183 protein-coding genes, 6 tRNA genes, 2 pseudogenes and 1 riboswitch (1 of these 192 cut by a window edge) are annotated in these 230,686 nt (G+C 70.6%); of the genes and pseudogenes, 99 read left to right on the forward strand and 92 right to left on the reverse strand.

Features of this window, described 5'->3' with window-relative positions:
- The first annotated feature begins 222 nt into the window (after nt 1-222).
- From AB0B91_RS26785 to AB0B91_RS26800, 4 genes are all read left to right on the forward strand, one after another.
- Nucleotides 223-1,188, forward strand: a complete 966-nt coding sequence (locus AB0B91_RS26785; protein ID WP_358324917.1) for a tripartite tricarboxylate transporter substrate-binding protein — start codon at nt 223-225, stop codon at nt 1,186-1,188.
- Nucleotides 1,189-1,192: 4 nt separating this feature from the next.
- Nucleotides 1,193-1,402: riboswitch (cobalamin riboswitch) on the forward strand.
- 125 nt (nt 1,403-1,527) lie between these two features.
- Nucleotides 1,528-3,702 carry a ribonucleoside-diphosphate reductase subunit alpha gene (locus tag AB0B91_RS26790; RefSeq protein WP_358324920.1) on the forward strand — a complete coding sequence of 725 codons (2,175 nt, stop codon included), beginning with the start codon at nt 1,528-1,530 and terminating at the stop codon, nt 3,700-3,702.
- A 24-nt stretch (nt 3,703-3,726) separates the two neighbouring features.
- Nucleotides 3,727-4,722, forward strand: coding sequence for a ribonucleotide-diphosphate reductase subunit beta (locus tag AB0B91_RS26795; RefSeq protein ID WP_358324923.1), 996 nt, complete (start codon nt 3,727-3,729; stop codon nt 4,720-4,722).
- A 12-nt stretch (nt 4,723-4,734) separates the two neighbouring features.
- Nucleotides 4,735-5,820 carry a mechanosensitive ion channel domain-containing protein gene (locus AB0B91_RS26800; protein ID WP_358324926.1) on the forward strand — a complete coding sequence of 362 codons (1,086 nt, stop codon included), beginning with the start codon at nt 4,735-4,737 and terminating at the stop codon, nt 5,818-5,820.
- A gap of 15 nt (nt 5,821-5,835) precedes the next feature.
- Here AB0B91_RS26800 and AB0B91_RS26805 read toward each other — a convergent pair whose 3' ends face one another.
- On the reverse strand, nt 5,836-6,711 hold the full coding sequence (locus AB0B91_RS26805) for an EamA family transporter (RefSeq protein WP_358324929.1): 876 nt from the start codon (nt 6,709-6,711) through the stop codon (nt 5,836-5,838).
- Between the two features lie 83 nt (nt 6,712-6,794).
- Here AB0B91_RS26805 and AB0B91_RS26810 point away from each other — a divergent pair, with 83 nt between their 5' ends.
- Nucleotides 6,795-7,331, forward strand: coding sequence for an ABATE domain-containing protein (locus AB0B91_RS26810; RefSeq protein WP_358324932.1), 537 nt, complete (start codon nt 6,795-6,797; stop codon nt 7,329-7,331).
- 11 nt (nt 7,332-7,342) lie between these two features.
- Here AB0B91_RS26810 and AB0B91_RS26815 read toward each other — a convergent pair whose 3' ends face one another.
- Nucleotides 7,343-8,155 carry a cytochrome c biogenesis protein CcdA gene (locus AB0B91_RS26815; protein ID WP_358324935.1) on the reverse strand — a complete coding sequence of 271 codons (813 nt, stop codon included), beginning with the start codon at nt 8,153-8,155 and terminating at the stop codon, nt 7,343-7,345.
- The gene (locus tag AB0B91_RS26820; RefSeq protein WP_358324938.1) at nt 8,152-8,919 is read right to left on the reverse strand and encodes a thioredoxin domain-containing protein; all 768 of its coding nucleotides are present in this window, start codon (nt 8,917-8,919) and stop codon (nt 8,152-8,154) included. The genes AB0B91_RS26815 and AB0B91_RS26820 overlap by 4 nt, the downstream gene beginning before the upstream one ends.
- Nucleotides 8,920-9,355: 436 nt before the next feature.
- Between AB0B91_RS26820 and AB0B91_RS26825 the strand changes: the two genes are divergently transcribed.
- Nucleotides 9,356-9,429: transfer RNA gene (locus tag AB0B91_RS26825), tRNA-Leu, on the forward strand.
- 484 nt (nt 9,430-9,913) lie between these two features.
- On the opposite strand, the gene AB0B91_RS26830 is transcribed toward AB0B91_RS26825, so the two are convergent.
- A complete protein-coding gene (locus AB0B91_RS26830; protein ID WP_358326001.1) occupies nt 9,914-11,998 on the reverse strand; it encodes a SpoIIE family protein phosphatase in 2,085 nt (694 codons plus the stop codon).
- 469 nt (nt 11,999-12,467) lie between these two features.
- Here AB0B91_RS26830 and AB0B91_RS26835 point away from each other — a divergent pair, with 469 nt between their 5' ends.
- Nucleotides 12,468-12,782, forward strand: a complete 315-nt coding sequence (locus AB0B91_RS26835; RefSeq protein ID WP_358324941.1) for a dihydrofolate reductase family protein — start codon at nt 12,468-12,470, stop codon at nt 12,780-12,782.
- Between the two features lie 51 nt (nt 12,783-12,833).
- Here the strand turns inward: AB0B91_RS26835 and AB0B91_RS26840 are convergent, their stop codons facing one another.
- From AB0B91_RS26840 to AB0B91_RS26870, 7 genes and pseudogenes are all read right to left on the reverse strand, one after another.
- A complete protein-coding gene (locus tag AB0B91_RS26840; protein WP_358326050.1) occupies nt 12,834-13,031 on the reverse strand; it encodes a hypothetical protein in 198 nt (65 codons plus the stop codon).
- 305 nt (nt 13,032-13,336) lie between these two features.
- Nucleotides 13,337-13,516 (reverse strand): annotated as a pseudogene (locus AB0B91_RS26845) (helix-turn-helix transcriptional regulator); the annotation flags it as partial.
- Between the two features lie 201 nt (nt 13,517-13,717).
- Nucleotides 13,718-14,404 (reverse strand): FadR/GntR family transcriptional regulator, encoded by a 687-nt coding sequence (locus AB0B91_RS26850; protein WP_358324944.1) that lies wholly within the window; start codon nt 14,402-14,404, stop codon nt 13,718-13,720.
- A gap of 649 nt (nt 14,405-15,053) precedes the next feature.
- Nucleotides 15,054-16,976 carry a sialidase family protein gene (locus tag AB0B91_RS26855; RefSeq protein ID WP_358324947.1) on the reverse strand — a complete coding sequence of 641 codons (1,923 nt, stop codon included), beginning with the start codon at nt 16,974-16,976 and terminating at the stop codon, nt 15,054-15,056.
- Between the two features lie 122 nt (nt 16,977-17,098).
- A complete protein-coding gene (locus AB0B91_RS26860; RefSeq protein ID WP_358324950.1) occupies nt 17,099-18,109 on the reverse strand; it encodes an MBL fold metallo-hydrolase in 1,011 nt (336 codons plus the stop codon).
- Nucleotides 18,110-18,150: 41 nt separating this feature from the next.
- A complete protein-coding gene (locus AB0B91_RS26865; protein ID WP_358324953.1) occupies nt 18,151-18,738 on the reverse strand; it encodes a hypothetical protein in 588 nt (195 codons plus the stop codon).
- Nucleotides 18,735-19,838 (reverse strand): hypothetical protein, encoded by a 1,104-nt coding sequence (locus AB0B91_RS26870; RefSeq protein WP_358324955.1) that lies wholly within the window; start codon nt 19,836-19,838, stop codon nt 18,735-18,737. Before AB0B91_RS26870 ends, AB0B91_RS26865 begins: the two co-directional genes overlap by 4 nt.
- A gap of 96 nt (nt 19,839-19,934) precedes the next feature.
- On the opposite strand from AB0B91_RS26870, the gene AB0B91_RS26875 reads away from it, so the two are divergent.
- Together AB0B91_RS26875 and AB0B91_RS26880 are read left to right on the forward strand one after the other, a co-directional pair.
- Complete coding sequence (locus tag AB0B91_RS26875) at nt 19,935-22,709, forward strand: AAA family ATPase (RefSeq protein ID WP_358324957.1); 2,775 nt, start codon at nt 19,935-19,937, stop codon at nt 22,707-22,709.
- Between the two features lie 236 nt (nt 22,710-22,945).
- Nucleotides 22,946-23,410, forward strand: a complete 465-nt coding sequence (locus tag AB0B91_RS26880; RefSeq protein WP_358324958.1) for an AMP-binding protein — start codon at nt 22,946-22,948, stop codon at nt 23,408-23,410.
- A 136-nt stretch (nt 23,411-23,546) separates the two neighbouring features.
- Here AB0B91_RS26880 and AB0B91_RS26885 read toward each other — a convergent pair whose 3' ends face one another.
- Complete coding sequence (locus tag AB0B91_RS26885; protein ID WP_358324960.1) at nt 23,547-23,777, reverse strand: hypothetical protein; 231 nt, start codon at nt 23,775-23,777, stop codon at nt 23,547-23,549.
- A gap of 305 nt (nt 23,778-24,082) precedes the next feature.
- Here AB0B91_RS26885 and AB0B91_RS26890 point away from each other — a divergent pair, with 305 nt between their 5' ends.
- The gene (locus AB0B91_RS26890) at nt 24,083-25,003 is read left to right on the forward strand and encodes an RNA polymerase sigma-70 factor (protein WP_358326004.1); all 921 of its coding nucleotides are present in this window, start codon (nt 24,083-24,085) and stop codon (nt 25,001-25,003) included.
- Between the two features lie 430 nt (nt 25,004-25,433).
- Here AB0B91_RS26890 and AB0B91_RS26895 read toward each other — a convergent pair whose 3' ends face one another.
- Nucleotides 25,434-25,595, reverse strand: a complete 162-nt coding sequence (locus tag AB0B91_RS26895) for a hypothetical protein (RefSeq protein ID WP_358324962.1) — start codon at nt 25,593-25,595, stop codon at nt 25,434-25,436.
- A gap of 174 nt (nt 25,596-25,769) precedes the next feature.
- Between AB0B91_RS26895 and AB0B91_RS26900 the strand changes: the two genes are divergently transcribed.
- The 4 genes from AB0B91_RS26900 to AB0B91_RS26915 all read left to right on the forward strand — a co-directional run bounded on the left by AB0B91_RS26900 (nt 25,770) and on the right by AB0B91_RS26915 (nt 30,640).
- Complete coding sequence (locus AB0B91_RS26900) at nt 25,770-26,342, forward strand: RNA polymerase sigma factor (RefSeq protein WP_358324964.1); 573 nt, start codon at nt 25,770-25,772, stop codon at nt 26,340-26,342.
- A 2-nt stretch (nt 26,343-26,344) separates the two neighbouring features.
- Nucleotides 26,345-26,962 (forward strand): hypothetical protein, encoded by a 618-nt coding sequence (locus AB0B91_RS26905; protein ID WP_358324966.1) that lies wholly within the window; start codon nt 26,345-26,347, stop codon nt 26,960-26,962.
- 82 nt (nt 26,963-27,044) lie between these two features.
- Nucleotides 27,045-29,069 (forward strand): hydantoinase/oxoprolinase family protein, encoded by a 2,025-nt coding sequence (locus AB0B91_RS26910; RefSeq protein ID WP_358324968.1) that lies wholly within the window; start codon nt 27,045-27,047, stop codon nt 29,067-29,069.
- Entirely contained in the window at nt 29,066-30,640 is a 1,575-nt protein-coding gene (locus AB0B91_RS26915; RefSeq protein ID WP_358324970.1) for a hydantoinase B/oxoprolinase family protein, read from the forward strand. The genes AB0B91_RS26910 and AB0B91_RS26915 overlap by 4 nt, the downstream gene beginning before the upstream one ends.
- Nucleotides 30,641-30,730: 90 nt before the next feature.
- On the opposite strand, the gene AB0B91_RS26920 is transcribed toward AB0B91_RS26915, so the two are convergent.
- From AB0B91_RS26920 to AB0B91_RS26950, 7 genes are all read right to left on the reverse strand, one after another.
- Entirely contained in the window at nt 30,731-32,434 is a 1,704-nt protein-coding gene (locus AB0B91_RS26920) for a helix-turn-helix domain-containing protein (protein WP_358324972.1), read from the reverse strand.
- Entirely contained in the window at nt 32,431-33,453 is a 1,023-nt protein-coding gene (locus tag AB0B91_RS26925) for a DUF917 domain-containing protein (protein ID WP_358324974.1), read from the reverse strand. The genes AB0B91_RS26920 and AB0B91_RS26925 overlap by 4 nt, the downstream gene beginning before the upstream one ends.
- Before the next feature lie 100 nt (nt 33,454-33,553).
- Nucleotides 33,554-34,522, reverse strand: a complete 969-nt coding sequence (locus tag AB0B91_RS26930) for a hypothetical protein (protein ID WP_358324976.1) — start codon at nt 34,520-34,522, stop codon at nt 33,554-33,556.
- Nucleotides 34,523-34,860: 338 nt separating this feature from the next.
- On the reverse strand, nt 34,861-36,174 hold the full coding sequence (locus AB0B91_RS26935; protein WP_358324977.1) for an MFS transporter: 1,314 nt from the start codon (nt 36,172-36,174) through the stop codon (nt 34,861-34,863).
- 234 nt (nt 36,175-36,408) lie between these two features.
- A complete protein-coding gene (locus AB0B91_RS26940; RefSeq protein ID WP_358324979.1) occupies nt 36,409-36,807 on the reverse strand; it encodes a RidA family protein in 399 nt (132 codons plus the stop codon).
- 11 nt (nt 36,808-36,818) lie between these two features.
- Nucleotides 36,819-39,764, reverse strand: coding sequence for an aminotransferase class III-fold pyridoxal phosphate-dependent enzyme (locus tag AB0B91_RS26945; RefSeq protein ID WP_358324982.1), 2,946 nt, complete (start codon nt 39,762-39,764; stop codon nt 36,819-36,821).
- 201 nt (nt 39,765-39,965) lie between these two features.
- Complete coding sequence (locus AB0B91_RS26950) at nt 39,966-40,400, reverse strand: Lrp/AsnC family transcriptional regulator (protein ID WP_358324984.1); 435 nt, start codon at nt 40,398-40,400, stop codon at nt 39,966-39,968.
- 216 nt (nt 40,401-40,616) lie between these two features.
- On the opposite strand from AB0B91_RS26950, the gene AB0B91_RS26955 reads away from it, so the two are divergent.
- A complete protein-coding gene (locus AB0B91_RS26955) occupies nt 40,617-41,129 on the forward strand; it encodes a GtrA family protein (RefSeq protein WP_358324987.1) in 513 nt (170 codons plus the stop codon).
- Nucleotides 41,130-41,157: 28 nt separating this feature from the next.
- On the opposite strand, the gene AB0B91_RS26960 is transcribed toward AB0B91_RS26955, so the two are convergent.
- The 7 genes from AB0B91_RS26960 to AB0B91_RS26990 all read right to left on the reverse strand — a co-directional run bounded on the left by AB0B91_RS26960 (nt 41,158) and on the right by AB0B91_RS26990 (nt 49,868).
- Entirely contained in the window at nt 41,158-43,020 is a 1,863-nt protein-coding gene (locus AB0B91_RS26960; protein ID WP_358324990.1) for an ABC transporter ATP-binding protein, read from the reverse strand.
- 90 nt (nt 43,021-43,110) lie between these two features.
- The gene (locus AB0B91_RS26965; RefSeq protein WP_358324993.1) at nt 43,111-43,812 is read right to left on the reverse strand and encodes a response regulator transcription factor; all 702 of its coding nucleotides are present in this window, start codon (nt 43,810-43,812) and stop codon (nt 43,111-43,113) included.
- Nucleotides 43,809-45,266 carry a sensor histidine kinase gene (locus AB0B91_RS26970; RefSeq protein WP_358324995.1) on the reverse strand — a complete coding sequence of 486 codons (1,458 nt, stop codon included), beginning with the start codon at nt 45,264-45,266 and terminating at the stop codon, nt 43,809-43,811. Before AB0B91_RS26970 ends, AB0B91_RS26965 begins: the two co-directional genes overlap by 4 nt.
- A gap of 29 nt (nt 45,267-45,295) precedes the next feature.
- Nucleotides 45,296-45,751, reverse strand: coding sequence for a hypothetical protein (locus AB0B91_RS26975; RefSeq protein WP_358324998.1), 456 nt, complete (start codon nt 45,749-45,751; stop codon nt 45,296-45,298).
- Nucleotides 45,752-45,796: 45 nt separating this feature from the next.
- Nucleotides 45,797-46,807: a BadF/BadG/BcrA/BcrD ATPase family protein gene (locus tag AB0B91_RS26980; protein ID WP_358325001.1), complete on the reverse strand. Its 1,011-nt coding sequence runs from the start codon at nt 46,805-46,807 to the stop codon at nt 45,797-45,799.
- Nucleotides 46,804-47,703, reverse strand: coding sequence for an N-acetylmuramic acid 6-phosphate etherase (locus AB0B91_RS26985; protein ID WP_358325004.1), 900 nt, complete (start codon nt 47,701-47,703; stop codon nt 46,804-46,806). The genes AB0B91_RS26980 and AB0B91_RS26985 overlap by 4 nt, the downstream gene beginning before the upstream one ends.
- An 8-nt stretch (nt 47,704-47,711) precedes the next feature.
- The gene (locus AB0B91_RS26990) at nt 47,712-49,868 is read right to left on the reverse strand and encodes an alpha-N-acetylglucosaminidase TIM-barrel domain-containing protein (protein ID WP_358325007.1); all 2,157 of its coding nucleotides are present in this window, start codon (nt 49,866-49,868) and stop codon (nt 47,712-47,714) included.
- An 87-nt stretch (nt 49,869-49,955) separates the two neighbouring features.
- Here AB0B91_RS26990 and AB0B91_RS26995 point away from each other — a divergent pair, with 87 nt between their 5' ends.
- From AB0B91_RS26995 to AB0B91_RS27010, 4 genes are read left to right on the forward strand one after another with little or no spacing between them, the layout of a single operon-like run.
- The gene (locus AB0B91_RS26995) at nt 49,956-51,212 is read left to right on the forward strand and encodes an ROK family transcriptional regulator (RefSeq protein ID WP_358325010.1); all 1,257 of its coding nucleotides are present in this window, start codon (nt 49,956-49,958) and stop codon (nt 51,210-51,212) included.
- A gap of 55 nt (nt 51,213-51,267) precedes the next feature.
- Complete coding sequence (locus tag AB0B91_RS27000; protein WP_358325012.1) at nt 51,268-52,596, forward strand: extracellular solute-binding protein; 1,329 nt, start codon at nt 51,268-51,270, stop codon at nt 52,594-52,596.
- Nucleotides 52,586-53,548: a sugar ABC transporter permease gene (locus AB0B91_RS27005; protein ID WP_358325015.1), complete on the forward strand. Its 963-nt coding sequence runs from the start codon at nt 52,586-52,588 to the stop codon at nt 53,546-53,548. The genes AB0B91_RS27000 and AB0B91_RS27005 overlap by 11 nt, the downstream gene beginning before the upstream one ends.
- Before the next feature lie 2 nt (nt 53,549-53,550).
- On the forward strand, nt 53,551-54,366 hold the full coding sequence (locus tag AB0B91_RS27010) for a carbohydrate ABC transporter permease (RefSeq protein ID WP_358325017.1): 816 nt from the start codon (nt 53,551-53,553) through the stop codon (nt 54,364-54,366).
- Nucleotides 54,367-54,538: 172 nt separating this feature from the next.
- Here AB0B91_RS27010 and AB0B91_RS27015 read toward each other — a convergent pair whose 3' ends face one another.
- Nucleotides 54,539-55,990, reverse strand: a complete 1,452-nt coding sequence (locus tag AB0B91_RS27015) for an MFS transporter (RefSeq protein WP_358325020.1) — start codon at nt 55,988-55,990, stop codon at nt 54,539-54,541.
- Between the two features lie 119 nt (nt 55,991-56,109).
- Here AB0B91_RS27015 and AB0B91_RS27020 point away from each other — a divergent pair, with 119 nt between their 5' ends.
- Genes AB0B91_RS27020 through AB0B91_RS27040 form a run of 5 tightly spaced genes read left to right on the forward strand, consistent with a single transcriptional unit; the run spans nt 56,110 to nt 60,652 of the window.
- A complete protein-coding gene (locus tag AB0B91_RS27020; RefSeq protein WP_358325023.1) occupies nt 56,110-57,327 on the forward strand; it encodes a cytochrome P450 in 1,218 nt (405 codons plus the stop codon).
- 2 nt (nt 57,328-57,329) lie between these two features.
- Nucleotides 57,330-57,974: a TetR family transcriptional regulator gene (locus AB0B91_RS27025; RefSeq protein ID WP_358325026.1), complete on the forward strand. Its 645-nt coding sequence runs from the start codon at nt 57,330-57,332 to the stop codon at nt 57,972-57,974.
- 42 nt (nt 57,975-58,016) lie between these two features.
- Nucleotides 58,017-59,204, forward strand: coding sequence for an FAD-dependent oxidoreductase (locus AB0B91_RS27030; RefSeq protein ID WP_358325029.1), 1,188 nt, complete (start codon nt 58,017-58,019; stop codon nt 59,202-59,204).
- Nucleotides 59,205-59,217: 13 nt separating this feature from the next.
- Nucleotides 59,218-60,420 carry a cytochrome P450 gene (locus AB0B91_RS27035; protein ID WP_358325032.1) on the forward strand — a complete coding sequence of 401 codons (1,203 nt, stop codon included), beginning with the start codon at nt 59,218-59,220 and terminating at the stop codon, nt 60,418-60,420.
- 37 nt (nt 60,421-60,457) lie between these two features.
- Nucleotides 60,458-60,652: a ferredoxin gene (locus AB0B91_RS27040; protein WP_358325035.1), complete on the forward strand. Its 195-nt coding sequence runs from the start codon at nt 60,458-60,460 to the stop codon at nt 60,650-60,652.
- Nucleotides 60,653-60,694: 42 nt separating this feature from the next.
- Here AB0B91_RS27040 and rfbB read toward each other — a convergent pair whose 3' ends face one another.
- Entirely contained in the window at nt 60,695-61,669 is a 975-nt protein-coding gene (gene rfbB / locus AB0B91_RS27045) for a dTDP-glucose 4,6-dehydratase (RefSeq protein WP_358325038.1), read from the reverse strand.
- A gap of 248 nt (nt 61,670-61,917) precedes the next feature.
- Here rfbB and rfbA point away from each other — a divergent pair, with 248 nt between their 5' ends.
- Nucleotides 61,918-62,820: a glucose-1-phosphate thymidylyltransferase RfbA gene (rfbA, locus tag AB0B91_RS27050; RefSeq protein WP_358326007.1), complete on the forward strand. Its 903-nt coding sequence runs from the start codon at nt 61,918-61,920 to the stop codon at nt 62,818-62,820.
- 66 nt (nt 62,821-62,886) lie between these two features.
- Entirely contained in the window at nt 62,887-63,144 is a 258-nt protein-coding gene (locus tag AB0B91_RS27055) for a DUF5988 family protein (RefSeq protein WP_358325040.1), read from the forward strand.
- 14 nt (nt 63,145-63,158) lie between these two features.
- Here AB0B91_RS27055 and AB0B91_RS27060 read toward each other — a convergent pair whose 3' ends face one another.
- Nucleotides 63,159-63,842, reverse strand: a complete 684-nt coding sequence (locus AB0B91_RS27060) for a TetR/AcrR family transcriptional regulator (protein ID WP_358325043.1) — start codon at nt 63,840-63,842, stop codon at nt 63,159-63,161.
- A 471-nt stretch (nt 63,843-64,313) separates the two neighbouring features.
- Here AB0B91_RS27060 and AB0B91_RS27065 point away from each other — a divergent pair, with 471 nt between their 5' ends.
- Nucleotides 64,314-65,843: an MFS transporter gene (locus AB0B91_RS27065; RefSeq protein WP_358325045.1), complete on the forward strand. Its 1,530-nt coding sequence runs from the start codon at nt 64,314-64,316 to the stop codon at nt 65,841-65,843.
- A 1-nt stretch (nt 65,844) separates the two neighbouring features.
- Here the strand turns inward: AB0B91_RS27065 and AB0B91_RS27070 are convergent, their stop codons facing one another.
- Nucleotides 65,845-68,595 (reverse strand): AAA family ATPase, encoded by a 2,751-nt coding sequence (locus AB0B91_RS27070; protein WP_358325048.1) that lies wholly within the window; start codon nt 68,593-68,595, stop codon nt 65,845-65,847.
- 429 nt (nt 68,596-69,024) lie between these two features.
- On the opposite strand from AB0B91_RS27070, the gene AB0B91_RS27075 reads away from it, so the two are divergent.
- On the forward strand, nt 69,025-69,795 hold the full coding sequence (locus AB0B91_RS27075) for an alpha/beta fold hydrolase (protein WP_358325051.1): 771 nt from the start codon (nt 69,025-69,027) through the stop codon (nt 69,793-69,795).
- Here the strand turns inward: AB0B91_RS27075 and AB0B91_RS27080 are convergent.
- Genes AB0B91_RS27080 through AB0B91_RS27095 form a run of 4 tightly spaced genes read right to left on the reverse strand, consistent with a single transcriptional unit; the run spans nt 69,792 to nt 74,509 of the window.
- A complete protein-coding gene (locus tag AB0B91_RS27080) occupies nt 69,792-70,652 on the reverse strand; it encodes a 3-hydroxybutyryl-CoA dehydrogenase (protein ID WP_358325053.1) in 861 nt (286 codons plus the stop codon). The genes AB0B91_RS27075 and AB0B91_RS27080 overlap by 4 nt on opposite strands.
- On the reverse strand, nt 70,649-71,674 hold the full coding sequence (locus tag AB0B91_RS27085) for a ketoacyl-ACP synthase III (RefSeq protein WP_358325056.1): 1,026 nt from the start codon (nt 71,672-71,674) through the stop codon (nt 70,649-70,651). The genes AB0B91_RS27080 and AB0B91_RS27085 overlap by 4 nt, the downstream gene beginning before the upstream one ends.
- Before the next feature lie 31 nt (nt 71,675-71,705).
- The gene (ccrA, locus tag AB0B91_RS27090) at nt 71,706-73,070 is read right to left on the reverse strand and encodes a crotonyl-CoA carboxylase/reductase (protein WP_358325059.1); all 1,365 of its coding nucleotides are present in this window, start codon (nt 73,068-73,070) and stop codon (nt 71,706-71,708) included.
- Between the two features lie 23 nt (nt 73,071-73,093).
- Nucleotides 73,094-74,509: a carboxyl transferase domain-containing protein gene (locus tag AB0B91_RS27095; RefSeq protein WP_358326010.1), complete on the reverse strand. Its 1,416-nt coding sequence runs from the start codon at nt 74,507-74,509 to the stop codon at nt 73,094-73,096.
- Nucleotides 74,510-75,008: 499 nt separating this feature from the next.
- Here AB0B91_RS27095 and rfbC point away from each other — a divergent pair, with 499 nt between their 5' ends.
- The 4 genes from rfbC to AB0B91_RS27115 are packed head-to-tail and all read left to right on the forward strand — an operon-like array spanning nt 75,009 to nt 78,577.
- Nucleotides 75,009-75,617: a dTDP-4-dehydrorhamnose 3,5-epimerase gene (gene rfbC / locus AB0B91_RS27100; RefSeq protein ID WP_358325062.1), complete on the forward strand. Its 609-nt coding sequence runs from the start codon at nt 75,009-75,011 to the stop codon at nt 75,615-75,617.
- A 5-nt stretch (nt 75,618-75,622) separates the two neighbouring features.
- On the forward strand, nt 75,623-76,735 hold the full coding sequence (locus tag AB0B91_RS27105) for a DegT/DnrJ/EryC1/StrS family aminotransferase (protein WP_358325065.1): 1,113 nt from the start codon (nt 75,623-75,625) through the stop codon (nt 76,733-76,735).
- The gene (locus tag AB0B91_RS27110) at nt 76,732-77,637 is read left to right on the forward strand and encodes a proline iminopeptidase-family hydrolase (protein ID WP_358325068.1); all 906 of its coding nucleotides are present in this window, start codon (nt 76,732-76,734) and stop codon (nt 77,635-77,637) included. The genes AB0B91_RS27105 and AB0B91_RS27110 overlap by 4 nt, the downstream gene beginning before the upstream one ends.
- Nucleotides 77,638-77,647: 10 nt before the next feature.
- Nucleotides 77,648-78,577: an ACP S-malonyltransferase gene (locus AB0B91_RS27115; protein ID WP_358325071.1), complete on the forward strand. Its 930-nt coding sequence runs from the start codon at nt 77,648-77,650 to the stop codon at nt 78,575-78,577.
- A gap of 34 nt (nt 78,578-78,611) precedes the next feature.
- On the opposite strand, the gene AB0B91_RS27120 is transcribed toward AB0B91_RS27115, so the two are convergent.
- Nucleotides 78,612-78,854, reverse strand: coding sequence for a phosphopantetheine-binding protein (locus tag AB0B91_RS27120; protein ID WP_358325074.1), 243 nt, complete (start codon nt 78,852-78,854; stop codon nt 78,612-78,614).
- A 93-nt stretch (nt 78,855-78,947) separates the two neighbouring features.
- On the opposite strand from AB0B91_RS27120, the gene AB0B91_RS27125 reads away from it, so the two are divergent.
- The 10 genes from AB0B91_RS27125 to AB0B91_RS27170 all read left to right on the forward strand — a co-directional run bounded on the left by AB0B91_RS27125 (nt 78,948) and on the right by AB0B91_RS27170 (nt 119,478).
- Nucleotides 78,948-80,498, forward strand: a complete 1,551-nt coding sequence (locus AB0B91_RS27125; RefSeq protein ID WP_358325077.1) for an amino acid adenylation domain-containing protein — start codon at nt 78,948-78,950, stop codon at nt 80,496-80,498.
- Nucleotides 80,499-80,598: 100 nt separating this feature from the next.
- Nucleotides 80,599-82,107: an AMP-binding protein gene (locus AB0B91_RS27130; RefSeq protein ID WP_358325079.1), complete on the forward strand. Its 1,509-nt coding sequence runs from the start codon at nt 80,599-80,601 to the stop codon at nt 82,105-82,107.
- Nucleotides 82,104-83,321, forward strand: a complete 1,218-nt coding sequence (locus AB0B91_RS27135; protein ID WP_358325081.1) for a type III PLP-dependent enzyme — start codon at nt 82,104-82,106, stop codon at nt 83,319-83,321. The genes AB0B91_RS27130 and AB0B91_RS27135 overlap by 4 nt, the downstream gene beginning before the upstream one ends.
- Before the next feature lie 23 nt (nt 83,322-83,344).
- Nucleotides 83,345-96,235 carry an SDR family NAD(P)-dependent oxidoreductase gene (locus AB0B91_RS27140; RefSeq protein WP_358325084.1) on the forward strand — a complete coding sequence of 4,297 codons (12,891 nt, stop codon included), beginning with the start codon at nt 83,345-83,347 and terminating at the stop codon, nt 96,233-96,235.
- Nucleotides 96,236-96,437: 202 nt separating this feature from the next.
- Nucleotides 96,438-97,157: an ABC transporter ATP-binding protein gene (locus AB0B91_RS27145; RefSeq protein ID WP_358325088.1), complete on the forward strand. Its 720-nt coding sequence runs from the start codon at nt 96,438-96,440 to the stop codon at nt 97,155-97,157.
- Nucleotides 97,157-99,730: an ABC transporter permease gene (locus AB0B91_RS27150; RefSeq protein WP_358325090.1), complete on the forward strand. Its 2,574-nt coding sequence runs from the start codon at nt 97,157-97,159 to the stop codon at nt 99,728-99,730. The genes AB0B91_RS27145 and AB0B91_RS27150 overlap by 1 nt, the downstream gene beginning before the upstream one ends.
- A gap of 42 nt (nt 99,731-99,772) precedes the next feature.
- Entirely contained in the window at nt 99,773-101,065 is a 1,293-nt protein-coding gene (locus tag AB0B91_RS27155; protein WP_358325093.1) for an activator-dependent family glycosyltransferase, read from the forward strand.
- A gap of 3 nt (nt 101,066-101,068) precedes the next feature.
- A complete protein-coding gene (locus AB0B91_RS27160; RefSeq protein ID WP_358325095.1) occupies nt 101,069-107,503 on the forward strand; it encodes a type I polyketide synthase in 6,435 nt (2,144 codons plus the stop codon).
- Complete coding sequence (locus AB0B91_RS27165; protein ID WP_358325098.1) at nt 107,490-113,951, forward strand: SDR family NAD(P)-dependent oxidoreductase; 6,462 nt, start codon at nt 107,490-107,492, stop codon at nt 113,949-113,951. The genes AB0B91_RS27160 and AB0B91_RS27165 overlap by 14 nt, the downstream gene beginning before the upstream one ends.
- A gap of 22 nt (nt 113,952-113,973) precedes the next feature.
- A complete protein-coding gene (locus AB0B91_RS27170; protein WP_358325101.1) occupies nt 113,974-119,478 on the forward strand; it encodes a type I polyketide synthase in 5,505 nt (1,834 codons plus the stop codon).
- Here the strand turns inward: AB0B91_RS27170 and AB0B91_RS27175 are convergent, their stop codons facing one another.
- The 3 genes from AB0B91_RS27175 to AB0B91_RS27185 are packed head-to-tail and all read right to left on the reverse strand — an operon-like array spanning nt 119,479 to nt 123,097.
- Entirely contained in the window at nt 119,479-120,777 is a 1,299-nt protein-coding gene (locus tag AB0B91_RS27175; RefSeq protein WP_358325103.1) for a cytochrome P450, read from the reverse strand.
- Nucleotides 120,731-122,347: an FAD-dependent oxidoreductase gene (locus tag AB0B91_RS27180; protein WP_358325105.1), complete on the reverse strand. Its 1,617-nt coding sequence runs from the start codon at nt 122,345-122,347 to the stop codon at nt 120,731-120,733. Before AB0B91_RS27180 ends, AB0B91_RS27175 begins: the two co-directional genes overlap by 47 nt.
- Before the next feature lie 60 nt (nt 122,348-122,407).
- Nucleotides 122,408-123,097, reverse strand: a complete 690-nt coding sequence (locus tag AB0B91_RS27185; RefSeq protein ID WP_358325108.1) for a hypothetical protein — start codon at nt 123,095-123,097, stop codon at nt 122,408-122,410.
- A gap of 119 nt (nt 123,098-123,216) precedes the next feature.
- On the opposite strand from AB0B91_RS27185, the gene AB0B91_RS27190 reads away from it, so the two are divergent.
- Nucleotides 123,217-124,932, forward strand: a complete 1,716-nt coding sequence (locus tag AB0B91_RS27190; RefSeq protein ID WP_358325111.1) for an SMI1/KNR4 family protein — start codon at nt 123,217-123,219, stop codon at nt 124,930-124,932.
- Here the strand turns inward: AB0B91_RS27190 and AB0B91_RS27195 are convergent.
- Together AB0B91_RS27195 and AB0B91_RS27200 are read right to left on the reverse strand one after the other, a co-directional pair.
- Entirely contained in the window at nt 124,918-125,817 is a 900-nt protein-coding gene (locus tag AB0B91_RS27195) for a hypothetical protein (RefSeq protein WP_358325114.1), read from the reverse strand. The genes AB0B91_RS27190 and AB0B91_RS27195 overlap by 15 nt on opposite strands.
- A 135-nt stretch (nt 125,818-125,952) precedes the next feature.
- Nucleotides 125,953-126,738 (reverse strand): DeoR/GlpR family DNA-binding transcription regulator, encoded by a 786-nt coding sequence (locus tag AB0B91_RS27200; protein ID WP_358325117.1) that lies wholly within the window; start codon nt 126,736-126,738, stop codon nt 125,953-125,955.
- A 67-nt stretch (nt 126,739-126,805) separates the two neighbouring features.
- On the opposite strand from AB0B91_RS27200, the gene AB0B91_RS27205 reads away from it, so the two are divergent.
- Nucleotides 126,806-128,767: a DUF5107 domain-containing protein gene (locus AB0B91_RS27205; RefSeq protein ID WP_358325120.1), complete on the forward strand. Its 1,962-nt coding sequence runs from the start codon at nt 126,806-126,808 to the stop codon at nt 128,765-128,767.
- On the opposite strand, the gene AB0B91_RS27210 is transcribed toward AB0B91_RS27205, so the two are convergent.
- From AB0B91_RS27210 to AB0B91_RS27220, 3 genes are read right to left on the reverse strand one after another with little or no spacing between them, the layout of a single operon-like run.
- Nucleotides 128,754-129,083: a hypothetical protein gene (locus AB0B91_RS27210; RefSeq protein WP_358325122.1), complete on the reverse strand. Its 330-nt coding sequence runs from the start codon at nt 129,081-129,083 to the stop codon at nt 128,754-128,756. The genes AB0B91_RS27205 and AB0B91_RS27210 overlap by 14 nt on opposite strands.
- Complete coding sequence (locus AB0B91_RS27215; protein ID WP_358325125.1) at nt 129,052-129,600, reverse strand: hypothetical protein; 549 nt, start codon at nt 129,598-129,600, stop codon at nt 129,052-129,054. The genes AB0B91_RS27210 and AB0B91_RS27215 overlap by 32 nt, the downstream gene beginning before the upstream one ends.
- A gap of 46 nt (nt 129,601-129,646) precedes the next feature.
- Nucleotides 129,647-130,258, reverse strand: a complete 612-nt coding sequence (locus tag AB0B91_RS27220; RefSeq protein WP_358325128.1) for a VC0807 family protein — start codon at nt 130,256-130,258, stop codon at nt 129,647-129,649.
- Nucleotides 130,259-130,392: 134 nt separating this feature from the next.
- Here AB0B91_RS27220 and AB0B91_RS27225 point away from each other — a divergent pair, with 134 nt between their 5' ends.
- A complete protein-coding gene (locus AB0B91_RS27225) occupies nt 130,393-130,950 on the forward strand; it encodes a TetR/AcrR family transcriptional regulator C-terminal ligand-binding domain-containing protein (protein WP_358325131.1) in 558 nt (185 codons plus the stop codon).
- A 3-nt stretch (nt 130,951-130,953) separates the two neighbouring features.
- On the opposite strand, the gene glgC is transcribed toward AB0B91_RS27225, so the two are convergent.
- Nucleotides 130,954-132,237: a glucose-1-phosphate adenylyltransferase gene (gene glgC, locus AB0B91_RS27230; protein ID WP_358325133.1), complete on the reverse strand. Its 1,284-nt coding sequence runs from the start codon at nt 132,235-132,237 to the stop codon at nt 130,954-130,956.
- Between the two features lie 48 nt (nt 132,238-132,285).
- Between glgC and glgA the strand changes: the two genes are divergently transcribed.
- Nucleotides 132,286-133,464 (forward strand): glycogen synthase, encoded by a 1,179-nt coding sequence (glgA, locus tag AB0B91_RS27235; RefSeq protein ID WP_358325136.1) that lies wholly within the window; start codon nt 132,286-132,288, stop codon nt 133,462-133,464.
- 10 nt (nt 133,465-133,474) lie between these two features.
- Here glgA and AB0B91_RS27240 read toward each other — a convergent pair whose 3' ends face one another.
- Both AB0B91_RS27240 and AB0B91_RS27245 read right to left on the reverse strand, forming a co-directional pair.
- Nucleotides 133,475-134,770, reverse strand: coding sequence for a hypothetical protein (locus AB0B91_RS27240; protein WP_358325140.1), 1,296 nt, complete (start codon nt 134,768-134,770; stop codon nt 133,475-133,477).
- A gap of 79 nt (nt 134,771-134,849) precedes the next feature.
- Entirely contained in the window at nt 134,850-135,218 is a 369-nt protein-coding gene (locus AB0B91_RS27245) for a PH domain-containing protein (RefSeq protein WP_358325143.1), read from the reverse strand.
- 102 nt (nt 135,219-135,320) lie between these two features.
- Between AB0B91_RS27245 and AB0B91_RS27250 the strand changes: the two genes are divergently transcribed.
- Nucleotides 135,321-136,799: an Nramp family divalent metal transporter gene (locus tag AB0B91_RS27250; RefSeq protein WP_358325145.1), complete on the forward strand. Its 1,479-nt coding sequence runs from the start codon at nt 135,321-135,323 to the stop codon at nt 136,797-136,799.
- Nucleotides 136,800-136,933: 134 nt separating this feature from the next.
- On the opposite strand, the gene AB0B91_RS27255 is transcribed toward AB0B91_RS27250, so the two are convergent.
- Both AB0B91_RS27255 and AB0B91_RS27260 read right to left on the reverse strand, forming a co-directional pair.
- Nucleotides 136,934-137,404 (reverse strand): OsmC family protein, encoded by a 471-nt coding sequence (locus tag AB0B91_RS27255; protein ID WP_358325148.1) that lies wholly within the window; start codon nt 137,402-137,404, stop codon nt 136,934-136,936.
- A 75-nt stretch (nt 137,405-137,479) separates the two neighbouring features.
- Entirely contained in the window at nt 137,480-137,887 is a 408-nt protein-coding gene (locus AB0B91_RS27260; RefSeq protein ID WP_358325151.1) for a nitroreductase family deazaflavin-dependent oxidoreductase, read from the reverse strand.
- Nucleotides 137,888-138,031: 144 nt separating this feature from the next.
- On the opposite strand from AB0B91_RS27260, the gene AB0B91_RS27265 reads away from it, so the two are divergent.
- From AB0B91_RS27265 to AB0B91_RS27290, 6 genes are read left to right on the forward strand one after another with little or no spacing between them, the layout of a single operon-like run.
- Nucleotides 138,032-139,030: a LacI family DNA-binding transcriptional regulator gene (locus AB0B91_RS27265; RefSeq protein WP_358325154.1), complete on the forward strand. Its 999-nt coding sequence runs from the start codon at nt 138,032-138,034 to the stop codon at nt 139,028-139,030.
- The gene (locus tag AB0B91_RS27270) at nt 139,027-140,289 is read left to right on the forward strand and encodes a sugar ABC transporter substrate-binding protein (protein WP_358325157.1); all 1,263 of its coding nucleotides are present in this window, start codon (nt 139,027-139,029) and stop codon (nt 140,287-140,289) included. Before AB0B91_RS27265 ends, AB0B91_RS27270 begins: the two co-directional genes overlap by 4 nt.
- Before the next feature lie 2 nt (nt 140,290-140,291).
- The gene (locus AB0B91_RS27275) at nt 140,292-141,170 is read left to right on the forward strand and encodes a sugar ABC transporter permease (RefSeq protein ID WP_358325159.1); all 879 of its coding nucleotides are present in this window, start codon (nt 140,292-140,294) and stop codon (nt 141,168-141,170) included.
- Entirely contained in the window at nt 141,167-141,988 is an 822-nt protein-coding gene (locus AB0B91_RS27280; protein ID WP_358325162.1) for a carbohydrate ABC transporter permease, read from the forward strand. Before AB0B91_RS27275 ends, AB0B91_RS27280 begins: the two co-directional genes overlap by 4 nt.
- A gap of 12 nt (nt 141,989-142,000) precedes the next feature.
- Nucleotides 142,001-143,524, forward strand: a complete 1,524-nt coding sequence (locus AB0B91_RS27285) for a glucoamylase family protein (protein ID WP_358325165.1) — start codon at nt 142,001-142,003, stop codon at nt 143,522-143,524.
- A gap of 26 nt (nt 143,525-143,550) precedes the next feature.
- Nucleotides 143,551-145,359, forward strand: coding sequence for a hypothetical protein (locus AB0B91_RS27290; protein ID WP_358325168.1), 1,809 nt, complete (start codon nt 143,551-143,553; stop codon nt 145,357-145,359).
- Between the two features lie 125 nt (nt 145,360-145,484).
- On the opposite strand, the gene AB0B91_RS27295 is transcribed toward AB0B91_RS27290, so the two are convergent.
- The 5 genes from AB0B91_RS27295 to AB0B91_RS27315 all read right to left on the reverse strand — a co-directional run bounded on the left by AB0B91_RS27295 (nt 145,485) and on the right by AB0B91_RS27315 (nt 150,445).
- Complete coding sequence (locus tag AB0B91_RS27295; RefSeq protein WP_358325171.1) at nt 145,485-145,940, reverse strand: hypothetical protein; 456 nt, start codon at nt 145,938-145,940, stop codon at nt 145,485-145,487.
- Between the two features lie 80 nt (nt 145,941-146,020).
- Nucleotides 146,021-147,388, reverse strand: a complete 1,368-nt coding sequence (locus AB0B91_RS27300; protein WP_358326013.1) for a cellulase family glycosylhydrolase — start codon at nt 147,386-147,388, stop codon at nt 146,021-146,023.
- 2 nt (nt 147,389-147,390) lie between these two features.
- Nucleotides 147,391-148,209, reverse strand: coding sequence for a carbohydrate ABC transporter permease (locus AB0B91_RS27305; protein ID WP_358325174.1), 819 nt, complete (start codon nt 148,207-148,209; stop codon nt 147,391-147,393).
- On the reverse strand, nt 148,206-149,168 hold the full coding sequence (locus AB0B91_RS27310) for a sugar ABC transporter permease (RefSeq protein WP_358325177.1): 963 nt from the start codon (nt 149,166-149,168) through the stop codon (nt 148,206-148,208). The genes AB0B91_RS27305 and AB0B91_RS27310 overlap by 4 nt, the downstream gene beginning before the upstream one ends.
- Nucleotides 149,165-150,445, reverse strand: a complete 1,281-nt coding sequence (locus AB0B91_RS27315) for an extracellular solute-binding protein (RefSeq protein WP_358325180.1) — start codon at nt 150,443-150,445, stop codon at nt 149,165-149,167. Before AB0B91_RS27315 ends, AB0B91_RS27310 begins: the two co-directional genes overlap by 4 nt.
- Nucleotides 150,446-150,592: 147 nt before the next feature.
- Here AB0B91_RS27315 and AB0B91_RS27320 point away from each other — a divergent pair, with 147 nt between their 5' ends.
- Nucleotides 150,593-151,615, forward strand: coding sequence for a LacI family DNA-binding transcriptional regulator (locus tag AB0B91_RS27320; protein ID WP_358325183.1), 1,023 nt, complete (start codon nt 150,593-150,595; stop codon nt 151,613-151,615).
- A 2-nt stretch (nt 151,616-151,617) separates the two neighbouring features.
- Here the strand turns inward: AB0B91_RS27320 and AB0B91_RS27325 are convergent, their stop codons facing one another.
- Together AB0B91_RS27325 and AB0B91_RS27330 are read right to left on the reverse strand one after the other, a co-directional pair.
- A complete protein-coding gene (locus AB0B91_RS27325) occupies nt 151,618-152,166 on the reverse strand; it encodes a GNAT family protein (RefSeq protein WP_358325186.1) in 549 nt (182 codons plus the stop codon).
- A gap of 44 nt (nt 152,167-152,210) precedes the next feature.
- Nucleotides 152,211-152,918, reverse strand: a complete 708-nt coding sequence (locus tag AB0B91_RS27330; RefSeq protein WP_358325189.1) for a hypothetical protein — start codon at nt 152,916-152,918, stop codon at nt 152,211-152,213.
- Between the two features lie 256 nt (nt 152,919-153,174).
- Between AB0B91_RS27330 and AB0B91_RS27335 the strand changes: the two genes are divergently transcribed.
- Nucleotides 153,175-154,476, forward strand: a complete 1,302-nt coding sequence (locus tag AB0B91_RS27335) for an MFS transporter (protein WP_358325192.1) — start codon at nt 153,175-153,177, stop codon at nt 154,474-154,476.
- Here the strand turns inward: AB0B91_RS27335 and AB0B91_RS27340 are convergent.
- The 3 genes from AB0B91_RS27340 to AB0B91_RS27350 form a co-directional block, all read right to left on the reverse strand.
- Entirely contained in the window at nt 154,456-154,767 is a 312-nt protein-coding gene (locus AB0B91_RS27340; protein ID WP_358325194.1) for a hypothetical protein, read from the reverse strand. The genes AB0B91_RS27335 and AB0B91_RS27340 overlap by 21 nt on opposite strands.
- A 43-nt stretch (nt 154,768-154,810) precedes the next feature.
- Nucleotides 154,811-155,752, reverse strand: coding sequence for an SPFH domain-containing protein (locus AB0B91_RS27345; RefSeq protein ID WP_358325197.1), 942 nt, complete (start codon nt 155,750-155,752; stop codon nt 154,811-154,813).
- Nucleotides 155,753-155,877: 125 nt separating this feature from the next.
- The gene (locus AB0B91_RS27350; RefSeq protein ID WP_358325200.1) at nt 155,878-157,176 is read right to left on the reverse strand and encodes an MFS transporter; all 1,299 of its coding nucleotides are present in this window, start codon (nt 157,174-157,176) and stop codon (nt 155,878-155,880) included.
- 101 nt (nt 157,177-157,277) lie between these two features.
- Here AB0B91_RS27350 and AB0B91_RS27355 point away from each other — a divergent pair, with 101 nt between their 5' ends.
- From AB0B91_RS27355 to AB0B91_RS27380, 6 genes are all read left to right on the forward strand, one after another.
- On the forward strand, nt 157,278-157,958 hold the full coding sequence (locus tag AB0B91_RS27355) for a GntR family transcriptional regulator (RefSeq protein ID WP_358325203.1): 681 nt from the start codon (nt 157,278-157,280) through the stop codon (nt 157,956-157,958).
- 9 nt (nt 157,959-157,967) lie between these two features.
- Nucleotides 157,968-158,330, forward strand: coding sequence for a DUF2203 domain-containing protein (locus tag AB0B91_RS27360; RefSeq protein WP_358325206.1), 363 nt, complete (start codon nt 157,968-157,970; stop codon nt 158,328-158,330).
- A gap of 95 nt (nt 158,331-158,425) precedes the next feature.
- Nucleotides 158,426-159,427 (forward strand): hypothetical protein, encoded by a 1,002-nt coding sequence (locus tag AB0B91_RS27365; RefSeq protein WP_358325207.1) that lies wholly within the window; start codon nt 158,426-158,428, stop codon nt 159,425-159,427.
- 5 nt (nt 159,428-159,432) lie between these two features.
- On the forward strand, nt 159,433-160,404 hold the full coding sequence (locus AB0B91_RS27370; RefSeq protein WP_358325210.1) for a hypothetical protein: 972 nt from the start codon (nt 159,433-159,435) through the stop codon (nt 160,402-160,404).
- 78 nt (nt 160,405-160,482) lie between these two features.
- The gene (locus tag AB0B91_RS27375) at nt 160,483-161,046 is read left to right on the forward strand and encodes a CGNR zinc finger domain-containing protein (RefSeq protein WP_358325213.1); all 564 of its coding nucleotides are present in this window, start codon (nt 160,483-160,485) and stop codon (nt 161,044-161,046) included.
- A 204-nt stretch (nt 161,047-161,250) separates the two neighbouring features.
- Nucleotides 161,251-161,865 carry an alpha-ketoglutarate-dependent dioxygenase AlkB gene (locus AB0B91_RS27380; RefSeq protein WP_358325216.1) on the forward strand — a complete coding sequence of 205 codons (615 nt, stop codon included), beginning with the start codon at nt 161,251-161,253 and terminating at the stop codon, nt 161,863-161,865.
- On the opposite strand, the gene AB0B91_RS27385 is transcribed toward AB0B91_RS27380, so the two are convergent.
- The 3 genes and pseudogenes from AB0B91_RS27385 to AB0B91_RS27395 form a co-directional block, all read right to left on the reverse strand.
- Nucleotides 161,843-163,597 carry an IS200/IS605 family accessory protein TnpB-related protein gene (locus AB0B91_RS27385; protein ID WP_358325218.1) on the reverse strand — a complete coding sequence of 585 codons (1,755 nt, stop codon included), beginning with the start codon at nt 163,595-163,597 and terminating at the stop codon, nt 161,843-161,845. The genes AB0B91_RS27380 and AB0B91_RS27385 overlap by 23 nt on opposite strands.
- A gap of 58 nt (nt 163,598-163,655) precedes the next feature.
- Nucleotides 163,656-163,877, reverse strand: a pseudogene (locus AB0B91_RS27390) (IS607 family transposase); the annotation flags it as partial.
- A gap of 115 nt (nt 163,878-163,992) precedes the next feature.
- Nucleotides 163,993-164,493, reverse strand: coding sequence for a GNAT family protein (locus tag AB0B91_RS27395; protein ID WP_358325221.1), 501 nt, complete (start codon nt 164,491-164,493; stop codon nt 163,993-163,995).
- A 156-nt stretch (nt 164,494-164,649) separates the two neighbouring features.
- Between AB0B91_RS27395 and AB0B91_RS27400 the strand changes: the two genes are divergently transcribed.
- Nucleotides 164,650-164,808: a hypothetical protein gene (locus AB0B91_RS27400; RefSeq protein ID WP_358325224.1), complete on the forward strand. Its 159-nt coding sequence runs from the start codon at nt 164,650-164,652 to the stop codon at nt 164,806-164,808.
- On the opposite strand, the gene AB0B91_RS27405 is transcribed toward AB0B91_RS27400, so the two are convergent.
- Nucleotides 164,805-166,358, reverse strand: a complete 1,554-nt coding sequence (locus AB0B91_RS27405) for a phospholipase D family protein (RefSeq protein WP_358325227.1) — start codon at nt 166,356-166,358, stop codon at nt 164,805-164,807. The two genes, AB0B91_RS27400 and AB0B91_RS27405, sit on opposite strands and share 4 nt — an antisense overlap.
- Nucleotides 166,359-166,368: 10 nt before the next feature.
- Nucleotides 166,369-167,706 carry an amidase gene (locus AB0B91_RS27410; RefSeq protein WP_358325230.1) on the reverse strand — a complete coding sequence of 446 codons (1,338 nt, stop codon included), beginning with the start codon at nt 167,704-167,706 and terminating at the stop codon, nt 166,369-166,371.
- 154 nt (nt 167,707-167,860) lie between these two features.
- Here AB0B91_RS27410 and AB0B91_RS27415 point away from each other — a divergent pair, with 154 nt between their 5' ends.
- Together AB0B91_RS27415 and AB0B91_RS27420 are read left to right on the forward strand one after the other, a co-directional pair.
- On the forward strand, nt 167,861-168,202 hold the full coding sequence (locus tag AB0B91_RS27415; RefSeq protein ID WP_358325232.1) for a PadR family transcriptional regulator: 342 nt from the start codon (nt 167,861-167,863) through the stop codon (nt 168,200-168,202).
- Nucleotides 168,199-168,666, forward strand: coding sequence for a hypothetical protein (locus AB0B91_RS27420; protein WP_358325235.1), 468 nt, complete (start codon nt 168,199-168,201; stop codon nt 168,664-168,666). Before AB0B91_RS27415 ends, AB0B91_RS27420 begins: the two co-directional genes overlap by 4 nt.
- 87 nt (nt 168,667-168,753) lie before the next feature.
- Here the strand turns inward: AB0B91_RS27420 and AB0B91_RS27425 are convergent.
- The 4 genes from AB0B91_RS27425 to AB0B91_RS27440 all read right to left on the reverse strand — a co-directional run bounded on the left by AB0B91_RS27425 (nt 168,754) and on the right by AB0B91_RS27440 (nt 170,558).
- A tRNA-Arg gene (locus tag AB0B91_RS27425) sits at nt 168,754-168,826 on the reverse strand.
- A 3-nt stretch (nt 168,827-168,829) separates the two neighbouring features.
- Nucleotides 168,830-168,902 (reverse strand) — tRNA-Ile (locus AB0B91_RS27430).
- 177 nt (nt 168,903-169,079) lie between these two features.
- A complete protein-coding gene (locus tag AB0B91_RS27435) occupies nt 169,080-169,964 on the reverse strand; it encodes an ADP-ribosylglycohydrolase family protein (protein WP_358325237.1) in 885 nt (294 codons plus the stop codon).
- A gap of 42 nt (nt 169,965-170,006) precedes the next feature.
- On the reverse strand, nt 170,007-170,558 hold the full coding sequence (locus AB0B91_RS27440) for a TetR/AcrR family transcriptional regulator (protein ID WP_358325240.1): 552 nt from the start codon (nt 170,556-170,558) through the stop codon (nt 170,007-170,009).
- 91 nt (nt 170,559-170,649) lie between these two features.
- Here AB0B91_RS27440 and AB0B91_RS27445 point away from each other — a divergent pair, with 91 nt between their 5' ends.
- On the forward strand, nt 170,650-171,639 hold the full coding sequence (locus tag AB0B91_RS27445; protein ID WP_358325243.1) for an NAD-dependent epimerase/dehydratase family protein: 990 nt from the start codon (nt 170,650-170,652) through the stop codon (nt 171,637-171,639).
- Here AB0B91_RS27445 and AB0B91_RS27450 read toward each other — a convergent pair.
- Nucleotides 171,628-172,545: a cation diffusion facilitator family transporter gene (locus tag AB0B91_RS27450; RefSeq protein ID WP_358325246.1), complete on the reverse strand. Its 918-nt coding sequence runs from the start codon at nt 172,543-172,545 to the stop codon at nt 171,628-171,630. The genes AB0B91_RS27445 and AB0B91_RS27450 overlap by 12 nt on opposite strands.
- 69 nt (nt 172,546-172,614) lie before the next feature.
- On the opposite strand from AB0B91_RS27450, the gene AB0B91_RS27455 reads away from it, so the two are divergent.
- Entirely contained in the window at nt 172,615-173,502 is an 888-nt protein-coding gene (locus AB0B91_RS27455; RefSeq protein WP_358325248.1) for a PhzF family phenazine biosynthesis protein, read from the forward strand.
- A gap of 13 nt (nt 173,503-173,515) precedes the next feature.
- Here AB0B91_RS27455 and AB0B91_RS27460 read toward each other — a convergent pair whose 3' ends face one another.
- From AB0B91_RS27460 to AB0B91_RS27470, 3 genes are all read right to left on the reverse strand, one after another.
- Nucleotides 173,516-174,310 carry an SDR family oxidoreductase gene (locus AB0B91_RS27460; RefSeq protein WP_358325250.1) on the reverse strand — a complete coding sequence of 265 codons (795 nt, stop codon included), beginning with the start codon at nt 174,308-174,310 and terminating at the stop codon, nt 173,516-173,518.
- Nucleotides 174,307-175,017, reverse strand: a complete 711-nt coding sequence (locus AB0B91_RS27465) for an SGNH/GDSL hydrolase family protein (protein ID WP_358325253.1) — start codon at nt 175,015-175,017, stop codon at nt 174,307-174,309. The genes AB0B91_RS27460 and AB0B91_RS27465 overlap by 4 nt, the downstream gene beginning before the upstream one ends.
- 117 nt (nt 175,018-175,134) lie before the next feature.
- On the reverse strand, nt 175,135-175,869 hold the full coding sequence (locus tag AB0B91_RS27470; protein ID WP_358325256.1) for a helix-turn-helix transcriptional regulator: 735 nt from the start codon (nt 175,867-175,869) through the stop codon (nt 175,135-175,137).
- Between the two features lie 67 nt (nt 175,870-175,936).
- Here AB0B91_RS27470 and AB0B91_RS27475 point away from each other — a divergent pair, with 67 nt between their 5' ends.
- A complete protein-coding gene (locus AB0B91_RS27475) occupies nt 175,937-177,277 on the forward strand; it encodes a DHA2 family efflux MFS transporter permease subunit (RefSeq protein WP_358326016.1) in 1,341 nt (446 codons plus the stop codon).
- 34 nt (nt 177,278-177,311) lie between these two features.
- Nucleotides 177,312-178,046 carry a ferritin-like domain-containing protein gene (locus AB0B91_RS27480; protein WP_358325259.1) on the forward strand — a complete coding sequence of 245 codons (735 nt, stop codon included), beginning with the start codon at nt 177,312-177,314 and terminating at the stop codon, nt 178,044-178,046.
- 15 nt (nt 178,047-178,061) lie between these two features.
- Here the strand turns inward: AB0B91_RS27480 and AB0B91_RS27485 are convergent, their stop codons facing one another.
- Both AB0B91_RS27485 and AB0B91_RS27490 read right to left on the reverse strand, forming a co-directional pair.
- The gene (locus AB0B91_RS27485) at nt 178,062-178,655 is read right to left on the reverse strand and encodes an HD domain-containing protein (protein WP_358325262.1); all 594 of its coding nucleotides are present in this window, start codon (nt 178,653-178,655) and stop codon (nt 178,062-178,064) included.
- Nucleotides 178,652-179,692: an MFS transporter gene (locus AB0B91_RS27490; RefSeq protein WP_358325265.1), complete on the reverse strand. Its 1,041-nt coding sequence runs from the start codon at nt 179,690-179,692 to the stop codon at nt 178,652-178,654. The genes AB0B91_RS27485 and AB0B91_RS27490 overlap by 4 nt, the downstream gene beginning before the upstream one ends.
- A gap of 132 nt (nt 179,693-179,824) precedes the next feature.
- On the opposite strand from AB0B91_RS27490, the gene AB0B91_RS27495 reads away from it, so the two are divergent.
- The gene (locus tag AB0B91_RS27495; RefSeq protein WP_358325268.1) at nt 179,825-180,337 is read left to right on the forward strand and encodes a hypothetical protein; all 513 of its coding nucleotides are present in this window, start codon (nt 179,825-179,827) and stop codon (nt 180,335-180,337) included.
- On the opposite strand, the gene AB0B91_RS27500 is transcribed toward AB0B91_RS27495, so the two are convergent.
- The 5 genes from AB0B91_RS27500 to AB0B91_RS27520 all read right to left on the reverse strand — a co-directional run bounded on the left by AB0B91_RS27500 (nt 180,310) and on the right by AB0B91_RS27520 (nt 182,279).
- The gene (locus tag AB0B91_RS27500) at nt 180,310-181,113 is read right to left on the reverse strand and encodes an SAM-dependent methyltransferase (protein WP_358325271.1); all 804 of its coding nucleotides are present in this window, start codon (nt 181,111-181,113) and stop codon (nt 180,310-180,312) included. The genes AB0B91_RS27495 and AB0B91_RS27500 overlap by 28 nt on opposite strands.
- Before the next feature lie 256 nt (nt 181,114-181,369).
- Nucleotides 181,370-181,444: transfer RNA gene (locus AB0B91_RS27505), tRNA-Val, on the reverse strand.
- A 1-nt stretch (nt 181,445) separates the two neighbouring features.
- Nucleotides 181,446-181,519: transfer RNA gene (locus tag AB0B91_RS27510), tRNA-Cys, on the reverse strand.
- A gap of 14 nt (nt 181,520-181,533) precedes the next feature.
- Nucleotides 181,534-181,605: transfer RNA gene (locus AB0B91_RS27515), tRNA-Gly, on the reverse strand.
- Nucleotides 181,606-181,643: 38 nt separating this feature from the next.
- The gene (locus AB0B91_RS27520; RefSeq protein ID WP_358325273.1) at nt 181,644-182,279 is read right to left on the reverse strand and encodes an amino acid-binding protein; all 636 of its coding nucleotides are present in this window, start codon (nt 182,277-182,279) and stop codon (nt 181,644-181,646) included.
- An 81-nt stretch (nt 182,280-182,360) separates the two neighbouring features.
- Between AB0B91_RS27520 and dusB the strand changes: the two genes are divergently transcribed.
- A complete protein-coding gene (gene dusB, locus AB0B91_RS27525) occupies nt 182,361-183,470 on the forward strand; it encodes a tRNA dihydrouridine synthase DusB (protein WP_358325276.1) in 1,110 nt (369 codons plus the stop codon).
- A gap of 55 nt (nt 183,471-183,525) precedes the next feature.
- Here dusB and AB0B91_RS27530 read toward each other — a convergent pair whose 3' ends face one another.
- Entirely contained in the window at nt 183,526-184,305 is a 780-nt protein-coding gene (locus AB0B91_RS27530; protein ID WP_358325279.1) for a phytanoyl-CoA dioxygenase family protein, read from the reverse strand.
- A 40-nt stretch (nt 184,306-184,345) separates the two neighbouring features.
- Between AB0B91_RS27530 and AB0B91_RS27535 the strand changes: the two genes are divergently transcribed.
- Nucleotides 184,346-185,293, forward strand: a complete 948-nt coding sequence (locus AB0B91_RS27535; RefSeq protein WP_358325282.1) for a helix-turn-helix domain-containing protein — start codon at nt 184,346-184,348, stop codon at nt 185,291-185,293.
- Here the strand turns inward: AB0B91_RS27535 and AB0B91_RS27540 are convergent.
- Complete coding sequence (locus tag AB0B91_RS27540; RefSeq protein WP_358325284.1) at nt 185,290-186,441, reverse strand: ROK family protein; 1,152 nt, start codon at nt 186,439-186,441, stop codon at nt 185,290-185,292. The two genes, AB0B91_RS27535 and AB0B91_RS27540, sit on opposite strands and share 4 nt — an antisense overlap.
- 166 nt (nt 186,442-186,607) lie before the next feature.
- On the opposite strand from AB0B91_RS27540, the gene AB0B91_RS27545 reads away from it, so the two are divergent.
- Genes AB0B91_RS27545 through AB0B91_RS27575 form a run of 7 tightly spaced genes read left to right on the forward strand, consistent with a single transcriptional unit; the run spans nt 186,608 to nt 196,043 of the window.
- Complete coding sequence (locus AB0B91_RS27545) at nt 186,608-187,906, forward strand: glycoside hydrolase family 36 protein (RefSeq protein ID WP_358325287.1); 1,299 nt, start codon at nt 186,608-186,610, stop codon at nt 187,904-187,906.
- A complete protein-coding gene (locus AB0B91_RS27550) occupies nt 187,903-188,778 on the forward strand; it encodes a sugar ABC transporter permease (protein WP_358325290.1) in 876 nt (291 codons plus the stop codon). Before AB0B91_RS27545 ends, AB0B91_RS27550 begins: the two co-directional genes overlap by 4 nt.
- Nucleotides 188,779-188,786: 8 nt before the next feature.
- The gene (locus AB0B91_RS27555; protein WP_358325293.1) at nt 188,787-189,596 is read left to right on the forward strand and encodes a carbohydrate ABC transporter permease; all 810 of its coding nucleotides are present in this window, start codon (nt 188,787-188,789) and stop codon (nt 189,594-189,596) included.
- A gap of 10 nt (nt 189,597-189,606) precedes the next feature.
- Nucleotides 189,607-190,938: a sugar ABC transporter substrate-binding protein gene (locus AB0B91_RS27560; RefSeq protein WP_358325295.1), complete on the forward strand. Its 1,332-nt coding sequence runs from the start codon at nt 189,607-189,609 to the stop codon at nt 190,936-190,938.
- Nucleotides 190,935-192,479, forward strand: coding sequence for an alkaline phosphatase D family protein (locus AB0B91_RS27565; protein ID WP_358325298.1), 1,545 nt, complete (start codon nt 190,935-190,937; stop codon nt 192,477-192,479). Before AB0B91_RS27560 ends, AB0B91_RS27565 begins: the two co-directional genes overlap by 4 nt.
- A gap of 10 nt (nt 192,480-192,489) precedes the next feature.
- Nucleotides 192,490-194,427: an NPCBM/NEW2 domain-containing protein gene (locus tag AB0B91_RS27570; RefSeq protein WP_358325301.1), complete on the forward strand. Its 1,938-nt coding sequence runs from the start codon at nt 192,490-192,492 to the stop codon at nt 194,425-194,427.
- A gap of 11 nt (nt 194,428-194,438) precedes the next feature.
- On the forward strand, nt 194,439-196,043 hold the full coding sequence (locus AB0B91_RS27575; RefSeq protein ID WP_358325304.1) for a beta-N-acetylhexosaminidase: 1,605 nt from the start codon (nt 194,439-194,441) through the stop codon (nt 196,041-196,043).
- On the opposite strand, the gene AB0B91_RS27580 is transcribed toward AB0B91_RS27575, so the two are convergent.
- The 4 genes from AB0B91_RS27580 to AB0B91_RS27595 all read right to left on the reverse strand — a co-directional run bounded on the left by AB0B91_RS27580 (nt 196,040) and on the right by AB0B91_RS27595 (nt 201,127).
- Nucleotides 196,040-196,537, reverse strand: coding sequence for a DUF2087 domain-containing protein (locus tag AB0B91_RS27580; RefSeq protein WP_358325307.1), 498 nt, complete (start codon nt 196,535-196,537; stop codon nt 196,040-196,042). The two genes, AB0B91_RS27575 and AB0B91_RS27580, sit on opposite strands and share 4 nt — an antisense overlap.
- Nucleotides 196,538-196,716: 179 nt before the next feature.
- A complete protein-coding gene (locus AB0B91_RS27585; RefSeq protein ID WP_358326019.1) occupies nt 196,717-199,224 on the reverse strand; it encodes a DUF3516 domain-containing protein in 2,508 nt (835 codons plus the stop codon).
- A 73-nt stretch (nt 199,225-199,297) separates the two neighbouring features.
- Nucleotides 199,298-199,795: an N-acetyltransferase family protein gene (locus AB0B91_RS27590; protein WP_358325309.1), complete on the reverse strand. Its 498-nt coding sequence runs from the start codon at nt 199,793-199,795 to the stop codon at nt 199,298-199,300.
- Between the two features lie 48 nt (nt 199,796-199,843).
- A complete protein-coding gene (locus AB0B91_RS27595; protein ID WP_358325312.1) occupies nt 199,844-201,127 on the reverse strand; it encodes an acyltransferase in 1,284 nt (427 codons plus the stop codon).
- Between the two features lie 197 nt (nt 201,128-201,324).
- Here AB0B91_RS27595 and AB0B91_RS27600 point away from each other — a divergent pair, with 197 nt between their 5' ends.
- Nucleotides 201,325-202,560, forward strand: a complete 1,236-nt coding sequence (locus AB0B91_RS27600; RefSeq protein ID WP_358325315.1) for a sensor domain-containing protein — start codon at nt 201,325-201,327, stop codon at nt 202,558-202,560.
- A complete protein-coding gene (locus tag AB0B91_RS27605) occupies nt 202,551-203,198 on the forward strand; it encodes a response regulator transcription factor (protein WP_358325318.1) in 648 nt (215 codons plus the stop codon). The genes AB0B91_RS27600 and AB0B91_RS27605 overlap by 10 nt, the downstream gene beginning before the upstream one ends.
- A gap of 63 nt (nt 203,199-203,261) precedes the next feature.
- On the opposite strand, the gene mihF is transcribed toward AB0B91_RS27605, so the two are convergent.
- Both mihF and AB0B91_RS27615 read right to left on the reverse strand, forming a co-directional pair.
- On the reverse strand, nt 203,262-203,567 hold the full coding sequence (mihF, locus tag AB0B91_RS27610) for an integration host factor, actinobacterial type (protein ID WP_358325321.1): 306 nt from the start codon (nt 203,565-203,567) through the stop codon (nt 203,262-203,264).
- 593 nt (nt 203,568-204,160) lie between these two features.
- Complete coding sequence (locus tag AB0B91_RS27615) at nt 204,161-205,510, reverse strand: ROK family protein (RefSeq protein WP_358325324.1); 1,350 nt, start codon at nt 205,508-205,510, stop codon at nt 204,161-204,163.
- 41 nt (nt 205,511-205,551) lie between these two features.
- Between AB0B91_RS27615 and AB0B91_RS27620 the strand changes: the two genes are divergently transcribed.
- The 11 genes from AB0B91_RS27620 (at nt 205,552) to AB0B91_RS27670 (ending at nt 218,082) form a co-directional block, all read left to right on the forward strand.
- Nucleotides 205,552-206,763 carry an MFS transporter gene (locus tag AB0B91_RS27620; protein ID WP_358325326.1) on the forward strand — a complete coding sequence of 404 codons (1,212 nt, stop codon included), beginning with the start codon at nt 205,552-205,554 and terminating at the stop codon, nt 206,761-206,763.
- A 293-nt stretch (nt 206,764-207,056) separates the two neighbouring features.
- On the forward strand, nt 207,057-208,085 hold the full coding sequence (locus tag AB0B91_RS27625; RefSeq protein ID WP_358325329.1) for a LacI family DNA-binding transcriptional regulator: 1,029 nt from the start codon (nt 207,057-207,059) through the stop codon (nt 208,083-208,085).
- Entirely contained in the window at nt 208,082-208,996 is a 915-nt protein-coding gene (locus AB0B91_RS27630; RefSeq protein ID WP_358325332.1) for a sugar ABC transporter permease, read from the forward strand. The genes AB0B91_RS27625 and AB0B91_RS27630 overlap by 4 nt, the downstream gene beginning before the upstream one ends.
- Entirely contained in the window at nt 208,993-209,811 is an 819-nt protein-coding gene (locus AB0B91_RS27635) for a carbohydrate ABC transporter permease (RefSeq protein WP_214638808.1), read from the forward strand. Before AB0B91_RS27630 ends, AB0B91_RS27635 begins: the two co-directional genes overlap by 4 nt.
- A gap of 9 nt (nt 209,812-209,820) precedes the next feature.
- Nucleotides 209,821-211,134, forward strand: a complete 1,314-nt coding sequence (locus tag AB0B91_RS27640) for a sugar ABC transporter substrate-binding protein (RefSeq protein ID WP_358325335.1) — start codon at nt 209,821-209,823, stop codon at nt 211,132-211,134.
- On the forward strand, nt 211,131-212,237 hold the full coding sequence (locus AB0B91_RS27645; protein WP_358325338.1) for an ADP-ribosylglycohydrolase family protein: 1,107 nt from the start codon (nt 211,131-211,133) through the stop codon (nt 212,235-212,237). The genes AB0B91_RS27640 and AB0B91_RS27645 overlap by 4 nt, the downstream gene beginning before the upstream one ends.
- A 6-nt stretch (nt 212,238-212,243) precedes the next feature.
- On the forward strand, nt 212,244-213,212 hold the full coding sequence (locus tag AB0B91_RS27650) for an ADP-ribosylglycohydrolase family protein (protein ID WP_358325340.1): 969 nt from the start codon (nt 212,244-212,246) through the stop codon (nt 213,210-213,212).
- Entirely contained in the window at nt 213,209-214,375 is a 1,167-nt protein-coding gene (locus AB0B91_RS27655) for an ADP-ribosylglycohydrolase family protein (protein WP_358325343.1), read from the forward strand. Before AB0B91_RS27650 ends, AB0B91_RS27655 begins: the two co-directional genes overlap by 4 nt.
- Nucleotides 214,372-215,880 (forward strand): ADP-ribosylglycohydrolase family protein, encoded by a 1,509-nt coding sequence (locus AB0B91_RS27660; protein ID WP_358325346.1) that lies wholly within the window; start codon nt 214,372-214,374, stop codon nt 215,878-215,880. The genes AB0B91_RS27655 and AB0B91_RS27660 overlap by 4 nt, the downstream gene beginning before the upstream one ends.
- Before the next feature lie 7 nt (nt 215,881-215,887).
- The gene (rbsK, locus tag AB0B91_RS27665; RefSeq protein WP_358325349.1) at nt 215,888-216,772 is read left to right on the forward strand and encodes a ribokinase; all 885 of its coding nucleotides are present in this window, start codon (nt 215,888-215,890) and stop codon (nt 216,770-216,772) included.
- 593 nt (nt 216,773-217,365) lie between these two features.
- Nucleotides 217,366-218,082: a DUF6596 domain-containing protein gene (locus AB0B91_RS27670; RefSeq protein ID WP_358325352.1), complete on the forward strand. Its 717-nt coding sequence runs from the start codon at nt 217,366-217,368 to the stop codon at nt 218,080-218,082.
- Here AB0B91_RS27670 and AB0B91_RS27675 read toward each other — a convergent pair.
- Nucleotides 218,060-218,380: an antibiotic biosynthesis monooxygenase gene (locus AB0B91_RS27675; RefSeq protein ID WP_358325355.1), complete on the reverse strand. Its 321-nt coding sequence runs from the start codon at nt 218,378-218,380 to the stop codon at nt 218,060-218,062. The two genes, AB0B91_RS27670 and AB0B91_RS27675, sit on opposite strands and share 23 nt — an antisense overlap.
- A gap of 66 nt (nt 218,381-218,446) precedes the next feature.
- Nucleotides 218,447-219,142: an FCD domain-containing protein gene (locus AB0B91_RS27680; protein WP_358325357.1), complete on the reverse strand. Its 696-nt coding sequence runs from the start codon at nt 219,140-219,142 to the stop codon at nt 218,447-218,449.
- 205 nt (nt 219,143-219,347) lie between these two features.
- Between AB0B91_RS27680 and leuA the strand changes: the two genes are divergently transcribed.
- Nucleotides 219,348-221,021, forward strand: coding sequence for a 2-isopropylmalate synthase (leuA, locus tag AB0B91_RS27685; RefSeq protein ID WP_358326022.1), 1,674 nt, complete (start codon nt 219,348-219,350; stop codon nt 221,019-221,021).
- Here the strand turns inward: leuA and AB0B91_RS27690 are convergent.
- On the reverse strand, nt 221,018-221,917 hold the full coding sequence (locus AB0B91_RS27690) for a hypothetical protein (RefSeq protein WP_358325360.1): 900 nt from the start codon (nt 221,915-221,917) through the stop codon (nt 221,018-221,020). The two genes, leuA and AB0B91_RS27690, sit on opposite strands and share 4 nt — an antisense overlap.
- Before the next feature lie 193 nt (nt 221,918-222,110).
- Here AB0B91_RS27690 and AB0B91_RS27695 point away from each other — a divergent pair, with 193 nt between their 5' ends.
- A complete protein-coding gene (locus AB0B91_RS27695; RefSeq protein WP_358325362.1) occupies nt 222,111-222,653 on the forward strand; it encodes a hypothetical protein in 543 nt (180 codons plus the stop codon).
- A gap of 15 nt (nt 222,654-222,668) precedes the next feature.
- Here the strand turns inward: AB0B91_RS27695 and pyrF are convergent, their stop codons facing one another.
- Nucleotides 222,669-223,475 (reverse strand): orotidine-5'-phosphate decarboxylase, encoded by an 807-nt coding sequence (pyrF, locus tag AB0B91_RS27700; protein ID WP_358325364.1) that lies wholly within the window; start codon nt 223,473-223,475, stop codon nt 222,669-222,671.
- A 134-nt stretch (nt 223,476-223,609) separates the two neighbouring features.
- Between pyrF and AB0B91_RS27705 the strand changes: the two genes are divergently transcribed.
- From AB0B91_RS27705 to AB0B91_RS27730, 6 genes are all read left to right on the forward strand, one after another.
- A complete protein-coding gene (locus AB0B91_RS27705) occupies nt 223,610-224,086 on the forward strand; it encodes a DUF2283 domain-containing protein (protein ID WP_358325367.1) in 477 nt (158 codons plus the stop codon).
- A gap of 20 nt (nt 224,087-224,106) precedes the next feature.
- A complete protein-coding gene (locus AB0B91_RS27710) occupies nt 224,107-224,901 on the forward strand; it encodes an HAD family hydrolase (RefSeq protein ID WP_358325369.1) in 795 nt (264 codons plus the stop codon).
- 94 nt (nt 224,902-224,995) lie between these two features.
- Entirely contained in the window at nt 224,996-226,624 is a 1,629-nt protein-coding gene (locus AB0B91_RS27715; RefSeq protein ID WP_358325372.1) for a S8/S53 family peptidase, read from the forward strand.
- A complete protein-coding gene (locus AB0B91_RS27720; protein WP_358325375.1) occupies nt 226,624-227,223 on the forward strand; it encodes a sigma-70 family RNA polymerase sigma factor in 600 nt (199 codons plus the stop codon). Before AB0B91_RS27715 ends, AB0B91_RS27720 begins: the two co-directional genes overlap by 1 nt.
- Nucleotides 227,220-227,702, forward strand: coding sequence for a hypothetical protein (locus tag AB0B91_RS27725; protein ID WP_358325377.1), 483 nt, complete (start codon nt 227,220-227,222; stop codon nt 227,700-227,702). The genes AB0B91_RS27720 and AB0B91_RS27725 overlap by 4 nt, the downstream gene beginning before the upstream one ends.
- Nucleotides 227,703-227,708: 6 nt before the next feature.
- The gene (locus AB0B91_RS27730) at nt 227,709-230,417 is read left to right on the forward strand and encodes a CHAT domain-containing protein (protein WP_358325380.1); all 2,709 of its coding nucleotides are present in this window, start codon (nt 227,709-227,711) and stop codon (nt 230,415-230,417) included.
- A 42-nt stretch (nt 230,418-230,459) separates the two neighbouring features.
- Here AB0B91_RS27730 and AB0B91_RS27735 read toward each other — a convergent pair whose 3' ends face one another.
- Nucleotides 230,460-230,686 carry the 3' portion of a hypothetical protein gene (locus AB0B91_RS27735; RefSeq protein WP_358325382.1) on the reverse strand. 844 nt of this gene lie beyond the right edge of the window, so the window shows 227 of its 1,071 coding nt (coding positions 845-1,071); the start codon falls outside the window, past its right edge; it ends in the stop codon at nt 230,460-230,462.

The raw sequence follows: 230,686 nt of genomic DNA on the forward strand, positions 1-230,686 counted from the left end.
CCATCGATCGCACCACCTACAAAGCCACCATCAGCATCAACATGCTCACGAGCAGCCCATGACACCACCGACCCCGCCCTAACTGAACGGCGTTGCTCCTAGAAGCGCTCCCGAGCTTTTCGTGACTTTTCGTGATCTCCGGTAGTGAGTGCCCGATGTGTGACGATGGGTTAAGTGTCGGTGACGTGGGGTAGTTGCTGGGGTGCGAGGGGAGGGACCGCCATGCGCCGACGGGGGTTCTTCGCGCTCGGCCTTGGGATGATGGCCTGCGCGACAGGGTGTGGCACGGAGAGCAACCTCGGAAGCAGCGCCGTCAGCGCGGCCCGCATGCTGGGCCGGTTCGCGATCGTTCCCGGTGGCGGACGCTGGGCCCGCGTCGCCCGGGCCCTCGTCGAGGCCGCCCGCGGGGAGGGTTTCCCGGTCTCCGGCACCCCGCCCGCCACCAGGATCACCGTCACAGGGCTGCCCGCGCTGGCCGCGACCGAGCTCAACAACGGGCTGTCCCTGCTCGACACCGCCACGCCGCTGGCCAGGCTCACCGGCCAGATCGAGGTCGTGGTGGTGCCCGCCAACTCCAAGTTCGCCACCTTCGACCAGTTCGGCGCGCACCTGCTCGCCCACCCCGACCGTACGCCGCTGACGGGCGGGCCGCAGGGCGAGCCCGACCACCTGCTGTTCGGGCTGATCGCCAAGGGGCTCGGCGCCGACACCCGGCAGGTCGACTACACCGGCTTCCCCGGCAGCGCGGAGGCCACGTCGGCGCTTCTCGGCGGCAAGGCCGCGGCGGCGACCGGCACGCTCGCGGACTGGCGCAAGGCCATCGACAAGGGCTGGGTCCGGGTGCTCGCCGTCTCCAGCGCGCGCCGGGTGGACGGTGTCGAGGCGCCGAGCCTGCTGGAGTGCGGGGTGCGGCTCGACTTCGCCGACTGGTGCGCGGCGGTCGGGCCCGAGGGGATGACCGAGGACAGGAAGGACTTCGCCATCCGGCTCTGCGACGAGGTCACGGAGTCCGCCACCTGGCGGGCGGCCTGCCGCACGGAGGGCTGGACCTCGATCCCGCTCAGCGGCGACGACTTCGAACAGTGGCTCGCCTCGGAGATCGGCAGGACCAGGGCCGTGCTCCGCGATCTCGGCATGCTCGACACGGCTGACACAACATGCTGGGGTAGTTGCGAGAAGGGCCACTAGATGTAGGATCCTGGTCGTCGCTGGTTCGCCCCTCGGGGCGGAGTAAAAGGGAACCTGGTGCGATTCCGGGGCTGCCCCGCAGCGGTGAGCGGGAACGACCGCCGTCACGAGCACTGGAGAGATCCGGGAAGCGACGGCCAGTAGGAGGCCGGCCCAGTAGTGGGCAGGACCACGCCCGCGAGCCCGAAGACCTGCCGGTGACGTTGGGGGAGCCACCCGGCTCCGCCCATCGAAGTGTCCAGGGCCTCGAGGGAGGGCCGGGGGCGTCGCGGCCGAGAACTCCAGCGCCGCCGTGCTCTCGCGCGCCCTCACGAGGATGAGCTCGCGAGGAGAGAGCACGTGACGCAGACCATTGTCGATCCGCGGTCGGCCACCGCCGACCGGCGGCTGGCCATCGAGGAGGCCGCCGCCCGGGTGATCACCGACCCGGCGAACTCCCGGGTCGCCGCCCGGCTCCTGGCCGAGGAGATCGCCGACGAGGCGGCCGGGCACGGCGTGCGGACCTTCTCCGAGTCCATCGCCGCCACCCACGCCGCGGGGCTGATCCAGGACTCGCTCGCCGCGTTCGTCGGCGCCAACGCCGCCGAGCTCGACGCGCTCGTCTCCGGCGAGGCGGACGAGCGCTTCGAGTACTTCGGCCTGCGTACGGTCTACGACCGCTACCTGCTGCGTCACCCGGAGTCGCGGGCGGTGCTCGAACGGCCCCAGCACTTCCTGCTGCGCGTGGCCTGCGGGCTGTCGGAGACGGTCGCCGAGGCCGCCGAGCTCTACGCCCTCATGTCCACGCTGTCGTACCTGCCGAGCTCGCCGACGCTGTTCAACTCGGGTTCGCGCCGGCCGCAGCTGTCGTCGTGCTTCCTGCTCGACTCGCCGCGCGACGAGCTGGAGTCGATCTACGACCGCTACGGGCAGGTGGCCAGGCTGTCGAAGTACGCCGGAGGCATCGGCATCGCCTGGACCCGGGTGCGCTCGCGCGGATCCCTCATCAGGGGGACCAACGGGCATTCCAACGGCATCGTGCCCTGGCTGCGCACGCTCGACTCCTCCGTCGCCGCGGTCAACCAGGGCGGCCGTCGCAAGGGTGCGGCCTGCGTCTACCTGGAGACCTGGCACGCCGATGTCGAGGAGTTCCTGGAGCTCCGCGACAACACGGGCGAGGACGCCCGCCGTACGCACAACCTGAACCTGGCCAACTGGGTGCCGGACGAGTTCATGCGCCGGGTGGAGGCCGACGAGGTCTGGTCGCTGTTCGACCCCAAGGAGGTCCCCGACCTCACCGACCTGTACGGCGAGGCGTTCACCCGCGCCTACCGCGTCTACGAGGCCGAGGGCCGCTACACCCGGCAGTTGCCCGCCCGGACCCTGTACGGGCGGATGATGCGTACCCTCGCCCAGACCGGCAACGGCTGGATGACGTTCAAGGACGCCGCCAACCGCACCTCCAACCAGACGGCCAGGCCCGAGAACGTCATCCACCTGTCCAACCTGTGCACCGAGATCCTCGAGGTCACCAGCGACGGCGAGACGGCGGTCTGCAACCTGGGCTCGATCAACCTCGCCGCCCACCTGGTCGACGGCGGCGTCGACTGGGACCGGCTGCGCCAGACCGTCCGTACGGCCGTGCGCTTCCTGGACCGGACCATCGACCTGGGCTTCTACCCGACGCCCGAGGCCGAGGCGGCCAACAAGCGCTGGCGGCCGATCGGGCTCGGCGTGATGGGCCTGGCCGACGTGTTCTTCGCGCTCAGGCTGCCGTTCGACTCGCCCGAGGCGCTGGGTCTGTCCACGCGCGTCGCCGAGGAGATCGCCCTGGCCGCCTACGACACCTCCGCCGACCTGGCCGTCGAGCGCGGCCGGCACCCGTCGTACGCCGACACCAGGGCGGCGGGCGGCGTCCTGCACCCCGACCACTACGGCGCCGCCGGGTCGCCGCGCTGGGACGCGCTGCGCGCGAAGATCGCCACGACCGGGCTGCGCAACTCGCTGATGGTCGCCATCGCGCCGACCGCGACGATCGCCTCCATCGCCGGTTGCTACGAGTGCATCGAGCCGCAGGTGTCCAACGTGTTCAAGCGCGAGACGCTGTCGGGTGAGTTCCTCCAGGTCAACCGCTATCTGGTGGCCGATCTGCAGGCCCGTGGGCTGTGGACGCAGCGGATGCGCGACGACCTCAAGCGGGCGGACGGCTCGATCCAGGACATCCCCGGCATCCCCGACGACCTCAAGGTTCTGTACCGCACGGCCTGGGAGCTGCCGCAGAAGGCGCTCATCGACCTGGCCGGGGCCCGGCAGCCGTACATCGACCAGTCGCAGTCGCTCAACCTGTTCATGGCCAGCCCGACGATCGGGAAGCTGTCCTCGATGTACGCCTATGCCTGGAAGCAGGGCCTGAAGACCACCTACTACCTGCGCTCGCGCCCGGCCACCCGGATCGCCCAGACGACGGTCGCGGTCAACGCCGACGCCGTCGCCTGCTCCTTGGAGAACCCGGAAACCTGCGAAGCCTGCCAGTAGCCCCCTCGAACGGAGACCTCCGCAATGCTGCTCGACCCCGGCATGGACCTGACCCTGCGGCCCATGCGCTACCCGGACTTCTATGAGCGCTACCGCGCCGCCATCCGCAACACCTGGACCGTCGAGGAGGTGGACCTGCACTCCGACCTCGCCGACCTGGCCAAGATGACGCCGCAGGAGCGCCACCTGATCCACCGGCTGGTCGCCTTCTTCGCCACCGGCGACTCCATCGTGGCCAACAACCTCGTGCTCAACCTCTACCAGCACGTCAACGCCCCCGAAGCCCGCCTGTACCTCAGCAGGCAGCTGTTCGAGGAGGCCGTGCACGTGCAGTTCTACCTGACGCTGCTCGACACGTACCTGCCCGACCCGGAGGAGCGGGTCAAGGCGTTCGGCGCCGTCGAGCACATCCCGTCCATCAGGGACAAGGCGGAGTTCTGCTTCCAGTGGATCGACTCGATCAACGGGCTCCGGCGGCTGGAGACCGCGGACGAGCGGCGGCAGTTCCTGCTCAACCTGATCTGCTTCGCCGCCTGCATCGAGGGGCTCTTCTTTTACGGCGCGTTCGCCTACGTATACTGGTTCCGCTCGCGAGGCCTGCTCGGCGGGCTGGCCACCGGCACCAACTGGGTCTTCCGCGACGAGTCCATGCACATGGAGTTCGCCTTCAGTGTGGTCGACACCGTGCGGGCCGAGGAGCCCGAGCTGTTCGATGACAAGCTGGGGGAGCAGGTCATCCGCATGATAGAAGAGGCGGTCGCCGCCGAACTGGCCTTCGCCCGCGACCTGTGCGGCGACGGCATGCCCGGCATGAGCGTCGAGCAGATGCGCGAATACCTCCAATACGTCGCCGACCAGCGGCTGGCCCGGCTCGGGCTGCCCCAGAGGTACGGCACGGCCAACCCGTTCGGTTTCATGGAACTGCAGGACGTACAGGAGCTGGCCAATTTCTTCGAACGGCGGGTGTCCGCATACCAAGTGGCTGTTGAGGGCAATGTGACCTTTGATGAGGCTTTTTAAGACATTGGGGGTATGAACGTGCAGTCGCCGACCGACTGGCTCATTCTCGCCATTTCGATGGCGGGCGCCATTCTCGTGGTGGAGGTGGTCAGGCGGCTGCTGGTCAGGGCGGGCCGGAAATGGCGGCTCGCCCGGCACCTGGTGGAGCACTGCACCTGGCCGGCGTACGCGGTGGGGGTCGTGGTGGCGGCCAACCTGGTGTTCTCGCCGGGGATGCTCGGCGAGACCGTGCGCCTGCGCGAGCTCGGCGGCACGATCGACCGGGTGCTCGGCCTGGTCACCATCGCCTGTGTCACCTGGCTGATCATCCAGGCCAACTACGCCCTGACCGACGTCATCCTGGACCGGCTGGTCCTCGTCCAAGGCGAGCGCAACCGCCGGGCACGGCGGATCATGACCCAGATCGGGCTGGTCCGCCGCGTCGCCGCGGTGACCATCTTCGTGCTGGCGGTCGGCGCCATGCTCTTCTCCTTTCCGCAGGTCCGGGCGCTGGGCGCCGGGCTGCTCGCCTCGGCGGGCATCGCGGGCGCCATCGTCGGTATCGCCGCTCAGCCGACCATCGGCAACATGCTGGCCGGGCTCCAACTCGCCTTCAGCGACGCGCTCCGCCTCGACGACGTGGTCGTGGTCAACGAGGAGTGGGGCAGGATCGAGGAGCTCACGCTCACCTATGTCGTAGTGCGCCTGTGGGACGAGCGCCGCATGGTCCTGCCCGTCTCCTACTTCACCCAGAACCCGTTCGAGAACTGGACCAGGCACGGCAGCCGGGTCCTCGCCGTGGTGTTCCTGCGCGTCGACTGGTCGGTGCCGGTCGACAAGCTGCGCGAGGAGCTCTACCGCTACATCCAGGAAAACCCGCTGTGGGACCAGAAGGACTGGACGCTCCAGGTCACCGACGTGCTGCCGAACGGGCTGGTCGAGCTGCGGGCGCTGATGAGCGCCGCCGACTCGCCCTCCGCCTGGGACCTCAAGTGCGACGTACGCGAACATCTCGTGACGTACGTGAGAGAGAACTTCCCCGAGGCCCTGCCCCGCTTCCGCATCGACACGCCGGAGACCCGCGCCGGGGTGCCGTGGACCGGCGCCAAGCCGTTCTGAGGCGTCGAGCGGGCCTCAGCGCCGGTTCGCCAGCAGCACTCCGGCGCCGCCGACCACCAGGCCCGCGACGGCCAGCGGGTGCAGCGACTGCCCGACGAACAGCCACGCCATCACCGCGGTGACTGACGGGGTGAGGAAGAACATCGTGCTCACCCGGCTCGCGGGCGCGTTCTTCAGCATGGTGTTGAGCAGCAGGAACGCGCCGATCGAATTGACCAGCACCAGCCAGCCCACGGCGCCGGAGAACGCGCCCCAGTCCGTCACCCGCGGCGTCTCGAACACCAGCGAGGCCAGCCCCACCAGCGGCGCGCTGACGAGGAACTGCGTCGCGGTGCCCGTCCGCACGTCCATGTCCCCGGCGGACCGCTTCTGGTAGACCGTCCCCAAGCTCAACGCCAGCAGCCCGACCACACAGAACGCCACCCCGGCCGGTGAGAAGCTCAACCGATCCGCCACCGCCAGCCCCACCCCGGCCGCGCCGAGCCCGAAGCCCAGCCATTGGCGCGGGCTCACCCGCTCGCCCAGCAGCCGCCCCGCCACCAGCGCGATCAGCACCGGGTTCAGGCCCTGCACCAGCGCCACCACCGCGGCGGGCACGTGCAGGCCGATCGCCGAGTAGAACGCGCCGAACTGCACCGCCTGAACCAGGATCCCGGATCCTGCCACGTGCGCCAGCTCCCGCCCGCGCGGCCACGGCGCCCGTACGGCCAGTGCGAACCCGCCCAGCAACAGCCCCGCCAGCGCGAACCTGGCGAACGTCAGCAGCAGCGGCGGCGCCGACCCGACGCCGATCACCCCCGCGATGAAGGCACTGCTCCACATCACCACGAACAGAGGCGGCATCACCGCCGACGACGTCTTGTTCCTGGTCTCCATCACGCTGATCGCCACGGCGCAGCCTCCATAACCTCTTAAAGTGGTTATTTAACTGTTCCGTGCTTCGCATAACCTGTCAACGTGGTTACTATTGCAGTGTGACGGGTTTCACCTTCATCAGTGGCAATCTGGGCCTCGATCTGGCGGGCACCGTACAACACCGCCGGTCCGACCGGACCGACCTGCTGCGCGATCCGGCGGAGCTGGCGCGGTGGACGGTCGAGGCAGGCATCCTCGACGTGCCGCCCGCGGTCGGCGACGCCGAACTCACGGCGGGGAAGATGTTGCGGGAGGCCATCTACCGGCTGGCCGCGGCGGCCTTGCCGTCGGAGGAGGATCGCCGGTTGGTCAACCGGGTCGCCGCCGGGCCGCCCGCGTCCGTGCGGTTGAACGGCGCCGGGCGGGTCGAGCGTGACGGGGATCTCGACGCCGCCCTCTCGACGGTGGCCAGGGAGGCGGTCCAGCTGCTCGGCGGGCCGCGGGCCGTACAGATCAAGGAATGCGGGGGAGAGGTGTGCACCCGCCTGTACGTCGACGCCTCGCGCGGGTCGTCGCGGCGCTGGTGCGACATGCACGAGTGCGGCAACCGCGCCAAGGCGGCCGGCTTCCGCGCCCGGCAGCGCGCGCCGCTTTAGGGGCAGGTCAGTCAATGGCGTCTGAGGCGCCACGCGGTGACGGCGGCCACCGCCAGGGCGACGATTCCGACGACGAGCAGGTCGGGCAGTACGTCCTGGACGGATGCCGCGAGCTCCTCCAACTGGGCTTCCCAGGAGTCGGGGATCGGCAGAGCCAGCCCGCGCGTGCCGTCGGAGAGCAGGAACAGCACCCCGAGCCCGCCGAAGACCAGCCCGGACAGCAGCGAAGTGGTGTGCAGCCGCAGCCGTCCCAGCCGTAACCCGCGACCGCGCAGCCAGCGCCGGCCGCCCAGGTCGTACCGCTGCCACAGGCCCGCGAGCAGCAGCAGCGGGGCCGCCATGCCCGCCGCGTAGACGGCCAGCAGCACCGCCCCGCGCAGACCGTCACCGGAGGCCGCCGCGACCGTGAGCACCGCGCCGAGCACCGGCCCCGCACAGAACCCCGCCAGCCCGGACACCGCCCCCAGAACCAGTACGGCCCCCGCCGAATCCCCTCGAACATGTCCCTTCAGTCGCTCCAGCGGCCCGATCGTCCAGCCCTGACCGGCCACCTGCAGCACGCCCAGCCCGATCAGCGCCCAGCCCGCGACCGTGACCAGCAGCTCCTGCCGACCGTAGAATAGGTGGCTGACCTGCGCCGACCCCATCCCCAGCGGCACCAGCACCGCGCACAGCCCCACATAGAACAGCAGCGTCCGCCCGAGCAGCCGGTGGCGGCCCGGGAAGGCGTAGGCGAAGAACGCCGGGACCAGCAGCGCCCCGCACGGGCTGACCAGCGAGAACAGGCCGCCCAAGAACGCGGCGGCATAGCCGATGCCGCTCATCCGGCGTGGCGGGCCTTCTCGATCGCCTTCTCGAACGCGGCCACCGGCTGGGCGCCGAACAGCAGCTCACCGTTGATCAGGAACGCCGGGGTGCCGGACAGGCCGAGTTCCAGCGCGAACTCGAGGTCGCCGTCCACGAGCCGCCGTACGGACGCGTCGCGACGGTCGGCGTCGAACCGGCCCAGGTCGAGCCCGATCCGGGCGGCCACGGCGCGCAGGTTCGCGTCGGTGAGGCGTGGCTGCCCGCCGGTGTAGAGGGCGTCGTGGAAGTCCCAGAACCGGCCCTGCCGGGACGCGGCGCGGGCTGCCACGGCGGCCCGTATCGAGTCGCGGCCCCTGATCGGGTAGTCGCGCCAGAACATCCGCACGATGCCGGTGTCGAGGTAGCGGCGCTTCAGCTCGGGCTCTATCCGCTGGGCGAAGCGGCGGCAGTTGGGACACTTGAAGTCGCCGAACTCGACGATGGTGACCGGCGCCTGCGCCGAGCCCTTCGACAGGTTCGCGTCGACGGGCGGCGCGGGCGGCCCCTCCCAGACCTTCACCGAACTCGTCGGCGTAGGCGAGCCGGCCGGGCCGGTCGTGGGGGAGCCTGCCGAAGCCGCCGGAGTGGGGTCGGCCGGGCCGGTCGCGGCGGCTTGTTGAGAGGTGTTCTTGGGAGGTTCGCCCTGGTTCAGCGCGGCGACTGCCAGCACGGCCACCACCGCGGCCCCGGCCAGCGAGCCGAGCAGCACCCGGCGCCGCGCCACCGGAGATTCCTTGGTCACCTTCGGCATCATCCCAGCCCGCAGCGGCCCCCGCCGGTCGTTCCCCTGAGAGCTCCACCGCCCGCTCCATGCTCTCGCACTCGATCAGGTAGAACCCGGCCAGATGCTTTTTATCCCCCGCGGAAAACACGTGGCATTCGCCGCGATCATCCGGCTAACGTGGAGCACGTCCACCACGACAGGAAGGCAGCGCAGTGACCTACGCGAAGTCCCTCGAACTGCTTCCTGAGTTCCTCGGACTGGATTCCGGGTGATCCCTCGTAATGAGACGACGCCGCCCGGAAACCTGCCGAGGCGGCTTTTTTCATCTCACGGACGACGGCCCATGGAACACGGGGCCGCGGGCCTCGGTCTGGCCGACGGGAATGGCGCCCCCCGGCCGGATACAGCCCCAGCCCCGGGCACGGCCCACGCCAGCCGAGCCCGGGGCTAACGAGCCGCTCTGGCCCAACTGGCAGAGGCGCCGCCTTCAGGAGGCGGAGGTTCAGGGTTCGACTCCCTGGGGCGGCACACAGAAGACGCTGAACTTTCAAGGGCCCCCTGCGCGGGCCCCAGAACTAGGTCCCTCCGCCCCGGACGGGCATCGGCCACCCGGCCGCAGCCGTTCATCGGCGCGAGCCCCATGATCACGCAGACGAGGTGGTGCCTCCTATGATGACCGGGACATGACCTGGGCGTGGCGGCCACGGTTGAGCCGGCCCGCCTCAGCCCGCACGACGCCGCGGCACCGGTGCGAGGGCGTTTCGCCCGGCCTGCTGGGTGGTCGCGCCACCATCGGATCAGAGCGGCTTGGCAACGGTCAGCAGGACCGCGGAGTCCTCCAACGCCTCAAGACTGTGGCGGGCGTCGGGTCCCTGCTGAGAATCCGGCCCACGGCGGATCACAACCCCCGAAAACCCCTCGGCTTCGGGGCTGGTGGCGAACGGCCTGTGCCACGGTACGGAGAGGCCAGATGGCGCAGTACCCAGCCGATCTGAGCGCGAGGCGGCAGTGGTCAGCCTGGATTCGTGCGGTGTTCCAAAAGAAGTAGCGCGATGTCGTCGGCGCGCTGGCTGGTATGTGGGGCGTGGTCGAGAAGCGTGCCGCTGAGTTGCTGGAGGTGTTCGTAGGAGGCGAGGGTCAAGTGGCCGGCGAGGTTGGTGATGGCGTGGTCCAGGTCGGTGCCGGGGGTTTCGACGAGGCCATCGGTGTAGAGGGCCAGGACGGCGCCGGGTGGGAACGGGGTTTGGAGGGTGGGGTATTGAGCATCGGGGTCGATGCCGAGCAGGAGACCGGCCGGGACCTCGATGATCTCGGCGGGCATGTTCGGCGGGCGCAGCAGCGGCGGAGGGTGTCCCGCACTGGCCGCGCAGAGGGTGCGTAGTTGCAGGTCGAGATGGATGAGCAGGCAACTGGTGAACAGATCAGTGTCCAGGTCGATGAGAAGGCGGTTGGTGTGCTTGAGCACGTCGCCCGGGCTGGCGCCGGCCGCCGCATGGGCGTGGATGGCGGTACGCACTTGTCCCATGAGCGCGGCGGCTGTCATGTTGTGCCCTTGGACATCCCCGATGACCGCTGCGGCCGAGGTGGCGTTCAAGCGGATCAGGTCGTAGAAGTCGCCACCGATGTCTACGCCGCGGGTGGCGGGCAGATAGCGGGCGACCACCTCCAAGCCCGGGATCTCGGGCAGGCGGTGAGGGAGCAGAGTGGTCTGAAGGCTATGGGCGAGGCGTTCCTTGGCGTCATAGAGACGGGCGCGGTCAAGGGCTTGGGCCATCAACCCGGCCAGAGTGGTGAGGGTGGCACACTCCTGGGTGGTGAACGGGTGGGGCTGATCGAAGGCGAGCACACAGGTGCCGACAATGTCATCAGAGACCGCCAGCGGCAGGAACGCCCAGGCTGCCATCTGGTCATCATGCACGGCTGCCGGATACATCTGGCGTAGTTCGCTCCAGTTGGCGAAGAACATGGGCTCGCCGGTTCGCAGGACGTGCTCGGCGGGAGTGGGCGAGGTCAGGGGCAGTCCATCGAACGGAGCAAGGACTTCGGGGTCGTAGCCGTGCGAGCCGATGATCCTCATCCTGCCGCCCTCGGCTACCAGTATCGCCATGGCTTGGGCCTTGAAGACGGGCATGACGTGGTCGGCGGCCAGATCGATGACCTCCCGCACGTTGAGCGCCCGGGTCAGAGCCGCCGCCATATGAAGAAAGTTGTAGAAGGCGTCTGCTCGCGGCAGCCCACCGAAGCCGGAGGCAGGCTCGTGGGTGGGTTGTTGTTGTGTGGCATGGTCCATCAAGACAGGCGTGATGCGTAGGCTGATGCCGGACGGGTCCGGATACAGCTGGAATTGCAAGGTGCGGCCATCAGGGCGTCGGGCTCTGCAGGACGTGATCTGCTGGCCGACCACCGCAGCTCGGCAGCGATCTTCGAATACCGGGTCCCGCAGCCATGCCGCCGCTTCCCACAGCGGCTTTCCCTGCAAGTCGGCCACGTTGGTGCCGAGAAGGTCGGCTGCCGTGGTGCTGACAAAAGTGATGAGGCCTTCCAGGTCCAGCGCGACGCAGCCTTCGCGGAGCCGGTTGACGTAGCCGAATGCGGCAGAGGCATGCTGCGGATCCGGCACCTGAGTCTGTGCCAGGGTCAGGACGCGCGGCTCACCTGCGGCTCGCAGCGGCTGTCCGCTGTCGGCTGCCTGCTGCAGCAGGCCGCTCAGCTCGTGGCAGGCGAGGTTGATGACGTCCAGCTCATAGGGGGAGAGCTCGTGCGCGTGCGATGCCGGCCACAGCAGCACCCACGAGCCCCATACGCGGGATCCGGTTTGAAGGGGAGCGGCAGCGGCGGCGAATGGGTACGGCAAAGCGAGCGCCGTCCCAGGAAAGCGGCAGGCCAGCTCCTGATGACTCTGTACCCATATCAGCTGGCGCTGGCGGACGGCAGCGGCCACCGGAACGCCGGCGTTCACCCTGACCCTGGTCCACGGCTTGACGATCTGGGCCGGAAGCCCGATCTCCGTGTCCATCAGCAGGAGGTCCCCCTCGTCGGCCAGGAGGTAAATCGCGCCGATGTGTGCTCCGGTGCTACGAGCGGCTTGGGTCAGCACCTCGTCCAACTCGGACGCATACCCGCAGCCAGCGTGACCGGGCACGATCTACTCCGCTCCGGCCTGCACCGACATCCGTACCGCACCTTCAGGCCCAGTCACGTCTCAACGGTAAGTGCCCACATCTGGGGCATTGGCCCGCATTGCTCAATTCTGATGACAAAGTTGCAGGAGCATGGGATTTCCCGGCGGGCTTGCGCTCGTCACCGGTGACTTTGGCCCGCCAGGCCAGGCCGGGACATCCGTGTCGATCACCTGACCGCTACGGAGCCGGCACTGATTCGATACTGAAGGGGTACGGAGGCCACAAGGGGCGCCTGGTTCGCGAGCCGGGGGCACGTCTCACCCTCCCAACCCCATCGGCCTGGCTCCGTGGTCTTTGCGTGGCGAGTCCGTGCCTCTTCCGTGGCGGTCAGGGGGCCCACACATCGCCGCTTTCGCGCCGTTCTGGCGGGCCACGCCGAAAATTGTGTTCTCCCGCACGTACGCGGGCGACGAGTGGACCAGCCGCGTCATCAAGGACAACCTGGCCGAGGAGGTCTCCGCCCTCAAGGCGCGGCCCGAGGGTGGGGACCTGCTCCTCACCGGCGGCGCCGCGCTGGCGGCATCGCTGACCGAGCTGGGGCTCATCGACGAGTACCACATCGCCGTGCACCCGGTGGTGCTCGGCGGTGGCCGGCGACTGTTCGCCGCGCCGGAGCAGCGCCACAAGCTGCGGCTCGTCGACTCACACGTGCTCGACGGCCTGGTCGTGGTGTCGCACTACCAGCTCGCCTCCAAATAGGTGACCCCTTTTTCTCGGCCTACGTGACGGCCATGGAACCCGTGACGCCGATCAACGGCGCGCACGCGACGAGGCGCCAACCTGCTCCCGGCCGGCCAGCAGGCGCAGCGTGCAGGCGCGCTCGAAGCGGGCGTCGATCGACGTCCACAGCTCGGCCGCCTCCGCCAGCGCGTCAGGGTCGTCGTGCAGGATGCCGCGGGTACGGGCCAGGCCCGCGGCGGCCCACGTGCTCTGCTCCGCGTACGGCAAGGCGGCGGCGACTCGTTCGGCGGCCCCGGGCAGGCCCGCGACGAGGGCCAGCTCGGCGCCGGCGGCGCGGGCGTAAGACTCGTACCAGCGGCTGGAGAAGGAGGCGAAGGCGCCGCCCCCAGCCGGGTCTTGCCGACGCCGCCGGGCCCCACCAGGCAGACGGGCGCGGTGCGTGCGAGCGCCGCCAGCGTTTCCTGGCGTTCCTGACGGCGTCCGACGAAGGAGGCGTGGCTGACCGGGATCTGCGCGATGTGCCCCGGCTTGACCGAGGACGACGGTTGGTGCCGGTTGATGGCCGCCAGGGCCGTCCTGTTGGCCACGCCGTACTTGCGCAGCAGCGAGGAGACGTGACTTTCCACGGTACGGACCGAGACCTGCAGCCGGCGGGAGATCTGCGCGTTGGTCAGCTGCTCGGCCACTCCGGCCAGCACCTCGATCTCGCGAGGCGAGAGCTCGTGGGGCTCGCTGGGGACCATGCGCCTCATTGTGGCTCGGTGGTCTCTCCGTGGCGAATCACCGCCACAGTGTCGAGCAGCTGTCGCCTATCCGGTGATCCGCCAGCGGCCCGGAGCCGGCCTCGGCCACATGCATGCGGATCGCGCCCGCCTGAACGAAACGATGGGACCACGGATTATGGGCGGACCCGGGCAGGCCACCTCGCTGCCGTCGGTCTGGTGTGACCGAGGTCAGGTCGGCGCGGGTTCCGGCCGGGCCTCCGCCCGTGCGATGCGCGCCTTGACGTCGCGGAAGTGCAGCCGCATCGCCTCGCGGGCGGCCTCGGGGTCCCGAGCGCGCAGCGCCGCCACGATCCGGCGGTGGTTGCCGGCGATCTCGGCGGTCCGCTCCTCCGGCGGGCCGAGCGTCGGCTCAACCTCGTGGTAGACGTCCCAGAACAGGCCGATCAGCTGCAGGACCAGTTCGTTGCCGCACGAGTCGTACAGCAGCGCGTGGAAGGCCCGATCGGCTTCCCGGTCCCGATCCATGCCGTTGGCCAGGGCCTCCAACGCGGCGAGCCGGGGGGCGCTGGTGCCCTGAGCCACCTGGCCGATCAGCCCGGTCTCGAGCAGCTCGCGGACCTCGACCAGATCGTTCAGCGCGCGGATCCCGCCCGGCCCCGAACGCACCCGGAAGGCGAACGACGGGGTCAGCGCGTCGAGCGAGGCGTGCCCGACGAACGTCCCATGACCGTGCCGGATCTCGACGATGCCCAACGCCTGCAGGGCCCGCACGGCCTCGCGGACGCTGTTGCGGCTCGTTTTGAGCAGCTCCATCAGTTGCACTTCGGTCGGCATCGGTGACCCGGCGGCCAGTCCGCGCTCGTGGATCAGGGCGACGATGCGCTCCTGAAGCGACGCGCCGTCACGTGTAGGCATGCCAGCTCCAAGCTCGTCGAAGACCTTACGCCAAACATCCCACCTCTTCGTCCCGGAAGGCCAGCGGGGGCAAGAAAGTTTACGCCGACGACACAGATTGCCCGTCGGACGGCCATGACCCGTTCGCGCGCAGGCCTGGGACATAGGATGTTCTATGCCAACCAATCGGACGGTGGGCGTCGTGAAGACATTGACGCCGGGGGTTGCTGGCATCTGGGGTACGTTTCGCGACGACGAATCGATCGACTGGGCGCGCCTTGAAGCGGCGCTGGACGCACTCGTCACCGTGGGGCTTGACGGCTGTGCCGTACAACCCGTCGCATGCCAAGACGCGGGTGTCGGCCGCCCTGTATCTGGTGATCCGCTGCGAGGTTCGCGCAGTCATCGGCATCAAGGGGAGCGGCGGCGATGCGGCGCCACGCGGCCGACCTCGCCGTCTTCGTCGCCGGCCACGACCTGGCGACCTGGCGACCGGACAGCTCAGGCCACTGGCCCGGGCATGGTTGCCCGGGCCTTTCCCCGAGGCATCCACAGGACGTAGGACGTCCTTCGCTGCCCGATGATCCAGGGCAGGCAGCAGATGTCGTCAAGGCGCGGCGATGACGCCCCCGGGGCCCGAGAGCGTCATCGCCAAGCGGCTCGTGTCGCCTCAGCCGACGTGATCGAAAGGCAGCCGCAACCCGAGCCGACCGCCGATCGGGAGGTTCCGCTGCCGGATCAGGTCCAGCTCGGCGTCGGTGACGGCGCGCCGGTAGACGCGTACTTCGTCCAGCGTCCCGCGGAAGCGGTCCACACCGTCCAACCGCTGTCCGACGTGGATTCCCTCCAGCCCGAACTCCTTGCCGAGGGTCACCGAACCGGCCGGCGCCGCCGCCGACGAGACCTGCACGCCGTCCACCAGGAGCCGGAGCTCGCCGCGTACCCGCTGGAGCGCCACGAAGTGCCACTGCCCGTCGTTGTACGCGCTCGGCGACTGCACGGTCACGTTGAACCGGTCGACGGACAGGACCGCCCGGATGCGGTTGCTGGCCGGCTCGGCCCGCAGCCACAGCGCCGGCGGGTTGGTGCCCCGGTTCACCCGGTGGAACCAGAGGATCGTGTGCGCGCCGGTCTGCTCCGAGTACCGGATCCAGGAGGTCAGTGTGAAGTCCTTCGCGCCGAGGTCGATGGAGTCGTTGAACGCCACCTCCACCCGGTCGTCCACCCGGTCCAGGGCCAGCCCGGTGCCGAACCGCCCGTCGGTGGTCTGCGCGCCACCGCGGACATAGGCCTTGTTGCGGTACGGCGACTGGTCCGGCGTCGTCGGGCCGGGCGCCGGGGGACCGGGGATGCCGGGTGGGGTGCCGTTCGGCGTGTCCAGGTACGCCTCGTTGAACCGCGCGAACCGGATCTGCTCGTACGGCGTGATGTTGCCGGCCTCGTACATCAGGGCCGCTTCGTCGCCGTCCAGCCGCACCATGTCCGAGTACGCCGACGGCCCCCAGGAGAAGACCTTGCCCTCGTTCCAGGTCTCGAAGCGGCGCCCCTCGTCGTAGGACGACCGGATCCCCATCGCTTCCCGGGCGCCCGGGTGCATCGGCGAGGAGAACAGGATGCGCCCGTCGCTGAACCGTAGCAGCGACGCCTGGATGTCGGTCGTCGCCGGCGCCGGCTTGGTGCGGAACGGGGCGTCCCACGTCTGGCCGCCGTCGCTGCTGGTCGCGTACGCCCGGCTGCCCTCGTCGGTGCCGCGCTCGCGGGCCGAGGCGTAGATCCGCCCGTCGGTCAGCTCGATGACGGTGACCTCCTGGGCGATGACCGTGCCGTCGTCGCGGGACGTCTCGGCGCCGATGTTCCAGGTCACCCCGCTGTCGTCGCTGTAGAGCAGGTGCGTGCCGTAGACGTGCTTGCCGACCCGGTCCCAGCTTTCGAAGCTCGCCCCGACGACCAGCCGGCCGGCGTGCGGGCCGAGTTTGAGCTGGATGCCGTGCATCGGGCCGGTGGCGTACCAGAAGTTCCACTCCGGACGCTTGCCCTCAGTCATCTCCCTGGCGGCCGACCAGGTCGCCCCGTGGTCGTCACTGAACTGCACCCAGGGGTCGCGGTCACAGCCGTTCGGGCACGGCTCACCACCGTTGTGGGTGCTCACCAGGACGACCCGCCCGGTGCGCTCGTCGACGATCGGCACGGGGTTGCCGTGGGTTGTGCCGTTGCCCTCCGAGATCACCTGCAGCGGCCCCCAGGTCCGCCCGCCGTCGGCGGAACGGCGCACCACCAGGTCGATGTCCTCGTCGTCGCCGCAGTCCTTCACCCGTCCCTCGGCGAGCGCCAGGAGCATGCCGTTCGTGGCCCGCACCACAGCGGGGATCCGGAAGCAGCCGTATCCGAAGTCGCCCTGCTTGTAGAGCACCTGCTCGTCCACGAACGGTGCGGCGTCGGCGGACACGCCGGCCCCGAAGGTTTCCGCCGGCGCCGCGCTCGCCGGCGCGCCGAACATGCTGACGAGTAAGCCCGCAAGCACCACTACGGCGCCCGCCCGGCGGCGCCGGGAGCGGCGCCCGGTACGGCTCTCCGGAGGATGACCATCGTGCATGTCCTCGTCCTTCCTGGCAGGAGAAGATTACAGATGGGACATCCTACGTCCAACGTCCGATGTTAAATAGATGGTGAACGTAGAATGTTCACCAGAGGGCCAATGCGTTGCCCGGCCGGTGCTCAGGAGACTCGCGACGCCTGGTTCGCGTAGAGGCGGTAGGTGGCCAGGATGTTGAGCCGGTGCAGGTCGCGGCAGAGGAAGAGCATGCCCTGCTGGGCGGCCCCCTGCCGCGCCGGATAACGGGCGAGGGCGGCCGACAGCCCGGGGTCGAGGCGCTCGGCCCACGGGTCGGTGCAGACGGCGAACGTCTCCTCCAGGCTGCGGCCCGCCACTACGCCTGCCCGCACCTCGTCGTGCAGCCGCTCGAGGTAGCCGATGAGATCGTCCACCGCCGCCGGCCCGGCTCCCATCGGGCCGTGCCCGGGAACGACGATCTCCAGTTCGGGCAGGGCCTCGCGCATCCGGCGCAGCGACCCCAGGTACGGTTCAGGTCCGCCCTGGAGCAGCATGGGGGCTATGCCCGCATGACTGAGGAAGTTGCCGGTCCAGGCGGTGCGGGCGTCGGGGACATATACGACGGTGTCGCCCGGCCCGTTGCCCGGACCGAAGTGGTGGAGCTGGACGATCCGTCCTCCGAGGTCGATCTCGGCGTAGGAGTCGAACGTCAGGTTCGGTCTGCGCCAGGTGGTGACCTCGTCCAGCAGCGCGGCGTCGCCGTACATGTTGGCTGACCGGGTCTGCTTCTCATAGGCCAGATCGGTCATGTTCGCCTTGTTGACCCTGGACGAGACGATCACGACCTGGTCGGGGAAGGCGGCGTTGCCGAAGGTGTGGTCGCCGTGGTACGTCGTGTTGACCAGGTAGCGCAGCGGCTGGTCGGTGAGGCCCGCGGCGGTGGCCTGGATCTTGGCCGATACGTCCGGGGTGATCCCGGCGTCGATCACCAGCGCCGCGTCCCGCCCCGCGACCACGCCGTTGTTGTCCTTGGGCGCGAGGTTGGCCATGAGCGCCCACACGCCCTGCGCGAGTTCGTGCGGCACCAGCTCCAGGCCGACCGGCGACAGGTTCGGCCCGCCGTAACCCCCGGGGCGCTCGGCGATCTCGCGCTCCGGGATGTGTGACGTCGACATCTCGATTTCCTTCCGTTCGGTTTCCAGCGAAAGTGTTCGGATCAGACAGAGACGGCTACTGGACGGGCCTCGGTTACCTGGGGGAGAGAGGCCGTCCAGAGGCGGTGTACGAGGATCGGGCCGATGACCCAGTAGCCGAGTGAGGTGACGATGCCGGGAAAGGCGAGGTCGCCCGCGACCAGGTCGTAGATCGGGTGGCCGATGGCGTTGCCCATCGCGCCCATGATCGCGAAGAACCAGGCGATGAGCAGCGGCACGCGCCAGCCGCGGTAGATCGCGAGCGCGCCCATGGCGAAGGCCGCGTAGGAGATCATGTTGATCCAGACGAACAGGGGGAGGGACATGGCCTGCGCGCCGAAGACCTCGGTCGGCCAGCGCCGGTTGAACCCGTTCATGAACTCCTCCCCGAAGTGCAGAAACTGCCAGGCCAGGCCGATGAGGTAGATCGGCAGCACCCGGGAGGGGTCGGGGAGCCTGCGGTTGGTGGTGGCCAGGTGGCAGCCGTAGGCGATCACCATGGCCGGGATGAAGGTCAGCCACAGCGCCAGTCCGGGCGACAGGTAGGCGAACACCACGATCAGGGCGGTGGCCACGACGCCGGCGGCGACAGTCGAACGGTGGCGGGTCATCGGGTGCTCCTCATGAGGTGGGTGGTGATGGTGTTGAGCTCGATCGGCGCGTCCTCACCGACCACGACGGTGCCGCCGATGCGGACCAGGCGGCGGCCGTGGACGCAGTTGGGCGCGAAGGCGAACGTCATGCCCGGCCTGAGCGGCAGGTCGGAGCCGATGGTGGGCTGCTCGGCGAGCAGCCCGTAGCGCGCGCTCCGCGGCAGCGCGCCGAACCCGGCGCCGGATCCGCCCGCCGCCCCGCACGGATTGACGGCGTGCACGAGGGGGTACGCGTGCCAGCCGCCCGCTTCCTGGAACGGGCCCTTCATCGCGGTCACGACCTCGCCGAACGTGTGCCCGGGACGCAGGACCGCCAGGAGCAGATCGCCGTCCTCGATCACGCGTGGCGCCTGCGGCCGGTACGACCACGCGGGCGGGCCGCAGGAGACGAACTCCTTGCCCGACACGATCAGCAGACCCGGAGCCACGGCACCCCGCCGCAGGGATTCGGCGATGCCCGCCGCGTACACCGACGCCTCGGTGACGCCGGGCCGTACCGCCTCCAGCATGGCCCGTGCCATCGCCTCGCCGACGGCGGCCGCGTGCCCGATGACCGCGAGCTCCTCCGCGGACTGGCTCAGCGCGCGCCGCACGAAGGCCGCCTCGACCGGCTTGAAGGTCACCTGCGGGAGCCGCTGGAGCACCGACGACCACAGCGTGTACGGCACGAGCGGGTCGGCGTGAAAAGGCGGGCACGGTTCGAGACCGAGCACGCCGATCGCCGACCTGCCGAGCCCGTGCGCGCGCAGCACCTCCGCCACGCCGTGCGCGTGCTTGGCGACGAGCACGTTCTCCGGCCTGATCCACACCGCGTCGCCGCGCCTCCTCGCGTCGAGGTGCTCGCCGAGCTGCGCGGGCGAGCGGACCAGGGCGATCGGCTCGTCGGCGCGGGGGGAGACGACGATCGCTCCGGGACGGTCGTTGGTGAAGAACACATCCGGCGCCCACTCCGCCCCGCCGTGGACGACGAGCGCGTCGACGCCCTCGGCATCCATCAGCTCCCTGGCGAGATCCCAGCGCCGATCCCGTTCGGCCGGCGAGTAGGTGGGAAGATCCATGCCGCCGACGCTAGGGCGGCGCCGCCCGTCCGGAATCTGTCAGGTGACCAGCCGTCCGGCGACGGGCATCGGTCACCGGCTCAATAAGATCGTCCCGTGCTGTACGGGCGTGGGGTGGAAACCGATCGAATAGACCATTTGCTGGCAGAGGCCAGGGACGGCCGAAGCGGCGTCCTGGTGCTGCGCGGCCCCGCGGGAATCGGCAAGTCGGCGCTGCTCGAACACGCGGCGGGGACGGCTGAGGCCTTGGGCATGCGAACCGTGCGCGGAGTGGGCATCGAGAGCGAGACCGAGATGGTGTTCGCCGCGCTCCACTTGCTGCTGCGGTTCGGGCTCGACCGCCTCGACCGCCTTCCGGCCCCGCAGGCGGACGCGCTCAGGGGGGCTTTCGGGCTGGCTCCTTCCCGTGAGGCCAACCGTTTCCTGGTCGGTCTCGGCGCCCTGACCCTGCTGTCCGAGCTCGCCGGCGACGGCCTGCTGTGCCTGGTCGACGACGCGCAGTGGCTGGACCGCTCCTCGGCCGACGCCCTGCTCTTCGCCGCACGGCGGCTGGAAGCGGAGGGGGTGGCGCTGATCCTTTCAGCGCGGGACGGCAGCCACGGTTTCCGGCCGGCCGGCCTGCCCGAGACACGGCTCGGCGGCCTCGGCCCGGAGGCCGCGGCCAGGCTGCTGGGCGAGACCGCCGGCCCGCTGGCGCCGCACGTCAGGGACCGCATCCTCGCCGAGAGCGAGGGAAACCCGCTCGCGCTCATCGAGCTGCCCGCGGCGCTCACTCCTGATCAGCGGGCCGGGCACGTCACCCCGCTGGCCTACCACCTGGGCCCGCTTCCGCTCACCGGCCGGATGCAGGAGGCGTTCCAGACGCAGATCCACGCGCTGCCCGAGCCCGCCCAGACCCTGCTGCTGGTGGCGGCCGCGGAGAGCACCGGCGACCTCACCGTCATCCTCGGGGCCGCGCGGCGGCTGGGCATCCACGCCGACGCCGTCGAGCCGGGGGAGCGGAGCGGGCTCATCCGCGTCGTGGACGGGGAGCTCGCCTTCCGCCATCCGCTGATCAGGGCGGCCGCCTACCAGGGAGCGCCGTTCACCAGGCGCCTGGCCGCGCACCGGGCCCTGGCGGCCGCTCTCGACGGCGCCCCCGACGACAGCCGGTACGACGATGCCCGGGCCTGGCATCTCGCCGCCGCCTGCACCGGACCCGACGAGATCGTCGCCGCCGAGCTGGAACAGACGGCCGAACGGGCCAGGCGCAGAAGCGGCCACGCCGCCACGACCGCGGCCTACCGCCGCGCGGCACAGCTCTCCCCGGAACCACGCGACCAGGTGCGACGCCTGATCAGCTCCGCCGAGGCGGCGATGGACGCCGGTCAGCTCCTGCAGGCCCGCGCGCTGGCCGACCGCGCGGCGCTGCTCACCGACGATCCGCGCGAGCACGCCAGACTCGCCGGGGTACGCGCGGCCATCGAGTTCGAACAGGGCTCGCCGAGTGTCGCGCACGGCATCCTCATGACCGCCGCCGCCCCCGTCTCGGCCGTGGACCCGACCAGGGCCGCGTCCATGCTGCTCGAAGCCGTACGCGACGCCTGGTTCGCCGGTGCGCCCGAGCTGGCCAGGCAGGGCATCGACCGCGTCCACGCGCTGGCCCTGCCGTCCGGGCATCACCTCCAGCCGGTCATCTCGGCGATGACCGGTCTGGCCGCCCTGCTGGCGGGCGATGCCACCCGCGGGCTGGTGCCCATCCACGCGGCACTCGCCGACGCCCGGCGATCGCAGCCGGGCACGCCCGGAGACCGGCTCATCATCGCCTCGATGGCGTTCATGGTGGGCGACGACGAGACGTCCATGGACCTGGGCGCCCGCCTGGCCGACGACTGCCGGGCCCAGGGGATGATCGGCTGGCTGCCGCACGCGCTGCAGAACCTCGCCACCAGCCAGCTCTACCTCGGCCGCTTCCGGGACGCGCAGGCGTCGGCCACCGAAGCCGTGCGCATCGCCGACGACACCGGGCAGCATCACCGCGTCGATCACCTGCAAGGGATGCTCGCCTGGCTCGCCGCGGTCCACGGCGACGACCGCGCCTGCACAGAGCTCACCGGCCGCGTCCGAGCCCATGCCACCGACCACGGCAACGTGTCGAGCTTGGCCTGGGCGGTCTGGGCACAGGGCCTGCTCGCCCTCGGGCAGGGCAGGACGCGGGCAGCCCTGGAGCTGTTGGAGGCCGGCATCACCGGCACCGTCCGCTACCAGCTCACGACCACCCTGTTCGTGCCGGACCTGGTGGAGGCGGCGGTCCGATGCGAGCAGGCCGATCGGGCCAGGACGCCGCTCGCCAGATTCGACGAGTGGGCCACAGCCACCAGGCAACCCTGGGCGCGCGCGGTCGCCCTGCGCTGCAGAGCGCTGAGCGCCGTGTCCGAGGAGGAGGCGGAAGCTCACTACGCCGAGGCCGTCAGCCTGCATCTGAATGGAGGGCGGCCGTTCGAGGAAGCCCGCACCAAACTGCTGTTCGGCGAGTGGCTACGCAGAAACCGGCGCAAGGCCGAGGCCAGGGTCCATCTCAGGCAGGCGCTGGACACGTTCGACCGCGCCGGGGCCGTCCCCTGGGCGACCCGTGCCCGTGCCGAACTGCGCGCCACGGGAGAGGCGACCGCTGACGTGCGGGCGGCGGGCGCGGCGGGCCTGCTGACCCCGCAGGAACTGCAGATCGTACGGCTGGCCGCGCGGGGCGCCACGAACCGCGACATCGGCGCGCGGCTCTTCCTGAGCCCGCGCACTGTGGGCTACCACCTGCACAAGGCGTTCCCCAAGCTCGGCGTCGCCTCCAGAACCGAACTCGCCCGGCTTGACCTTGGCGATCGAATAAAGGGTTAAACAGCGGCATTTCCTGCCTGCCCCATAAAACCATCAAAGCTGCCCATGGCTATTTCACAAGAAATATCCCATTATGGCGCCGTATGATGCGGGGATGGAAAATATATCTATCAGGGCAGTCAGAATGACCCTATGCTCTCGATGAAGAGTCGAGGGTAAAATCCCGCTATTAATTAGCGACTGCGTAAATGCAGCCAGCCGACACAGGCGAACCACCTTCGGCGAGGGGGAGTGGGATGGTGCTGGGTGATCGCTTAATCGATGCCACAAGCGGAGAGCCATTAACGGATCTGGTTCTCAAGTGGGCCGAAGAGAGGCCGGACGCGCCGGCGTTCACTTTCGTGGACTACGGCAGCCACCGTGATGGTCGAAGGACCACGTTGACCTGGGCCGAGACGCATCTGCGCGCTTGCGCGACGGCTGCCCGGCTGCGCCGGCTCGCCGAGCCGGGTGATCGGGTGGCGTTGCTGCTGCCCCAGGGGCTGGAGTATCTGATCACGATGCTCGGGTCCATGTATGCCCGGACCATCGCGGTGCCGTTGTTCTCCCCGGACCTGCCCGGTCGTTCCGCCCGCCTGGTCGGGGCTTACGCTGACGCCGATCCGGCGGTCGTCGTCAGTACGTCCGGCATCCTGCCGGAGGTACGGGTCTTCCTCGACGACACGGGTCGCACCCGCGTCCGCCCCATTTTATCGGCATAACGACAATAGTGTTAAAGCGGCTGATTGCCTAATCCTGAAATGTCCTCTTGTATGGTTGCGAAACGGGGCGCGTTCCCTGCGGTGGACATTGGATGCGCGGCCTTCGGATATGTCGCCGACCGGACGTGTGTGTTGGTTAGGTGGCTTCGCAGTGAATCGATACGGCGCGAGGGATGAGTGCGCTGAGCAGTGCTTCGGCTGCCGTGACGCTAGGGGTGCTCACTGTCACGCTGATCGGCGGAAGGCCGCGAACCATGACAGTGCACTGGAACGTTGCCGCGTGGGCCGGAATGGCGTACAGGTTGGCGGCGATAACCGCACCACCTAGAACGCCGGCCGCTTTGGCTATAGCTTCTTTTCTGGACATGACTCCTCCTTGGAGCCTGCCTACCAGGGAAATGCCATAATTGGCATCGCGTGAAAAATTCGTCCGCCACCCACTAAAGTCAATAACGTGCAGCAGTGATTCAAGACACGCGGAACTTTAAAGAGGGATAAATGTCGCTATAAAAGCTCGAATATCAATGGGTCGCTGGCTTGTGCGAGCCGCCGGCTGTCATCTTGGGACCTCCGAACAGGGGATCGGCTACCGTCTTGGTGTCACAAAACGGCGGTGGCCGGCATCTGGTGGGTGACACAGTCGAGAGTGAACAGGAGTCATTCATGGCCGGCATGTCGCAGACCGCGTCCGAAGATCGCGGTGGGGGCCTGGGCCGGGACGATCGCCCGGATCCCGCCACGGAGGCGTTCGTGGCCCATCGCAATCTGTTGTTCACCGTGGCCTACGAGATGCTGGGCTCGGCGGCCGATGCCGAGGATGTCCTGCAGGAGACCTGGTTGCGGTGGGCGGGGGTCGATCTGGGTGAGGTGCGGGATCAGCGTGCGTATCTGGTCCGGATCGTCACGCGGCAGGCGCTCGGCCGGTTGCGTGCGCTGGGCCGGCGTAGGGAGTCCTATGTCGGGCCGTGGTTGCCCGAGCCGTTGCTGACCGCGCCCGATGTGGCCGAGGACGTCGAGTTGGCCGACAGTGTCTCGATGGCGATGCTGCTGGTGCTGGAGACGCTGCAGCCGACCGAGCGGGCGGTGTTCGTGTTGCGTGAGGTGTTCGATCTGGCCTATGACGAGATCGCCGAGGCCGTCGGGAAGAGTCCGGCGGCGGTGCGTCAGATCGCGCACCGGGCGCGGGCGCATGTGGCGGCGCGTCGTCCGCGGGGAGTCGTTTCCCCGGCCGAGACGCGGGACGCGCTGGAGGCGTTCCAGCGGGCGGTCGAGACGGGCGATCTGCAACGCCTGTTCGACCTGCTCGCGCCGGATGTCGTCCTCCTGGGTGACGGCGGCGGCGTCGTGCAGGCCGCGCTGGAGCCCGTCGTGGGAGCCGGCCAGGTGGCCCACGTGCTGGGCAGGATCGCCGCCGCGGTGTCACTGGAGTCGGCGCAGGTCAATGGCCACCCGGCGCTGGTGCTCCGGCTCGACGGCGCTGTCGAGGGCGTCATGGCGGTGCGCTTCGACGACGGGCTCATCACCGGGCTCTACGCCGTGCGCAATCCCGAGAAGCTGTCACGAATCGAAAGAGAGACCGCCCTGCGCCGCTGAGCCCCGGGCCCCTCGGAACGCGTTATGACGGCAATGTCCGCTGTAACCACAAAACGACACCTTCGCGGCTTAAAGCCCGGTCGGGGAGCTGTTCGGCATGGGTTCGGGTGGGAAAAATCCAGGTCACAAGCCCTTTCGAGGGGCAGCTTCGGAGGGCTGGTGGTGTTGTAGGCGTCGAGTGGGGTCAGTCTCCGTCCCCGCTGACGCCAGAATCCTAGGAGAGCACCATGTCAATCCTGTACTTCTTCGGAATGATGCGTCCGCCGATCCCCAAGCCTCCGGGTTTGTCCGGGGATACGAGCGATAGTGCGGCGCTCGCGCGCCGCCGTCGGCGTCATCGCCGCTGAGGCAGACACCCGACCAAGAAAGACGCTCGGCTGGGAAACCCCAGCCGGGCGCATCGTTGTGCACTCGGTGCCGTGCATGGCGCTCATGCCAGGTTCTCGGCGCATGTGGTGAGGAGGGTGGTCAGCTGGCGTACGTCGCCGGCCACGACCATCACCCTGGGCGCGCCGGTTGCCACGCTGATCAACGTCTTCACCGTCCAGAGCGACCGGCAGCGCGAGATCGTCGAGCTTCTGACCACCGCCACCAAAGAGGTGATGCGGCATCGCCCGGGCCCAGGTGCGCATGAGGCAGGCCGCCGCGATCGCCGACCACTACGACCCGAACCTGTACACAGTGGAGTCGGTGCACCACGGGTGAAGCATTTCGGCTTGGCGCGGTAAGTACAGATGACCGCATACGCCAGGAAAGGCCGACATGCATGACAATCAGCCGCGAAGTTGTCGAGACCGATGACGCGACCCTCATCGAGCGGTCGCTGAACGAGCCGGAGATCTTCGCCGTCCTGTTCGACCGGCATGCGCCGCTTCTGCACCGCTACGTCACCAGACGCCTGGGACCCACCGAGGCGGAGGACGTGGTGGCCGACACCTTTCTGGCCGTCTTCCAGCGCCGGGGCGATTATGACCGGGGCCGCCCCGACGCCCGCCCGTGGTTGTACGGCATCGCCTCCAACGTGATCGGCAAACGGCGGCGCACCGAGATGAGCCTCTACCGCGCCTACATCCGCAGCGGGGTGCACCCGGCGGAGATACCAGGCACACAGGTTGAGGACGGGATCAACACCCTGGCCGTCAACCGGCCGCTGGCGCGGGCCCTGCTGAGGCTCAAACGGGCCGATCGCGACGTACTGCTGCTCGTCGCCTGGGCCGAACTGAGCTACCACGAGGTCGCCGACGCGCTCGCCATCCCGCTGGGCACCGTCGCTTCGCGACTCAATCGGGCCCGTACCCAGCTCCGTCAAGCCCTGGAACAGGGAGAACAAGGAGAATGACGATGGACGCGTTGAAGACCATGTGGGAGACCGTTCCGGCGGCCACCCCGGATGATCTCGCCGGGGCGAGGCGGCGGCTGCTGGCCGGGATGCACACCCGGCGGCGCGTCGTCACCGCCCCCCGGCTGCTGGTCGCGGCCGGTGTCGCGGCGGCGGCGGCCACCGCGCCGCTGATCATCGCCACCGGGCCTCCCGCGTACGCGGTGACCAAGAGTCCCGACGGCACGATCACGGTGACCGTCAACGAACTACGTGACCCCGAGGGGTTGCAGGCGGAGTTGGGTGAGGCCGGCATCAAGGCCGACGTGACTTTCCTGGCCCCGCGCATGCGGTGCGCGAGCCCTCGATTCGCCAGTGTGGACGGGGCCTACGATGGTCCGCCCGCCGCTGGACCGGAGAACCTGAAAGCCATGACGAAGGGGTGGCGTTCGGTCAAGGCCACCCGAGTGATCTCCGTACGGGAGATCGGGATCCACCCGGAGCACATCAAGCCGGACGAGACGCTCGTGCTGGAGTTCCGTGACAACCACAACGCGAACCAGCCCTGGCAACTCGGCGCCTGGCTGGCCCAGGCGGGCACACCCGTGAAACCGTGCACGCCTCTTGAGGGCAACAACTGAGGGGGCAGTCGGCCTCATGTGCGTCTGGAGGCTGTGCAAGGTGCACAGCCTCCAGACGGGTGTCCGGCCTACCGTGGTCGCCATGACGTATCGGGTCGCGATGGACATTGGCGGCACCTTCACGGATGTGGTCTGCTACGACGAGCGGACCGGCGCGGTCGTCGCGTCGAAGGCGCCCAGCACGCCCGGGGATCTGGCCGAGGGGGTGTTCGCCGCGCTGGGATCGGTGGTGGCCGACCTCACCGAGATCTCCTTCTTCGTACACGGCACCACACAAGGGCTGAACGCGCTGCTGGAGCGCAAGGGCGCAAAGGTGCTGCTGCTGGCGAGCCAGGGGGCCGGGCACACGTACCACATCGCGCGCGGCAACCGCACGCGCATGTTCGACCTGCGGTATCGCAAGCCGGTGCCGCTGGTGCCGCGCGAGCACATCGTGGAGGTCGGCGGCCGGCTGGACTGGCGGGGCGGTGAGCTGGCCGCGCTGGATGAGCAGGCCGTACGGCGCGCCGCGCGGCGGGCGCTGGACGAGGGCTTCGACGCGGTGGCGGTGTGCCTGCTGTTCTCCTACGCCAACCCCGAGCACGAGCTGCGCGCGGCGGAGATCCTCCGCGAGGAGCTGGGTGACCGGGTGCTGGTGGTGCTCAGCCACGAGGCGGCCCGGGAATGGCGGGAGTACGAGCGGACCTCCAGCGCGGTGCTGGAGGCCTACACCGGTCCTGCGGTACGCCGGTATCTGGCGGGAATCGAACGACGGTTCGCCGAGCGGGGACTTGGCGTGCCGGTGCACGTCATGCAGTCTTCCGGTGGCCTGGTCAACGCCTCGCACGCGATGCGCCGGCCGTTGCAGACGCTGCTGTCGGGCCCGGTCGGCGGCACGATGGGCGGGGTGGCGCTGGCCCGGCTGCTGGGTGGCCGCCGCAATGCGATCTGCGTGGACATGGGCGGCACCTCCTTCGACGTCTCTTTGGTGATGGACGGCCGGCCCGACATCACCAGCGAGGCCTCGATCGAGGGCTTCCCGGTCCTGATGCCGCTGGTGAACCTGCACACCATCGGCGCGGGCGGCGGGTCCCTGGCCTATGCCGAGGCGGGGGCGTTGCGGGTGGGTCCGCAGTCGGCCGGCGCGGTGCCCGGCCCGGCCTGCTACGGGCGCGGGGGTACGCAGCCCACGGTGACCGACGCCAACGTGGTGCTGGGACGGGTGGATCCGGAGTGGTTCGCCGGCGGGCTGATGAGCCTGGACGTGGAGGCGGCGCACCAGGCCGTGGCCGCACTGGCCGGGCGGCTGGGAATGGAGCCGGTACGGCTGGCCGAGGGCATCTGCCAGGTGGCCAATGCCAAGATGGCGCAGGCGATCCGGACGATCACCGTGGACCATGGGATCGAGCCGCGCGAGTTCGCGCTGATGGCCTTCGGCGGAGCGGGTGCGATGCACGCGGTGTTCATCGCGCGGGAGCTGGGCATCGGCGAGGTGGTCGTCCCCCGCTTCCCCGGCGCGTTCTCCGCCTGGGGCATGCTGGAGGCCGATGTACGGCGAGATCTGACCGAGCCGCATTTCCGCGGCCAGGAGTCACTGGACGGGCCGTCGATGGCGGCGGCGCTCGCCTGCCTGGAGGCCTCCGCGCTGGCGGAACTGGCGGCCCAGGGGGTGCCGGCGGCGCGACGGCGCGTGGAACACGCGGTGGACATGCGGTACGAGGGGCAGGACTACACCCTCACCATCCCACTGGACGGCGCCGATGAGCCTGCGGCGCCGGACTTCCTGCCGCGTGTGGCCGAGCGGTTCGCCCAGGCGCACACCGCCCGGTACGGGCATGCCACGCCGGAGGCTCCGGTGGAGGTCGTGATGCTCCGCTCGACGGGGCTGGGTACCTTTCCCCGCCTGTCGGCCGCGCCACCAGAGGTGGAGGAGCGGGCGGCGGTGACGCGGCAGGTCGTGTTCGACGGGGTGACGCACCCTACGCCGGTGGTACGCCGGTCGGCGCTGGCCGGCGAGCTGGCGGGCCCGGCGATCGTGGTGGAGGAGACGGCCACCACGGTCATCCCACCGGGCTGTGTGGCCTCGGTGGACGAGTTCGGTTTCCTCATCATCAAGGTGGCGCCATGATCGACCCGGTCACGACAGAGATCATTCGCTGCGCGTTGCTGCAGGCGGCCGAGGACATGAACGCGACGTTGATCCGCTCGTCGTACACGCCGGTGATCTACGAGGCCAAGGACTGCGCGGTGGCGCTGCTGGACCGCGACCACAACGTGCTGGGCCAGTCGTCGGGGTTGCCGATCTTCCTGGGCAACCTGGAGGTGTGCACGCGCGAGACGGAGGCGCTGTACGGCAGGCAGGTGTGGCAGGAAGGAGACGTTTGGGTGCTCAACGACTCCTATATCGGCGGCACCCATCTCAACGACGTCACGGTGTACGGGCCGATCTTCGTTGACGGCGCGCTGGTAGGTTTCGCGGCGTCGCGGGCGCACTGGCTGGATGTGGGGTCGAAGGATCCGGGCGGGTCGATGGACTCCACCTCCATCTTCCAGGAGGGGCTCAGACTGGGTCCGGTGAAGATCTACACCGGTGGCCGGCCGTGCCGTGACCTGCACGAGGTGATCGCGCGTAACACGCGTTTCCCGCACGCCACCCTGGGCGACATGCGGGCGCAGGTGGCGTGCGCGATGACCGGGCAGCGGCGGCTGGCCGAGATCGTGTCACGCTGGGGGCTGGAGACGGTCATGGCGGCGCGCGATGAGATCTTCGTGCAGACCGAACGGCTGGAGCGGGAGGCCATCGCCGCCATTCCCGACGGCGTCTACACCGCCGGAGGATTCCTCGACAACGACGGCATCTCGCTGGATGTGCCGTTGCCGGTGAACGTCACGGTGACCGTCGCTGGGTCGGAAATGTCGGTTGATCTGAGCGATTGTGCTGATCAGGCGGAGGGGCCGGTCAACTGCGGCGCCGCGCAGGCGGTGGCGGCCGCCCGCGTCGCCTTCAAGCTGCTGGTCTCCGGCGAGGTGCCGCTGAACGGCGGCTCCTTCCGCCCGCTGCGGGTGATCACCCGACCGGGGTCGATGCTGGCCGCCCGGTCCCCGGCCGCCTGCCAGTACTACTACTCCCATCTGGGGCTGCTGATCGATCTGGTGGTCAAGGCCCTGGCCGGGGTGCTGCCGGGCAAGGCGGCCGCCGCCTCGTACGGCGACTCGATGATCGTGCAGTTCTCCGGCACCGACCCACGTACCGGCAAGCTGTACGTCTCCCAGGAGGCCACCGTCGGCGGGTGGGGTGCCTGGGACGGTGGCGACGGCGAGAGCGCGCTGATCAACAGTGTCAATGGCGACCTGCGTGACATGCCGATCGAGGTGCTGGAGACGCTGTTCCCGGTGCGGGTGCATCGGTATGAGATCCGCCCCGGCTCCGGTGGCGCCGGTCGCTGGCGCGGGGGCGACGGGGTGGTGCGCGAGTACGAGTTCCTCGGCCCGACCTCGTTGTCGTTGTGGTTCGAACGTTCGGTCACCCCGGCGTGGGGGCTGGCCGGTGGCGGTGCGGGAGTGCCGCCACGGGTGACGTTGAACCCGGGTACGGCGGGCGAGCGGGAGGTACTGAAGGTCAACGCCCTGCCGGTGCGGGCCGGAGACGTGTTGCGGTGTGAGTCGGGCGGTGGTGGCGGGTACGGCACGCCTGGTTGAGACCGGTTGCCGGGGTGGGACGGTCGCTCGATCGGGAGTGTGCGGGCCAGGTCTGGCGTGTGTCCGCTCCGGTGCAGGCCGACCGCTTGATCAGGCCTGGCGCAGGTGGACCGCCAGGTGCAATGCCAGGCGGGTGGCTGGGTCGTCCAGGTCGTAGCCGGCGGCACGGATCCGGTCCAGGCGCGTGGTGACGGTGTTGCGGTGCACGCCCAGCGCCTCGGCGGCGCGCAGAGGTCCGCCCTCGCCCAAGACGGCGGCCAGGGTACGCACGAGCGTGCCGTCACGGTCGGCCGCCAGCAGGGGGCGGAGCACCACCTCGGCGGGCGGGCCGAGTGTCCCGGCGGGCAGGGCGGCCAGCAGTTCGGCCGGTCCCATCCGGTCGGCCCTGGCCACCGTGCCCGGCTGGGCGACCAGTGCGGCCGCGTGAGCGCCCAGCAGCGACTCGCCCAAACCCGCCAGGTCGCCGGCGGGGCTGCCGATCCCCGCCGAGCAGAGCTTGGGCAGAGCGGTCAGCGCATCGGCGAGGGCGTTGGCGAGGCGGTCGGGCGGCAGCGCCGTCCAGCCCGCCCAGCCTTGGCCGTGGCGCAGCACCGGCACGGGTCCCAGCGTGGCCGACAGCACCGCCAGGACGGTGGCGTCGTCGAAGGGGCGAGGCTGGATCACGAACGCGGCCAGCGGGCCCCGCGTGGCCCAGCCCAGCGCGGCGGCCCGGCGCAGAATGTCCGATCCCGCCTCGCCGTCCTCCTCGCCGCCCGCCCATGTCCCGCCGTCCCGCAGGGCTGTCCCGCCGTCCCGCAGGGCTGTGTCGCCGTCCCGCAGGGCTGTGTCGCCGTCCCGCAGGGCTGTGTCGCTGTCCCGCAGGGCTGCGTTGCCGTCTCGCGCGGCTGTGTCGCCGTTCCGCGCGGCTGCGCTGCTGTCCCGTACCGCTGTGTCGCTGTCCCGTACCGCTGTGTTGCTGTTCCGCACGACGCTTCCGGTCGGGGGCGGTTCCTGAGCGGTAGGCGTGGTTTCGGTCAGCAGGCGTTCGGCAAGGGACTGCTGCCAGGCGAACGAGCCGGCCGCGCGCAGCCGTTCGGTGGCCGCCCAGGCCGTCAGCGGCGCCACCGCCAGCTTCAGCACGGTGGTTACCACCGGCGCCCACCCCGGTGAACGTGACGGGCCGGCGGCCAGCAGCCTGCCCAGCACGGTCCCTGCCGGGCCCGGCACCTCCACCTCCGCCAGCGGCCGCTCCTGGGCGGCGCGGCGCCCGGCCAGCAGCCCGCCGTCCGGCCCCGCCAGCGCCACCGACGTGCCCGGCAGTTCGGCGTTGAGCACGCCCAGCACCCGCCGCGCCGACGTTCCGGCCTCGGCCAGCCGCGTGGCGCAGCGTGCGACCAACTGGGTGCGGGCCGCCTGCGGCCGTGCGGCCGCCGAGGCCACTCGTACGGCGGTGACCAGCGGATCCTCCTCCACGAAGATCAGTGTCACGCCGAGTCGTTCGGCCAGCACCTCGCCCGAGCCGGCGCCGACGGCGCTGGCCGGGGCGATCACGCACGCGGCCGCCTGCTCCCAGGCCCGGCGCATGGCCATCTCCACCGCCCAGCCGCCGCGGGCCGCCGCGCCGATGAGCACCACCGCGGTGTGCGGGCCGACACCCGACAGCATCGCCAGCTCCTCGACGATGCGAACCTGGTGCACCGGGTTGAGGCCGCTGCCGTACATGCGGGCCCCGGCCAGCGGGCCGGCGTTGACCAGTTCGGCCACGGTGACCGGCGCCTCCCACCCGGCCGCTCCGACGGCGCCCGGCCCGTTCACAGGGTGATCCCGAACGCCTGCAGGCCGCCCAGGGCCCGGCCCTGCTCGGTGTGCCACACCGGAGCCGCCTTCACCACCACGACCTCCACCTCCATGCCGGGTTCGGCCTGGTCCACGTCGATCACCACGCCGTCGCCGCTGGAGATCAGGCAGATCTGGTCCGGCGCGGTCGCGGCCACCGCGCCGTCCGCCAGGGCCAGCACGAACTCGTTGTGCGCCTCCAGCCGGACCAGCCGCCGCAGCCCGTCGCTCTCGCCGATCACCACGCTGGAGGGCAGCGACGGCAGATGCGCCGCCCGCCCGCCCCCGCCTTCCACTGCGATGATCGTGCCAAGGGCCAGGCGGCGCAGGCCGTACGGCGCGGCCAGCGCGCGGTCGGCGCCAGGCCGGCCGGCGTGCAGCAGCCGGCTGACCGTGCCCGGGACCACCGCCGAGCGCAACTGACGGGCGCGCATCGGGTAACAGGCGGCCACCGCCCAGCCGCCGGCCGACAGCACCACGGGCCGCAGCGTGGCCTCCACCCGGTCGGGCGCGGTCTCCAGCAGCACCAGCTCGCCGCCCGCGCCGGCCAGGGCCAACGGCGCCGGGCTGTGCCCGGCCAGGGCGTAGGTGGTCTGCTCGACCAAGGGGAAGACACGGCCGCTGCCGTCGCCGTCGACCAGCGGTACACCCAACTGGGCAGCGGCGATCAGCGGCAGCAGGGCGTTCTCGGCGGCCAGGTTGAGCGCGACGACCGCGCCTGCCTCGGCGCCGATGCGGTGCTGCAGGGCGTGTACGGCACGCAGCGGCTCCTGGCCGGTGGGCAGCGACTCGGCCAGGGCGGTGGTGGAGCCGACGAGGGTGACCACCGCGCACAGGGTGTCACCGGGCAGCCGGTCGGCGGGCACCAGCGGCACCCCGGCGGCGATGACCTCGTCGGCCCAGTCGCGTACCAGGGCGAAGGAGGAGTCGGCGGCCCCGGTGGCGAACAAGCGCGAGCCTGCCGCCAGCGGCTCCAGAGCGTCGCGGTCGAGGATCACCTGGTGCCTCCTCGCCCTGGTGCCTCCTCGCTCGGGCGCGCTGAGCCTGGGCGGCCCGCTGCCGGAAGCATCGTCAAGGGACTGGGTCGCGGCCTCCGGGTCATGGGGTGGCTCCGCGGGCGCTGATCCGCAGCCGGTACAGGCCGTCGGGCAGGTACGACAGCGGGTTGACGGCGGTGGCGGCGATGTGGGCCGAGCCGGGGGCGGCTCCCGCGCTGATCACGCGGGCCAGTGCCTCGTCTTGGGCGTCGGCGACCGCGTTGTCCAGCTCGGCGGTGCCGCGGGCGCGCACGATCCGTTCCACGGCGGCCATCGGCGCGGTCAGAGGGGCACCGAACGCGGCGGCCTGCTCCGGCGTCGGCCACGCGGTCCCGTGCAGCGCTCCACGCTGGACTCGCAGCGGGGCGCCGAGTTCGTGCGGCGACCGCTGGCCGGGCAGCGTCTGGCGGTCGGTCAGTGTCTGCTGGTCGGTCAATGCCTGGCGGTCGGTCAGTGCTTGAAGGCCGCGGTGCAGGGCGGCGGTCGCGCCTTCGGCGCACGACAGCGGGTAGCGGCGGAAGTAGTGCGCCGAGACCAGGCCGTCGTCGGTGCGGCAGAAGTACAGGGGCAGGTGGGGGAAGCGGCGCGCAGCCTGGTCAGCCAGGTGGGCGGCGTACGGGCACAGGGCGGCGTTGCCGATGGCCCACTGCTCGCGTTCGCGCAGCCCGCATCTGCCGTACTCGTAGGACAGCGTGATGCGGGCGCCGGGGACCTCGTCGGCGATGGCGGCGGCGACCTGCAGCTCGTGGTCGGCCAGGACGGGCGAGCCGGTGGCGGTGACGGCGAAGTCGGTGAGCCCGCAGTCGGCGGCGAAGCGGCGCACAGAGGAGAGGTCCAGCGGGGCCAGGGGACGGCCGGTGAGGTCGTGGCCGCCGCGGACGATGATCGCCTTGCCGCGCTGAAGGCGGGGTGCCAGGGACGGCGGGCAGGGACCGCCCACGCGGATCGCGGCGACGGGCGCCGCCTGCTCGGCGGGCAGGTCCAGAGCCAGGCAGAGGGCTCGCAACCCCTCCACCGCCACGTCCGTCACGGTCGGGCGGGCGCCCGCGCGATTCAGGCGCGGGCCGCCCGGGACGGAGCCTGCCGATCCCTCAGCGCCGGTCGGTCTGTCCGCGCTGGAGGGTCGGTCAGCATTAGGCGGTCGGTCGGTTCCTGCTGGTCGGTCTGCGTTGACCGGTCCGTCCATGTTGGACGGTCGGTCAGCGCCGGGCAGCCGGTCAGCTCCTGCTGGTCGGTCTACGCCGGGCGGCCGGTCAGTGGTTCCGGTCAGGAGAGTGGCTGCCTGGGGCAGGTCGCGCAGGTGCAGCAAAAGGCCGTCATGGACCACGGCGAGCGCGCCGGCCTGACCTATCACCGCGATGCCGCCGATCATTCCAGTTCGCGTCCTTCGGTCTCGGGCAGTGGCAGGGCCAGTAGCGCGGTGGCGACCATGAAGGCGTTGATGACGAGCATGGTGGCGGTGAATCCGGTGGCGTGGGCCACCAGCGCGCCGACCGCCGACGGAGCGACGGTGGTGGCCACCAGTTGGGCGGCGGTGGCCCAGGAGTAGCCGGTGCCGCGCAGCGCGGTGGGATAGAACTCGCCGTTCCAGGTGTTCCACACGCCCCAGGCGCCCAGGCTGAAGAACGACAGCACGAAGTTGCCGGCGTACAGCTGCCAGGTAGAGGCGGCGGTGGCGAACCACAGGCCGCCCGCGGCAGCGGCGACCACGTAGATCAGGAAGATCTTCTTGCGGCCGTAACGGGCGGTGAGCAGGGAGGCGCTGACGTAGCCGGGGATCATCATGAGCGCAGACAGCGCGGCGAAGCCGAGTGAAGCCGACAGAGACAGGCCGCGTTGCATCAGCAGGGTGGGCAGCCAGGTCTGCAGCCCCCAATAGCCCCAGTTGAAGGCGAAGTTGAGCACCAGCATCACCACGGTGATCTTCGCCAGGCCGCCGCGGAACAGGCCGAGCGGGTTGCCCAGTTGCTCGGCGGCGACGGTGTAGGTGTCCTGGCCGCCGGTGTCGGGGCTGCCGAGCCGGCGCAGCACCTGCCGGGCCTCGTCCTGGCGGCCGCGGGCGGCCAGCCAGTACGGCGATTCGGGCACCCAGGCACGGATGGCGAAGGCCCACAGACCGGCCGCGGCGCTGGTGATGACGACCACGTGCCAGCCCAGCGAACCCAGCGCCACGGAAGCGCCGATGGCGGCCAGCATGCCGATGGGCCAGCCGATCGACAGGTAGACCGCGGCCTTGCCGCGCTGCTTGGTGGGCAGCAGTTCCAGGAAGTAGGGGAAGGTGATGGTGTAGACGCCGGCCAAGGCCAGACCGGAGGCCACCCGCAGAGTCAGCAGCACCTCCAGGTTGGGGGCGAACGCGGAGGCGAAGGCCAGCAGGCCGTAGGCGATCAGGGACCAGAAGCTGGTGGGGCGGCGGCCGATGCGGTCGGCGATCGGCCCCCACACCAGCGCACCGGGGATCATGCCGAGGGCGACGGCCGACAGCACCAGGCCGATGCCGGCCTCGTCGATGCCGAAAGCGGAGCCCAGGTCGGCCGAGACATAGATGAGGGCCAGCTGTTCCCACGACTCGATGACGAAGGCGATGAACAGCGCCAGGGCGATGAGGACGTGCCGGCGGGTGAACGGCATGCGGTCGAAGGCTGCGCCGATCGGTAGCACGCGGGTGTCGGTGGCGGCCATGCTGGTGCTCCTCTCCGGGGATATGCCGCGCACCATAGAACCGCCCCCTTCCCGTTCGGCTGTGCACCGCGCATCGACGTGTGGCGCTGCCTGTGCACCACGCACTGACCGTCAGTGTATGAGCAGATCAGAGGGTGTTTTCGCGGCAGCCCGCAAGGGCGCGGAAGCCGCGCGTGCCAGAGCCGTCGACGGGGCCCGGCTGGTAAGGTCGCGACGACTTCCGCGTCTCGTGGATCAGCCGGCCGCGATGGCTTCGATCTCGAGTAGCCATCGCTTGTCGAAGATTTCCGAGACGATCACCGTCAGCGCCGGGCGGTGATCGCCAAGGATTTCGCGGCGGATCGCCGAGTTGGCGTCGGCGTACTCGCGCTTGGAGAGAAACGTGGTGACCTTCACCAGGCTGGATGCTCCAAGGCCCGCGCTGGTCAGGCACGCGAGAATGTTGTTCCACACGGTCCGGCATTGCGTCTCGAAGTCATCAGGCACGTGGCCGTCGGGCGACTCGGGGATCTGTCCGCTGACGAAAACCAGCCGTGAGACGCCGGTCACGGTCAGCGCTTGGGCATATCCCCCCATCGCAGGCGGGGCGTCAGGTGGCTGAATGGGTGTCAAAATGACGTTTTCTGCCGACATCGTCGGTCCTTTCAGGCTGTGACGTCGCCGGCCATGGCCAGCGCTCGGTCCAAGGTCGCCAGGGCGATTTCGGCGTCCGCGCGGGTGAGCACCAAAGGCGGTTTGATCTTCAACACGTTGCCGTGAGGGCCGTCCAGTGACAGCAGCACCCCATCCTCGCGGGCCGACTCCACGACGCGCGCTGCCGCGTCGGCCGCGGCGGGACGCTTGGTGTTCCGGTCCTCGACCAGGTCCACTCCGAGGAACAAGCCGCGCCCCCGGACGTCGCCGATGATCGAATGCCGGGTGGCCAGCTCTGTCATCCCTGCGGTCAGATACGCCCCGATCTCGGCCGCGTGCGCCATCAGCCGCTCGTCGCGGAGCACGTCCAGGACCGCGAGTCCGGCAGCGCACGAGACCGGGTTGCCGCCGTACGTATTGAAGTACTCCATGCCGGTCTGGAAGGCGCGTGCGATGGCTGGTGTGGTGACCACGGCGCCGAGTGGGTGACCGTTCCCGATCGGCTTGCCCAGGGTCACGATGTCGGGCACCACATCGTGTGCTTCGAATGCCCACATGTGGCTGCCGACGCGGCCGAAACCACACTGCACCTCGTCGGCGATGCACAGGGCGCCTGCCTCGCGCGCCCCGGCGTACGCCGCCACGAGGTACCCCGGAGCCGGCTCGATCTGACCGGCGCAGCCCAGGATCGACTCGTGCAAGAAAGCGGCCGGCGGTGCGCCGGCGCAGTGAGCGGCGACATCGGTCGCGTAGCGCGGGCCGTCGGCCCCGTATCGCCCTCGGTAGGCGTCAGGTAGTTCGCACACACGCACCCGGGGCCCAGGCCCGTTGCCACCGGCCCGGTTGAATTTGTACGGGCTCAGCTCGACGAGGGAGCTGAGATTGCCGTGATAGGCCGAGTCGAGGACGAGCACGTGCTCTCGGCCGGTCACGGTCCTGGCCATCCGCAAGGCGAGGTCATTCGCCTCGCTGCCGGAGTTGGTCAGGATCACCACGGACAAGGGATCCGGGAAGGTGGCGGCAAGGCGACGGGCGTACTCGATGATCGTCCCGTGCAGGTATCGCGTGTTGGTGTTCACCAGTTCGGCCTGCGCGGCCAAAGCGCTCACCACGCGCGGGTGCCCATGGCCCACGTGCGCGACGTTGTTGACGAGGTCGAGGTAGCGCCTGCCGTCCGCGTCGATCAGGTACGCGCCTTCGCCGGCGACGATGTGCAGCGGATCGGCGTAGCTGAGCGACAAGACCGGTGCCAGATTCGCGCGACGACGACGGGCCAGTTCACTCTTGCTCCGGTCCCGAGCCGGTACGTGCGACACAGGCAGCCGGAGTAGCACATTGGGGTCGGGGCAGATGCTCTCCCAGACGTCGATGTTTTCACGCTCGATCACCCCTGGCAGGTCGGTCGAGCGGCCGAGCAGCGTGACGAACAATTGAACGTGCACGTGCGGCGGCCAGTTTCCGTTCTCCGCGGGCACGCCCACCCAAGCGATCCGGTCGCCGCGCCGTACCCGCTGACCAGGCGTCAGACTCGACACGATCTCTCGGCCGAGATGGCCGATCAGCAGCCAGAACGGCTCGCCGTCGTCGGTGGCGTGCTCGAGAAGCACGACCCCGCCGTAGTCGTAGGGGTCGGATCGGTACGCGACGCTGCGCACAGTACCGTCCAGCGGCGAGAACACCGGTTCGCCCGCGGGGACGAACAAATCCACTCCCAGGTGTACGGTCCGGGCTTGCCCTCCTGCTTGGGATGGGGCGAACGCGTCCGAACGGTAGACATCGCGGTCCTCGCGGTATCGGCCCAGACCGAAGGTGTGGCCACTGGCCGACACCTTGGATTCCACCGCGGCAATGGTCGCCGCATCCGTGTGCGTCCAGTCCAGTACCAGCGGCGGGTCAGCGGCAAGGTTCCGGTCGATGACCGGCGCGGGATCGCAGGCAGCCGACTGCAGCCAGGCCACGATCCTTCGCTCACGAGGGATCGGGCGGTAGCCGCAGGCGTCGCGGAACCGCGCTTCTCGCAGTTCGCGGGGCTCGCGCGTGATCGACTCGATCGCTCCGCGTACCGCGGTCTGGCTGATGGCCAGGTAGGAGTTTCCCGGGTCGGAACGGCGTTGCACGGCGGCGTTCACCACGCTCATCGCAAGCCTGACGTCGACCAGATCGGGCAGCAACGCCAGTTCCTGCGGCGTGACCGGCGATTCGGCGTGGTAACCGGCGAGCACCGGCAACGCGGCCGCCATGGGATCGTCCTGGCCGAACTGGGCGTACGCGAGCGCGACGGCGAGTCCGCACACCCGCGGCGCGCGGACCACGTCCCCCACGTCGAGCAGCCCGGCGATGCCACTGTCCGAGCCGACCAGGACGTTGTGCTCGTTGGCGTCGTTGTGGATCGCCTGCTGAGGCAGCGCGCTCAAGGCGGGGAGCAGCTCATCGAGCCTGCTGAGCGTGGTGTGCACGAACGGCCGCAGAGCCTCGTCCACGAAAGGCGCGTCGCCGAGCAGGGCCGCCGCCTGCCGCATGTTCCATCGGTACGGCCGGTCGAGTGCCGGGTGATCGAACCCGGCGAGCGCCGCGTCCAGGCGTGCCACGGTTGCACCCAGCGCGCGCAGGCGCGCTTCATCGGGTGGGCCGGCGTCGGCCCATACGGTCCCCGGGAGCCACTCCAGCAGGCGGGCTCTCCGGGCGTGCCCGCCGAAGCTGACACCAGCCGTTGCGAGGAGACGCGGCACCGCGACTCGTGGTGCGGTCAGAGCCACGTGCTCCAGGACCGCGTCCTGGAGCGCCAGCACCGAGGGGTCCGTAGCCGGATGATGCACCTTGAGCACATACGCCGGTGCACCCTCCACATCCAACCGGGCATTCCAGTCGAGTTCTCCCGGCAACAACGTGGCGGATGCCGTGACACCAAAGAGATCCGTGGCCCAGGAGGCCAACAGCGCGGCAGAGGGCTGAGTCATGTCAGGGATGCTAGGCACGCCAGATGCACAATGTCGAATAATTCGCCGTTATCATGCATATCTGCGCAAGGATGCTCGGCTTTCACTCTCCGTTCGCAAGAAACCTCCAGAAGGACGCCCTGTCGAGGTGGGCTGCCTCGGTCGCGGCGGCGCCACGTCGAACACCGGTGGAGGCTGCTCATTGAGGCGTTGTAGCCGCTTTCAACGGCCTCGGTTGATCAATTCTGTGAGCAGCAACTGCGTCCGTGTCCGGGCGACGCTGCCGGTCTGTTGAAGCCGCAGGATGACCTGCTCAAGATGGTTGACATCGCTGACCCGGACCACCGCCAGCGCATCAGCGTCACCCGTCACCGTCCAGGCTCGAACTATCTCGGGCTGCGCTGCCAGGGCATCGGTAAGGGGGCCGCGTTGGGTGCCTGTCACAGCAGTGATCTCCATGAGGATTTCGATGTGGTTTCCGAACGCATCGGGTGCCAGCAGGACCGTGTATCCCCGGATCACTCCCGATCGCTCCAGGCGGTCCAGGCGGCGCTTGACGGATGACGGGGCAAGATTGGCGGCCCGCGCGAGCACCTCGAGAGAGGCCCTGCCGTTCGACGTCAGTTGTCGAAGAATCATGCGATCAACAGCATCCACGTGAAAGATTCTTGCATGGGCGTCGATCTCGCCTCGCGGATCACATAAATCCTGTAGTCCGACATCGCAGAGTGTTATCAAAGCTCGTGATCACGCGGATTTGCCGTCAGGTACGGTTCCAGCCGGACAAGCCGTGTCCGTCGGTCTTGTTAGCAGGGTGTTCGCCTGGTGAGAAGATCGGGGGTGCTCCGAATAGCAAACGCAGTACTCGCAAGATTGCCGGAATCGCTGCACGCACTCGCGCTGAAGCACCGTGAAATGCTGAAGTTCGCGGTGGTGGGTGGAACAGCGTTCTTAGTGGACAACGCGGTGTTCTATGGGCTGAAGCTGACCCTTTTGGAACCGAAGCCGGTGACCGCGAAGGTCATCGCGGTGCTCGTGGCGACAATCGTGTCCTACGTGTTGAACCGCGAATGGTCGTTCCGGACCAGGGGCGGCCGCGAGCGCCGTCACGAGGCGGCGCTGTTCTTTCTGGTCAGTGGCGTCGGTCTGGTGCTCAGCTCCGCGCCGCTGTGGATCTCCCGGTACGCATTCGGCCTGGAGACCCCGGACGTGAGCCTGGTGGCCCAGGAGATCGCCGACTTCATGAGTGCGCAGGTCATCGGCACGCTGATCGCCATGGTCTTCCGCTTCTGGGCGCTCCGGAAGTGGGTCTTCCCCGACGAGAAGGCCCACCCCGGCAGCGTGCGGCTGGCTCCCACTCCCGATCCCACGGACGAGGCGGCTTGATGGCAGCGGATCCGATAAGCAGGTAATGCTATTGGTACGCGCTGGCTTGGAGGGTGTAGAGGTCGGCGTACAGGCCGTTCAAGGACATGAGGGTGGTGTGGTCGCCCTGCTCTGTCACCTTGCCGTGCTCCAGGACGTAGATGCGGTCGGCGTAGCGGACGCTGGCCAGCCGGTGGGTGATCAGCAGGACCGTGCGTCCGTCGGAGTGGCCGCGGATGCGTTCGAACAGGGCGTGTTCGGCGCGGGCGTCGAGGGCGGCCGTGGGCTCGTCGCAGATGAGCAGGGGCGCGTCGCGGTGGAAGCCGCGGGCGACCGCGATGCGCTGCCACTGGCCGCCCGACAGCTCGTGGCCGTCCTTGAAGCGCCGGTCGAGCAGGGTGCGGAAGCCGAGCGGGAGGCCGGCGACGACCTCGTCGGCGCCGGCCACCTCGGCGGCCGAATGCAGGGCGGCATCGCCTTTGTCGGTGCCCATGGTGATGTTGTAGCGGGCGGTGAGCGGCCAGCGGGTGTGGTCCTGCGCGATGACCGCGGTGCGCAGGCGGAGGTCTTCAGGGCTGACCTCTTTGAGGTTGGTCTCGTCCCAGGAGACGGTGCCGCTGTCGGGCTCGTACAGGCCGGCCAGGATCTTGGCGAGGGTGGTCTTGCCCGAGCCGTTCTCGCCGACGAAGGCGACGATCTCACCGCGTTCGACCTTGATGGACACGTCGCAGAGCGCGGGCTCGTCGGCGCCCGGGTAGGTGAAGGTCACGGCGTCGGCGACGATGCTGTGGAACGCTTCGGGGGCCGTGAGCGGGCGGGGGCCGGGGAGGCGGCGTTCGGCGTCGGCGCAGAACTCCAGGAAGTCGGTGAAGTAGAGGCCCTGCTCGTAGAGGCGGTTGGTGGCGTACATCAGGCTGCTCAGGGACTGCTGGGCGGATCTGATCGCCAGGACGGCGGTGCCCGCCACGGCGAGCGGGATCGCGGCGATGGCCAGCAGGACGCCGAGCGCGACGTAGACCAGGCCGGTGCCCAGGCCGCCGAAGGCCTCGCCCACCAGCCGCGCCGCCGTCTCCCGTCTGGCCAGCCGCAGCAGGACGTCCTGCTCGGCCTTGGCCACCGCGTCGTACATGCGCAGCAGGAAGCCGCGCATCGTGAAGGAACGCACCTCGGCGGCGGACTCGCGGTCGGCCAGCAGTTCGGCGATGATCCACTTACGGCGGCGGGCCGGGATGAGCGTGTGCATCGTCATGTAGCGCATCCGCGCGCTACGGACCGCGGCCCAGGCGTCGGGCAGCACCGCCAGCAGGAGCAGCGGCAGCAGCACCGGGTGGAGCACGCTGAGCACCCCGGCCACGGCCGTGATGCCGACCGCGGCGGTCACTACGTCGATGGCCGAAGTCACCACCCAGTCGGCCACCGCCACGCCACGGTTGTTGGCGCGTTCGAGGGCGTCGTGGAAGTCGGGGTCGTCGTAGGCGACCAGGTCGACGCGGCTGGTCAGGCCGTAGAGCCGTTCCTCGGTGAGCCGGGAGATCTGGGGGGTGAGACGGGACTGCGCCCAGCCGGCGCCCGCCTGCATGGCGGTGCGCAGCGCGGCGGCGGTGGCGACCAGGGCGAGGCTGGGCAGCGCGGCCATCACCCGGTCGGGGGTGGGCCCCTGGCTGAACAGGGCGGCGAGCACGCCGGTGGTGGCCAGCAGCCCGAACGCGGTGAACACCCCGCCGAGCAGGTTGAGCGAGATGGTGGCCAGGGTGTCGCGCGGGCTGGCTCCCCACGCCATGCGCATCGCCTGGCGCACGAGCGAGGGCAGCCGGCGGGCGATGGTCAGGAAGCTGACCTCCGCCATCTTGTCGGTGTGGGCGTGCCAGTCGGCGACGGAGATCTCGCCGAGTTCGAGAGGCTCATCAGACATACGTAGAGTGTGCGCCTGACCACTGACAGTTTCCGCTCGCTCAGGATGCGCCGGGGTGGAATGGGTTCCAGGCGTCTGTGGGGGTGGAGGTCACGGTCGTTGTCCTGGGGGGCCGGGCGTGAGCAGGCCTCGGTTGAATGCCTCGGCCACTGCGGCGGCACGGTCGCCGACACCGAGCTTGGCGTAGATGTTGAGCAGGTGGGTCTTGACCGTCGCCTCGGTGATGAACAGCCTGGCCGCGGCTTCCCGGTTGGTGGTGCCGGCCGCCACCAGTTCGAGGACCTCGAGTTCGCGCCGGCTGAGCGGGCCGGTGCTGGGGGCCCGGAACCGGCTCATCAGCCGGGCCGCCACCGATGGCGCCAGCACGGACTGACCCTGGGCCGCTGCTCGGACCGCTCGTACCAGTTCGGCGCGGGGGGCGTCCTTGAGCAGGTAGCCGGTCGCGCCCGCTTCGATCGCCGGCAGGACGTGGCTGTCGGTGTCGTAGGTGGTCAGCACCAGTACGCGTGCGGCTATGCCCTGCCTGGCCAGCTCGGTTATCGCGGTCACGCCGTCCATGCCCGGCATGCGCAGGTCCATCAGGATCACGTCGGGGGCGAGGGACTGGGCGAGCCGGACCGCCTCGGCGCCGTCGGAGGCCTCGCCGAGCACCTCGAACTCCGGGTCGCGCGCGAACATGCTGCTCAGCCCGTCCCTGACCACGGGGTGATCATCCACGATCAGCAGGCTGATCGGCGGGCCGGCCTCGTCGCGTTTGCCGCTGGTCTCCGGGGCGTTGTCGGGGCGGCTCACAGGCCGACGCCTGTCTGCGCGGCGGGGATGGCGGCAGGGGTGACGGCAGGGATGCAGGCCGAGATTCCCGTGCCGACGCCCGGTTCCGATTCGACCTGCAGCGTTCCAGACAGGGCCTCGATCCGCTGCCGCATCGCGACCAGGCCGAACCCGCCGGACTCGCCGCCGCCCGCGGACGCGTGCGGGCCGCCGTTGCCGGCAACGGCCCTGCTTGGCGGGGCAACGTCGTTTGGTGGGGCAACGTCGTTTGGTGGAGCAACGTCGTTTGGGGAGGCGATGCCGTTCGGGGAGGCGAGGCTGCCTGTGGCGAGGCCGTGGGCGGGGGCGCCGTCGCCGAGGTGGGCCGGATCGAAGCCCCTGCCGTCATCCCGTACGTCCACAGCGACCTCACGTTCCATATAGGACAGCGTCACCCCGACCCTGCGAGCCTGGGCGTGCTTGGCCACGTTGGCCAGTGCCTCCTGCGCGGTCCGCAGCAGCGCGACCTCGGCTTCCGGCGGCAGTGGCCGGGCCGTGCCGGTCGTCGTGACCTGGACCGCGACCCCGTGCAGCGCCGACCAGCGGCCCGCGACGTCGGCCAGTGCCTCGCTCAGCCGTGCCGTCCGCAGGGGCTCGGGACGCAGCGCGTGCACCGATCGCCGCGCCTCGGTCAGGCTTTCCCTGGCCAGCGTGGTCGCGGCCGTGATGTGCCGGTGCCATTCGGCCGGATCCTGCCCGGCCTGTTCGGCTGCCTGCAACTGGGTGATGATCCCGGTGAGTCCCTGCGCCAGGGTGTCGTGGATCTCCCGCGCCATCCGCTGCCGCTCGTCCAGCACCCCGGCCTCCCTCGCCTGGGCCAGTAGCCGTTCGTGCAGGCCCGCGTTCTCCGCCAGCGTCGCCTCAAGCCGCAGGTTGGCCTCGCCCAGCTCTTCCAGGGCCCGCAGGCGCTGCTCGTTCCGCTGGGCGACCCGCTCGGCGAACCAGGCGAAACCACACATGGGGAGTACATTCGCCGCCACGACGGCCAGGCAGGTCATCAGGCCGTCGAGAGTGGTCTTGTCCACGTCGTACGCCTGCGCGATGCCCGCCACGATCGCCACCCCGGCGACGCCGGACAGCCGCCACGGCCACCGCAGGAGCCTGAACGCGTAGACGTACCCGGCGGGCGTGAAGAACCCGAACCAAGGATCCCTGACCACCAGAACCACCATGATCGCGAGCAGCACGGCGACGAACACCGCCATCACCGCCGGCCGGTCCCGCCAGGCGGGACGCAGGGTGAACAGACACAGCATCCACACCGCGGCAAGTGCGCACAGGACCAGGTCGAAGAGCAGGGAGCCGCCCGCCGAGCGCTTGTTGATCACCGTGACGACGACCAGGAGCGCCAGCAACGCGTACGGCATGCCGGTGATGACCGGACGCCCTCGGTGCTCTCGCGCATCCCCCCAGAAGCGAGGCATCGGACTGCTCATCTCTGACGCCTCCTCCCCGCGAAGACAATCTAGCCGCGCCTGGCGGCGAACAACGAGCGAAGGTGCCCGCCGTTGACGATCAGGACGACGCCGAGCAGGAGGAGCCCGCAGACCCCCTGTTCGATCCTCATCCACATCGGCAGGAAGCCGGGGATGGAGATGAGGATCGCGATGGCCACCATCATGACGGCTGAGGTGATCCGCAGCCGGAGGTACGCCCGGCGACGGCCCCGGGCCGTGCCGGCCACGAAGGCGAACGTCACCGCCGAGGCGCCGATGACGATCACGCCGCGGACCCAGACCGTGTCGTTCACCATCGCGGGGTCGTCGCGCAGCGCGTAGGCGGCCACGAGGGTGAGCACGCTCAGGGCGAAGTAGCAGCCGACGAGGACCTTCATGCGGCGGAACGCCGTCCGGCTGAGCGGATGGTTCAGGTCCTCATCGGCTGTCGCGCGCGGGGGCGGGGAGTTCGTGGGATGGCGCATGCCCTCAGCGTCGCAACGCCACGCCCGCGCGCGCATCGACCGGTCTCATGAGTCGACGGCTGAACCGGCCGATCGGCCGGATGACTGAGCCGATCCACCGATCGGTTGAGCCTCTTCGGTGAAGACGTAGACATAGGGGTGGTGTGACGGCACCGATCCGTCGGCGGCGGCTCGGGCCAGGGCGAGCGCGCCGTCGGCGGAGGTTCCTCGCGGTGGCCGGAAGCGAGCGCCGGGGAGCAGCGCGCGGACCGTGTTCTGGAAGGGCTCCATCAGCAGGTCCGCGGCGTCGAAGAGCCGGCCGCCCCAGGAGAAGACCGGTTCGAGTCCGGCCGCGGCGGCCACCGCGGTCTGGCCGAGCTGCCGGCCGGCCTCGGTCCAGATCTGCCGGGCCACCGGGTCCCCGTCGCGGGCCGCCTCGCCGACGTACGGCGCGAACGAGGCGAAGTGGTGGGCCGCCGACCCTGACGCGTAGACCAGCGTCACCAGCTCCGAGGGGTGCCCGAAGCGGGCCGTCAGGTGCCCGAGGAGAGCGGCCGACCCGCCGACTCGGCCGTCATGCGCGCGCAGCGCCGCGTGCAGGCCTCGCATCCCGATCCAGGCGCCGCCGCCGTGGTCGCCGAGCAGGTACCCCCACCCGTCGGACTGGTTCCAGACGCCGTCCAGGTCGGTGCCGAGTGTGATGACGCCGGTGCCCGCGGCGACCACGACTCCGGGCTGGAAGTCGAGCGCGCCGACGTGCGTGGTCACCATGTCACCGGTGACCACGAGCGCGCCCAGGCCGAACCGCTCGCGCAGCGCGTGCCAGAGCGTGCTCGGGTCCCGGACCAGGCCGGGCAGCCCGGTCGTGCCGATCGCCATGCCGGCGAACCGGTCGATCTTCAGGTCGCCTACGGCGTCCTCGATGACCCGGGTGATCCGGGCCGCGAGCCGATCGAGGTCGACCCTGCCCTCCGCACGCGGTACCGGAGACGCCTCGTCCCCGGCCGCGCTCGACCCGCCGGCCTCGATCCGCACTCTGATCCCGCCACCGCCGACGTCGACGCCCGCGAAGCTCATCTGGCGCCCGCCACCGCGGCGACGGCCGCCCGGACGCCCGGGTGCTGCTCCAGCGCGGACCGCGCCTGTTCGGGGGAGCAGCCGGTGAGCAGCCGTACGAGCGCCTCCGGGATGTTCCCGCCCGTGTCGGTCAGGACCGCGCGGCAGCTCGCCTCCTCCTCGCCCGTCGCCTCGACGAGCAACCGCACCGCGCGCTCGCCGAGCTTGCCGTTGGTGGCGACCAGCCCGACCATGAGGTTCCCGTACGTCCGGCCGGCCTTGATCATGAGAGCCGTCGAGAACGCGTTGAGGATCACCTTCGTCGCCGTGCCCGCCTTGAGCCGGGTGGAGCCGGTCAGCGCCTCCGGCCCGGTGGCGGCGACGACGGTGATCTCGGCCAGCTCGCGGAGCGGGGCATCCGGGTCGCAGGTGACCAGCACCGTGAGAGCGCCGGCGGCCCGGGCCACGCGAAGCGCGCCGGCCACGTACGGAGTCGATCCGGACGCCGTGATCCCGATCGCCACGCCGGTCTCGTCGAGGACCTCGGCGTCGGTGGCGCCCAGCGCCTCGGAGTCCTCGCGGTCGACGGAGGAGTCGGCGACGGCGGCGGGCCCACCGGCGAAGTGGGCGGTGAACAGCTCACGCGCCACCCCGAAGGTCGGGGTGATCTCGGTGGCGTCCAGCACCGCCAGCCGGCCCGACGCGCCGGCGCCGAAGTAGTGCACCGTTCCGCCCCGGCTGAGACGGAGATGTGCTTCGTCCACCGCCCGGGCGAGCGGGTCGATGGCCGCGCCGACGGCCTCGACCGCGCGGGCGTCCTCCTGCTGGATCAGCCGGAGGACCTCGCGGGACTCCAGGGTGTCAATGTCGGCGGTGCGGGGATTCCGGCGCTCGGTCGGCGGTACCACCTGGGGCATCGTTCTCCTCATCGATCGTTGTCCGAAGGCTGGGTCGCGTAGGCGGTGAACAGCCGGCGTGACTCCGTGGCGAGGTCGCCCAGATCCGCCGGCGCGGGCGCCGGCCCTTCCCGCAGGAAGGCCTCGGCCCGTTCACGGAGCTGTTCCTGGAGATCCGCCTCGGGAGCGGCGCCGGGCGTGGCGAGCGCGCGGTCGAGGCCACGCGCCCACAACTCCCAGCGGTCGCGGTAGTAGCCGCCGACGAGCCCGCTCCAATGGCGCCCCGCGTAGTCGTCGAGCAGGGGGCTGTCCGTGGTGCCCCACACCGTGATGATGCGGCGGGCGTTGTCCAGCAGGACGTCGCGGTCGGCCGGGTCGGCGGCCCACGACAGCGCTTTGGACTCCCAGTGCTGGAAGGTGTACTCGGGCCGGGCGGCCAGCATCCGGTCGAGGTCTTCGAAGACGCGCAGGAACCTGGCGATCTCCGGCAGGCCGGGCGTGCAGCGCGACACCGACCGCTCCACGGCGTCGAGGTAGTAGCGGTCGGCGACCCTGGCCATGAACGCGATCCCCACCTCGGCGAGATCGTGCCCCAGTGGACCGTTCGCCAGGTCGCGGTCGTGCTCGGCCACCTCGATCAGCCGCTCCCAGGCCTCCGCCAGCACGGCCGGCTCGTACCAGAGGGCCTGGGTGACATCCGCGCGTGCCTGCGCCATCCCCGTATAGGAGGGTTTGGCGGTCAGGATGCCGTTGAACTGCGCGGGGTAGATCCGCCGGCCCCGGGGGTCGTAGACGGTGTTCAGGAGCCCGTGCCAGGCGGTCCGCAGTGCGGCCGTGTCCCTGCCGTAACGCTGGGTCACGAAGGCGTCGAGCCAGGCGTCCAGGTCGGGGACCTGGTTCCAGATCTGGTCGGCCACGAGCTCGAAGAAGACCGGGTTGTTGCGGGTGGCCTCCATGGACAGGCCGAGGCCGGCGGGCGGGTTCGGCGCCGCCAGGGCGGTGTCGATCGAGGCCGGGACGCCGCGCAGGTCGGCGACCGGATCGGTGCGGCCGCCGAAGTTGAGCAGCGCGCACCAGAGCCAGGGCTTGCCGGCGAACTGCTCGAAGCGCTCCCACAGCGGGTCGTACTCCGCCCACAGGTCCGCGACGAGCATCCGGTCATCCGGAATCGCGTCGAGAAAGGCGGTGACGCGGTCGTCGGTCCAGAACTCCCGCTGGTAGGAGAACGGCCAGGCCTGCATGACCCAGACCGCGTCCGGATCGGCGGCCCGCAGACCGGCCAGCGTCGCCGCCGCCACGGCTCCGGGGAAGGCCGGGTCGGCGTCGACCGGGATCATCTCGATGAACGGATCGGCGGCGTAGCGGTGATCGGTGCCGAAGAACTTGATCTGGGTACGGGTGATCTCGGCGCTCAGCCGCTCGTAGAGCGGGTCGGCCGGGTCCAGGACCCAGGTCTCGAAGCCCTGCCAGTCGCGGCGACTGGCCCGCGACGACGCGGCGATCTCGGGCGGGACGTGCCCGGTGAACGCCGGAAGGATGGGCGTCATGCCGAAGGCACGCTCGCGGTCGAGGACGCGCGCCCCGAGCTCGCGATGGCGCTCGATCCAGGACGCGGACAGCGGACCGGCGAAGCCGTCCAGGCAGCCCATGAACTGGAACGGCAGGTAGCCTGGGCCGCCCAGAAAGCCGCGGATGGTCTGGTCGTCGAGATCGAGGAGGGAGTAGGCGGCATGCAGCACGGCCTCGTGGCCGGTGATGGCGAGCGGCATGGTGATGCCGTGAAGGGCCATCCAGTCGATCTCGCGCTCCCAGTCGGCCCAGTCCCAGTAGGGCATCGTGTAGCTGAACGTGCAGAAGTTGAAGTAGTAGCCGTCCTGGACCCGGGCCGAGCCCCGCCGGGGCGGGCTGTCCGCGAGAGACGTCAGCCCCAGCGGCAGCACGGTGTCCCAGCCAACGGACAGACCGCAACGTCCCCGCAGATAGTGCTGCAGGCCGACGGACGCGCTCACGCCGTCCGTCGCGGCGACGGTGAGCGCGCCGTCCCTCGCCTCGTACTCGTAGCCGCGCCCCGCGCCGTCGCGCGTGACGAACCGGATCGACTCGGCCACCGGTCCGAGAACGCGATGAGCCAGGCCGCGGACGGTGTCCGCCCACAGTGGTGCCTGCTCGGGATCACCGGATGACATCGCAGGTCACGCCCCTCGACGAATTAGTTCCGTACGGTCCATAATTATTATGCTAGCGTACCGGCAAGTCGACACCAGGGAGAGGTCATGGAGCAGGTGGTCGCGGTTGGCACGCAGTTCATGCGAGAGGTCAACGCCGGCGCCATCCTGCGGCGGCTGCGGACCGAGACGAGCATGAGCGTGTCCGCGTTGGCCAAGGCGGTGGGGCTGTCCCGGCAGGCGGTCACCCGCTCGCTCAACGCGCTGGCCGCGGAGGGCCTCGTCGAGTTCGGCTCCCTTGATCGCGACTCCAGCAGGGCGGGACGGCCCGCGCAGCTCGTGCGGTTCCGGGCGGAGGCCGGCTACGTGCTCGGCCTGTCGATCAGCCCGCAGGACCTGCGGATGGCGGTGTCCGACCTAGCCGGTACGGTCATCGCGACCGACGCGGTGCAGCTCGGCGGCGAGCAGGTGGTTTCGAGCGGCGAGCAGGTGGTGGAGACACTCCTGTCCACGGTGGCCCGCACGCTCGACTCGGCGGGCATCACGACCGGCGACCTCTGGTTCGCCTCGGTGGGCACCCCCGGCATCGTCGACCCGGCGACCGGGATCATCAGGCTCATCCCGAGCATGCCCGGCCTGACCGGCGACATCCTCCACCGCCGGATGAAAGACGCTCTCGGCTGCCCGATCTACCTGGACAACGACGTCAAGCTGGCCACCCAGGGCGAGCGCTGGCGCGGCGCGGAGCGGCGCGAGGACTCGCTGGTGATGGTCCACTGGGGCGAACGCGTCGGCGCCGGGATCGTGCTGAACGGCGAGCTCTACCGCGGCGCCTCCAACGACGCCGGCGACGTCGGCTTCCTGGACCTGTTCGCGGAAGCCCCGCCCGAGCCCCGCCATCCGCACGGCCTCGGCCCGTTCGAGAGCTGGGTGGGCGGCGAGGAGATCGTCCGCCTGGCGACGGCGGCGGCCGGACGCGACGGCGACGACGCCTTCCTGGCCCGGATCGAGGCGGCGGGGGAGCGGGCGTTCGACGCGGTGCTGGACGCCGTCGTCGACGGCACGCCGTCCGCCCTGGACATGATCGACGTGGTCGCCCGCCGCTTCGCCAAAGGCGTCGCCGCGATCCGGGCGATCCTCGATCCACGGCTCGTGGTCATCGGCGGGCCCCTGGCCAGATGCGGCGAGACGCTGCTGGCCGCGGTCCGGCGGCACCTGTCCGACCAGCCTCTGGACCAACCGGCCCTGGAGGTCTCGACGCTCCGGGACGACGCCGTCGTCCACGGGGCCCTGCTTCACTCGCTGGACGAGCTCGAGCGCACCAGGTTCGACCTGGTGCGCAGCGGCCGTCAGGAGACCAGTTGAAGACCCCCCGGATATCGGCGACGCGGATATCAGAGATAGGCGAAAGGTCATGCACATGACAACACCAGGTCGGTGGCAGGCGCTCGTGGCGCTCGGCACCGCGGCGACACTCACCCTGACGGCCTGCGCGGGCACCGGCGGCACGAGCGCCCCGGCCACCACGAAGAAGGTCGACGTCTCGACGACCGTCCCCAGCGACCCGGTCACGCTGACCCTGGCCTACAGCAACGATCCGCCCACCAAGACGCTGGTGGACGCCTTCACCAAGCTCCATCCGAACGTCACCATCAAGCCCCAGATGACGCCGTTCAACGACTACGTCAAGTCGATCAAGCTGTCGATGTCGTCGGACTCGGCGCCGGACATCGCGCAGTACAACCCCGGCGCGATGAACTCCCTGGTGCCGGCGGGGCTGATTCTGGACCTGGGCCCGTGGGCCAAGGCCTACGGCTGGGACGGCAAGTTCCCGCCCGCCAGCCTGGAGGTGCTCAGCTCGGACAAGGCGGCCAAGCGGTTCGGCACCGGCGGTCTGTACGCCGCGCCCGGCGCGCTGTCGGTGGTGGGCGTCTACTACAACAAGGAGATCCTGTCCAAGGCGGGTGTCGCGGACGTGCCGAAGACGCTCGGCGAGTTCGAGGCCGCGCTGGCGAAGGTGAAGGGCGCCGGGCAGACTCCGCTGAGCCTCGGCGCGCTGCAGGTGGGCGGGTTCCACCTGTGGAACGCGCTGCTCAACGTCACCGGTGACGTGAAGGCCTACCGGTCCTGGGTGTACGGCGAGCCGGGCGGCACGATCGAGAATCCGGGCGCGCAGAAGGCCACCAAGCTGCTGATGGACTGGGCGGACAAGGGATACTTCCCCGCCTCGGCGAACGCCACGGCCGACGCCGACGCGCTGGCGAACTTCTCCAAGGGCAAGAGCGCGTTCCTGGTGACCGGAAACTGGGCCGCCTCGACGCTGGAGACCGAGATGAAGGACAACGTCGGCTTCTTCCTCATGCCCTCGGAGTCGACCACGCCGCTGAACGTCGCCTCAGGGGCGAGCGTGGCGTACGCCATCTCGGCCAAGTCGAAGAACCCGAACGTCGCCGCGGCGTTCCTGGACTTCCTGAGCTCGCCGGAGGCGGCGAAGATCGAGTTCGACGGCGGGTTCATGCCGGTCGACACCAAGGCCGAGCTGGGCGCGACGGGCCTGCGCGGCGACATCGCCAAGGCCTTCACGCCGGTGGCGCAGAACAACGGGATCGTCCCGTTCCCCGACTACGCCTCTCCCGGCATGATCGACAAGCTGACCCCCGGTGTCCAGGGGCTCATCAGCAAGAAGATGACCGCTGACGACTTCCTGCGCTCCTTGCAGGAGTCGTGGGACGGACACCATGGCTCGTGATCTGAGCACGTCCATCTCCCCGCCGCGGGCCACCCCGGCCCGCGGCGGGGAGCCGGTGGCCGGCAGTAAGCGCGTCCACCGCCCGCACGGGCGCGGCGGACGGGCGCGCGGCTGGCTCTACGTGTTTCCCGCGCTCGCCGTCTATCTGGGGTTCGCCATCTGGCCGGCGCTGAACACGCTGCGCCTGTCCTTCCTGACCTGGGACGGCATCCTGCCGGCGACCTCGGCGGGTCTGGACAACTACATCAAGATTTTTCGGGATTCGGCGCTGTACGAGGCCATTCTGCACAGCCTCGTGCTGATCGTCTTCTTCTCGTTCATCCCCATCTGCGTCGGGCTGTTCATGACCGCCCTGCTGATGGGCAAGGTGCGGCGCGGGATGACGTTCTTCCGGATCGTCTTCTTCCTGCCCCAGGTGCTGCCGCTGGTGGCCGTCGGCATCACCTGGCGCTGGCTCTACAGCGACACCGGCGTGGTCAACCAGGTCCTCGACCTGGTGGGGCTGGGCGGGATCACCCGGGCCTGGCTGGGCGACTACCAGCTGGCGCTGGTCGCGCTCGGGTTCATCGGGACCTGGGCGATGAGCGGGCTGTGCATGATGCTCTTCCTGGCCGGCGCGCAGAAGATCGACCCGTCCCTGTACGAGGCCGCCACCCTCGACGGCGCGAACTCGTGGCGGCAGTTCCTCCACGTCACCCTGCCCGGGGTGCGCAAGGAGATCACGATCGCGGGTGTCATCACCACGATCGCCGCGCTGGCCAGCTTCGACCTCGTCTTCACCACGACGAACGGCGGCCCGGCGGGACAGACCAACGTGCCCGCCCTGCTGGTCTACCGGCTGGCCTTCAACGAGGGCGACATCGGCGGCGCGAGCGCGCTGGCGGTCGTGCTGACCGTGCTGGTGATCGCCGTCGTCAGCGCCATCCGATACTTCACCAGGGATGAGAGTTGAGCATGCGCGGCGGAGTCAGCATCCGGTACGGCGTACTTGTCCTCTTGGCGGTCATGGTGCTGCTGCCCTTCGCCGGCATCATCCTGGCCGCCCTGCATCCGCCGGGCGCGCAGCTCAACGGGCTGAGCATCCCTGAGCGGTGGTCGTGGGAGACCTTGGCGCTGGCCTGGGAGCGGGGCAACTTCACCGCCCTCATGCGGTCGAGCGTACTGATCTCGGTGTGCGTGGTGCCGCTCGCGCTGGTGCTGGCCACGCTGGCCGGATACGGGCTGACGGTGCTCAAGGTCTGGGGCCACAAGACGGTGACGGCCGGCTTCGTGCTGGGACTCACGCTGCCGATCGAGCTCATCGTGGTGGCGCTCTACTTCAACCTGCGCGAGGTCGGCCTCACCAACTCCTACCTTGGCATCATCCTCGCCGAGGTGGCGCTGTTCATGCCGTTCGGCGTCTACTGGATGCGCTCGCACTTCTCCAACATCCCCGAGGAGCTCGTCGAGGCCGCCCGCATCGACGGCGCCAGGGACATCGTCGTGCTGGCGCGGGTGCTGCTGCCGATCTCGTGGCCGGCGATCACCACCTTGTCGGTCCTGTACTTCATGTGGTCGTGGAACCAGTTCCTGCTGGTGCTGGTCATGATGCAGGACCCGGAGCGGCGCACCGCCCCGGGTGGTCTGGGACTCTTCGTGGGGCAGTACTCGACCGACATCCCGTTGCTGTCGGCGGCCGGCCTGATCGTCATCACGCCGATCGTGGTCGTCTACCTCATCTTCCAGCGCAGCTTCGTCAACGGCATCACCCAGGGCGCGATCAAGGGTTAGCCTCCCCGCCGTACTTCGGCTGGGGTCCTTCTGAAGAGTGGGGGAGGCGATGGCCGGGGTCCTTCTGGGGAGGGGGCGGTGATCGCTCGGGTCTTTCCGGGAGCGGGAGTGGCGATCGCTCGCGGTGCCGGTGACGAAGCGGTACGTGCGGAAACGTGGCCGGTGGCGGTGATCAGACCCGCGCGGCGGCGGGTCGCGTGGCCGGGGTGGCCGAAGCCGGGCGCCGGCCGGGGAGGAAGGCCGCGAAGGCGAGGGCGACCAGCGCGGCGCCCGCGCCGATGGCCATGACCAGGCGGAAGCCGTTCTGGGACGGGAGGGTGGCGGAGCCGAGCGTGATGGTCATCTGGGCCAGGACGACGCCGGAGACCGCGCTGGAGATCGAGGTGCCGATGGCCCGCATCAGCGTGTTGAGGCTGTTGGCGGCGGCCGTCTCCGACACGGGTACGGCCCCCATGACGAGCGCGGGCATGGCGCCGTACGCGAGTCCGATCCCGGCCCCGATCACCGCGGAGACGAGCACCAGGTGCCAGATGGCGGACATCAGCGCGATGCTCAGGCCGTAGCCGGCGGCGACCACGAGCGCGCCGCACATCAAGGTCACCTTGGGGCCCCTGGCCTTCGAGATCCGCGCGGACAGCGGGGCCATGGCCATCATCACCAGGCCGGAGGGGCCCATCACCAGGCCGACGGTCAGCATCGACTCGCCCAGCCCGTAGCCGGTGGCCTTCGGGATCTGCAGGAGTTGCGGGAGCACCAGGGACATCGCGAACATCGCGAAGCCGAACACGGCGGAGGCGAGGTTGGTGAGCAGCACCTGACGGCGCGCGGTGGTGCGCAGGTCCACCAGCGGCTGCCTGGTACGCAGCTCCCACCAGCCCCACAGCGCCAGCACGACGACCGCCGCGCCGAACAGGCCGATGGTTCGTGCGCTGGTCCAGCCCCAGCCGGCCCCCTGGGAGATCGCCAGCAGCAGGCACACCAGCGCGATCGACAGCCCCGCCGCGCCCACCAGGTCGAAGCGGCCTCCGGTACGCACGCTGGATTCCGGCACGAGGGTGAGCACGAGCACGGTGGCGAGCGCGCCGAGGGCCGCCGCCGTCCAGAACAGCACGTGCCAGTCGGTGCGTTCGGCCAGGAAGGCGGCCGCGGGCAGGCCGAGCGCGCCGCCCACGCCCAGCGAGGCGCTCATCAGCGCGGTCGCCGAGCCGAGGCGCTCGGCGGGGAGCTCGTCGCGCATGATGCTGATGCCGAGCGGAATGACACCGGCGGCCAGACCCTGCAGCGTCCGTCCGGCGACCATGGGCGTCAACGTGTCGGCCAGAGCGCAGACGGCCGAGCCGGTCACCAGTAGAACCAGGCTGATCAGCAGCATGCGCCGCTTGCCGTACATGTCTCCCAGCCGGCCCACCGTCGGCGTCGCGACGGCGCCGGCGAGCAGCGTGGCGGTGATCGCCCAGGCCGTGTCGGCGGCCGGGGCGCTCAGGAGCCGCGGGAGCTGGGGGATCAGCGGGATCACCAGGGTCTGCATCAGCGAGACCACGATCCCGGCGAGGGCGAGCACCACCACGACGGTATTCGCCTGTGGCGGCCCGGATGGCCGGGCGTGAGCGGGCACAGCGGACATGGGGAAGCCTCCATCAAAAGGGGTTGGGGATGACTCGACAGGACTTAAATCAGTCGCTTGACTTAATCTAACAGTACGGGTTTACTGACCACGAACTGACCGTCGGTTCGGAGGAGGCCGTGGTGAGCCAAGGCGAGCAAGTCCTGACCTATCCGATTCCCAGTGACGCGGCCCTGGAGCCGCCGGTGGAATGGGCGCAGCTCCAGCAGAAGTGCCCCGTGGCGCGGGTGACGCTGCCCAGCGGCGACGAGGCGTCCCTGGTCACGCGCTACGAGGACGTCAAGCGGGTGCTGTCCGACCCGCGGTTCACCCGGCCGACGCACATGGACGACGCGGCCCGGATCGCGGACAACGAGTCGGGTGGCGTCTTCAACAGCGAGATGGCGACGGCGATCCCGCAGTCCGGTGAGGCGCACCAGCGCTGGCGGCGGATGATCAGCAAGTGGTTCACCGTCAAGCGCATGGCCGCGCTGCGGCCGGGGATGGAGGCGATGGCCGAGCGGCTCATCGACGACATGCTGGAGCGGGGTCAGCCGGCGGATCTCAAGGCGAGCCTGGGCTTCCCGCTGCCGGTGTGGGTGATCTGCGATCTGCTCGGGGTCCCGGACGCGGACCGCGACCGGTTCGCGTACTGGTCCGACACGCTGCTCAACCTGACCCGCTACACGCAGGCGCAGATCGACACGGCGCAGGCCGAGTTCGTCCAGTACATGGCCGCCCACATCATCGCCAAGCGCGCCGAACCGGGCCAGGACCTGCTCAGCGAGCTCATCACGAACACCGACGCCGACGGTGGGCGGCTGTCCGACGCGACCCTCGTGGCCACCGGCATGGGCCTGCTGGTCGCCGGGCACGAGACCACGGCGAACATGATCGGCAAGATGGTGGCGATGCTGCTGGCCGACCGGCGCCGCTGGGAGCTCCTGCTGGCGGACCGGTCGCTCGTGCGCACCGCGGTGGAAGAGGCGCTGCGGTTCGACGCCAACGCGGGGTTCGGCATGCCGCGCTACCTCGGTGAGGACCTGGAGGTGGCCGGGGCCGTGCTGCCGGGCGGGACGACCGTGGTGTGCAGCATGGCCGCGGCCAACCGCGACGAGAGCGCGTTCGACGGCGCCGGCGACATGGACCTCGGCCGCAGCCCGAACCTCCACCTGGCCTTCGGCGCCGGGGCGCACTCGTGCCTGGGCCAGGCGCTGGCCCGCACCGAGTTGCAGGCGGTGCTCGAGGTGCTGCTGCGCCGGCTCCCCTCCCTGGAACTCGCCGTCCCGGTGGCGGACCTGCAACGGGTCGAAGGACTCGCCGTCGGCGGGTTGCGCGAAGTCCCGGTGCGGTGGTGACCGTGACCGGCCGGACCGTCCGGGCCGATCGGGCGGGCGCGACCCGGGAGTCGATCCTGACGGCGGCGGAGCGGCTGTTCGCCGAGCACGGGGTGATGGCCGTGTCCAACCGTCAGGTCAGCGAGGCCGCGGGGCAGGGCAACAACACCGCGGTCGGCTACCACTTCGGCACCAAGACCGATCTCGTACGCGCCATCGTCCGCAAACACGCCGAGCAGATCGAGCGGGTGCGCCTGCGGATACTGGCCACGATCGGCGACAGCTCGGACGTACGGGACTGGGTGGGCTGCCTGGTGCGCCCGACCGCCGAGCACCTGGCCGCCCTGGGCAACCCGACCTGGTTCGCCCGGTTCGGCGCCCAGGTGATGACCGACCCCGTGTTCCGCGAAATCATGATCGAGGAGGCTCTGTCCTCGCGCGCGCTGCTCCAGATCATCGACGGGCTCAACCGGTGCCTGCCCGATCTGCCGGCCGAGGTGCGGGCCGAGCGCTATGACATGGCTCGTCAGCTGATGGTGCACGTGTGCGCCGAGCGCGAGCGCGCCCTGGCCGAGGGCACCCCCACACCCCGATCGAGCTGGCACGACGCCGCGACGGGGTTGATCGACGCCATCGTCGGGCTGTGGCTGGCACCGGTCACGTCCTAAGGAGGACTTTTCAATGAAAACACTTGAGCCGGGCGAGGTCGCGTGAACGCTCCCTCCAGCGTCCTGGTGGTCGGCGCGTCCGCCGCCGGGCTGGCCACCGCGGAGGCGCTGCGGCGCAAGGGGTATCCGGGCGGCCTGACCGTCCTCGGTGCCGAGCCGCACCTGCCCTACGATCGGCCACCGCTGTCCAAACAGGTCCTCTCCGGCGCCTGGGACCCCGAACGGACTCAGCTACGGCCCCAGACGGCTCTGTCCGCCCTGGACGCCGAGTTCATCCTCGGCGACCCGGCCGTCGGCCTGGACGCGGCCGGACGCACCGTCCACACCGCGTCCGGGCGGGCCCTGCGGGCCGACGCCGTCGTGGTGGCCACCGGGCTGCGGCCCCGCAGGCTCGCCGGGCAGGCGGAGCTGGCCGGGGTCCACACGCTGCGTACGCTCGACGACGCGCTGGCGCTGCGGGCGGAGCTGCTGGCTTCCTCGCGGCTCGTGGTCGTGGGGGAGGGCGTGCTCGGCGCCGAGATCGCCGCCACCGCGCGCGGCCTGGGCCTGGAGGTCACCATGGCCGGCCCGCTGCCGGCACCACTGGCCGGTCAGGTGGGACCCATGGTCGCGGGGATGCTCGCCGAGCTGCACACCGAGCGCGGGGTCCACCTGCGGCTCGGCGCCGGGGTCAGCGGGCTGACCGGCCACGAGGGGCGCGTCACGGGCGTGCGCCTGGCCACGGGCGAAGTGCTGCCGGCCGACGTGGTCGTGGTGGCGATCGGGTCCGACCCGGCGACCGAATGGCTCACCGGCAGCGGCCTGCGGGTGGACAACGGGCTGGTGTGCGACTCCCGCTGCCGCGCGGCCGAGGGCGTCTACGCGGTCGGCGACGTGGCCCGCTGGCACCACGACAAACTCGGCGCCCTGCTGCGGCTGGAGAACCGGACCAACGCCACCGAACAGGCCATGACCGTCGCGGCGAACGTCCTCGGCGAGGAGCAGCCCTACTGTCCCGTGCCCTACTTCTGGACCGACCAGTTCGACGCCAAGCTCCAGGTACATGGAGTGCTGCCCGTCGACGCCGAGGTGACCGTCGTGGAGGGCGACCCGGTGAACCGCCGCTTCGTCGCGCTCTACCGCCGCGACGGCAGAGTCACCGGCGTACTGGGCTGGAACATGCCCAAACAGACGCGCCTGCGCCGACAGGACGTCGTCGACGCGCTCGCCGACCTCGTACCGACTCCCTGACATTGGAGAATTCATGACAAGCACGGCTGAGATTCCGGAGTACCCGATGGCCAGGGCGAAGGGTTGCCCCTTCGATCCGCCCCCGGCGCTGCAGGCCAAGCAGGAGGAGGGCCCGCTCGCCAAGGTCCGCCTGTGGGACGGCAGCACCCCGTGGGTGGTGACCCGTTACGCCGAGCAGCGGGCGCTGCTGGCCGACCCGCGGGTCAGCGCCGACGTCACCCGGCCCGGCTATCCGAGCCCGGTCCCCCTCAACGGCTCGGCGCCCATCAGCTTCATCCTGATGGACGATCCCGAGCATGCCCGGCTGCGGCGGATGGTGACGGCGCCGTTCACCATCAAGCGGGTGGAGGCGATGCGGCCGGCCGTCCAGAAGATCGTGGACGACCTGATCGACGAGATGCTGGCCGGCCCGAAGCCGGTCGACCTGGTGACGGCGTTCGCCCTGCCGGTGCCCTCGCTGGTGATCTGCGAGCTGCTCGGTGTGCCGTACGCCGACCACGACTTCTTCCAGGACAACAGCAAGGTCCTCATCAACCGGGACGCGGCCCCGGAGCAGCGGATGGCCGCCGTCGGCCGCCTGAACGGCTACCTGAACGACCTGCTGGGCGAGAAGCTCGCCAACCCCGGTGACGACCTGCTGTCCGGGCTGACCGAGCGGATCAGGACCGGGGAGCTGTCCCAGCACGACGCGGCCGGGATCGGGGTGCTGCTGCTGATCGCCGGGCACGAGACCACCGCGAACATGATCGCGCTCGGCACCCTCGCCCTGCTGGAGAACCCCGGCCAGCTCGCGCTCCTGCGGGACACCGCGGATCCGAAGCTGGTCTCCTCGGCGGTCGAGGAGCTGCTGCGCTACCTGCACATCACGCACAACGGGCGGCGCCGGCTGGCGCTGGCGGACATCGAGATCGACGGGCAGGTCATCCGCGCCGGTGACGGGCTGATCATGGCCAACGACATCGGCAACCGCGACCCCGACGCCTTCCCCGACCCCGACCGGCTGGACATCCAGCGCGACGCCCGCCACCACGTGGCGTTCGGCTTCGGCGTCCACCAGTGCCTGGGCCAGCCGCTGGCCCGGATGGAACTGCAGGTCGTCTACAGCACCCTCTACAAGCGCATCCCCACCCTGCGGCTGGCCGCGGATCTGGAAGAGATCCCGTTCAAGCACGACGGGTCGGTGTACGGGGTCTACTCGCTCCCCGTGACCTGGTGACTTTCCCCACCACTACGACGACAGGCAAGAGGATCTCATGAAGGTGATCATCGACCAGGACAAGTGTGTCGCTTCGGGGCAGTGCGTGGTCGCCGCCGCCGACGTGTTCGACCAGCGCGACGAGGACGGCATCGTGGTGCTGCTGAACCCCGACCCGCCGGCCGAGCAGGCCGCCGACGTCCGGCACGCCGCGGTGGTCTGCCCCGCGCTGGCCATCCAGATCGAGGACTGACGTCCACCTGAGGCCACCTCGACCGACCGAGGTGGCCTCACGTCATCGGGCCAGGCTCTCGGCCTTGAGCGGCTGCCACCAGGCGCGGTTGTCGCGGTACCAGGCGACGGTCTCGGCCAGGCCGGTCTCGAAGTCCTTGCGGGGCCGGTAGCCCAGCTCGTCCCGGATCTTGGCGCAGTCGACCGAGTAGCGGAGGTCGTGGCCCTTGCGGTCCTCGACGTACGAGACCAGGTCCCAGCCGGCCTCACAGGCTTTGAGCAGCAGTTCGGTCAGCTCCCGGTTGGTGAGTTCGGTGCCGCCGCCGATGTTGTAGATCTCACCGGGACGGCCGCCGGCACGGACCAGTTCGATGCCCCGCACGTGATCGTCGATATGCAGCCAGTCGCGGCTGTTGGCGCCGTCGCCGTACAGGGGAACCGGCCGCCCGTCGAGGAGGTTGGTGACGAACAGGGGGATGATCTTTTCCGGAAAGTGGTGGTGGCCGTAGTTGTTGGAGCAGCGGGTGACGCGCACGTCGAGCCCGTGGGTGCGGTGATAGGCGAGGGCGAGCAGGTCGGAGGCCGCCTTCGAGGCGGAGTAGGGGGAGCTGGGCCGTAGCGGATCGGACTCCAGCGACGATCCCTCCGGGATCGAGCCGTAGACCTCGTCGGTGGAGACGTGCACGAAGGTCCCCAGCCCGCTGCGGACCGCCGCGTCGAGCAGGGTCTGGGTGCCGGCCACATTGGTCCGTACGAACTCGGTCGCACCCGTGATGGATCGGTCGACATGGGACTCGGCGGCGAAGTGGATCACCTGGTCGTGTTCGGCGACGAGCGGGTCGACCAGTCGCGCGTCGCATATGTCGCCCTGGACGAACGCGAATCTGTCGCTCTCGCGTACCTGGTCCAGATTCGCGGGGTTGCCCGCGTAGGTGAGTTTGTCGAGGACGGTGATCCGCGCGTCGCCGTCGGTTTCGAGCAGGGTGCGCACGTAGTGGGAGCCGATGAATCCGGCGCCCCCCGTGACCAGAATCTTCATCGCAAGATCTCCTACGTGAGCCCGAGCGGAGTCGCCGTGCGTCGCGTCACGATCCGCCTTTCGCGGTGGAAATCATATCGCCGGTAAACCGCGCGCAACCGTTTAGCGGACGACATAGGGGGGAGCCGGGGGCGCGGTAGGGGGTAAATGAGGGTTGTCTTGGAGTCCATTCCGAGGTGATCCGGTGTGATGCTCAGGGAACGAATATCGATTCTGGCTGCCCGGTTTTCCCTGAGGAAGGGTATTTCGTGAAAGGCATAATTCTGGCCGGCGGGCACGGCACGCGGCTGTACCCCATTACTCTAGCGGTCTCGAAACAGTTGCTCCCCGTGAACGACAAGCCGATGATCTATTATCCCTTGTCGGTGCTCATGCTCGCGAATATCAGGGAGATCCTCGTGATCTCCACCCCGGAGGACCTGCCGAATATCGCGCGCCTGCTCCGCGACGGCTCTCACCTCGGGCTCGACATCACCTACGCCCGTCAGGACGAGCCCGTCGGCCTGGCCGACGCCTTTATACTCGGCGCCGACCATATCGGCGACGATTCCGTGGCGCTGGTGCTCGGCGACAACATCTTCCACGGATATTCGTTCTACGACATCCTCCAGGAGAACACCGCCGACGTGGACGGCTGTGTGTTGTTCGGCCATCCGGTCAGCGATCCCGAGCGCTACGCCATCGCCGAGATGGACTCGCTCGGCAGGCTCGTCTCCATCGAGGAGAAACCTGCGCATCCGCGCTCCAACCGCGCCGTCGTCGGCCTTTATCTCTACGACAACGACGTGATCGACATCGCCAAGAATGTCCAGCCGTCCGCCCGTGGGGAACTCGAGATCACCGACGTCAACCGGGTCTATCTCGAGCGGGGCAAGGCGAAATTCGTGGAACTCGGACGCGGGTTCGCGTGGCTCGACGCGGGCACGCCCGACTCCATCCTGCAGGCCAGCCAGTACGTCCACATGCTGGAGGGCCGGCAGGGCGTACGCATCGCCTGTATCGAGGAGATCGCGCTGCGGATGAACTACATCGACGCCGAGGCCTGTCACCGCCTCGGCGAGGAGTTGCTGCCGTCCAGCTACGGCCGGTACGTCTGCGCCCTCGCCGCCGAGTTCGGCCACGCGCGGCAACCGGCCGGCTCGTTCTCCTAGAGATCGTCCCCCAGAGATCGGCGACGGCCGGGCCGCCGCCGGTCACGATCATCGGAGGTACCCGACATGACCGTTCCCTCCTTCGACGGCTCCTCGTCCGCCGCGCCGCCCCTGTCCGGGCGCGAACCTGTGGAGGTCGCGCTCGAGGGTGGTCCCGCCGATGTTCCGCGAACTCTGCGCGTCATGCACGACGTGGTCTCAGCGGGAAAGATAAAGATTCCGCGCAACGGCGGATACGAGCATTTCGAGCGGGTCGGCGTATCCGCGGATTCCGGTGGCCCACCGCTCTTCCGGTGGACCACCCGTACCAAAGTGGCCGAATGAGCAAGGCCCGTGTCTCACAGCGCCTTGCGCAGATCCGGCTCGTGTCCGGCCGATCCGGTGTTCTCCCGCTCCTCGATGAAGACGGCGACCCCGTCGAGCAGGCGGCGGATACTGAACCAGAGCCATTCGTCGATGTGGGCCACTTCCTCCTGCCGCTCCAGCAGGCTCGACAGCATGGGGAAGTGGCCGGATTCGAGAATCTCCGAGATCATCGGCATCTTGGCCGCGCGCCACTGCCGCGTGGTGACCCCGGTACGCCGCTCGGCCTCCCATTCGCTGACGCGAAGCAGGGCGGCCCCTTGTACCTGAGCGCTTACCGCGATGGTCACCCAGTGCATCATCACCGGATCGAGCCCGAGGCCGTCCAGGGCGCCCATGGCCCGTTCGAGGTCGGCCAGAACGTTCGGCCCGAGCGGCGGCTGCGGGGTCGCGATGACCTGCAGCACCCACGGATGCCGGGAATAGAGCCGCCACTCCCGCAGCGCGGACAGTTCGAGCCGGGAGCGCCAGTCGGCCGGGACGGGCGTCAGGTTCTTGTCCTCGCCGTGCACGCGATCGACCATCAATTCGATCAAGGCGTCCTTGCTCGTCACGTAGCGGTACAGCGACATCGTGCCCACGCCGAGCTCGGCCGCCACCCGGCGCATGGACAGCGCCTCCAGGCCCTCGGTGTCGGCGATCTCGATGCCGGTGCCCACGAGCCGTTCCAGCGTGAGTCCTTCGCGAGGTGCTCGCGGAGCGGGTTCGGGCGTGGGCGGCCGGGTGTCTTCTCCGGCGGGCTCAGGGGGAGGCGCTTCGGAACAGGGCCGTGCGCGCGCGGCCACGCGCGCTCTGTATGCCCGAGCCTGGCACGACCGCGAACAATATCGCGGTCGTCGCCCCCGAGGTGCGGCACACAACGGGTTGCCGCATTCTGCGCAGGTGAGCATCTGGCCTCACAGATTTTGTCACGCGCATCTTGATATGTAGTGAAATTCTATCACATGAGTTCGTGATGAAATCGATCATCAAGCGTGATGAAACGCGCCACAGCTCCGCCGAAAAGGCGTGATATATACCCGCCACTGACGCTTTGTCGGAATTTATTTTCCGTTTCGTGTCGTGGGGTCGGCTGGAGGCGGAGATGAGTACGTCGTATGCACTCGTACACGGTATCTGAGGAGTGTGGGATGGAAACGGAGTCGAAGATCGCCGGACGACGAGAATGGATAGGACTGTCGGTTCTCGTGCTGCCCGTCCTGCTGATCTCTATTACCGTCACGGTCCTCTACTTCGCGCTGCCGTTCCTCAGCGCGGATCTCCAGCCGAGCGGGCCCGAGCAGCTCTGGATCGTCGACATCTACGCCTTCTGGCTGGCGGGGCTGCTGATCGTCATGGGCACGCTCGGGGACAGGATCGGCCGCCGGCGCCTGTTGCTCATCGGCGCCGCCGTCTTCGGGATCACCTCCGCCGCGGCCGCCTACGCGCCCAGCGCCGAGATGCTCATCGTCCTGCGCGCCCTGCAAGGCGCGGCGGCCGCGACCCTCATGCCGTCCACCCTGGCGTTGATCCGCAACATGTTCCACCAGCCTCGGCAGCGCCGGCTGGCCATCGCGATCTGGGCCGCCGGCTTCTCCGGGGGCAGCGTGCTCGGCCCGATCGTGGGCGGGTGGATGCTGGAGAGATTCTGGTGGGGCTCGGTGTTCCTGATCAACGTGCCGATCATGGTCCTGCTGTTGGTGCTCGGCCCGATCCTGCTGCCGGAATACCGCGATCCGCAGGCCGGCCGGCTCGACATGGTGAGCGCCGCACTGACGCTGGTGGCCGTGCTCCCGATCGTCTACGGAGTGAAGGACATCGCCGAACAGGGCCTGAGCTCGACCGCCGTGCTCGGCATCGCCGTGGGCCTGGCCGCCGGCATCTCGTTCGTCTGGAGGCAGCGCACGCTGACCGACCCGATGCTCGATCTGCGCCTGTTCGCGGACCGGGGGTTCGGCATCTCGCTGATCACCAGCACGCTCGCCATCTTCGCCCTCATGGGGCTGTTCTACTTCATCGCGCAATATCTGCAGCTGGTGCTGGGGCTGCGCCCGTTCGTCGCGGGGATCCTGACCTTGCCCGCCGCGGGCATGGCGCTCGTCGGATCGATGCTGGCCGTGGTGGTGGTGCGATGGGCGCGCCCCGGTTTCGTCATCGGCGGTGGCATGCTGCTCGCGGGGGCGGGGTTCGCGGTGCTCTCGCAGCTCGAAGGGGAGCCGGGCGTCCAGACGCTCGTGATCGGCCTGGCGCTGCTGGGCGCCGGGCTCGGCGCCGTTCAGGCGGTGGCCTCCGATCTGGTCGTCACGGTGGCGCCCGAGGAGCGGGCCGGCTCGGCGTCGGCGGTGCTCGAGGCCGGTACCGAGTTCGGCGCCGCGCTCGGTGTCGCGGTCCTGGGCAGCCTTGGGCTGGCGATCTACCGCTGGTCGTTCGCCGTTCCGACCGGCCTCTCCCCTGAGGCCGCCCAGACGGCGCGCGAAACGCTCGGTGGGGCGGTCGAGGTGGCCGCCCAGCTTCAGGACCAGGCGCGGGCGGCCTTGCTCGACGCGGCGCGTACGGCTTTCACCGAGGGCATGCGGGTGGCCGCGATCTCGGGTGCGGTCGTCCTGGTGGCCACGGCCGTCATGGCCACGATCCAGCTCCGGCAGGTGACCACCGAGGAGACCACCGAGCAGGCGAGGTGAGTCAGCGTAGCTCCACATAGGAGAACTGCGCGGGCAGGTCCCTCCGGCCACGGACGTTGAGCTTGCGGTAGATCCGGGTCAGATGCTGCTCGACGGTGCTGACCGTGATGTAGATCTTCCGGGAGATCTCCCGGTTGGTGTAGCCCAGCGCCGCGAGGGAGGCCACGCGCTGCTCGGCGTCGCTGAGCAGGCCCATGCTCTCGGTGTCCTCCGTCTCCTGCTCGGCCGGATCGTCCTGGCGTACCGCCCAGCGCAGCGGCTCCGCCTGGCACTCGTCGGCCACCCTGTCGGCCCAGTAGCCGATCATCCGGGCCTTGTGGAGCTCGCCGATCTCGTTGAAGGCGTGGGTCAGATCGACGAGCGCGTAGGCCATCTCCAGCCGGTCTCCGGCGCTCTGGAGCATGTCGACGGCCTCCCTGAGCAGCGCCGGCCGCTTCTTGAGGTCGCCGGTCGCGGCCAGCAGCCGGAGCGTGGCCCCCTTGGCCCTGAGCGAGTCGCCGCCGGGCAGGTCGTACGGTTCCTCCAGGAGGGTCCGGGCCTGGTTCGGCTGGCCCATCTGCATGAGCGCGGCGGCCGCTCCCTGGCGCCAGGGCACCAGTACGGGTGTGTCGAGGTTCCAGGAGCGCATGAGCCTCCCGCAGCTCAGGAAGTCGTTGAGAGCCGCGTGCGAAAGGCCCGTCGCCAGGTGGAAATAGGCCCGTGCCTGGAGATAGTGCAACCCGAACCGGCTCTGATAGATCGCCGCGGGGATGGGATGCCTGAGCAGTTGGGTAGCGACATCGAACTTCCCCATTTCGGTGTTGGTGCGGATCAAGGCGGCCAGCGGCAAGCCGATATGAATCCCTATACTCCGACTAGGTAATACATCCAGTGCTATAGAGGCATATTTATGGGCAATCGCCAGATCCCCTTGACGAATGGCGATGTGCGCTCGGAGGCCGGCCAGCACCGCTCGCCAGGTGGGGGAGCGTCGTTGGACGGCTTCTTCGAGTAAGACATCGCAGAGTGGGGCCGCTCGATCCGCCTGATCGGAGTAGAGCAGTGTGAAAAGAGAGGATTCCACGGCTTCAAGATTCGCATCGTCCAGCGTGGTGGACTGGAGGACGCGTTCCGCGGTCGCGATCTTATGTTCATCCTCCTCTGTTCTCAGAAAACCGGACAAAAGGGCGGCCCCTTGCAGCTGCCATACGCCGGCTGCCGGTTTGGCGCTGTCCATAGAGGTGTCCGCCGCATCGAGCAGAAGCGGGGGAAAGGCGGAAGCCAGCCACTGGTGCGTGACACCGAGCCGGAAGAGCGTCTCTTTCTCGGCGGATTCGGCCGCCATGGAGTTCAGCCGCCGCAGCGCCTCCGCGGCCTCCTCGAGCCGCCCGTGCCACAGGAAGAACCTCAGCAGCATGCGGACGTCTTCGAACCCGAGGCGGCCCTCCCGCGCCACCGCCATGAGCGGGTCGAGGTGCTGGGCGGTGGCCGCGGGATTGACCAGCCACTCAGTCCGCGCGAGCGCGGCCCGCAGGGCCGCCCGCCGCGCGTCGTCCTGACACAGATCGATCGCCAGTCTCAGGCATTGGATGGCGAACTCGTGCTCGTCGCTGAGCAGCGTCTGGTCGGCGGCTTCCCGCAGCTCTGCCATCGCCCATGGCTCCAGGCCGTCGGCGGCGCGGATGAGGTGCTCGGCGACCGCGGTGCTGGCCGCTCCCTCCGTGTGGAGGAGCTGGGCGGCGCGCCGGTGCAGGTCCTTGCGCTGCTCGGCGTCGAGGTCGTCGAGAACGGCCGACCGGGTTTCCGGATGACAGAAGCTCTCTCCGTCGACGATACCGACGGCGGCGAGATAGTTGAGAGTCTGCTGAACGGTCGCCTGCGGAAGTTCCAGTAATTCGGCCAGCAGGTTCGGAAAGGCGAGATCGCCGAGTACGGCGAGGCCGCGGGCGGTGCGCAGTGAGGTCGGGTCGGTGCGATGGAGGAGGGCGCGCACCGAGCGGGAGAAAGCATCTCCGATGACCAGCGAATTCGATTCGCCCGACTCGTGCAGGTAGTCCTCGACCAGTGCCTCGACGAGCAGGGGATTGCCGCCGCCGGCCGCATGGAAATCCGGGCCGAGTTTTTCTGCCGTCTCCTGGTCCATGGATTTGCAGAGCATCTTGGTGACGCCCTCCTGGGAAAGCGTGCCCAGTCTCATGTGCTGGCAGTGCGGATGGCGCATCAGGTCTATCTCGATAAGCGGATCCATCCCCTGTGGATTTTCGGTCGCCGTCACCACGACGAATACGTTGGCATTGTTGAGCCGTTGCACGAAATTAAGCAGGAGCTGCCAGGACAATGCGTCCGAGTATTCGACGTCGTCGACGGTGATGAGCACCGGCGAGCTGGTGGAGAGCTCCAGGACTATCGACCACAGCCCCTGAATGGTGTGCAGCCAATCGGGATTGTGCGGCGACTCGCCGATCGACTTCGCGCTGAAGGCGGCCTCCTCGATCAGCCGGGCGGCCTCGGAGGCGTGCTCGATCGGCAGCGCCGCGCTGTGGAAGCTCTGGCTGGCCATCCCGAGCGGAAGATTGCGGTCGGTCCGTGAGCAGGTGGCGCTCAACCAGGTGACGCCGGCGGCGGCGGCACGCTGGCTGAAGGTGTAGGCCAGTTCGGTCTTGCCGACCCCGGTAGGTCCCGTGATCACCATGACCCGGCCTTTGCCGTGAATGCAGTCCCTCAGCAGATCGTCCAGATCCGTGATTTCGTGGTCACGCTCGATGAGGGTCATCGTCTTTCTGGTTCGCCCCCTTACACCAGTATGAAGGGTCGTGCCCCCTGTCTAATCATTCTGCTACTGCCGCCACGCCGCCTGTCAATACATTCGGACAACACTCAAGAGTGTTCACGAATTTCATCACGTCGGGGTTCCGCTATTTCATCACTTCGTCACGGATGTGCTCGCGGTATCGCAAACCCCCCTTAGTGCCCCTTACCCGACGGGCAGAACCTAGGGGTGCCCTCGCCTGCGCGCCCGGACTGAATGAGTTATTCTCCTGTTCACTGTAAAGATAGCAGGGCGGAATGTGCGTGGCGGCCGGCAACGGGTAAGAGATTTCACGAGCCGGGCTCGGTCAAGGTGAATCGAGAGTTGCCGCTGATATAGCCCACAGATTTTCTTGGTTTAATCCGGCCCGAAACGAGCGAGAAAGGGATTGCCGTGAGTGACGCAGTAAACACCGATGAGACCTGGATCCGGCGGTACCATCCTTCGCCCGAGGCGTCGTCCGTACTCGTCTGCCTGCCGCACGCCGGCGGCGCGGCCAGCTTCTATTTCCCGGTCTCGGGGATGACGCCGCCGTCGGTGGAGGTCCTGGCGATCCAGCTCCCCGGCAGGCAGGACAGGCGCGGTGAGCCCGGCGTCGAGAGCATCGCGGAACTGGCCGATCGCGTCGTGGCGGCGCTCCGGCCGTGGACCGGTCTGCCCGTGGCGCTGTTCGGCCACAGCATGGGCGCGACCGTCGCGTTCGAGGTGGCCCGCAGGCTTGACCGGAGTGGCACGGCCCTGCTGGGGCTGTTCGCGTCGGGGCGGCCCGCGCCGTCGGTGCTCCGCGCCGCCGGTTCTCAGCACCGGTCGGACGAATGGCTGCTGGCCGAGGTGCGCAGGCTGGGCGGCACCCACGCGCAGGTGCTGGGCGACGAAGAGTTCGTCCGCGCTATCTTGCCCGCGCTGAGGAGCGACTACCGGGCGCTGGACACCTATCGCTACCTGCCCGGGCCGAGACTGTCCTGTCCCATCCTCGCTCTCAGAGGCGAGGAGGATCCCAAGGTCAACCTCGAGGAGGCCCGGGCGTGGCGCGACCACACCGCGGCGGGATTCGAGCTGCGTACCTTCCCCGGCGATCACTTCTATCTCGTGCATCACGCGACGGAGGTCATCGGCCTCGTCGTCGACCGGATGCGCGGGGCGCTGGAAAGTCAGCGGGTCTAGGAATAGTCGTAGAACCCGCGGCCGGACTTCCTGCCCAGGAGACCGCCCTCGACCATGCGCAGGAGGACCGGTGGCGGTGAGTAGCTCGGCTCCTTGAACTCGCCGTACAACGCGTCGGCGATGGAGGCCACCGTGTCGAGCCCGATCAGATCGGCCAGGCTCAGCGGGCCCATGGGATGGGAGCAACCCAGCACCATGCCGCGGTCGACGACCTCCGCGGAGGCGAACCCGGACTCCACCATTCTCATGGCCGCGAGGAGATAGGGGATCAGCAGGGCGTTCACCACGAACCCCGCGCGGTCGGCTGAGCGGATCACCTGTTTGCCGAGCGTCGCGGTGACGAACGCCTCGGTCTGGACCTTCGTCTGATCCGTCGTCAGCAGCGACCCGGTCAGCTCCACCAGCGAGAGCACAGGCACGGGGTTGAAGAAGTGGACGCCGATGACCTGGCCGGGCCGGCCGGTCGCGCGCGCGAGCCTGATGATCGGAATGGACGAGGTGTTGGACGCCAGGATGGCGTCGGGGAGCTCCACGATCTTGTCCAGCGCGCCGAACAGGTCGAGCTTGGTCGACTCCTGCTCGGGGACGGCCTCGAAGACGAGCTGCCGATCGCCGAGATCATTGAGGTTCGCGGTGAAGACGACGCGTCCCATCGCCTCGTCCCGCTCCTGCTCGGTGATCGTCCCTTTGCGCAGGCCGCGGTCGAGTGACTTGAGCAGGCGACGCCGTCCCTGGGGCACGGACGCCTCCGTGGAGACCGCGACCCGCACGTCGAGTCCCGCGCGGGCGCACACGTCGGCGAGGCCGGAGCCCATCACCCCGCAGCCCACGATGCCGATCCTGTCGAACTGGGTCATCTCGCCTCCTGTGGCGCTCTGGCCGTCCAGCGGAGCAGGCAGGCGCCGACCGACATGCCGCCGCCGAACCCGGCGAGCAAGACGAGGTCGTCCTGTTTGAGGATGCCTGACCGATTGGCCACGTCGAGCGCCACGGCCACCGAGGCGCTGCCCAGGTTGCCGTACCGCTCGACTATGCGTGGGGTGTGCGTGCCGGTGAGGCCGCAGCGCTCGACCAGCTCCGTCATCAGGCGACCGTTCGCCTGATGGGGGAAGAACGCGTCGATCTCGTCCAGGCCGAACCCGGTGCGGTCCACCAGGCTCTTCATCGCGGGCGGCACGTGCTCCAGCACGAACTCCGTGACGCCGCGGCCGTCCATTCTGAAGTAGTGCCCGCCGTCCGCGACGCTCTCGTGGGACGCCGGCTGCCTGCTGCCGCCCGCCTTGATGCCGATGAGCCCGTGGGCGGCGCCGTGGCTGGACAGCTCGAAGTCGATGAACCCCGACGGCTTGGGCACCGCGCCGACGATGGCGACGCCGGATCCGTCCCCGAACAGGACGGAGGTGCGGCGGTCCGCGAAGTCGAGCTGCCTGGAATACAGATCGGCGCCGACCACCAGGGCGTAGGTGTCCGGGCGGAGCGTGATGAGGCTGTCGGCGATGGCGAGGCCGTACACGAAACCGCTGCAGACGACGTTGATGTCGAAACAGGCGGCGGCGTGCGCGCCCAGCGCGTCCTGCACGAGGTAGGACGTGGGCGGCTGGGGGGAGTCGCCGGTGGACGTCGCCACGATGATGTAGCCGATCCGGCCGATGTCGATGTCGCTCCGCTTCAACGCGTCCAGACAGGCCTGGATGGCGAGGTCCGAGGTCGCCTCGTGCGGCGCGGCGTGACGGCGGGACTCGATCTGCGTCTTGCGCAGGATCCACTCCGCGTCGACGCCCACCCGGCGCGCCAGGTCCTCGTTGGCGATCTCTTGCGCGGGGAGGTACGAACCGGTCGCCAGGATCCCGGTCGAGTGTGCGGCCACTTTCTGAGCCACTGTCAGATCCGCCTTTTCCGGGAAGCCACGCCTATGCCGGCGTCGAGAGGGTGGGGGTGGCGTCCACCAGCTCGCGCAGCGGGTTGAGGCGGTCCGCGCCGAGCTCGGCGCGCCGCGCGGGGTCGGTGACGCCCATTCCGGGCTCGGGCGCCATGCAGAGCACGCCGACCTTGCCGATGTGGCCGTTGGTCTGCACCAGCCGGGTGGCCTCCGCGACCTCGTCCAGCGGGTAGACGGCGGACAGCGTCGGCACCACCTGCCCGAGGTCGAACAGCCGCACGCACTCCCGCACCTCCTGCAGGTTCGCGCCGTGGCTGCCGATGATGCGCTTGAGGTGCATCCAGAGGTAGCGGTTGTCGTAGTAGTGCTGGTAGCCGGTGCTGGAGCCGCAGGTGACCACCGCGCCGCCCCGCCGGGCCACGAACACCGAGATGCCGAACGTCGCCTTGCCCACGTAGTCCATGACGATGTGCGGGTCCTCACCGACCGCCGAGCGGATGGCCTTCCCCAGCCGCTTGCCCAGCGTGATCGTCTGCTCGGGCGTGATCTCGATGTCGTCGGTCATCCCTATCTCGTTGCGGTTGATGACGACGTCACAGCCGAGACTTCTCAGGACCTCGGCCTTCGACTCCGAGCCGACGACCCCCACGGGTATGCCGCCGCCGTTCTTGACCATCTGCACGGCGTACGCGCCGAGACCGCCGGCCGCGCCCCAGATGAGGACGACGTCGCCCTGTTTCATGCGGGCGCCTCGGGGGCTGACCAGCATGCGGTAGACCGTTCCCGCGCACAGCGTGACGCAGGCGGCCTCCTCCCAGCTCAGATGGGCCGGCTTGGCCGCGAGCTGGCTGGCCCGGGCCAGGGTGTAGTGCGCCAGGCCGCCGAAGTTGGTCTCGAAGCCCCAGACCCGCTGCTCGGCGCCGAGCATGCCGTCGGCGTGCGTGGCCGGTTCCTGGTCGTCGGCCTGGATCGGGCTGATCACGACGTGGTCGCCGACGCGCCAGCGTCGCACGCCCGCGCCGACCGCGACCACGACCCCTGCTCCGTCGGAGCCCAGCACGTGGAAGGGCTGGTCGTGGCGGGCCGCGAACGCGCTCGTCCGGCCGAACCGCTTGAGGAAGCCGAATGTCGGCAACGGCTCGAACGTCGCCGACCAGACGGTGTTGTAGTTGATCGCGCTGGCCATGACCGCGACCACGACCTCGTCCGGCGCGAGCTCCGGCATGGGCACCATGCCGACGCGCAGCGACTTGCGGACGTCCTTGTCCTCCATGCCGGTGAACATCTCGGTGTCCTCCACCCGGAGGTAGGAGGCCGGATACTCCTTGGGCAGCGGGATCTTCGTCAGCTCGCCGGGCGTGGCTCCGCCCAGCAAGGCGTCGGCCATGGGATCCATGTCACTCCTTAGTCTTGAGCCGATCACAGCGGGATGTTCCCGTGACGGCCACGCGTCGCCGACGCTGTGGCGAGCGCTGTGGCCAGCGCCATGGCGAGCTTGGGCCGGGTCTGCGCGGGGTCGATCACTTCGTCGACGACGCCCAGGGCCACGGCGCGGGCGACGCCTCCTGCCACACGGGTGTGCTCGGCGACGAGTTGCCGCCGCAGTTCCGCGCGCTCGTCATCGTGCGCGGCGGCCAGTCGCTTGCGGTGCAGGATGCCCACCGCCGCGTCCGCGCTCATCACCGCGATCTTCGCCTCCGGCCAGGCGAACACCGCGGACGCGCCGAGCGAGCGGGAGTTCATGGCGATGTACGCCCCGCCGTACGACTGGCGCGTGACCAGCGTGACCCGGGGGACCGCCGCCTCGGCGAAGGCGTGCAGCAACTTGGCGCCCCGCCGCACCACGCCACCCCATTCCTGGGTGACGCCGGGCAGGTAACCGGGAACGTCGACGAGCACGATCAGCGGAATGCCGAACGCATTACACATCCGGACGAACCGCGAGGCCTTCTCGGCACTCAGCGAGTCGAGGCAGCCGCCCATGCGCAGCGGGTTGTTGGCGATCACGCCGACGCTCCCGCCGCCCAGGCGGCCGAGGCCGACGACGATGTTGGGGGCCCAGCGCGGCTGCAGCTCCACGAAGGGAGTGCCGTCGTCGACGATCTCGCGTACCAGCGGGCGCACGTCGTAGGCCCGCCGCGCCCGATCCGGCAGCAGCGATCGCAGGTCCTTTCCGCCCAGCGCGACCCGGGGTTCGACGCGGGCGCGGTGCGCCAGCAGCAGCGTCACCCGCCGCGCGGACTCGTACGCCTCGCTCTCGGAGTCGACCACGATGTGCGCCACGCCCGACTTGCGGCTGTGCGTCTCGGCGCCGCCCAGCGACTCCATGTCGATCTGCTCACCGGTGACGGACCGCACGACGTCGGGGCCGGTCACGAACATCCGGCCGGCCTTGGCCATGATCACCACGTCGGTGAGCGCCGGACCGTAGGCGGCGGCTCCCGCGGCGGGGCCGAGGATGACCGAGATCTGCGGCACCCGCCCGGAGGCGCGGGTCATCGCGGCGAACATCCGCCCGACGCCGTCCATCGACTCGACACCGTCCGCCAGCCGGGCGCCGCCGGAATGCCACAGGCCGATCACCGGGCAGCCTTCGCGCACCGCCGTGTCGATGGCGGACACGATCTTCTCGCAGCCCGAGGCGCCGAGCGCGCCGCCCATGATGGCCGGGTCGGTGCAGAAGGTGACCACCTGGTGGCCCGCGATGCGGCCCATGACCGCGGACACGCCGCTGGTGTCGGGATCATGCAGCGGCGTCACCGAGTCGGCGTCGAGCAGCCGGGCCAGCCGTACGGCCGGCGCGCGCTGGTCGAGCGGGAAGTGTTCCTGGGTGATCGGCGGGGTGGCGGTCAACGCCGTCTTCCGTTCGCATTCAGGGTGGAAAAGATTGTTTCCCGCATGTTTCCTACCTCCAGCGCCAACGCTGAGGACTTATCGTATGGATTCCAGCAGACTGCTGGAAAATAGGCTTATCCATGCTCTATCTCTACACAACCCTTACGAGTCCCCCTATGCGCCCTATAGCCTTGCCGACGGAGGCGGAACGCCGGCCTTCCGGCGCCGTTCCCGGCCGCCACGTCCGCGGGCCGAGCCGCCGTCGCCGTGCTCGCGTCCGCACGTCAAGCCCTGTGCTGCCCGGTATCCGGGTCGATCCGCCGGAAGGTGCCGACCCTGCGCCGGGGGAGCGACCCGGAAAAGAATGGCTTTATCGCATATTGCCCCATAGTTGCCGCTAGGGGGGCCGGTAGGGGTTGTTTCGCGCGTCTCCAGCGGCCAATCATGGTGCCGTCATTTCGACGTACGGCACCATTTCCTATGCCTGAAAGGTCAGCACATGGAGATAGCCGAGCTTGGAGTCGAGAGCGCTTTTCTGATCACGCCGGACGTCCACTCTGACCACCGGGGGCTTTTCCTCGAAGTGTTCAGCCAGCCGGTGTTCGAGCGGGCGGTGGGTCATCGGCTGTCCGTCGCCCAGCTGAACTGCTCGGTGTCCCGGCGCGGGACCATCCGCGGCATGCACGCCATCGCGCTGCCGGGCCAGGCCCGTTACGTCACCTGCGCGCAGGGCGGCATCGTCGACATCGTGCTCGACATCCGAGTCGGCTCGCCGACGTACGGCGCTCACGTCGCGGTCGAGCTGACCGCCGCGAACCGGCGGGCCCTGTATCTGGCGGAGGGGCTCGCGCACGGGTTCGCGCCGCTGACCGACGACGCCACCGTCGTCTACCTGTGTTCGAGCACCTGGTCCCCGGGCGCGGAGGTCATCATCAACGCGCTGGACCCGGAGCTCGGCCTGCCCTGGCCCACGGATGGCCCGGTGCAGTCGGAGAAGGACGCGGCGGCGCCCTCCCTGCGCGAGGCCAGGCGGCTCGGGCTGCTGCCCACTCTCGCCGAGTGCCAGGCGCGGTACGCCGAACTCGCCGATCTCACGTTGACGAGGTGACGGTGATGATCCCCCTGTTCCGCGTGGCGATGTCTCCTGAAGCGCCGGCCAGGGCCGCCGAGGTCCTCGGCAGCGGCAGCATCGGCCAGGGAGCCAAGGTCGAGGAGTTCGAACGGGCCATCGCCGGCCGGGTCGGCCGGAACGAGGTGGTCACGGTCAACAGCGCGACGGCGGGCCTGCACCTCGCCCTGCACATGGTCGCCCGCCAGGATGACGACGACGGTGAGGTGCTGTCCACGCCGTTGACCATGGAGGCCACCAACTGGGCGATCCTGGCCAACCGGCTGCGCATCAGGTGGGTGGACGTCGACCCGGCCACGCTCAACGTCGATCTGGACGACCTCGCCCGCAAGATCTCGCCGAAGACACGGGCCATCATGATCGTGCATTTCGCCGGCTATCCGGTCGACCTCGACCGGCTCCGCGCGATCATCGACCAGGCCGAGGCCAGGTTCGGGTTCCGGCCACCGGTGATCGAGGACTGCGCGCACGCGTGGGGCGCGACCTACGGCGGCGCGCCCATCGGCGGTCACGGCAATCTGTGCGTGTTCAGCTTCCAGGCCATCAAACACCTGACCTGCGGCGACGGAGGCGCTCTCGTCCTGCCGACCGAGGAGCTCCGGCGGCGCGCCACGCGGCTGCGCTGGTTCGGCATCGACCGGACGGCCGACCGGCTCCGCAACCCGCCGGACGTCACGGAGTGGGGCTTCAAGTTCCACATGAACGACATCAACGCCTCGATCGGCCTGGCCAACCTGGCGTGGGCGGACGAGGTGCTGGCCCGGCACCGGGACAACGCCGCCTTCTACGACAGGGAGCTGGCCGGCGTCGCCGGGCTTGAGCTGACCGAGCGGGCCGCCGATCGCCGGTCCTCCTTCTGGATCTATCCGATGAAGGTGGAGGACCGCGACGGCTTCATGAAGCGCATGGACGAGGCCGGGATCATGACCAGCAACGTGCACGAGCGCAACGACCTGCACACGGCCGTGCGCCCGTACTCCTGCCTGCTGCCCGGCCTCGACCGGGTCGCCCCGCGTATCGTGTGCGTTCCCGTGGGCTGGTGGGTCACCGAGGAGCAGCGTACGCACATCGCGGACACCATCAGGCGGGGCTGGTGACCTCGCCCGCCGCTCTCCCTGCCAAGGGCACGGTGCCGTTCGGGGAGCACAGGACCTGGTACCGGGTCACCGGCACGCTGGGCGCGGGCCGGCCGGCCGTCGTCGTCCTGCACGGCGGGCCCGGCAGCACGCACGACTACCTGGTCGGCCTCGCCGCGCTCGCCCAGGACGGCTGGCCCGTCGTGCACTACGACCAGCTCGGCAACGGCGGCTCCACGCACCTGCCGGACAAGGAGGCCGAGTTCTGGACTCCGCGGTTGTTCCTCGACGAACTGGACAACCTGCTGCTCAGGCTCGGCCTCGGGGACGACTACGTGCTGGTCGGGCAGTCGTGGGGCGGCATGCTGGCCGCCCTGCACGCCTCGGCGAGACCGGGCGGCCTGCGCGGTCTGGTGATCGCCGACGCTCCCGCCTCCTACCCGCTGTGGCTACGGGAGATGCGGGTGCTGCGCGGTCGGCTGCCCGCGGGCGTCGACGAGACGCTGCGCCGCCACGAAGCCGCGGGCACGACCGATTCGCAGGAGTACTTCGACGCGATGATGGTCTTCTACAACAGGCACGTCTGCACGCTGGAGCCGTGGCCGCGCGAGTTCGTCGCCACGTTCATGGAGATCTACAACGACCCGACGGTCTACTACGCGATGAACGGGCCGAGCGAGTTCCACGTGATCGGCTCGCTGCGTGACTGGGGCGTGGAGGACCGCGTCGCGGACATCGAGGTGCCCACCCTGCTGATCTCCGGACGGCACGACGAGGCCACGCCCGCCACCGTGCGACCGTACTTCGACCTCATCCCCGACGTGCGGTGGGAGGTTTTCGAGGAGTCCAGCCACACGCCGCACCTGGAGGAGCCCGAGCGGTTCAGACAGGTGCTGATCGAGTTCCTGAAAGGTCTGGGTTAGTGAAGTGGACATGCGGACCGCGATCGTCTTCCCCGGCATGGGACCCACCCGGTACTCCGATGTCGCCACGTTCATGCTCGGCGACCCCGCCGCGCGGCGGCTGGTCGCGCTCGCCGACGACGTGCTCGGCTACTCGCTGGCCGGCCGCTTCCGCGACTCCGGCGCCGACTACTCCGAGGCGGCACAGGTGGCGTTCCTGGTGAACTGCCTGGCCCTGGCGGAGTGGGCCGAGCAGACGCTGGACCTCGCCCCGCACCTGGTCGCGGGCCCGAGCTTCGGTGGCAAGGCGGCCGCCGCCTACTCGGGCGCGCTGTCGTTCGCCGACGCCGTGCGCATGACCGCGGGTCTGGCGCGCTGCGCGGAGGACTACTTCGCGCACGAGCACCGGGACATCGTCACCTGCTCCTTCGTCCGCGTTCCCGAGACCGGGCTGGCGGAACTGGTGGCGGAGCTGCGTGAGCGAGGCGAATGGCACGACGTCTCCTGCTACATAGATCACGACTTCTTCATGGTCTCGCTGCGGGAGCGGCAGGTGGAGTGGCTGGAGCGGCGGGTCCGGGCGATCGGCGGGCTGCCGCTGTACACGATGCGGCCGCCCATGCACTCGGCCGCCTTCGAGCCGCTGCGCAAGAGGGCCGAGGAGGAGGTGTTCGGCGAGCTGCGCTTCACCGACCCGCGGCTGCCGGTCGTCGACGATCACGACGGGCGGTTGCTGACCGGTGCGGCGGGGGTGCGGGCCATGGTGCTCGACGGGTTCGTCCGGCCGCTGCGCTGGCCCGAGGTGGTGGCCACGCTGCGGCGGCTCGGCGTCGAGAAGCTCTGCGTCAGCGGACAGGACGCCATGTTCGGCCGGGTGCCGATCACCACGCGGAACTTCACCGTCGTCCCGGTGAACCCGAGGATGGCGGTGCTGCCGCGGCCATCGGTTCCCTCGGCCTGACGAGGCCTCGCGGGCCTCGTCAGGCGCCGGCCGGTCAGGCCGCGGAAATCCCCGAAAGGACCGTCCAGAGCGTGCCCGGAGTCTCGAACGTCTCCTTCGTCAGCGCATCGTCCTTGAATCGCACCCCGTACGCCGCCTCAAGCGCGGCCAGGAGTTCGACGATGCCCAGCGAATCGAGGCCGAGGCCCGGCAGATCCGCATTTTCGAGAAGCTTCTCGGTGGCGGGCAGAAACGGCAGATGCGGCCGCAGGAGTTCTTCGAAGCGTGCATCCCACATGACAGCTGATTTCCTTTCTCCAGTTTACCGAGAAAAAGCCTACGGCGCTGACGTTATCCGGCGGCAATGTGAATGTCCATAATGGTGGATCAGATGAATGCAGATTATCCGCACCCTCTCTATGCGTATTTCCTGCGCGGCCTGGCCATTGCCCCCGACCGGCCCGCCTTCCGGGTCGGCCCGGACACGGCGACCTACGCGGAGCTCCACCGGGCGGCCCTGCGCTGGGCCGGCGTCCTGCTGAGGTCGGCGCCGTGCCGGCCCGGCGCCGTGGGGGTCCTCGCGGACAAGGGGGGCACGGCGTACGCCGGCATCCTGGCCGGCCTCTACGCGGGGGCGGCGGTCGTGCCGCTCCAGCCGGACTTCCCGGCGTCCCGGACCCGCCAGATGATCGAGGCCGCCGGGGTGTCGGCGCTGATCGTCGACGACCGCGGCCGGAAGCGGGCGGAGGAACTCCGCGCCCAGGGGGTGGACGTGCCCGTCCTGTCGCCCGACACGCTCGGTGGCGGGCGGGCCCTCGCCGCGCCGCGGCCGGTCGACGCCGCCGACGTCGCCTACGTGCTGTTCACCTCGGGCTCGACGGGCCGGCCCAAGGGGGTGCCCATCACACACGGCAACACCGCGCACTACTTCCGGCTGCTGGCCGGACGGTACGACTTCACCCCCGATGACGTGTTCTCGCAGACCTTCGACCTGACCTTCGACTGCGCGATGTTCGACCTGTTCTGCGCCTGGGCCGCCGGTGCGACCGCCGTGGGCGTGCCGTCGCACGCGTACCGGCACCTGCCGGAGTTCCTGGCCGAGCAGGGGATCACCGTGTGGTTCTCCACCCCCAGCGCGATCTCGCTGGTCCGCAGGACCGGCGGGCTGGCGCCGGGGGCGCTGCCGACCCTGCGCTGGAGCTTCTTCGCAGGGGAGGCGCTGAAGTGCGCGGACGCCGTCGACTGGCAGCGCGCGGCGAGCGGCTCCGCCCTGGAGAACCTCTACGGCCCGACCGAGCTGACGATCACGATCACCGGTCACCGCTGGTCACCGGAGACCTCGCCCGGCCGCTGCGTCAACGGCCTGTCCCCGATCGGCAGGGTGCATCCCGGCCACGGCCACCTGCTGGTCGACGACGCGGGCCGGCCCGTCGGCCACGAGGGCGAGTTGTGGATCACCGGGCCGCAGCTGACGCCGGGATACCTCGACCCGGAGGACGACAAGGGCCGGTTCATCGAGAGGGACGGCCTTACCTGGTACAACACCGGCGACCGCGTCCGGGCCGCGGACGACGGCGAACTCGTATACCTCGGCCGCGCCGACGCCCAGGTGCAGGTGCACGGCTGGCGGGTGGAACTGGCCGAGATCGATCACGCCGTGCGCGGCGTCGCCGGAGTGGCGGACGCGGTGACGGTGAGCGCCGAGAACGACGGCACCGCCGTCCCCGTCGTGTTCTACACCGGGAATCGGCTGGCGCCCACCGATTTCACCGCCCGGCTCGTCGAGACGCTGCCGGCCGGCATCATTCCGCGGCACTATCGCCATCTGGACGAGCTGCCGCTGAATCCCAACAGAAAAGTCGACCGGGCCGGTCTGCGTGAGCTCGCGGCGAGTCTGGTACAGAAACGCGGGCGCGCCGCGGAGGGGGGAGGGGCGCTTTAGGGGGGCGGTAGGGGTCTATTCGAAATAGGGGTTCGAGATAAATTTCCGGTGATTCGATATTCGCTGGAGATTCCTTTCCCACCTAGGCGGGAGGACGATATTGGACGGGACGCGGTTCCTTCGATCGGGCCTCATCCACGATCTGCTCGACGAGGCCACCAACGCGAGACCGGACGGCGGCGCGGTCCGCGACGCGCACGGTGCGTGGAGCTACCGGCGGGTCGACGAGCTCAGCCGGGCCGTCGCCGGCTGGCTGGCGGCCAATGGCGTCGGCCCGGGAGATCGGGTCATCGTCCAGCTGCCCAACCGGCGCGAGACGGTGCCCATCGTCTACGGCCTCTCCCGGCTCGGCGCCGTCTTCGTGCCGCTGCACCCCGAGATGAAGGCCTTCCACCTCCGCTCCGTGCTGGAAGACGCGGAGCCCACGCTGATCATCGGCGGCGGTGAGGCCATGCGCGACCTCGCCACGGTGCCGGTGTACGACCTCGGCGACTTCTGGACCGAGGTCGAGGAGATGGCGGGGTGGCCGGAGGCGTACGAGCCGGGCAAGATCCTGCCCGCGGACGTGGCCATCCTCATCTACACCTCGGGCAGCACCGCCGCCCCCAAGGGCGTGATCTGCCCGCACGCGCAGGTCACCTTCGCCGCTTCGGCCATCAACGCGGTGCTCGGATACGGCCAGGACGACGTGGTCTTCTGCCGGCTGCCCATGTCCTTCGACTACGGCCTCTACCAGATCTTCCTCGCCGCGCTCGGCGGCGCCGAGCTGGTCCTGGCCGAGGACGGAGCCGACCTGGCCCTGCTCGGTCAGCTCCGCGAGTCCGGCGCCACCGTTGTACCCGTGGTCCCGTCACTGGGCGGCATGATCGCGACGCTGGCCCGGCGGGCGAGCGAGGCCACGCCGAAGGTGCGGATGTTCACCAACACCGGGGCCGCGCTGCCGGAGGCGACCATCCGGAGCCTGCGGGACCGCTTCCCCGGGGCTCAGGTGGTGCGCATGTACGGCATCACCGAGTGCAAGCGCGTCACGATCATGGAACCGGAGCTCGACCGGGAACGCCCCGGCGCGGTCGGCCGTCCGCTGCCCGGCACCCGGGTGGTGATCGCGGACACCGCGGGCCGGCCGCTGCCGGCCGGGGAGACCGGGGAGATCGTGGTGGCCGGTCCCCACGTGATGGCCGGCTACTGGCGCGACCCCGAGCTCACCGCGCGCGCCTACCGCCCCGACCAGGACACCGGTGAGATCCGCCTGCACACCGGCGACTACGGCCGGCTCGACCAGGACGGCTACCTGTACTTCGAAGGCCGGCGGGACGACATGTTCAAACGCAAGGGCACCCGGATGAGCACGATCGAGATCGAGGCGGCCGCCATGGACGTCCCGGGCGTGCGCGCGGCCGTCGTGCTGCCCCCGGCCGAAGGACACGACCTCGTCGTGTTCGTCGAGGCCGACCTGACGCCCCATGCCGTGCTGGACGCGCTGAAGCAGCGGCTCGAACCCGCGAAGGTGCCCGCCTCCTGCCGCGTCCTGCCGCGCTTCCCGCTGACGCTCAACGGCAAGAACGAGCGCAAACAGATGGCCCTGCTGCTCCTTGGAGGCGACGCGTGAACTGGTACACCGAGCTCGCCGCCCGCTACGGCTCCCCGCTGTACGTCTACGACCTGGACCGCGTCACCGCCGCGCACGCGGACCTGCGCCGCGCCCTGCCCGACGGGTTCTCGCTGTTCTACTCCTTCAAGGCCAACCCGCATCCGGAGATCGCGCGAGCGCTGCGCGACGGCGGAGCGCGCGCCGAGATCAGCTCGACCGGTGAGCTGAACGCGGCGTTCGCCGCCGGCTTCGACGGGTCCGAGGTGCTCTGCACCGGACCGGGCAAGACCACCGAGGAGCTGGCGGTCGCCGTCGACGGCGGCGTCCGCGCCTTCTCCGTCGAGTCGCTCACCGACCTGTGGCACGTCGGCGAGGTCGCGGCCGGACGCGGCGTGACCGTGGACTGCCTGCTGCGCGTCAACAGTGCTGAGCCCGGCGCCGCCACCAGCATCCGGATGACCGGCGCGCCCTCCCAGTTCGGCTTCGACGACGAGACGATCCCCGGCCTGATGCCGCAGCTCCGGGCGGTGCCCGGCACGCGGCTGGCCGGGGCGCACCTGTTCTCGCTGAGCAACTCCAAGGACGAGGAGAGCCTCGTCGCCGAGTTCGCGCACACCATCTCGGTGGCCGCCCGTCTGGAGCGGGAGAGCGGCCTGCCGATCCGGTTGCTGGACATCGGCGGCGGATTCGCCGCGCCGTACCTCGCCTCGGGAGAGCGGCCCGTGTACGGCGGGCTCCGCGCCGGGCTGGAGACCGTCCTCGACGCGCGCTTCCCCGCCTGGCGGGCGGGCACGCCCGAGTTCGCCTGCGAGTCCGGCCGTTACCTGGCCGGCGACTGCGGCCGGCTGGTCTGCACCGTGGTCAACGTCAAGGAGAGCCGCGGCCGCAGGTTCGTCATCCTGGACGCCGGCATCAACATCCTCGGCGGCATGTCCGGGCTGGGGAGGCTGCTGCCGGTCTCGGTGGAGCTCGACGACGCCTCCTACGACGGCGAGCGGCAGCCCGCGACCCTGGTCGGCCCGCTCTGCACCCCCGGCGACATCATCGCCAGGAACGTGCCGCTGCCGCCGCTCGAACCCGGCGACGTCGTGTCCATTCCCAACGCGGGGGCCTACGGGATGACCGCGAGCCTGGTGATGTTCCTGGGCCACCCCGCGCCCATCGAGGTCGTCGCGCGCGGTCACCAGGTGGTGTCCGTCTCCCGGATCGAATTCAACCGCAAGTACGAGTGAGCTACGAGTGAGCGGAGTGTGTCTTGAGCGAGCAGCGTCGCGTCCTCGCCGACCTGGTGAACGACCTGACGGTCGAGGTCCTGCGGACCGTGCTCCCCGATGCCCCTGACGCGGTGGACCCCCAGCGCGGCTTCAGGGAACTGGGACTCGACTCGCTGGCCGCCGTCGAGCTGCACGACCGCCTGGCCCAGGCGGTCGGCGCCGAACTGCCGATCACCATCGCCTTCGACCATCCCACCCCTGACGCGGTGGTCGACTATCTGTTCACCGAGGTGCTCGGCCTGGCTGGCGCGGAGACCGCCGAGGTCCAGCCGGCCGTCGCCATGGATGAGCCGATCGCCGTCATCGGCATCGGCTGCCGCTATCCGGGCGGGATCACCACCCCGGAGGAGCTGTGGCGGCTGGTCGCCGAGAGCGGGGAGACCCTCACCGAGTTCCCGGTGAACCGTGGCTGGGACCTTGACCGGCTGTTCGACGACGACCCGGACGCGCCCAACTCCACCTACGCCCGGTCGGGGCACTGGCTGCACGACGCCGCTGAGTTCGACGCCGACTTCTTCGGCATCAGCCCGCGTGAGGCCGTCGCCATGGATCCCCAGCAGCGCCTGGTGCTGGAGGCTTCCTGGGAGGCGTTCGAGCGGGCGGGCATCGATCCGCGCTCGCTGCGGGGCAGCCAGTCCGGCGTGTTCATCGGCGCCGAGCCGCAGGACTACGGTCCCCGGCTCGACAAGGCGCCGGAGGAGATCGAGGGCTACCTCGTGACGGGCAACGCCCCGAGCGTGGTGTCCGGCCGGATCGCCTACGCCCTCGGGCTCGAAGGTCCCACGCTCACCGTCGACACCGCCTGCTCCGCTTCCCTGGTGGCCCTGCACCTCGCCTGCCAGGCGCTGCGGAACGGCGAGACCGACCTCGCGCTGGCCGGCGGCGTGACCGTGATGTCCACCCCCGGCACCTACACCGCGTTCAGCCGGCAGCGGGTGCTCGCCGCGGACGGCCGCTGCAAGGCGTTCGCCGCCTCCGCCGACGGCACCGGCTTCTCCGAGGGCGTCGGGATCCTCGCGATCGAGCGGCTGTCGGACGCGCGCCGCCGGGGACACCCCGTGCTCGCGGTCATCCGCGGCTCGGCGATCAACCAGGACGGCGCCAGCAGCGGCCTGACCGCCCCGAACGGTCCCTCCCAGGAACGGGTGATCCGCCGGGCGCTGGCCAACGCGGGGCTGTCACCGGCCGAGGTCGACGTGGTCGAGGCGCACGGCACCGGCACCAAGCTGGGGGACCCGATCGAGGCGCACGCGCTGATGGCCACGTACGGAAAGGACCGGGGCGAACGCGGGCCGCTGAGACTGGGCTCGATCAAGTCGAACATCGGCCACACCCAGGCGGCGGCCGGCGTGGCCGGTGTGATCAAGATGGCCATGGCCATGCGTCACGAGACGCTGCCCCGCACCCTGCACGTGGACGAGCCGTCGCCGTACGTCAACTGGTCGCTCGGCGCGGTCGAACTGCTCACCGAGAGCCGGCCCTGGCTCGCCAACGGCACGCCGCGGCGAGCCGGCGTCTCGTCCTTCGGCGTGAGCGGCACCAACGCGCACCTGATCCTCGAGGAGCCGCCGGTAGAAGCCACCTTGGAGGGGGACGGCGGCTTGCCCCCGGCCGTCGTCCCCATGGTGCTGTCCGCGAAGGCGCCGGAGGCGCTGCGCGCGCAGGCCGCCAGGCTGGCCGCCCATCTGGGCGAGCACGAGGACCTCGGCCTGGCCGACGTCGCCCACTCGCTGGTGACCTCGCGTTCGAGCTGGGAACACCGCGCGGTGGTCGTCGCCGGTGACCGGGCCGAACTGCTCGCCGGGCTGACCGCTCTGTCCGAGGGCGAGCCCGCCGCCGACGTGATCGAGGGCGAGGCCACCGCGGAGCGCCGCGCGGTCTTCATCTTCCCCGGCCAGGGCTCGCAGTGGGCGGGCATGGCGGTGGAGCTTCTGGACTCGTCCCCCGTCTTCGCGCGGCGCATGGACGAGTGCGCGGCGGAGATCGAGTCCTATGTCGACTGGCGGCTGCTCGACGTGCTGCGTGGCGAGCCGGGCGCCCCTTCGCTGGAGCGGCTGGAGGTCGTTCAGCCGGCGCTGTTCGCGGTGATGGTGTCGCTGGCCGCCCTGTGGGAGTCGCTGGGCGTGCGGCCCGCCGCCGTCGTGGGCCACTCGCAGGGCGAGGTCGCCGCCGCCTACGTGGCCGGCGGCCTGTCGCTGGCCGACGCCGTACGCGTGATCGTGCTGCGCAGCCGCCTGTTCGCCGAGCGCCTGGTGGGCCGGGGCGGCATCGCCGCGATCGGCGCGGCGGCCGATGCGGTGGAGGAGCGGCTGGCCCGCTGGCCGGGACGGCTGTCCATCGGGGCGAAGAACGGCCCCTCGTCGTGTACCGCGGTCGGCGACGAAGGGGCCCTCGCCGAACTCGTCGCCCAGTGCGAGGCGGACGGCATCCGGGCGCGTCTGCTGGCCTCCACCGTCGCCTCCCACTGCGATCAGGTCGACCCGTTGCGCGAGCAACTGACGCGGATGCTCCGAACCGTGTCCCCGACCACGGGAGACGTGCCGTTCTACTCCACCGTGACCGGTGGGGTGCTGGACACCGACGAGCTGAGCGCCGACTACTGGTTCCACAACGCCCGTCAGCCGATCGAGTTCCAGGCCGTGATCGAGGAGCTGCTCGCGCGGGGACACGACGCGTTCCTGGAGATGAGCGCGCACCCGGTGCTCGTGATGAGCGTGCAGGACACGATCGACGAGGCCGGGGCCGACGCGTTCGCCGCCGGCACCCTGCGCCGTGGCGAAGGCGATCTGCGGCGCGTGCTGGCCTCGGTCGCGGAGGCGCACGTACGCGGCGTGCCCGTCGACTGGGACAGCCTGCTCACCGGCGCGAACCGGGTCGATCTGCCGACGTACGCCTTCCAGCGCCGGCACTACTGGCTGGAGACCCGGACCTCGGCCGGGGACGTCGCCTCGGCCGGACTGACCGCCCCCGGCCATCCGCTCCTGGGCGCGGCCGTGACGCTCGCCGAGTCCGGTGGGGCGCTCCTCACCGGACGGCTCTCGGTCCAGCTCCACCCCTGGCTGGCCGACCACGCCGCCGCCGGCACGCTGCTCCTGCCCGGCACCGCCTTCGTCGAGCTCGCCATCCGGGCGGGCGACCAGGTCGGCTGCGGCCTGCTGGAGGAGCTGACGCTGGAGGCCCCGCTCGTCGTCCCCGAGCGCGGCGGCGTGTGGCTGCAGGTGTCCGTCGGAGCGCCCGAGGACGCGGGCCGCCGCCGGATCGGCGTGCACTCGCGGGCGGAGGACGCGCCGGCCGACGCGCCGTGGACCCGGCACGCGAGCGGGTACGTGGCCGCCGACGACGCGCCCGAGGACTTCTCCCTCGCCCAGTGGCCGCCGGACGGAGCCGTCTCTGTGGACCTCGACGGCCTGTACGAACGGCTCGCCGAGGCCGGCTACGGCTACGGTCCGCTGTTCCAGGGGCTGAAGGCGGGGTGGCGGCGTGGTGACGAGGTCTTCGCCGAAGTCGCGCTGCCCGAGCGGGCGCGCCGGGACGCCGAGCTGTTCGGCCTGCACCCGGCGCTGCTCGACGCGGCGCTGCACGCGGGGTCGCTGCTGGAGGCCGCCGACGAGCGCCTGAGCCTGCCCTTCGCCTGGACCGGCGTCTCCCTGCGGGCCACCGGCGCCTCGGCCGTCCGGGTCCGGCTGTCGCCGGCCGGGCCCGACGCCCTGTCGCTGTGGCTGGCCGACACCTCGGGCGTGCCCGTCGCCACCGTACGATCGCTGGTCTCGCGTCCGGCCTCGGCGCAGCAGCTCTCCGCCGCTTCGGTCGCCCATGGCGACTCGCTGTTCCGCGTGGCGTGGACCGCGGTGCCCGCGCTGTCTGCGGCGTCCACGTTGCCGTCGGCGACGGTGGCAGGGGGTGCTGCGGTACTCGGCCCGGACCCGCACGGCTTGCGCCGGGCCGGGGTCGCGAGCGCCGAGTTCACGGACCTGACGGCGCTGACCTCATCGGATCGGCTGCCCGACACGGTGTTCGTAAGCTTCGACTCGCAGGGCTCCGCGTCGGACGGCTCCGTGTCGCAAGGCGTCGGGTCGGAGGGCGTTGGGTCGGACGGCTTCATGGAAGCGGTGGGCGGCGGCGTTCCGGGTGGTGCGCGGGCGGCGACGCACAGGGCGCTGGGGCTCGTACAGGCCTGGGTGGCCGATGAGCGGCTGGCCTCGGTGCGGCTTGTCGTGGTGACCCGTGGCGCGGTGGCGGCGGGCGCGGAGGTGCGGGATCTGGCGAACGCGCCGGTGTGGGGCCTGCTGCGGTCGGCGCAGTCGGAGCACCCCGGCCGCTTCGTGCTGCTGGACCTCGACGACTCCGGGATACCGGTGCCCGCCGTGCTCGCGGCGCTCACCGAGCCGCAGCTAGCCCTGAGAGCAGGCGAACTGCTGGTGCCCAGGCTGGCCCGCGCGGCCACCACCGACACCCTGACACCCCCTGCGGGCGCCCCGGAGTGGCGCCTGGACGCGGCGATCAAGGGCAGCCTGGACGGCCTGTCACTGGTCCCGTGCCCGGAGGCGGCCCGCCCGCTCGGGCCGGATGAGGTGCGGGTGTCGGTACGCGCGGCCGGTCTCAACTTCCGGGACCTGGTCGTCACCCTCGGCATGGTGCCCGAACACGACGAACCCATCGGCGGCGAGATAGCGGGCGTGGTGCTGGAGGTAGGCGCCGAGGTTGCCGATCTGGTGCCCGGTGATCGGGTGCTGGGGTTGCTGGACGGCGCGTTCGGTCCGGTGGGGGTGACGGATCGGCGGTTGCTGGCTCGTATGCCCGCCAGCTGGTCGTTCGCGGAGGCGGCATCGGTCCCGGTGGCGTTCCTGACCGCCTACTACGGCCTGGTCGATCTCGCCGAGGTCCGCGCGGGGGACCGGGTGCTCATCCACGCCGCCGCCGGTGGGGTCGGCATGGCGGCGGTGCAGCTCGCCCGCTGGCTCGGCGCGGAGGTATTCGGCACAGCGAGCCCAAACAAGTGGGCAGCGCTCACCCTGGACGAGGACCATGTGGCCTCCTCACGGACGCTGGACTTCGCGCAGAAGTTCGGCCGAGTAGATGTGGTGCTCAACTCGCTGGCCGGCGAGTTCCTGGACGCCTCGCTGGGACTGCTGGACGAGGGCGGTCGCTTCCTGGAGATCGGCAAGACCGATGTTCGCGAACCCGGCCAGGTCGCCGACGCCCACCCGGGCGTGCGCTACCTCCCGTACTCCCTGATGGAAGCCGGCCCCGACCGCCTGCGCGACCAGCTGGCCGAGGTGCTGGCGCTGTTCGACAGAGGTGTGCTGGAGTTGCCGCCCGTCCGGGTCTGGGATGTGCGGCGGGCCGGGGAGGCGCTGCGGTTCATGTCGCTCGCCCGGCATACCGGGAAGATCGTGCTGTCGATGCCGCCCACGTTCACCGGCGGCGGGACGGTGCTCGTGACCGGCGGCACGGGCGGTCTGGGCGCGCTGGTGGCGCGCCATCTGGTGACGGTCCACGGGGTACGGGACCTGCTGCTGGTGAGCCGGTCGGGGATGTCGGCCATGGGCGCGGCGGACCTGCTTCAGGAGCTGTCCGGACTGGGCGCGCGGGTACGCATCGCGGCCTGCGACGTGGCGGATCGGGGCGCGCTGGCCAAGCTGCTGGCAGAGGTCCCGGCACAGGCGCCGCTGCGCGGGGTGGTACATACCGCCGGAGCGCTCGACGACGGAGTACTGGACTCGCTGACGCCGGAGCGCGTGGACGCCGTGCTGCGGCCGAAGGTCGCCGGGGCGTGGAACCTGCACGAGCTGACGCGGGACCTGGACGTGTCGGCGTTCGTGCTGTTCTCCTCGGCGGCCGGTGTCCTGGGGGACGCCGGTCAGGGCAATTACGCGGCGGCGAACGTGTTCCTGGACGCCCTGGCGGCGCACCGGCGCGCGCACGGCCTCGTCGCGGTGTCGCTGGCCTGGGGCTTCTGGGAACAACGCAGCAACATGAGCGCCCACCTGCGCGACGCCGACATAGCGCGGATGGAGCGGTCGGGCGCCCGCGGCCTCTCGTCCGAGGAGGGGCTGGCGCTCTTCGACGCCGCCCTGACGGTGGACGAGGCCCTGCTGGCACCGATCCGCCTCGACCTCGCCGCGATGCGCCGCGAGTCCGCCTCGGTGCAGCCGTTGCTGCGCGGCCTGGTCCAGCCGCCCGCGCAGCGGAACGTCGCCGCGAGCGCCGTGCCGGGCGGTGCCGCTTCCGGTCTGGAGCGGCAACTGGCCGGGTTGCCCGAGACCGACCGCGACCAGGTGCTCGTCTCCCTGATCCGCGCGCAGGCCGCCACCGTGCTCGGCCACGCCGATGCCGCCTCGGTGGACGCCGGCCGGGCGTTCAAGGAGCTGGGCTTCGACTCACTGACCGCCATCGAGCTGCGCAACCGGCTCAACGCCGCCACCGGGTTGCGGCTGTCGGCCACGCTGGTCTTCGACTATCCGACGCCCGCCGTACTCGCCCAGCACATCAAGGGCAAGCTGCTCGGCGCGGAGTCGCCGGCCGCGCCGGTCGCCGCGCCCGCCGCGCCGCTCGACGACGATCCGATCGCCATCGTCGGGATGAGCTGCCGGTATCCCGGTGGCGTCGACTCGCCGGAGGCCCTGTGGCACATGCTGGTCGAGGGCCGGGACGCGATGTCGGAGTTCCCCGCCGACCGGGGCTGGGACCTGGAGCGGCTCTACGACCCCGACACTGAGAGCGCCGGCAGCAGCTATGTGCGGGTGGGCGGGTTCATGTACGAGGCCGGAGAGTTCGACGCGGCCTTCTTCGGGATCTCGCCCCGCGAGGCGCTGGCCACGGACCCGCAGCAGCGGCTGCTGCTCGAAGCCTCCTGGGAGGCCCTCGAACGCGCGGGCATCGATCCCGGCGCCCTCAGGGGCAGTTCGACGGGCGTGTTCGTCGGTGCTTCCGCCACCGGCTACGCCACCGGGCCCGCGCCCCTGCCCGAGGAGGTGGAGGGATACCTGATCACCGGCAACTCCAGCTCGGTGATGTCCGGCCGCGTCGCCTACGCGCTCGGCCTGGAGGGGCCCGCCATGACCCTGGACACGGCGTGCTCGTCGTCCCTGGTCGCCCTGCATCTGGCCTGCGAGTCGCTGCGCCGCGGCGAGAGCACGCTCGCGCTCGCCGGCGGCGTGACCGTGCTGTCCACGCCCGAGATCTTCGTGGAGTTCAGCAGGCAGCGGGGGCTGGCGCGGGATGGGCGGTGCAAGGCGTTCGCGGAGGCCGCCGATGGTACGGCGTTCGCCGAAGGCGTCGGTCTGCTGCTGCTGGAGCGGCTGTCGGACGCGCGGCGCCAGGGCCATCAGGTGCTGGCGGTGGTGCGGGGCAGCGCGGTCAATCAGGACGGCGCGAGCAACGGGCTGACCGCGCCCAATGGCCCCTCCCAGCAGCGGGTGATCCGCCAGGCGGTGGCCAACGCCGGTCTCGGCCTGGCCGACATCGACGCGGTCGAGGGCCACGGCACCGGCACGACGCTCGGGGACCCGATCGAGGCGCAGGCGCTGCTGGCCACCTACGGTCAGGATCGTCCGCAGGATCGGCCGCTGTGGCTGGGTACGGTGAAGTCCAACATCGGCCACACCCAGTGCGCGGCGGGTGTCGCCGGGGTGATCAAGATGGTCCTGGCGATGCGGCACGGCGTACTGCCGAAGACGCTGCACGTCGACACCCCGTCCTCGCATGTGGACTGGTCGGCGGGCGCGGTGTCGCTGGTGACCGAACCGACCCCCTGGCCCGGCGGCGACCGGCCGCGCCGGGCGGGAGTGTCGTCCTTCGGGATCAGCGGGACCAATGCGCATGTGGTGATCGAGGGCGTTCCCGCCGAAGAGCCGGTTCCGGATGATGTCCCGGCTCCGGCCGACGTGCCGGTGCCCGTGGTGGTCTCCGGTCGCGGTGAGGACGGCGTACGGGCGCAGGCGGAGCGGCTGCGGGACTTCGTTGCGGGGTCCACGGAGGCCGGGCCGGCTGAGGTGGGCCATGCGCTGGTGCGAACGCGTCCCCTGCTGAGCCACCGCGCCGTGGTCGTGGCCGCCGATCGGGAGCAACTGGTGGCGGGCCTGGCGCGGGTGGCCGAGGGGGCTGAGCCGGTCGACGTCGTGACCGGTCCGGAAGGACTCGGTGGGCTGGGGTTCATGTTCACCGGTCAGGGAAGTCAGCGGACGGAGATGGGTCTGGAGCTGACCAGGGCGTTCCCCGCGTTCAAGGGACACCTGGAGGCGGTGGCCGCGGGCCTGGACCGCTACTTGGACGTACCGCTGACCGAGGTGATGTGGGAGCGGCCGGAGCTCCTGGACCGGACGCAGTACGCCCAGACGGGGCTGTTCGCGGTAGAGGTGGCCCTCTACCGGCTGCTGGAGTCATGGGGCATGGTCCCCGACTACCTGCTGGGTCACTCGGTGGGCGAGCTGACGGCGGCGCACGTGGCCGGGGTGCTGTCCCTGGAGGACGCGTGCGCGCTGGTGGCGGCCCGTGGCCGGTTGATGGGCAGCCTGCCCGCGGGTGGGGCGATGGTCGCGGTCGGGGCGGGAGAACGGACCGTGTCCGACCTGCTGTCGGACATGTTCGAACCGTCTGAGGTGGCGATCGCCTCGGTGAACGGGCCGGCCTCGGTCGTGGTCTCGGGTGACGAGCCCGCCGTGGAGCGGGTGGCGGCGGAGTTCGCCCGGCGCGGGGTCAGGTGCCGGCGGCTGCGGGTCAGCGACGGGTTCCACTCCCATCGCATGGAGCCGATCCTCAGCGCCTTCGGTGAGGTGGCCGCCGGGCTGGAGTACGGCGTCCCGGAGATTCCGGTGGTGTCGAACCTGACCGGCGAGCCGGTACGGGAGTTCTCGGCCGAGTACTGGGTGCGGCAGCTGCGAGAGCCGGTGCGGTTCGCCGACAGCGTCGCCTTCCTGCGCGAACGGGGCGTGCGGACCCTCCTGGAGCTGGGTCCCGACGGCGTGCTGTCGGGGCTGGTACAGGAGCAGGGGCCCGTGCCGGTGGCGGTGCCGGTGCTGCGGCGCGATCGGGACGAGGCCGGGCAACTGGTGGCCGCCCTCGGCCGGGCGTACGCGCGCGGGGCGGACGTGGACTGGCACGCCTTCTTCGACGGTGCCGGACGGGTGGTGGAGCTTCCCACCTATGCCTTCCAGCGCCGCCATTACTGGCTGCGGTCTTCCCACAATGGCGGTGATCCCGCCTCGCTCGGGCTGGAGGCCGCGGATCACCCGCTGCTGGGCGCCGCCGTCGAGCTGCCCGACACCGGTGGATCGCTGTTCACCGGCAGGCTCTCGCTCGGCACCCACCCCTGGCTGGCCGATCACCGGATCCTCGACACCGTGCTGGTGCCGGGCACGGCCTTCGTCGAGCTCGCCGTCGCGGCCGGTCACCAGGCAGGTTGCGATCTCGTGGAAGAGCTGACCCTGGAGACCCCCCTCGTGCTGGGGGAGCGGGACGCCGTCACGATCGAAGTGATCGTCTCCGGCGCGGACGACTCGGGCCGCCGTACGCTGACCGTCTACTCGCGGGCCACGGGCGAGCGGCCCTGGATCCGGCACGCGACCGGGACGCTCGCCGCCGGAGCGCGGCAGCCCGCCTTCGACCTGACCGAATGGCCGCCACCCGGCGCCGAGCCCATCGACGTCGGCGGACTCTACGAGCGGCTGGCCGGCGAAGGCGTGGCATACGGACCAGCCTTCCGGGGACTGCGCGCGGCGTGGCTTCGCGACGGCGAGGTGTTCGCCGAGATCGAGCTCCCTGATGCCACGGACGCCGGGCGCTACGGTCTGCATCCGGCGCTGTTCGACGCCGTGCTGCACGCCATCGGGCTGGCTGAGGACGGCGGGGACCAGCAGGTCGAGCTGCCCTTCACCTGGAGCGAGGTCAGCCTGTACGCGACCGGCGCCGCCGCCGCCCGCGTACGCGTATCCGCCGACGGCGCACCCTTGCTGACCGTGGCGGACGCCACAGGCGCGCCGCTGGCCACGGTGGGCGCGCTGGCCATGCGGCCGGTCTCCGGCGCCGGACTCCGAGCCGGCCGGAACGGGGCCGGCACCTCGCCGTACCAGGTGACATGGACACCGGTGCCCACCGGCGACCCCTGGGACGACTGGGCGGTGCTCGGCGGCGAGGACGACGAGCTGCCCGGCGCCCTGCGCGCCGCGGGACTCCCCGTGCGCACCGCCGTGGGCCTGGCCGCGCTGAGCACCACGCCGACGGTGGTGCTGGTCTCCGCCGGGTACGAGTCCGCGTGGGCCGACCCCTCGGTGGCCGCCCGCGACGTGACCGGCCGAACGCTCGCCCTGCTGCAGGACTGGCTGGCCGACGAGCGCTTCGCCGACGCCAAACTGGCCGTGGTGACCGGCGGCTCGGTGCGCGCCACCGCCGACGACGACGCCCCCGATCTCGTCCACGCGCCCGTCTGGGGTCTGGTACGCGCCGCGCAGGCCGAGAACCCCGGCCGGTTCCTGCTCATCGACGTGGACGGCACGGCGGCCTCCTACCGGGCATTGCCCACCGTACTGGCCGGTCAGGAGCCTGAGCTGGCCCTGCGCGAGGGCGAGGCCCGCGCGCCGCGGCTGACCAGGACCGACGACGACGGCCTGCTGAGGCCGCCCGCCGGTGCGGAGTCGTGGCGTCTGGAGATCACCAAGCCGGGCACGATCGACGGCCTGGAAGCGGCCGTCTGTGACGCGGCCCGGCGGCCCCTGGGCGAGTTCGAGGTACGGGTGTCGGTGCGGGCCGGTGGACTGAACTTCCGCGACGTCCTGATGGCCCTCGGCATGTACCCCGGTCCGGCGTCACTTGGGAGCGAGGGCTCCGGCGTGATCGTCGAGGTCGGCTCCGGCGTCACCGGGTTCGCCCCGGGCGACAGGGTGCTCGGGCTGTTCGAGGAGGGGTTCGGGCCCTACACGACGACCGACCACCGGATGATCGCGCACATGCCGGCCGGCTGGTCCTTCGTGACCGCGGCCGCGGTACCGGCCGTGTTCGCGACCGCCTACTACGGCCTGGTCGATCTGGGCGGGGTCCGCGCGGGGGATCGGGTGCTCATCCACGCGGCTGCCGGTGGGGTCGGCATGGCGGCGGTGCAGCTCGCTCGCTGGCTGGGCGCGGAGGTGTTCGGCACGGCGAGTCCGGGCAAGTGGGGAGCGCTGACCCTGGACGAGGACCATGTGGCCTCCTCAAGGACGCTGGACTTCGCGAAGAAGTTCGGCCGGATGGATGTGGTGCTCAACTCGCTGGCCGGGGAGTTCATCGACGCCTCTCTCGGGCTGCTGTCCGAGGGCGGCCGGTTCGTGGAGATGGGCAAGACCGACCTCCGCGACACCATCGCTCCCGGGATCCGTTACACGCCCTTCGACCTCTCGGACGCCGGGCATGACCGGACCAAGGAGATTCTGACCGAACTGGTGAAACTGTTCGAGGACGGCGTGCTCGAACCGCTGCCGACCCGGGTCTGGGACCTGCGCCGCGCGCCGGAGGCGTTCCGCCACATGGCGCAGGCCCGGCACATCGGCAAGGTCGTGCTGACCGTCCCCACGCCGCTCGACCGGCCCGGCACCGTGCTCGTCACCGGCGGCACGGGCGGGCTAGGCGCGCTGGTTGCCCGGCACCTGGTGGCCGAGCACGGCGTACGCGACCTGCTGCTCGTCGGCCGCAGAGGTCTCGACGCCCCGGGCGCCGAGAAGCTCCGCGCCGAGCTCACCGAGCAGGGCGCCCGCGTCGAGGTCGCGGCCTGCGACGTCTCCGACCGGGACGCCCTGGCCGCACTGCTCGGCCGGGTGGCGCCGGACCGTCCGCTGACCGCGGTCGTGCACACGGCGGGCGTCGTGGCCGACGGCGTCATCGACTCGCTCACACCCGCGCAGGTGGACATGGTCTGGCAGCCCAAAGCGGAGGCCGCCTGGCAGTTGCACGAGCTCACCAAGGATCTGGACCTGTCGGCCTTCGTGCTCTTCTCCTCCTCGGCCGGCACGCTCGACGCCGCCGGGCAGGGCAACTACGCGGCGGCCAACGCCTTCCTCGACGCGCTGGCCACGCACCGCAGGGCGGCCGGTCTGCCGGCGGTCTCGCTGGCCTGGGGCATGTGGGCGCCGGAGGTCGGCGGCATGACCGCCCAGCTCGGCGAGGCCGATCTGCGGCGGCTGCGCCGCTCGGGCCTGCTGCCGCTGTCGGCCGAGGCGGGGCTGGCTCTGTTCGACGCGTCGCTCGCGCGCGACGAGGCCGCGCTGGTGCCGATCCGGCTGGATCTCGCGGCCATGCGGTCGCGGGAGGAAGGGCCGCCGGCGATGCTCCGCGGCCTGGTCACCGCGCCGATCAGCCGGGCGCCCGCCACCACCCAGGCCGTCGCCCCGGCCTCGCTGGCCGATCAGCTGACCCCGCTGTCCAGGGCGGCACGTGACCGCCTGCTGCTGAGCCTGGTACGGACCCACGTCGCCGCGGTCCTCGGCCACGCCACCGGGGACCCGGTCGATCCGGACCGGGGGTTCAAGGAGCTGGGCTTCGACTCGCTGACCGCGGTCGAGCTGCGCAACCGGCTGAGCGCGGCGGCGGACGTGCGCCTGCCCGCCACGCTCGTCTTCGACTACCCGACACCGGCCGCGGTGGCCGACTACATCAAGACCGAACTGCTCGGCGACGACGAGACGGCGGCCGAACCCCTGGAAGCCGAACTGGCGGAGCTCGAGCACGCACTGGACAACCTCGTACCGGACCCCGACGGGCACGCGAGGATCACCGCCCGGCTCAAGGCCCTCACGGCGAAATGGACCGAGGCGCACGGCCGGACGGCGGACGACCCGGCGGAGCCGAGACTCGAATCGGCCAGCGCGGAAGAACTTTTCACCATTCTCGACAAAGAATTCTGAGGACATGTCACGGGCGTCGGCAAAACACGAGATTTTCCGTCCCGAGTACCGTTCATGCCACCGAACCATCCCCGAAGAGGAGGGCCCGGATGGCCCTTCAGGCCGATGCGCCGAATATGAACCGGAGATTACGATCTGTTCTATGAGCAGACTGGGAGACAATCAGAGGAGCGGCCAAGACGACATCGTACGGTTAACCTCCGTGCGAAAAACGTACAACACCCGGACGGGTGGTCCCGCGGCGCTGGAAAACGTCACCATCGGCTGCGGGAAAAGCGCGCTCACCGCTGTCATCGGGCCGTCGAGATCCGGTAAGAGCACGCTGTTGCGCTGCGCGTCGGGCCTGGAACGGCCGACCTCGGGATCGGTGTTCCTCGACGGCCAGGAGCTCACGGACCTCGACGACGCGTCGCTGACCAGGCTGCGGCGAGACCGGCTCGGCTTCGTCTTCCAAGGGCCCAATCTGCTGCCCGCCCTGGACGTGGCGGAGAACATCGCGCTCCCCCTCCACCTGTCGGGCCGGAGCATGGACACCGCGCTGTTCGACAGCGTGATCGCGCACATCGGCCTGGCGGACCGCCTGCGCGACCTGCCGGACAAGCTGTCCTTCGGCGAGCAGCAGCGGGTGGCGGTCGCCCGCGCCGTGGTCGGCCGGACGCCGGTGATCTTCGCCGACGAACCGACCTGCGCGCAGGACTCCCGCGACATCGACCGGCTGCTCGGCCTGCTGCGCGAGTCGGTGCGGGCGGCGGGGCAGACGGTGGTGGTGGCCACGCACGATCCGCGCATCGCGGCCTACGCCGACCACGTCTACTTCATGTCCCGCGGCCGGATCGTGGACGAGCTGACGCTCCCGCCCAGCAAGGCGGTGGCCGAGCGGATGGCCCACCTGGCGATGTGGGACAGGGGAGAGCCGTCCTGATGTGGCGCCTGACCCTGCGCACCCTGACCCGCCGCAGGGGCGCCTACTCGGCCGTACTCGCCACGGTCTTCGCCGCCGCCACCATCGTGGCGGCGTGCGGAGGGCTGCTGGCGGCGGGGCTGCGGGCCTCGTTCCCGCCCGAGCGGCTGGCCGGCGCCACGGTGGTGGTCGCGGGCGACCCGTCGTACCGGCTGCCGGACGCCGCGCCCGGCGACGACGACGCCGAATGGGCGAGCCTGTCGGAGACCGTACGGCTGAAACGCTCCCTGGTCGCGACATTGCGGGCGGTGCCCGGCGTAGCCGACACCATCGGTGATGTCTCCTTCCCCGTGACCCTGCTCGGCGGGGACGCGCCCCGGGGCGCGGGGCACGAATGGACGTCCGCGGGGCTGCTGCCGTACGAGCTCCAGGCCGGCACCGCGCCGGTGGCGGACGGAGACGTCGTGCTGGACGCGGCACTCGCCGCGCGGTCGGGCAGCCGGGTCGGCGGGCGGGTTCAGCTCGTGGTCCACGGCAGCGTCGCGGTCTTCCGGGTGAGCGGCGTCGTCGCCCCGGCCGGGGGACGCACGGCCACGGCGGCCGCGCTGTTCTTCGCGCCGGCCGACGCGCGGCGGCTGTCCGGCCATCCCGACTCGGTGGACGCGATAGCGGTGATCCCCGCCCCCGGGACGGGCGAGAAGACGCTCGCGGACCGGGTACGCGCCGGCCTGCGCGGCCAGTCCGCGGTGACGCTCACCGGGGACGACCGCGGTCTCGCCGAGTTCCCGCAGGCACGCGCCGGCCGGGACAACCTGCTCACCGTCGCCGGCCTGATCGGTGGCACGACGCTCCTGGTCGGCATGCTCGTCCTGGTCAGCACCATGCGGCTCCTGGTCGAGCACCGGGCGCCGGAGATGACGCTGCTGCACGCGATGGGCACGCCCCCACGGCGCATCCGCCTGATGATGCTCGGCGAGGTGACGACGGTCTCGGTGGTCGCGACGGCGGCGGGCTCCGTGCTCGGCTTCCACCTCGGCGGATGGCTGTTCTGGCACCTGGTGCGCGACGGGGTGGTGCCCGCCGCCATGCGTTTCGACCCAGGCCCGCTCCCGGCCGCGGGCGCGGCGGCGGTATGCCTGTGCGCCGGGCTGGCCGCCGCGTTCCTGCCCATCTGGCGGGCCGCGCGGCCCCGGCCCGCCACGGTCCTCAGCTCCCCGCCGCAGGACCACGGGCTCGACCGGGCCCGTGCGGCGCTCGCCCTGATCTGCCTCGGCGTGGTGGGCACGACGATCTGTTCGGGCATGCTGCTGATCCGGTCGTCCGCCGTGAGCATCACCTGCCTCGCCGCGATCGTGGTGATCCTCGGCGTGGCCGTGGTGGCCTCCAGGATGACCAAGGCGATGACCGGGCTGGTCGGCCGGGCCGTGCGCGCGCGGCCCAGGACGATCGGCCGCCTGGCCCTGCTCAACAGCTGCGCCCGGCCGTTCGGCATGGCCGCCGCGGTCCTGCCCATCATGCTCGCGACCGGGATCAGTACGGCCAACATCTATCTCCAGATGACGCAGGCCGACCAGGCGCGGCAGGTCCGCATGGACGACCTGCGGGCCGACGACGTGATCACCGCCGGGCCGGGCGGTCTCGCCCCCGGCCTGCTCGGCCGGGTCCGCTCCGTCCCGGGGGTCATGGCCGCTTCGGAACTGGCGAGCGGCAGCGGGTTCGTCGAGACCCCGTATGACGGCTGGCAGGGCGAGCACGGCTGGCCGCTCTTGGGCCTCACGGCCGAAGGCGCGGCCGGGGTCACGGACCTCGCCCTCACCTCGGGCACCCTCACCGACCTGCGTGGCGACTCGGTCGCCCTCACCCAGGAGCACGCCCGGCACCTCGGGCGAGGGCTCGGCGACGCGGTCACCCTGCGGCTGGGCGACGGCGCCGAGGTGGAGCTCAGGGTCGTCGCGCTGCTCGCGGACAAACCCGGCGGCGAGGTGATCCTGATGCCCGCCACGCTGCTCGCCGCCCATACGACCGCCGGGCTGCCGACCCAGATCCTCGTCCGGGCCGCCCCGGGCGGCGACCAGCGGCGGCTGAGATCCGACCTGACCGAAGCCGTGGGCCGCCTGCCCACCGTGCGGGTGAGCGACGCCGGCGGGCTGTCCACGACGTCGGCCGAACAGCAGCGGACCCGGGCCTGGATCAACTACCTGTTCACCGGCGTGGTCATCATCTTCGCCGGCATCTCGGTGATCAGCGCCCAGGCGATGGGGGCCGCCTCGCGGCGCAGGGAGTTCCGGCTTCAGCGGCTGATCGGCTTCACCCGCGGACAGATCCTGCGGATGGTGGGGATCGAGGCCATGGTGGTCGCCGCGGTCGGCGTCGTGCTCGGCACGGCGGCGGTCGCCCCCATCCTGATTCCGTTCGCCATAGCGGTCAACGGCTCACCGATGCCTTACGGGCCGGCGTGGGTCTATCTCGCCGTGATCTGCTCCACGACGCTCTCCGCCCTCGTGGCGACGCTCTCCCCGGTGTGGGCGATGATCCGGCCCCGCACAGGGGAGCGTGAGGGGGCCCCTAGGGGTCGGGCGGTCATGCGCGCATAGGTAGCGTCCCATTGACGCGATAAATCATTTGGAGGAATTGTCATGCGTGTTCTGTTCACTCAACACGCGGCAAACGCGCACCTTTTTCTCATGGTCCCCATCGCCTGGGCGATGAAAGCGGCCGGCCACGAAGTAATCGTCGCCGGCCAGCCGGACATCGTCGACGCGATTACCCAGACCGGCTTGACCGCTTTATCGGTCGGCGGCACGGCCGATATGGCCGAACGGCTGGCGGAAACGCCGATGGACCGGCAGATCTACGGCTCCGGATTCGACATCGCGGAGGAACGGCCCGAGGTGCTCACGTATGAGTACGTCAGAGACTGCCTGGCCGCCTTCTGCTCGCCGCTCGCACTGGACTTCATCACCGACGACGCCATGTACGACGACCTGGTCGCGTTCTGCCGCAGTTGGCAGCCCGACCTGGTGGTCTGGGACGCCATCACCTTCCCGGGCCCCGTGGCCGCCCGGGCCTGCGGCGCGGCGCAGGTCCGGACGACCTTCGGCAGAGATCACTGGGCGCGGATGCGCTCGCTGTTCCTGCGGCTGCGCGCCCAGCAGCCGGGCGATCCGCGCGAGGACCCGGTGGCCGACTGGATCACGCCGAAGCTGGCGAAGTACGGCTGCGACTTCGACGAGGAGGTGATCCTCGGCCAGGCCACGATCGACTCCATGCCGGCCTGGCTGCGCTTCCCCGTCGAGCACGACTACCTGCCCGTCCGATTCGTCCCCCACAACGGTCCCGCGACCTTCCCGGCCTGGCTCAAGGACGCGCCGACCCGGCGACGGATCTGCTTCACCCTGGGGGTGTCCGGCAGGGAGGTCTGGGGAGGACGCGGCAGCGTCAGGGCGAGCGAGCTGTTCGAGGCCGTGGCCGACCTGGACGTCGAGGTGGTCGCGACCCTGAACGCGAACCAGCTGGACGACACGAAGGTCCCGGACAACGTGCGGATCGTGGACTTCGTCCCGCTGAACTCCCTGCTGCCCGGCTGCTCGGCCGTCGTCCACCACGGCGGCACCGGGACCACGGGCACGGCCCTCGTCCACGGTGTGCCGCAGCTCATCATCCCCGCCCAGCTCTACGACGAGGGCGGCATGGCCCAGCAGCTCGCCCAGCAGGGAGTGGGCCTGCTCATCGAGCCCGACGAACTCTCGGCGGCGACGCTGCGCGCCGGGCTGCTGCGGCTGCTGGACGACCCTACGTTCCGGGAGAACGCGACTCGGATCCAGCGGGACATGGCGGAGACGCCGACCCCGCATGACGGCGTACGTGATCTCGAAGAGCTGGTCGCCCGCCACAAGGCGGCGCGGGCGGCTTCCCCGACCCGGAGGTAAGCCGTGGACAACGAGACCAGGCTGCTGGAATACCTCAGGCGGGCGACCGCCGACCTGCGGGAGACCCGCCGCCGGCTGCGGCAGGCCGAGGACAGGAACGCCGAGCCCATCGCGATCATCGGGATGAGCTGCCGGTTCCCCGGCGCGGTCGGCACACCTGAGGAGCTGTGGCGGCTGCTGGCCGCCGGGACCGACGCGATCTCGCCGTTCCCCTCGGACCGGGGCTGGGACGTCGACCTCTACGACCCGAACCCGGACAGTCCCGGCAAGAGCTCTACGCAGTCGGGGGGATTCCTGCACGACGCCGCGCAGTTCGACCCGCACTTCTTCGGGATCAGTCCGCGGGAGGCCCTGGCGATGGATCCGCAGCAGCGCTTGCTGCTGGAGACCGCGTGGGAGGCATTCGAGGGCGCGGGCCTCGACCCGGCCTCCGCCCGGGGGACTTCCACGGGCGTCTTCGCCGGCGTCATCTACCACGACTACGGATCCAGGGTCCGCACCGTGCCGCCGGACCTCGGCGGCTACATCGGCAACGGCAGCGACGGCAGCATCGCCTCCGGCCGGGTCTCCTACCTGCTGGGGCTGGAGGGGCCGGCCATCACGGTGGACACGGCGTGCTCGTCCTCCCTGGTGGCGCTGCACCTCGCGGTCCAGGCGCTGCGCCAGGACGAGTGCGCCATGGCGCTGGCCGGCGGGGTCACGGTGATGTCCACGCCGAGCACGTTCGTGGAGTTCAGCAGGCAGCGCGGGCTGTCCCCGGACGGCCGGTGCAAGGCGTTCTCGGCCGACGCCGACGGGACGGGCTGGGGCGAGGGCGCGGGCATGCTGCTGCTGGAGCGGCTCTCGGACGCCGAGCGCCTCGCTCACCCGGTGCTGGCCGTCGTCCGCGGCAGCGCGATCAACCAGGACGGCGCCAGCAGCGGGCTGACCGTGCCCAACGGACCGTCCCAGCAGCGGGTGATCGGCCAGGCGCTGGCGGCGGCGGGCCTGACGCCCGCCGAGATCGACGTGGTGGAGGCGCACGGCACCGGCACGACGCTGGGCGACCCGATCGAGGCGCGGGCCCTGTTCGCCGCCTACGGGCAGGGGCGTCCAGAGGACAGGCCCCTCTACCTGGGATCGATCAAGTCGAACATCGGGCACACCCAGGCCGCCGCCGGCGTGGCCGGTGTGATCAAGATGGTGCTCGCGATGCGGCACGGCACGCTGCCGAAGACCCTGTACGCCGACGAGCCCTCGCCGAACGTGGACTGGTCCTCCGGCAGCATCGCCCTGCTGACCGAGAACACGGCCTGGGACACGGCGGCGGACACCCCGCGGCGGGCGGGCATCTCCTCCTTCGGAGTCAGCGGCACCAACGCGCACGTCATCATCGAGGAACACCCGCGACCCGAGCCCGCCGACATGGAGACAGCCCGACCCGCTGAGGCGGAGACGGCTCGGCCCGTCGTGCCGTGGGTGGTCTCGGCCAAGAGCGAGCAGGCACTGCGGGCTCAGGCCGGCCGACTGGCCGCCCGCGTCGAGCAGGACCCCCTGCTGTCGCCGCTCGACGTCGGCCATTCCCTGATCAGCTCGCGGACCGCCTTCCCCCATCGCGCGGTGGTGATCGGCGCCGACCGTGACGGCCTCCTCGGGGGCTTGCGCGCCGTCGCGGACGCGATCCCCGCGCCGAACCTCGTGTACGGCACGGCGACCGGCGACCCCCGGGTGGCCTTCGTCTTCCCCGGCCAGGCCGTCCTGTCCAAGGACCTGACCCTCGGGCTGCTCGACACCTCGCCGGCGTTCGCCGCCCGGCTGGCGGAGTGCGCGGACGCGCTGGAGAAGTTCGTGGACTGGAAGCTCATGGACGTGCTGCGCGGCGAGTCGGGCGCCTGGTCACTCGACCGGATGGACGTCAGCCAGCCCGCGGCGTGGGCGGTCATGGTCTCGCTGGCGCGACTGTGGCGCTCCCACGGCGTGGAGCCCGAGGCCGTCGTGGGGCATTCGCAGGGCGAGATCGCCGCCGCCTGCGTGGCCGGGGCTCTGTCGCTCGAGGACGCGGCCAAGGTCGTCGCGCTGCGCAGCCAGGCCATCACCGAGGACCTGTCCGGCCACGGCGGCATGCTGGCCGTCTCCCTCCCGCCCGACCAGGCGCTCGACCGGCTCGCCCCCTGGGCGGACCATTTGTCGATAGCCGCGGTGAACAGCCCGAACGCGGTGGTGGTCGCCGGCGCCTCGGCGGCCCTGAACGAACTGTTCGATCAACTGAAGGCCGAGGGCGTCCGGTCCAAGATGGTCCCGGTCGACTATCCCTCGCACACGGCCTTCGCCGAGCCGCTGCGTGATCGGCTGCTGACCGACCTGGCCGGGATCGACCCGTGGACGGCCGAGGTGGCGTTCTGCTCCACGGTGACCGGTGAGCTGATCGACACCGCGGAGCTCGATGCCGGTTACTGGTACACCAATCTGCGCAGGCCGGTGCGCTTCGACCAGGCGGTCCGGACCTTGATCCAGCAGGGCTACGGAATGTTCGTCGAGGTCAGCCCGCATCCGACGCTGACCGGCGCGGTTCAGGAGACGGCCGAGGCCGCGGGCGGCACGGTGGTGGCCGTCGGCTCGCTGCGCCGCGACGAGGAGGAGACGGCCAGATTCGTCACCTCACTCGCGGAGGCCCACGCACACGGAGCGCCGGTCGACTGGACTCCGATCCTCGCGCCGTCCCGGGCCCGGAAGGTGGACCTGCCCACGTACGCCTTCCAACGCGAACGCTACTGGCTGGAGGCCACCGACTCGGCCGACGTCGTCCACGCGGGCCTGACCGCGGCCGACCACCCCTTCCTCGGCGGCGCGCTGCCGCTGGCGGACTCCGACGAGGTCGTCTTCACCGGCCGGTTGTCGCTGCGGTCGCAGCCCTGGCTCGCCGGTCACGTCGTGTCCGGCACGGTGCTGTTCCCCGGCGCGGCGTTCGCCGAACTGGCCGTCGGCGCGGGCCGCCAGGTCGGCTGCGCCCAGCTGGAGGAGCTGGTCCTGGAGGCGCCACTGGCGCTGCCCGAGCAGGGCGGCGTGCTGGTGCAGGTACGGATCGACGCGCCGGACGAGACCGGGCGGCGACCGCTCGCGATGCACGCCCGCCCCGAAAGCGAGCCGGACTGGACGCGGCACGCGACCGGCGCGCTGGCCGCCGCGCGTCCCGCCGCGGACTTCGACCTGTCCGCCTGGCCACCGCCCGGCGCCGAGGCCGTCGACGTGACCGATCTCTACGACCGCCTCGCCGAGCGCGGTCTCGCCTACGACGGGCCGTTCCGCGGGCTCAAGGCCGCCTGGCGGCTGGCGGACGAGGTGTTCGCCGAGGTCGCCGTGCCGCACCGGGAAGCGGGCGCCTTCAGCCTGCATCCGGCCCTGCTGGACGCCGCGCTGCACGCGGAGTCCCTGCTGGACCCGGCCGCCCAGGAGGTGAGCCTGCCCTTCACCTGGTCCGGCCTCTCCCTGTACGCCGAAGGCGCTTCCACGGTGCGGGTCCGCCTGACCCGGTCCGGTCCCGACGAGGTGTCGCTGCGGCTGGCCGATCCCTCCGGAGCCCCGGTGGCCGCGGTGGAGTCGCTCCTGTCCCGGCCGCTCTCGACGTCGGCGCCGGACCCGCGCCGCGAGTCGATGTTCCGGATCGGCTGGATCCCCTCGCCGTACACCGGCGACCCGCCTGCGCCTTCGCCGAGCCGCCCCGCCGTGGTGGGCGCGGACGAGAGCGGGCTCGCCGCCGCCCTGGGCGCCACCGCCTGTCCCGACCTGGCCTCCGTGCCGCCGGGTTCCGAGCTCGTGTTCGTGACCTTCGCGGGCGGCGGAGCGGTGCGGGGCGCGATTCATCGGGCCCTGGCCACGGTACGGTCCTGGCTGGCCGACGACCGGTTCGCCGATTCCACGTTCGTCCTGGTCACCAGGGGAGCGGTCGCCGTGGCCGGCGAGGACGTGACCGACCTGGCCGCCGCCGCGGTGCTCGGCCTGCTGCGGTCCGCGCAGTCGGAGCACCCCGGCCGCTTCGTGCTGCTGGACCTCGACGACTCCGACATACCCGTGCCCGCCGTGCTCGCGGCGCTCACCGAGCCGCAACTGGCCGTGCGCGCGGGAGCGGTATGGGTGCCCAGGCTGGCGCGGGCGACGACCGGCGAGGCGCTGCTGCCGCCCTGGGGCGGCGAGCCGTGGCGGCTCGACTCCACCGGCGACGGCACGCTGGACGGCCTGGCGCTGGTGCCGTGTCCCGAGGCGAGCCGTCCGCTGGGACCGGGCGAGGTGCGGGTGTCGATCCGGGCGGCGGGGGTGAACTTCCGCGACGTCGTGGTGGCGCTGGGGATGGTGCCGGAGCGCGAGGTGCCGATCGGCGGCGAGGTCGCGGGTGTGGTGCTGGAGGTGGGCGCCGGGGTTGCCGATCTGGTGCCCGGTGATCGGGTACTGGGGTTGCTGGACGGCGCGTTCGGTCCGGTGGGGGTGACGGATCGGCGGTTGCTGGCTCGTATGCCTGCCGAATGGTCGTTCACGGAGGCGGCGTCGGTCCCGGGCGTGTTCCTGACCGCCTATTACGGCCTGGTGGATGTGGCCGGGGTACGGCCGGGGGACCGGGTGCTGGTGCACGCGGCTGCCGGTGGGGTGGGGATGGCGGCGGTGCAGGTGGCCCGCCGGCTGGGGGCGGAGGTCTTCGGCACGGCGAGCCCGAGCAAGTGGGCAGCGCTCACCCTGGATGAGGAGCACGTGGCCTCGTCGCGGACGTTGGACTTCGCGGAGAAGTTCGGTTCGGTGGACGTGGTGCTCAACTCGCTGGCCGGGGAGTTCGTCGACGCCTCGCTGGGGCTGCTGTCCGAGGGCGGCCGGTTCGTGGAGATGGGCAAGACGGACCTCCGCGCCCCGGACACGATCGCTTCCGGGGCCCGCTACACCGCCTTCGACCTGATCGACGTGGGTCCGGACCGGCTGGGCGAGCTGCTGGCCGAGGTCCTGGCACTGTTCGAGGAGGGCGTGTTCGAGGCGCTGCCCGTGCGCGCGTGGGATGTGCGGCGGGCGCGGGAGGCGTTCCGGTTCATGTCGCAGGCCCGGCATGTCGGGAAGGTCGTCCTGACGATGCCGGTCGCGTTCGACGGGGACGGCACCGTGCTGGTGACGGGCGGCACGGGGATGCTGGGCGGGTTGGTGGCCCGGCACCTGGTGGCCGCGTACGGCGTCCGGGATCTGGTCCTGGTGGGACGCAGAGGCGCCGAGGCACCCGGCGCGGAAGAGCTGCGCGCCGAGCTCGCGGGGTCGGGGGCGCGGGTCGAGATCGTGGCGTGTGACGTCGCCGACCGCGCCGCCCTGTCCGGGCTGCTGGACCGCGTACGTGCCGATCGCCGGCTGTCCGCGGTGGTGCACGCGGCCGGGGCGCTGGACGACGGAATGGTGGAGTCGCTCACCGCTGAGCAGGTCGACGCGGTCGTGGGGGCGAAGGCCGAGGCGGCCTGGCAGCTGCACGAGCTGACCGAGGGCCTGGATCTGTCGGCGTTCGTGCTGTTCTCCTCGGCGGCGGGCGTCCTGGGAGAGGCGGGACAGGGCAACTACGCGGCGGCGAACGCGTTCCTGGACGCCCTGGCGACGCACCGGCGCGCGCACGGCCTCGCCGCGGTGTCGCTGGCCTGGGGCTTCTGGGAACAACGCAGCGGCATGACCGCGCACCTGGACGACACCGCCCTGGCCGGGATGGCGCGGTCCGGACTGGCCGCGATCTCCTCCGCCGACGGGCTGACGCTGTTCGACGCCGCCCAGACCGTGGACGAACCCGTACTGCTGCCGATCCGGCTGGACCTCGCCGCTCTGCGGTCGAGCGCCACCCCATTACCGGCGCTGCTGCGCGGCCTGGTCCGCGATCAGGCCCGCACCCACGTACGGCAGGCCGCCCAGCCAGGTGTCACCACGCTGAAAGACCGGCTCGACGGCCTGCCGGAGAACGAACGGAAGGCCGCGCTCGTCCGGCTCGTCTGCGCCGAGGCGGCAGGCGTGCTCGGGCACCCCAGTCCCGACTCGGTGCCACCGGACCGGGCCTTCAAGGAGCTGGGCTTCGACTCGCTGACCGGGGTCGAGCTGCGCAACCGGCTCAGCGCCGCCACCGGTCTGCGCCTGCCCAGCACGCTCGTCTTCGATCACCCCACCCCGGACGCCCTCGCCGACCGGGTGAGAGCGGCCTTCCTCCCGGCCGCCGAGGACGCCTCCGCCGCCGTGTACGCGGAGCTCGACCGGCTGGAGAACGCGCTCGCCACGGTGACCGGCGACCGGGCCGGGATCACCGCCCGGCTGCGGTCACTGGTCCGCAGATGGAACGACCCGCAGGGCGAGGCGACCGAGGCCGAGCAGTACGAGGCGGCCACGGACGACGAGCTCTTCACGATGCTCGACAACGAGCTCGGCTCCTCGCGACGGAGGTCTGAGACTGATGGCGAACGATGACAAGCTCCGCGAATACCTGAGGCTCGCGACCGCCGAACTGCGGTCGGTCCATCGGCGGATGGACGAGATGGAGGCCAGGCGGCACGAGCCCATCGCGATCGTGGCCATGAGCTGCCGCCTGCCCGGCGGAGTACGCGATCCGGAGCACCTCTGGCGCCTGGTCGCCGAGGGACGCGACGCGATGTCGGAGTTCCCCGCCGACCGGAGCTGGGACCTGGAGCGGCTCTACGACCCCGACCCCGAGCACACCGGGACGTGTTACGTCAGCACGGGCGGATTCGTGCGCGACGTGGGGGACTTCGACGCGGGCTTCTTCGGCATGAGCCCGAGGGAGGCTTTGGCCACGGACCCGCAGCAGCGGCTGCTGCTGGAGACCTCATGGGAATTGCTCGAACAGGCCGGCCTCGACCCCGCCGCACTGAAAGGCAGTGAAACAGGCGTCTTCGTCGGCGCCGCGTCCTCTGGATACGGCGTCGGCCCGGCCGGGTTCCCCGACGGGGTCGAGGGCCATCTGCTGACCGGCGGCTCCACGGCCGTGATGTCCGGCCGCATCGCCTACGCGCTCGGCCTGGAGGGGCCCGCCGTCACCTTGGACACGGCGTGTTCGTCGTCCCTGGTCGCGCTCCACCTGGCCTGCGAGTCGCTGCGCAGGGGCGAGTGCGCCCTGGCCATCAGCGGCGGCGCCACCATCATCTTCACCCCTGAGATCTTCGTGGAGTTCAGCAGGCAGCGGGGTTTGGCGCGGGATGGGCGGTGCAAGGCGTTCGCGGAGGCGGCGGACGGCACGGCGTTCGCCGAGGGTGTCGGTCTGGTGTTGCTGGAGCGGTTGTCGGATGCTCGGCGCCTTGGTCATCGGGTGCTGGCGGTGGTGCGCGGGAGCGCGGTCAATCAGGACGGTGCGAGCAACGGGCTGACCGCGCCCAATGGCCCCTCCCAGCAGCGGGTGATCCGCCAGGCGCTGATCGACGCCGAGCTGTCGCCTCTTGACGTGGACGCCGTGGAAGCCCACGGCACCGGCACGATGCTGGGCGATCCGATCGAGGCGCAGGCGCTGCTGGCCACCTACGGTCAGGAGCGGCCGCGGGATCGGCCGTTGTGGCTGGGCACGGTGAAGTCCAACATCGGCCACACCCAGGCCGCCGCCGGCGTCGCCGGGGTGATCAAGATGGTCATGGCGATGCGGCACGGCGTCCTGCCGAAGACGCTGCACGTCGACACCCCGACCTCGCACGTGGACTGGTCCGCCGGGAACGTCCGGCTCTTGACCGAACCGGTCCCCTGGCCCGGCGGCGACCGTCCGCGCCGGGCGGGAGTGTCATCGTTCGGCATCAGCGGGACCAACGCCCATGTCGTCCTGGAAGGGGTCGAAGCAGAGCACACGGAGCCACGGGAGCTTGCTCGATCCGCCATGCCGATGCTGATCTCCGGCCGGAGCCCGGCGGCGTTGCGCGCTCAGGCCGAGCGGCTGAAGACCTATCTGGAAGAGCGAGAGGACCTGGCTCTGCCGGATGTGGCCTACTCACTGGCGACGACGCGGGCAGGACTGGAACATCGTGCGGTGGTGACCGCGCCGGATCGCGCCGGGCTGCTGGCGGGCCTGTCGCAGGTGACCGACGGTGTGGTGAGCGGCGGAAAGCTGGCGTTCCTGTTCACCGGGCAGGGGAGCCAGCGGGTCGGGATGGGGCTGGAACTGGCCGCGACCTATCCGGTGTTCGCCGAGCACCTGGCGGCGTCGTGCGCGCGGCTCGATCCGTGGCTGGAGCATCCGCTGATGGAGGTGATGGGGGAGCGGCCCGACCTGCTGGACCAGACGGGCTACACCCAGGCCGCCCTGTTCGCGGTGGAGGTGGCGCTGTATCGGCTGGTGGAGTCTTGGGGCGTCGTGCCCGACTTCCTGCTCGGGCATTCGATCGGCGAACTGGCGGCGGCGCACGCGGCGGGAGTGCTGTCGCTGGAGGACGCGTGCACGCTCGTGGCCGCCCGTGGCCGCCTCATGCAGGCGCTGCCGGCCGGTGGGGCGATGGTCGCGGTACAGGCGGGGGAGGAGGAGGCCGGGCGGATCCTGGCCGAGACCCCGGACGTCGACGGCGCGGTGGTGATCGCGGCGGTCAACGGGCCGGCCTCGGTGGTCCTGTCCGGTGACGAGCAGGCGGTCACACGGGCGGCGGGCCGGTTCGCCAAGTCCCGCCGGTTGCCGGTCAGCCACGCCTTCCACTCCCCCCGCATGGAGCCGATGCTGGACGCCTTCCGCGAGGTGGCCGAGGGCCTGTCGTACGGGAGCGCGTCGGTTCCGGTGGTGTCGAACCTGACCGGCGAGCCGGTACGGGAGTTCTCCGCCGAGTACTGGGTGCGGCATGTCCGCGAAGCGGTGCGATTCGCCGACGGCATCGCCTTTCTCCACGAGCGGGACGTACGGACCTTCGTCGAGCTGGGTCCCGACGGGGTGCTGTCGGGCCTGGGACAGGAGTGCGTACCCGAGCCCCAGGACGGCCGCGGCCCGGTCTTCGTACCGTTGCTGCGCCGCGGCCGAGGCGAGGCCGAGCAGGTGGTGACGGCCGTCGGGCAGGCGTACGCCGGTGGCGCGGCGGTGGACTGGGAGAGGTTCTTCGCCGGTACCGGCGCCCGCCGCGTGGACCTGCCCACCTACGCCTTCCAGCACCGGCGCTACTGGCTGAACCCCGCACAGTCCGGCGGCGATCCCTCCTCGATCGGCCTCGACGCCCCGGACCATCCGCTGCTGGGCGCCGCCGTCGAACTACCCGACTCGGGCGGATTCCTGTTCACCGCCCAGCTCTCCCTCTCCTCGCACCCGTGGCTCGCCGATCACGCGATCGGCGAGGAGGTGGTCTTCCCCGGCACCGGCCTGGTGGAACTCGCCATCAGAGCCGCCGACCAGGTCGGTTGCGGGAAGCTCGAGGAGCTGACCCTGGAGCAGCCGCTGCTCCTCCCCGAACGCGGCAGCGTCCGGCTGCAGATCGTGGTGTCCGATCCGGACGACTCCGGCACCCGGACGATCAGGATGTACTCGCAGTCCGGTGACGCGCCATGGGACCGGCACGCCACCGGCGCGCTCGCGCCGGCCGCCGCGCCCGCCGGATTCGAGCCGGCCTCGTGGCCACCGTCCGACGCGCAGCAGGTCGAGGTGGACGGACTGTATGACCGGCTCGCCGATCTGGGACTCCGGTACGGCCCGGCCTTCCGCGGCCTGCGCGCCGCCTGGACCCGTGGTGAGGAGGTCTTCGCCGAGGTCGAGCTGCCCGAGCACGCGGCGGCGGAGGCGACCCGTTTCGGCCTGCATCCCGCCCTCCTGGACGCCGCGCTGCACGCCTTCGGGTTCAGCTCCGCCTCGGCCGAGCACACCGCTTTGCCGTTCACCTGGGCCGATGTGGAGCTGCACGCCGCCGGGGCGTCGAGCCTGCGCGTACGGGTGACTCCGACGGGCGAAGATTCCCTGCGCCTGGAGGCGGCCGACGCGCTCGGTCAGCCGGTGGTGTCGATCGGCTCGCTGGTCATGCGCCAGATCACCCTCGACAAGCTCGCCAGTGCCCGCAGCGGTGCTGAACGTTCCTTGTACCACCTGGACTGGACGCCGATCTCGGTCGAGCCGGGGTCCTCGACCCGGTGCTGGGCCATCGGCGGCGAGGTCGCCGGCGCGGAGCCGTACGACGACCTTGCCGCGCTGATCCGGGCCGTCGAGTCGGGGGCGAGTCCGCCCGAGATCGTCATCGTGCACCCCGCCGTCACGGCCGGGGCCGACACCGTGGCCGTCACGGACACGGGCGACTCCGTGGCAGTCACGGACACCGAGGACTCCGTGGCGGCTGCGGACACGGGCGACTCCGTGGCCGCCGCGGTCCACTCGGCGGTCCATCGGGCGCTCGGCCTGGTGCAGGTCTGGCTGGCCGACCCACGGCTCGCCGAGTCGCGGCTGGTCTTCCTGACCAGGAAGGCGATCGCCCCCGACGACGGGCGCGATCTCGCTGGAGCCGCGGTGTGGGGCCTGATCCGGTCCGCGCAGGCCGAGAACCCCGGCCAGTTCGCCCTGCTCGACCTCGACGACCACGTCCCCCCCGCCGACTCGATCGACGACCACCTCCCCGCCGCCGACCTGATCGCCGCCGCGGCCCTCAGCGGCGAGCCGCAGCTCGTCCTGCGGGAGGGAGCGGTGCTCGCGGCCCGGCTCGCACACGCGCCCGACGCCGGCCTCACACCGCCGGCGGACGCCGCCACCTGGCGGATGGACAGCCGCGCCAAAGGCACGCTCGACGGCCTGGCCTTCGTGGACGCGCCCGAGGCCGCCGCGCCCCTGAAGCCGGGAGAGATCAGGATCGCCCTGCGCGCGGCCGGCATGAACTTCCGGGACGTGCTCAACGCCCTCGGCATGTACCCGGGCGAGAGCGGCGCGATGGGGCTGGAGGGCGCCGGCGTGATCGCCGAGATCGGCCCCGGCGTCACCGGGTTCGCGCCCGGCGACCGCGTGATGGGCCTGTTCGACGGCGGCGCGTTCGGCCCGCTGATCGTCACGGACCACCGGCAGGTGGCTCCCATGCCCGCTGGGTGGTCGTTCGCGGAGGCGGCGTCCGTCCCGGTGGCGTTCCTGACCGCCTACTACGGCCTGGTCGATCTGGCCGGGGTCCGGTCGGGGGACCGGGTGCTCATCCACGCCGCCGCCGGTGGGGTCGGCATGGCGGCGGTGCAGCTCGCCCGCCGGCTGGGCGCGGAGGTGTTCGGTACGGCGAGCCCGGGCAAGTGGGGAGCGCTCACCCTGGACGAGGACCATGTGGCCTCCTCTCGGACGCTGGACTTCGCGCAGAAGTTCGGCCAGGTGGATGTGGTGCTCAACTCACTGGCCGGCGAGTTCATCGACGCCTCACTGGGCCTGCTGTCTGAAGGCGGCCGGTTCGTGGAGATGGGCAAGACCGACCTCCGCACCCCGGACACGATCGCGCCCGGGGTCCACTACCGGCCCTTCGACCTCGTCGAAGCCGGTCCCGACCGGACCGGGCACATGCTGCGCGAGATTCTGGACCTGTTCGAGCGAGCCGAGATCCAGCCGCTTCCCGTCACGGCCTGGGACCTCCGGCGGGCCCCGGAGGCGTTCCGGTTCATGTCGCAAGCCCGGCATATCGGGAAGGTCGCACTGACGATCCCGGCCCCCTTCGACCTGGACGGCACCGTACTGGTGACCGGCGGCACCGGCGGCCTCGGCAAGCTTCTCGCCCGCCATCTCGTCGCCCGCCACGGCGTCCGCGATCTGCTGCTGACCAGCCGTCGCGGCACCGCCGTCGAGGGGGCCGAGAAACTCCGCGCCGAGCTCGCGGAGCTCGGCGCGCGGGTCGAGATCGCGGCCTGTGATGTCGCCGACCGCGACGCGCTCGCCGCACTGATCGCGGGCCGCCCGCTCACGGCCGTGGTGCACGCCGCGGGCGTACTGGACGATGGACCGATCACCTCGCTCACCCCCGAGCGACTGGACGGCGTGCTCCGGCCGAAGGCGGACGCGGCGCTGAACCTGCACGAGCTGACGCGCGGCCTCGACCTGTCTGCCTTCGTCATGTTCTCCTCGGCCGCCGGCACGATGGGCAGCTCGGGACAGGGGAACTACGCGGCCGCCAACGCGTTCCTGGACGCGCTGGCCCACCGGCGACGGGCGAAGGGGCTACCGGCGACCTCGCTGGCCTGGGGACCGTGGACGGGAAGCGGGGGCATGCTCGACACCCTCGCCGACGCGGAGGTCGCCCGGATGGCCCGCGACGGCATCATCCCGTTCACGCCGGAGACGGGCTTGTCGCTGTTCGACACCGCCCTGCTCCGGCCCGAGGCGGCCCTGGTGCCGATGCGCCTGGACACCAAGGCGATGAGCGCGCGCGGCGACTCCCTGCCGCCGATGCTCAGAGAGCTGGTACGAACCCGGCCGCGCCGCGCCGCCTCCACCGGCCGCGGCACCGGCCCGAGCCTGAAGGACAGGCTGGCCGGGCTCCCAGAGCCGGACCGGCGGAAGATCCTGCTCGACCTCGTGCTCGACCAGGTCACCGCCGTGCTCGGCCACACCTCCGCCGACGAGGTGGACCCGCACCGCCCGTTCGACGAGCTGGGGTTCGACTCGCTGACCGCGGTCGAGCTGCGCAACCGGCTGAACACCGCCGTCGATCGGCGACTGCCCACGACGGTGGCGTTCGACCACGCGACGCCGATCGCGCTGGCGGAGTACCTGCTCACGGAGATCGCGCCGGCCGACAGGCCCACCGGCGAGCGGGCGCTGGAGGAACTGGACCGGCTGGGACGGCTGCTCGGCGCGCTCACTCCCGACGAGGAGACGCGGTCGACGGTCACCGCACGGCTGCGCGGCCTCCTGGCGCAATGGCGCGGCGAACAGGCGGACCCCGGCCGAACCGTGGAGTCGGCGAGCGCCGACGAGCTGTTCGCGTTGATCGACAAGGGGCTCTGAGACTTCCGGAAGGTGGCATGACGTGGCGGACGAGCAGAAGCTCCTCGACTACCTCAGGCGGGTGACCGCCGATCTCCAGCAGACGAGGGAACGGCTCCGCGAGGCCGAGGCCCGCGAACACGAGCCGATCGCGGTGGTCGCCATGAGCTGCCGGTTCCCCGGGGACGTCCATGGTCCCGAGGACCTCTGGCAACTCGTGGCGGACGGCCGCGACGGTGTGTCGTTGTTCCCCGACGACCGGGGCTGGGACCTTTCCACGCTCTACGACCCGGATCTGACCCGTCCGGGCACCACCTACACCCGCGAGGGCGGGTTCCTGCACGCCGCCGCCGCCTTCGACGCCGGATTCTTCGGCATATCGCCCCGGGAGGCGCTGGCCGCCGACCCCCAGCAGCGCCTGATGCTGGAGGTGGCGCTGGAGGCGTTCGAGCGGGGCGGCATCGACCCGCGGTCGCTGAAGGACAGCCAGGTCGGCGTGTTCGTCGGCGCCTTCGCCGACGGGTACGGCGGCAGCCTGGGCGTGCCCGCCGAAGGCGCGGAGGGCCACCTGCTGACGGGCAACTCCACCGCGGTGATCTCGGGCCGGATCTCCTACGTGTTCGGGCTCAAGGGCCCCGCGGCCACCATCGACACGGCGTGCTCGTCGTCGCTGGTGGCGCTGCACTGGGCGTGCGAGTCGCTGCGCGGCGGGGAGAGCACGCTCGCGCTCGCCGGTGGGGTGACCGTCATGCCCACCCCCGACATCTTCGTGGAGTTCAGCCGCCAGCGCGGCCTGGCGCCCGACGGGCGGTGCAAGGCCTTCTCCGACGACGCCGACGGCACCGGCTGGGGCGAGGGCGCCGGCCTGCTGCTGCTGGAGCGGCTGTCCGACGCGCGCCGCAACGGTCATCCGGTCCTCGCGGTCGTGCGCGGGTCCGCGATCAACCAGGACGGCGCCAGCAACGGCCTGTCCGCCCCGAATGGGGTGTCCCAGCGGCGGGTCATCCGCCGTGCGCTGGCTGACGCCGGGATCGCGGCCGCCGACGTGGACTTCGTCGAGGCGCACGGCACCGGCACCACCCTGGGCGATCCCATCGAGGCGCAGGCGCTGCTGGCCACCTACGGTGCCGACCGCCCCACCGACCGGCCGCTGTGGCTGGGGTCGATCAAGTCGAACATCGGCCACACCCAGTCCGCCGCCGGTGTCGCTGGTGTGATCAAGGCGGTGCTGGCCATGCGGGCGGGCCTCCTGCCCAAGACGCTGCACGTGTCCGCGCCCTCGTCGCACGTGGACTGGACCGCGGGCAACGTCCGGCTCCTGACCGAGGCCGTCGACTGGCCGGACAGCGACGGCCCCCGCCGGGCCGGCGTGTCCGCCTTCGGCGTCAGCGGCACGAACGCGCACGTGATCCTGGAACAGGCCCCGGCGGACGATACCGCCCCGACCGGGGCCGCGCCGTCGGCGGACGACGCCACCCCGGCCGGGGTCGCATCGCCTGCTGCGGTCGCGTGGGTGGTGTCGGCCAAGAGCCAGGCCGCTCTGCGGGCTCAGCTCGATCGGCTTGGCGCGCATGTGGCGCGGCACCCCGGTCAGCCCGTCGCCGATGTCGGGTTCTCCCTGGCCACGACGCGGACGGCGTACCGGCATCGCGCCGCCGTCGTCGGACGGGACCGTGACGAGCTGCTGGCGGCCGTGCGCGGGATGGCCGCGGGTGAGCAGGTCCCCGGCGCGGTCGGCGGGGTGGCCGGTGTGCCGGGCAAGACGGTGTTCGTCTTCCCGGGTCAGGGGTCGCAGTGGGCGGGCATGGCCACCCAACTGCTCGACGAATCGCCGGTCTTCGCCGAGCACTTCGCCGCCTGCGAGCGCGCTCTCACCCCGTTCGTGGACTGGTCCCCGGCCCGGGTGCTCCGCGGCGCGCCCGGCACGCCCCCGCTGGAGCGGGTGGACGTGGTCCAGCCGCTGCTGTGGGCGGTCATGGTGGCGCTGGCCGGGCTGTGGCGTTCGTACGGCGTGCGCCCCGACGCGGTGATCGGCCACTCCCAAGGCGAGATCGCCGCCGCCACGGTGGCGGGTGGCCTGTCCCTGGAGGACGGCGCCCGCGTGGTCGCCCTGCGCAGCCAGGCCATCGGCGCCGTGCTCGCGGGCCGGGGCGGCATGGCGTCCGTCGGGCTGCCCGTCGAAGAGCTGACCGCGCGCCTTGACCGGCGACCGGGTGACTACTCCCTGGCCGCGGTCAACGGAGCACGCTCGGCCGTGGTCTCCGGGTCACCCGGCGCGCTCGGCGAACTGGTCGCGGAGCTCACCGCCGAAGGGATCCGGGCCAAGCTGATCCCGGTCGACTACGCCTCACACTCGGCCCAGGTCGACGAGCTGCGTGAGCGCCTGCTGCAGGACCTCGGGCCGATCAGGCCCCGCACGGGCGACGTGCCGATGATCTCGACGGTGACCGGCGACTGGATCGACACAGCCGGGCTCGACGCCGCGTACTGGCACGCCAACCTGCGGCAGACCGTGCGGTTCGACGCGGCCGTCCACGCGCTCGTCGCCCAGGGCCACGCGGTCTTCGTCGAGACCAGCCCGCACCCGGTGCTCACCATGGGCGTCCAGGAGACCCTCGACGCCCTCGACCGCGACGCCGTGGTCAGCGGCACGCTCCGCCGCGAGGACGGCGGTCAGGCCCGCATGCTCGCCTCGCTCGCCGAGCTGCACGTACGCGGCGTCGGCGTGGACTGGTCCGCCGTCTACCCCGGCGCCCGCCGGGTGGACCTGCCGACCTACGCCTTCCAGCGCGAACGCTACTGGCTGGAGGCCGCGAGCGCCGCCACCCCGAGCGCCGACCCCGACGAAGCCGATTTCTGGGCGGCGGTGGACCGGGGCGACGTGCCACGGTTCGCCGAGGTGGACCCGGCCGCCCTGGCCGAGGTGCTGCCGGCGCTGTCGGCGTGGCGGAGGCAGCGGCGGCAGGCGGCGACGCTGGACTCCTGGCGCTACCGGGTGGCCTGGCGGCCGGTACGGGAGGCGGCCGACGCGACGCTGACCGGAACATCCTGGATCGTCGCCCTGCCGACGCTCGACGGTGCCGACACGCGGGCGACGTCGGTCGTCAACGGGCTGGCCAAGGCGGGCGCCCATGTGGTGCCGATCCAGGTGGGGGACCAGGACCGGGCCGCGCTCGCGCGTACCCTGCGCGACGCGCTCCCCGAGGAGCCGCCGACCGGCGTGCTCTCCCTGCTGGCGCTCGACGACCGCGCCCACCCGGCCCACCCCGTCCTGTCCCGCGGCTCGGTCATGACCGTCACGCTGGTGCAGGCGCTCGGCGACGCGGAGATCTCCGCGCCGCTGTGGGCGCTCACCTCGGGCGCGGTGGCCGTGGAGCAGGCGGCCGAACTCCGGTCCCCCTCCCAGGCGGTGGTGTGGGGCATCGGCACCGTCCTCGCCCTGGACCACCCAGACACCTGGGGCGGCCTGATCGACGTACCCGCCGAACCGGACGAACGTGCCGTCGCCCGCCTGTGCGGCGCGCTGTCCGGGCGGGACGGCGAGGATCAGTTGGCGGTACGGGCGGCGGGCGTCTTCGCCCGGCGGATGGAGCGCGCGCCACTGGGCGACGCGACGCCCGAGGCCCCTTGGCGACCGCACGGCACGGTGCTCGTCACCGGCGGCACCGGCGGTGTCGGCGCGCGGGTCGCCCGCTGGCTGGCGGCCCGCGGCGCCGAGCACCTCGCGCTGGTCAGCCGCCGGGGCCGGGCCGTCGAGGGCGTCGCCGAGCTGGAAGCCGAGCTGACGGCGCTCGGCGCCAAGGTCACCGTGGCCGCCTGTGACGTCGCCGACCGCGAAGGGCTGCGCCGCGTGCTCGACGCGCTGCCCGACGGTCAGCCGCTGACCGCGATCGTGCACGCGGCCGGCGTCGTACGCGACGACACGCTGCTCGCCGACAGCACGATCGCGGAGTTCGCCGAGACGGCCGAGGGCAAGATCGCGGGAGCGCTGCTCCTCGACGAGCTGTCGATCGGCCATCCGGTGGAGCGATTCGTCCTGTTCTCCTCCGGCTCCGCGGTGTGGGGCCAGGCGGGACAGGCCGCCTACGCGGGAGCCAACGCGTTCCTGGACGCGCTGGCCCACGCGCGCCGTGCCCGCGGGCTCCCGGCCACCTCGGTCGCCTGGGGCGCCTGGGGCGGCGGCGGCATGGTGGACGAGTCGGTCGGCGCGCGGCTGCGCCGGCTCGGCGTACGCGTCATGGAGCCCGACGCGGCGGTGACCGCGCTGGAGAAGGTCCTCGACCACGACGAATCCCACCGCGTGGTGGCCGACATCGACTGGAGCCGGTTCGCCTCAGTGTTCACCCTCGCCAGGCCGCGGCCGCTGCTTCGCGCGCTGCCCGACGTACAGGCGGTCCTGGACGCCGACGGCGAAGCGGCCGGTCAGGAGCCGTCACTCGTGGCAGAACTGTCCGGACTTGCGGCGGACGAGCGCGTCGACCGGCTGCGCGACCTGGTGCGGGCGCACACCGCGAAGGTGCTCGGACATTCCGGTCCCGACTCGATCGACCCCGACCAGAACTTCCTCGAAGCCGGATTCGACTCACTGACCTCGGTCGAACTGCGGAACAGCCTCGCCGGCTCCACCGGACTGCGCATGCCCGCCACCGTGGTCTTCGACCACCCCAGCCCCTCCGCCCTGGCCAGGCACCTGTCGGACGAGTTCGGCGGCCCGCGGACCGGCGACCCGCACTCGGGCGACAGCCTCAGCGCGCTGTTCGGGGAGGCGGCCCGCGCGGGCAAGACGCACGAGGGCCTGGCCGTGCTGCGCGCCGTGGCCGAGCTGCGGCCGTCCTTCGACGCGCCGGACGAACTCGCCGCCATCCCGCCGGCGCTCAAGCTGGCGACCGGTCCCGGCGAACCTGCCCTGTTCTGCTTCAGCACACCCATGGCGTTGGGGGGAGCCGCCCAGTTCGCCCGGCTCGCGGCGAACTTCCAGGGTCTGCGCGACCTCTTCGCCCTGCCCGTCCTCGGCTTCGCGCCCGAGGAGAGCCTGCCCGGTACGGCCGAAGCCGCCGTACGCACCTGGGCGCGGAGCGTCCGCGACGCGGCCGACGGGAGACCGTTCGCGCTCCTCGGCTACTGCGCCGGCGGGATCTTCGCGCACGCCGCGGCCGGATACCTGGAGGAGATGGGGGTCCACCCGGCCGGCCTGATCCTGCTCGACACCTTCCTGGCCGACAGCCAGGTGGTCGACGACCTCGGGGCGCAGATGGTCGAGGGCATGTTCGAGCGAGAGGACTCCTTCGGGCCCTTCACCAACGCGCGGCTCTCGGCGATGGGCCGCTACTACAAGCTGTTCCGCGAATGCGAGCTGGGAGAAGTGACGGCACCCATCCTGTTCATCCATCCGGACACGCCGCTGGCGCCCTCCCCCACCGGGGAGTGGCGTGCCTCCTGGCACACGAAGCACACCGCCCAGGAGGTGAAGGGCGATCACTTCACGATGCTGGAGGGCGAGGCGCCGTCCATGGCCCACACCATCGAAACCTGGCTCGAGTCCCTGTAGTCACGTGATCGGCTTGTACGGCAGCACCCGGTCGTACGCGACAAGAAGGTGACGCGGACCTCTCAGGGTGGAGCTGGGGCGGTAGGGCGGCGGATCGGTGACCAGGCGGGGATTCACCAGCCGGTGCGCGAGCTCGCGGAGCGCGATCTGGGCCTCCAGGCGGGCCAGCGGAGCGCCGAAGCAGTGGTGGACCCCGCCGCCGAAACCGAGGTGCTGGATGTAGGGGCGGTCAGGATCGAAGCGGTCGGGATCCCGCAGGTGCGCGGGGTCGCGGCTGCCCGAGGCGAGGGCGAGGACGATGGGCGAACCCTTCGGGATGGTGACACCCGCGATCGTGATGTCGTCGAGGGCGACGCGCTGGGACAGGAAGTGCACGGGCGGCTCGTAGCGCAGCAGTTCCTCGACGGTGTGGATGATCAGGTCCGGCTCCTGGCGGAGCCGTTCGATCAGCCACGGGTTACGCAGCAGGGTGAGCATCCCGTTGGTGATGAGGTTGACCGTGGTCTCGTGCCCGGCGATCAGCAACAGCGCGGCGGTCGAGATCACCTCTAGGTGCGACATCGACCCGTCGGGGCCGTCATCGGTGACCAGCCCGGACAGGAGGTCATCGCCCGGGTCCTTGCGGTGGGCCTCGGCGAGCTCGCCCAGGTACTGGCCCAGCGTGACCACGGTGGCCTGCCGTCTCTTGAGCCGCTCCTCCCTGTCGTCCTCCCCGGGGCCGAGGGTCTCCACGATCTCGTCCGCCCACTTGTGGAAGCGGGGTTCGTCCTCCACGGGCACGCCGAGCAGGCGGCAGATCACCGTGACCGGGAACGGGTAGGCGACGTCGTCGACGATGTCGGCCTCGGTCCGGTCCGCGATGCCGTCGATCAGCCCTGTGACGATCTCGAGCAGCTCCCCGCGCAGGCTCTCCACCTTGCGCGGCGAATGGGGCGGCCCGAAATGACGCATGGCCAGGCGCCGGAGCCGGTCATGCTCGGGCGGATCGGTGGCGATGAAGGAGGGTGGCAGCCCCTCGGAAGGGGGCGCGTCGGCGAGATTGCGGCGGTCCGAGCTGACCCGCGGATCGTGCAGCAGCGCGACGATCTCCTCGTACGTGCTGACGACATAGCTGCCGTCCTCCTGCCGCGCCACAGGTGTCCTGCGCAGCTCGGCGTACAGCGGGTACGGGTCGGCCCGGTTGGCGAACTGGTGAATCTGCGCGAAGATGCTGGCCGGCTCCACGAGGCTGCCTCCCTTTGTCGAGATGGTCTTACCGTTGGGGGCGTACGAGCGCGACGCGGCGTTCGGCCGGATCATGACCGGTCACCACCACGGTCGCTCCTTCGGCGGGCTTGATCCGCTGCGGGACCTCGGCCGGCACGGGCCGCATCCCGTCGCGCCGGTCGACCGTGCGGAAGTCCGGCGGGAACGGCGCGGCCTGTTCGATCAGGCGCCGGTAGAAGTCCACCCACATCGCCTGGTCGAAGGTGACCGCGGCGGTGATCCTGCCCCGGTAGCCATAGACGGCGACGAACCGGCGCTCGGCCACCGAGCCCTGCGCGATCACCAGCTCGTCGGCGAAGCTCGGTACGCCGACCGACTTGATGTTCGTGCCGAACTGGTTGGACCAGAACACCGGCAACGACAGATGCGGCCAGCGATGAGCCTGGTCGCTGATCATGTTGTGCGCGGCGACCTCGGCCTGGGCGACGGCGTTGCCCCAGTGCTCCAGCGCGACGAACTGGTAGTGGTACACCGGATGCGGGAACCGCGCCACGTCACCGGCGGCGAACACGTTGTCGGTGACCAGGCCGTTGATGTCGAAGGCGCGGCAGCCCGCGTCGGTGGCCACCCCCCACACACCGGCCGCCAGCCCCGAGCCCTCCAGCCATTCCACGTTGCGGATCGCGCCGAGCGCGACCACCGCCATGTCGGCCTCGACGGTGCTGCCGTCGGACAGCCGGGCCCCGATCAGCCGCCCGTCCGCGTCTCCGTCGAGCGAGGCGACCGTGACCCCGCAGCGCAGGTCCACGCCGGCCGCGCGCTGCATGTCCGCCGCCACCGCGCCGATCACCTTGCCCAGCGCGCCGTTCAGCGGAACGGGCCCGTGGTCGACGACGGTCACCGGCAGGCCGAGCTCGCGGCAGACCGAGGCCACCTCCGACCCGGTGAACCCTGCCCCGATGACCAGCACCCGGTTGACTCCGGCGACCAGCCGCTGCCGCATCCGGTGTGCCTCATCCAGCGTGCGCAGGACGTACACGCCGTCGAGCGCCGCCTCCTGCTCCTTCGGCCACGGTCTGGCCCGCGCGCCGGTGGCGATCAGCAACTTGTCGAAGCCGAGTTCCCGGCCGTCGGCCAGCCGCACCCGCTGGGCGGAGAGGTCCAGTCCGGTCGCCGTGGTGCTCGGCAGCCATTCGACGTCCGGTTCGCGAAGGTGGGGGAGCAGGGTGCGTTCGGCGGGCACCTTGCCCGACAGCACCTGCTTGGACAGCGGTGGCCGGTCGTACGGCTGGTGCGGCTCGTCCCCGACCAGGGTCAGCGAGCCCGTGAAGCCGTCTCTCCGCAGCACCCCGGCGGCCCGGCCGCCGGCCAGGGAGGCGCCGACGATGACGATGCGGCCGTTGCGCTTGAACTCCCCGTCACCGCCCGTCGGGGCGGGGGCCATCTCGGGCCGCATGGTTCTGTGCTGGGTGGCCATCCGGCCGACGTGAATGGCCTGGACCGGGCAGGCCGCGGCCGCCCGCAGCACGTGCTCGCGCTGGTCGTCGTCCGGGCCGGTGTCGTACAGGAGCGCTTCCTGACCGGGCATCGTGAACACGTCCGGCGCCAGGAAGACGCACTGCCCGTACCCCTGACAGCGCGTGAGATCAACGACAACTCTCACAGCAACACTCCCCGTCGAGCCGATCTGAAAGGCCCTTACCCAGCTCCTCGTGGTCGAGGGTCATGAGCCGGGCATCTTGCCGGAGATCATCCGGAACCGGCCGCGGGCGACGATCAGGTAGCAGCCGACGATCAGGATCCAGACCGGGAACGCGAGCTCCGACCAGGCGACCCTGCTGACGACCAGGAGGAGCACCAGCCCGACGAGGTAGCCGAGCCAGGACAGCCAGCGGGGAAGGAGGCCGAGCCGAGTGCCGATGGTCGTGGTCGTCAGGGTGAACACGGCGGCCATCCGCGGCGCGTACTCGGTGAGCAGGCTCAGCGTGAGGTGCCGCCCGTAGTGCCAGAAGTCCGTGGGCTGGGGCGGGGTCCGCATCGTGTCGATCGTGGCCAGGAAGGCGGTCGCCGTCGCGCCGAAGACGAAGAGCATCGCCACGAAGAGCAGTCCGGCGCCGAAGAAGACCGTGGCGAAGAACCGGTCTTCCCGCGCTCCGATGGAGTCCCGTATGGCGCCCATGAACCACAGGAAGAAGATCCCGCCGAACGGCAGGAGGATCAGCGCCACCCGCAGGGCGTTGTGGGCGGTGGTGTCGGCGAGATAGGCGGCCGCGTCGAGCGGCCGGGCGGGCACCGCCAGGCGCACCAGGATCATGGCACCGCCCAGCGGCAGGGCGGCGAGGATCCCCGCCGCGCCCGCGGCGCGCGGCGTCCGCAACGCCTTCGCCGGCGGTTCGGCATCGCCTCCTTGCATGGGGTCCTACTTCCGGCGGTACGACATCGTGTATGACGCTACGTGTCCACTGGATACGCTCGGTAATCATCATGCGCTGTGTGGCAGAGGGGGGTGTTTCCGATGATTAGGTATGTCCTGTGACCGATGATCGTGACTCCGAGATCGCCGATGTGCTCCGTACCATGGCCGGGAAGATCGCGGCCGGGGCGCCCGCGGGGTGGCGGCGGGCCGAGCTGCGGGGGTTCGCGACAGGCTCGGACGGGTCCGGCCACCGCGGCCTGAGATTCGAGCCGAGCGGAGCCGACGCGGGCGAGATCGACCTGCATCCGGAGATGTGCGCCCTCTACACCCTGACGGGGGCGACGGGCGATCACCTCACCATCGAGTTGACGGTCGCGGCCAGGGGGCGGTTCGAGGCGGTGATCAGCGAGTCGCTGGACCGCATGGAGCACGAAGAGCGCGGCTACCTCTATGTACTCGATCGGGAGGTGCTGCCGGTCGAGCCCGCGGAGTTCCAGCAGGACCGGTCGGATCGCCGGCCGGCGGGAGACCCGAAGGAGGCCGTCGCGCTGCTCGGCGCCTACTTACGCGAGCGCGAGCGGGTCCTGGGCGGTCCGAGCGGGGACAAGTACGCGCCGCCGCCCGCGATCCCCGAAGCGCGCCGCGCCTGGCTCGAGGCCCAGCTCCGGGTCCGGTACGGCGTGACGCTCCCCGACGACCTGCGCGCCCTTTACGAGCTGGTCGACGGCGACGGCGGTGAGGGCCTCCTGGACCGGCACCCCTGGTTCGGCCTGGAACAGCTGGAGAGCCAGAGCCGTCCGGAGAACCGCTGGTGGGCCGCCGGGCGGAGCTGGCGCCATCATCTGGTCCAGCCGCTCATCACCGAGGTCGGCCCCCCGCTGGCGATGCGGCGGGCGTCCGACCACCCGTGCTGGATCCCGTTCGCCACCACCACCGGGGGCGACTTCCTGGCGGTGGACATGGCGCCCGGCCCCGCGGGGCGGCCGGGTCAGGTCATCCGCATGGGGCTGCACCACGACGGCGGCCCGGTCTACGTCGCCGACTCGGTGACCAGTCTGCTGCGGCGCCACGTCGCCGCCCTGGAGGCCGGCGCCTACTCGGCCGAGCACGGCGAGCTGTGGATCGAGCTCGGCGACATGGCGAAGCCGAACCGCTACGCCTACGAGGAATCCCGCTCGCTGACGGTCGCCGGTCCCGACGCGGCCTCCATCCGGGGCTGGCACCCGCGGATCCAGCGCCTGTCGGTGGTCAACGCCCCCTGGGTCGACTTCGGGGCCGTGCGCGGCGCGCCGATGCTGTGGGAGGTGACGGTGGACAACTGCCCGGGCGCCGACCTGACGCCGCTGCGCGACACCCCGGTGGAGCTGCTCGATCTGGCCATGGACGGGGTCGACCTCGCGCCGCTGGAGGGCCACGCCGCGCTGCGGTCGCTGACGCTGCGCACCGAGCGGCCCGTGGACCTGGCGCCGCTGCTGTCCTGCCCGCGGGTGTACGCGCTGGATCTGTCCCGCGCCGCCGTACGCGACCTCGGCGTGCTCGGTGAGCTGAAGGGCCTGCTCTACCTGAACCTGCGCCGCGGGCAGTGGCAGGAGCTCTGGAAACGGGCCGGTCACCCGGCGGGGCTGGCGGCGGCCGGGCTGGCCGCCGAGCCGCGCCGGGAGAAGGCCTGGTGGTGGTCGGCCGACCGGGCCTACCACGCCCCCGAACCGTCACTGAAGACGGCGGTCCGATGGGCGGCCGACCTGGCCGGCGGGGCGGGGAACGTACGGGTCTTCACGGGCAGGTTCCAGCGCTTTCCGGGACGTCGGCGCTGGGGCTCAGCCTCGGGTTGAGATCAACTGCAGGGCGCGCTCGTGCTGCTGCCGCGACGGGGGCCGCGTCCAGGTGATGCCGGGCCGTTGCTCGGCGAGCATCCGCGCCAGGGCCGCGGACATGACGTCCACGGGCTGGGCATGCGGCATCTGTGGGCGAGCCAGCTGATACTCGGCGAGCACTCGGCCGTAGTCGTACATCAGCGTGTTGGTGAACCGGCTCTGCTCGGCGTCGGCGCGCTCCAGCCCCGCGACGAACTCGGGCTCCGGCTCCTCGATCACCGCCTTGTAGACGTCGAGGCGGTTGCGGATCTCACCGGGCGCGGCATGGCTGTGCGCGTCGTCGTACATGCGCCGCACATGCTCCGGCACCTCGGTCAGCACGGTGAGCATGCCGTAGCCGGAGTCCTCGTTCCCATAGCCGCCGACGCCCCCGTCGACGCCCTGCGCGTGCGTGGCCATCCCCATCTCGCGGGTGAAGTCGTACTTGTCCATGCCGTCGACCGGCTCCTCGATCCAGTCGTCGTCGAGGTGCAGCACGCCGGCGACCTCCGCCTGCGCGGCCCGGTCGAGGAGGTGCCGTACGGCGCCCGCCGGATCCGCGAGCGCCCCCGGGCCCATCGCGGCGAACTGCTCGGTCAGCAGGAACAGCGAGACCATCATCGACGGGTGGTAGACGTGCAACGCCCCCGCCTCCCGATGCGGGAAGACGGTGTTCTCGTCGTCGTACGCCTCCAGGCCGGCCATGAAGGCCTGCTCCTGCTCCTCGGTGAGCACGAGCTCCCAGGCCCACTTGCGCTCCACGTGGAACTTGTAGAAGTCCTCACCCCTGAGCGGGTCGCGGAACTTCCACCACAGAACGACCCCGACGATCAGCACGGCGACCACGCCGAGTGCGATCAGCATCCGGATTCCCCCAATCTCCTGACTTATCCCGTTTCCTGGCGTCAAGCACAGAGCGGGAAGCCTAGCGGTGAGAGTCCGCGGAGGTGCGGGAAACGATCAGATCTCGGCGTGGGGCGCGTCCGTCTCAGACCCGTCTCAGACACGGATGACCCGGAGGCCGGCGTCGGCGAACTGGGCGGTCAGCTCGGCCGGGGCGGCGGAGTCCGTCACCAGGATGTTGATCTGGTTCAGCGGGCAGACCAGGGCGAACGCCCGGCGGCCCAGCTTCGAGCTGTCGGCCACCACGATCACCTGACGGGCCTTCGCGGCCATCAGCCGGTTGACGGCCGCCTCGCCCTCCCCGTGGGCGCTGGCGCCGTGCTTCACGTCGAGCGCGTCGACACCGAGCACCGCCACATCGAGCGCGACGTCCGCCAGCATGCCCGTCGCCACCGGGCCCACCAGCTCGTACGACTCGGCGCGGGCGGAGCCGCCCGTGGTGACCACGTGCAGATGCGGCCGCACGGCCAGCTCGTGGGCGATGTTCAGGGCGTTGGTCACCAAGGTGAAGGCCGGACCGCGGCGGCCGGAAGGCGGGTCGGGGCGGTTGGCCAGAACCCTGGCCACCTCGGTCGTGGTGGTGCCGCCGTTGAGCCCGATCGTGGCCCCCACCGGCACCAGGGCCGCCGCCGCCGAGGCGATGCGCTGGTTGTCCGGCGCGTGCTGGGCGACCTTGTAGCGCTGCGGCAGGTCGTAGGAGACGCTGTGCGCGATGACGCCGCCCCTGGTCCTGCTCAGCAACTGCTGGTCGGCGAGCTCGTCGAAGTCGCGTCTGATCGTGGCCGCGGACACGCCGAGCTTCCGCGCCGTCTCCGACACGTCCAGTCGGCCGGCCTCGGCGACGAGCTCTAACAGCAAGTTCCAGCGTTCGTACCGGTTCACTGTTCAATCATGCCCGAAACCCGACGGAAGCTCTTATAGGACGGTTTTATGGGAAAATACTCGCCAAATGCTACGGACATCCTCGGTCGTGCTCCCCGTCTCCCCGCTGGGCCCGGAGAACCCGCTGCCGCCGCTGCGCACGCTGCCCGATCCACGCGGTGGGCTGAGGACGGCCGCGGCCGACGCCGAGATGGCGGCCCAGCTGGCTTACGGGCACGCCGACTCGCTCCTGCCGTACACCTTCCAGGACGGCTACGGCCGCGAGCGCGAGGAGCGGGAGCTGAAGACGGCGGTGCTGGAGAACTCGGTGCTGCGCGCGGAGTTCCTGCTGGAGTACGGCGGGCGGCTGCGCTCGCTGGTGCACCTGCCGACCGGCCGCGAACTCCTGCACAAGCCACCCCACCTGCAACTGGCCAACCTCGGGCTGCGTAACGCGTGGTTCGCCGGGGGAGTGGAGTGGAACCTCGGCACGTTCGGGCACACCGCCCTGGCCTGCGCGCCCGTCCACGCCGTCCGGGTGACCAGGCCCGACGGGGTGCCGGTGCTGCGGATGTACGAGTGGGAACGGATGCGGCGGCTGGTCTACCAGCTCGACGTCAGCCTGCCGCCCGAGTCGCCGGTGCTCCTGGTACACGTCCGGATTTATAACCCTTCGGCGGTGGATGCCCCGGTCTACTGGTGGTCGAACGCGGCGGTGCCGCAGACGCCGGGCAGCCGGGTGCTGGCGCCCGCCTGTCAGGCCTACCACTTCTCCTACGACGGGATGCTGCGGCGCGTGCCGGTGCCGCGCTGGCGCGAGGCCGACCAGTCCTACCCGGCCCGCAACGAGCAGGCCGCCGACTTCTTCTACGAGCTGCCCCGCGCCGAACGCCGCTGGATCGCCGCCCTCGACCAGGACGGCGGCGGGCTGGCGCAGGTCTCCACCGACCTGCTGCGCGGTCGCAAGCACTTCCGCTGGGGCACCGGCGCGGCGGGCCGCAACTGGCAGGACTGGCTGTCCGGCCCCGACCGGCCCTACCTGGAGATCCAGGCCGGACTCACCCGCACCCAGCTGGAGCACGTACGGCTGCCCGCCCGCTCCTCCCTCGCCTGGACCGAGGCGTACGGCCTGCTCCAGGGCGACCCCGCGCGCGTGCACGGCCCCTGGCCCGACGCGCTCGGCCACGTGGGCCGGGCCGTGGACCGGCTGATCTCCCGCGACCGGCTCCAGGCGGCGCACGAGCAGGCCGTACAGCTCGCGTCGGCCGTGCCCGCGGAGGTCCTGCACGTAGGCAGCGGCTGGGGCGCGCTGGAGCGCCGGGCCCTGGCCAAGCGGCGCAGCCGGGTGCTCAACCTGCCGGGCACGCCCTTCGCCGACTGGACGATCGGCCGCGACCAGCAGTCGTGGCTCGCGCTGGTGCGCAAGGGCTCGATCCCCACACCCGCCCCCGCTCTGCCCCCCTCCTCCTACACCGTCGGCCCCGAATGGCGCGCGCTGCTGGAGAAGTCGGTCGAGGAATCGGGCGGCACCTGGTTCACCCTGCTCCACCTGGGCGTGAACCTCTATCACGACGGCGACCACGCCGGGGCGCGGGCCGCGTGGGAACGTTCCCTGACCTGCGCCGAGAACGCGTGGGCGTTGCGCAACCTGGCCGTGCTCGATCCTTCGCGGGCCGCGGACCTGTACGAGCGGGCCCACGCGCTGTCGCCCCGGCTGCGCCCCCTCACCATCGAGACCCTTGCCGCCTTCCTCGCCGCCGGCCGCCCGGACGCCGCCCTCGTCCTGATCGACAAACTCGGCCCCAAGGACCGCTGGCACGGCCGGATCCGCCTGCTGGAATGCCGCGCCGCCCTGGACGCGGGGGATGTCGGGCGGGCCGGGCGAGTGCTGGAGACCGGCCTGGTGGTGGACGATCTGCGAGAGGGGGAGGACACGTTGGACGAGCTCTGGTGGGATTACCATGAGCGGCTGAATCCGACGGGGCGGGCACGGGTCAGGGCGGAGCATCCGCTGCCTTGCCGGTATGACTACAGCGTCAAGCAGTATTAGGGGCGAGGACGTCGTCGAGCGTCGTCGCGGTGGCTGCTCGGTCGATCCACTCTTCTATTTGGTCGAGGTCCGTGCATTGGGTGATGCGGTCGTGAGCGTCTTGGGGCACGCTGATGTCGCGTGCTTTGAGGATCCTGATCAGAGCGGTAGCTTCGCCTTTGCTGACCAGCCCTTTGGCGAAGGGGCTGTATACCGGCCAAACGGCAAGCGACATGATCTCCTCCATAACGCGCCGGGTGGCGAGTGAAGCCAGTCTGTATGCGTATTCATAGTACTGCAGAGAGTCACCTTCGGGGAGCTTGTCCAGGGCCGTCATGAAGGCCTCTGTCACGGTTCTCTGCTGGCCGTGCATCATCACGGACATGGCGGCGAGTTCGAGACACCGCGGCTTGGACATGATCGGTGATGACGGGGATCCGGTCCGGCCCGAAGACTCGGGGCTGGAGGACGAAGCCGGGCAGGCTGGTGACGATCGGCTCCGCCGCCCACGTCGCGACGCGGGCGTCGGGGCAGAGGGCCAGCACCACCACCGGGCACTTCAGCTGCAGCCAAAGCGCCGCCGCGTAGCGCGCCCAGGCCGTGCGTTTGGGATCCTTGGGGTCCTGCTGGATCTCGACGATGACCCCATAGATCGGGTCCTGGCGCGGTCCTATGGTGATCACCGTGTCGGCCTGGAAGTCCAGGGAGAGGCGGTCGTTGAAGTCGCTTCCGGCGACCTCAACGAGTATGTCCGTGGGCAGGTCGACGTCGAAGACATCCCGGAGGATCTCGACGGCGAATGCCGGACGGTTGCGGAAGAGCGCATTGAGTGTGTCATGCGCGGGGGATGGCATGTCACGGAATGATATCAATCAAGTACGCTCCGTAGCCGATCTTTGGTCAACTCACGGAAAGGGCCGCCTCGCCGCGCTTGCCGTACCAGGCGCTCCAGACCGCGATGAGCGCGAGGGTGCCGAGCAGCAGAACTGTCGACAGGCCGGCCATCACGTCCACCGGCAGCAGATAGATGAGCGGGATCCGGATCACCGACTCGGTGAGGAAGGCCGCCGCCCAGGTCAGGGTCATGACGAAGTAGATGCGGCGGAACGTGGGCTCGGCCAGATAGAGGGCGTCCCAGCGGGCGGCGGTGGCGGCGTCCTCGGCGCCGAAGCGTTTGGCCAGGGGGAAGGCGGCGGGGCGGCCAGTCACGCAGGTGGCGACGAGGACGGCGGCGATGACCGCCGTGGTGATCGACTTGACCGCCAGCATGAGGCGCTCGTCCCCGGTGACGAAGGACAGGACCAGGCCGAGGCCGAAGATCAGGCACATGAACGCCGCGTAACCGTCCAGGCGCCGTTCCCTGACGCCGACATAGGCGGTGCGTAAGAGGCCGACGGCCGTGGCCGAGAGCAGGGCGGCGTACTCGCTCATGTGTAACGCGCGCAGCAGGTAGTAGGCGACGACGCTGGGGAGTACATCCCAGAGCGCCACCTTGAGCACGGAGCGGTTCATATGAAGGTCCTTTCCAGTCGGTCAGAGATGCGGGGCAAGGCGCATGCTCAGATTCCTTAACGCGAAAAATCTCGCCCCAAGGTAACCACGGCGGAGGGCTCTAACGCAAGAGAATTCGCGTTAGGGTTAGTGGCATGGAACCTGTACGCCGGCCCGGCGGCCGCAGCGCGAGAGTCCGTACGGCGGTGCATGAAGCCGTCCTCGACCTGCTGGGCAAGGAGGACTGGGACAGACTGAGCATCGCCCAGGTGGCGGAACGTTCCGGTGTGCACCAGGCGACCCTCTACCGGCGCTGGGGCACGCTCGGCGCGCTCATGGACGATGTGGTGACCGAGCGGCTTTCGAAGGGTTCACCGGTGCCCGACACGGGCACGCTGCGCGGCGACCTGGAGGCCTACGCCGTTCAGGTCGCGGCGGACGTGGCGGGGCCACTGGGGCCTCTTTACGTCAGGGCCGCCCAGGTCGGCACCCGCGTCCCGGACGACAACCAGCCGTACTTGACGGACCGGGCCGTGCAGCTCCAGGGCATGCTGGAGCGGGCGGCGGCGCGCGGCGAGAGGCCGCCGACGCTGCTGGAGTTGATGGAGGTGGTGATCGCGCCGCTCTACTATCATGTGATCTTCTTCAACCGGCCGGTCGGCGCCGACCATGCCAGGACGCTGGTCGACCGGTTGCTCAGCCTGCCCCGGTGAGGGTCAGCGGTCGACGATCTCGTTCTTGCCGATGACCACGATCCCGCCCCTGGTCAGCGCGAACCGGGTGCGGTCATAGTCCAGGTCGAAGCCGATCCGCGCGCCGTCGGGGATCACCACGTTCTTGTCGATGATCGCCTTGCGCACGATCGCGCCCCTGCCGACCTTGACGTTCTCCATCAGTACGGAGTCCTCGACCAGCGAGTGCGAGTGCAGCACGACCCTGGGCGACAGGATCGACCGGTTCGCCGTGCCGCCGGACACGATCACGCCGGGTGACACGAGCGAGTCGAGCGCCCGGCCCACCCGGTCGCCGTCGTTGTGCACGAACTTGGCCGGTGGCAGCGGGTCGTGCCCGGTGTGGATCGGCCACTTGTCGTTGTAGAGGTTGAAGATCGGGTGCGCCGAGATGAGGTCCATGTGCGCCTCGTAGTAGGCGTCGAGCGTGCCCACGTCGCGCCAGTAGCCCCGGTCGCGCTCGCTCGAACCCGGCACCACGTTGTTCGCGAAGTCGTACACGTCCGCCCCACCGGACTTGACGAGCATGGGGATGATATTTCCGCCCAGGTCGTGCTTGCTTGTGGGGTCGAGGGCGTCCTCCCGCAGCGCGTCGATCATCGCCTGGGTCTTGAACACGTAGTTGCCCATCGAGGCGAACACCTCGTCGGGGGAGTCGGCGAGCCCCACCGCGTCCTTGGGCTTCTCCCGGAACGCGACGATCCGCCGCCCCTGAGGGTCGGTCTCGATGACGCCGAACTGGTCGGCCAGCGATATCGGCTGCCGGATCGCCGCCACCGTCACGTCCGCACCGGAGTCCTCGTGCTGCTCGACCATCTGCCGCGGGTCCATACGGTAGATGTGGTCGGCCCCGAACACGATCACGTGCTCGGGCATCTCGTCGTAGATCAGGTTCAGGTTCTGGAACAGCGCGTCGGCCGAGCCGGAGAACCATCGCGGGCCCAGCCGCTGCTGCGCGGGGACCGGCGTCACGTAGTTGCCGAGCATCGCCGTCAGCCGCCAGGTGCGGGAGATGTGGCGGTCGAGACTGTGATTCTTGTACTGGGTCAGGACGACGATCTGCAGGTAGCCGCCGTTGGCCAGGTTGGACAGCACGAAATCGATGAGCCGATACATGCCGCCGAACGGCACAGCCGGTTTGGCTCGATCCGCTGTGAGCGGCATGAGCCTCTTTCCCTCTCCACCTGCCAGTACGACCGCAAGAACCCTCCGGGACCTCATATCCGTGACGCTACCCTCAAAATGCCGATCTATCGACGAATCGCCCATCGAACACCGCACGTGCCTGAAACCACCCGAGGATCGTAAGGTCGTGTCATGCGCGTTGATCTGCTCACCCGGGAGTATCCGCCAGAGGTGTACGGCGGTGCCGGGGTGCACATGGAATATCTGGCCAGAGAGCTGCGGCGGCTGGCCGACGTCCGGGTGCGGTGCTTCGGGGCCCCGCGGGACGAGCCGGGCGTCTCCGCCTACCGGGTGCCCACCGGGCTTCAGGCGGCCAACGCGGCCCTTCAGGTGCTCGGGGTGGACCTGGAGATGGCCGCCGCGTGCGAGGGCGCCGGGGTGGTTCACTCGCATACCTGGTATGCCAACTTTGCCGGGCATGTCGCGAAAATGCTGCACGGGGTCCCGCATGTCATCACCACGCACAGTCTCGAACCGCTCCGGCCCTGGAAGGCCGAGCAACTGGGCGGCGGCTACACCATCTCCTCCTGGGCCGAACGGACCGCCCTGGCCGGCGCCGACGCGGTCATCGCGGTCTCGGAGGGGATGCGGCGCGACGTACTCGCCGCCTATCCCGAGATCCCGCACGAGCGGGTGAGCGTCATCCACAACGGCATCGACACCGCCGAATACGCCCCGGACCGGGGCGACGACGTCCTCAAGAAGCACGGCGTGGACCCGGCCAGACCGTACGCCATCTTCGTCGGGCGCATCACCCGGCAGAAGGGGCTGGTCCACCTCCTGCACGCGGCGCGGTCCTTCGACGCCGGCGCGCAGATCGTGCTCTGCGCGGGCGCGCCCGACACGCCGGAGATCGAGGCCGAGGTTACGGGCCTGGTGCGCGACCTCGGCCGGCAGCGCGACGGGGTGATCTGGATCTCCGAGATGCTGCCCAAGATCGAGGTGATCCAGCTGCTCACGCACGCGTCGGTGTTCGTGTGCCCGTCGGTGTACGAGCCGATGGGGATCGTGAACCTGGAGGCGATGGCCTGCGAGACGGCCGTGGTGGCGACGGCGACCGGCGGCATCCCCGAGGTGGTGGCCGGCGGGGAGACGGGGCTGCTGGTGCCGATCGACCAGGGCGCCGACGGGACGCCGCACGACCCCGAGCGCTTCGCCGCCGACTTCGCCGAGCGGGTCAACGAACTGCTGGAGAGTCCGGCGCGGGCCACGCGGATGGGGGTGGCCGGGCGGGCCAGGGCCGTCGAGCACTTCTCCTGGGAACGCATCGCGCACCGGACCATGGACCTCTACACCTCGCTGCGCGCCTGAGAGGACAGGGTCAGCGGGTACGCCAGAGCATGGCGCGGGCCAGGCCCTTCTCGGGATGGGAGGAGCCGGCCGCGTAGACCTGGGTGGTGCCGGGGCGCTGGGCGAGGGCGTCGATCGTGCCGTCGAGGGTCTGCGACGTCCAGCGTCCGCCGGCGAAGTGCAGGAGGCGCGACCCGGTCGAGTCGAGCACCCACATGCCGTCCCGGCCGTCCGGCTCGGCCTGGGTGAACGTGGAACCGAGCGCGCCCCACCGGCACCGCCACGTGCCGCCGTCCCAGTGCAGGGCGACCGGGCGGGAGCGCTCCAACGGCTCGTCGTTCTTGGAGAACTCACCGGGCACCAGCCACGACACCCCGCCGACCACCCACACGTCGGCCGGCCCGAGCACCACGACGTCGCTGAGCCGGACCCGCGGGGACTCCGCCTTGGCCGGCAGGCCGAGCGCGGGCACGCCGACCCGCTGCCAGGCCGCGCCGTTCCAGCGGGCGGCCGGTCCCTGGTCGACCAGTGGCCCGCTGACCGTCCACACGTCGCCGCCGCGTTTGTTACCACCGCTGTTGCCCGAGCCGCCGCCGCTCCCGCTGCCGCCGCCCACCGCGCCGGCGGGGGCCGGGAGATCGTGGTGCTGCCAGGTGGAGCCGTTCCACCACAGCGCCGAGCGGCCACTGACCGCCCAGGCGCCGCGCGCCGCCGTGCCGCCCGCGCCGAACGTGTCGCCGAGCCGCCCGGTGAGCCGCTGCGCCGTCCACCTGTCATCCTGGAACGCGCCGACGAGCCCGGACCTGCCGTCCGCCAGGCCGAACACCCAGGCGTTGGCCGCGGACGTCGCGCCGAGCGCGGTGACCTGGACGCCCGGCAGCGAGTACGACGTCCACCGCTTGCCGTCCCATCGCCGCAGGCCCGCGAAGGTCGTCTCCACGGACTCGGCCGCCAGGCGCTGGGTGAGGTGGGTGGCCCAGACGGCGCCGTCCCGGCCGACGGCGAGATCATGGAGCGTGCCGTAGCCCTCGTCGGTGGCCACGGCACGCCAGCCGGGCTCGGCCTTGGCCGCGCGGAGGTCGTCGGTATCGGCCGGTGGCTGGACGCAGGCGGCGGGCTTGGCGGGGAGCGCGGGCAGGTCACTGCCGATCACCGGCACCGGCGACGTGCCAGGGGTCGAGGCCGGACTCGGCGCGGCCGTGCCGGGACGCGAGGTGGTGGCGGCGCCCGTGCCGAGGGGCGAGGCGGGAGCCGGAGGAGTGGCGGTGCAGGCGGTGACCGCCAGCACGGCCAGGCCCGCCGTACAGACACGTGCGACTCGGCTCACCCAGCCCGCCCCCTTCGCGTGACCCCGTGATCTCCGCAGGATAGGTCAGTCCGGGCCGCCGTGCCCCTTACGACGACGGTCAGGTTCGCGATATGTGATGCAAGATCACGTTGTGTACGTGATGCGCCTTGTTGTCGCCGCGGAAGTCGACTTCGTACGTGTGCGTCCCGACGTGGATGGCGATCGCGCCCGAGGAGAAGAACCCGCCGGCGAACGACTTGTTGCTCACCACGCTCACCGCCGAGATCTTGCTGTAGGGGATGCTGGTGATCGCGATGCGCTTGCCCGCGAACGACTTGTCCTGGACGATGACCCGCCGATCGGTCAGCCCCAGGAATCCCGTCCCCGTGCCGATGGCGTCGTACACCGCGATGATCTGTTCGCCCGGCAGCAGCCCGCTCTCGATCTGCCTGAGCTGTTCTTTTCTGTCATAGGGGATGTCAGCCATGCCTGGGCAACGACCAGGGCCCACGGCAGCGTTCCGCACGCGTGGATTGGGTCTTGTAGCCGGTGGGGTTCTGGATCACCCTGAACGGCAGGAGGCCCTGACATGTCGCATCCACTCGGAGTAAGCCGCCCGGATCTCACCGTCACAGACCTGCCCACCCCGGAAGAGGTGTTCAAGGTCTCCAAGATCGGCCCGAAAGAGCTGGTCAAGTACGCGATCGGGCCCAGCCTGATCGCCCTCGGCATCTCCATCGGGAGCGGCGAGTGGCTGCTCGGGCCGCTGAACGTGGGGCAGTACGGCTTCGTCGGCGTCGGCTGGGTCATTCTGGTCTCCGCCCTCCTCCAGACGTTCTACAACGTCGAGTGCTCCCGCTACGTCGTCGCCACCGGCGAGACCCCCGTGGTCGGCTGGGGCCGGGTGCCGCCGGGCTGGAAGCTCTGGGTCCCGCTGTCGGTACTCGTGGTGATCTTCGCCTTCATCGCGGGCGGGTGGGCCGCCTCGGCGGGACAGGGCGTCTACGCGCTCGTCCACGGCACCGTCGCGCCCGCCGACGCCGAGGAGCCGCGGCTGTGGGCCATCGCGCTGCTGGTGCTGGTCTTCCTGATCACCGCCCTGGCCAAGCGGATCAGCCGCGTGCTGGAGCTGGCGAACTGGATGATGGTCAGCGCCATCCTCCTCGCCCTGCTCGCCGTGGACCTGCTCATCGTGCCGTGGAGCCAGTGGTGGGAGGGCATCCGCGGCTTCGTCACCCCGGCCGCCCCGCCCGCGGGCATCACGGCGACCCAGCTCGGCGGCCTGGCCGGGTTCACCGCCCTGGCCTCCGGCCTGAACTGGTACGTCATGGGCCACTACCGGGACAAGGGTTACGGCATGGGCTATCGCGCCGGATTCCTGTCGGGGATGCGCGGCGAGCGGAGCGAGATCCTGGCCAGCGGCGTCACCTTCCCCGACGACGACCGCAACCGCGGGCTGTGGCGCAGGTGGTACCGGCTGCTGCTCACCGACATGTGGGGGGTGTTCTTCGTCGGCGCCATCCTCGGCATGCTGCTGCCGACGCTGCTCATGTCGCAGGCGGTCACCATGTCGGGCCAGAAGCCCACACGGGCGAACGTGCCGACGTTCGTGGCCGGGGTGCTCGGCGACGAGTACGGTCCGGCGCTGTTCTATGTGGCGCTGGTGCTGGGGGTGCTGATCCTGTTCTCCACCCAGTTAGGCATCTTCGAGGCCATGGTCAGGGTCATGACGGACGCGGCGCACGCCACCAGCCCCCGGCTGCGCGGGCTGATCGAGGGTGACCCGCGCCGCTTCTACTACCCGTTCATGATCGTGCTGCTGGTGATCATCTCGGTCGTCATCCACCTCTCGCTGCCGGTCGGGCTGGTGGAGTGGTCGGCCAACATGTCGAACCTGGGCGCGCTGATCTACCCGTTCCTGCTGATCTACCTGAACAGCAGGCTGCCCCGGCCCGCCCGTCCCCGGCCGTGGCACTACGCGATCCTGATCTTGAACTTTCTGTTCTTCGGCTTCTTCTTCGTCAACTTCATCGCCGACTTCATCGGGGATCCGTTGGTGACGTTCTAGGTCATTATTTTTTACGGCAGGCATGGGCCGGCCCCACCCGCCGACGCGGGTGACCGGCCCTCCAGGGGCACGCTCCTCCGCCTCGCCGGCTCGCCGCCGTTACGTGCGTCTCGTTGACCGTGGCTTCCGTGATCTCAGGCGTCGAGGATCACTGGCTCGTGGTGGATGGGGAAGTTGGTGGAGTTGGCGATGAAGCAGAGTTTGTTCGCCTCGGCGTGCAGTTCCATGGCCTTGTCGTGCAGGCTCCGGGTGGTGATCATGACCGTGGGGTGCAGGGTGACCTCGGAGAAGCGGCCGCCGCCGCTGGAGTCCACGACCATGGTGCCCGTCGGCTCGTCGACGTAGGAGGTCACGACGATGCCGTTGAGCGAGCACAGGTGGAGATACCACAGCATGTGGCACTGCGACAGCGACGCCACCAGCAGCTCCTCCGGGTTCCAGCGAGCGGGGTCGCCGCGGAAAGCGGGATCGGCCGACCCGGGCAGGGCGGGCTTGCCCTCGGCCGCCACCTCGTGCTCGCGGCCGAAGGAGCGATAGCCGGAGGTGCCCTCGCCCCGGTTGCCGGTCCAGGTGACGCTGACGCTGTAGTGATGTTCGCGGCTCATGCGATCCATCATCGATCACGCCCCTTCCCGGTGGTCCACCCGCCCCGCCGTACGAGGACGGGGCGGTCGCACCGGTCAGGTGTTGATGGATTCGAGGACGACGATCGGGATCTTCCGATCGGTCTTCTGCTGGTAGTTGTCGTAGTCGGGCCAGGTGGCGGCCATCAACCGCCACAGTTCGGGCCGTTCCTCGTCCGTGGCGGTACGCGCGCGGGCCCTGAACTTGTCGGCCTTCACCTGCACCCCGACCTCGGGATCGGCCTGCAGGTTCTTGTACCAGTCGGGGTGATCCGGATCGCCGCCCTTGGAGGCGACGACGACGTGGTCGCGTCCGTGCCGCTGGTAGATCAGCGGCGTCGTGTAGGCCTTGCCGGACTTACGACCCTTGGTGGTCAGAAGGAGGGTCACGGTGTTGTTCCAGTCGTGTCCCTCGGCGCCGTCGGTCTCCTGATAGCGCTGGACGTGTTCCTTGCCAAAGAGCATGCCTGCCGCCTACCCCGCGTCGGCGTAACCTCACCGTTACCGGGCGGGGTCTGTACGAGAAGTTGACACGCCTGACACACTGCCTTTCTGTAAGCGCTTACATCGTCGGTTGTGGAAGCGCTTACAGAAAGAGGAGCGGCCTGGATGGACGTGACGATCTACGAGGTGGCGCGGCGGGCGGGCGTGTCGATCGCGACCGTGTCGCGGACCCTGCGCGGCACCGGGCCGGTGGCGCCCAAGACGCGGGAGAAGGTGCTGAAGGCGGTCGAGGAGCTCCGGTTCACGCCCAGCCGCCTCGGCGTCAGCCTGGCCGAGGGCCGCCACGCCGCCAACGGCATCGTCTTCCCCAACCTCGCGGGCCCCTACTACACCGAGGTGCTCCTCGGCTACGAGGAGGTGGCCTCCGAGCTGGGCCGGTCGGTGGTGATCCTGTCCACCAAGGGCCGCACCCGGGTGCACGACCTGGTCAAGGACCTCGCGGGGCGGGTGGACGGCCTGATGGTGTTCGGCCATACGGCTCCGGACGACCTGGTCGCCGAGCTGGTCCGGATGGGCATGCCGCTGGTGTTCGTCTCCCGCGAGCCGCTCGCCGGGGCCGACACGCTGCGCAGCGAGAACACCGCGTCGGCCCGCGCGCTGGCCCGGCACCTCCTGGAGCACGGCTACCAGAGGTTCGTCTTCCTCGGCGCGCCGATCGCGACCGGAGACGACGTGGACGAGCGCTGGCAGGGCGTCAGGTCCGTCCTCGGCAGTGCGATCGAGGCGGTGCCGACGGAGCACTACACGGTCGAGTGCGGCTACCAGGCCGCCAGGACCCTGCTGCGCGCTCCGGCCCGGCCCCAGGCGATCGTCTGCTCCGATGACGAGGTGGCGCTGGGCGCCCTGCTCGCCGCGGAGGAGCTCGGACTCGCCGTACCCGACGAGCTGGCCGTGACCGGGTGGGACGACATCATGGCCGCCCGCCACGCCCGCCCGGCGCTGACCACCATCCGCCAGCCGATGCGCGAACTGGGCGCGCGCGCCGCGCGGGCGCTCGACGAGCTGATCACCGGCGCCCGTGACACCCCGAGACACCTCGTCCTGACCACCGAGCTGGTGCTGCGCGCCAGTTGCGGTCACCACCCCCAGGAGGAACCCCGTTGAACACCTCGACCCGGCGCTCCGCCGCCGGCCTGCTCACCCTCGCGATACTGGTCACCGGCTGCGGGCGCAGCGCCGACAAGGCCCCAGAAAAGGCACAGGACGTCAAGTCCGGCGCGGTCTCCGGCGAGATCACGGTCTGGGCGATCGGGGAGGAGGGCAAGGCGCTCGGCGCGTTCGCCAAGGACTTCGAGACCGCCAACCCGGGCGTCAAGGTGAACGTGACGCCGATGGGCTGGGACATCGCCCACGACAAGATCACCTCGGCCATCGCGGGCAGTGCCACCCCCGACATCAGCATGATCGGCTCCACCTGGGCGGGCGAGCTGTCCAAGACCGGCGTGCTCGACCCCACGCCCGGCAACCTCATCGACAAGGCCGACTTCTTCCCCGGCGCCTGGCAGACCGTGGACGTGAACGGCACCGCGTACGGGGTGCCGTGGTACGTCGAGACCCGCGTCCTGTACTACCGCACGGACCAGGCCGAGAAGGCGGGCGTCAAGCCGCCGGCCACCTGGGCCGAGGTCAAGACGTTCGCCAAGGCGCTGAAGGAGAAGGGCGGCGCCAAGAAGGGCTTCAACCAGGGCTACACCGAGGGCTCCTGGCAGGAGCTGGTGCCGCTCATCTGGCAGGCCGGCGGCGAGATCGTCAAGGACGGCAAGTACACCTTCGACACCCCCGAGGCGGTGACCGCGCTCAAGCAGTACGCCTCGCTCTTCCAGGAGAAGCTGGCCCCGAACGACACCCCCAAGGGCGCCTTCCCGCAGAACTTCATCAAGGGCGAGGTCGGCGGCTTCTTCTCGGGCCCGTGGATGATCGGCGTGCTGGACAACGACGGCGGCGCGGGCTTCAAGGACAAGTTCGACGTCGCGCCCTACCCGAAGGGCCCGGTCTCGGCCACCAGCTTCGTCGGCGGCTCCGACCTGGTCGTCTTCAAGCAGGCCAAGAACCGCGACGCCTCGTGGAAGTTCATCCAGTGGCTCACCGACCCCAAGGTGCAGGCCAAGTGGTACACGACGGTGAAGGCGCTGCCCAGCGTCCAGTCAGCCTGGCAGGAGCCCGAGCTGGCCGCGGACCGGCAGTTGAAGGTCTTCGGGGAGCAGCTCAAGGACGCCAAGACGCCGCCGCCGTATCCGACCTGGGAGCAGGTGTCGAAGGTGTTCGAGACCGAGCTGGAGAAGCTGGCGCTGGGCAAGCAGACGCCGGAGCAGACGGCCAAGGCCATCCAGGCGCAGGCCGACACGATCGGCACCGGCCTTTAGTGATGGCGCTCCTTCGCAGGGGCGGGCTCGGCTGGGTGTTCGTGCTGCCGTTCCTCGTCATGTTCGTGGTGTTCTACCTTGGGCCGCTGCTGGCCGGGCTGGGCATGAGCTTCACCGACATGCGGAGCACGGACGTCGCCGACCCGCTGGCCGTCGACCTGGTCGGCGTCGAGAACTACCTCAGGCTGGCCGGCGACGAGGCGATGCGGAAGGCGGCGCTGAACACCGCGATCTTCGTGGTCACCGGGCTGCCGCTGACCATCGGACTCGGCCTGGCCGCCGCCGTGGCCCTGAACTCCGGCATCGCCCGCCTGCCCGCCGCGTTCTTCCGGCTCGGCTACTACCTGCCGCACATCACCAGCATCATCGGTGTCGCGGTCGCCTGGAAGTTCCTGCTGGAGCCGGAGGCGGGACTGGTCAACCGGCTGCTGGAGCTGGTCGGCCTGCAAGGGCCCGCCTGGCTCCAGGAGCAGGCCACCGCGCTGCCGTCGATCATCGTGATGACCGCCTGGCGGAGCTTCGGGTTCGACATGGTGGTCTTCCTCGCGGCGCTCCAGGGGATCCCTCGGGAGCTGTACGAGGCGGGGGAGGTGGACGGGGCCGGGCGGTGGGCGCGGTTCAGGTCGATCACGCTGCCGCAGCTGCGGCCGGTGATCCTGTTCTGCACCGTCTACAGCTCGACCGGGTTCCTGCAGTTCCTGGAGGAGCCGCTGATCATGACCGGTGGCGGGCCGCTGAACTCCACGTTGTCGGCCTCGCTGGCGATCTTCAAGCAGTTCGGGGTGGGCAACTACGGCTACGCGGGTGCCGCGGCAAGCGTGCTGTTCATGGTGATCATCGCGCTGGCCGTACTGCAGCTCAGGATCGGGAGGGCGCGGTGAGACGGACCCGCGGGCAGAAGCTGATCACCTACCTCGGCCTGAGCGTCGGGTTGCTGCTGGTCGTCGGGCCGTTCTTGTGGGCGGGGCTCAGCTCGGTCAAGCCGGAGGCGGAGATCCGGCGCGATCCGCCGACGTTCTGGCCCGAGACGTTCACGCTGGACAACTACACCGAGCTGCTGCACCGGGTGCACCTCGGGCAGGCGTTCGTGAACAGCGTGATCGTCGCGCTGGTGATCGTCGCCGGGAACCTGCTGTTCTGCTCGATGGTCGGCTACGGCTTCGCCAAGCTGCGCTTCCGCGGCAGGAACGCCGTCTTCGGGCTGGTGCTGGTGCAGATGGCGGTGCCGGCGATCGTGCTGATGATCCCGCAGTTCGTGCTGATCGCGAAGCTCGGCATGGTGAACACCTTCCTCGGCATCATCCTGCCGGGGCTGATCACGCCGCTGGGCGTGTTCATGATGCGGCAGTTCATCGCGGACCTGCCCGACGAGCTCATCCACGCGGCGCGGGTGGACGGGGCGGGGGAGTTCCGGATCTTCGCCAGGATCGTGCTGCCGCTCTGCAAGCCCGCGATGGCCACGCTGGGCCTGATCACCTTTCTCGGAGCGTGGAACAACTTCCTCTGGCCGGCCGTGGTGGCGCAGTCGGAGGACGTCTACACGCTGCCCGTGGCCCTGAACATCCTCAACGGCCACGAAGGCACGCACTACAACCTGCTCGTCGCCGGGGCGATGATCGTGGTCGCGCCGATCCTCGTCCTGTTCGTCTTCCTGCAGCGCTTCTTCATCCAAGGCATCGCAACATCCGGCCTCAAGTAGAGGAGCACCCCCATGCGCAAGACCGCCTTGCTCGCCGGCCTGCTGGTGCTGGCCGCCGCCGTGCCCAGCCCGGCCAGCGCTTCATCAGGAAATGACACGTTATTTCGGTACGCGAAGGACACGTGGCGGTCGATGACCGCCATGGTCGACCCCGCCACCGGCATCCCGTCCGACAAGGTCACCGGCGACCTGAAGACCAGGGCCAAGGTCACCTCGCCCACCAACATCGGCACCTACCTGTGGAGCACGCTCACCGCCCGCGACCTGCGCCTCATCGGCTCCGACGAGGCCACGGCCCGCGTCGGCAAGGTGCTCGACGGGCTGGAGCGGATGGAGCGCGACACCCCGACGGGCCAGTACTACAACTGGTACGACCCGGCGACCCTCCAGCTCGTCCACACCTGGCCCGACAACGGCGATCCCGTGCAATTGTTCGCCTCCAGCGTGGACAACAGCTGGCTGGCCACGGCCCTCATGATGGTCCGCACCGCCGTGCCCCGCCACTCCGCGCGGGCGGCGCGGCTGGTCACCTCCATGAACTTCGCCTCCTACTACGACCCGGCCGCCCGCCCCGACGCGGGCACCGGGCTGATCCGCGGCGGCTTCTGGCCGGAGAAGCCCGAGGGCTGCTCGGTGGAGAGCGACTATGCGGGCACCGGCACCAAGGTCTGGTCGACCTGCCACCACTACGGCGCGCCCGCCGAGACCCGGATCGCCCAGTACGTGGGCATCGCGCTCGGCCAGATCCCGCGCGAGAGCTACTTCGGCCCGTATCGGACCTTCCCCGACAACGGCTGTGACTTCGGCTGGCAGGAGCAGAAGCCGGTCGGCGCGTGGAAGAAGTACCTGGGCGTCAACGTCTGGGAGGGCACGTACGGCTACCGCGGCCTGCGATTCGTCCCCAACTGGGGAGGTTCGATGTTCGAGGCGCTGATGCCGGATCTGGTCGTCCCCGAGGCGGCGTGGGCGCCCCGGAGCTGGGGCCGCAACCATCCGGTGTTCGTCAAGGCGCAGATCGAGCACGGCCTGCGCGAGGCGAAGTACGGCTACTGGGGCTTCTCGCCGTCCAACGACCCGCACGGCGGCTACCGCGAGTACGGTGTGGACCCGCTCGGCATGGACACCCCCGGCTACACCTCCGACGAGGAGCGCACCAGCACCGATCCGGGCTACGAGGGCTGCCGACCGGCCCAGCCAGAACCCACCGCCTACGGTGACGGAGTGGTCACTCCGCACGCCAGTTTCCTGGCTCTGCCGTACGCGCGGGCCCAGGCGATGGATAACCTGGCCAAGATCCGCAAGAACTTCGACGCCTACGGGCCCGGCGGTTTCTACGACTCCGTCGCGGTCCGCTCGGGCGCCGTGTCGAAGTGGTACCTCGCGCTCGACCAGGGCATGGTCATGGCCGCCCTGGGCAACGTGCTCACCGGAGGCAATCTGCACCGTTACTTCGGCGGCGCCGGCGTCGAGGCGAAGCTCCGGCCGGTGATGGAAATCGAGGAGTGGGCCGTTCAGGGGGCCCCTCCCGCCAACTGACGCTCCAACAGATCGGGGAACCCCAGATGAGTACGGCTGATGCCGCACGCCGTGACTGGCAGGAACGTCTCCACGAGGCGTCGGGTGAGGCGGTCCCGGCCGCCGAGCCGGCCCTTCAGGCGCCGGCCGGGCTGCGGGCCGTCCCCGGTGCGGGCCACGTGACGCTGACGTGGGAACCCGTGCCGGAGGCGATCGGCTACCTGGTGCACCGGGACGGCGTGCCGGTGTCGCAGCCCGACGTGGACGTGGCGGCCGTACCCGAGTGCCGCTACGTGGACACGGGACACGGCGCGGCGTCGTACACGGTCGCGGCGATCGCCGCCATGGAGCTCGTCGGCCCCGCCTCGGACGCGGTGCCGGCGGCTCCGCTGGACGGCGGACCGGCGGCGGTCAACGTGCGGGTCGACGCCGCCGCGGTCACCCGCGACCTGCCCCGGCCGTGGCGGTACATGATCGGCTCCGAGCACCTGTCGTACCTGCTGAGCCAGGACGAGACGGGCGGCCGGCCCATCGGCGCGGAGCTCACCGAGGCGCTGCGCACCGTGCGCGAGGAGTTCGGCGTCGAGACGGTGCGCGCCCACGCGATCCTCGGTGACGACCTCGGCGTCTACAAGGAGGTCGACGGCCAGGCGGTCTACGACTTCGCCAAGGTGGACGAGGTCTACGACACGATCATGGCGCTCGGCCTGCGGCCGATCGTCGAGCTCGGCTACATGCCGCGCGACCTGGCCGCCGACCCGTCCAGGACGGTGTTCGGCTACGAGGCGATCATCTCCCCGCCCAAGGACTTCGAGGCGTGGAGCGACCTGGTCAGAGCGCTGGTCGAGCATCTTGCCGAGCGGTACGGGATCCACGAGCTGATCGACAACTGGGCCTTCGAGGTGTGGAACGAGCCCAACCTCGCCGTCTTCTGGACGGGCACGCCCGAGGAGTACTTCCTGCTCTACGACGTCAGCGCCGCCGCCGTGAAGAACGTCCACCCCGAGCTGCGGGTCGGCGGGCCCGCCTCGGCGGCCAACGGCTGGGTGGAGGAGCTGCTGGCGCACGTCGCCGAGTCGGGCGCGGAGCTCGACTTCATCTCCACCCACACCTACGGCAACGCCCCGCTCGACTGGCGTCCCGCCCTGGCCCGGCACGGCCGGCCGGACACGCCCGTCTGGTGGACCGAGTGGGGGCCCACCCCGACGCACTTCCACGGCATCGGTGACGGGCCGTTCGGGGCCGCGTTCCTGCTGCACGGCATGAAGTCGGCGGCCGGCCGGCTGGCCGCCGTGTCGCACTGGGTGGCCTCGGACCACTTCGAGGAGCTGGGGCGGCCGCCGCGCCTCTTCCACGGCGGCTTCGGCCTGCTGACGGTCGGCAACCTGCGCAAGCCCCGCTTCCACGCGCTCACCCTGGCCGCCCGCCTCGGCGACGCCGAGCTGGCGACCGTGGTCGAGGGCGACGCGGGCGGGGTCGAGGTCTGGGCGGCACGGCACGAGGACGGGCGCGTCGGGGTGCTGGCCTGGAACGGCACCCTCAACCAGGCACAGGCTGACGGGGCCCCCGAGCTGTCGCGCGCGGTCTCCCTGACCGTCGCCGGCCTGGATGGGGACTACATGGTCACCCATCACCGCATCGACGGGGAGCACTCCAACATCGAGGCGGCCTGGCGGTCGATGGGCGGCGGCGACTGGCCCGCCGACGGGCAGTGGGACAAACTGCGCTCGGTCAACACCCTGGACGAGCTGACCCCGGCCACCGCGCTCACGGCCACGGACGGCACGGTGGCGGTGGACTTCGACCTGCCGATGCCGGGCGTCTCCTTCGTCGAACTGACCCCGGTGTCACGCTGAGCCGCCTAAGGCGCCGTGCTGACGATCGGTGCCGCGCTGACGGCGGTCTCCGACGCCCGTGCCTTTGACGCCGCTACCTCTGACGCCGGTACCTCTGACCCGCGTGCCTTTGGCGCCGGGCGGTGTCAGAGGTAGGGGCGGGTGACCGTGACCAGGTCGGTGGCGGCGTCGCGGGTGTCGACGTAGACGGCGGTGTCGGGGGTGCGCTCCCGTACGTCGCGGTCGCGGATCGCGAACACGGCGGGTGCCGCCTCCGCGTCGCCGTAGCGGGAGGTGACGGCGGCGCCGATCGCCCGGCGCATGTCGGCCAGCACGTCGCGGGAGGTGTGCCCGGTCCCGGAGGCGGCCAGGTAGCCGAGCAGCGCCGCGAACCGCGGCTCGACCGCGGCGGCGGGCCGCTGCCGGGGCAGGACCGGGCGGTCGAGCCAGAACACCTTGCCCGCCAGGAAGGCCGCGTAGCTCACCTCGTCATGGTCGAGCGTCCGCGCCGTCTCAGCCAGCAGCTCCCCGAACTCGGCCAGATCCGCCTCGGGCGGCAGGTCCGTGGTGACGAACAGGGGCACGATCAGCGAGTCGAGCATCTGGGTATCCCTCCGTGAGGAGCCTCATCGTAGGGTGCGCCACCGACAATCCCGCGTGATACCACGGCGGTGTCGCAGAATCACCCGCCCAGGTTGCCGGCCAGCAGGTCGAGCAGCGGCTGCCGCCGTACGCACCGCTCCAGCGCGAAGGAGTCGGCCAGCTCGACCACGTCGTCGTCGGACAGCCCCCTGAACAGCTCGGCGTACTCGGGCAGCAGCGCCTGCGCGATCAGGATGTGCCTGATCAGGTCGTCGGCCTGGTAGCGCGCCCCCCACGGGTAGGGGGCCCAGCCGGGAGCCTCGGCGTCGAGCATCGCGTGCAGCGGCGCCAGCACGTCGGCCGACTCCTCCATCGTGGAGCCCCACCGGTCCGCGCCGAGCCGCCGCTTCTTGCCGATGAACGCCCCGAACCTGTCGAGGTACGGCCCGGCCGCGTGCACCAGCCCCTGCAACCCCACGTCCTTGTACGTCCACAGCGACCAACCGGCCCCATGGGCGTCGTAGATGTCGAGCTGGTCGCGCAGGATCCGATAGCGCTGCTCGTCGATCTCAGGGTGACCCGTGTAGACGGGCCCGAACTCGCCCACCCACAGCGGCGTCCCCGTCTCCCGCTGGAACCGGGACCGCTCCTGGAAGGTCCGCTCCAGCTCCCTCCGGTCGCACCACTCGCCGCGGGTGTAGCCGGGGTACGGCCCGCCGTGCGCGAACCCGGCCAGAGCGTAGTCGTGGCAGACGAACACCGTGTTCCCGTACACCTCGCGGAAGATCGAGAAGTCCGTGGCGTAGGTGTTGCCGTCGAGGAACAGCACGTGCCGCGGATCGGCGGCGCGCATCGCCTTCACCAGCCGGTCGTAGAACGGCCCGATCACCTTGCCGCTCGGGTCGCCCGGCTCGTTGGCCGGGTTGTACCCGGCCACCCACGGGTGCTCGCGGTAGCGGTCGGCGATGGCCTCCCACAGGTGGATGGCCCGGTCCTGGAAGTGGCGATGGTTCCAGAAGGCGGCGACGTGGGTGGGGTTGTCGGAGTGCCAGTGCTGGTTCTGCGCGCCGGGCAGGGCGTGCAGGCCGATGACGCTGTACACGCCGTACGAGCCGAGCAGGTCGACGACCCGGTCCAGGTGGCGGAAGCCGTGCTCGATGACCTCGAAGGGCCGCTGGTCGGACTCCAGGTGGCGGTAGTTGACGGGGATCCGCACGCAGTTCACGCCCAGCCCGGCCAGCAGCGCCGCGTCCCGCTCGGTGAAGAACGAGGTCAGCAGCCGCTCGAAGAACAGCTCCGCCCGATCCTCGCCCAGCACCTCCCGTACGGCCTCGCGCATCGAGCTCTCGTTGGCGGGGTAGCCGGTGATGAAGTTCTCCATGTTCAGCCAGCCCCCCAAGCCCACCCCGCGCAGGCGTACCGGAGTGGAGTCGGCGGTGACGAGCTGGGTTCCGGACACCTGCAGCATGTTCACCCTTTCGTGGCTCCTGCGGTGAGGCCACCGATCAGGTGGCGTTCGGCGATGGCGTAGAACCCGAGGGCGGGCACCATGGCCAGGACGAGGTAGGCGAGGATCCGGGCGGTGTCGGAGCTGTACTGGCCCTGGAACTGCTGGATGCCGAGCGGCAGCGTCCATCCCGACTCGTCGCTGAAGACGACCAGTGGCAGCATGAAGTTGTTCCAGCTCCCGACGATCGCCAGGACGGACACGGTGGCCAGCGCGGGCCGGGCCATCGGCAGCAGGATCCGCCAGAAGAAGCCGAAGGCGGTACAGCCGTCGAGGATGGCCGCCTCCTCGATCTCGCCGGGGATGCTCCGGAAGAAGCCGCGCAAGATGAGGATCGTCAGCGGCAGCCCGAAGGCGCCCTGCGTCAGGATCACGCCGAGGGGGCTGTCGAGCAGGCCGAAGGTACGCAGCAGGACGAAGATCGGCAGGATCGCCACCGCGAACGGGAACATCAGCCCCATCGTGAACAGCGTGAACAGCACCTCCCTGCCGCGGAAGGCGAACCTGGCGAAGACGAAGGCGGCCAGCGCCGACAGCGCGACGACGAGCACGGTCGAGGCCAGCGCGATGAACGTGCTGTTCCACAACTGCCGCCAGAACGGGCCGTCGGCGAGCACGTCGGTGTAGTTCGACGGAACCCACGGGTCGGGCAGGCCGAACGGGTTGGTGGACAGCTGGGCGGTGCTCTTGAAGCCGCCGAGCAGGGCGTAGACGACCGGGACGAGGATGAAGGCGCCGACGATCCACGCGATCGCGTGCAGGGGCAGGGCCGGCCGTCTCATCGGTGGTCTCCCATTCTGGTGGTCGCGCCCTCCAGGTCGCGCCGCATCACGAAGCGCTGGTAGGCGAGGGCGAAGACGAGGCTGAGCGCGAACATCACCACGCTGATCGCGCTGGCGTAGCCGACCTGCGAGCGCTTGAACCCGAACTCCAGCATCGTGACGGCCATCGTCTCCGAGGAGTGTGAGGGCCCGCCCTGGGTGAGGATCCAGACCAGGTCGAAGAGCTGGATCGTGTAGATGACCGACAGGAACACGCTGATCCGGATCGTCGGCCCCAGCAGCGGCAGCGTGACGTGCCAGAACACCTGCCTGGAGGTGCCGCCGTCGATCTGCGCGGCCTCGATCAGCTCGTCGGGGATGTTCTGCCGCCCGGCCAGGTAGATCATCATGTGGAAGCCGAAGTACTTCCACGTCATGACCAGGAAGAGCGAGATCATCACCGTGTCGGGATCGGCGAGCCAGTCCGAGTTCAGCCCGACCACGCCCAGGATCAGGTTGCCCACCCCCGCCCCCGGGGAGAGGATCAGCGAGAACAGCACGCCGGTGATCACCTCGGAGAGCACGTACGGCGCGAAGAACACCAGCCGGTACAGTGTCCGCCCGCGGATCCGCTGGTTGAGCAGCATGGCGATGCCCAGCGAGATGGGCAGTTGCACCACGACGGTCAGGACCACGAGGACCACCAGGTGCCAGACGTCGTCCCGGAAGACCTCCGTGCCGAACAGCCGGGTGAAGTTGTCCAGCCCGATGAAGTTCTTCGGCAGCCCGCCGAAGCCGTTCCACTTGAAGACGCTCGCGTACAGGGCGATGAGGATCGGCGCCACGACGAGCAGCAGGAAGAGCACCAGCGCGGGTAGCAGGAACAGCCCGATCGTCACCCAGCCGCGCCGCCGCCCCCGGGAGGGCGACGCGGGGGCGGCGAGCGCGGGCGCCTGCGGCCCCCGGGTCAGCGTCGTCATTCGCTCTTGGCCACTTCCGTGATGGCGTCGACGACCTGCTGGGGCGACTTGGTGCCGCCGATGAGCTGGGCCACGCTGTCGTTGACCTCCTGGCCGACCGCGGGCGGGTACGCCTGGTCCAGGAAGAGCTGGAAGCCGGTGGCGGAGGCCAGCGACTCGGCCACGACCTTCAGGTTGGCGTCCTTGACCGCGCTCTCCTCGCCCTTCAGCACGGGAAGCACCCCGCCGGACTCGACGGCCTTGGCGTGATTGCCCTTCTCGGTCATGAACTTCACGAACTCCACCGCCTCCGGTGGCGCGTCGGCGCCCACGGCGATCCCGCCGCCGCCGCCGAACGCCTCGGTGATCGCGCCCTTGCCGCCGTCGACCGTCGGGAAGGGGAAGAAGCCCAGGTCGCCGCCGAGCCCCTTGCCCGAAGAAGCCTGCACGCTCGGCGCCCACTGGCCCATCAGCTCCATCGCGGCCTTGCCGTTGGACATGGTCGCGGCCTGGCCGTCAGGGGTGCCGTAGCCGGCCCCGAGGAAGCCCTTCTGGAACGGCTGCAGATCGACCAGCGCCTTGAGCTGCTGTCCGGCGGCGACGAAGTCGGGCTTGGTGAAGTCGTGGTCCACCCCGGCCTGCTGCAGGGCGGGCAGCCCGCCGATGCGCATGGCCAGATAGGCCCAGTAGTAGTGGCCGGGCCACTTCTCCTTGCCAGCCAGCGCGATCGGGGTGGTCCCCGACGCCTTCAGCTTCTTGACGTCCTCCAGGAACTCCGCCCACGTGGCCGGCGGCGCGGTGATGCCCGCCTTGGCGAAGAGCCGCTTGTTGTACCAGAAACCGACCATCCCGATGTCGGTCGGCAGCGCGTACGTCTTCCCGTCGAACTGGTAGGCCGCCAGCGACGCCTTGGTGAAGTCGCCCAGAACCGGCGCGACGTCGTCACTGATGTCCTTGACCAGACCCGCGTCGAGCTCCTGCTTCAACACTCCGCCGCCCCACGTGGCGAACAGGTCGGGCGCCTTACCCGACTGCGTGAGCGTGGTCAGCTTGGCCTTGTACGCGTCGTTCTCCAGGACGGTCAGTTTCATCGTCACGTTGGGATGCGCGGCCTCGAACTCCTTGGCCCTGGTCGCCCAGAGCGACTTCAACGGCTCACTGGTCGACAGGTGCCACCATTCGAGCGTCACCTTCGCGGGCGAGGCCGGTTTACCGCTCTGGGCGGGCTCCGCGGTCCCGCCGCCGCCGCAGCCGGCGAGGAGTACGGCCGTGGCGATCAGTACGAGACTGCGCCTCATAGGGGTTCCCTTCTCCGCTCCTGAAAGTTTCGTAGACACCCCGATAATTTCGCTGCCCGGAGCATAAGTATGCAGTCTGGAATGCGTCAATAGCCGCCGTGGGAGCGATTCCAACTCGTCGCCGAAAGTTTCGATAGACTCCGGCTCATGCCAGCGAAGAGGCGGGTGACGATCGCCCTGATAGCCGAGGAGGCCGGGGTCTCGATCCCCACGGTTTCCAAGGTCATCAACGGCCGTCCCGAGGTGGCCCCGGAGACGCGCCACCGGGTCGAGCGGTTGCTGCACGAGCACGGCTACCAGCGGCGCACCAGCCAGGACGACACGCCCTCGGGCCTGGTGGACCTGGTGTTCGCCGAGATCGAGTCGCCGTGGGCGATGGAGATCGTCCGCGGCGCCGAGTCGGCGGCCCGCGACGCGGGAGCCAGCGTCGTCATGTCGGTCCTGCACACCCACGCGGGTCCCGGCCGTGACTGGCTGGACCGCCTCGCCTCCCGGCGGACGGACGGCGTGGTCGTCGTGGCCTCCAAGCTCTCGACCGGCGTCCAGGCGCAGCTCAGCGCCCGCTCACTGCCGTTCGTCGTGGTGGACCCGGAGGGCGAGCCGGCCCCCGGCGTGGTCTCGGTGGGCGCCACCAACTGGCACGGCGGCCTGGCCGCCACCCGCCACCTCCTGGAGCTGGGCCATCGCAGGGTCGCCATGATCAGCGGCCCCGCCGACATGCTCTGCAGCCAGGCGCGCGTCGACGGCTACCGGGCGGCGTTGGAGACCGCGGGTGTCGAGGTGGATCCCGCGCTGATCCGCAGGGGCACCTTCCTGGTCGACTCGGGCCACGACCAGGGCCACGCCCTGCTCTCCCTGCCCGACCCGCCGACGGCGATCTTCGCGGGCAGCGACCTCATGGCCTTCGGCGTCTTCGAGGCCGCCCGCCAGCGCGGCCTGCGCGTCCCGGAGGACCTCAGCGTCGTCGGCTTCGACGACCTGCCCCTGTCGAAGTCGGCCTGGCCCCCGCTGACCACGGTCCGCCAGCCGCTCCAGGAGATGGCCGCCCTGGCGACCCGCACGGTCCTGGCGATGAAGCGCGGCGAGGCGCCGGAGAGCAGAAGGGTGGAACTGGCGACGGATCTCATAGTCCGGGAGAGCACCGCGGCGTTGGTCAAGCGCGAAGCCTGACCCTACCGGTCCGTCCAGTCGTCCTCGATGATCGAGTGGATGATGGAGTCGCGCCAGCCCGACGGTGTCAGCACGTGGTGGCGGACCCGGCCCTCCTCGATCATCCCGGCGGTCAGCATCGCCAGCTGGGCGGGCAGATTGCCGGGTGCCCGCGCGCCCCAGATCCGGTGCAGCCCCAGCTCCTTGAAGCCGAACGACTGCACCAGGCGGATCAGGTCCGTGCCGATGCCGCGCCCCCACTGGTCGGGCCGGAGTCCGAGGCCGATCTCGGCGCTGTGCGGGTGGTCCACCTCGATGTGCAGCCGCGCCACCCCGACCACCTCGCGGGTCTCGGCGTCGGTCACCGCCAGCGCGTACAGCCGCCGCGGTTGGGCCGCGGCGGCCTGGATGGCGTCGTCGACGAGCGCGGCCACCTGCTCCAGCGTGCGCGGCTCGAACGGCATGTACGCCGTGGCCTCCGGGTTGCCGTAGACGGCGTGCAGGGCGGCCACGTCGGCCTCCGTGACGTCACGGAGGCCCAGACGCGCACCTTTCCACTGCACGCGGGGCATGCGGAGAAAGGTAACCCGATTTCAGTGATCTCTACAAGCCCTTGTCAAGTCGCGAGTTGACTTCCGTAAGCTCGCGCGACAAGTTCGGCCACCGCGCTGTGCGCGCCGAGCGGCTCGGCGTAGCCCGCGCGGACCGCCGCGGCGGCCTGCTCGACGATCGACGCCGGGGCCTCGTGGCCGATCAGGCAGGGCGCGATGGCCAGGCGCTCGGCGCCGGCGGCTCGCAGTCGTTCGGCCGCGATCGGCACACCCGGGTCGCTGTCGAGAGAGGCGGCGACCACGGGGAGCGTGAGCCGCGAGGCGAGCAGCACCGCCGTCGCCTGGACGGCGTGCACGGCCCGCTCGCCGCCGACCGTGCCCAGGATGATGGCGTCGACGGGGCTGGAGACGTTCAGCAGCCGGACCCGGTCGGCCCTGGCCAGGCCGCGCTCGGCCAGCCTGATGTGCAGCGCCTCGGCCAGCAGCGGGTGCGGGCCGAGCGCCTCCGTCACGACCGCGTTCGACCCCGCCGCCGCGACGGCCTTGCCGATGTCGGCGAGGACGAGGGGATCGTCCCAGGTCAGCAGCGGCACCACGATCGCTTCGCGGCCCGCGGGCAACGAATCGGCGAGGTCCGTGACGGTCGTGAGGCGTACCTCGATCTGGGGGTTGTCGACGCGTACCACGGCCGCGATCTCCGCTGCCACGCCCGAGGTGCTGCCCGGCACCGCGAGGACGAGGACAGGGGCGTCCGGCGGCAGGGACGTGGGCACGGGACGGCGGTGTCGACCGCCACCCGGCCGGGGGGAACGTTCACGTACAGGCAGGCTCACAGGCGCGCAGTTTATGCCCATAAAGAGGCCCGCGTTCTGGGAAATGGCCGCGATTCAATCACAACGCTCCACCTGTGATCGAGATCACATCGTGATAGCCGCAAAACTTGACTTATCTGGATAAAACGAGAGGCTCAACAGCAACTAGAAACGTGTTCTAGGGCGACAGTCAGGCACCGTCCCACTAAGGACTGGTATGAAGCCGTTCTATGTCCGCGAGTTGAGCGTGTACCCCGTCGGCCGTCGCCGGGTCTGGCTCCTGGCGATAGCCGTGCTGGCGAGTCTGATCGCCAACTTCGAGACGACGATCGCCACCATCTTGCCATTGCTGCAGCGCGACCTGCAGATGTCACTTGAGGTCTACGGGCTGATCGCGGCCGTGTCCGTGCTGGTGGGCGGATTGTCGGCGGGGTTCGGCGGCATCCTGTCCGACCGGTGGGGCCGGGTCACGATCCTGGTGCCCACGCTGACCGTCACCGCGGCCTGCAACTTCCTGCTCGCCACCGTCGACTCGGTCAGCGGGTTGTTCGTGGTCCGCTGCCTGATGCTGTTCATCGAGGGCGCCGGGATCACGATCACCGCGTCGCTCGTCCGCGACTTCTCGCCGCGCCTGGGCCGGGCGCAGGCGTTCGCGTTCTGGACCTGGGGGCCGGTCGGCGCCTCGTTCCTGGCCTCGTTCATCGCCGGCTTCACGCTGCCGATGTTCGGCAACGCCTGGCAGTCGCAGGCGATCATCATGGGCGTCGTCTCGTTGCTGCTGTGCGGGGTCATCATCTGGCAGATCGCCGAGCCGTCGGCGGCCCTGCGGGCCCAGGTCATGCAGTACGAGCAGGCGGTGGTCTCCGAGGAGAAGATCGATCCGGGCAAGGTGAAGGAGCTGTTCCGGCACCCCCACCTCTGGGCCCACGTGCTCGGCAACACCGGCTGGCAGGTGCTCTACTGGACCTTCGCGATCTTCGGACAGACGATCCTGGCCAGCAGCGCGTTCGGGATGGAGACCGCTCAGGCCAACCGTGTCGTCGCCCTGGGCATCCTGCTCAACGCGGTGGCCGTCATCGTGGTCGGCCGGGTCTCCGACCGGTTGCGCCTGCGCAAGCCGTTCACGGCCGTGGGCATCGTGCTGACGATCGCGACGCTCGCCTACTTCATCAGCCTCGTCGGCACGGGCGCCACGATCGGCCGCGTCACCCTGGTCTACGCGATCCTGTTCCTGGTCCTGGGTGTCGCCTACGTCCCCTGGATGGCGAACTTCTCCGAGGACGCCGAAGACGTCGACCCCCGGCTCCAGGGCGCGGCGCTGGGCCTGTGGGGCATGGTCGTCCGGGTCATGATCGTGGCCCTGCTGGTGATCTCACCGATGGTGGTGAAGGCCGGCGGGTGGGGAACGTGGCTGTGGGTGGCACTGGCCGGTCAGGTGATCTTCCTGGCGTCGGTGGCCGCCTTCAAGGGCTCCTGGCGGCGCCCGCGCCTCGGCGACTCACCGAAGATCCCGGCCTGACACGATCAGCCACAGGTACGGCACGGGCAAGGCGAACAACCAGAACCGGTGCGCCTCGTCCCAATGACCGAACCCACACGTCGGCGGCCACAGCCTGACCTCCGGCGGCAGCAGGATGGTGGCCAGCACCAGGGCGAGCTGCACGACCACGGCGGCCATGGCGGCCTGCCGTCCGGGCGCGTACCGGACGGCGGTCGCCGCGGCCGCCAGCCCGATCCCCAGGCAGACGCCCACCTCGACGAGCATGTCCCCCACGGGGAACAGGGCCTCGTCCGGCAGCCTCGACAGCACGGTCTCACACCTCAGCTATCGCACACCGGCCCGCGGACGGTTCTCACTTCGCCGGGACCACGACGGACTGCGGGTTGCCCGGGGCGTAGACGGTGATGCCCTGGGGGAGCGACTTGAGCTTGTCGATCTCGGCGCACGCGGGGCACTTGTCGTAGCCCTCCTGCCGGGCCTGGTTCGCGGCCGCCTCGGCCTTGGCCTGGGCCACCCGCGCCTGGGCCTCGGAGACGGCGGCGCCGGCCGCCAGCGATCTGTCGACGGCCTGCTGCACCTCGACCGGCAGCGTCACCTTGGCCAGGGTGAAGCGCAGGCCGGTGAAGAACTCGCCGCCCAGTGCCTGGGGCAGGTCCCGGGCCAGCGCGGCGTTGACGGCGTTCTGGACCTTGGTGATGTTCGTGTTGCTGGCCTGTGGCTTGAGCGCGCTGCTCTGCAGCAGCGAGCACGAGGGGATGAGCTCGGCGCAGCGCATGTCGCCGAGCTGGCTGCGCAGCGCGTTGTCGATCACCGGCCGGACGGCCTGGCCGAAGAACGCCGTCCAGCCGTCGTCGCCGTCCCACGCGGCCAGCGAGCTGTCGTCCTGGGCGCGGTACGTACGGGTGCCGTACTTGTCGTCGAATTTCTTCAGCGCGTCGTGGTCGAGGTTGAGCGTGAAGTACAGGGTTCCCTCGATGCCCAGGTTCACGCCGTCGCTGCTCGGTACCGTCACCACGTCCACGCCGAGCCTGCTGGCGCGCTTGGCGTCGGCGGTGATCGTGTAGAAGCGCTGCTGCGCGGGGTAGGCGTGGACGGAGGACCACATGCCCGTCCAGGTCAGCCCGGAGCCCGGGTCGATGACCTGGCGGACCTGGTTGTCGTCGAACCAGCCGCCGTCGCGGACGACGGCGACCTCGCCGCCCTGGGTGCTCTCCAGGCCGCCGACGACGCCGATGAGGGTGGGGACCGCGATCAGCGCGGCGATGATCAAGGCGATCGACAGGGTGATACGCATGGATGCCTTCCCGCGCGGGCGGCGGTGGCAGCCGCCGCCCGCGCTTTCGCGGCAAGACCTACAGAGGGGGTACGCCGAGGGCGGCGCACTGGGGCCCCGTCGAGGGGCGTCGGAGAACGGTCTGCTCAGACCCGTTGCGGGACGTCGGCGGCGATGTCCAGGTCACGGGTCTCCGGCGCGATGGCCAGGCCGAAGGCCGTGACGGCCAGCGCGACCACCACGTAGATCGAGACCGCCGTCGTGGTGCCGTACGCGGTGAACAGTTTGAGCGCGATGATCGGGGCCAGCGCGCCCCCGACGATCCCGGCCACCTGGTATCCCATGGACGCGCCGCTGTAGCGGAGCCTGGTGCTGAACAGCTCGGCGATGAAGGCGGCCTGCGGGCCGTACATCGCCGCGTGGGTGACCAGCGCGATGATCGCGGCGAGCGCGATCAGCGGGAACGACCTGGTGTCGAGCAGCGGGAAGAAGACGAACGCCCACACTGCCGCGCCGATCACACCCGCCAGGTAGACGGGCCGCCGGCCGACCCGGTCCGACAGCGCGCCGAACAGCGGGATCAGCGCCAGTTGCAGCGCGGAGGCGATCAGCACCGCGTTCAGCCCCACCGAGCGGTCCAGCTTCAGCGGGCCCGTGATGTAGACCAGGATGTAGGCGGTGAAGGTGTAGAAGGCCACGTCCACGCCGATGCGCGCGGTGAACGCCGACAGCAGCGCGCGCGGGTGCGTGCGCAGCACCTCCAGCAGCGGCATCTTCGCCTTCGCGCCCTGCTGCGCCAGCTCCGCGAACAGCGGCGACTCCGTGATCTTCAACCGGACCCAGAGCCCGACCAGCACCAGCACGCCCGACAGCAGGAACGGCACCCGCCAGCCCCACGACAGGAACGCCGAGTCCGACAGCGTGAACGACAGGATCGCGAGGGTCCCGGTGGCCAGCACGTATCCGGCGGGCACGCCCACCTGCGGCCAGCTCGCGTTGAAGCCGCGCCGGCGGTCGTCGCCGTGCTCCAGCGACATGATGACCGCGCCGCCCCACTCGCCGCCCAGCCCCAGACCCTGGACGAACCTGAGCGTGGCCAGCATGATCGGCGCGAGCGCGCCGACGCTGTCGTATCCGGGCAGCACGCCGATGAGGAACGTCGAGACGCCCATCACCAGCAGCGTCACGACCAGCACGGTCTTGCGGCCGGTGCGATCGCCGAAGTGGCCGAACACGATCCCGCCGAGCGGCCTGGCCACGAACGCGACGGCGTTGGTCGTCAGCGCCAGCAGGGTCGCGTTGAGCGGGTCGAAGGTGGGGAAGAACAACTTGCCGAAGACCAGCGTCGCCGCGGTGGTGTAAAGGAAGAAGTCGTACCACTCCAGAGAGGTGCCGATCAGGCTGGCGAGGATCACCCGCCGGGTCTGTCGCGTGGAGCCTGTCATCATCGCTCCTTCGATCAGGGGGTCATGTATCAACATATGGATCGTTGAACAATTCGACAAGAGGTTTGTTGGATGATTCCCTGTGAAATGTGGATGACGCGGTGGACAGTCCCCTTTCAGATCTTGAACACGACCGGGCCAGGCTGGGCCGCAGCAGCACGGCCGAGCGGGTGGCCGACATCCTGCGCGACCGCGTCACCGAGGGCTTCTTCGAGCCGGGCCAGCGCCTGTCCGAGGAGGCCATCGCGGACGCGCTCGGCGTGTCGCGCAACACGCTGCGCGAGGCGTTCCGGCTGCTCGGCCACGAGGGACTGCTGGACCACCGGCTCAACAGGGGAGTGTTCGTCCGGATCCTGTCGGCCGAGGACGTCGCGGACCTCTACCGGGTGCGCCGGGTCATCGAGGGCGCGGCCATCAGACGCCGCCCGACCGGCCAGGCGCTGAGCGTGATCAGGGAGGCCGTGGCGGACGCCGAGCGGGCCGCCGCCGCGGACGACTGGCGGGGAGTGGGCACCGCCAACATCCGCTTCCACCAGGCCCTGGTGACGCTCAACCAGAGCCCCCGGCTCGACGAGTCGATGCGCCAGCTCCTGGCCGAGCTGCGCCTGGTCTTCCACGTGATGAAGAATCCACGCGCGTTCCACGAGCCGTTCGTCGCCCGCAACCGCAAGCTGCTCGAACTCCTCGAGGCCGACCGGCCGGAGGAGGCCGCCGCCTTCCTCGACGCCTATCTCGACGAGGCCGAGCAACTGCTCGTCCGCGCCTACGAGCCGAACCGGTAGCGTTCGGGTATGCCCAGGATGTTCAGCCCCGACGAGGCGCGCTCGCTCATGCCGTCGATCATCGGCGAGGCCGGCGAGCTGATCGCCGCCCGTGCCGACCTGGCCGAGATCGCCTTCGACCGCCAGAGCGTCGGCGCCTCAGCGCTGGGCGGCATCCCCGAGATCAAGGCGCTCGAGGCGCGCATCGAGGAGCTCGTGAGCGCCTGGAGCGAGCAGGGCATCGAGGTGAAGGGGATCGCGCCGGTCCTCATCGACTTCCCCGCCGTGCTCGACGGGGTGTCGGTACGCCTCTGCTGGATCGAGGGCGAGACCGGACTGGGCTGGTATCACCGTACGGACCTGGGCTTCCCCGGCCGCCGCCCGCTGTCCTGACCATGCGCACCGCGCAGGTAGGTGTTTGTGGCTGACCTGTGATCAACCCCTTTCGCTCAGCCGGTATCTAACCGGACGAGTGAAAGGAACTCGCTATGAGGCACACCTCAGCGACCGCCGCCCTCCTCGCGACGGCGGTCATCGGCGGGCTGGGGATCATTCCCACCGCAGCCCACGCCCAAGCAGGCTCATCCGAGGCCCGGGCGGCCTGGATCAAGTCCTGCGCCGACAAGAAGAACGAGACCACCTACGCCTGCGGCCACTGGCAGCTCGTCATGCGTGACGGCAGGAAGATCGCCGTCAAGGACACCGCCGCCAACGGGATCGACGGCAAGGGCAGGAAGGTGGAGTACGCCGGCCTGTTCGCCATCAGCGGTGACGGCCACGTGATCGCCTACGAGCGGGCCCGCGACCATCGCATCGTCGTCCGGGGGACGACGGGCGGCCCGGTCAAGGTGCTGGCCGCGTCCCTGGTGTCGAAGCGGTACGGGACGGACTCGGTCTCCCTGTACCTGTCGCCCAAGGGAGACAAACTGCTGATCGACCACACCGGCGATCACGAGCGCGTCCCCGGCAAGGTGGTCACGATCGCCACCGGCAAGGTCGTCCAGGTGCCCGCTATGGACGAGGTCAGGGGCTTCAGCGCCGACGGGGGCGAAGTCCTGACCAAGGACTACAAGGGCGACAACACCTCCACGCTGATCGCCTACCGGGTCGACGGCGGCTCGGTCAAGCGGACACCGCCGCAGGTCGTCGCGAACGCCGCCCTCACCACGCTGGCCGCCGACGGCAAGACCGTCGCGGTGATCATCTCCGGGGACGAGGAAGCCAAGAAGGCCCCGCGGCTGCGGATCTACGACCTGGAGACCGGGGACCTCTCCACGGGCGTGGATCTCGCGCTGAAGCCCGCACAGACGCCGTACCTCGCCCGGTGGAGCGGGGACGGGCAGCTCACGGTGTTCGTGCAGTCAGGCGACGACGGCACGACGGCGGTGGTACGGGTGCTCACCGTCGACGTGCGGACCGGCGCTGTCACGCAGACCGACAGGTATTCGATCAGCAAGACCAGGTACGCCTTCAGCGTGGCAGGGGAGTGACGACCATGAAGCTCAGGATCACCGTGGCGATCGCGGCGGGGCTGGCCGCCCTGATGACCGCGCCGACGGCCGCCCAGGCCGCGCCACATCACGAACACGACGGCATCCGCTACGCCTCGGTCAAGGGCTGCACGGTCAAGGGCGAGCAGCGGCCGTGCGGCAAGTGGCGGCTGATGATGCACAGCGGGGAGAAGGGCTCCCTGCCCGACGCCGAGACCATCGCCCGCGAGGCGAACGGCAAGTCGTCGGTCACCCAGGTCGCGCCCATCGCCGTCAGCGGTGACGGTCAGCGCGTCGCCTACTTCACCAAGGCCGGGCGGCTGGCCGTACGGACCATGAGCGGCGGGGTGAAGGTCTTCGCCAAGGACGCGCTGCCGCGCGTGGCCCAGTACAACGTGACGTTCAACCTCTCCGACGACGGCGGCCGGCTCGCGGCCGTCTTCGGCACCGCCAAGGCGGTGAAGACGCGGATCTTCGACACCGCCACCGGCGCCCTGCTCGGCACGACGCCCGGCGGCCAGACGATGCTCGGCTTCAGCGCCGACGGCGGCGAACTGCTCACCGACACCGCCGGCGACGAGGGCGTCACGGACCTGATCGCCTATAGCGAGTCCGGCGAGCAGTTGTTCCGGACCACGCCGCCGCAGATCGTCTCCTCGAACACCCCCCAGGCCCTTTCGGGCGACGGCCGGACCACCGCGAACGTCGTCATGGGCGCCAAGCCCCAGCTCATCCTGTACGACCTGCAGACCGACCAGGTCACCGCCCGCCGGAAGCTCAAGCTGCCGACCGGCGACCTGCTCATGGTCGACTGGACCGGTGAGCAGCAGGTGACGCTGCACCTGGTGCAGTACCCCGAAGGCAAGGCGAACAAGATGACGATCGTCCAGATCGACACCGGCACCGGGGCCGTCAAGGTCCGCGACCACTACTCGCTCCTGAAGGACAGCTACGTCTTCGCGGCCTGCGGCGGCTGAGCTTCGTCCGGTTCGACCGGATACGGCGGGGCTGGGGGAGCCCCGCCGCACCCGTGTGTGCGGGCTTACGCTGCTGGAGTGGAGGTTCACTCGACCAGAGCGATGGCGGCGCGGGCCGTGGACCTGTGCGTGGCGCTGCTCCACGACGAACCGTCGCCGGAGTCGGTCGCGCGGGTGCTGCGCGACCACGGCGAGAGCGCCGGCCTGTACCTGGGCGCGGCCGACCTGGCGGCGATGCGGGCCGCGGCGGAGCGGCTCGTCGCCGTCTTCGCCGCCGCCGACCCCGCCACGGCGGCCGCCCACCTGAACGCCCTGCTCGCCACGGTCGCGCGGGCACCCCGCCTCACCAGCCACGAGGGCACCACCCCGTGGCACCTGCACGTGGACGGCGACGACGACGCGCCGTGGGGGGAGTGGTTCCTGGCCTCCTCCGCGCTGGCGCTGGCCGTCCTGCTGGCCGATCACCAACGCGTTCCGGGCGGGCTGTGCGCCTCGGTCACCTGCCGCCGGCCGTACCTGGACCTGGGAGGTGGCAGCCCGCGACGCTACTGCAGCACCCGCTGCGCCACCCGTGAGCGCGTCGCCGCGCATCGCAGCCGGACGTCGACCGGTCCCGCCGCCACGAAGGCGCCGCGTGGGTAACGGGCGTGACGGGCGGGAATGTCGGATACTGAAGGCGTGGGGATCGGCGGCCTGCGTGGCCGCCCCGGTCTGTACGGGCTGCGTGCCGTACAGACCGGGCGGGTGGGACGACGAGCCGTGCGCCCGGCCGCATCGGCGGCCGGGCGCAGCCGGTCTGAGGCCGTACTCGAATGGATGTTTGAACGATCGCATACACTCGATGTCATGACGGCTGTTTTCCAAGCTTCTCTGCTCGGTGCCGAGGAGATCGTCGGCTCGGCGATCCGCAGGACGCGGCTCGACCATGGGGCGTGGATCGACGTCGGCCCCGGCTGGCTGGCGGGGGCGGACGAGCTGTTCTCCCGCCTGTCCGAGGTGGTGCCGTGGCATGCGGAGCGGCGGCGGATGTACGACAAGGTCGTCGACGTGCCGCGGCTGCTCGCCTACTACGACGAGGACGAGCCGCTGCCCGATCCGGCGCTCGACGACGCCCTGCGCGCGCTCAACGACCGCTACGGGCAGGAGCTCGGGGAGCCGTTCCGTACGGCCGGCCTGTGCTTCTACCGCGACGGCCGCGACAGTGTGGCCTGGCACGGCGACACCATCGGCAGGGGCGGCACCGAGGACACCATGGTCGCGATCATCTCGGTCGGCTCCCCGCGCCCGCTGCTGCTCCGGCCCCGGGGCGGCGGCGCGTCGATCCGGCACGACCTGGGCCACGGCGACCTCATCGTGATGGGGGGCAGCTGCCAGCGCACGTGGGAGCACGCGATCCCCAAGACCTCCCGCCCCACCGGGCCGCGCATCAGCATCCAGTTCAGACCGCGCGGCGTCCGCTGAGGACGCCGTAGGTCGCGCAGGGCGCGCGGCCTTCCGGGACCTGCTGCTCACCCGGCGAGGTGCTCGGCAAGTACCGTTCCTGAACAGTATCCGGGAGTGAGTCTTGGACCCACATCCCGGTACTGCGCGCATCCCGAACGGTGTTGGGTGCGCTGGTCTCCCGCGTTCTTGTGTCCCGCGTCCGGGGGCGTGCATCGTGTGCTCGGTCCGTGACGGGGTGGCGGGTTTCCTGGCGCTCTCGGGTGCCCGGTGCGGCCTGGACGGTCCGATGCTCCGCAGCATCGCTCTGGTGCTGCGGAGGCGGTGTCGTCCGTCGCCGGATCGGGTGTCCGAGAGCGCGTCGTCCGATCGCGATGCTCGCGGCATCGTGTCGGGTCATGCCGCGGTTTGCTGTGGTGAGTGGGGTTCGCCAGTGCTGCTCGCCCCACTTGGAGGTGTAGGCCGGGTCGACCGCGACGATCGCCAGGCCGTGCTCGGCCGCCATCGACGTCAGCCGGGCACGGAGTTTCCCGGTCGGCATGCCAGAGATCAACTGGCGGAAGCGTTTGCGCCGGCCGTGTTTCTCGCGGGTTTTCTCCGTGGCGAAGTCCAGGTCTTCGATGCCGATCGCCGTGGCGCCGGAGCGGACCGTCCAGTGCAGCAGGCGAGTGATGGCATGCCGGATCTGCGCGTCGCGGTGATCGGCGGTTCCCGACAGGTCGAAGAAGAACCGGCGGGGGTCGCCGACCGGGTTTCCGTGGACATCCAGCCGGTAGGCGGCCAGGTGGTCGGCGTTGGTGTCCACCCCGACCATTCCTGCCGCGCGTGCGGCCCGCAGGGGGATGATCTGGACGACGGGGCGCTGCCAGCAGGCGGTCAGGTACCAGCGGTCGCGGGCCACGTCGTAGCCGATGCGGTAGGCCACGGCCCGGTTCGCCTCCACCCGGGCGGCCCACTCGACGCCGCGATGCTTGAAGGCGACCCGGGCGGCCAGGATGTACCGGCCGTGCGGCGCGTTAGCCAGGTCGGCGAGCGGTGCGGGCAGCTTGATGGAGACCTCGCCGCCGGGGGTGACGCGGATGGTCTCGTTGCCGTGGCGTTTGCCGGACTCGCCGTCGGCCTGCAGGAACCAGCGGGCGGCCTGCCACCGTTGCCGCCACTCCTGCACCGACAGCTCGGCCGCCTCCAGGTTGTGCCGGGTGTTGGCCAGCCGTCTGCCGCCGCGCACCACATGCACGACGCCGTTGTCCCGGTCGGCGCGGGCGGCATCCAGCCGGTGGGTCAGGGTGGTCAGGCGGCGGGATTTTTCAAACCATTCCTGCCGTGAGCGGTAGCCGCCCGGAGCCTTCTTGGTCCCCTTCTGGCGTAGGGGAAGAGACAGCCTGTGCGCGATCGTCGCGGTGGCCGCCTCCAGGTCAGTGATGTGCGCGGCCTGGCAGCGGTGCGACAGCGCCCACTGATCGTGGCTGGCCTTGGTGATCGACCCGGCCCAGCGCGACGACGACGCGGCGGTCAAGCCCTGCTTGCGGGCCGCCCACCGCTGCGCATCGTGGGCGTTGCCGTCCGCGCACCGCCTCTTCAGATCGGCCGAGGCCAGGCTTCCCAGATGCTCGCCGACCAGCCGCAACACCTTCTCGTCGGCGTCGGTGAGGTGCTTGAGCTGGTCACGGATCGCCACACCGGATGGGCCGGGCGCCACGAACGAGGGCTCGATCGGCCGGATCTGCCTCTGCTGTCGCGTCGGGTCAGTCATCTGCACTCGCGGCGGCCTCAACCCGTGCCACTGTGTGCCCCGCCTTGGCCGCCCGCTCGGATAGCCGGGCCACCTGACGCTCCAGATCCGCCTTCTGATCGTGGGAGGACACCCGGGCACACAGCCCGATCCCGCCGGGTGCGGTGTTCGCCTCGATGTTCACCAGGATCGTGCGTAGCCCCACCCGCTCCGCGGGTACCGGCAACGTGCCCTCACGGAACCAACGGTAGGCGGTACGCGGGGCGGCCCCCTGCGCACGCGCCCACTCTGTCAGATTCACACCAACATCGTACGGCAATCGTGACACACTAATTACATTCGGTGACGCTCGGGCAAGAGCAGTTCCGTATCACCACCAGCTCAGCGGCGGTCGCTCCAGCAGTGGGGAGATCGGTTTATGGGCGCAGCACGGAGTAGAGGAGCTGGTCGTGCCAGCTCCCGCCGCGCCACTGGGCCCGCCGGATCACCCCTTCACGCTCGAACCCCGCATTGGCCAGCGCACCCTGCTCGGCGAGGTTGGTGACGTCGGTGATGGCCTCGATCCGCTCGGCCCGGGTGTGGGCGAACAGGTAGTCCACGAGGTCGCGGTGCGCCCGGCTGCCGACGCCCTTGCCGCGGTAACGCGGGAAGACCACGATGGCGAGCGTCCAGCACCAGGAGGTGTGCGCCGGCCCCCAGAGCCGCTGCGACCAGCGCACCCACCCGGCCACGTCACTGCGGGCGTCGATGGTGAGGTAGCCGCCTTCGGGTCCCAGCAGCCCGTTCGCCTCGAACTCGCGGCGCATCACATGAAGGCTGCGATGGCCGAACCACTGCAGCTCCCCGGTCCCCTTCGGGCCGGCCCCATGCTCCTCGAACACCTCCAGGTCCGCCTCGCGGACCGGACGCAGGCTCACGTTCACTCGGGTTCCCTTTCCTCGGCGCGAGCCGTACAGGATAGGGGAGCGCCTGGCCGGCTGATCAAGGAGGGGTGGGCCTCTGGCGCAAGCGATCTTCAAGGCGATCGCAACCACGGTCGTCGCATAATCAACGACCACTCCGAGGAGGCCTCCATGAACCTACGACGGAAGTTGTCCTATCTGTTCGGTGCCCTTACGTCGATCGTCTTGGCGGCCTTCGCCCTGGGCGACCAGGCGTCCGCCATGATCGCCGCCGAAGGACCCCGTCCGGAGGAGCCGGACGCCCCGGCGGCCGATGAGAAAGCCGCCTAGAAGGTTTTGGATCGACGCAGTGACGCGGGCCGACCGTCGGGATCGATCGCGAGGCGGTAGAGCGGTGCGGCGAGCAGCCCGCGCACCCGGGGCAGCTCAGGGGAGGGATGCGGGCGCAGCCGGCCCGGCGGTCGCGGCCCCGCGCGGCCGCCGGCGTGCCAGGCTTCGAGCCGCGCCGCGGACTCGGTGAAGGCGTCGAACGCGGCCACGGGATCGCACAGCTCAGTGCCGTCCCCGGCCAGGTCCAGATGCTCGCTCATGAGCGCCAGGCGCAGTTCGCGGGCGAACCGCCGGGCGCCGTGCGGCTCGCGCGGATCCTCCTCCTCATCGAGTACGGCACAGCTCAGCTCCGAGTCGTAGCTCCAGGAGCGCAGGTTGACGTTGTCGGAGCCGACGCCGGCCCACACGTCGTCGACCACGCAGACCTTGGCGTGCACGTAGACGGGCGTGCCCTGATGGTTCTCCAGGTCGTAGAGCGCGACCCGGTCGCCGCCCGCCCGCCGCAGCCGGTCCAGCGCGTGGACCCTGCCGACCAGGCTCGCCGGCCCGGCCAGCCAGCCGTCCTGGTCGGGCCGGCGGGGCACCACGATGATCATCCGCAGGGCGGGCTCGCGTTCCAGCGCCTCGGCGAACGGCTCGATCGCATCCGTGGACCACAGATACTGATCCTCCAGGTAGACCAGCGAACGGACCCTCCCGAGCACCTTCTGGTAGGCGTGCGCCACGCTCCGCTCGCCGTCCGGCGCGAACGGGTAGCCGTTGCGCCTGGCGGGATAGGTACGCAGGAGCTGCACGGCGTGCCTGCCTGCCGGAGGCGGCGGCGGCCCCGGCTCGGGCAGCGGGGGAACGTCGTCCATCTGGGCGAAGTGGTCGCGCAGCCGCCTGACCGGATCCCTGGTCTCGGGAGCGGGGTCCTCCCACCGCTCGCAGAACACCTTCTCCACCTCCGCCACCGCGGGGCCGCGGATGGCGACCTGGACGTCGTGCCACGGAGGCCGCCGGCCGTACTCGGGCGGCATCGGGCAGGCCTGCGGGTCGCCGAGGTGGTCGGCGGTGTCGCGGCGGCTGTGGCACAGGTCGATGCCGCCGAGGAACGCCACGTCGGCCACCGGATCCTCGTCGTGGCGGAGGATGACGAACTTCTGGTGGTGCGAGCCGCCCGGCTTGGTCCGCGTGTCGAGGACGGCCTGCCCGCCCGCGGCCTCGATGTACTCGCCCAGGTGCCGGTTCTCGGCCGAGCTGAAGCGCAACCGGTCCAGGTGCGAACGCCAGATGAGCCCCCTGACCAGCGCACCTCTGTGCGAGGCCGCCGCCATCGCGGCGCCCAGGGAGGGCCCGTCCTCGGTGAGCCGCTCGTCGGGATCGCCGCGCCAGTCGGCGAACAGCAATAAGTCGTCCTTGTTCAGCGCCTCAAGGCAGGTCTTCAGCTCGGCGAAGTAGGTCGCGCCGTGGATGAGCGGGCGTACGTCGTTGCCCGTGGACCAGGCGTCGAGCTTGGTCGCCGGATTGCCGCGTTCCTGGTCCGTCAGGAACCAGTCCTGGATCCGCATTCGCTTCCGGCTACCCGGGCAGCGGGCCTCCATGCGTGGCTGCGAACAGGAGATGTTCCCGCCCGGGACGGCAGATGAGCTGCAGCCCGACCGGCAGGCCGCGCACCGTTCCGGCCGGGACGCTCAGCGCGGGAAAACCGAGCACGTTCCACGGACTGGTGAAGGCGAGCAGCGCGGCTCGCACGGCGACGGGCTCGCCGTCCAGTTCCATCGCGCGCTGACCGAGGAACGGGGCGGTGATCGGTACGGTCGGCAGCGCGACCACGTCATGCCGGTCGAACAGCGCGCCGACGACCTCGGCGTGCCGGGGCCGGGCCCGTACAGCCCGTACGTACCTCCAGCCCGGCATCTCGGTGGCGACACGCAGGCGTTCGAGCACCTCGGGATCGAACAGCTCGGGCGCCTCGGCCAGCCGCGCGGCGTGCACCGCCGCCGTCTCGCTGCTCTGAATGGCGGTGTACGTCTCGCGCAGTTCCTCCGCCTCGTTCGCCGACATCGCGAGCTCCTCCAGCGGACCGGTTCCCGCCTCCAGGGCCTGACGGGTCGTCCGGGCCACCTGCGGGTCGCAGGCGAACAGGCCGGTGGGATCGAGCCAGGCGACCCCTCTCGACGGCCGCCCGTCCATCCGCGCGCCACCCGGAACCAGGGACTGATAGGCGACCAGGCAGTCCTGCTCGTGGCCCGCGAGCAGGCCGACATGGTCGAGCGTCTGCGCCAGAGGAAAGACACCGTCCACCGGAATCGCCCCGTACGCGGGCTTGAAACCGGCGACCCCGCACAGAGCCGCCGGAATCCGGACCGAGCCACCGGTGTCGGTGCCGAGCGCGAGCGGGACCATGCCCGCCGCCACGGCGACCGCGCTGCCGCCGCTGGAGCCGCCCGACATGCGCGCGGGATCCCACGGATTACGCGACGGCCCGGCCGCGGAGCGATCGCCCGTGGGCCCGTACGCGAACTCGTGGGTGTTCGTCTTGCCGACGATGACGGCGCCGGCCTGACGCAGCCGCGCCACGCAGGCGGCGTCGGACACCGCGACGTGACCGGCGAAGTGCCGCGAGCCCATGGTCGCGGGCAGCCCGGCGACCATGATGAGATCCTTCACCCCGACCGGCACCCCGTGCAGCGGACCGCGGTCGAGGCCACCGCCCAGCTCCTCGTCCGCCCGCCGCGCCGCGGCCCGCGCCCCGGCGGCGTCCACGGTGACGAACGCGTTGAGCAGCGGATCGAGCTCGGCGATGGCGTCGAGCGCGAGCCGCACGAGCGCCGTCGAGGTGGTCCGTCCCTCGCGCAGGTCCCGGGCGAGGCCGGCGATGGTACGGCCGCTGAAGGGGCCGGAGGAGGTCGGCATGGGAGCCCTTCTTCGGGAGGTCGGTTGGCGTCCAGCCTGAGGATCGACGGCCCGCTCAGGGCGGAAACTCGAAGATCGTGACCTACCGGTAGCCCTCACCGCGGGAGGGCCGCGCCACACGCGGATCCTTGCTTCGCAAGGTAGCATGCACAGCATGGAAATCCCGACTGGTCTCGCCACGGCCCTCCGGCGCGGAACCCTGGAATTCTGCGTCCTTGCCCTGCTCGAAAACGAGGAACGCTACGGCGTGGAGCTGGTCACCCAGCTCGGCGCGGAGACGGCCCTGACGACCAGTGAAGGAACGCTCTACCCCCTGTTGTCACGACTGCGCAGAACCGGCTTGGTGGCCACCACCTGGCGGGAGTCACCCGCCGGTCCACCCCGGCGCTACTACGCGCTGACCAGCCACGGCAAGGCGGCGCTGGCCCACTTCCGGTCCGAATGGGTCGCCTTCCGCGACGCCGTGGACCACATCGTCGGAACGGAGTACAGATGACCCACCCAACCGATCCTTTAGACCGGCTCGTCGAGGACTACTTGGCCGAGGTCGCCCGCGCGACCGCCTGGCTGCCCGCCGGGCGGCGCGATGACCTCATCGCCGACCTGCGCGAACACATCGCGGTGGCCCGCGCCGAGCTGCACCCCCCGACGGCGGCCGGGATCCACACGATCCTGGACCGCCTCGGCGAGCCCGCCGCCATCGCGGAGGAGGCCCGCCTGGGCGAACAGGCCTCGGCCGCCTCGGGCGGCTATTCACCTCCCGCGCCCACGGTCTCCCAGTCCGCGGTCCCACGCCAGAACCCGCCGAGCACCGCGACGCTGGTGCTGGGCGTGCTCCTCATCCTCATCGTGATCATGGTCGGCGCCTGCGCGGTGACCCTTTTCGCGGCCGACCCGGACGATGACGCATCATCGGTGCTCAACTCCCGCACCTCACAGACAGCCCTCGCGCTCAGGTAACGCCGACGTGGGGTGGCCGGCGGGACTCGAACCCGCTTTTACCAAGATCACAACTTGGTCCCTCGTTCGCTTCGGGATCGGCCACAGTGCCTTCGGCCGGATTCGAACCGGCGTCCTCCTGCTCCGCAAGCAGGCGCGCTCTCCGCTGCGCCACGAAGGCCCGTAGCGGGTGTGGGGATCGAACCCACCTGAAGCGGCTTATGAATCCGCCGGGCACACCAGCACCCTCACCCGCCATCGGGACAAACAAAAAACCGCCCAGACCGTGTGGTCCTGGGCGGCTCGCCGACTACGACGTCAGTGACCCCAGGGCATACGGCCATGGCGGTGGGCCATGTGTCGCATCTTGTCGCTCGTGAGGTTCTTCATGCCCTGAAGCATGCCGGACGGATCATCGTCGGGCAACACATTATTCACCGAGCCGGTGCGCCCGCCCAGGCCGGCAGCGGCTCGCAGGAGGCCGGCCAGCCGACCGGCAGCGGGGTGCGGACGGCGACGATCCCGCCCACGATGGCACAGGTGGTGTCGATGTCGCCGCCGGCCGCGGCGGTGGTCCAGAAGGCCTGCTCGTAGTCGTCGAGGTGGCGGGCGGCGGCCCACAGCGTGAACGGCACCGTGTCCTGGGCGGAGACGTTGCGGCCATTGCCCAGGGCCCGGGCGGCGAGCACCGGGTCGCTGATGGTCAGCAGGCGCCGGGCTTCGCCGATTCCGTAATGGACCTGGCTCAGCGGGGTCTGGTCGAGGATCTGGTCGAGGAACCGTCCGGGCGTGAGCTCGGGCTGGGTGGCGGCGACGGCGGTCGCGACGGCCACGGCGATGGCGCCCGCGACGGCTTCGGCGTGGGTGTGCGTGACCTCGGCGGAGGCTCGTGCCTGCCGTACGACCTGCGGCAGGTCATCGCCGAACCACGCGCCCAGCGGGGCCACGCGCATGGCGGCGCCATTGCCCCATGAGCCCTTGCCGTCGAACAACTCCGCGGCCAGCGTGCGCCAGTCGCCGCCCTCGCGTACCAGGCGCAGCATCCGGTTGGTGGCCGGGCCGTAGCCGCGGTCGAAGTCATGACGGTCGGCGAAGCCGGCGGCGAGGTCGTCCTGGTCGATGGCGCCCCGGTCGGCCAGGGCCAGGTAGATGGAGCAGGCCATCTCGGTGTCGTCGGTCCACTGCCAGGGCGCGGGTGGCAGGGTCCGGTCGGTGAGGGCCTGGCGGTTGGCGGGGACGAAGAACTGGGAGCCGAGCGCGTCGCCCAGGGCCAGGCCGTACAGCGAGGCGGTCGCGCGAGAACGGGGGTCAGACGGCATTACCGCCCATTGTGGCACTGATCGCCGCCCAGGGAGGTGGTCTCAGGCTCGGAGCAGACGCAGGCAGAGTCGCTTGAGAGTGGTGCGCAGTTCGTCGTCGGACAGGTGGGTGAGGCGCCGGATCGCCGGGCCCAGGTCGTTGGCCATGAAGTACGCCGCCTGCTCGTCCACTGTCGGCTGGTCGCCGAACAGCAGGTGGAGGCCGCGTTCGGCCTGTTCGTCGAGTGTGCGCTTGATCCGGTCGTGCCGGCGCGTGCCCGGATCGGTCTGGCTGAGCGGTGCGATCGAGCGATTGGCGATGACCTGGTCCACGAACCCGTCGACGAGGTACTCCATCCGGGCCCGCTTGCCGCGGATCGTCTCGGCCGTGTCCAGCATCGCGTCGAAGGCGGCGATGCTGACGTCGAGAAGCGCTTCCAGGATCTCGATCTTGGTGCGGAAGTAGTAGTAGACGTTGGCCTTCGTCACGCCCATCGTGTCCGCGATCATCTGCAACGACGTCGCGTCGAACCCGTGCTCGACGAACAGCCGCCGAGCGGTGTCGAGGACCGCCTGCCTGGTCTTCTCGGCCTGCTCGGCTCGGGTCGGCGACATGCGGCGATGGTAGCCCACCCGTTGACGGCCGCGCCGCTCTGTGTTGTCATTTCATTAGCCGATCGGCTAATGAAATGACAGGAGGGGAGCCATGGGTGAGACGGTTCTGGTGACGGGTGGGACCGGGTTCGTCGCCGGCTGGTGTGTCGCCGAGCTTCTGCGGCGTGGCTATACCGTGCGCACCACCGTGCGCAGCCCGGCGAAAAAGCCCGTGGACCCCAGCGGCCGGTTGACGGTGTTCGTCGCCGACCTGACGTCCGAAGCCGGCTGGGACGAGGCGGTGGCTGGCTGCGACTACGTGCTGCACGTTGCCTCGCCGCTGGGCGGGGGAAACTCCAAGGATCCGGACGAGCTGATCGTGCCCGCTCGTGACGGCGCGCTCCGGGTCCTGAAGGCCGCCACCGAGGCCCAGGTCAAGCGCGTGGTGATGACGTCCTCCTGCGCCGCCGCCACTCCGCCGCCGAGCAGCGAGGTCAGTGTCATCGACGAAACCGTCTGGACCGACATCGAAGGCGAGCGGCTCAACGCCTACCGGAAGTCCAAGGTGGTTTCCGAGCGCGCCGCCTGGCGGTTCATGGAGAGCTACGAAGGTCCCACCACGTTGACGACGGTCCTGCCGGGCGCGGTGTTCGGCCCGGTGCTGTCGGCGGACAACCTGGGCTCGGTGCAGGTGATCGGGCGCCTCGTGCGGGGGCGCATACTCGGCGTTCCCCGCCTGGGGTTCAACATCGTGGATGTCCGTGACCTGGCCGATCTGCACCTGCGCGCGATGACCTCGACGCGGGCGGCCGGGCAGCGGTTCATCGCGGTGAGTGAGTTCATGTGGATGGCCGACGTCGCGAAGGAGCTCCGCTCGAAGCTCGGCGCGCCGGCCGACAAGGTTCCCGCGCGCGTGCTGCCGGACTTCTTGTTCCGGTTGATCGCGCTTTTCGATCCCGGGGTCCGGGCGGTGACGCCGAATCTGGGGCGGAAACACCTCCACACCTCGGAAAAGGCCCAGCGCCTGCTGGGGTGGCGTCCCCGGCCCGCCGCCACGACCGTCGTCGACTGCGCGGAGAGCCTGCTGATGTCAGCGACCTGATCCCGGCGGAGTCGGCTGCAGGTACACCGCCGACGCGATCGACACCCGCTCCTTGATCCTTTGCTCCGTCTCCGCCAGCGCCTGCGCGGCCCCGTCCACGTCGCCGGACGAGTGCATCGTGACCCGGGCGGCCACCAGCAGGTACTCCGGGCCGAGGTGCAGGGTCCGCACCTGGGTGAAAGCCTGGATGGACGGGTCGCCGTCCAGTATGTCCTCGATGGCGTCCTGTACGGCGGGCGCGGCCGCCTCGCCGATGATCATGCTCTTGGTCTCCCTGGCCAGGGTCACGGCCACCGCCACCAGCAGCAGCCCGATGGCGATCGAGCCGAGGCCGTCGAAGGCGGCGTTGCCGGTGAGCACGGTCAGCCCGACGCCGATGAGCGCGAACACCAGTCCGGCCAGCGCCGCCGTGTCCTCCAGCAGCACCACCGGCAACTCAGGCGCTTTCGCCTCGCGGATGAACCCGAGCCACGACCGGTCACCGCGCACGCGATTGGAGTTGCGTATGGCGGTGCGCAGCGACAAGCCCTCCATGACGATCGCCGCCACCAGAACCCCGATCGCCCACGGCCAGCTCTCCAGCGGATGCGGATGGGCGATCTTCTCGAACCCCTCGTAGAGCGCGAACAGCCCGCCTCCGAAGAACAGCACGAGCGACACGAGGAAGCCGTAGAAGTAGCGCTCGCGCCCGTACCCGAAGGGGTGGTCGGGGCTGGGCTCGCGCGCGGCCCGTCGGCGGCCGAGCATCAGCAGGCCCTGGTTGCCGGTATCGGCGATGGAGTGAATGCCCTCGGCCAGCATGGCCGAGGAGCCGGTGAAGAAGAACGCCACGAATTTGGTGACCGCCACTCCTACGTTGGCGGCCAGCGCCGCGAGAGTCGCCTGATGTGATCCGTCGCCGCTCATGCCGCGCCCTCTACCCCGCCGGAGGGAGTCATGCCAGGCGTGGCCCCCCGCCGCTCCTAGTCTTGGCACATGGACATCGGCTACCACCATGTGGACGTCTTCTCCGACCGTCCCTTCACCGGCAACAGCCTCGCCGTTCTCATCGACCCTCCGCCGCTGAGCGAGGGCCAGATGGCGAGGCTGACCCAGGAGCTCCGGCATTTCGAGACGATCTTCGTCCGTTCCACCGAGGTGCCGGACGTCGTCCACGCGCGAGTCTTCGACCTGGTGGGGGAGCTCGACTTCGCCGGGCATCCGGTGCTGGGCGCGGCGGCCGTACTCCACGAAAGCAGTGGGGTCGCCTACGGCGAAGACCGGCACTGGAGTTTCGTCCTGGGCGCCAGGAACGTTGACGTCACCACGCGCGGCGAAACCGACGGCCAGGTCTTGGCCCTCCTGGACCAAGGACGACCCGAACTCGTCCAGCCAACCGTCCCCCGGGAGCCGGTCGCCGCGGCGCTGGGCCTCACCTCCGCCGACCTCGACGACACCTTGCCGCCGGAGATCATCTCCACGGGGCTGCGTTATCTCGTCGTACCGGTGCGCGACGGCGACGTGCTCGCCCGGGCCCGCATCACACACCCGGACTTCGAGGGCTTCCTCGGCGGGCTCGGCGCGCAGTACGTCTACGTCCTCGACGCGGGAGCCGTCGAGGGCCGGCACTGGAACAACGACGGCGTGCTCGAAGACGTCGCGACCGGCAGCGCGGCCGGCTGCGTGGCCGCCTACCTGATGCGGCACGGCCGGGCCCGCGACGGCCAGGAACTGTCGCTGGCACAGGGCCGCTTCACCGGCCGGCCAAGCAGGATCGCGATCACCGCCTACGGTACGCCCGACGCCGTGGAACGGGTCACCGTCGGAGGCGGAGTGTCGATGGTCGCCACCGGCACCCTGCGCGCCCTCCCGGAGGCATCATGAGGCGGAACCGCGATCAGGCGGCGGAGGCTCCGCCGTCGACGGGAAGAACCGTGCCGGTGATCCAGCGGGATTCATCCGAAAGGAGGAACAGCGCCACGCGCGCCATATCGTCGGGAAGGGCGATGAAGTTCAACGGTGTCTGGACGGCCATGGCCTTCTTGGCCTCGTCGGTCGGCAGCCACCGCTCGAGCATCTCGCTGAGAGTCGCCGCGGGGGCGATGGCGTTCACCCTGATGTTCTGAGCCGCGTAGCCGACGGCCGCGCTCATCGTGAGGCTGTTCACCCCCCACTTGGCCGCACCGTAGGCGGGGAGTTCCGGAGCCGCGACCAGGCCGCTGAGCGAGGAGGTGTTCACGATCGCGCCACCACCGCCGGCGAGCATCGCTCTGATCTGATACTTCATCGCCAGGAACGTGCCCCGCAGGTTCACCGCCACGACTCGGTCGAACGCCGCCACGTCAAGCTCGTGGATCTGGCCGGCGGCGCCGACTCCTGCCACGTTGAACGCTCCATCGAGGCCGCCCAGGCGTTCGACGGCGGTCGAGATCGCCTCGGCGACGGACTCCTCGCGAGTCACGTCGCACCCGACGAACGACGCCTCGCCGCCCTCCGCCGTGACCTCCTTGCACAGCTCGGTGAGCCGTTCCTCCCTCCGCGCCATGGTGACGACCGAAGCCCCTTCGAGCGCGAAGCGCCGCACCGCCGCGGCGCCGATGCCACTCGATCCGCCGACGACCAGGATGCGCCGGTCCTTGAGACGATCGGCGCGGAAGTCGAGCCGCTCGGGATGAACATTGTCAACAGTCATGACATCCTCCGTTGGTCGGCGACGGCCACCGGCAGCGCGGCAAGCGCCGCGACCAGATTCGCCGCCGCTATCGCATGGCCGCGAGCGTTGCAGTGGATACGGTCGCCGGCGAAGATGCCGGGGTCGGCGGCGAGCGGATGACCGTGGTTGGCCACCTGGACTCCGCCGTACTCCGCCGCGATCCTGCCGGTCACCGCGTCCAGCCGGTCGAAACGCTCCGCCATCGGCCCGGCATGGGGATCCCGTACGAGGCCGGATCGCGCGAGGTCGAAGAGCCCGACGATGACAAGCTGCGCTCCCCGGGCGACGAGCGGTCTGACGATGGAGGTCAGCTCGTCATGGAGACGCTCCTCGTCGAACGATCGCCGCAGGGCGTCGTTGCCCCCGGCCGAGATGATCACCAGATCTGGCCGGAACTCCAGCGCGGGGCCCAACTGCCTGTCGCGGATCTCGGCGGTGCGCAACTCCGGCTCCGCGAGATTGAGCCAGCTGAATGACGGGTGCGCCGCGCTGAGCGCCTCGGCGACGCGCGCCGCGGCGTCCAGGTCGCGATAACCGTCCAGCGGCTCCCGTACGCCGGCCGCGACACTGTCGCCGAGGACGACGAGGCGCCGCCATGGCGCGGAGCGCATCAGCGTCGCCGCCCCCGCCGGCCATCGGCAGTACGGATCGTCCATCTCACGCCCATAGGCGGTGTCGGTCTTCATGATCAGGATCCCTCGGCATGGAAGATGGTCATGGGGAGCATTCCAGCAGCGGGACCGGGGGATGGTCTGGCGGGTTTGCGACCACATCGACGCCGGCGGCGCACAAGAAGATCGGAGTCAATGACTGAGCAGGTAGCGCCGGGGTGTGGTGCCGACCGTACGGCGGAAGGCCGCCAGGAACGCGCTCGCCGTGGCGTACCCCACGCTGTGTGCCACCCGCGACACCGGCTGCCCCTCGGCCAGCAGCGGCAGGGCGGCGCGCAGCCGTACCTGCGTGCGCCAATGGTCGAAGCTCATGCCCGTGTCGCGCGCGAACAGGCGCGTCAACGTCCGCCTGCTCACACCCGCCGCGTGGGCGTGAGCCTCCAGGCTGCGCGGGTCGGCCGGGTCCGCCAGCAGGGCGGCCGCCACCATCCGGACGCGCTCGTCGGTGGGCTGCGGCACGTCGATCGGCCGGGTGGGCAGCGGACGTAGCAGGTCGGGCACCACCGCCTCGGCACGCAGTCGCGCGTCGTCGGTGAGGTCGAGGCGGGCCAGGTACCCGATCAGCTCGCCCAGCAGTCCGTCGACGCCGACCGCCGTGGGCTCGGGCCAGTCCAGCGGGCAGCGCTCCGGCGCCAGGTACAGGCTGCACAGCACCGCGTCGCGGGTCGCGCCGGTCGCGTGGGTGACACCCGCGGGCAGCCACAGTGCCCTGGTGGGCGGCAGGACCCAGTACACCTCGCCCACGTTGACGCTCAGGACGCCGCGGCGGGTCCAGGCGAGCTGGTGGCGGGTGTGGCTGTGCGGGGGGATCCAGTCCCCCGAGGTCAGCGGGAAGTGGCCGACGATGATCGCGCCCATGTCCTCCATGCGACACAGTCTGGCCTCATCGCGGATTGTGGCCAAACGCGGCGGATCATAGCGTCGTCGGGTGCCGATGATCGTGTTGTGTCTTGTCCAATTCATGCTCGTGCTCGACGACACCGTGGTGAACGTGGCCCTGCCCAGCATCCGCGATGAGCTGGGCTTCAGTGCGTCCGGGTTGCCCTGGGTCGTCAACGCCTATTTCCTGGCCTTCGGCGGGCTGTTGCTGCTGTGCGGCCGGATGGCGGACCTGCTGGGCCGCCGTCGCGTCTTCCTCATCGGGGTGGCGCTGTTCGGGGTGGCCAGCCTGGCCTGCGGGCTCGCGCAGGAGCCGTGGCAGCTCATGATCGGGCGGTTCGCGCAGGGCGCGGGTTCCGCGATGGCCAGTCCGGCGGCGATGGCGATGATCACGTTGCTGTATCCGTGTCCGGAGGAGCGGGCCAAGGCGCTGGGCATCTGGGGCGGCATCGCGGCCCTGGGCGGAACCTCGGGCCTGGTGCTGTCCGGAGCGCTGACCGACCTGGTGTCCTGGCGCTGGATCTTCCTGATCAACCTGCCCATCGTCGTCGTGGCCCTGGCACTGCTTCCCCGCCTGGTCCCCGAGTCCCGCGCGCCCGGCCGGCGCCGCCTCGACGTTCCCGGCGCGGTCCTGGGCACCGGTGCCGCGGTGTCGCTGGTGTACGGGCTGCTCCGGGCCGGCGAGACCGGCTGGAGCGATCCGATCGTCCTCGGTGCCGTCGTGCTCTCCGCCGCCTTGGCGGTGGCATTCGTGGTGGTCGAGTCGCGGGCGGTGGCGCCGCTGGTGCCCGGATCGTTCCTGGCCTCACGGACGCGGGCGGTCGCCAACGGGGCGACCCTGCTGTTCTCGATGGCGATGTACGCGATGTCGTTCCTGTTGATGATCCAGGTGCAGACCGTTCTCGGCTACAGCCCGCTCCTGGCCGGCATCGCCTATCTGCCCTACGGCGCCGGCATCCTGGCGGGCATGTGGCTGTCCGCCCGCATCTCGCTCAGGATCGGGACGCGCTGGGCGCTCCTGCTGGCCTTCCTGGTCAACATCGCCGGCCTGCTGCTGCTGTCCGGCGTGGCGGCGGGCGACTCCTACGCCGCCCACGTCCTGCCCGGCATGCTCATTCTGAGCGTGGGCAACGGGCTGAGCCTGCCCGTCATGGCCGTGACCGCGGTCGACGGCACCACCGAGGAGGACGCCGGTCTCGGCTCGGCCGTGTTCACCTCCGTCCAGCAGATCGGCGGCGCCATCGGGGTGGCCGCGCTGGCCATCATGGGCTACTCGGGCGGGCTCATGGCGGGCGCGGTCTGCGTGGCGCTCGGCGCCGTACTCATCGTCGTACTGCTGCCATCGCCGCGGCTGCCCGCCGGAGAACATGCACAAAACCTCGACAGTCACCCGTAGGATTTGCGCACAATCCGTTCGTACGGTGAAGCGCATGAAGGATGGTGCCGACTTCGCCACCTGGGTGGCGAGGTTCGAAGCGGCGGCCGCGCGACGGCGCGCCGACGGCGATCCCGGCTGGCGGCGGAGCGCCTGTCTCCACCGGTCGGTGCTCGCGAGCATCCAGCGCTTCCAGGTCGGCGAGAGCGGCGACGGCGCCGCTCTGATCGCCAAAGCGGACGAAGCCGGAGACGACGCCTACAGCGCGGCAGTCCGGCTCTTCGTCGGAGAGGAGCAGAACCATGCCCGCCTGCTCGCCCGCCTCCTGTCCGCCGCCGGCGCCCCGACCCTGCCCGGGCACTGGAGCGACACCGTCTTCGTACGGTTACGCCAGATGCCGGGCTTACGCCGGGAACTGATGGTCCTGATGATCGCCGAGGTGATCGCGCTGCGCTACTACCGGGCACTGCGCGACGGCGCGGGCGATCCGCTCGCCGCCGACGTCGCCGCCCGGATCCTGGCCGATGAGGAGCGTCACGTCTCGTTTCACTCCCTGCGCCTCAGCGGGTCGTTCCGCCACCTCAACGCCGCGGCCCGGGTCGTACTGGCGAGCTTGTGGTGGTGCCTCATGCTCGGCACGGTGACGGTGGTCGCCGTCGATCATGGTCTGGCCCTGCGCTGCCTGGGCCTGTCTCGCAGCCGCTTCGTCCGCGACGTGTGCGCCTTGTTCAGGGCAGCGGTCTCGGCGTCCGTACGGCGCCGGGGCCTGAGCGTCTTCGAGCCGGGTTGATCACGATCGGGCTGATCAGGGCTTGATCGGGTAGGCGGCCTGGAAGGTGAGTCTGCTGTCGGCGTCGTTCGCAACCCGCGTGATGAACTCGTCCAGGTCCATGAACACCTGCCATGGTGGCCGGCCGCTCGCGGCGGCGAGCCGGTCGACGATGAGCTGCTCGAGGTCGACCACCCGTTTCGCCTTCCAGATCTTGTCGGCGAGGCTGACGAGATGGTCCGCGAGGTCCGTGTCGGGTGCGGTCCATGAGGCGTGAGTACGGGCGAAGCGAGCGAGTCGTTCTTCGACACCATGGGAACGAAGGAGTCCGTAGCCGTCGGCCTCGTGGGCGGAGCCCGGTCCGGCCAGCTCTTCGAGGTGCAGGGTCTTGCCGATGTCGTGTGACGCGGCACCGAACAGGACGGCTTCCCGGTCGATCCGCACCGTGGTGTGCCGCGCGTCGAGCCAGTCGAGGATCTCGCAGGCCACGTCGTGAACCGCCCGTAAATGGGCCGCGAGGCGCGGTGGCGCGTCCAGCGACTCCAGGAGAACGGCGACCCGGGGAGGGAGGGGGCGAAGAGGAGGGTCGCCGGGGTCGGTGAGCGCGTGGAGGAGGGACGCGGATGTCACAGCGTGCGGACGTTGAGGGCGCGGAACTGGAAGCTGTCCTGCTGCCCTTCCTCGATCTCGAATTCCACCGCATCGCCCGGATGGAGTTCCCGGTAGCCGTCGCCGACGACCTCGCTGAAGTGCGCGAACGCGTCGCCACGCCCCTCGGGGAGGTCGGGGGAGGAGATCGCTCCCCAGCCCTGCTCAGCCTTCCAGAACTTCACCGTCCCGCGTGCCATGCCCCCCAGTGTGCCACCGGCCGCGTCCACAAGCAGGTGGTCAGCGTCCGGTGGTGGCAGGGTTGGCGTGATGACGAGCACCGCCGAGAGCGCGAACATCTCCCCGACGCCGAGATCCTGCTCGGCCCCCAGGGTCCGTCCCATCACCAGCGGCAGTGCCAGATAGACCTGGAACGACAGTACGTACGAGCCGGTCATCGCCAGCGCGAAGCACCAGAAGGGCCGGTTGCCCAGCACGATCCGCCATCCTGAGCGCTCCTGGCGCGGCTCGGGCGGCAGTGCCGGAAGCCCGATCCCCTGCAGGACGGTCAGCAGCACGAACACCCCGGCCGCGGCCAGCGCCACGACGCGGAAGTCCAGCCCCGACAGCGCGAGCCCGGCCAGCGGGCCGAGCAGCAGCCCCGCCTGCCCGGCCATGTTGAACCAGCCGAACGCCCGCACCCGGTCATCCGCCGTCACGGCCAGCAGCGAGCGCACGCCCGGGTCGAACAGCGCTCCGGCGAACCCGGTCACCGCCGACGCCACCACCAGCGTCATGACCCCGTCGGCGAAACCGAGCAGCGCGAACCCGGCGGCCCGCAACCCGCAACCGGCCAGCACCGTGACCCGGCAGCCCCACCGATCCGCCAGGTAGCCGCCGACCAGCGCCATCCCGCGCTGGCTGGCGTTGCGCACCCCCATCACCAGCCCGACCGCCCAGGCCGCCAGCCCGAGCCCGTGGGTCAGGTGCACGGCGAGGTAGGGCATCAGCAGATTGAAGCCGAGCTTGATGGTGAACTGGTTCAGCAGCAGCAGCCGCACAAGGCGTCGATTGCTCATAGTGATGGACACAATACGGAGTGTCTCCATCGGCGTGGCCGAGGTCGGCGAGGTCCGACCGGCTCGGCGACGCTCGCCGCGTCGCGGCCATGCCCCAACGGCAGGACCATGGAGGCGGAGGTGGGGACGGTGATGGCCACGCTGGCCGACGTTCACGTACCGGACTGCGAAGAACTCGACGCGGACACCATCGTCAGGCGCCTGCTGGAGCAGGACGCCTTGATCGCACCAGGCGGCCTGGAGCTGCACGACCCCTCCACCGGTGTGACCATCGTTCCCGGCTGCTGTTCGGGGCTGGAGGACTGGCGTGCCTGGTCGGAGGCGCCGGCCGACGGCGATGTGTGGCTGGGCCACGATCCGGCCCCGTCGATCGCGGTGAACGGCGATCGGCTGCGGGTCCGGCAGGATGGGGGACCCGGTGAAGGCGGCGACTTCGTCGACGTGCCCGTCGCGCTGTTTCCCGCCCTTCTGGAGACCGTCCACCACGACCTGGTGGGCTTTCTCGGGCGAGTAGGGGAGTGGGCCGACGGCGTCACGTCGTCGCTGTCGGCGGCGTTGGTGCGCAGGCTGGATGAAGCGCTGAGTATCTCCGAACCGTCAGGAGATGTTGCCGGGGTTTACGGCTTGCGGCCGACGCCACCGTAGAGCCATCGCGTGGCCGCCGGGGCCAGGTCGTCCGGGTCGGGGTGCCAGGTGTCGATGGTGACCAGGCCGGGAGGCACCAGCTCGAATCCCTCGAAGAAGCGTGCCACCTCAGCGTGCTCGCGGAAGTAGATCGGCGTCGGCGTGGCCGCGTAAACGGCCTCGATCGCGGCCACCGCGTCCGCCGGGTGGTCGTCGCGGGTGACGTGGGTCATCGTGAGGTAGCTGCCGGACGGCAGGGCGTCGCGCAGTTGGCCCATGACCGCGCCCCGCTCGTCCATGGTCAGGAAGTGCACCATGGCGATCATCAGGACGCCGACCGGCTCGTTGAAGTCGATGATCTTGACGGTCTGCGGGTGTTCGAGGACCTCGGTGGGGCGCCGCATGTCGGCGGCGGCCACGGTGGTGTTGTCGTCGGTCGCGAGCAGGGCGCGGCCGTGTTGCAGCACAACGGGGTCGTTGTCGACGTAGACGACGCGGGCGTCGGGGATGATCTCCTGGGCGATCTCGTGCGTGTTGCCGACCGTGGGCAGGCCGGAACCGATGTCGATGAACTGCCGAACGCCCTGCCTCGCCATGTGGCGTACGGCGCGGCGCAGGAACGCCCGGTTCTCCAGGGCCAGCTGGCGGATCTCCGGCATGGCCTTCTCGACTCGGCCGACGGCTTCCCGGTCGATCTCGAAGTTGTCCTTGCCGCCCAGGTAGTAGTCGTACATCCGGGCGACGCTCGGCCTGGTGACGTCGATGCCGCCAGGCCCGATCGCGTCCTGCTGCGTCATCAACAGCCTCCATCGCCTAGATCATTTTCCCCAAAAATACCGCAAACACTGGAGATAGCGCATCAAGCGGTGGTCGACCGACGATTCCGTCGAGGCATAACGAAGGCCTCAACCAGGACGTATGGGCATCGACAGGGATATTTACGCAGAGTCAGAAGCTTCAATCGACTGCACTGGCCACCGACACGACCATGCGGGGCACAACAAGAAGCCCCAGACTCCCGGCGTGTGCCGTGAGCTGGGGCTGTGACTAGCGTGGTGGACGATACTGGGATTGAACCAGTGACCCCTTCCGTGTCAGGGAAGTGCTCTCCCGCTGAGCTAATCGTCCTTGGAGGTGGAGACGGGATTTGAACCCGTGTGGACGGCTTTGCAGGCCGCTGCCTCGCCTCTCGGCCACTCCACCGAGTCGCCAATCCGAGCGGAAGACGGGATTCGAACCCGCGACCCTCACCTTGGCAAGGTGATGCTCTACCACTGAGCCACTTCCGCGTTGCCCCATAACTCTAGCGGGTTTTCCGAGTGGATGCTTACTTGCGGAGCTGGCGAGCCACGCTCCGCTCCGTGGCGGGCAGGCTCAGGAAGATCTCCAGGATGCGGGTGAGGCGGTGCACCTCGATGCGGTGGAAGGCCGGGCCGTCGCTCCTGGCCAGGATGAGGGTGAGGGCCAGGGGTGGCAGCGGGGCGTGGATGACGTGCAGGTCGCCGTCGAGCGTGATCGCCATGGGGCGCGCTGGTATGGCCTGCGGCAGCGCCACGTGCTGTGGCGCGCGCCAGCTCGCGTAGATGACACCCCGTTCGGCGACCGTGGCCGCCCAGTCGGCGCTGAACAGGACCGGCAGCGAGTCGACCAGGGTGGTCAGCGCCCGGTCGCCCGCCGTGGTGATGTACTTGAGAATTTCCAGCTCCGGGTAGGTGCCCGGGGCCTCGCGGGTGGTCCAGATGCCTTCGACCGTCACGTCGGCCACGCTCTGCAGGCTCTTGAGGAGCGTCTGCTTGGGGGTGCCTTCGGGGCAGAAGACCGTGATGTCGTCGACGGCCCGCCCCGCCCCCCTGTCGAGAACCGTGAACTGGGTGATGTCGGCTCCGACGCCGCCGAGGACGCTGGTGATCTGTGCCAGCGAACCTGGCCGGTCGGGCAGTGCGATGCGTACTCGCAGAAGCATCCGTCCCCTCCCCACTAGATGCCAGTTCACAGCCTATCCGCGAATACCCGTCAGGGCCTGACCTGCGCTACAACTGACTGAGTGAAGATTGGACCGATAGGGGTGTGGCCGCCGGTCGTGCTCGCGCCGATGGCGGGCATCACCAACGCGTCGTTCAGGGTGCTCTGCCGCGAGCAGGGCGCCGGGTTGTTCGTGTGCGAGATGATCACGACGCGGGCGCTCGTGGAGCGCAACCCCAAGACGTTCAGGATGATCAGGTTCGCGGAGTCGGAGCGGCCGAGGAGCATCCAGCTGTACGGCGTCGACCCGGGCACGGTGGGGCGCGCGGCCAAGATGATCTCCGAGGAGGACCTGGCCGACCACATCGACCTGAACTTCGGCTGCCCCGTCCCCAAGGTCACCAGGCGTGGCGGCGGCTCCGCGCTGCCGTACAAGCGGAACCTGCTGCGGCGGATCCTGCGCGAGGCCGTCGCGAACGCGGGCCCGCTGCCCGTCACGATGAAGATGCGCAAGGGCATCGACGACGATCACCTCACCTACCTGGACGCCGGCCGGATCGCGGTCGAGGAGGGGGTCGCGGCGATCGCCCTGCACGCCCGCACGGCCAAACAGCACTACGGCGGCGTGGCCGACTGGGACGCGATCGCCCGGCTGAAGGAGGCGGTGCCGGAGGTGCCGGTGCTGGGCAACGGCGACATCTGGTGCGCCGACGACGCCCTGCGCATGGTGGCGGAGACCGGGTGCGACGGCGTGGTCGTGGGGCGCGGGTGCCTGGGCCGGCCGTGGCTGTTCCGGGATCTGGAGAACGCGTTCAACGGCAGTCCGGAGCGGGTACGGCCGAGCCTCGGCGAGGTGGCCGCGATGATGGCCAGGCACGCCGAGGGGCTCACCGAGTGCTTCGACATCGAGCGTTACGCGATCGCCGACTTCCGCAAGCACGTCGGCTGGTATCTGAAGGGGTTCACGGTCGGCGGCGAGCTGCGCCGCGAGCTGGCCACCGCCGAGTCGCTCGACGGGCTGCGCGAAGGGCTGGCCAAGCTGGAGCACGACCAGCCGTGGCCGTCCAACACCGACACCCCGCGCGGGAAGTCGGGCGAGCGCGGCAAGGTGCAGTTGCCGGACGGCTGGCTGGACGACCCGTGGGACTGTGTCGTGCCTTCAGACGCTGAATCGGATGTTTCCGGCGGCTGACCCACGCGGCTTCAACGCGGCTGGTCAACGCGGCTCAGCGCGGCTCAGCGCGGCTTCAGTGCGGGCCGACGGCCTCAGTGCCGCAGGGTCCGCCGCCGGTGGCGGGCTGGAGCTGGATCGGGTCGCCCGACATCGTGAGCGTCGGGTAGTACGCGGAGATGCGTTCGGCGGAACGGCCCGTGTAATGGCAGATGAAGCTGCGCCTGAACCGGTCGGCCGTGCTGTTCGGCTCGGAGCCGTGCACCAGGCTGCCGTTGAAGAACAGCACGTCGCCCGGTTCCATGTCGACCGGCACGCGTTCGAGGCCCGGCGGCGGCGGGACGTAATCCTTGGTGAAGGAGACGTCGCTGTCGGCCTCCTCGGGACAGAACAGGTCCATCAGGTGCGTGCCGGGCACCACCTCCAGCCCGCCGTTGGCGCGGTCGACGCGGTCCAGCGCCATCCAGGCGGCCACGCACGTGCCCGGTTCGACCCGCAAGTAGAAGTTGTCCTGATGCAGTGCCTGTCCGCGCGCGCCGGGCGGCTTGAAGTAGAACATGCTCTGGGCTGCTATCGGCTCTTCGCCGAGCAGGTCGCGGAGTACGGCGGCGATCCTGGCGTCGAGCAGGTACCGTAGCGCGACGTCGTTGACCTGGTGAGGGTGCATGATGCGCGGATAGTCCCGCAGGATGTCGTACGGCCCGCCGGGTTCCTGTGGCTTCGGGGTGAAGTGGCCGGGGATCGGCCCGCCGGCGTGCAGCGCCATGAACTCCTCCCGCAGCTCCGCCACCTCGTCTGCGGCCAGGAGACCAGGTACCAGGACAAACCCTCGATCATGGAAGTCTGTGAGCCTCATACCTTCACGCTAAGGAGCCGGATCGGTGAACGGTATGCCTATGACCGCTGAGGAAATGTCTGTTCCTGCTGCCGAGCTGACGATCGTGGGCCACTTCGACAACCGACCCGGGTACGTCACGCGGCGCGTCACCGGGTCGCCGAGCTGGCTGCTCATGTGGACGCAGGACGGGGCGGGGCTGGTCGAGCAGGCGGGCGTGTCGTTCACGGCCGGGCCGGGGGATCTGGTGGTGCTCGGGTCCGGCGCCGCGCAGCACTACCGGGTGGCGCCGGGGGCGGAGCGGTGGCGCTTCTGGTGGGCGCACTTCCAGCCGCGCCCGGCCTGGCTGGGGTGGCTCGGTGAGTACGCCCGGGCCACGGGCTGCCACCTGGTCCAAGGCGTTCCCCAGCCGACCCGCGACCAGATCGACGAGGCCTTCGACCGCGCCTCCAGAAACGCCCGATGGCTCCCGCCCGCCATCACCGCCGTCCGTCCCCCTGCCGGCCGCACCCCGCCCGCCGTCGGCCCCGCCGCCGTCCGTCCCGTGCGCGAGTACGCGCCCGCCGTCGCCGTCTCAGGTCCCGCACGGGACCTGGTGCTGAACGCCGTCGAGGAGGTGATCCTGCTGGCCACCGCCTCCGCTCGGCCGTCCGGGGACGCCCGGCGCGCCGAGGAGCGCAGTGACGCGCGGGTCCACCGGGCGCTGGCCCTCATCGCCGCCGAACCTGGCGCGCAACACTCGGTCGCCTCTCTGGCCAGGGCCGTCGCCTTGTCGCCGTCCCGGTTCGCGCACCTGTTCACGGCCGAGACCGGCCACACGCCCATGCGCGCCGTACGCCGGGCGCGGATCCAGCACGCGGCCCGGCTGCTGGAGGTGACGGACATGGATGTCGGCCAGGTCGCGGCGGCGTCGGGCTTCGTCAGCCCGTTCCACTTCAGCCGGGCCTTCAGCCACGAGTACGGCATGCCGCCCCGCGACTTCCGCTCCCGCCTAAGGCCAAACGCCTAGCGCATCGGAGTGAGAGGGGCGTCGGAGGTGAACAGCTCGCGGCTCAGGTGGTCGGCGGCGTAGTCGATGGCGCCCATCACCACGCATTCGTCCCCCAGCGTCGACGCCCGTACCTCCGGCATTCGCATGCACGCCCGCTCCAGCCGTTCCCGCAGCGGCGCCAGCAGGACGTCGGCCGAGCGGGAGAAGCCGCCCCCCAGCACCACCATCTGCGGGTCCAGCACCAGCACCATGGCCGCCGTGCCCACCGCGAGGTCGTCCACGTAGCGGTCCACGGCGGCCAGGGCGACGGGATGCCCGTCGCGGGCCGCCGCCAGCGTGTAGCCGGCCGCGTCCTCGGGCGCCGTGCCCTCGGGCACGACCTCGCAGCCGTTCAGGTGTTCGGGGGCGTCGTACCAGCGGGCCTCCGGCAGCATGACGATCTCGCCGGCGGCGGCGCCGAAGCCTCTGTGCACCTTGCCGTCGATGATGAGCCCGGTGCCCATGCGCCGCCCGACGTGCAGGAACACCACGTCCCGAGCCCCCTGGGCGGCGCCGCGCCGGGCTTCGGCCAGTGCGGCCAGGCGGCTGTCGTTCTCGATCAGCACCTGGCACGAGAACATCTCGCGCAGCTTGCCCGCCAGATCGAGGCCCGTCCAGGCGGGGATCGCGGCCGAGAAGGCGACGCGGCCCTCCGGCGTGAGCACGCCCGTCGTGCCGACGGCCACCGTCCAGAGGTCCGTGGCCGTCCTGCCGCTGAGCGCCAGGCAGCCGGAGACCGCGCGGTCTATGGCGGCCAGCCGCTCCTCCAGCGGCGCGCCGGGCAGGACGGGCTGCCGGGTCTCGGCCAGGATCTCGCCGTCGAGGTCGGACAGCGCGGCCCGTACGTTGTGCCCGCCTATGTCGATGCCGACCAGGCAGCCGCTGTCGGCGCGGAACCGGTAGCGGCGGGCCGGCCGGCCCATCGTGCCCGGCGAAGGCGGCACCTCCTCCACCCAGCCCAGCTCCATGAGCTCGTCGGCGACCTCCTTCATGGAGGGCCGCGACAGCCCCGTCCGCTCGGCGAGCGCCGAGAGGGTGAGCGGACCGGCCCCGCGCAGCGCCCGTATCGCGGTCAGCGAGTTGAGCTGCCTGAGCCGGGACAGGTCGCCGCCGCGGAGGTTCGCCATCGCCGTCCCTAATGTAGGTGTCCTCTGTAACTCACCATTATGCCAGCGTTCGTTTCTGCTTAAGCACCGGCACTTCTGTGCGAGATCGGGCATTGACCCCTGTGAACCCGCGGTGCTACTAATGAAGCGCTCCTTCGTAAGTAGATCAACAGGAATAGAGGGTCTGATGTCGTTCGCAGACGTGGGCGAGGTCGTCCATCAGCCAGGCGAGGCCCAGGTCTTCGAGCACGGCTGGCAGTCATGGAGCCCCACCGGTGCCTACCGCCTCGGCGAGACCCCGCCCAGGCCCGCGGACGGCAACATCCAGATCCTCTGCTACCGCCCCGAGACCCCGGTGCCCGCCGGCGTGTTCCAGGGTGAGGGCCTGCTCGCGATCGACCCCGGCGGCGGCGCGCCGCTGGAGCTGTGGTCCGCGCCGAACCCCTTGGAGGTGCCCTCCATCCGGGCGCGCGAGGAGGGCGGCCGGCTGATCGTGAGCGCGAACGGTCCCGTACGCCACCAGGTCGGCGCGTCACTGGAGGAGTGGGCGGACGGCATGGCCGAGGGGTACGCGCCCGCCGCGTTCCCGGCGGTCCCGCCCATGTGGTGCACCTGGTACGGCTACTGGGGCAAGGTCACCGGGCAGGACGTCCTGGACAACCTGCGCCTGTCGGAGCGGCACGCCCTGGGCGCCGACATGTTCCTCATCGACGACGGCTACGAGGCCGAGATCGGCGACTGGCTCGACCCGCGTCCCGGCTTCGGCTCGCTGCGCGCAGTGGCGGAAGCCCTGGGCGAGGCGGGTCGGCGGACCGGCGTCTGGACCGCCCCCTTCCTGGTCGGCCACCGCAGCCAGATCTTCCGCGAGCACCCCGACTGGCTGGTCGGCGGCGCCCACGCGGGTCACATGTGGGACCAGGACCTGGCCGTCCTCGACGTCACCCACCCGGACGCCGCCGCCCACCTGATCGACGTCTTCCGGACCTTCAGCGCGTACGGCATCAGCCATTTCAAGCTCGACTACCTCTACGCCGGGGCGCTGGCGGGCGGCAGGCACGAGGACCTCGACCCGATCGCCGCCTACCGGCGCGGGCTGGAGCTGATCCGCGAGGGCGCCGGCCCGGACGCCACCCTGCACGGCTGCGGCGCGCCCATGCTGCCCAGCCTCGGCCTGATCGACATCATGCGGGTCAGCCCGGACATCGCCCCCGTCCTGCACCCCAGGTCGGGCGACATCAGCCAGCCGTCGCAGCTGGGCGCCCGGCTCACCGGCGCGGCCCGCGAGTTCCTGCACGCCCGCTGGTGGGTGAACGACCCCGACTGCATCATCCTGCGCCCCGAGGTGGAGGCCCGGCAGGAGTGGGCCGCCCACATCGAGAGCACCGGCGGCCTGCGCGGCTCCAGCGACCCGATCGAGACGCTCGACGACTGGGGCCTGGAGACGACCCGGCGCCTGATGGTCCCCACCAGGACGGATCCGTCGTGAGGTGGCGGCGCGACTGGCACGCCTACCTGTTCATCGGCCCGAGTCTGCTGGGCGTGCTCGCCTTCCTGCTGCTGCCGATGGTCATCGTCCTCGTGCTGAGCTTCTTCCACTGGGAGCTCCTGTCGCCCCCGACCTTCGCGGGGCTGGACAACTACCGCCGCCTGGCCGGGGACGGGCAGTCCTGGCACTCCCTGTGGATCACCGTCGGGTACGTGCTGCTCTGCATCCCCCTGCAGACGGTCCTGGCCCTGGTGCTCGCCCTCCTGCTCAACCAGCGGATCAAGGGCGTCAGGGTGTTCCGCTCGCTGTTCGTGGTGCCGTGGATGGCCACCCCGATCGTCATGGGCCTGGTCTGGAACTGGATCTTCGACCCGCGTGACGGCGCGATCAACAGCGCGCTGGCCCTGATCGGCGTCACCGGCCCCGACTGGCTGTCGGACGCCACCTGGGCCCTGCCCGCCGTCGCCCTGGTCAACGTCTGGCAGCACACCGGCTACAACATGCTGTTCTTCCTGGCCGGGCTGCAGGGCATCCCGAAGGAGCTCTACGACGCCGCCGCCACCGACGGCGCCACCCCGCGCCAGCGGTTCTGGCGGGTCACGCTGCCGCTGCTCAACCCCACGATGTTCTTCGTCATGGTGACGAACCTGATCGGCGCCTTCCAGGTCTTCGACACCGTCTTCGTGATGACCAACGGCGGGCCGAGCCAGAGCACCGAGGTCATCAACTTCAAGATCTTCCAGACGGCGTTCAGGGAGTTCGACTTCGGCTACGCCTCGACGCTGTCGATGCTGCTCTTCGCGGTCATCCTGGGCGTGACGCTGGTGCAGGTCAGGTTCTTCGGCAAACGCACCACCTATGACATGAGCTGAAGGACGACATGACCAAGCGCATCCTGCTCTACGGCACGCTCACCCTGGGCGCCTTCGTCGCCGTCTTCCCCTATCTGCTCGTGGTGCTGACCGCGCTCAAGACCCAGGGCCAGCTCAACTCGACCGAGCCGTGGGTGCCCGGCCTGCCGCCGACCACGGCCAACCTGACCAAGCTCCTCGGCGGCGAGTTTCCCCACTACCTTCTCAACACGGTCGTGATGACCACGCTGCTCACGCTGGGCCAGCTGGTGTTCACCACGTTCGCCGCCTACGCGTTCGCGCGGCTGCGCTTCCGTGGGCGCGAGGTGCTCTTCTGGCTGTACGTGGCCACGATGATGGTGCCGAGCGCCGTCACGATGATCCCGCTGTTCCTGATCATGCGGGAGCTGCACCTGGTCAACACGTGGTACGGCCTGCTGGCGCCGTACGTGCTGGGCACGCCGTACGGGATCTTCCTGATGCGGCAGTTCTTCCGCGGGCTGCCCGCCGGGCTCGAAGAGGCGGCGCGGATCGACGGCGCCGGGCCGCTGAAGATCCTCACCCGGATCCTGCTGCCGCTGTGCCGCCCGGCGATCGGCACGCTGACCATCATCACGGTGATCTCGTCGTGGAACAGCTTCCTCTGGCCGCTGATCATCACCAGCGGTGACGACACCAAGGTGATGACGGTCGCCCTCGCCACCCTCAACTCCGGCATCGGCGTGGACTACAACCTCATGATGGCCGGCGGCCTGATCGCGCTGGTGCCGATGATCGCGATCTTCATCTTCTTCCAGAAGTACATCGTCCGGTCGGTGGTCCTCACCGGCCTCAAATAAGAGAGGTCATATGCGATCCCCCCGCATACGCGAGCTCCGCCATGCCGTGACACTGCTGGCCGCCGCCACGCTCACCCTGACCGCCTGTGGTTCGGGCGGCGGAGGTGACACCGGCGGCGACGGCAAGGTCACCCTGACCTACCGCCTCTGGGACGACCAGCAGAAGGTGGGCTACGACAAGGTCATGGCGGCCTTCGAGAAGGCCAACCCGAACATCGACGTCAAGATCGAGCTGATGCCGTACGACGAGTACTGGACCAAGCTCACCGCCGACGCGGTGGCCGGCACGGCGCCGGACGTGTTCTGGATGACGCCGTCGCAGTTCCCCGAGTTCGTCACCAAGGGCGTCCTGGCCGACATGTCGCCCCTCAAGCTCGACACCACGAAATTTCATCCAACGGTGGTCGGGTCGTTTACCTACCAGGACAAGCTGTACGGCGTTCCCAAGGACTGGGGCATCGTCGGCCTGCTCTACAACAAGGATCTGTTCAAGAAGGCCGGTGTCGAGATGCCGGCCAGTCTCACCTGGAAGCCCGACGGTTCCGGCACGTTCCTGGAGACCGCGCGCAAGCTGACCGTGGACGCGGCCGGCAAGCACCCCGAGGACCCCGGCTTCGACCCGGCCAAGGTCAAGACCTACGGCTTCGCCTCCTGGAACCACTACCAGACCCAGTGGATGAACTGGGTCAACTCCAACGGCGGCAAGCTGCTCGACAAGCCGTTCGGCAAGTACACCTTCAACGACGACGCCTCCGTGCAGGCCCTGCGGTTCGGCGTCGACCTGGTGAACAAGTACCACGTCTCGCCGCCCGCGACCCAGACGAACCCGCCGACCGGCAAGGTCACCGACATGTTCAAGGCGGGCGAGGTGGCGATGTTCCCGGCCAACAACGCGCTGCTGCCGTACGTCGCGCCGGAGGCGAACTTCGAGGTGGGCGTCGCCCTCATGCCCGAGGGCCCGGCCGGCCGCGCGGTCAACCTCAACGGCCTGTCGGAGGCCGTGTACGCCAAGAGCGCGCACCCCCAGGAGGCGATGAAGCTGGCCGCCTACCTCGGCACCGAGGAGCCGCAGAAGCTGATGGCCGCCGAAGGCTACATCCTGCCCGCGCTCAACGGCCTCACCCAGGGCTACGTCGACTACTGGCAGAAGACCAAGCAGATCGACGTCTCCCCGTTCGTCGAGGAGTCGAAGGGCACCACGTTCCCGCTGCCCGTCACCACCGGGTTCACCGGCTTCGAGACCAAGCTCAACCAGATCTTCAACGAGATGTACCTCGGCAAGCTCGACCCCAAGCAGGCCGCGGACCAGGCCGTCACGGAAGGGAACGCGACCGTCAAATGATCAGCCGGCGCTCACTCCTCGCTGGGGGCGCCGGACTGGGACTGACCGCCGCACTGGGTGCCTCACCCGTGCGCGCGGCGGCCCGCCGTGCCCCGATCTCCGACCCCTTCCAGCTCGGCGTCGCCTCCGGCGAGCCGGCCCCCGACGGCGTGGTCCTCTGGACCCGCCTGGCCATGGACCCCGTGGCCCTCGACGGGCTCGGCGGCATGCCGTCGCGTCCCGTCCCCGTCGAATGGCAGCTCGCCAAGGACGAGAACTTCCGCCATGTCGTACGCCGCGGCGTCGAGCTCGCCGGGCCGCAGGCGGCCCACAGCGTCCACGTCGAGCTCGACGGCCTGAACCCCGGCACCGAGTACTTCTACCGCTTCAAGGCGGCAGGCGAGCTCTCCCCGGTGGGCCGCACCCTGACCACCCCAGCCCGCGGCACGCGTGGCCGCGCGCTCAACCTGTCGTTCACCTCCTGCGCCGACTACCAGACCGGCTGGTTCACCCCGTACCGCCGGATGGCCGAGGACCAGCCCGACCTGATCGCCTTCCTCGGCGACTACATCTACGAGTACGGCGACTACAAGTACCCGGTGCGCGACCAGGCCGGGGGAGAGTGCTTCGACCTGGCCGGATACCGGCTCAGGCACGCCCAGCACAAGGCCGACCCGGAGTCGCAGCTGGCGCACGCCATCGCCCCCTGGGTGGTGGTGTGGGACGACCACGACATCGAGAACGCCTGGGCCGGCGACGTGCCCGAGCAGCCCGACCCGCCCTTCCTCAAGCGCCGGGCGGACGCCTTCCAGGCCTACTACGAGAACATGCCGCTGCGCCGCGCCCAGAAGCCGAACGGGTCGTCGCTCAAGCTGTACCGGAGCATCCGCTGGGGCGCGATCGCCAACCTGCACCTGTTAGACACCCGGCAGTACCGCGACATCTACGCCTGCACCGGCAAGAGCGGCACCGTCGGCGCCGACTGCCAGGAGCGCTTCGCCCCCAACCGGACCATCCTCGGCGCCGCCCAGGAAGCCTGGCTCGACGGCGAGCTGCGCGGCTCCAAGGCCACCTGGGACCTGCTCGGCCAGCAGGTCTTCTTCATGGAGATGGACTGGACCAACGGCGAGGGCAAGGGCTACTCCAACGAGGGCTGGGACGGCTACGTCGCCTCCCGCAACCGCCTGGCCGCCGCCATCGACGACTACAAGCGCAACGGCGTCGTGCTCACCGGCGACGTGCACTCGCACTGGGCGGGCGAGATCAAGCGCGACTACCAGGACCCGTCGTCCAAGTCGGTCGCCGTCGAACTCGTCACCACCTCGGTCACCAGCGCCGGCAACGGCCTGGACGAGTACCCCAACACGCAGGTGCTGCTCAACGAGAACCCGCACGTGAAGTTCTTCAACGGCCGCCGCGGCTACGTTCGGGCCAAGCTCACCGAGCGCGAGATGAAGGTCGACTTCCGCTCGCTCTCCCGCGTCACCGAGCCCTACGCCCCCGCCTACACCTCCGGCTCCTTCGTCATCGAGCCCGGCGACCCGGCGCTCCACCCAGCCTGACGGGACCCCCATGCGCACAACCACGGCCGCCCTCGCGGCGGCCCTCCTCACCCTGCCCTTCGTGCCATTACCCGCCTCGGGTGCCGCCGTGAGCGGCCCGCCGATGGGCTGGAGCAGCCGTTCACTCGGCTGTTCGGTCTCGGAGGCGTCCGTACGGCAGGCGGCCGACGCCCTGGCCCCGCTCGCCCCGGCCGGCTACCGCCACGTCATCATCGACGACTGCTGGCTGGCCGCCCAGCGCACCGGCGGAGCCCTGGCCCCCGACGCCACTCGCTTCCCCTCCGGCGTCAAGGCGCTGGCCGACTACCTGCACGGCAAGGGGCTCAAGCTCGGCCTGAGCCTGTCGGCGGGCACCAAGGCGTGCTCCGGCGGCGGCCCCGGCTCCTACAAGAGCGAGGCCGCCGACGCCGAGCAGGTCAAGGGCTGGGGCGTCGACTACGTCAAGTACGACTGGTGCAACATCCCGGCCGCCGACTTCCCCGGCCAGAACGTCCAGCAGATCGCCCAGACCCTCTACCCGCGCATGCGCCAGGCGCTCGGCGACGCGATCGCGTTCGCCATGAACAACGAGGACGGCAGCACCGTGCCGTGGCTCTGGGGCAAGGACACGAAGGCCACCACCTGGCGGACCAACGTCTACAACAAGCCCATCTCCGACAGCTATCCGACCATGGTCGACATCTGGGAGTTCAACCAGCTCAGGGCCGAGTACGCGGGCCCCGGGAGCTGGGCGGACCCCGACCTGATCCAGGCGGGCCGGGGCGGCATGACCGACGCCGAGTACCGCACCCAGGTCAGCCTCTGGGCGGTTGGCGCCTCCCCGCTCATCCTCCAGTCCGACCCGGCCAAGGCGCCGCCGGCGATCGTCGCCAACCCCAAGGTGATCGCCGTCGACCAGGACGCGCTGGGCGTCCAGGGCCGGTTCGTGACGTCCGACGGCTGGTACCACGTGCTGTCCAAGCCCCTGGCGAACGGGGATCAGGCGATCCTGCTGTTCAACGAGAGCGACCGGGCGGCGACGATCTCCACCCGGCTGAAGCCCGCCCGCTACCGCGTCGAGGAGCTGTGGACCGGCGCGGTCACCACCACGGCGGGCGACCTGGCGGCCCAGGTGCCCGCCCACGGGTCCGTGCTGTACCGGGTGAGCGTGAGCCGGGAGCAGGCCCCGCCCGCCGTGCTGGTGGAGACGGACCCGGCCGCGGTCCTGGGCGAGGACCACCCGTCCGTGCTGGAGCCGGGCGTGGAGCGGGAGGTCGTCACCAGGGTCACCAACACCGGTGGCACGGACCGGTTGCGCGACGTCGAGGTGGCGCTGGCCGTACCGGAGGGGTGGCGGGCCAGGGCGCGGACGGCCACCAGGACCGGGCGGCTGGACGGCGGCGAGACGTTCACCGTGAAGTGGGGGGTCACGCCGCCCACCGGAGCGGAGCTCAAGGACTACGAGATCACCGCGACAGCCGCCAAGTCCACGGCCACCGCCGTCGTCAAGGTCGCGCGGGCGCCAGGATCCGGCCGTACGTACCTGAGCGACCTGCCCTGGACCCGCGTCGCGAACTACTTCGGCCCGGTCGAGAAGGACACCAGCAACGGCGAGAAGGCCGCCGGAGACGGCAAGCCGATCACCATCGAGGGGGTCCGCTACGCCAAGGGGCTCGGTGCTCACGCGCCCGCCGACATCGAGTTCTACACCGCCGGCCGCTGCTCGACCGTCGAGTTCCAGGCCGGGATCGACGACGAGGTGGGCGCGGCGGGGTCGGCCGACCTCGAGGTCTGGGCCGACGGCGGCCGGGTCGCCCACTCGGGCATCGTGACCGGCGCGCAGCCGGCCAGGAAGGTCACCGCGTCGGTGAAGGGCGCCACGTACGTCCGGCTGGTCGCGACCAACGGCGGCGACAACGCCACCTCGGACCACGCCGACTTCGCCGACGCCTCCATAACCTGCCAGTAGGAAGAGAGCTCATGATCGTTCCCAAGCCCGTCCGGTACGAGGTCCGGCAGGGGCGGTTCGTCCTCGATCGGGACACCGCTCTGACCGCGGAGCCGGCGCTCACCGGCGTCGCCTCCTGGTTGCGGGGCGAGCTGAGCCCGGTCACCGGCGGCGAACTGCTGCCGGGACCGGGCTCGGGAACGATCACTCTCCGGCTCCGCGACGAGCTGTCACCCGAGGCGTACCGGCTGAGCGTGGCCGACGACGGCGTCGTGATCGAGGGTGGCGGCCCTGCGGGGGTGTTCTACGGGGCGCAGACGCTGCGGCAGCTGCTCCCGGCCGCCGCGTTCAGGAAGGCGGCGGCGGGGGAGCCGCTGGTGCTGCCCGCCGTCCTGATCGAGGACGAGCCGAGGTTCGGGTGGCGCGGCTGCATCCTCGACGTCGCCCGACATTTCATGACCAAGCATGATTTGTTGCGCTTCATCGATCTGATGGCGCTGCACAAGCTCAACGTGCTGCACCTGCACCTCACCGACGACCAGGGCTGGCGCGTCGAGATCAAGCGCTACCCCCGGCTGACCGAGGTCGGCGCCTGGCGCACGGAGAGCCAGACCGGCTGGAACGGCGCCATGGACGGCCGCCCGCACGGCGGCTACTACACGCAGGACGACATCCGGGAGATCGTCGCCTTCGCGGCGCGGCGCTATGTCACGGTCGTTCCGGAGATCGACCTGCCCGGCCACACCCAGGCCGCCATCGCCGCCTACCCCGAGCTGGGCAACCTCGACACCCCGCTGGAGGTGCGCACCACGTGGGGCGTCGGCGTGAACGTGCTGAACGTCGAGGACAGCACGATCGCGTTCTTCCAGAACGTCTTCGACGAGGTGCTGGAGCTGTTCCCGAGCCCGTACGTGTGCGTCGGCGGCGACGAGTGCCGCAAGGACCAGTGGCGGGCCAGCCCCGCCGCGCAGCGCCGCATCGGTGAGCTCGGGCTGCGGGACGAGGACGAGCTGCAGAGCTGGTTCATCCACCGCTTCGACGCGTACCTGGCCGCGCGGGGACGCAGGCTGGTGGGCTGGGACGAGATCCTGGAAGGCGGGCTCGCGCCGGGCGCCGTGGTGGCCTCCTGGCGCGGCGACCTGGGGGCAGTGTCGGCGGCCCGCTCCGGGCACGACGTGATCACCTGCCCGAACACCTCCGTCTACTTCGACTACCGGCAGGGGCCGGGGGAGGACGAGCCGGTGCCGTTCGGGACCGTGCTGACGCTGGAGGACGTGTACGCCTTCGACCCGGTCCCGAAGGAGCTGCGCGACGATCCGGCAGGGGAGCGGGTCCTCGGGTCGCAGTGCGGTCTCTGGACCGAGCTGATCGACTCCAACCGGCGCCTGGACTACATGGCCTTCCCGCGGGTGGCGGCGTTCGCGGAGACGGTGTGGAGCCCGCCCGCCCGGGACCTGGCCGACTTCCGCCTGCGGCTGGCGGCCCACCTGCCGCGGCTGGCCGCGATCGGGGTGGAGTACCGGCAGGAGCCGGGGCCGCTGCCCTGGCAGACCCGGCCGGGCGTCCCCGGCCGGCCGGAGGACCCCGCGCGGTGGCAGGCCAAGATCGACGCCTGGACCAGCAACCTGCAGCGCTAGAGCTCCACCGGGCCGCCGCTGCGCCAGTAGACGTTGTCCTCCCTGGACAGCAGGCACTCGTCCACCAGATACCTGCGCAGAGCCGCGTAGTCATCGTGGAAGGCCCGCAGCGCGACGTTCACGTCCTTCTCCGGATAGCGGACACCGGGCTCGAACACCCGCGAGATGTAGCGGAGCACCACGACCCGCTTCTCGTGCTTCATCGGCATGCTCTTCAGCCGCCCGTCCACCAGGAACGTCTGCAGCAGCCGCTCCTCGGCGCTCACCTCGGGCTCGGGCTCGGCGGCCCGCGCCCGGAGCAGCTCACGGAACTTCTCCGGCGCCGCCCGCCACTTGCCGTCCTCCTCCTGTACGGCCAGCCCACCGGCGGCCAGCCGGGCCAGGACCTTCGGCGACAGTCCGTCGGTGGCGCCGAGGACCAGGGAGGCGAAGGCCCGCAGCGTGTCGTCCTGGGCGAGCAGGCCGAGCACCCGCCTGTTCTCTCCGTCGCTCATTCGTCTATTTTGTCCCATGATCCGCGAGCGAAGTGGTGCGAGATCTCGGACAATCCGCCGAATGTCTCGATCTTGAGACATTGCTATGACGCGATGACGAACTTGGCTGTCGGAGACTTAGATGACAGGCGTGTGCCGGGGCGCCCTTGCCAGTCCGCTCCGGCACACGGCTTATTTCGTCAGAGCCTGTTGAGGCCCTGCACGTGCACCACCGCGCGGCCCTCCTCGTCGGAGCCGGCCAGGTCGATCTGCGCGTCGATGCCCCAGTCACCGTCACCGGCCGGGTCCTTGATGGTCTGACGCACCTTCCACAGGCCGTCCTCCTCCTCGATGCGCAGCAGCGCGGGACCCCGCGCGTCGGCGTCGGTGAAGATCTCCTCGTGGTCGGCGTAGTAGGCGTCGAGCGCCGCGCCCCAGTCGACGTCGGGCGCCAGCTCCGCCAGCTCGTCCTCCTTCTCGATGGCGCAGAGCTCGACCAGGCGGAACATCGCGTTGCGCACCAGCACCCGGAAGGCCCGCGTGTTGGCGGTGACCGGCCGGACCTTGGCCTCCAGCTGGTCCTTGCGCTCCAGCGCCTCCTCGGGGTTGGCCAGCTTCTCCCACTCGTCGATGAGGGAGGAGTCGACCTGCCTGACCAGCTCGCCCAGCCACTCGATCAGGTCGATGAGGTCCTCGGTCTTGAGATGCTCGGGGACCGTGCGCGACAGCGTCCGGTAGGCGTCGGCCAGGTAGCGCAGCACCGTGCCCTCCGACCTGGCCAGCTCGTAGAACTGGATGTAGTCGGCGAACGTCATCGCCCGCTCGTACATGTCGCGCACCACGCTCTTGGGGCTGACCGTGTAGTCGCCCACCCACGGATGCCCGCGCCGGTAGGTCTCGTAGGCCCCGAGCAGCAGGTCTTCGAGCGGCATCGGGTACATGACCTCGGCGAGCTGCTCCATCCGCTCCTCGTACTCGATGCCGTCGGCCTTCATCTGCGCGACCGCCTCGCCCCTGGCCTTCTTCAGCTGGGCCGACAGGATCTGACGCGGGTCGTCGAGGATGGACTCCACGATCGACACCGTGTCGAGGGCGTAGCTCGGCGACTCGTGGTCGAGCAGGTCGAAGGCGGCCAGCGCGTACGTGGACAGCGCCTGGTTGAGCGCGAAGTCCTCCTGCAGGTCGATCGTCAGCCTGGCCCGCCGGCCCTGCTCGTCGGCCTCCGTGAGCTGCTCGACGATGCCGCCCGCGAGCAGCGACCGGTAGATGGCGATGGCCTGGCTGATGTGCCGGCGCTGCCACTTGCGGTCCTCGTGGTTGTCGGTGAGCAGGTGCTTCATCGCCTGGAAGCAGTCGCCGGGCCGGTTGATGACCGCGAGCAGCATGGCGTTGGTGACCTTGAACCGGGAGTTGAGCGGCTCGGGCTCGGCGGTCTGCAGCTTCTCGAAGGTCTCCTCGCTCCAGCCGACGAACCCCTCCGGCGGCTTCTTGCGGGCGTAGCCGCGCCGCCGCTTCGGGTCGTCGCCGATCTTCGCCAGCGCCTTGGCGTTCTCGACGTCGTGCTCGGGCGCCTGGCAGGCGACGTAGCCGATGGTGTCGAAGCCCGCCCGCCCGGCCCGCCCGGCGATCTGGTGGAACTCGCGGGCGCGCAGGCGGCGCACCTTGTTGCCGTCGTACTTGGACAGCGCGGTGAACAGCACGGTCCGGATCGGCACGTTGACGCCGACGCCGAGCGTGTCGGTGCCGCAGATGACCTTCAGCAGCCCGGCCTGGGCCAGCCGCTCCACCAGACGCCGGTATTTGGGCAGCATCCCCGCGTGGTGGACGCCGATGCCGTGCCGGACGAGCCGGGACAGGGCCCGGCCGAACCGGGTGGTGAAACGGAAACCGCCGATCAGCGTGGCGATGGCCTCCTTCTCGGCCTTCGTCGCCATGTTGATGGACATCAGGGACTGCGCCCGCTCCATGGCGGCGGCCTGGGTGAAGTGCACCACGTAGACGGGGGCCTGGCCGGTGCGGAGCATCTCCTCCAGCGTCTCGTGCAGGGGCGTCATCCGGTAGGAGTAGATCAGCGGCACCGGCCGCTCGGCGTGCTTGACGACCGCGGTGGGCCGCCCGGTGCGCCGGGTCAGGTCGCGCTCGAACATCGAGACGTCGCCGAGCGTCGCCGACATCAGCACGAACTGCACGTTCGGCAGCTCCAGCAGCGGCACCTGCCAGGCCCAGCCCCGGTCGGGCTCGGCGTAGAAGTGGAACTCGTCCATGACGACCTGGCCGATGTCGGCCGCCGCGCCGTCGCGCAGCGCCACGTTGGCCAGGATCTCGGCCGTGCAGCAGATGATCGGGGCGCCCGGGTTGACGCTGGCGTCGCCGGTCATCATGCCGACGTTCTCGGTGCCGAAGACGGAGACCAGGTCGAAGAACTTCTCCGACACCAGCGCCTTGATCGGCGCGGTGTAGAAGGTGCGGACGTCCCTGGTCAGCGCGGCGAAGTGGGCACCCGCCGCGACCAGGCTCTTGCCGGAGCCCGTCGGGGTGGCCAGGATCACGTTGCTCCCGGAGACGACCTCGATGAGCGCCTCCTCCTGGGCGGGATAGAGCGTGAGCCCCCGTTCGGAGTTCCAGGTAACGAACGCGTCGAAAATGGCGTCCGGGGCGGCGTCGATCTCTTCCGGCAGGCGGTCAACGAGGAGGCTCACACCCTCTATCCTGCCGAAGTTTGCCGGATGGTCGAACCCAACCGGGTCCGGCAGCGCCCCATGACCGTCCGATATCGCCGTGCTAGGCGAGTTCGAGCTGGTAGAGGATGGTGTCGATCCACCGCCCGTGCTTGAACCCGACCGCCTTCAGCCGGCCCGCCTCCGCGAACCCGAACGCGGCGTGCAGCTTCAGCGACGCCGGATCGCCGCTGTCGGCGATCACCGCGATCATCTGCCGGGCGCCGCTCTCGGCGGCGCGGGAGATCAGCTCGCCGAGCAGCCGCCGGCCCAGCCCGCGCCCGGTCGCGCCGGGCGAGAGGTAGATCGTGTCCTCGACGGTGTGCCGGTAGGCGGGCTTGGGGCGGTAGCGCGCGCAGTAGGCGTACCCCAGCACCTGGTCGCCCTCCTTGGCCACCAGGAACGGCAGGCCCGCCTCGGTGATCGCCGCCGCCTTCAGCCGCCACGCCTCGGTGTCGAGGGGCGTCTCGTCGAAGGTGGCCACCGAGTCCGTCACGTAGTGCGCGTAGATCTCGGCGACACCGGGCAGGTCGGCTTCCGACAAGGGCTGGATGTGCGTCATGTGACCATATTCTTCGAGGATTCGGATGACCACCGTGTTTCCGAATCCTCACACACGTGCCCTCGGACCGGTAAGCAGCAGTCCGCCCAGGATCGCCAGAACCGCCAGGAACGGCGTGTTACCGGGCGCGAACCCCGCCACGGTCAGCGCCAGCAGCCCGCCGCCGACCAGCGCCGCCGAGGTGAGCGTGCCGCGCCACGTGGCCTCGCCGTACGGCAGCGCGGGCGGCTCCTCGAACCGGGAGAAGACCCTCAGCAGCGGCCACATCACCAGGCAGAGCGCCCCGAACCAGATCGGCCACCCGGCGAACCAGCCCAGGCCGCCCGGCGCCGGAGTGTCGATGCCGAGGCCGACGACGACCACACCGGTGACCGCGAACAGCGCCGGCATGTGCCACAGGTAGACGGTCATGATGCGCGGCCCCGCCCAGGCGAGCAGCTTCTCGGTCCGCAGCCGCAGGATCCACGGCCGCAGCAGCGTGGCCAGCCCGATCTGGCCGACCGAGACGGCCAGCATGGCCAGCGTGGGCGGGGCCATGTTCGACACCTCGGCGCCGGGCAGGCCGATCATGCTGCCCGGGTACGGGCCGAACGCCACGAGCAGCGCCGCGGCCCCGAATCCGCCGATCGCCATCAGCCCGGGGCGCGTCAGCCGTCCTTCGGCGTACCGGAAACCGAGCTGGTGCACCGCCAGCCAGACGAACACGATGTTGAGGTAGCCCAGCGCGTCCAGCCCGGTCGAGAACCGCACTACGTCCGTCAGCACCGCCCCGGCCGCCAGGACGACCGGGACGCGCAGGCCGTACCTCTCGTGCAGCCGCATCATGTACGGCGTGGCCGTGACCGCGATCAGGTAGACGGCGAGGAACCACAGGAGCTGGCCGGTCAGCGTCGAGCCCACCGCCAGCGGCTGCGCGGGCACGCTCAGAGTGACCAGCAACTGGGGCAGCGGGATCCAGACCGCGGCCAGCGGCAGGAGGGGCCAGGCCAGCCGGCGCAGCCGGGTGGCCAGCCACCGCGGCCCCCCGTGCGCCGCCCGGCCGAAGCTGATGGCGTTGGCGGCGCCGCCCGCGAAGAACACCAGCGGCATCACCTGGCTGACCCAGGTCACCACCCACACCCCCGGCGTCGACAGGGCGTTGCCGGTCGTCAGGCGGGCCCCGTCGAAGGTGAGCACCGGGATCGTCCAGTGCTGCAGCACCACCAGCGCCATGCCGAACACCCGCAGGATGTCGATGAACGGGTCCCTGACCGCCGCCCGCCGCGCCGGGGCGGGGCGGACCGGTACAGCGGCCTCCGGCAGGGGCGCCGGGTGGTCGAGCAACGCGGTCATGGGGGGCCTCGATTCATCCGAGTAGGTGAGGCCTCAAGACTTCCGCCACGACCGCTCCGGCACAGTGCCGTGAGCCGCCCTCTTCGAGGCAAGATCACACCACCAAGGGAGGTAGGGCAGGCCCTACCGCCATATACCTGCGCACCGGGTCGATCCGGGCGTGGCACCGTCGTACGGTGAACGCCATGCGCTCCCTCATGAGACGTGTCCTCCTGGACACCCGCTACACGCTGGTCGGCTTCCCCACGGCCGTCATCGCCTTCGTGCTCCTGGTCGCCGGGATGGCCGCCGGTGTGGGCACGGCGATCGTGTGGGTCGGTGTGCCGCTGCTCGCGGGCACGCTCATGATCGCCCGTGGTTTCGCGGACGCGGAGCGCGGCTGGCTCTCCGACGTGCTCAAGCGCCCGCCGGTACGCCCCCGCTACAAGCCTGCGCCCGCCGGGGCCGGGCGGTTCCGCCGGCTGGTGAACCCGATGACCAGCGGGCAGTCATGGCTCGACCTGCTGCACGGGTTGCTCAACTTCCCGCTGGCCATCGTGTCGTTCGTGCTGACCGTGGTGTTCTGGGCGCTGCCGATCGCCGGGCTGACCTACCCCCTGTACGGCGTCATCACCTCGCGCATCCCCGACAACGTCGAGCTGCCCGAGCTGCTCGGCATCGGGCGGGGCTACTGGGTGAACTCGATCTTCTACGTCGTCCTCGGCCTGGTCGCCCTGCTCATCATGCCGATCATGACGCGCGCCTCCGCGCTGCTGCGGTCCGGGCTCGGCCGGGCGCTGCTGACCGGCGTCGCCGAGCTGCAGGAGCGCATCGACGACCTGGCGGAGGGCCGGGCCGCGGCCGTCTCCGCCGAGGCCAACGCGCTGCGCAAGCTGGAGCGCGACATCCACGACGGCCCGCAGCAGCGCCTCGTCTCGCTGGCCATGGAGCTGTCCAGGGCGCAGCGGCAGATGCGCAAGGACCCCGAGGCCGCGCAGGCCACGATCAGCTCGGCGATCAACGCCACCCGCGAGACGCTCGACGAACTGCGCGCCCTGTCACGCGGCATCGCGCCGCCCATCCTGTCGGACCGCGGCCTCGCCCCGGCCCTCGCCGCCCTCGCCGGGCGCTGCACCATCCCGGTCGACCTCGACGTGCAGACCGTCCAGCGCTACCAGGCCGCGGTCGAGAACGCCATCTACTTCGTCGTCGCCGAGACGCTCACGAACGTCGCCAAGCACAGCCGCGCCACCATCTGCACCATCCAGCTCATCCGCATCGGTGACATTCTCATGCTCACCATCGGGGATGATGGGGTCGGCGGCGCACACGTCGCCAAGGGACACGGTCTCGCCGGTCTGGCCGACCGGCTCCGCGCAGTCGACGGGGAGCTGGCCGTGCAGTCACCCGACGGCGGGCCGACGGTGATCGTGGCGGAGGTGCCGTGCGCGTAGTCGTGGCCGATGACGCGGTATTGATCAGGGAGGGCCTGGTCAGGCTGCTCGAAGAGTTCGGCTGCGAGGTGGTCGCGACCGTCGGTGACGGTGACGGGCTCGTCGCGGCGGTGGCCGAGCACCGGCCGGACGTGTCGGTGGTCGACGTGCGGATGCCGCCGTCGTTCACCGACGAGGGGCTCAGGGCCGCCGTGGAGGCGCGCCGCCGGGTCCCGGGGGCGCCGGTGCTCATCCTGTCGCAGTACGTCGAGGTCTCCTACGCCGACGACCTGCTCGCCGACGCCCGGGGGGCCGTGGGCTATCTGCTGAAGGACCGGGTCGTGGACGTGGACGAGTTCATGGAGGGTCTCCGGCGGGTCGCCGCCGGGGGGACCGTGTTCGATCCTCAGGTGGTGTCCCAGTTGATGGTGCGCAGGCGCAGGGACGACCCGTTGGCGCAGCTGACGCCGCGCGAGCGGGAGGTGCTCGGGCTGATGGCCGAGGGGAAGTCCAATCCGGCCATCGGCAGGCAGCTGGTCATCAGCGACGGCGCCGTGGAGAAGCACATCAGGAGCATCTTCAGCAAGCTCGGGCTGTACGCCGACGACAGCGATCAGCATCGGCGGGTGCTGGCCGTACTCGCCTATCTTCGGTCCTGACCGGCTTCGCGGGAGCGCTGGCCGGTCCGCGCGGCTTCGCGCGCGGACCTGGCCGCCCGGTCGTCAGCCGAGCGCTTCGACCAGCTTCTTGCGCTGCTGGGCGCCCAGGCCGCCGAGACGGCGCTTCTCGTCGACGCCGGCCTCCTCCATCAGCGCGGTGGCCTTGGCCGGGCCGACGCCCTTGACCGCGCGCAGGGCCTGCGACACCTTGATCTTCTTAGCGATGTCGTCATCGCGCTCCAGCAGCTGCGCGAAGGACAGCTCACCGGCCTTGACCTTGGCCAGCAGAGCGGTGCGAGCCGCGCGTGCCTCCGCGGCCTTCTCCAGAGCCGCCTTGCGCTGCTCGGGGGTGAGAGTGGGAAGTGCCATCTCGGTTCTCCTCGGGGAATTTGGGATCGGGGATTCTGTAACCCGTAGTGCAGTGGCTAATCATGGCGGATACCAGCGGTTCGTGTTGTGGAAAGCGCCCGCTCAGCGTGTGTGCCACGTCGAAGCGGCCGTCTCGGCGCGCGCCACGTCCCGCGTGACCATGCCGCCGCCGGCCCCTGTGCCGCCGCCCACGCGTTCCTCCACACGGTAGCCCGCTCAGGGGGAGAGGCCACTTCAGAGGGACCCGAAACGCCCTTCTACCAGGTCGTACGGCCCCCCGACGGTCGCCGCCGGGTGGCCCTGGGCCGCCGGGCCTCCTCCGCAAGATCACGAATCGCCTGGGTGATTTACGCCCTTGCGCGTGGTATCCGTCACATTCGCCGTTCGGGCGTGTCGTGGGCGGCGAAAGTGGGCCGGCGACGCTCCGGCGAGGCGGGGCTGCGGGACGTCGACCAGCACCTCGACGTACGATGACGACATGGGGGTGTCCTTAAAACGGGAGGTCAGGATGCCGAACCGCGCCTTCCCCTGCCTCGCGAACCCGCGGCCGAGCCCGTCGGCCGGGTCGCTCGCGGCTGCCTTAGGCGGGGTGTCTACCCGCCGCCGTGCCAGGATTCGACGCCGGGGACGGTGAGGAACATGTCGAACACCGACTCCATGGCGCCGACCAGCGGACCGCGCCGGCCCAGGGCCGAGGGGGCTATCACAGGCGGCCGCTCGCCGCGGATCGTCATCAGACCGCGGCCGAACGACTCCATCAAGGTGGGGAGCGCTCGATCATACAGGTCGACGCCCAGGCCGGACAGGGTCACCACCGCCGGATCGTGCGCGTTCACCAGCGCCGCCAGCCCACGTCCGAGTGCTCGCGCGTTCGTCGCGACCGCGCGCAGCGCCGCCCCGCCATCCGGACGGTCGTCCGAGATCGGGGCCTGCCCGCTCTCTGAGCCGCCGGTTGCGTCCCTCTTGGGGCCGCCGCCTGTTGCGTCGCCCGTCGCCTCGCTCTTCGGGGCGCCACCTGTCTCGGCGCCTGTCGCTTCCCTCTTCGGGCCGCTACCCGTCTCGGCGCCTGAATCGGCCGCGGCGAGGATGCGGCGGGCGTCGTCGCGGCCCTGGCCGCCGCCGTACGCCAAGCCCATGTGGCGCAGGAGCGCGTTCGCTCCGACCTCCAGCCCCCAGCAGCCGTACGCGCCGCACATGCAGGGCGCCTCGCCGCCCGTGAGCGGCATGTGGCCGAACTCGGCGCCCATCCCGCCGGCCCCCTCCAGCGGGCGGCCGTCCACCACGAGCACGCCGCCCAGGTCGAAGTCCACATGGATGTGCAGCCCCACCCCGATCCCGCGCAAGCGCCCGCGCCGCGCCTCGGCCAAGGCCGCGAAGGCCGTGTCGTTCCCCACCCGCGGCCCACCCGGGATCGCGGTGCCGAGGCCGAGCAGCGCGGGTACGTCCACCGAGCGCCAGCGCAGGTGCGCCACGTCCACCAGGCCGCCGTCGCGCACCGGCCCCGCCACGGCCACGCCCACCCCGATCACCCGGGACCCGAGCCGCCCGAGCTGCCTGCGCAGCACCTCGCCCAGCGGACCGAGGGCCCCCTCCGGCGTGCCGTCGTGCCGCCGCACGTCCAGCACCGTGGCCCGGCCGCCCAGCTCGCACGCCGCGACCTCCCACGAGTCCTCCCGGACGTCCACGGCCAGCGCCAGCGGTCCCTCGGGATGCGGGCCGGGCACCTGCGTGGGCCGTCCCCTGCCGTGCTCCGCCGACGGCTCCTCGTGCAGCAGCCGGTCGTCGACCAGGCCGCTGACCAGCACCGACGCCGTGCCTCGGGCCAGCGCCAGGTCCTGGGTCAGCTTCGATCGGGTGCGGGTCGCGCCGCAGTCGTGGACCGCCCGCAGCAGCCGCACCCGGTTGTACGCCCGCAGACCGGCAGTGGTCGTCGCACCGTTCATCACCATTGTGTGCGCCTCATCCGGGTTATTATGCTCTAGTCGTGAACAAAAGAGACGCCAAGCGCGCCCGTATCGCAGTCTTCTCCTTTTTCTTTCTCAGCGGGTTGGTGATGGGCCTGTGGGCGGCGGGGTTGCCGTCGCTCAATGACCGCCTGGAACTCGGCCCGGCCAGGCTCGGCAGCGTCCTGCTGCTGGTGTCGTGCGGCGCGCTGGTGTCGATGCTGGTGGCGGGGCCGCTCGTGGACCGGTGGTCGAGCCGGGTCGTCTGCTGGTTCGGCGGCCCGCTGTCGGCGGCCGTCCTGCTCGGGCCCGCCCTCGCCCCCTCCTACCTGGCGCTGGCCGTCCTGGCCGTGGTGTTCGGGATCGGCCTGGGGGTGACCGAGGTGGCCATGAACGCCCACTCGGTCGAGGTCGAACGCGTCTACGGCCGGCCGATCATCTCGGCCTTCCACGGCACGTGGAGCCTGGGCGGCGCCACCGGCGGCGCGCTGACCGCCGGGGCGCTGAAGGCCGGGCTGGACCCGCAGGCGCTGCTGGTGGGGGCGGCGATCGTGGTGCCGTTCCTGTACGTGCCCGCGGCCCGGCTGCTGTTGCCGGACCCGCCCCGGCACGTCGCCGGGGACGAGGCCGCGCCCGCGAGCAGCCCGCTGCGCTGGGGGCTGGTCGCGCTGCTCGGCGTCGCCGCGTTCGCCGGGCACCTGAGCGAGGGAGCGGCCATCGACTGGGCCGCTCTGCACGCCCGCTGGGTGCTGCACACCGACCCCGCCGCCGCGCCGATCGCCTACACGATCTTCTCGGTGGCCATGACGACCGTGCGGCTGCTGGGCGATCCGATCCGGGCCCGTCTCGGCTCCGTGCGCACGATCCAGCTCGCCGGACTGGTCGCCACCTGCGGGTACGCGCTCGTCCTCGGCGCGCCGCTCACCAGTGACGGGCTCCAGGTGGTGTGCGCGTGGACCGGCTGGGCGCTCGCGGGCGTCGGGCTGGCCACCGTCATTCCGGTGATCTTCAGCGCGGTGGGCGCGGCGGGCAGCCGGGTCGGACGCGCGCTGGCCCTGGTCACGGCGTTCGGCTACAGCGGGCTGCTGGTGGGGCCCGCGCTGCTCGGCTACCTCGCGCAGACCTGGTCGCTCCAGGTCGCGCTGATCCTCCCGGCCCTGCTGGCCGCCGCCGTCGCCCTCGCGGGCACACCCGCCATCCGCGCCCTGACCCGCACCCCCGCCCCCGTCCCCGTCCCGGCGGACTCGCACTGACCCGACCCGACCTGGCACGGCGGGCGGGCACGACCCCGCCCGCCGGCCCCGCACCGCCGGCCCGCCGGCCCCGCCGCCCCGCTGCCCTGCGGGCCCGCCGTCCGTCCGCCCGTCCGTCGGTCCGTCCGTCGGTCGGTCGGTCCCGCAGGCGGGCTGGAGCGCCAGTAGGGGCTTGACCTGGTGTTATGTGATCGTGACTTGACCCCGTCCGTTACGTGCATGTTTCATGTGCCACACGCCGTAAACGTTTACAGAAATTTACGGAATTATCGGACGCGCGTGGAAGGAGAGCCTTGGCCGACGGACCCACGATCACCACGATCGCCGAGCGCGCGGGCGTCTCCATCGCCTCGGTCTCGCGGGTGCTGAACGGCCTGCCGACCAGGCAGGAGACCGTGCGCAAGGTGATGGCCGCCGCCGACGAGCTCGGCTATGTGCGCAACGCCGTGGCCAGATCGCTCAAGTCACGCCGTACGCACCAGGTCGCGTTCGCCATGGCCGACGTCGGCAACCCGGCGTACCTGGCCATGCTGCGGGAGATCCAGCCCGTGCTCAAGGCGGCGGGCTACCGGCTGGTGCTGCACTCCACCGACGCCGTCGCCGCCGACGAGATCGACGTGCTGCACAGCCTCGGCGAGCGCTACGTCGACGGGCTGATCATGAGCCCGCTGCGTGTCACCGAGACACACCTGCGGATGCTCGCCGCCGCCCGGGCGCCCGTCGTGATCATCGGCTCGGTGCCCGAGGGGACGCGGGTCGACAACGTACGCGCGGACTCGCGCACCGGTGTCCGGCTCGCCATCGACCACCTGTACGCGCTCGGCCGCCGCCGGATCGGGATGGTCAACGGCCCGCTCGACACCGTGCCGGGAGCCGCCCGCGGCGCCGCCTACCGGGAGGCGCTGGAGGCGGTCGGCCTGACGTACGACGAGCGACTGGTGGAGATCGGCGACTTCTACCGCGAGGAGGGCCGTCGCGCGGTGGCGGCGCTGCTGCGGCGGGTGCCCGGCATCGACGCGCTGATGTGCGCCAACGACCTGATCGCGCTGGGCGCGCTCGACGTGCTGCGCGCGGCGGGCAAGCGGGTGCCGCAGGACGTGGCGGTGGTCGGCATGGACGACACCGACCTGGCCGCCGCCTCCTGGCCGTCGCTCACCAGCGTCTCGCTGGGCTCCGCCGAACGCGGCAAGGCCGCCGCCGAACTGCTGCTCGACCGGCTGCGCCACGGCGAACGCGAGCCCCGTCTGGTCACCGTCCTGCCCCGCCTGGTGGTCCGCGCGTCCACCGCGGGCGAGGCGTCCGAAGGAGGAAGGTCTTCATGACGACGGCGACCGCTACCAGGCCCGCGCAGGCGCCGCGGCGCAGGCGACGCAAGGGCGGCTCGCGGCAGAACCGCGAGATGTGGGTGCTCATGCTGCCCGCGCTGGTGCCGGTCCTGCTGTTCAGCGTGGGCCCGCTGCTGTACGGCATCGGCCTGGCGTTCACCGACGCCGAGTCGGGCCGCAACCACGTCACCAGCTTCGTCGGCCTGGAGAACTTCGGCACCCTGCTCGCCGACGAGGACTTCTGGGCGTCGATCAGGATCGGCCTGATCTGGGCGGTGTCGGTGACCGTGCTGCAGTTCCTGGCCTCGTTGGGACTGGCGCTGCTGCTCAACCAGAAACTGTGGTTCAGGGGGCTGGCCCGGGTGCTGGCCGTGGTGCCATGGGCGATGCCGCCCGTGGTCATCGGGCTGATGTGGCGGCTGGTCTACCACCCCGACGCCGGGATCGTGAACACCACGTTCGGCACCGACATCAACTGGCTCGCCGACTTCTCCTGGGCCCTGCCCGCCATCATCGTCATGGGCGTCTGGAGCGGCATGCCGCAGACCACGGTCGTGCTCCTGGCCGGCCTGCAGGGCATCCCCAGGGAGCTCTACGAGGCGGGCGAGGTCGACGGCGCGGGCATCTGGCGGAAGTTCTGGAGCATCACGCTGCCGCAGTTGCGGCCGGTCATCGTCACCATCACCTCGCTCGACTTCGTGTGGAACGTCAACCAGTTCACCCTCGTCTACGTGCTCACGCAGGGCGGTCCCGGAGGGCGGACGAGGCTGCCGATGCTGTTCGCCTACGAGGAGGCGTTCCGCTACGGCTTCTTCGGCTACGCGGCGACCATGGGCGTCACGATCGTGATCGTCGTGCTGGGCCTGCTCGGCTTCTATCTCTGGCGGCAGATGCGGGAGGCGTCATGAAGAAGATCCCGCAGTACGCGGCACTCCTGGCCTACATGGTCTTTCTGGCGTTCCCGCTGGTGTGGCTGCTGTCCACGGCGCTCAAGACGCCGCAGGAGATGGCCAACCTGCATCCGACGTGGATCCCGGACCGGCCGACGCTGGCCAACTTCACCGACGCCTTCGGTGAGCAGGACCTGGTGGGCGCGGGGCTGCGCAGCCTGATCGTGGCCCTGTCCAGCTCCGTGCTGACGGTCGCCGTCTCCCTGCCCGCCTCCTACGCGCTGGCCCGCTACCAGGGCGTGCTCAAGCGGGTGGCGCTCGGGTGGGTGCTGGTCAGCCAGGTGTTCCCGTTCATCCTGATCATCATCCCGCTGTTCATGGTGCTCAAGCAGCTCGACCTGGTGAACACCCTGTTCGGCCTGGTGGTCGTGCACGTGACATTCACGCTGCCGTTCGCGCTGTGGATGCTGCAGGGGTACGTACGGTCCGTGCCGCGCGAGCTGGAGGAGGCCGCGGCCATGGACGGCGCGACCCGGGTCCGCTCGATCATCAGCATCGTCGCGCCGCTGCTCGCGCCGGGCGTGGTGGCGACGCTGCTCTTCTCGTTCATCTCCTCATGGAACGAGTTCCTGTTCGCGCTCGTGGTCCTCAAGGACCCCGATGTGATGACACTGCCGCTGACGCTGGTGAGGTTCACCGGCCCTGAGGGAGTGTCCAGGCTCGGCCCGCTGGCCGCGGCGTCGCTCATGGCGACGATCCCGAGCCTGATCTTTTTCGCAATCATCCAGCGACGGCTGAGGTCCGGCCTGATGGCCGGCGCTGTGAAGGGCTAGGAGGCTCTTATGCGTATCAAATCCGCGTTGGCGGCGGCGGCGATCGTCGCGCTGGCCGCCGGGTGCGGGGGAGGCGGTGGCGGCGCGAGCTCCGGCGAGTCCGCCAAGCCCGGGGAGCCGGTCAAGCTCAACTTCCTCAGCCTCGCCTGGCAGAAGGAGTCGGTCGCGGCCAACAAGCAGCTCGTCGACGAGTGGAACAAGGCCAACCCGACCATCCAGGTCACCTACGTCCAGGGCAGCTGGGACAACGTCAACGACCAGCTCGTCACCTCCTTCGAGGGCGGCGACCCGCCGGACGTCATCCACGACGACTCCCCGGCCCTGTCGGGCTTCGCCTCCAAGGGCTACCTGCTCGACCTCAAGGACAAGGTGCCCGCCGACCTCAAGAGCGACATCCCGCAGCCCGCCTGGGACACCGTCACCTTCGACGACGGCAAGGGCAACCAGGGCGTGTACGGCGTGCCGTTCCTGCAGGAGTCGCAGGTCATCATCGCCAACAAGAAGCTGCTCGACGCCGCCAAGGTGCGCGTTCCCACCTCCGACAACCCGTGGACGTGGGACGAGTTCGCCGAGGTCAGCAAGAAGCTGACCAAGAGCGGCGCGTACGGCGTCGCCTGGCCGATGAAGTCGCCCGTCAACAAGACGCTGAACCTGGCGCTCAACTTCGGCGGCACCTTCTTCCAGACCACCGACGGCAAGACGACCGTCAAGGTGGGCCCGGAGGAGAAGCAGGTCCTCCAGCGCATCCACGACCAGCTCTACAAGGACAAGTCCGCCGACACCTCGGCGCTCGGCATGGGCACCGCCGACCCGCTGCCCGGCTTCTTCGCCGGCAAGTACGCGATGCTGCCGGTCGGCGTCTACCTGCGCCAGCAGGTCGTCGAGCAGGCGCCCAAGGGCTTCGACTGGGTCACGCTCCCGCCGCTGAAGGGCACCACCAGCGACCAGGGCGCGGTCTCGCAGACCCTGTCCGTCGCCGCCGACAGCAAGCACCCGGACGAAGCGCTGAAGTTCATCTCCTTCTTCCTGAACGGCCCCAACCAGGCCAAGCTCGCCAAGGGCGACTGGCTGCTGCCCACCTCCGCCAAGGCCGCCGCCGACCCGGCGATGACCACCACGGAGAACGGCTGGGACGTGGCCACCGCCTCCGGCAAGAACCTCGTCGTGGCGCCGTTCCTCAAGGTCAACGGGTTCGACGAGTGGAAGAGCAAGGTCGCGACGCCGGTCCTGCAGCAGTACTACGGCAACAAGATCTCGATCGACGAGGCCGCGGCCAAGCTGGTGGCGGACGGCAACAAGGTGCTGGAGCGGTACCAGCGGTGACTTATCGCGACAAAGCCCGGGGGTGTCTGCTCGGCCTCGCGGCCGGCGACGCCCTCGGGGCGCCCGCGGAGAACCTCACGCCGGCGGAGATCCGCCGGCGGTGGGGCCGACTCACCGAGATCGAGGGCGGCGGGACGGACGACACCGAGTACGCCATCTTCGCCTCCTCGCTGCTGATCCGGCACGGGCACGCGCTGACCTCGGCCGACGTGGCCCACGCCTACCGGACGGAGATCATCCCCCTGGTGACGGGGCCGATGCGCGGCGCCGGGTTCTCCGAGCTCGGCACCATCGAGGCGCTCAGACGCGGGCTGGAGCCGCCGCTGACCGGGCTCGCGCACCAGCACGGCTGGTCCGACGGGCTGGCCATGCGGGCGGCGCCGTACGGCGTGTTCTGCCCCGGCGACCCGGCGGAGGCCGCCCGGCTCGTCGAGCAGGACGGGCGGGTCAGCCAGTCGGGCGAGGGCGTGCTGGGCGGGCGGGCCGTCGCCGGGGCGGTGGCCGCCGCGATGACCGGCGCCGCGCCGCGGGAGGTGGTGGCCGCCGCGCTGTCGGTGATCCCCGCGGACTCCTGGACGGCCCGCGACATCCTGCGGGCCTGCGACATCGTGCGAGCCCGCGACACGGCGCGAGACGGCAACATGGCGCGAGACGGCGACGTCGTGCGAGACGGCGACATCGCGCGGGTCGGCGATGTGGTGCGAGACGGTGACGTCGTGGGAGCCCGTGACGACGTGCCGGGTGGCCACGCGGGCGCCTCGAGTGGCGACGAGCTGCAGGTCGTCGAAGCGCTTCACCAAGCCGTGGTGGTCGAGCATTACCCCTGGACCGACGTGGCGCCCGAGGCCGTGGCGCTGGCCCTGGCCGCGTACCTGGCGGGCGGCGGCGACGTCGAGACCAGCGTCACGTTCGGGGTGAGCCTCGGCCGCGACGCCGACACCATCGGCGCCATCGCCGGCGCCATCGCGGGTGCCGGGCAGGGGCGGGACGGCGTTCCGGAACGCTGGGCGAGCAGGATAGGCCCGGTGACGGGTAAATGCCTGCCCGTCGTGGCGGGCAGGCACGTGCTGGACGTCGCCGACGAACTGGCGGAAGGACTGTAGGAACTCATGTCGGGGGACAGAATCGCGGGAGCCTTCGTCGGGCTCGCCGTGGGAGACGCCGTGGGCTGGCCCGCCGCCAGGCACCGGTCGGCCTTGCACGCGCCATGGAGCAGACGGCTGCTCCGCGAGCTCGACACGTTCGCGGAGGAGCACCGGGTCACCACACTGCCGGTGCCGTTCGCGCTCAACCAGCCCGTGGCGCCGCTGGCCGTCGGCCCGTCCGACGACGCCGAGTGGCTCGCCTGGACGGTGCTCACCATCGACCGGCCGCGCGCCGAGGCGTTCGGCGACCTCACGGGCCGCGCGGACATCCGGGCGCGCATCTCGGTGGCCACCGCGCTCGGCAACCTGGCCAAGGGCGTCGAGCCCCCGGCCAGCGGCCACGACAACCCGCACCACTTCGACGACGCCGCCGCCGTCAGGGCCGTCGCCTTCGGCGCGCTCGGCCGGGATCCGACCGAGGACGCCCAGGTCACCAACGCCAATGACGGGCTGCTCGGGGCCCTGGCCATGGCGGCCGCGGTGGCCGAGGCGGTGGCGACGGGCTCGGCGGCCGCGGCGGCCGGGGCGGCGCTGGCCGTACTGCCGCCCGACACCGCCATCGGGCACAACGCCCGGCTGGCGCTGAAGGTGGCGCGCGAGGCGGGCGACCCGTTCGCCGCCGTGCCCGCGCTCGACGCCGCGCTGCTCGACCACGTCTACAGCTACGGGGTGGGCGCCGCGCAGACGGTGCCCGTGGCGCTGGCGCTGGCCGAGGTGGCGGGCGGCTCCCTGAGCGCCGCCGTACCGGCCGCCGCGTGCCTGGCCGCGCTGGCCGACTCCGCGCCCGCTCTCACCGGGGCGCTCACCGGGGCATGCGGCGGGCTCGGCGCGATCCCGGAGGGGTGGATCGCGTCGGCGCGCACACTGGCAGGGTGCTGTCTGCCGGAAATGGCAGGAAAAGATGTCATCGAACTTATGGAGGAACTCGCATGACGCCGCTTGAAGACAGGGCGACCGGCTGCGTGGCGGGGGCGGCTGTCGGTGACGCGCTGGGCGGCGCCACCGAGGGCTGGACTCCCGAGCAGATCACCACCAGGTACGGCGGGCAGGTCGAGGGCATCGTGCCCCCGTACAACGAGGACTGGGCCAACGCCCGGCCCATCGCCCCGTACCACAAGGGCGACGGCCACATCACGGACGACACCTTGATGACGCACGCGCTCATCCGCGTCTACGAGAAGGCCGGAGGCCATCTCGGGGCGTACTCGATGGCCGAGTACTTCGTGCCCGAGCTGATGGGCGAGCGCCGGTGGATCCCCGAGCTGGAGGCCGAGGCGCTGCCGCTGCAGCGGATCTTCCTGGCCGAGAAGTGGATCGTCGCCCGGCTGCACTACGGCCACGTGGACCCCCGCGAGGCCGGGGTCGGCAACATCGTCAACTGCGGCGCGGCCATGTACGTGGCGCCCGTCGGCATCGTCAACGCCGCCGACCCCGACGCCGCCTACGCCGAGGCCATCGACCTGACCGGCGCCCACCAGTCGAGCTACGGCCGGGAGGCCGCCGGCGTCATGGCGGCGGCCGTCGCCGAGGCGATGCGGCCGGGCGCGAGCTTCGACTCCGTGGTGGCCACCTGCCTCAGGTTGGCCAAGGACGGCACCAGGGCCGCCATCGAGGCGGTCTGCGAGGCGGCCGCCGGGCTCGGCCACTGGGAGGGCTCCTTCGAGACGCTGCGCGCGGCCGTACGGCCCTTCGACACGGTCGCCGACACCTACCGCGACCAGGGCCTTGGGGCGCGGCGGCCGAGCCGGGTGCACAGCATCGAGGAGCTGCCGCTGGCGCTGGGCTTCCTCGTGGTGGCCAAGGGCGACTACCGCGACACCGTGCTCGGCGGCGTGAACTACGGCCGCGACGCCGACTCGATCGCCTCCATGGGCGGCGCCATCGCGGGCGCCCTGGGCGGGCTCGGCTCGATCCCGCGCGAGTGGGTCACGCAGGTGGCCGAGGCGAGCCGTACCGACCTGGAAGCGCCAGGACGGGTGATCGCCGACGTCGCCCGCCGGGTGCACGCCGACGACACGGCCCGCCGCCGCGCGGTCGAAACCGCCTTCGCCGACCTCGACGGCCGCACTGACCGCGCTGACGGCGACGGCCGATGATCCGCCTCACCTGGGTGCAGCCCGAGGACCTCGTGGGCCACGAGCTGCGCCAGGCCGCCGAGGACGGCAGGGACGTACGCGCCATCGCCGAGCGGTGGCACGCCGCGGGCGGCCACGACGCCCCACCGCGCGCCGGGGCCTCCGAACCCGGCGCGCTCAGGCTGCGACCGCTCGCCGAGCGGCTGCTGGACGAGCTGTCCGCGATTCCGTCGCCGCTCGACGAGCCGTCTGACCTGGCCGCCATCATCGCCGCCTGCCCGAACTGGCCCGCGCCGCCTGCTTCGGCCGCTCCTGCCACCCTGGGCGGTCCTGCCACCTCGGGCGGTCCCGCCACGGCGGGCGGTCCCGCCACCGCGGGCTTTCCAACTGCCCTGGGTGTTTCGGCCGGTGCCGCCGCTGAGGCCGCTCTCGGCGGTCGGGGCGCCTTGGCCGCTTCCGCTCCCGGAGCTCCCCGGCAGGTGGATCCGGCTCGGGTCCTCGGGGCCTGGCAGGGGCGGGCGGCCGGATGCGTGCTCGGCAAGCCGGTGGAGAAGATCCCCCGCGCGGGGATCAGGGAGATCGCCGAGGCCACCGGCAACTGGCCCATCAGCGGCTGGTTCACCGCCCGGGGGCTGCCCGGCGCCATCGCCGAACGGTGGCCGTGGAACCGGCGCAGCGCCGTCAACTCCCTGGCCGAGAACATCGACGGCGTCCCCGAGGACGACGACCTGAACTACCCGCTGCTCGCCCTGTCCGTCCTGGAACGGCACGGCCGCGGTTTCACCACCGACGATGTGGCCAAGCTGTGGCTCGACGAGCTGCCCGCCGGCCGGACGTTCACCGCCGAACGCGTCGCGTACCGCAACCTGCTGGCCGGGGTCGAGGTGCCGGAGACGGCGACGTACCGCAACCCGTTCCGCGAATGGATCGGCGCGCTGATCAGGACCGACGTGTACGGGTGGGTCAATCCCGGCGATCCGGCCACCGCGGCCGAGTACGCCTGGCGCGACGCCCGCCTCACCCACACCGCGAACGGCATCTACGGCGCCATGTTCGCCGCCGCTCTGTGCGCGAGCGCGCTGGTCGCCTCCTCCGCCGCCGAGGTGGTCGAGGCCGGGCTGTCCGTCGTCCCGCCGCGATCACGGCTCTACCAGGCGGTACGGCAGGCGGTCGAGGACGCCTCGAAGGAAGCCGACTTCGAGCGGGTCGTCGACCGGCTGCACGAGCGGCACGGCGCGCTGCACTGGGTGCACACGATCAACAACGCCGCCCTCCTGGCCGCCACGCTGATCCACGGCCAGGGTGACTTCACCGCCACCATCGCCGGAGCGGTCGCCGGCGGCTGGGACACCGACTCGGCCGGCGCCACGGCGGGGTCCGTCGCGGGCGCGCTGAACGGCGGGGTGCCGGAGCGGTGGAGGATGCGGGACAGCCTGGCCACCAGTCTGACCGGGTTCGACGGGATCGGGCTGGGTGAGCTGGCGCGCCGCACCCAGGCGATTCAGCGGTCTTTGGGAAGGAGATGATGAGGGCATGATCTCGGTCTTCGGCAGCGCGAACATGGACCTCGTCGCCTACGTGTCCCAGGCCCCCCAGCGGGGCGAGACGGTCACCGGGCGTGAGTTCCGTACCATTCCCGGCGGTAAGGGCGCCAACCAGGCGATCGCGGCGGCCAGGGCGGGCTCGGTGGTGGCCTTCCTGGGCGCTGTGGGCGACGACGGCTTCGGCACCGAGATGCGCACCACCATGGCCGAGGCCGGGGTGGAAGTCGCACGGCTGCGGCAGGTGCCCGGCCCGAGCGGCATCGCGCACATCGTGGTCGACGACGACGGCGGCAACTCGATCATCGTGGTGCCCGGCGCGAACGGCACCGTCACCGGCCCCACCGACGACGACGTCGCGGTGATCGCCGACTCGCAGGCGCTCCTGCTCCAACTGGAGCTGCCCATGGCCGCGGTGATCGCCGCCGCCCAGGCCGGGCACGCGGCGGGCGTACCGGTGATCCTCACCCCCGCGCCCGCGCAGCCCCTGCCGGACGCGCTGCTCGACGCCGTCACGCTGATCGTGCCGAACGAGCACGAGGCCGCCGACATCACCGGCGCCGACTCCGCCGACGCGGCGCTGGAGGCACTGCTCGAACGGGTGCCGGAGGCCGTCATCACGCTGGGTTCCGAAGGGGCGCTGTACGGCTCGCGGTCGGGTGAGCGGCTGCGCGTGCCCGCCGTACAGGTGAAGGCGGTGGACACCACGGCGGCGGGCGACACGTTCGTCGGCGCGCTCGCGGTGGCCCGCACCGAAGGGCTTCCCGCAGCCGCCGCGTTGCGCTTCGCCTCGGCGGCGGCGGCGCTGTCGGTGCAGCGCGCGGGGGCGAGCACGTCGATGCCCAGCCGCGCGGAGATCGACGACTCGCTCGTCTGATGCCGTCTCGGCAGGCTGTTGGCGAGGAGCTTTCGGCGAGCGTGTAGAGGAAGCCTCGGTTCGTACATGAGCGGGCCGGGGTGTCGAAAGGCTGCCCGAGCGGTCCACGGCTGTGTTCGCGGGCAACGACCTCCAGACGCTGGGTACGTATCGGGCGGCCAAGGAGTGCGGTCTGCGGGTGCCGGAAATCCTCAGGCAAACACAGAGAATCGCAGACTCCTGGTCCAGCTCATCAACGACGAGCAGCCGGAGAGCCTGCGGATCGAGCTGGCCACCCGGCTGATCGTCCGTGAGAGCACAGCCCCGGCGCCATGAGCATGTTGGAGTGGAATTCGGTGGGCAGGTGATGGTGATGAATGAAGACCTGCCTGATGCGGTGAACCGGGACGGTGGCGAGAGCGACGTGGTGGCGGAGCGGTCAGGGGCCGAAACCCCGAAGGCGCGCCGCCCCGTACCCGCCGACTGGCCCGACACCGACACGAACCCCGCGATCCCTACCCCCGATATCACCGAAGTTGCTCCTGAGACCGAGACCGAGGCCACAGCTGACGCCGAAAGGCGCGCCGAAACTGGCGGAGAGGCGGGCGGCGGCGGTGAAAAGGAGGTGCGGCCCGCCGCGGGTCCCACCGCCGCACCTGCTCCGCCAGCGACTCGACGCCGTTCTCGCCGTCGTCTACCTGATCTTCAACGAGGGCTACAGCGGACGCGACGAGCTCGCGGCAGAAGCGATCTGGCTGGGACGCGCGCTGGCTGAACTGCTTCCGGACGACCCCGAGGTTCACGGGCTGCTGGCGATGATGCTCGTGCACGACTCCCGTCGCGAGGCGCGATTCCGCGACAGCGAACTCGTGCTGCTCGGCGATCAGGACCGGTCACGGTGGAACACCGAGCAGATCACCGATGGACGCGCCGAACTGGACCGAGCACTCGCCCTCGGCGGCCGAGGCCCCTACGTCCTGCAGGCCGCCATCGCCTCGTTGCACGCCGAGACGCCGTGCGACTGGGCGCAGCTCGCGGCCCTGTACGGGGAGCTCGCCCGCCTGACCGGCTCGCCCGTCGTGGAGCTGAACCGTGCCATCGCCATCGCCGAGACCGAAGGCCCCGAAGCCGGCCTGCGCCTCGTCGCCCAACTCGGTCTCGACGACTTCCGCTACCTGCACTCGACCAGGGCCGAACTCTTGCGGCGCCTCGGGCGCACCGACGAGGCACGCGACGCCTATCGACGTGCGAGAGAACTCACCGACGACGGCGCCGAACGACGCTTCCTCGAACGCCGGCTGACAGAACTCACCGCTGGAGATCGGCCGTGACCTCGTGGTGAGTGACGCGTTCGTCCCACCGCGTCAGAGCGCGGCGGGCTGTCTCTTCGACGACGGCTCGCTCGGGGTCCTCGCCGGCGAACGCGCGTACGTCGTCCATGCCGGCGAAGAAGGTGATCGAGGTGAACATCACTTCTTCGCCGTCCTGGCGACGTAGCAGCCGGGCACCGCGGAAGCCGGCGACTCGCTGGAGATGCCCGGCGACCTCGGATTCGTAGTGGTGCTGGTAGTCGTCGGCCGTCGTCGTCGAGGCCCATCCTCGCCACATCCGCGCGATCATGCGCCGCACCTGCCCTTCCTTGTCTGCCCGCGGGGAGCGGCCTTGCCTCAGGACGAGTATCGCGCGCTCGCGGTGTCAGACGGCGTTGCGATGCAGCAACGCCAGCGTCTGTTCCAGCTCCGTCTGCAGGATGCGGCTCGCCGCCTCTCCGTCCCCTCGCCTGATGGCGTCCACCAGTGCCGCGTGCGTGTCGTCGCCGGGGTTGGGGTCGGCGTGCCGCAGGCCCAGCAGCTCCACCACGTCCACCAGCCGCCCCCGCAGCCTGGGGGCGAACTCGGCGAACAGGTCGTCCAGCACCGGGTTGCGCGCCGCCGCCACCACCGCCGCGTGCAGCGCGATGTCCGCGTCCACGAAACCCCCGTCGTCGCCCCCGGCCGCCGCCCGCCGGGCCTGCAGGGCCGCCTCCAGTGAGGCGATGTCCTCGTCCGTACGGCGGGCGGCGGCCAGGCGGGCGGCCTGGGTCTCGACCATCATGCGCACCTCGTACACGTCCGTGATCGCGGCCCGCCGGAGCCGGGTGGACCAGTCGTCGGCCGGTTCGGTGGCGATGACGAACACGCCGCTGCCCTGACGGGCCTGCACCAGCCCGGCGCCCGCCAGGGCGCGCAGCGCCTCGCGGACGGTGGAGCGGCCCACGCCGAGAGTCTTGGCCAGGGCGTTCTCGCCGGGGAGCCGGGTGCCGATCGGCCAGTGCCCGCCGGTGATCTGCTCGCGCAGGTGCTCGGTGGCCTGTTCGACCAGGGGAGTGGGGCGGAGCGTGCCGAGCGGCATCGGATCGACCTCTCAGGTTGTCTGAGGACCTGTGTTGTGGTTAGTGTACCCGGCATGACATCACGCGGTCTCCTTCTCGGCTGCCGCGGCGGGGCCTGAATCGACCGGCACCCCGCCGCGGTGGCTCCGCGATGCCGGTCGAACCCCGTAGAACGACCGGGAAGGAAACCCCGTGCACGACTGGAACAGGCAGCGCCCCAGCGCCATGCCGTACCACCGCTACCAGCCCGCCCACCGGCGCGTCGAGGTGCCGCTGACCGAGCGCGGCTGGCCCGCGCGGCGCATCGAGCGGGCCCCGCTGTGGGTGCCCGTGGACCTGCGCGACGGCAACCAGGCGCTGGCCGAGCCGATGGACCCGGCGCGCAAGCGGCGGATGTTCGAGCTGCTGGTGGCCATGGGCTTCAAGGAGATCGAGGTCGGCTACCCGTCGGCCAGCCAGACGGACTTCGATTTCGTCCGCGACCTGGCGGTGCCGGGCGCGGTGCCCGAAGACGTGACGATAGTGGTGTTCACGGCCGCCAGGCGCGACCTGATCGAGCGGACCTTCGCGTCCGTCGAGGGGCTGCCGCGGGTCGTCGTCCACCTGTACACGGCGACCGCCCCCACCTGGCGTGACGTGGTGCTCGGCCAGGACAGGGAGTCGTTGCGCGCCCTCATCAGAGACGCGGCCGGGCACGTCGCCCGGCTGGCCGACGCCCGTCCCGGAGCGCCGATCAGGTACGAGTTCTCGCCCGAGGTGTTCAACCTCACCGAGCCCGACTATGTGCTGGAGGTGTGCGACGACCTGACGGCCCTGTGGGACGCCAGCCCGGACCGCCCGGTGATCCACAATCTGCCCGCCACGGTCGAGACCGCCACCCCGAACGTCTACGCCGACCAGATCGAGTACATGCACCGCCACCTGGCCCGCCGCGACTCGGTGATCCTCTCGGTGCACCCGCACAACGACCGCGGCACCGGCGTCGCCTGCGCGGAGCTGGCGCTGCTGGCCGGGGCGCAGCGAGTCGAGGGCTGCCTGTTCGGCAACGGCGAGCGCACCGGCAACGTGGACCTGGTCACGCTCGCGCTCAACCTGCACTCGCAGGGCGTGGACCCGATGCTGGACCTCTCGGACATCGACGCGATCCGTCGTACGGTCGAGCACTGCAACCGGCTGCCCGTGCCCGATCGCCACCCGTACGCCGGCGACCTCGTCTACACCGCCTTCTCCGGCACGCACCAGGACGCCATCGGCAAAGGCCTGGCCCACCACGCCAAACGGGCCGCCGAGCTGGGCGGGCCCGTGGAGCAGGCGCCCTGGGAGGTGCCGTACCTGCCGATCGACCCCGCGGACGTCGGCCGCGACTACCAGGCGGTGATCCGCGTCAACAGCCAGTCGGGCAAGGGCGGCATCGCCTACCTGCTCAACACCCACCAGGGGCTCGACCTGCCGCGACGGCTGCAGATCGACTTCTCGGCGGTGGTCCAGCGGGCCACGGACGGCAGCGGCGCGGAGATGACGGCCGAGGAGCTGTGGCGGCTGTTCCAGGCCGCCTACCTGGATCCGGCGGACGACGGGCCGTACGCGCTGGCGGACTGGAGCACCGCGGAGAGCGGGCCGGGGGTCCATGAGTTCGCCGCCACCCGGCGTGACGGCGGCGAGCTGCGGGGGACCGGCAACGGCCCGCTGTCGGCGCTGGCCGGAGCGCTGGGCGGGGTCGACATCCTGCACTACGCGCAGCACGCCACCGGACCGGGCCAGGACAGCCAGGCCGTCGCCTACGTGGAGGCCCGCGTGGGCGAGACGGTCCGGTGGGGAGCGGGCCGCGACACCTCCGTACTGACCGCGTCCGTCCGCGCGCTACTGGCCGCCGCCAACCGAGCGGATTCGGTCCCCTAAGCGACGCGGCGCGGCTTGGGGACCAGGGTCAGGGTGGGGGCGAACCGCCCGTCGCAGCCCGGCACCGCGGTCACGTGCGCGGAGACCTCCCGGTCGCTCCGTACCCTGATGCTCGCGATGTAGAACGGCGTGAGCAGCGCCTGCGGTCGCCGCCGCCCGAGGCTCAGGTAGCCGAAACGGAACCACTGCGGCGTCAGCCACGCCTCCATCCCGGCGAAGGACTCCGCCAACCGGGCCACGACGTCCCGCGCGGCCTGGATCGGCGTCCGCACTCGCGGCTCGGCGATCACCGGGCCGTCCTCGTCGTCGGCGAAGCGGCGGGTCGACACACCCAGTGACGCCACCCCGCCGCTCGCGCCCAGCTCCACCGTGGCCGACGCCCTGCCGTACACCGGAAGATCACGTACGTAGTGGCGGAACGCGCCGAGCGCCCGGCACAGGCCGGGCTCGGTCCGGCGGTCCCCAGCGGTCTTCACCCGCCACAGGCGCTCGAACACCAGCTCGTCCTCAGCCGGTACGAGGGACGTCAGCCCGATCCGGTCTGCGGCGGTCCGGAGCATGCCGGTCAGTTCGGCGTCGCCGGGGTCGTTCTCGAAGACGTCCTCGAACGCCGGCAGGTCGAGATGGACGGTCATCGAGCCCGACGCGTGGAACCCCACGGCCCGCAGCCGGCCCGGCAGCCACACGGTGGTCCGATCCTGGTGGGTCACCACCTCCAGGTGTTCCGGGTTGTCGTCGCGCGAGCCGGCGACGGCCAGGACGAGGTCCTCCAGGCGGCGCTGGACCGTGCTCGGCTCGGGCGCGGCGAGCCCCAGCACGCTGACCGTGGCCGGCACCTCCCCGGCCATCGAGGCGAGCTCTTCGGCGAGATCGTCGGCGTAGGGCAAAGCGGGCATGAAGGCTCCTAGACTCCGGCTGTTCTAATCAGCCCAAGGTCAGACCCTCAATGATCAGTACGCCGGAGCACGGGCCGCGTCAGGACGGAACCTAGGGATGTCCCTAGTCCAACGGCTGTCGTTGGCACCATGCCGTGGCTTCTTTCGTTCTCCGAATATGCGCCGGTTCTCCGGCGGGGGAGGTCACTGAGCCATGGATCTCGATGATTTTCTGGATCGCCACCCACATGCGATTCTTCCGTTCGCCGCCACGTTCATCGGACTTGCTCCCGCGTTCAACCTTCCCGAACTGACCTGGTACGGCTCCCGGTTCTGGACGGGCGTGGTGATCGGAACCGTCCTCGCGATCGGGCCGACGGTGTTGATATGCGTGCGCCGGACCCGCATATGGGGAGGGACCATCCTTTTCCTTGCCGTCGCGGCCGCCGTAGTATGCCTGGCGCCGAGCATGAACCCTTATGACGAAGCGGGCGTCGTGGAGTTCCGGAGCTCGGCTGCCACATTCCTGAGCTGGAGCACTGCCGTCATATTCGGCATCGGCGTCGCCGCGGCACTCAGGACGGATCGCGGCGCGGGGCACCTGGCCTGGGTGGAGACTTCCGGGACGGACTACAGGGCAGCGTGCGACTGTGGCTGGCGCGGCGAGATCGGTGCGGAGACGGCGGCCTTCGGTGCGGCGGGCGACCACGCCAACCGGGTTTCGCTCCAGGTGAGGCCGCCTCAGGACCCCTGGTAGAGGATGCTCGCCCCGTCAGGAGGACAGGTGGCGGGCGCAGTCGTCGCGGTAGCGCAGCACCAGCTCGCGGATCCGCTCGGGGTCGGCGAGCACGGCCCGCGACACCGAGGGGACGACCGCCTGCCGTACCGGAGCGAACAGCCGGGCCAGGTCGGCGGGAGCGGCGCCCTGCGCGCCCAGGCCCGGCGCCAGGATGGGGCCGTTGAGGTGCTCCAGCGGATGGTCGAGCGCGGACAGGTTGGCGCCGATGACGACGCCGACCGGGCCCAGCGGGGTGCGGCCCGCGTTCGCCGCCGCGGCGCCCGCGAAGATCTCGCCCGCGACCGCCGTCTGCAGCGCGACGGCCTCCGGATTGGAGGTGCGCGCCAGGACGAAGACGCCGGCGTCGTTGGCGATCGCCGACGTGATCGCACCCTCCAGCGAACCGAAGCCGAGGTACGGGCTCAGCGTCACGGCGTCGACCGCGAGCGGGCTGCCCCGGTCGAGGTACGCCTCGGCGTAGGCGGCCATCGTGCTGCCGATGTCACCCCGCTTGACGTCGAGGATCACCAGCGTGCCCGCCTCGCGCAGGTCGGCGATGACGCTCTCCAGCACGGCGATGCCCCGGCTGCCCCAGCGCTCGTAGAACGCGGACTGCGGCTTGACCACCGCCGCCACGTCGCCCACCGCGTCCACCACGGTATGGCTGAACCGCTCCAGCCCGGCCGGGGAGTCGTCGAGCCCCCACGCGGCGAGCAGCGCCGGACTGGGGTCGATGCCGACACAGAGCGGGCCGTACTTGTCGAGCCTGGACAGCAACCGGATCCCGAACGACTCATTCACCACTGGACTCCCCTCGCGACGTACGCAGACTATGGGCGCCGGTCGCAGGCAGGAAGCTTTTCGACCATGGCGGTATGGCCGGCTCTTCTCGCCGTCAGTCTTCCAGAGTCCGCCTGCGGGGTAGATCAGCAGACATGTACGAGATCGCCCACCGCACGCTGACGCTGCGCACCGAGCCGCTACGCGAGGTCGTCGTCACGATCGGGCTGCCGATCGAGGAGCCGACGGGGGAGTGGTCGTGCCCTTACCGGATCGACGGGCTCGCCGGGTGGGAGCACGACCGCAAGGTCACCGGCGTCGACTCGCTCCAGGCGCTCGAACTCGCCATGGCCATGGTCCGGGCCGCGCTCGGCGGCTCGCACGAGGCCAAGGAGGGGTGGCTGAGCTGGGACGAGGAGCCCGCCGACAGACGCCCGCACACCGTGTACGTCCGGTGGGAGAAGGAGCACGACGTCGCCTACATCGCGATGAAGCACGAAATAGTGCCAGGAGAGGCGGTACGGCAGACCGTATCGGAAGACGTCGTCCTCGACTACGGAGCGTCGGGAGAGCTGCTCGGCGTGGAACTGCTCAACGCGACCACGTCGATGCCGTCCGAGATGCGCATCTGACCGCCCGATTTAATGGTGGCGTGATCGCACCTCGTATCGTGGCAACAGACCTGGACGGCACCCTCCTCGACTCCACCGGCACCGTGTCCTCGCGCACCCGCCGTGCCCTGCGCCGAGCGCGCGAGGCCGGAGCCGACATCGTGTTCGTCACCGCCAGGCCGCCACGGAGCGTGGACCCGATCGCCGCGATGGCCGACGTCACCGGCACCGCGATCTGCAGCAACGGGGCGATCGTCTACGACCTGGACATCCGCGAGATCACCAGCACGTACGCGCTCGACCTCGCCGCCGCCAGGAAGCTGACCGAGACGCTCCGCGAGGCCCTGCCCGGTGTGGCCTTCGCGGTGGAGACGGGCCGGCAGATCCTGGTCGAACCTGGCTACACCAGGCGCATCGTGCCGGACCTGCCGTACACGCGGGAGGTTCAGGTCGCCTGCGACGGGAACGAGCCGATCGTCAAGCTGCTGGCCTGGTCGGCGACGCACGCGGTCGACGAGATGTTCACCGCCGCGGTGGCGGCCGTCGAGGGCGAGGCCGAGGTGACGCACTCGGGCGGCACCGGGCTGCTGGAGATCAGCGCTCCCGGGGTGACGAAGGCGGGCACGCTGGCCGGGCTGTGCGCGGAGCGGGGCGTGGATCCGGCCGAGGTGGTGGCGTTCGGCGACATGCCCAACGACCTCGCGGTGCTCGCCTTCGCCGGGGCGGGGTACGCGATGGCGAACGCCCACCACCTGGTGATGGCGGCCGTCGAGCGGCGCACGTTGTCGAACGACGACCACGGGGTGGCCGCGGTCCTGGAACGCCTCTACGCCTGACAACTCGCCTGTGACCGGCTTGTTATGCCTCGCGTGTATCACCGCAGTAGGGCGTGACTCTTTCTCCATACGGGAAAGAGACGGAGGCCACCGGATGCTGACCATCGACTACGAGAGCGAACCGTACGCCGGGGGTGACGGGGACGGGCTGCCGTCGCGCGACCTGGCCTTCCCCCAGCCGCTGCTGGACCGCTACGGAGCCAAGGTCCTGGACCCGGCCACGGTCGAGCTCGACGCCGGCGAGAGCCGTCCCGACTCGACCGTCTACCGCTCGGACGTGCTGCTGGTCCCCGTCCAGGTGCTGAACTCCGACGCGGGGTTCGCCTGGATCACCGACACCCTCGCGCAGATCCATCTCACGATCGAGGTCTCCGGCCTACGGGACGACCACCGCCGCGCTGGTGAGGTGCCGAGCTGGCATCCCGTCGTGCTCAAGGTGGCCCCCGGCGAGACGGACGTGGTGATCGACGCGTGGCGGGCGCTGCGGACGCTGCGCCGAGCGCTCCCGGGCTTCGCCGACGCCGCCGGGCAGGCGCCCGTCAGGAACCTGCTGTCCAAGATCGCGCTGGACCACCTGCTCGTCGGGTCCGCGTTCGTCGGCGTCGGCGCGGCCCTGGACATCGGCGGCGAGCCCGCCACGAGCGGGCACGGAACGACCGGCGGCGCCTACGCCACCCCCATGGCCGGATACGCCAGAACCCCGGTGAACGTCGTAGGCGGCCCACCGGCCCGCAGACCCGCCGCGACCATAGGCGGCCGGCGCCCCGTGATGGTCATCCCCGACACCGGCCTGCCGAAGCAGCGGCACGCCTGGTTCCGGCCGGTGACCGACCCCGACGCGTTCCTGTCCGTCAGCGACGCGGCACAGCAGCGCATCCAGCTCGCCGTCGAGGCGAGCCTGCCGAACCCGGGCGTCGAACTCGTCGGGTACAAGGAGAACGCCGACCCGCCCAACCCCCTGCTCGGCACGCTGAACACGCACACCGGGCACGGCCTCATGGAGGCGGGACTGGTGTGCCAGGTCGCCCCCGACTCGCGGGTGCTCATGATCAGGGTCATGCAGGCCGACGGAGTGGTGCCGGAGGAGGCGCTGCACGCCGCCCTGGACCACCTGCTGGACGAGATCGCGCGGGGCGGCTTCTACGACGTCGTGTCCCTGTCGCTCGGATACACGCACGAGACCGCCGACGACCCGCTCCACACGCCGCCGCTGCTGGCCAAGCTCACCCAGCTCCGGCGGCGCGGCGTCATCGTGATCTGCTCCGCGGGCAACTACGCGTCGAGCCGCGCGTTCTGGCCCGCCGCGGGCGCCCTCGACGGCCAGAACGACCCCGACCTCGCGCCGATGCTGGGAGTGGGCGCGACGAACCCCGACGGAACGATCGCGATCTTCAGCAACGAGCACGAGGCCATCCAGTGGCACGTCTCGGGCGCGGTGCTCGTCAGCACCTTCCCGCCCGGCGTCAAGGGCGCCAGGACCGCCTCGCTCGAACTGACCGGCCGGGCCTCCTTCGACAGCGACAACCACCAGAGCCAGTTCGCCACGTGGAGCGGTTCGTCGTTCGCGGCGCCCGTACTGGGAGCCACGATCATGCAGCTGTTGATCCAGGACCATCAGGCCGTCGACCTGGCGAACACCGACCGGCAGGTGGCGCTCAAACGCGCGCACGCCGTGGTCGCCAGGCTGAAGAACGGCGACGTCCCGACGATCACGCCGGTGTGATGGCCGCGGACCTGAGACCGGAGCCCGTTCCCGCCGATCGGCGGGAACGGCTGGCGGGCCTGCTCCAAGAGGCCAGAGACGGCCGGCGTGAAGCGCTGAACCTGATCGCCGCCGACCTCACACCGCTGCTGTGGCAGGTGGTCAGGCGCCAGGGACTGGACCGGGAGGCCGCCGAGGACGTCATCCAGACGACCTGGCTGAGGCTCCTGCGCCACCTGAAGTCGATCACCGCTCCCCGCGCCCTGATCGAATGGCTGGTCACGACCGCGACCCGCGAGGCGTGGCGGGTCCAGGCGACACAGCGCGACGCCCAGCCGGTGAGCCCCACGGCGTTCGACGACGTACCGGATTCCGACACCCTGCCGGAGGAGCTCGTCCTGCGGAACGAGCGGCACCAGGCGCTCTGGAACGCCATGGCGCGGCTGTCGGACTCCTGCCGCGATCTGCTGCGGCTCGTCGCGTTCGTCCGCCGCCCGAACTACGACGCGGTGGCCCTCACGCTGGGCATGCCGAAGGGCAGCATCGGCCCCACGCGCGGCCGCTGCCTGGCGAAGCTGCGCCGCCTGCTCGCCGAGGACCGTGGCTGGAGCGTGTCATGATCCCTCCAGATGACCTTGACCCCACTGACGAGTTCATCCTCGACGAGATCAGGAGGATGTTCTCGGTGCTCGACCCCGTGCCCGAGACGCTGGTGGAACGGGTCCAGTTCGCCCTGGACCTCGAATCGGCCGACGCCGAGATCCTGCGGCTGAGCGAGGAACTCGGGCTGCGGGCGGGCGTCCGCGGCGGCGAGGAGAGCCGGACGATCACCTTCGAAGGCGACGCCCTCACGATCATGATCAGCGTCAGCGTCCAGACCCAGCGCCTGGTACGGCTGGACGGCTGGCTCGCCCCGCCCGGCGACCACGTGGTCGAGCTGCGCACCGCCGAGGGGCCGGTCGTGGTCAGGGCGGACGAGCAGGGCAGGTTCGTCGTGGACGAGGTGATCCGGGGGCTGGCCCAGCTCGTCGTACGGCCGGCACTGGACGTTCCGGGGGAGGCCGCGATACTGGCGGTGACGCCCTCCATCGTCCTCTGAGAACCCGTGAGCAGCGCAGAGGTCTCGGAGATCCACGAGCGGGCGGCCCGCCTGCACGGGCTGGCCGTCGCCGCGACCGACGACGGCCACCCGGGGCTCGCCGCGCGGCGGCTGCGTCAGGGCCTGGCGCTGCTGCGCTGGGAGACCGGCGCGCCCCCTGAGACCGGGGATCCGGAGCGGGCGGCGCTGCTCGCCCGCCTCCTGACCAGCCTCGCCCACGCCGAGGCCGAACAGGGTCACTCCGCCCGCGGCACGGAGCTCCTCGACGAGGCGCAACGATGGGCGCCGCCCGCCGAGCTGGCGATCGTGCAGGGCCAGCGGGGGCTGATGTACCTGCGCACCGGCCGTACCGCCGAGGCGCTCGAACTGCTCGACCTCGCCGTGCCGCGGCTCGCCCGCGGCGTGGAGCTGGCCAGGGTGCTGCTCAACCGGTCGGTCATCCACCTCATGACGGGTAAGGTCCGCCTGGCCCGCGCGGACGCGCGCCGCAGCGCCGAGCTCTCCAGGGCCCAGGGTCACGAGGTCCTCGAGGCCAAGGCGCGGCACAACGACGGCTACTGCGACCTGCTGCTGGGCGACATCCCGACGGCTCTGGCGGTGTTCGGCGAGGTGGAAGGCGCCTATCGCCGGGTCAACCCCGGGTTCCTGCCCGTACTCGCGCTGGACCAGGCCAGGGCGCTGCTGGCCGCCGGCCTCGCCGACGAGGCCGGCCGTACGCTCGACGGGGCGCTCGACGGGTTCCGCAAACAGCGGCTGATGCAGGACTACGCCGAGGCGGAGCTGGCCCGCGCGCAGGCGGCCCTGCACGCCGGGCGGTTCGCGGAGGCGCGCGCCTGGGCGCGCCGGGCCGAGGACCGCTTCCGCCGCAGACGCAGCCCGGCCTGGGCACTGCGCGCGGAGCTGATGCGCCTGCGCGCCGAGTTCGCCGACCCGGCCCGTCCGGGGGCGCGCGGCGCGTCCGATCAGGGCGGTAGACCGGGGTCGGGTGGGGTGCTGGATCAGGGCGGCAGGCCGGGGGCGGTCGCGCGCAAGGCCGTGGATCTGGCGGCGCGGTGTGCCGAGCTCGGCTTGCGCGACGAGAGCGAGACGGCGGCGTTGCTGGCGACCAGGGCGCTGGTCGCCGCCGGAAGCCTCGCCGAGGCGGAGGCGCTCTGGAGCGGAGCCGCGCCGCTTGTGGCACGGCCGGGTTCCCGCGACGCGCCGCTTGTGGCACGTCCTGGCTCCCGCGCCGCGCCGCTGGAGGTGCGGTTGATGCGGCGGCTGGCCGAGGCCGAGCTCGCCAGTGCGCGGGGGCTGCGCGGACAGGCGCTGCGGCGGGTCCGTTCGGGGCTGGCGCTGATCCACGCGCATCGTGGCCGCCTGGGCAGCCTGGACATGCAGACCGGCGTCACCGCGCTGGGGTCCGACCTGGCGGCCGCGGGCCTGGCGGCGGCGCTGGCGAACGGTTCGGCGCGGCTGGTGTTCGAGTGGTCGGAACGCTGCCGGGCGCAGGCGTTCCGCTTCCCGCCGATCCGCCCTCAGCATGACGAGCCGACGGCCGAGGCGCTGGCCGAGCTGCGCCACCTCGCCCAGCGACTGCACGCGGGCGAGGCCGCGGCGCGCCGCGACCCGGAGATCCGCAGGCGCTGCCTGGAGCTGGAACGCCTCATCAGAGAACGCGGCTGGCAGCTTCCCGGGGTACGCGAGAGCCTGGCCCCCGTCTCGACCGGCGCGGTCGAGGCCGAGCTGGCCGCCGCCGGTCTCGCGCTGGTGAGCCTGCTGAACGTCCAGGGCAGGCTGCTGGCCCTCGTCCTGGGTGCCGGGAGGTGCCGCCTCCTGGAGCTCGGGGCGTACGCGCCGCTGGCCGAGGCCGTACAGCGGCTGACCGGCGACCTCAACGCCCGCGCCGGGCGCAACCTCCGGCCGAACCTGGCGGCGGTGATCGACGCGTCCCTACGACGGCAACTCGCCACCATCGCCGACGGACTGCTCGCGCCCCTGCTGCCGTCGCTCGCCGGGGCGGACGGGATCGTCGTCGTCCCGACCATGGCCCTGTCGGCGATCCCCTGGGGCGCGCTGCCCGGCCTCGTCGGCAAGCCCGTGGTGGCGGCCCCCTCCGCCCAGGTCTGGGCCGCCGCCCAGCGGGCCCGCCTGGCCGGCGTCGCCGACGGCGAACCGCCGCTCCTGGTCGCGGGCCCCAACCTCACGGCTGTGGAACCCGAGATCGAGCAGCTCGCCACCCTCTATCCCAAGGCGCGGCGGCTCACCGGCCCCGCGGCGACGGTCGCGGCCACTCTGGAGGCGCTCGACGGCGCGTCCATCGCCCATCTGGCCGCCCACGGGCACCACGAGCGGGAGAACGTCCTGTTCTCCCGCCTGGTGCTGAGCGACGGACCGCTGATGGCCCACGACGTTCAGCGCCTGCGTACGGCGCCGCGGCACGTCGTCCTGTCCGCCTGCGACATCGGACGGCTGGTGGTACGGCCCGGTGACGAATTGCTCGGTTTCACCGCCGCCCTGCTCTACATGGGCACGCCGACCGTCGTCTCCAGCGTGGCCAAGGTGCCCGACGAGACGGCCATCGCGATCATGGCCGCCTACCACCGGCACCTCGCACTCGGCCTGTCACCGGCCGCCGCCCTGGCCGCCGCGTCCGCGTCCGCTTCGGCGGGGCAGTCGATGGGGGAGTCGATGGGGGAGTCGTTGTCCACGTTCGTGTGCTTCGGCGCGGGCTGACGAGCCGAGCTGGCGCGGTCTGTGTCCGCGTCGCGTGTGGTCTCACTCGACCCGCCAGTCCTCCTCACGCGGTGGATAGGTGAACGTCTGGGTGTCGGCCCAGCCCTGCGCGACGATGCGGTAATCGTGCGCGGCTTCGCTGGCGGTGTGGTCAGGGCCGATGTCGACCGTGTCGGCGATCGACCAGGCTCCGTTGATCTTCTGCTCGATGACGTAGAGGAACTCGTTGAAGCCCAGGGAGGAGGACACGAACGTGTTGACGATGGTGA

The organism is Nonomuraea sp. NPDC049141 (genome assembly GCF_040648415.1).
Lineage (GTDB): Bacteria > Actinomycetota > Actinomycetes > Streptosporangiales > Streptosporangiaceae > Nonomuraea.

Coding starts and splice junctions, on each gene's coding strand:
- AB0B91_RS26785 (WP_358324917.1), top strand. CDS start 223: ATGCGCCGACGGGGGTTCTTCGCGCTCGGCCTTGGGATGATGGCCTGC.
- AB0B91_RS26795 (WP_358324923.1), top strand. CDS start 3,727: ATGCTGCTCGACCCCGGCATGGACCTGACCCTGCGGCCCATGCGCTAC.
- AB0B91_RS26800 (WP_358324926.1), top strand. CDS start 4,735: ATGAACGTGCAGTCGCCGACCGACTGGCTCATTCTCGCCATTTCGATG.
- AB0B91_RS26815 (WP_358324935.1), bottom strand. CDS start 8,155: ATGAGCGGCATCGGCTATGCCGCCGCGTTCTTGGGCGGCCTGTTCTCG.
- AB0B91_RS26850 (WP_358324944.1), bottom strand. CDS start 14,404: ATGCCTACACGTGACGGCGCGTCGCTTCAGGAGCGCATCGTCGCCCTG.
- AB0B91_RS26855 (WP_358324947.1), bottom strand. CDS start 16,976: ATGCACGATGGTCATCCTCCGGAGAGCCGTACCGGGCGCCGCTCCCGG.
- AB0B91_RS26860 (WP_358324950.1), bottom strand. CDS start 18,109: ATGTCGACGTCACACATCCCGGAGCGCGAGATCGCCGAGCGCCCCGGG.
- AB0B91_RS26865 (WP_358324953.1), bottom strand. CDS start 18,738: ATGACCCGCCACCGTTCGACTGTCGCCGCCGGCGTCGTGGCCACCGCC.
- AB0B91_RS26870 (WP_358324955.1), bottom strand. CDS start 19,838: ATGGATCTTCCCACCTACTCGCCGGCCGAACGGGATCGGCGCTGGGAT.
- AB0B91_RS26880 (WP_358324958.1), top strand. CDS start 22,946: ATGGTGCTGGGTGATCGCTTAATCGATGCCACAAGCGGAGAGCCATTA.
- AB0B91_RS26885 (WP_358324960.1), bottom strand. CDS start 23,777: ATGTCCAGAAAAGAAGCTATAGCCAAAGCGGCCGGCGTTCTAGGTGGT.
- AB0B91_RS26890 (WP_358326004.1), top strand. CDS start 24,083: ATGTCGCAGACCGCGTCCGAAGATCGCGGTGGGGGCCTGGGCCGGGAC.
- AB0B91_RS26900 (WP_358324964.1), top strand. CDS start 25,770: ATGACAATCAGCCGCGAAGTTGTCGAGACCGATGACGCGACCCTCATC.
- AB0B91_RS26905 (WP_358324966.1), top strand. CDS start 26,345: ATGGACGCGTTGAAGACCATGTGGGAGACCGTTCCGGCGGCCACCCCG.
- AB0B91_RS26910 (WP_358324968.1), top strand. CDS start 27,045: ATGACGTATCGGGTCGCGATGGACATTGGCGGCACCTTCACGGATGTG.
- AB0B91_RS26915 (WP_358324970.1), top strand. CDS start 29,066: ATGATCGACCCGGTCACGACAGAGATCATTCGCTGCGCGTTGCTGCAG.
- AB0B91_RS26935 (WP_358324977.1), bottom strand. CDS start 36,174: ATGGCCGCCACCGACACCCGCGTGCTACCGATCGGCGCAGCCTTCGAC.
- AB0B91_RS26940 (WP_358324979.1), bottom strand. CDS start 36,807: ATGTCGGCAGAAAACGTCATTTTGACACCCATTCAGCCACCTGACGCC.
- AB0B91_RS26945 (WP_358324982.1), bottom strand. CDS start 39,764: ATGACTCAGCCCTCTGCCGCGCTGTTGGCCTCCTGGGCCACGGATCTC.
- AB0B91_RS26960 (WP_358324990.1), bottom strand. CDS start 43,020: ATGTCTGATGAGCCTCTCGAACTCGGCGAGATCTCCGTCGCCGACTGG.
- AB0B91_RS26970 (WP_358324995.1), bottom strand. CDS start 45,266: ATGAGCAGTCCGATGCCTCGCTTCTGGGGGGATGCGCGAGAGCACCGA.
- AB0B91_RS26975 (WP_358324998.1), bottom strand. CDS start 45,751: ATGCGCCATCCCACGAACTCCCCGCCCCCGCGCGCGACAGCCGATGAG.
- AB0B91_RS26980 (WP_358325001.1), bottom strand. CDS start 46,807: ATGAGCTTCGCGGGCGTCGACGTCGGCGGTGGCGGGATCAGAGTGCGG.
- AB0B91_RS26985 (WP_358325004.1), bottom strand. CDS start 47,703: ATGCCCCAGGTGGTACCGCCGACCGAGCGCCGGAATCCCCGCACCGCC.
- AB0B91_RS26990 (WP_358325007.1), bottom strand. CDS start 49,868: ATGTCATCCGGTGATCCCGAGCAGGCACCACTGTGGGCGGACACCGTC.
- AB0B91_RS26995 (WP_358325010.1), top strand. CDS start 49,956: ATGGAGCAGGTGGTCGCGGTTGGCACGCAGTTCATGCGAGAGGTCAAC.
- AB0B91_RS27000 (WP_358325012.1), top strand. CDS start 51,268: ATGACAACACCAGGTCGGTGGCAGGCGCTCGTGGCGCTCGGCACCGCG.
- AB0B91_RS27005 (WP_358325015.1), top strand. CDS start 52,586: ATGGCTCGTGATCTGAGCACGTCCATCTCCCCGCCGCGGGCCACCCCG.
- AB0B91_RS27010 (WP_358325017.1), top strand. CDS start 53,551: ATGCGCGGCGGAGTCAGCATCCGGTACGGCGTACTTGTCCTCTTGGCG.
- AB0B91_RS27015 (WP_358325020.1), bottom strand. CDS start 55,990: ATGTCCGCTGTGCCCGCTCACGCCCGGCCATCCGGGCCGCCACAGGCG.
- AB0B91_RS27035 (WP_358325032.1), top strand. CDS start 59,218: ATGACAAGCACGGCTGAGATTCCGGAGTACCCGATGGCCAGGGCGAAG.
- AB0B91_RS27040 (WP_358325035.1), top strand. CDS start 60,458: ATGAAGGTGATCATCGACCAGGACAAGTGTGTCGCTTCGGGGCAGTGC.
- rfbB (WP_358325038.1), bottom strand. CDS start 61,669: ATGAAGATTCTGGTCACGGGGGGCGCCGGATTCATCGGCTCCCACTAC.
- AB0B91_RS27055 (WP_358325040.1), top strand. CDS start 62,887: ATGACCGTTCCCTCCTTCGACGGCTCCTCGTCCGCCGCGCCGCCCCTG.
- AB0B91_RS27065 (WP_358325045.1), top strand. CDS start 64,314: ATGGAAACGGAGTCGAAGATCGCCGGACGACGAGAATGGATAGGACTG.
- AB0B91_RS27070 (WP_358325048.1), bottom strand. CDS start 68,595: ATGACCCTCATCGAGCGTGACCACGAAATCACGGATCTGGACGATCTG.
- AB0B91_RS27080 (WP_358325053.1), bottom strand. CDS start 70,652: ATGACCCAGTTCGACAGGATCGGCATCGTGGGCTGCGGGGTGATGGGC.
- ccrA (WP_358325059.1), bottom strand. CDS start 73,070: ATGGATCCCATGGCCGACGCCTTGCTGGGCGGAGCCACGCCCGGCGAG.
- rfbC (WP_358325062.1), top strand. CDS start 75,009: ATGGAGATAGCCGAGCTTGGAGTCGAGAGCGCTTTTCTGATCACGCCG.
- AB0B91_RS27105 (WP_358325065.1), top strand. CDS start 75,623: ATGATCCCCCTGTTCCGCGTGGCGATGTCTCCTGAAGCGCCGGCCAGG.
- AB0B91_RS27115 (WP_358325071.1), top strand. CDS start 77,648: ATGCGGACCGCGATCGTCTTCCCCGGCATGGGACCCACCCGGTACTCC.
- AB0B91_RS27120 (WP_358325074.1), bottom strand. CDS start 78,854: ATGTGGGATGCACGCTTCGAAGAACTCCTGCGGCCGCATCTGCCGTTT.
- AB0B91_RS27125 (WP_358325077.1), top strand. CDS start 78,948: ATGAATGCAGATTATCCGCACCCTCTCTATGCGTATTTCCTGCGCGGC.
- AB0B91_RS27150 (WP_358325090.1), top strand. CDS start 97,157: ATGTGGCGCCTGACCCTGCGCACCCTGACCCGCCGCAGGGGCGCCTAC.
- AB0B91_RS27155 (WP_358325093.1), top strand. CDS start 99,773: ATGCGTGTTCTGTTCACTCAACACGCGGCAAACGCGCACCTTTTTCTC.
- AB0B91_RS27165 (WP_358325098.1), top strand. CDS start 107,490: ATGGCGAACGATGACAAGCTCCGCGAATACCTGAGGCTCGCGACCGCC.
- AB0B91_RS27175 (WP_358325103.1), bottom strand. CDS start 120,777: ATGATCCGGCCGAACGCCGCGTCGCGCTCGTACGCCCCCAACGGTAAG.
- AB0B91_RS27185 (WP_358325108.1), bottom strand. CDS start 123,097: ATGCAAGGAGGCGATGCCGAACCGCCGGCGAAGGCGTTGCGGACGCCG.
- AB0B91_RS27195 (WP_358325114.1), bottom strand. CDS start 125,817: ATGCTGATCGCACTCGGCGTGGTCGCCGTGCTGATCGTCGGGGTCGTT.
- AB0B91_RS27205 (WP_358325120.1), top strand. CDS start 126,806: ATGCTACGGACATCCTCGGTCGTGCTCCCCGTCTCCCCGCTGGGCCCG.
- AB0B91_RS27210 (WP_358325122.1), bottom strand. CDS start 129,083: ATGACGGCCCTGGACAAGCTCCCCGAAGGTGACTCTCTGCAGTACTAT.
- AB0B91_RS27215 (WP_358325125.1), bottom strand. CDS start 129,600: ATGCCATCCCCCGCGCATGACACACTCAATGCGCTCTTCCGCAACCGT.
- AB0B91_RS27220 (WP_358325128.1), bottom strand. CDS start 130,258: ATGAACCGCTCCGTGCTCAAGGTGGCGCTCTGGGATGTACTCCCCAGC.
- AB0B91_RS27225 (WP_358325131.1), top strand. CDS start 130,393: ATGGAACCTGTACGCCGGCCCGGCGGCCGCAGCGCGAGAGTCCGTACG.
- glgC (WP_358325133.1), bottom strand. CDS start 132,237: ATGGGCGATTCGTCGATAGATCGGCATTTTGAGGGTAGCGTCACGGAT.
- glgA (WP_358325136.1), top strand. CDS start 132,286: ATGCGCGTTGATCTGCTCACCCGGGAGTATCCGCCAGAGGTGTACGGC.
- AB0B91_RS27245 (WP_358325143.1), bottom strand. CDS start 135,218: ATGGCTGACATCCCCTATGACAGAAAAGAACAGCTCAGGCAGATCGAG.
- AB0B91_RS27250 (WP_358325145.1), top strand. CDS start 135,321: ATGTCGCATCCACTCGGAGTAAGCCGCCCGGATCTCACCGTCACAGAC.
- AB0B91_RS27255 (WP_358325148.1), bottom strand. CDS start 137,404: ATGAGCCGCGAACATCACTACAGCGTCAGCGTCACCTGGACCGGCAAC.
- AB0B91_RS27260 (WP_358325151.1), bottom strand. CDS start 137,887: ATGCTCTTTGGCAAGGAACACGTCCAGCGCTATCAGGAGACCGACGGC.
- AB0B91_RS27265 (WP_358325154.1), top strand. CDS start 138,032: ATGGACGTGACGATCTACGAGGTGGCGCGGCGGGCGGGCGTGTCGATC.
- AB0B91_RS27275 (WP_358325159.1), top strand. CDS start 140,292: ATGGCGCTCCTTCGCAGGGGCGGGCTCGGCTGGGTGTTCGTGCTGCCG.
- AB0B91_RS27285 (WP_358325165.1), top strand. CDS start 142,001: ATGCGCAAGACCGCCTTGCTCGCCGGCCTGCTGGTGCTGGCCGCCGCC.
- AB0B91_RS27290 (WP_358325168.1), top strand. CDS start 143,551: ATGAGTACGGCTGATGCCGCACGCCGTGACTGGCAGGAACGTCTCCAC.
- AB0B91_RS27295 (WP_358325171.1), bottom strand. CDS start 145,940: ATGCTCGACTCGCTGATCGTGCCCCTGTTCGTCACCACGGACCTGCCG.
- AB0B91_RS27300 (WP_358326013.1), bottom strand. CDS start 147,388: ATGCTGCAGGTGTCCGGAACCCAGCTCGTCACCGCCGACTCCACTCCG.
- AB0B91_RS27305 (WP_358325174.1), bottom strand. CDS start 148,209: ATGAGACGGCCGGCCCTGCCCCTGCACGCGATCGCGTGGATCGTCGGC.
- AB0B91_RS27310 (WP_358325177.1), bottom strand. CDS start 149,168: ATGACGACGCTGACCCGGGGGCCGCAGGCGCCCGCGCTCGCCGCCCCC.
- AB0B91_RS27315 (WP_358325180.1), bottom strand. CDS start 150,445: ATGAGGCGCAGTCTCGTACTGATCGCCACGGCCGTACTCCTCGCCGGC.
- AB0B91_RS27320 (WP_358325183.1), top strand. CDS start 150,593: ATGCCAGCGAAGAGGCGGGTGACGATCGCCCTGATAGCCGAGGAGGCC.
- AB0B91_RS27325 (WP_358325186.1), bottom strand. CDS start 152,166: ATGCCCCGCGTGCAGTGGAAAGGTGCGCGTCTGGGCCTCCGTGACGTC.
- AB0B91_RS27335 (WP_358325192.1), top strand. CDS start 153,175: ATGAAGCCGTTCTATGTCCGCGAGTTGAGCGTGTACCCCGTCGGCCGT.
- AB0B91_RS27345 (WP_358325197.1), bottom strand. CDS start 155,752: ATGCGTATCACCCTGTCGATCGCCTTGATCATCGCCGCGCTGATCGCG.
- AB0B91_RS27350 (WP_358325200.1), bottom strand. CDS start 157,176: ATGACAGGCTCCACGCGACAGACCCGGCGGGTGATCCTCGCCAGCCTG.
- AB0B91_RS27360 (WP_358325206.1), top strand. CDS start 157,968: ATGCCCAGGATGTTCAGCCCCGACGAGGCGCGCTCGCTCATGCCGTCG.
- AB0B91_RS27365 (WP_358325207.1), top strand. CDS start 158,426: ATGAGGCACACCTCAGCGACCGCCGCCCTCCTCGCGACGGCGGTCATC.
- AB0B91_RS27370 (WP_358325210.1), top strand. CDS start 159,433: ATGAAGCTCAGGATCACCGTGGCGATCGCGGCGGGGCTGGCCGCCCTG.
- AB0B91_RS27380 (WP_358325216.1), top strand. CDS start 161,251: ATGACGGCTGTTTTCCAAGCTTCTCTGCTCGGTGCCGAGGAGATCGTC.
- AB0B91_RS27385 (WP_358325218.1), bottom strand. CDS start 163,597: ATGACTGACCCGACGCGACAGCAGAGGCAGATCCGGCCGATCGAGCCC.
- AB0B91_RS27400 (WP_358325224.1), top strand. CDS start 164,650: ATGAACCTACGACGGAAGTTGTCCTATCTGTTCGGTGCCCTTACGTCG.
- AB0B91_RS27405 (WP_358325227.1), bottom strand. CDS start 166,358: ATGCGGATCCAGGACTGGTTCCTGACGGACCAGGAACGCGGCAATCCG.
- AB0B91_RS27410 (WP_358325230.1), bottom strand. CDS start 167,706: ATGCCGACCTCCTCCGGCCCCTTCAGCGGCCGTACCATCGCCGGCCTC.
- AB0B91_RS27415 (WP_358325232.1), top strand. CDS start 167,861: ATGGAAATCCCGACTGGTCTCGCCACGGCCCTCCGGCGCGGAACCCTG.
- AB0B91_RS27420 (WP_358325235.1), top strand. CDS start 168,199: ATGACCCACCCAACCGATCCTTTAGACCGGCTCGTCGAGGACTACTTG.
- AB0B91_RS27435 (WP_358325237.1), bottom strand. CDS start 169,964: ATGCCGTCTGACCCCCGTTCTCGCGCGACCGCCTCGCTGTACGGCCTG.
- AB0B91_RS27440 (WP_358325240.1), bottom strand. CDS start 170,558: ATGTCGCCGACCCGAGCCGAGCAGGCCGAGAAGACCAGGCAGGCGGTC.
- AB0B91_RS27445 (WP_358325243.1), top strand. CDS start 170,650: ATGGGTGAGACGGTTCTGGTGACGGGTGGGACCGGGTTCGTCGCCGGC.
- AB0B91_RS27450 (WP_358325246.1), bottom strand. CDS start 172,545: ATGAGCGGCGACGGATCACATCAGGCGACTCTCGCGGCGCTGGCCGCC.
- AB0B91_RS27455 (WP_358325248.1), top strand. CDS start 172,615: ATGGACATCGGCTACCACCATGTGGACGTCTTCTCCGACCGTCCCTTC.
- AB0B91_RS27460 (WP_358325250.1), bottom strand. CDS start 174,310: ATGACTGTTGACAATGTTCATCCCGAGCGGCTCGACTTCCGCGCCGAT.
- AB0B91_RS27465 (WP_358325253.1), bottom strand. CDS start 175,017: ATGAAGACCGACACCGCCTATGGGCGTGAGATGGACGATCCGTACTGC.
- AB0B91_RS27470 (WP_358325256.1), bottom strand. CDS start 175,869: ATGGAGGACATGGGCGCGATCATCGTCGGCCACTTCCCGCTGACCTCG.
- AB0B91_RS27475 (WP_358326016.1), top strand. CDS start 175,937: ATGATCGTGTTGTGTCTTGTCCAATTCATGCTCGTGCTCGACGACACC.
- AB0B91_RS27480 (WP_358325259.1), top strand. CDS start 177,312: ATGAAGGATGGTGCCGACTTCGCCACCTGGGTGGCGAGGTTCGAAGCG.
- AB0B91_RS27490 (WP_358325265.1), bottom strand. CDS start 179,692: ATGAGCAATCGACGCCTTGTGCGGCTGCTGCTGCTGAACCAGTTCACC.
- AB0B91_RS27495 (WP_358325268.1), top strand. CDS start 179,825: ATGGCCACGCTGGCCGACGTTCACGTACCGGACTGCGAAGAACTCGAC.
- AB0B91_RS27500 (WP_358325271.1), bottom strand. CDS start 181,113: ATGACGCAGCAGGACGCGATCGGGCCTGGCGGCATCGACGTCACCAGG.
- AB0B91_RS27520 (WP_358325273.1), bottom strand. CDS start 182,279: ATGCTTCTGCGAGTACGCATCGCACTGCCCGACCGGCCAGGTTCGCTG.
- AB0B91_RS27530 (WP_358325279.1), bottom strand. CDS start 184,305: ATGAGGCTCACAGACTTCCATGATCGAGGGTTTGTCCTGGTACCTGGT.
- AB0B91_RS27535 (WP_358325282.1), top strand. CDS start 184,346: ATGACCGCTGAGGAAATGTCTGTTCCTGCTGCCGAGCTGACGATCGTG.
- AB0B91_RS27540 (WP_358325284.1), bottom strand. CDS start 186,441: ATGGCGAACCTCCGCGGCGGCGACCTGTCCCGGCTCAGGCAGCTCAAC.
- AB0B91_RS27545 (WP_358325287.1), top strand. CDS start 186,608: ATGTCGTTCGCAGACGTGGGCGAGGTCGTCCATCAGCCAGGCGAGGCC.
- AB0B91_RS27555 (WP_358325293.1), top strand. CDS start 188,787: ATGACCAAGCGCATCCTGCTCTACGGCACGCTCACCCTGGGCGCCTTC.
- AB0B91_RS27560 (WP_358325295.1), top strand. CDS start 189,607: ATGCGATCCCCCCGCATACGCGAGCTCCGCCATGCCGTGACACTGCTG.
- AB0B91_RS27565 (WP_358325298.1), top strand. CDS start 190,935: ATGATCAGCCGGCGCTCACTCCTCGCTGGGGGCGCCGGACTGGGACTG.
- AB0B91_RS27570 (WP_358325301.1), top strand. CDS start 192,490: ATGCGCACAACCACGGCCGCCCTCGCGGCGGCCCTCCTCACCCTGCCC.
- AB0B91_RS27575 (WP_358325304.1), top strand. CDS start 194,439: ATGATCGTTCCCAAGCCCGTCCGGTACGAGGTCCGGCAGGGGCGGTTC.
- AB0B91_RS27580 (WP_358325307.1), bottom strand. CDS start 196,537: ATGAGCGACGGAGAGAACAGGCGGGTGCTCGGCCTGCTCGCCCAGGAC.
- AB0B91_RS27590 (WP_358325309.1), bottom strand. CDS start 199,795: ATGACGCACATCCAGCCCTTGTCGGAAGCCGACCTGCCCGGTGTCGCC.
- AB0B91_RS27595 (WP_358325312.1), bottom strand. CDS start 201,127: ATGACCGCGTTGCTCGACCACCCGGCGCCCCTGCCGGAGGCCGCTGTA.
- AB0B91_RS27600 (WP_358325315.1), top strand. CDS start 201,325: ATGAGACGTGTCCTCCTGGACACCCGCTACACGCTGGTCGGCTTCCCC.
- mihF (WP_358325321.1), bottom strand. CDS start 203,567: ATGGCACTTCCCACTCTCACCCCCGAGCAGCGCAAGGCGGCTCTGGAG.
- AB0B91_RS27615 (WP_358325324.1), bottom strand. CDS start 205,510: ATGAACGGTGCGACGACCACTGCCGGTCTGCGGGCGTACAACCGGGTG.
- AB0B91_RS27630 (WP_358325332.1), top strand. CDS start 208,082: ATGACGACGGCGACCGCTACCAGGCCCGCGCAGGCGCCGCGGCGCAGG.
- AB0B91_RS27635 (WP_214638808.1), top strand. CDS start 208,993: ATGAAGAAGATCCCGCAGTACGCGGCACTCCTGGCCTACATGGTCTTT.
- AB0B91_RS27640 (WP_358325335.1), top strand. CDS start 209,821: ATGCGTATCAAATCCGCGTTGGCGGCGGCGGCGATCGTCGCGCTGGCC.
- AB0B91_RS27650 (WP_358325340.1), top strand. CDS start 212,244: ATGTCGGGGGACAGAATCGCGGGAGCCTTCGTCGGGCTCGCCGTGGGA.
- AB0B91_RS27655 (WP_358325343.1), top strand. CDS start 213,209: ATGACGCCGCTTGAAGACAGGGCGACCGGCTGCGTGGCGGGGGCGGCT.
- AB0B91_RS27660 (WP_358325346.1), top strand. CDS start 214,372: ATGATCCGCCTCACCTGGGTGCAGCCCGAGGACCTCGTGGGCCACGAG.
- rbsK (WP_358325349.1), top strand. CDS start 215,888: ATGATCTCGGTCTTCGGCAGCGCGAACATGGACCTCGTCGCCTACGTG.
- AB0B91_RS27680 (WP_358325357.1), bottom strand. CDS start 219,142: ATGCCGCTCGGCACGCTCCGCCCCACTCCCCTGGTCGAACAGGCCACC.
- leuA (WP_358326022.1), top strand. CDS start 219,348: ATGCCGTACCACCGCTACCAGCCCGCCCACCGGCGCGTCGAGGTGCCG.
- AB0B91_RS27690 (WP_358325360.1), bottom strand. CDS start 221,917: ATGCCCGCTTTGCCCTACGCCGACGATCTCGCCGAAGAGCTCGCCTCG.
- AB0B91_RS27695 (WP_358325362.1), top strand. CDS start 222,111: ATGGATCTCGATGATTTTCTGGATCGCCACCCACATGCGATTCTTCCG.
- AB0B91_RS27705 (WP_358325367.1), top strand. CDS start 223,610: ATGTACGAGATCGCCCACCGCACGCTGACGCTGCGCACCGAGCCGCTA.
- AB0B91_RS27715 (WP_358325372.1), top strand. CDS start 224,996: ATGCTGACCATCGACTACGAGAGCGAACCGTACGCCGGGGGTGACGGG.
- AB0B91_RS27720 (WP_358325375.1), top strand. CDS start 226,624: ATGGCCGCGGACCTGAGACCGGAGCCCGTTCCCGCCGATCGGCGGGAA.
- AB0B91_RS27725 (WP_358325377.1), top strand. CDS start 227,220: ATGATCCCTCCAGATGACCTTGACCCCACTGACGAGTTCATCCTCGAC.